Annotated in this window: 188 protein-coding genes, 1 pseudogene, 2 CRISPR repeat arrays and 1 riboswitch (2 of these 192 only partly in view); of the genes and pseudogenes, 79 read left to right on the forward strand and 110 right to left on the reverse strand. The window is 67.1% G+C overall.

Translation table 11 applies throughout. The features are described 5' to 3' along the window. The 4 genes in view from U6958_RS25080 to U6958_RS25095 are tightly spaced (at most 43 nt apart) and all read right to left on the reverse strand, a layout consistent with a single transcriptional unit that may run on beyond the window. Positions 1 to 773 carry the 5' portion of an alpha/beta hydrolase gene (locus U6958_RS25080; protein WP_143044620.1) on the reverse strand. The gene continues 235 nt to the left of window position 1, outside the view, so 773 of the gene's 1,008 nt are visible here — the first part of the coding sequence; its start codon is at positions 771 to 773; the stop codon falls past the left edge of the window. Between the two features lie 10 nt (positions 774 to 783). After that, complete coding sequence (locus tag U6958_RS25085) at positions 784 to 2,130, reverse strand: amidohydrolase family protein (protein ID WP_074923094.1); 1,347 nt, start codon at positions 2,128 to 2,130, stop codon at positions 784 to 786. Then, positions 2,127 to 3,641, reverse strand: coding sequence for an FAD-dependent monooxygenase (locus tag U6958_RS25090; RefSeq protein ID WP_074923093.1), 1,515 nt, complete (start codon positions 3,639 to 3,641; stop codon positions 2,127 to 2,129). The genes U6958_RS25085 and U6958_RS25090 overlap by 4 nt, the downstream gene beginning before the upstream one ends. 43 nt (positions 3,642 to 3,684) lie before the next feature. Then, complete coding sequence (locus tag U6958_RS25095; protein WP_244160515.1) at positions 3,685 to 4,875, reverse strand: porin; 1,191 nt, start codon at positions 4,873 to 4,875, stop codon at positions 3,685 to 3,687. A gap of 142 nt (positions 4,876 to 5,017) precedes the next feature. Here U6958_RS25095 and U6958_RS25100 point away from each other — a divergent pair, with 142 nt between their 5' ends. Continuing rightward, positions 5,018 to 5,950, forward strand: a complete 933-nt coding sequence (locus U6958_RS25100) for a LysR family transcriptional regulator (protein ID WP_074923092.1) — start codon at positions 5,018 to 5,020, stop codon at positions 5,948 to 5,950. A gap of 73 nt (positions 5,951 to 6,023) precedes the next feature. Here the strand turns inward: U6958_RS25100 and U6958_RS25105 are convergent, their stop codons facing one another. Further along, entirely contained in the window at positions 6,024 to 7,166 is a 1,143-nt protein-coding gene (locus U6958_RS25105) for a PA0069 family radical SAM protein (protein WP_074923091.1), read from the reverse strand. Positions 7,167 to 7,460: 294 nt separating this feature from the next. Between U6958_RS25105 and rnk the strand changes: the two genes are divergently transcribed. Then, complete coding sequence (gene rnk / locus U6958_RS25110; RefSeq protein WP_026062607.1) at positions 7,461 to 7,865, forward strand: nucleoside diphosphate kinase regulator; 405 nt, start codon at positions 7,461 to 7,463, stop codon at positions 7,863 to 7,865. Between the two features lie 73 nt (positions 7,866 to 7,938). Here rnk and U6958_RS25115 read toward each other — a convergent pair whose 3' ends face one another. Then, complete coding sequence (locus U6958_RS25115) at positions 7,939 to 9,096, reverse strand: acyltransferase (protein ID WP_047325757.1); 1,158 nt, start codon at positions 9,094 to 9,096, stop codon at positions 7,939 to 7,941. 175 nt (positions 9,097 to 9,271) lie between these two features. Here U6958_RS25115 and U6958_RS25120 point away from each other — a divergent pair, with 175 nt between their 5' ends. Beyond that, a complete protein-coding gene (locus U6958_RS25120; protein WP_026062606.1) occupies positions 9,272 to 9,868 on the forward strand; it encodes a GbsR/MarR family transcriptional regulator in 597 nt (198 codons plus the stop codon). A 199-nt stretch (positions 9,869 to 10,067) separates the two neighbouring features. Here the strand turns inward: U6958_RS25120 and cydX are convergent, their stop codons facing one another. From cydX to U6958_RS25185, 13 genes are all read right to left on the reverse strand, one after another. Next, a complete protein-coding gene (cydX, locus tag U6958_RS25125; protein WP_012204319.1) occupies positions 10,068 to 10,193 on the reverse strand; it encodes a cytochrome bd-I oxidase subunit CydX in 126 nt (41 codons plus the stop codon). Between the two features lie 49 nt (positions 10,194 to 10,242). After that, positions 10,243 to 11,394: a cytochrome d ubiquinol oxidase subunit II gene (gene cydB, locus U6958_RS25130; RefSeq protein WP_016450182.1), complete on the reverse strand. Its 1,152-nt coding sequence runs from the start codon at positions 11,392 to 11,394 to the stop codon at positions 10,243 to 10,245. A gap of 18 nt (positions 11,395 to 11,412) precedes the next feature. Next, positions 11,413 to 12,999 carry a cytochrome ubiquinol oxidase subunit I gene (locus U6958_RS25135; RefSeq protein WP_074923090.1) on the reverse strand — a complete coding sequence of 529 codons (1,587 nt, stop codon included), beginning with the start codon at positions 12,997 to 12,999 and terminating at the stop codon, positions 11,413 to 11,415. 41 nt (positions 13,000 to 13,040) lie between these two features. Continuing rightward, positions 13,041 to 14,726 carry an amino acid ABC transporter ATP-binding/permease protein gene (locus tag U6958_RS25140; RefSeq protein WP_074923089.1) on the reverse strand — a complete coding sequence of 562 codons (1,686 nt, stop codon included), beginning with the start codon at positions 14,724 to 14,726 and terminating at the stop codon, positions 13,041 to 13,043. Beyond that, a complete protein-coding gene (cydD, locus tag U6958_RS25145; RefSeq protein ID WP_074923088.1) occupies positions 14,723 to 16,363 on the reverse strand; it encodes a thiol reductant ABC exporter subunit CydD in 1,641 nt (546 codons plus the stop codon). Before cydD ends, U6958_RS25140 begins: the two co-directional genes overlap by 4 nt. Before the next feature lie 292 nt (positions 16,364 to 16,655). Further along, the gene (locus U6958_RS25150; RefSeq protein ID WP_012204314.1) at positions 16,656 to 17,615 is read right to left on the reverse strand and encodes a nitronate monooxygenase family protein; all 960 of its coding nucleotides are present in this window, start codon (positions 17,613 to 17,615) and stop codon (positions 16,656 to 16,658) included. Positions 17,616 to 17,682: 67 nt separating this feature from the next. Beyond that, entirely contained in the window at positions 17,683 to 19,473 is a 1,791-nt protein-coding gene (locus tag U6958_RS25155) for an acyl-CoA dehydrogenase (protein ID WP_074923087.1), read from the reverse strand. Positions 19,474 to 19,570: 97 nt separating this feature from the next. Next, entirely contained in the window at positions 19,571 to 20,713 is a 1,143-nt protein-coding gene (locus tag U6958_RS25160; RefSeq protein ID WP_016450177.1) for an ABC transporter substrate-binding protein, read from the reverse strand. 157 nt (positions 20,714 to 20,870) lie between these two features. After that, positions 20,871 to 21,803, reverse strand: a complete 933-nt coding sequence (locus U6958_RS25165) for an electron transfer flavoprotein subunit alpha/FixB family protein (RefSeq protein ID WP_198129397.1) — start codon at positions 21,801 to 21,803, stop codon at positions 20,871 to 20,873. A 14-nt stretch (positions 21,804 to 21,817) separates the two neighbouring features. Beyond that, a complete protein-coding gene (locus tag U6958_RS25170) occupies positions 21,818 to 22,567 on the reverse strand; it encodes an electron transfer flavoprotein subunit beta/FixA family protein (protein ID WP_012204310.1) in 750 nt (249 codons plus the stop codon). Positions 22,568 to 22,776: 209 nt separating this feature from the next. Beyond that, a complete protein-coding gene (locus U6958_RS25175; RefSeq protein ID WP_074923132.1) occupies positions 22,777 to 24,066 on the reverse strand; it encodes a mechanosensitive ion channel family protein in 1,290 nt (429 codons plus the stop codon). A 92-nt stretch (positions 24,067 to 24,158) separates the two neighbouring features. After that, positions 24,159 to 24,968, reverse strand: coding sequence for an enoyl-CoA hydratase (locus U6958_RS25180; RefSeq protein ID WP_016449704.1), 810 nt, complete (start codon positions 24,966 to 24,968; stop codon positions 24,159 to 24,161). Between the two features lie 17 nt (positions 24,969 to 24,985). Beyond that, the gene (locus U6958_RS25185; protein WP_017406772.1) at positions 24,986 to 25,891 is read right to left on the reverse strand and encodes a histone deacetylase family protein; all 906 of its coding nucleotides are present in this window, start codon (positions 25,889 to 25,891) and stop codon (positions 24,986 to 24,988) included. A 90-nt stretch (positions 25,892 to 25,981) separates the two neighbouring features. Here U6958_RS25185 and U6958_RS25190 point away from each other — a divergent pair, with 90 nt between their 5' ends. Genes U6958_RS25190 through mltB form a run of 4 tightly spaced genes read left to right on the forward strand, consistent with a single transcriptional unit; the run spans position 25,982 to position 31,282 of the window. Beyond that, positions 25,982 to 26,902: a MoxR family ATPase gene (locus U6958_RS25190; RefSeq protein WP_016449706.1), complete on the forward strand. Its 921-nt coding sequence runs from the start codon at positions 25,982 to 25,984 to the stop codon at positions 26,900 to 26,902. After that, positions 26,902 to 27,936 carry a DUF58 domain-containing protein gene (locus U6958_RS25195; protein WP_017406774.1) on the forward strand — a complete coding sequence of 345 codons (1,035 nt, stop codon included), beginning with the start codon at positions 26,902 to 26,904 and terminating at the stop codon, positions 27,934 to 27,936. The genes U6958_RS25190 and U6958_RS25195 overlap by 1 nt, the downstream gene beginning before the upstream one ends. Next, complete coding sequence (locus tag U6958_RS25200) at positions 27,933 to 30,089, forward strand: DUF3488 and transglutaminase-like domain-containing protein (RefSeq protein ID WP_074923133.1); 2,157 nt, start codon at positions 27,933 to 27,935, stop codon at positions 30,087 to 30,089. Before U6958_RS25195 ends, U6958_RS25200 begins: the two co-directional genes overlap by 4 nt. Next, positions 30,086 to 31,282, forward strand: a complete 1,197-nt coding sequence (gene mltB / locus U6958_RS25205; RefSeq protein WP_074923134.1) for a lytic murein transglycosylase B — start codon at positions 30,086 to 30,088, stop codon at positions 31,280 to 31,282. Before U6958_RS25200 ends, mltB begins: the two co-directional genes overlap by 4 nt. A gap of 27 nt (positions 31,283 to 31,309) precedes the next feature. Here mltB and U6958_RS25210 read toward each other — a convergent pair whose 3' ends face one another. Next, positions 31,310 to 32,620, reverse strand: a complete 1,311-nt coding sequence (locus tag U6958_RS25210; RefSeq protein ID WP_074923135.1) for a branched-chain amino acid ABC transporter substrate-binding protein — start codon at positions 32,618 to 32,620, stop codon at positions 31,310 to 31,312. A gap of 97 nt (positions 32,621 to 32,717) precedes the next feature. On the opposite strand from U6958_RS25210, the gene U6958_RS25215 reads away from it, so the two are divergent. Further along, a complete protein-coding gene (locus U6958_RS25215) occupies positions 32,718 to 33,098 on the forward strand; it encodes an Hsp20/alpha crystallin family protein (RefSeq protein ID WP_016449711.1) in 381 nt (126 codons plus the stop codon). A 151-nt stretch (positions 33,099 to 33,249) separates the two neighbouring features. Here U6958_RS25215 and tsaD read toward each other — a convergent pair whose 3' ends face one another. Continuing rightward, positions 33,250 to 34,290, reverse strand: a complete 1,041-nt coding sequence (tsaD, locus tag U6958_RS25220; RefSeq protein WP_074923136.1) for a tRNA (adenosine(37)-N6)-threonylcarbamoyltransferase complex transferase subunit TsaD — start codon at positions 34,288 to 34,290, stop codon at positions 33,250 to 33,252. A 90-nt stretch (positions 34,291 to 34,380) separates the two neighbouring features. Next, entirely contained in the window at positions 34,381 to 36,075 is a 1,695-nt protein-coding gene (locus U6958_RS25225; RefSeq protein ID WP_074923137.1) for a bifunctional diguanylate cyclase/phosphodiesterase, read from the reverse strand. A gap of 295 nt (positions 36,076 to 36,370) precedes the next feature. Here U6958_RS25225 and U6958_RS25230 point away from each other — a divergent pair, with 295 nt between their 5' ends. From U6958_RS25230 to U6958_RS25245, 4 genes are all read left to right on the forward strand, one after another. Continuing rightward, positions 36,371 to 37,636 carry a nitrate regulatory protein gene (locus U6958_RS25230; protein WP_016453793.1) on the forward strand — a complete coding sequence of 422 codons (1,266 nt, stop codon included), beginning with the start codon at positions 36,371 to 36,373 and terminating at the stop codon, positions 37,634 to 37,636. 317 nt (positions 37,637 to 37,953) lie between these two features. Beyond that, positions 37,954 to 39,234, forward strand: coding sequence for a CmpA/NrtA family ABC transporter substrate-binding protein (locus U6958_RS25235; protein ID WP_016449715.1), 1,281 nt, complete (start codon positions 37,954 to 37,956; stop codon positions 39,232 to 39,234). A gap of 40 nt (positions 39,235 to 39,274) precedes the next feature. Next, positions 39,275 to 40,210, forward strand: a complete 936-nt coding sequence (gene ntrB / locus U6958_RS25240) for a nitrate ABC transporter permease (RefSeq protein ID WP_034367678.1) — start codon at positions 39,275 to 39,277, stop codon at positions 40,208 to 40,210. Beyond that, positions 40,207 to 41,013, forward strand: a complete 807-nt coding sequence (locus U6958_RS25245; protein WP_016449717.1) for an ABC transporter ATP-binding protein — start codon at positions 40,207 to 40,209, stop codon at positions 41,011 to 41,013. Before ntrB ends, U6958_RS25245 begins: the two co-directional genes overlap by 4 nt. A gap of 60 nt (positions 41,014 to 41,073) precedes the next feature. On the opposite strand, the gene U6958_RS25250 is transcribed toward U6958_RS25245, so the two are convergent. From U6958_RS25250 to U6958_RS25260, 3 genes are all read right to left on the reverse strand, one after another. After that, entirely contained in the window at positions 41,074 to 41,514 is a 441-nt protein-coding gene (locus U6958_RS25250) for a CBS domain-containing protein (protein WP_016449718.1), read from the reverse strand. A gap of 122 nt (positions 41,515 to 41,636) precedes the next feature. After that, complete coding sequence (locus tag U6958_RS25255) at positions 41,637 to 42,287, reverse strand: DUF937 domain-containing protein (protein ID WP_016449719.1); 651 nt, start codon at positions 42,285 to 42,287, stop codon at positions 41,637 to 41,639. Positions 42,288 to 42,409: 122 nt separating this feature from the next. Then, positions 42,410 to 44,098, reverse strand: a complete 1,689-nt coding sequence (locus tag U6958_RS25260) for a PAS domain-containing methyl-accepting chemotaxis protein (protein WP_016449720.1) — start codon at positions 44,096 to 44,098, stop codon at positions 42,410 to 42,412. 414 nt (positions 44,099 to 44,512) lie between these two features. Between U6958_RS25260 and U6958_RS25265 the strand changes: the two genes are divergently transcribed. The 5 genes from U6958_RS25265 to U6958_RS25285 all read left to right on the forward strand — a co-directional run bounded on the left by U6958_RS25265 (position 44,513) and on the right by U6958_RS25285 (position 53,718). Next, the gene (locus U6958_RS25265) at positions 44,513 to 45,766 is read left to right on the forward strand and encodes an NAD(P)/FAD-dependent oxidoreductase (protein ID WP_074923138.1); all 1,254 of its coding nucleotides are present in this window, start codon (positions 44,513 to 44,515) and stop codon (positions 45,764 to 45,766) included. A 45-nt stretch (positions 45,767 to 45,811) separates the two neighbouring features. Next, positions 45,812 to 48,694 (forward strand): nitrate reductase, encoded by a 2,883-nt coding sequence (locus U6958_RS25270; RefSeq protein WP_244160519.1) that lies wholly within the window; start codon positions 45,812 to 45,814, stop codon positions 48,692 to 48,694. Positions 48,695 to 48,748: 54 nt separating this feature from the next. Beyond that, positions 48,749 to 49,663 carry a DNA-binding protein YbiB gene (ybiB, locus tag U6958_RS25275; protein WP_074923178.1) on the forward strand — a complete coding sequence of 305 codons (915 nt, stop codon included), beginning with the start codon at positions 48,749 to 48,751 and terminating at the stop codon, positions 49,661 to 49,663. Between the two features lie 26 nt (positions 49,664 to 49,689). After that, positions 49,690 to 50,502 carry a uroporphyrinogen-III C-methyltransferase gene (cobA, locus tag U6958_RS25280; RefSeq protein ID WP_017406257.1) on the forward strand — a complete coding sequence of 271 codons (813 nt, stop codon included), beginning with the start codon at positions 49,690 to 49,692 and terminating at the stop codon, positions 50,500 to 50,502. Positions 50,503 to 50,754: 252 nt separating this feature from the next. Next, on the forward strand, positions 50,755 to 53,718 hold the full coding sequence (locus U6958_RS25285; protein ID WP_074923139.1) for an ATP-binding protein: 2,964 nt from the start codon (positions 50,755 to 50,757) through the stop codon (positions 53,716 to 53,718). On the opposite strand, the gene U6958_RS25290 is transcribed toward U6958_RS25285, so the two are convergent. After that, a complete protein-coding gene (locus U6958_RS25290; protein ID WP_017406259.1) occupies positions 53,705 to 54,208 on the reverse strand; it encodes an acyl-CoA thioesterase in 504 nt (167 codons plus the stop codon). The two genes, U6958_RS25285 and U6958_RS25290, sit on opposite strands and share 14 nt — an antisense overlap. Positions 54,209 to 54,277: 69 nt before the next feature. On the opposite strand from U6958_RS25290, the gene U6958_RS25295 reads away from it, so the two are divergent. From U6958_RS25295 to U6958_RS25305, 3 genes are all read left to right on the forward strand, one after another. Beyond that, positions 54,278 to 55,579 carry an NAD(P)/FAD-dependent oxidoreductase gene (locus U6958_RS25295; RefSeq protein ID WP_074923140.1) on the forward strand — a complete coding sequence of 434 codons (1,302 nt, stop codon included), beginning with the start codon at positions 54,278 to 54,280 and terminating at the stop codon, positions 55,577 to 55,579. A 165-nt stretch (positions 55,580 to 55,744) separates the two neighbouring features. Continuing rightward, positions 55,745 to 55,957, forward strand: a complete 213-nt coding sequence (gene rpsU / locus U6958_RS25300) for a 30S ribosomal protein S21 (protein ID WP_003052999.1) — start codon at positions 55,745 to 55,747, stop codon at positions 55,955 to 55,957. Positions 55,958 to 56,074: 117 nt separating this feature from the next. Continuing rightward, positions 56,075 to 56,521 (forward strand): GatB/YqeY domain-containing protein, encoded by a 447-nt coding sequence (locus U6958_RS25305; protein ID WP_016449728.1) that lies wholly within the window; start codon positions 56,075 to 56,077, stop codon positions 56,519 to 56,521. Between the two features lie 33 nt (positions 56,522 to 56,554). On the opposite strand, the gene U6958_RS25310 is transcribed toward U6958_RS25305, so the two are convergent. Further along, the gene (locus tag U6958_RS25310) at positions 56,555 to 57,469 is read right to left on the reverse strand and encodes a LysR substrate-binding domain-containing protein (protein ID WP_017406911.1); all 915 of its coding nucleotides are present in this window, start codon (positions 57,467 to 57,469) and stop codon (positions 56,555 to 56,557) included. Between the two features lie 130 nt (positions 57,470 to 57,599). Here U6958_RS25310 and U6958_RS25315 point away from each other — a divergent pair, with 130 nt between their 5' ends. Further along, a complete protein-coding gene (locus U6958_RS25315; RefSeq protein ID WP_017406912.1) occupies positions 57,600 to 58,688 on the forward strand; it encodes a tartrate dehydrogenase in 1,089 nt (362 codons plus the stop codon). A gap of 30 nt (positions 58,689 to 58,718) precedes the next feature. Here U6958_RS25315 and U6958_RS25320 read toward each other — a convergent pair whose 3' ends face one another. Further along, a complete protein-coding gene (locus U6958_RS25320; RefSeq protein ID WP_244160520.1) occupies positions 58,719 to 60,755 on the reverse strand; it encodes an Ig-like domain-containing protein in 2,037 nt (678 codons plus the stop codon). 388 nt (positions 60,756 to 61,143) lie between these two features. Between U6958_RS25320 and gorA the strand changes: the two genes are divergently transcribed. The 4 genes from gorA to U6958_RS25340 all read left to right on the forward strand — a co-directional run bounded on the left by gorA (position 61,144) and on the right by U6958_RS25340 (position 65,800). Next, entirely contained in the window at positions 61,144 to 62,493 is a 1,350-nt protein-coding gene (gene gorA / locus U6958_RS25325; RefSeq protein WP_016449732.1) for a glutathione-disulfide reductase, read from the forward strand. 653 nt (positions 62,494 to 63,146) lie between these two features. Continuing rightward, positions 63,147 to 63,401: a hypothetical protein gene (locus U6958_RS25330; RefSeq protein ID WP_074923141.1), complete on the forward strand. Its 255-nt coding sequence runs from the start codon at positions 63,147 to 63,149 to the stop codon at positions 63,399 to 63,401. Between the two features lie 114 nt (positions 63,402 to 63,515). Beyond that, positions 63,516 to 64,568, forward strand: a complete 1,053-nt coding sequence (locus U6958_RS25335; RefSeq protein ID WP_016449735.1) for a hypothetical protein — start codon at positions 63,516 to 63,518, stop codon at positions 64,566 to 64,568. Then, complete coding sequence (locus tag U6958_RS25340; RefSeq protein ID WP_047218716.1) at positions 64,565 to 65,800, forward strand: NAD(P)/FAD-dependent oxidoreductase; 1,236 nt, start codon at positions 64,565 to 64,567, stop codon at positions 65,798 to 65,800. Before U6958_RS25335 ends, U6958_RS25340 begins: the two co-directional genes overlap by 4 nt. Positions 65,801 to 65,929: 129 nt before the next feature. Here U6958_RS25340 and U6958_RS25345 read toward each other — a convergent pair whose 3' ends face one another. After that, entirely contained in the window at positions 65,930 to 66,868 is a 939-nt protein-coding gene (locus U6958_RS25345) for a LysR substrate-binding domain-containing protein (RefSeq protein WP_074923142.1), read from the reverse strand. Between the two features lie 137 nt (positions 66,869 to 67,005). Between U6958_RS25345 and U6958_RS25350 the strand changes: the two genes are divergently transcribed. Genes U6958_RS25350 through hpaI form a run of 4 tightly spaced genes read left to right on the forward strand, consistent with a single transcriptional unit; the run spans position 67,006 to position 71,944 of the window. Further along, the gene (locus U6958_RS25350; RefSeq protein WP_017406918.1) at positions 67,006 to 68,001 is read left to right on the forward strand and encodes a tripartite tricarboxylate transporter substrate binding protein; all 996 of its coding nucleotides are present in this window, start codon (positions 67,006 to 67,008) and stop codon (positions 67,999 to 68,001) included. A 42-nt stretch (positions 68,002 to 68,043) separates the two neighbouring features. Next, on the forward strand, positions 68,044 to 69,573 hold the full coding sequence (locus U6958_RS25355) for a UxaA family hydrolase (RefSeq protein ID WP_016453813.1): 1,530 nt from the start codon (positions 68,044 to 68,046) through the stop codon (positions 69,571 to 69,573). Between the two features lie 34 nt (positions 69,574 to 69,607). Beyond that, on the forward strand, positions 69,608 to 71,107 hold the full coding sequence (locus tag U6958_RS25360; protein WP_043791047.1) for an NAD-dependent succinate-semialdehyde dehydrogenase: 1,500 nt from the start codon (positions 69,608 to 69,610) through the stop codon (positions 71,105 to 71,107). 30 nt (positions 71,108 to 71,137) lie between these two features. Then, a complete protein-coding gene (gene hpaI, locus U6958_RS25365; protein ID WP_074923143.1) occupies positions 71,138 to 71,944 on the forward strand; it encodes a 4-hydroxy-2-oxoheptanedioate aldolase in 807 nt (268 codons plus the stop codon). Positions 71,945 to 71,969: 25 nt separating this feature from the next. Here hpaI and U6958_RS25370 read toward each other — a convergent pair whose 3' ends face one another. The 10 genes from U6958_RS25370 to U6958_RS25415 all read right to left on the reverse strand — a co-directional run bounded on the left by U6958_RS25370 (position 71,970) and on the right by U6958_RS25415 (position 80,851). Next, positions 71,970 to 72,296 (reverse strand): EF-hand domain-containing protein, encoded by a 327-nt coding sequence (locus tag U6958_RS25370; RefSeq protein ID WP_143044623.1) that lies wholly within the window; start codon positions 72,294 to 72,296, stop codon positions 71,970 to 71,972. Between the two features lie 43 nt (positions 72,297 to 72,339). Then, positions 72,340 to 73,470: an HAF repeat-containing protein gene (locus tag U6958_RS25375; RefSeq protein WP_244160521.1), complete on the reverse strand. Its 1,131-nt coding sequence runs from the start codon at positions 73,468 to 73,470 to the stop codon at positions 72,340 to 72,342. 346 nt (positions 73,471 to 73,816) lie between these two features. Next, on the reverse strand, positions 73,817 to 74,149 hold the full coding sequence (locus U6958_RS25380) for a DUF3325 family protein (RefSeq protein WP_074923146.1): 333 nt from the start codon (positions 74,147 to 74,149) through the stop codon (positions 73,817 to 73,819). Next, positions 74,146 to 75,789: a PepSY domain-containing protein gene (locus tag U6958_RS25385; protein ID WP_074923147.1), complete on the reverse strand. Its 1,644-nt coding sequence runs from the start codon at positions 75,787 to 75,789 to the stop codon at positions 74,146 to 74,148. The genes U6958_RS25380 and U6958_RS25385 overlap by 4 nt, the downstream gene beginning before the upstream one ends. Then, complete coding sequence (locus U6958_RS25390; protein WP_074923148.1) at positions 75,786 to 76,112, reverse strand: DUF3649 domain-containing protein; 327 nt, start codon at positions 76,110 to 76,112, stop codon at positions 75,786 to 75,788. Before U6958_RS25390 ends, U6958_RS25385 begins: the two co-directional genes overlap by 4 nt. A gap of 244 nt (positions 76,113 to 76,356) precedes the next feature. Continuing rightward, a complete protein-coding gene (locus tag U6958_RS25395; protein WP_074923149.1) occupies positions 76,357 to 77,268 on the reverse strand; it encodes an EamA family transporter in 912 nt (303 codons plus the stop codon). Positions 77,269 to 77,451: 183 nt separating this feature from the next. Beyond that, positions 77,452 to 77,880, reverse strand: a complete 429-nt coding sequence (locus U6958_RS25400; RefSeq protein ID WP_012204259.1) for a DUF1641 domain-containing protein — start codon at positions 77,878 to 77,880, stop codon at positions 77,452 to 77,454. Between the two features lie 51 nt (positions 77,881 to 77,931). Continuing rightward, positions 77,932 to 79,122 (reverse strand): FAD/NAD(P)-binding oxidoreductase, encoded by a 1,191-nt coding sequence (locus tag U6958_RS25405; protein WP_043791050.1) that lies wholly within the window; start codon positions 79,120 to 79,122, stop codon positions 77,932 to 77,934. A 78-nt stretch (positions 79,123 to 79,200) separates the two neighbouring features. Further along, positions 79,201 to 79,800, reverse strand: a complete 600-nt coding sequence (locus U6958_RS25410; protein WP_012204257.1) for a TetR/AcrR family transcriptional regulator — start codon at positions 79,798 to 79,800, stop codon at positions 79,201 to 79,203. Positions 79,801 to 79,882: 82 nt separating this feature from the next. Further along, positions 79,883 to 80,851 (reverse strand): LuxR C-terminal-related transcriptional regulator, encoded by a 969-nt coding sequence (locus U6958_RS25415; protein WP_074923150.1) that lies wholly within the window; start codon positions 80,849 to 80,851, stop codon positions 79,883 to 79,885. A gap of 175 nt (positions 80,852 to 81,026) precedes the next feature. Between U6958_RS25415 and U6958_RS25420 the strand changes: the two genes are divergently transcribed. The 3 genes from U6958_RS25420 (at position 81,027) to U6958_RS25430 (ending at position 84,475) form a co-directional block, all read left to right on the forward strand. Continuing rightward, positions 81,027 to 82,691: a hypothetical protein gene (locus U6958_RS25420; protein ID WP_074923151.1), complete on the forward strand. Its 1,665-nt coding sequence runs from the start codon at positions 81,027 to 81,029 to the stop codon at positions 82,689 to 82,691. Between the two features lie 201 nt (positions 82,692 to 82,892). Then, positions 82,893 to 83,696, forward strand: coding sequence for a PhzF family phenazine biosynthesis protein (locus tag U6958_RS25425; RefSeq protein ID WP_074923152.1), 804 nt, complete (start codon positions 82,893 to 82,895; stop codon positions 83,694 to 83,696). Between the two features lie 38 nt (positions 83,697 to 83,734). Continuing rightward, positions 83,735 to 84,475: an SOS response-associated peptidase gene (locus U6958_RS25430; RefSeq protein WP_034348002.1), complete on the forward strand. Its 741-nt coding sequence runs from the start codon at positions 83,735 to 83,737 to the stop codon at positions 84,473 to 84,475. A gap of 126 nt (positions 84,476 to 84,601) precedes the next feature. On the opposite strand, the gene blaOXA is transcribed toward U6958_RS25430, so the two are convergent. Then, positions 84,602 to 85,402: a class D beta-lactamase gene (gene blaOXA, locus U6958_RS25435; RefSeq protein ID WP_074923153.1), complete on the reverse strand. Its 801-nt coding sequence runs from the start codon at positions 85,400 to 85,402 to the stop codon at positions 84,602 to 84,604. Between the two features lie 229 nt (positions 85,403 to 85,631). Between blaOXA and U6958_RS25440 the strand changes: the two genes are divergently transcribed. Beyond that, entirely contained in the window at positions 85,632 to 86,972 is a 1,341-nt protein-coding gene (locus U6958_RS25440; RefSeq protein ID WP_074923154.1) for an ammonium transporter, read from the forward strand. Positions 86,973 to 87,033: 61 nt separating this feature from the next. After that, positions 87,034 to 87,342 (forward strand): hypothetical protein, encoded by a 309-nt coding sequence (locus tag U6958_RS25445; RefSeq protein WP_016449753.1) that lies wholly within the window; start codon positions 87,034 to 87,036, stop codon positions 87,340 to 87,342. A 25-nt stretch (positions 87,343 to 87,367) separates the two neighbouring features. Here U6958_RS25445 and U6958_RS25450 read toward each other — a convergent pair whose 3' ends face one another. From U6958_RS25450 to U6958_RS25460, 3 genes are read right to left on the reverse strand one after another with little or no spacing between them, the layout of a single operon-like run. Next, positions 87,368 to 88,996, reverse strand: coding sequence for a SpoVR family protein (locus U6958_RS25450; protein ID WP_074923155.1), 1,629 nt, complete (start codon positions 88,994 to 88,996; stop codon positions 87,368 to 87,370). Then, a complete protein-coding gene (locus U6958_RS25455) occupies positions 88,993 to 90,261 on the reverse strand; it encodes a YeaH/YhbH family protein (RefSeq protein WP_016449755.1) in 1,269 nt (422 codons plus the stop codon). Before U6958_RS25455 ends, U6958_RS25450 begins: the two co-directional genes overlap by 4 nt. Positions 90,262 to 90,307: 46 nt before the next feature. Further along, positions 90,308 to 92,230, reverse strand: coding sequence for a PrkA family serine protein kinase (locus U6958_RS25460; protein WP_016449756.1), 1,923 nt, complete (start codon positions 92,228 to 92,230; stop codon positions 90,308 to 90,310). 372 nt (positions 92,231 to 92,602) lie between these two features. Between U6958_RS25460 and U6958_RS25465 the strand changes: the two genes are divergently transcribed. Then, positions 92,603 to 95,968 (forward strand): mechanosensitive ion channel domain-containing protein, encoded by a 3,366-nt coding sequence (locus tag U6958_RS25465; protein WP_074923156.1) that lies wholly within the window; start codon positions 92,603 to 92,605, stop codon positions 95,966 to 95,968. 55 nt (positions 95,969 to 96,023) lie between these two features. Here the strand turns inward: U6958_RS25465 and U6958_RS25470 are convergent, their stop codons facing one another. Together U6958_RS25470 and pmbA are read right to left on the reverse strand one after the other, a co-directional pair. Beyond that, on the reverse strand, positions 96,024 to 97,751 hold the full coding sequence (locus U6958_RS25470) for a methyl-accepting chemotaxis protein (RefSeq protein WP_074923157.1): 1,728 nt from the start codon (positions 97,749 to 97,751) through the stop codon (positions 96,024 to 96,026). Between the two features lie 219 nt (positions 97,752 to 97,970). Further along, positions 97,971 to 100,249: direct repeats of the CRISPR family, unit length 32 nt; unit sequence GTTTCAATCCACGCGCCCGCACGGGGCGCGAC. A 283-nt stretch (positions 100,250 to 100,532) separates the two neighbouring features. After that, positions 100,533 to 101,942 carry a metalloprotease PmbA gene (gene pmbA / locus U6958_RS25475; RefSeq protein ID WP_016453829.1) on the reverse strand — a complete coding sequence of 470 codons (1,410 nt, stop codon included), beginning with the start codon at positions 101,940 to 101,942 and terminating at the stop codon, positions 100,533 to 100,535. A 66-nt stretch (positions 101,943 to 102,008) separates the two neighbouring features. Between pmbA and yjgA the strand changes: the two genes are divergently transcribed. Then, entirely contained in the window at positions 102,009 to 102,686 is a 678-nt protein-coding gene (yjgA, locus tag U6958_RS25480) for a ribosome biogenesis factor YjgA (RefSeq protein WP_016449652.1), read from the forward strand. Continuing rightward, entirely contained in the window at positions 102,679 to 103,284 is a 606-nt protein-coding gene (mog, locus tag U6958_RS25485) for a molybdopterin adenylyltransferase (protein WP_074923158.1), read from the forward strand. The genes yjgA and mog overlap by 8 nt, the downstream gene beginning before the upstream one ends. A 43-nt stretch (positions 103,285 to 103,327) precedes the next feature. Here mog and U6958_RS25490 read toward each other — a convergent pair whose 3' ends face one another. Both U6958_RS25490 and U6958_RS25495 read right to left on the reverse strand, forming a co-directional pair. Continuing rightward, positions 103,328 to 103,864, reverse strand: coding sequence for a DUF6036 family nucleotidyltransferase (locus U6958_RS25490; RefSeq protein ID WP_012204240.1), 537 nt, complete (start codon positions 103,862 to 103,864; stop codon positions 103,328 to 103,330). Then, positions 103,845 to 104,531 carry a helix-turn-helix transcriptional regulator gene (locus U6958_RS25495; protein WP_047325806.1) on the reverse strand — a complete coding sequence of 229 codons (687 nt, stop codon included), beginning with the start codon at positions 104,529 to 104,531 and terminating at the stop codon, positions 103,845 to 103,847. The genes U6958_RS25490 and U6958_RS25495 overlap by 20 nt, the downstream gene beginning before the upstream one ends. Positions 104,532 to 104,852: 321 nt before the next feature. On the opposite strand from U6958_RS25495, the gene U6958_RS25500 reads away from it, so the two are divergent. From U6958_RS25500 to U6958_RS25515, 4 genes are all read left to right on the forward strand, one after another. Next, positions 104,853 to 106,064 carry an ABC transporter substrate-binding protein gene (locus U6958_RS25500; protein WP_016449656.1) on the forward strand — a complete coding sequence of 404 codons (1,212 nt, stop codon included), beginning with the start codon at positions 104,853 to 104,855 and terminating at the stop codon, positions 106,062 to 106,064. A gap of 190 nt (positions 106,065 to 106,254) precedes the next feature. Then, complete coding sequence (locus U6958_RS25505) at positions 106,255 to 107,433, forward strand: efflux RND transporter periplasmic adaptor subunit (protein ID WP_074923159.1); 1,179 nt, start codon at positions 106,255 to 106,257, stop codon at positions 107,431 to 107,433. Between the two features lie 2 nt (positions 107,434 to 107,435). Continuing rightward, complete coding sequence (locus U6958_RS25510) at positions 107,436 to 109,382, forward strand: MacB family efflux pump subunit (RefSeq protein WP_016453833.1); 1,947 nt, start codon at positions 107,436 to 107,438, stop codon at positions 109,380 to 109,382. Position 109,383: 1 nt separating this feature from the next. Further along, a complete protein-coding gene (locus tag U6958_RS25515) occupies positions 109,384 to 110,757 on the forward strand; it encodes an efflux transporter outer membrane subunit (protein ID WP_074923160.1) in 1,374 nt (457 codons plus the stop codon). A gap of 38 nt (positions 110,758 to 110,795) precedes the next feature. Here U6958_RS25515 and U6958_RS25520 read toward each other — a convergent pair whose 3' ends face one another. The 10 genes from U6958_RS25520 to U6958_RS25565 form a co-directional block, all read right to left on the reverse strand. Then, on the reverse strand, positions 110,796 to 111,851 hold the full coding sequence (locus tag U6958_RS25520) for a porin (protein ID WP_074923161.1): 1,056 nt from the start codon (positions 111,849 to 111,851) through the stop codon (positions 110,796 to 110,798). A gap of 329 nt (positions 111,852 to 112,180) precedes the next feature. Beyond that, positions 112,181 to 112,522, reverse strand: coding sequence for an L-rhamnose mutarotase (locus U6958_RS25525; RefSeq protein WP_074923162.1), 342 nt, complete (start codon positions 112,520 to 112,522; stop codon positions 112,181 to 112,183). 16 nt (positions 112,523 to 112,538) lie between these two features. Next, on the reverse strand, positions 112,539 to 113,315 hold the full coding sequence (locus U6958_RS25530) for an SDR family oxidoreductase (RefSeq protein WP_065347600.1): 777 nt from the start codon (positions 113,313 to 113,315) through the stop codon (positions 112,539 to 112,541). 16 nt (positions 113,316 to 113,331) lie between these two features. Beyond that, positions 113,332 to 114,243, reverse strand: coding sequence for an amidohydrolase (locus tag U6958_RS25535; RefSeq protein ID WP_046986692.1), 912 nt, complete (start codon positions 114,241 to 114,243; stop codon positions 113,332 to 113,334). A gap of 3 nt (positions 114,244 to 114,246) precedes the next feature. Beyond that, positions 114,247 to 115,524 carry an L-fuconate dehydratase gene (locus U6958_RS25540; protein ID WP_074923163.1) on the reverse strand — a complete coding sequence of 426 codons (1,278 nt, stop codon included), beginning with the start codon at positions 115,522 to 115,524 and terminating at the stop codon, positions 114,247 to 114,249. A 7-nt stretch (positions 115,525 to 115,531) separates the two neighbouring features. Then, positions 115,532 to 116,422 carry a fumarylacetoacetate hydrolase family protein gene (locus tag U6958_RS25545; RefSeq protein WP_074923164.1) on the reverse strand — a complete coding sequence of 297 codons (891 nt, stop codon included), beginning with the start codon at positions 116,420 to 116,422 and terminating at the stop codon, positions 115,532 to 115,534. A gap of 18 nt (positions 116,423 to 116,440) precedes the next feature. Continuing rightward, a complete protein-coding gene (locus tag U6958_RS25550; protein WP_074923165.1) occupies positions 116,441 to 117,190 on the reverse strand; it encodes an SDR family oxidoreductase in 750 nt (249 codons plus the stop codon). A 54-nt stretch (positions 117,191 to 117,244) separates the two neighbouring features. Then, positions 117,245 to 118,261 carry an ABC transporter permease gene (locus tag U6958_RS25555; protein WP_074923166.1) on the reverse strand — a complete coding sequence of 339 codons (1,017 nt, stop codon included), beginning with the start codon at positions 118,259 to 118,261 and terminating at the stop codon, positions 117,245 to 117,247. Then, complete coding sequence (locus U6958_RS25560; protein WP_074923167.1) at positions 118,251 to 119,780, reverse strand: sugar ABC transporter ATP-binding protein; 1,530 nt, start codon at positions 119,778 to 119,780, stop codon at positions 118,251 to 118,253. Before U6958_RS25560 ends, U6958_RS25555 begins: the two co-directional genes overlap by 11 nt. A gap of 17 nt (positions 119,781 to 119,797) precedes the next feature. Beyond that, positions 119,798 to 120,805 carry a sugar ABC transporter substrate-binding protein gene (locus U6958_RS25565; protein ID WP_208607077.1) on the reverse strand — a complete coding sequence of 336 codons (1,008 nt, stop codon included), beginning with the start codon at positions 120,803 to 120,805 and terminating at the stop codon, positions 119,798 to 119,800. 286 nt (positions 120,806 to 121,091) lie between these two features. Between U6958_RS25565 and U6958_RS25570 the strand changes: the two genes are divergently transcribed. Further along, positions 121,092 to 121,892 (forward strand): IclR family transcriptional regulator, encoded by an 801-nt coding sequence (locus U6958_RS25570; protein WP_074923169.1) that lies wholly within the window; start codon positions 121,092 to 121,094, stop codon positions 121,890 to 121,892. Between the two features lie 49 nt (positions 121,893 to 121,941). Further along, a CRISPR array of direct repeats spans positions 121,942 to 123,170; the repeat unit is 32 nt; unit sequence GTTTCAATCCACGCGCCCGCACGGGGCGCGAC. 183 nt (positions 123,171 to 123,353) lie between these two features. Here the strand turns inward: U6958_RS25570 and cas2 are convergent. The 11 genes from cas2 to U6958_RS25625 form a co-directional block, all read right to left on the reverse strand. Next, a complete protein-coding gene (gene cas2, locus U6958_RS25575; RefSeq protein ID WP_016453846.1) occupies positions 123,354 to 123,644 on the reverse strand; it encodes a CRISPR-associated endonuclease Cas2 in 291 nt (96 codons plus the stop codon). A 103-nt stretch (positions 123,645 to 123,747) separates the two neighbouring features. Continuing rightward, a complete protein-coding gene (gene cas1c, locus U6958_RS25580; RefSeq protein WP_034368861.1) occupies positions 123,748 to 124,788 on the reverse strand; it encodes a type I-C CRISPR-associated endonuclease Cas1c in 1,041 nt (346 codons plus the stop codon). Continuing rightward, positions 124,773 to 125,429: a CRISPR-associated protein Cas4 gene (cas4, locus tag U6958_RS25585; RefSeq protein ID WP_074923170.1), complete on the reverse strand. Its 657-nt coding sequence runs from the start codon at positions 125,427 to 125,429 to the stop codon at positions 124,773 to 124,775. The genes cas1c and cas4 overlap by 16 nt, the downstream gene beginning before the upstream one ends. A gap of 27 nt (positions 125,430 to 125,456) precedes the next feature. Next, positions 125,457 to 126,338, reverse strand: a complete 882-nt coding sequence (gene cas7c, locus U6958_RS25590; RefSeq protein ID WP_074923171.1) for a type I-C CRISPR-associated protein Cas7/Csd2 — start codon at positions 126,336 to 126,338, stop codon at positions 125,457 to 125,459. Further along, a complete protein-coding gene (gene cas8c / locus U6958_RS25595) occupies positions 126,335 to 128,167 on the reverse strand; it encodes a type I-C CRISPR-associated protein Cas8c/Csd1 (RefSeq protein WP_074923172.1) in 1,833 nt (610 codons plus the stop codon). Before cas8c ends, cas7c begins: the two co-directional genes overlap by 4 nt. After that, positions 128,164 to 128,838, reverse strand: coding sequence for a type I-C CRISPR-associated protein Cas5c (gene cas5c, locus U6958_RS25600; RefSeq protein WP_074923173.1), 675 nt, complete (start codon positions 128,836 to 128,838; stop codon positions 128,164 to 128,166). The genes cas8c and cas5c overlap by 4 nt, the downstream gene beginning before the upstream one ends. A gap of 41 nt (positions 128,839 to 128,879) precedes the next feature. Beyond that, entirely contained in the window at positions 128,880 to 131,123 is a 2,244-nt protein-coding gene (locus U6958_RS25605) for a CRISPR-associated helicase/endonuclease Cas3 (RefSeq protein ID WP_074923174.1), read from the reverse strand. A gap of 174 nt (positions 131,124 to 131,297) precedes the next feature. Then, positions 131,298 to 133,241, reverse strand: a complete 1,944-nt coding sequence (gene thiC / locus U6958_RS25610) for a phosphomethylpyrimidine synthase ThiC (RefSeq protein WP_017407427.1) — start codon at positions 133,239 to 133,241, stop codon at positions 131,298 to 131,300. A gap of 265 nt (positions 133,242 to 133,506) precedes the next feature. After that, positions 133,507 to 133,632: riboswitch (TPP riboswitch) on the reverse strand. A 62-nt stretch (positions 133,633 to 133,694) separates the two neighbouring features. After that, positions 133,695 to 134,357, reverse strand: a complete 663-nt coding sequence (locus U6958_RS25615; RefSeq protein ID WP_047473818.1) for a nitroreductase — start codon at positions 134,355 to 134,357, stop codon at positions 133,695 to 133,697. A gap of 62 nt (positions 134,358 to 134,419) precedes the next feature. Continuing rightward, the gene (gene cysE / locus U6958_RS25620) at positions 134,420 to 135,244 is read right to left on the reverse strand and encodes a serine O-acetyltransferase (RefSeq protein WP_016449662.1); all 825 of its coding nucleotides are present in this window, start codon (positions 135,242 to 135,244) and stop codon (positions 134,420 to 134,422) included. A gap of 35 nt (positions 135,245 to 135,279) precedes the next feature. Beyond that, entirely contained in the window at positions 135,280 to 136,107 is an 828-nt protein-coding gene (locus tag U6958_RS25625; protein ID WP_043792886.1) for an RNA methyltransferase, read from the reverse strand. A gap of 216 nt (positions 136,108 to 136,323) precedes the next feature. On the opposite strand from U6958_RS25625, the gene U6958_RS25630 reads away from it, so the two are divergent. Further along, positions 136,324 to 137,238 carry an inositol monophosphatase family protein gene (locus tag U6958_RS25630; protein ID WP_016449664.1) on the forward strand — a complete coding sequence of 305 codons (915 nt, stop codon included), beginning with the start codon at positions 136,324 to 136,326 and terminating at the stop codon, positions 137,236 to 137,238. A gap of 285 nt (positions 137,239 to 137,523) precedes the next feature. On the opposite strand, the gene fusA is transcribed toward U6958_RS25630, so the two are convergent. Continuing rightward, positions 137,524 to 139,626, reverse strand: a complete 2,103-nt coding sequence (gene fusA / locus U6958_RS25635) for an elongation factor G (RefSeq protein ID WP_074923175.1) — start codon at positions 139,624 to 139,626, stop codon at positions 137,524 to 137,526. 263 nt (positions 139,627 to 139,889) lie between these two features. On the opposite strand from fusA, the gene U6958_RS25640 reads away from it, so the two are divergent. Then, positions 139,890 to 140,240, forward strand: coding sequence for a helix-turn-helix transcriptional regulator (locus U6958_RS25640; RefSeq protein ID WP_074923176.1), 351 nt, complete (start codon positions 139,890 to 139,892; stop codon positions 140,238 to 140,240). Positions 140,241 to 140,277: 37 nt separating this feature from the next. Here the strand turns inward: U6958_RS25640 and U6958_RS25645 are convergent, their stop codons facing one another. Further along, a complete protein-coding gene (locus tag U6958_RS25645; protein ID WP_074923177.1) occupies positions 140,278 to 140,661 on the reverse strand; it encodes a hypothetical protein in 384 nt (127 codons plus the stop codon). Positions 140,662 to 140,802: 141 nt separating this feature from the next. Here U6958_RS25645 and U6958_RS25650 point away from each other — a divergent pair, with 141 nt between their 5' ends. After that, on the forward strand, positions 140,803 to 141,096 hold the full coding sequence (locus tag U6958_RS25650) for a helix-turn-helix domain-containing protein (RefSeq protein WP_016453859.1): 294 nt from the start codon (positions 140,803 to 140,805) through the stop codon (positions 141,094 to 141,096). Positions 141,097 to 141,156: 60 nt separating this feature from the next. Beyond that, positions 141,157 to 141,579, forward strand: a complete 423-nt coding sequence (locus tag U6958_RS25655) for an ankyrin repeat domain-containing protein (RefSeq protein WP_016453860.1) — start codon at positions 141,157 to 141,159, stop codon at positions 141,577 to 141,579. A gap of 138 nt (positions 141,580 to 141,717) precedes the next feature. Here the strand turns inward: U6958_RS25655 and U6958_RS25660 are convergent, their stop codons facing one another. From U6958_RS25660 to U6958_RS25670, 3 genes and pseudogenes are all read right to left on the reverse strand, one after another. Next, positions 141,718 to 142,392: an MAE_28990/MAE_18760 family HEPN-like nuclease gene (locus U6958_RS25660; protein ID WP_016453861.1), complete on the reverse strand. Its 675-nt coding sequence runs from the start codon at positions 142,390 to 142,392 to the stop codon at positions 141,718 to 141,720. Next, positions 142,389 to 143,504, reverse strand: a complete 1,116-nt coding sequence (locus tag U6958_RS25665; protein ID WP_016453862.1) for a DUF262 domain-containing protein — start codon at positions 143,502 to 143,504, stop codon at positions 142,389 to 142,391. The genes U6958_RS25660 and U6958_RS25665 overlap by 4 nt, the downstream gene beginning before the upstream one ends. A gap of 326 nt (positions 143,505 to 143,830) precedes the next feature. After that, positions 143,831 to 144,646 (reverse strand): annotated as a pseudogene (locus U6958_RS25670) (IS5 family transposase). A 125-nt stretch (positions 144,647 to 144,771) separates the two neighbouring features. On the opposite strand from U6958_RS25670, the gene U6958_RS25675 reads away from it, so the two are divergent. Continuing rightward, positions 144,772 to 145,955 (forward strand): IS3 family transposase gene (locus U6958_RS25675; protein ID WP_201266015.1). Its coding sequence is split into 2 segments (ribosomal slippage): positions 144,772 to 145,054 and positions 145,054 to 145,955, totalling 1,185 coding nucleotides; the frame shifts between segments, so codons are not numbered across the junction. Positions 145,956 to 146,194: 239 nt separating this feature from the next. Here U6958_RS25675 and U6958_RS25680 read toward each other — a convergent pair. Next, positions 146,195 to 146,497 carry a hypothetical protein gene (locus U6958_RS25680; protein ID WP_016453867.1) on the reverse strand — a complete coding sequence of 101 codons (303 nt, stop codon included), beginning with the start codon at positions 146,495 to 146,497 and terminating at the stop codon, positions 146,195 to 146,197. Between the two features lie 1,088 nt (positions 146,498 to 147,585). On the opposite strand from U6958_RS25680, the gene U6958_RS25685 reads away from it, so the two are divergent. The 3 genes from U6958_RS25685 to U6958_RS25695 all read left to right on the forward strand — a co-directional run bounded on the left by U6958_RS25685 (position 147,586) and on the right by U6958_RS25695 (position 150,953). Further along, positions 147,586 to 148,587 carry a hypothetical protein gene (locus U6958_RS25685; RefSeq protein ID WP_143044527.1) on the forward strand — a complete coding sequence of 334 codons (1,002 nt, stop codon included), beginning with the start codon at positions 147,586 to 147,588 and terminating at the stop codon, positions 148,585 to 148,587. Positions 148,588 to 148,636: 49 nt separating this feature from the next. After that, positions 148,637 to 149,140, forward strand: a complete 504-nt coding sequence (locus tag U6958_RS25690) for a hypothetical protein (RefSeq protein ID WP_143044528.1) — start codon at positions 148,637 to 148,639, stop codon at positions 149,138 to 149,140. A 688-nt stretch (positions 149,141 to 149,828) separates the two neighbouring features. Continuing rightward, entirely contained in the window at positions 149,829 to 150,953 is a 1,125-nt protein-coding gene (locus tag U6958_RS25695; RefSeq protein WP_074921560.1) for a sterol desaturase family protein, read from the forward strand. Here the strand turns inward: U6958_RS25695 and U6958_RS25700 are convergent. From U6958_RS25700 to U6958_RS25710, 3 genes are all read right to left on the reverse strand, one after another. Then, positions 150,907 to 151,839 carry a LysR family transcriptional regulator gene (locus U6958_RS25700; protein ID WP_074921561.1) on the reverse strand — a complete coding sequence of 311 codons (933 nt, stop codon included), beginning with the start codon at positions 151,837 to 151,839 and terminating at the stop codon, positions 150,907 to 150,909. The two genes, U6958_RS25695 and U6958_RS25700, sit on opposite strands and share 47 nt — an antisense overlap. A 57-nt stretch (positions 151,840 to 151,896) precedes the next feature. Further along, positions 151,897 to 152,670, reverse strand: coding sequence for an SDR family oxidoreductase (locus tag U6958_RS25705; protein ID WP_016453872.1), 774 nt, complete (start codon positions 152,668 to 152,670; stop codon positions 151,897 to 151,899). Between the two features lie 468 nt (positions 152,671 to 153,138). Further along, a complete protein-coding gene (locus tag U6958_RS25710) occupies positions 153,139 to 154,383 on the reverse strand; it encodes a cyclopropane-fatty-acyl-phospholipid synthase family protein (RefSeq protein ID WP_074921562.1) in 1,245 nt (414 codons plus the stop codon). Positions 154,384 to 154,619: 236 nt separating this feature from the next. On the opposite strand from U6958_RS25710, the gene U6958_RS25715 reads away from it, so the two are divergent. From U6958_RS25715 to U6958_RS25730, 4 genes are all read left to right on the forward strand, one after another. Beyond that, positions 154,620 to 154,754 (forward strand): hypothetical protein, encoded by a 135-nt coding sequence (locus U6958_RS25715; RefSeq protein WP_257762791.1) that lies wholly within the window; start codon positions 154,620 to 154,622, stop codon positions 154,752 to 154,754. Further along, positions 154,745 to 155,572, forward strand: a complete 828-nt coding sequence (locus tag U6958_RS25720; protein ID WP_074921563.1) for a hypothetical protein — start codon at positions 154,745 to 154,747, stop codon at positions 155,570 to 155,572. The genes U6958_RS25715 and U6958_RS25720 overlap by 10 nt, the downstream gene beginning before the upstream one ends. A gap of 65 nt (positions 155,573 to 155,637) precedes the next feature. Further along, positions 155,638 to 156,570 (forward strand): DUF4349 domain-containing protein, encoded by a 933-nt coding sequence (locus tag U6958_RS25725; protein ID WP_074921564.1) that lies wholly within the window; start codon positions 155,638 to 155,640, stop codon positions 156,568 to 156,570. 53 nt (positions 156,571 to 156,623) lie between these two features. Continuing rightward, positions 156,624 to 157,721 (forward strand): DNA glycosylase AlkZ-like family protein, encoded by a 1,098-nt coding sequence (locus tag U6958_RS25730; RefSeq protein WP_074921565.1) that lies wholly within the window; start codon positions 156,624 to 156,626, stop codon positions 157,719 to 157,721. Positions 157,722 to 157,796: 75 nt separating this feature from the next. Here the strand turns inward: U6958_RS25730 and U6958_RS25735 are convergent, their stop codons facing one another. The 7 genes from U6958_RS25735 to U6958_RS25765 all read right to left on the reverse strand — a co-directional run bounded on the left by U6958_RS25735 (position 157,797) and on the right by U6958_RS25765 (position 166,729). Then, positions 157,797 to 160,250: a TonB-dependent receptor gene (locus U6958_RS25735; protein ID WP_074921566.1), complete on the reverse strand. Its 2,454-nt coding sequence runs from the start codon at positions 160,248 to 160,250 to the stop codon at positions 157,797 to 157,799. A gap of 115 nt (positions 160,251 to 160,365) precedes the next feature. Beyond that, positions 160,366 to 161,373, reverse strand: coding sequence for a FecR domain-containing protein (locus tag U6958_RS25740; protein ID WP_074921567.1), 1,008 nt, complete (start codon positions 161,371 to 161,373; stop codon positions 160,366 to 160,368). 1 nt (position 161,374) lies between these two features. Then, positions 161,375 to 161,893 (reverse strand): sigma-70 family RNA polymerase sigma factor, encoded by a 519-nt coding sequence (locus tag U6958_RS25745; protein WP_013803538.1) that lies wholly within the window; start codon positions 161,891 to 161,893, stop codon positions 161,375 to 161,377. Between the two features lie 103 nt (positions 161,894 to 161,996). Next, positions 161,997 to 162,989, reverse strand: a complete 993-nt coding sequence (locus U6958_RS25750; protein ID WP_074921568.1) for a tripartite tricarboxylate transporter substrate binding protein — start codon at positions 162,987 to 162,989, stop codon at positions 161,997 to 161,999. Positions 162,990 to 163,188: 199 nt separating this feature from the next. Further along, entirely contained in the window at positions 163,189 to 163,956 is a 768-nt protein-coding gene (locus U6958_RS25755) for an SDR family oxidoreductase (RefSeq protein WP_074921569.1), read from the reverse strand. After that, positions 163,956 to 165,683, reverse strand: a complete 1,728-nt coding sequence (locus U6958_RS25760; protein WP_061289263.1) for an acetolactate synthase catalytic subunit — start codon at positions 165,681 to 165,683, stop codon at positions 163,956 to 163,958. The genes U6958_RS25755 and U6958_RS25760 overlap by 1 nt, the downstream gene beginning before the upstream one ends. Positions 165,684 to 165,772: 89 nt before the next feature. After that, the gene (locus U6958_RS25765; protein WP_074921570.1) at positions 165,773 to 166,729 is read right to left on the reverse strand and encodes an SMP-30/gluconolactonase/LRE family protein; all 957 of its coding nucleotides are present in this window, start codon (positions 166,727 to 166,729) and stop codon (positions 165,773 to 165,775) included. Between the two features lie 147 nt (positions 166,730 to 166,876). On the opposite strand from U6958_RS25765, the gene U6958_RS25770 reads away from it, so the two are divergent. The 6 genes from U6958_RS25770 (at position 166,877) to U6958_RS25795 (ending at position 174,832) form a co-directional block, all read left to right on the forward strand. Further along, positions 166,877 to 167,587, forward strand: coding sequence for a GntR family transcriptional regulator (locus tag U6958_RS25770; RefSeq protein ID WP_074921571.1), 711 nt, complete (start codon positions 166,877 to 166,879; stop codon positions 167,585 to 167,587). Positions 167,588 to 167,865: 278 nt separating this feature from the next. Beyond that, complete coding sequence (locus tag U6958_RS25775; RefSeq protein ID WP_074921572.1) at positions 167,866 to 169,296, forward strand: AAA family ATPase; 1,431 nt, start codon at positions 167,866 to 167,868, stop codon at positions 169,294 to 169,296. Between the two features lie 15 nt (positions 169,297 to 169,311). Then, positions 169,312 to 169,926, forward strand: a complete 615-nt coding sequence (locus tag U6958_RS25780; RefSeq protein ID WP_047468872.1) for a DUF4276 family protein — start codon at positions 169,312 to 169,314, stop codon at positions 169,924 to 169,926. A 301-nt stretch (positions 169,927 to 170,227) separates the two neighbouring features. Beyond that, on the forward strand, positions 170,228 to 172,816 hold the full coding sequence (gene mutS / locus U6958_RS25785; protein ID WP_074921688.1) for a DNA mismatch repair protein MutS: 2,589 nt from the start codon (positions 170,228 to 170,230) through the stop codon (positions 172,814 to 172,816). A gap of 55 nt (positions 172,817 to 172,871) precedes the next feature. Beyond that, the gene (locus U6958_RS25790; RefSeq protein WP_016449684.1) at positions 172,872 to 173,948 is read left to right on the forward strand and encodes a proteasome-type protease; all 1,077 of its coding nucleotides are present in this window, start codon (positions 172,872 to 172,874) and stop codon (positions 173,946 to 173,948) included. Beyond that, the gene (locus U6958_RS25795) at positions 173,945 to 174,832 is read left to right on the forward strand and encodes an alpha/beta fold hydrolase (protein WP_074921573.1); all 888 of its coding nucleotides are present in this window, start codon (positions 173,945 to 173,947) and stop codon (positions 174,830 to 174,832) included. The genes U6958_RS25790 and U6958_RS25795 overlap by 4 nt, the downstream gene beginning before the upstream one ends. A 140-nt stretch (positions 174,833 to 174,972) precedes the next feature. Here the strand turns inward: U6958_RS25795 and U6958_RS25800 are convergent, their stop codons facing one another. The 3 genes from U6958_RS25800 to U6958_RS25810 all read right to left on the reverse strand — a co-directional run bounded on the left by U6958_RS25800 (position 174,973) and on the right by U6958_RS25810 (position 178,541). Then, positions 174,973 to 175,413 carry a MarR family winged helix-turn-helix transcriptional regulator gene (locus U6958_RS25800; protein WP_016449686.1) on the reverse strand — a complete coding sequence of 147 codons (441 nt, stop codon included), beginning with the start codon at positions 175,411 to 175,413 and terminating at the stop codon, positions 174,973 to 174,975. Between the two features lie 128 nt (positions 175,414 to 175,541). Next, the gene (locus U6958_RS25805; RefSeq protein WP_074921574.1) at positions 175,542 to 177,530 is read right to left on the reverse strand and encodes an acetoacetate--CoA ligase; all 1,989 of its coding nucleotides are present in this window, start codon (positions 177,528 to 177,530) and stop codon (positions 175,542 to 175,544) included. A gap of 183 nt (positions 177,531 to 177,713) precedes the next feature. Then, positions 177,714 to 178,541: an undecaprenyl-diphosphate phosphatase gene (locus U6958_RS25810; protein ID WP_016449688.1), complete on the reverse strand. Its 828-nt coding sequence runs from the start codon at positions 178,539 to 178,541 to the stop codon at positions 177,714 to 177,716. Between the two features lie 193 nt (positions 178,542 to 178,734). Here U6958_RS25810 and U6958_RS25815 point away from each other — a divergent pair, with 193 nt between their 5' ends. Continuing rightward, positions 178,735 to 179,013 (forward strand): PsiF family protein, encoded by a 279-nt coding sequence (locus U6958_RS25815; protein WP_016454694.1) that lies wholly within the window; start codon positions 178,735 to 178,737, stop codon positions 179,011 to 179,013. A 335-nt stretch (positions 179,014 to 179,348) separates the two neighbouring features. Here U6958_RS25815 and U6958_RS25820 read toward each other — a convergent pair whose 3' ends face one another. Together U6958_RS25820 and U6958_RS25825 are read right to left on the reverse strand one after the other, a co-directional pair. After that, a complete protein-coding gene (locus tag U6958_RS25820) occupies positions 179,349 to 180,578 on the reverse strand; it encodes a PepSY domain-containing protein (protein ID WP_061288303.1) in 1,230 nt (409 codons plus the stop codon). 18 nt (positions 180,579 to 180,596) lie between these two features. After that, positions 180,597 to 182,762, reverse strand: a complete 2,166-nt coding sequence (locus U6958_RS25825; protein WP_074921575.1) for a TonB-dependent siderophore receptor — start codon at positions 182,760 to 182,762, stop codon at positions 180,597 to 180,599. A 336-nt stretch (positions 182,763 to 183,098) separates the two neighbouring features. On the opposite strand from U6958_RS25825, the gene U6958_RS25830 reads away from it, so the two are divergent. From U6958_RS25830 to U6958_RS25845, 4 genes are read left to right on the forward strand one after another with little or no spacing between them, the layout of a single operon-like run. Continuing rightward, complete coding sequence (locus U6958_RS25830; RefSeq protein ID WP_016454691.1) at positions 183,099 to 183,509, forward strand: DUF2306 domain-containing protein; 411 nt, start codon at positions 183,099 to 183,101, stop codon at positions 183,507 to 183,509. A 34-nt stretch (positions 183,510 to 183,543) separates the two neighbouring features. Then, a complete protein-coding gene (locus U6958_RS25835; RefSeq protein WP_074921576.1) occupies positions 183,544 to 183,861 on the forward strand; it encodes a 2TM domain-containing protein in 318 nt (105 codons plus the stop codon). A 29-nt stretch (positions 183,862 to 183,890) separates the two neighbouring features. After that, positions 183,891 to 184,979 (forward strand): sensor histidine kinase, encoded by a 1,089-nt coding sequence (locus U6958_RS25840; RefSeq protein ID WP_047219334.1) that lies wholly within the window; start codon positions 183,891 to 183,893, stop codon positions 184,977 to 184,979. 1 nt (position 184,980) lies between these two features. Next, complete coding sequence (locus U6958_RS25845; RefSeq protein ID WP_074921577.1) at positions 184,981 to 185,793, forward strand: LytTR family DNA-binding domain-containing protein; 813 nt, start codon at positions 184,981 to 184,983, stop codon at positions 185,791 to 185,793. A 25-nt stretch (positions 185,794 to 185,818) separates the two neighbouring features. Here the strand turns inward: U6958_RS25845 and U6958_RS25850 are convergent, their stop codons facing one another. Further along, the gene (locus U6958_RS25850) at positions 185,819 to 186,592 is read right to left on the reverse strand and encodes an ATP-binding cassette domain-containing protein (RefSeq protein WP_074921578.1); all 774 of its coding nucleotides are present in this window, start codon (positions 186,590 to 186,592) and stop codon (positions 185,819 to 185,821) included. Positions 186,593 to 186,604: 12 nt separating this feature from the next. On the opposite strand from U6958_RS25850, the gene U6958_RS25855 reads away from it, so the two are divergent. After that, the gene (locus U6958_RS25855) at positions 186,605 to 186,970 is read left to right on the forward strand and encodes a hypothetical protein (RefSeq protein WP_047219332.1); all 366 of its coding nucleotides are present in this window, start codon (positions 186,605 to 186,607) and stop codon (positions 186,968 to 186,970) included. A gap of 3 nt (positions 186,971 to 186,973) precedes the next feature. Here the strand turns inward: U6958_RS25855 and U6958_RS25860 are convergent, their stop codons facing one another. From U6958_RS25860 to U6958_RS25875, 4 genes are all read right to left on the reverse strand, one after another. Continuing rightward, positions 186,974 to 188,473, reverse strand: coding sequence for an efflux transporter outer membrane subunit (locus U6958_RS25860; RefSeq protein ID WP_074921579.1), 1,500 nt, complete (start codon positions 188,471 to 188,473; stop codon positions 186,974 to 186,976). A 23-nt stretch (positions 188,474 to 188,496) separates the two neighbouring features. Further along, complete coding sequence (locus U6958_RS25865; RefSeq protein WP_074921580.1) at positions 188,497 to 191,658, reverse strand: multidrug efflux RND transporter permease subunit; 3,162 nt, start codon at positions 191,656 to 191,658, stop codon at positions 188,497 to 188,499. A gap of 348 nt (positions 191,659 to 192,006) precedes the next feature. Beyond that, complete coding sequence (locus U6958_RS25870; RefSeq protein ID WP_047471886.1) at positions 192,007 to 195,138, reverse strand: MdtB/MuxB family multidrug efflux RND transporter permease subunit; 3,132 nt, start codon at positions 195,136 to 195,138, stop codon at positions 192,007 to 192,009. A 45-nt stretch (positions 195,139 to 195,183) separates the two neighbouring features. After that, a complete protein-coding gene (locus U6958_RS25875; protein WP_074921581.1) occupies positions 195,184 to 196,791 on the reverse strand; it encodes an efflux RND transporter periplasmic adaptor subunit in 1,608 nt (535 codons plus the stop codon). 422 nt (positions 196,792 to 197,213) lie between these two features. Here U6958_RS25875 and U6958_RS25880 point away from each other — a divergent pair, with 422 nt between their 5' ends. Then, on the forward strand, positions 197,214 to 197,603 hold the full coding sequence (locus tag U6958_RS25880; RefSeq protein WP_013803605.1) for a nuclear transport factor 2 family protein: 390 nt from the start codon (positions 197,214 to 197,216) through the stop codon (positions 197,601 to 197,603). 2 nt (positions 197,604 to 197,605) lie between these two features. Here the strand turns inward: U6958_RS25880 and U6958_RS25885 are convergent, their stop codons facing one another. From U6958_RS25885 to U6958_RS25925, 9 genes are all read right to left on the reverse strand, one after another. Next, positions 197,606 to 197,944 carry an AzlD domain-containing protein gene (locus U6958_RS25885; protein WP_016448917.1) on the reverse strand — a complete coding sequence of 113 codons (339 nt, stop codon included), beginning with the start codon at positions 197,942 to 197,944 and terminating at the stop codon, positions 197,606 to 197,608. A gap of 5 nt (positions 197,945 to 197,949) precedes the next feature. Further along, positions 197,950 to 198,642: an AzlC family ABC transporter permease gene (locus tag U6958_RS25890; protein ID WP_074921582.1), complete on the reverse strand. Its 693-nt coding sequence runs from the start codon at positions 198,640 to 198,642 to the stop codon at positions 197,950 to 197,952. Between the two features lie 170 nt (positions 198,643 to 198,812). Then, a complete protein-coding gene (locus U6958_RS25895) occupies positions 198,813 to 199,883 on the reverse strand; it encodes an XdhC family protein (RefSeq protein WP_017407859.1) in 1,071 nt (356 codons plus the stop codon). A gap of 268 nt (positions 199,884 to 200,151) precedes the next feature. Beyond that, positions 200,152 to 200,883: a CoxG family protein gene (locus U6958_RS25900; protein WP_016448920.1), complete on the reverse strand. Its 732-nt coding sequence runs from the start codon at positions 200,881 to 200,883 to the stop codon at positions 200,152 to 200,154. Positions 200,884 to 200,921: 38 nt separating this feature from the next. Beyond that, complete coding sequence (locus U6958_RS25905) at positions 200,922 to 202,187, reverse strand: VWA domain-containing protein (RefSeq protein WP_074921583.1); 1,266 nt, start codon at positions 202,185 to 202,187, stop codon at positions 200,922 to 200,924. Beyond that, a complete protein-coding gene (locus U6958_RS25910) occupies positions 202,184 to 203,125 on the reverse strand; it encodes a MoxR family ATPase (protein WP_046988110.1) in 942 nt (313 codons plus the stop codon). Before U6958_RS25910 ends, U6958_RS25905 begins: the two co-directional genes overlap by 4 nt. 157 nt (positions 203,126 to 203,282) lie before the next feature. Then, entirely contained in the window at positions 203,283 to 204,074 is a 792-nt protein-coding gene (locus U6958_RS25915) for a xanthine dehydrogenase family protein subunit M (protein WP_074921584.1), read from the reverse strand. Between the two features lie 10 nt (positions 204,075 to 204,084). After that, on the reverse strand, positions 204,085 to 206,475 hold the full coding sequence (locus U6958_RS25920; RefSeq protein WP_074921585.1) for a xanthine dehydrogenase family protein molybdopterin-binding subunit: 2,391 nt from the start codon (positions 206,473 to 206,475) through the stop codon (positions 204,085 to 204,087). Positions 206,476 to 206,504: 29 nt separating this feature from the next. Then, on the reverse strand, positions 206,505 to 206,981 hold the full coding sequence (locus U6958_RS25925; protein WP_013803615.1) for a (2Fe-2S)-binding protein: 477 nt from the start codon (positions 206,979 to 206,981) through the stop codon (positions 206,505 to 206,507). 267 nt (positions 206,982 to 207,248) lie between these two features. Between U6958_RS25925 and U6958_RS25930 the strand changes: the two genes are divergently transcribed. From U6958_RS25930 to U6958_RS25940, 3 genes are all read left to right on the forward strand, one after another. Next, a complete protein-coding gene (locus tag U6958_RS25930) occupies positions 207,249 to 208,439 on the forward strand; it encodes a helix-turn-helix domain-containing protein (protein WP_074921586.1) in 1,191 nt (396 codons plus the stop codon). 176 nt (positions 208,440 to 208,615) lie between these two features. Then, entirely contained in the window at positions 208,616 to 209,224 is a 609-nt protein-coding gene (locus U6958_RS25935; RefSeq protein WP_016448926.1) for a TRAP transporter small permease subunit, read from the forward strand. A 17-nt stretch (positions 209,225 to 209,241) separates the two neighbouring features. Then, positions 209,242 to 211,074, forward strand: coding sequence for a TRAP transporter large permease subunit (locus tag U6958_RS25940; protein ID WP_016448927.1), 1,833 nt, complete (start codon positions 209,242 to 209,244; stop codon positions 211,072 to 211,074). 146 nt (positions 211,075 to 211,220) lie between these two features. Here U6958_RS25940 and U6958_RS25945 read toward each other — a convergent pair whose 3' ends face one another. The 5 genes from U6958_RS25945 to xseB all read right to left on the reverse strand — a co-directional run bounded on the left by U6958_RS25945 (position 211,221) and on the right by xseB (position 217,123). Beyond that, entirely contained in the window at positions 211,221 to 212,300 is a 1,080-nt protein-coding gene (locus U6958_RS25945) for a TRAP transporter substrate-binding protein (RefSeq protein WP_016448928.1), read from the reverse strand. A 196-nt stretch (positions 212,301 to 212,496) separates the two neighbouring features. Next, positions 212,497 to 213,579, reverse strand: coding sequence for a TRAP transporter substrate-binding protein (locus U6958_RS25950; RefSeq protein ID WP_016452489.1), 1,083 nt, complete (start codon positions 213,577 to 213,579; stop codon positions 212,497 to 212,499). 264 nt (positions 213,580 to 213,843) lie between these two features. Continuing rightward, positions 213,844 to 215,724: a 1-deoxy-D-xylulose-5-phosphate synthase gene (dxs, locus tag U6958_RS25955; RefSeq protein ID WP_017405740.1), complete on the reverse strand. Its 1,881-nt coding sequence runs from the start codon at positions 215,722 to 215,724 to the stop codon at positions 213,844 to 213,846. A 203-nt stretch (positions 215,725 to 215,927) separates the two neighbouring features. After that, entirely contained in the window at positions 215,928 to 216,878 is a 951-nt protein-coding gene (locus U6958_RS25960; RefSeq protein WP_016448931.1) for a polyprenyl synthetase family protein, read from the reverse strand. Positions 216,879 to 216,886: 8 nt separating this feature from the next. Then, a complete protein-coding gene (gene xseB, locus U6958_RS25965; protein ID WP_016448932.1) occupies positions 216,887 to 217,123 on the reverse strand; it encodes an exodeoxyribonuclease VII small subunit in 237 nt (78 codons plus the stop codon). 340 nt (positions 217,124 to 217,463) lie between these two features. Here xseB and U6958_RS25970 point away from each other — a divergent pair, with 340 nt between their 5' ends. From U6958_RS25970 to flhC, 5 genes are all read left to right on the forward strand, one after another. After that, a complete protein-coding gene (locus U6958_RS25970; RefSeq protein ID WP_016448933.1) occupies positions 217,464 to 218,603 on the forward strand; it encodes an aromatic ring-hydroxylating dioxygenase subunit alpha in 1,140 nt (379 codons plus the stop codon). 309 nt (positions 218,604 to 218,912) lie between these two features. Next, the gene (locus tag U6958_RS25975; protein ID WP_016452492.1) at positions 218,913 to 219,818 is read left to right on the forward strand and encodes a DMT family transporter; all 906 of its coding nucleotides are present in this window, start codon (positions 218,913 to 218,915) and stop codon (positions 219,816 to 219,818) included. A gap of 93 nt (positions 219,819 to 219,911) precedes the next feature. Continuing rightward, on the forward strand, positions 219,912 to 220,820 hold the full coding sequence (locus U6958_RS25980; RefSeq protein WP_047325849.1) for a sulfurtransferase: 909 nt from the start codon (positions 219,912 to 219,914) through the stop codon (positions 220,818 to 220,820). A gap of 319 nt (positions 220,821 to 221,139) precedes the next feature. Next, positions 221,140 to 221,466, forward strand: coding sequence for a flagellar transcriptional regulator FlhD (gene flhD, locus U6958_RS25985; RefSeq protein ID WP_012204159.1), 327 nt, complete (start codon positions 221,140 to 221,142; stop codon positions 221,464 to 221,466). 27 nt (positions 221,467 to 221,493) lie between these two features. Next, complete coding sequence (gene flhC, locus U6958_RS25990; protein WP_016448936.1) at positions 221,494 to 222,036, forward strand: flagellar transcriptional regulator FlhC; 543 nt, start codon at positions 221,494 to 221,496, stop codon at positions 222,034 to 222,036. A 36-nt stretch (positions 222,037 to 222,072) separates the two neighbouring features. Here the strand turns inward: flhC and U6958_RS25995 are convergent, their stop codons facing one another. Both U6958_RS25995 and ppc read right to left on the reverse strand, forming a co-directional pair. Then, positions 222,073 to 224,181: an EAL domain-containing protein gene (locus U6958_RS25995; RefSeq protein ID WP_016448937.1), complete on the reverse strand. Its 2,109-nt coding sequence runs from the start codon at positions 224,179 to 224,181 to the stop codon at positions 222,073 to 222,075. 126 nt (positions 224,182 to 224,307) lie between these two features. Then, complete coding sequence (gene ppc / locus U6958_RS26000) at positions 224,308 to 227,157, reverse strand: phosphoenolpyruvate carboxylase (protein WP_074921587.1); 2,850 nt, start codon at positions 227,155 to 227,157, stop codon at positions 224,308 to 224,310. 112 nt (positions 227,158 to 227,269) lie between these two features. On the opposite strand from ppc, the gene hemC reads away from it, so the two are divergent. The 4 genes in view from hemC to U6958_RS26020 are tightly spaced (at most 19 nt apart) and all read left to right on the forward strand, a layout consistent with a single transcriptional unit that may run on beyond the window. Then, entirely contained in the window at positions 227,270 to 228,208 is a 939-nt protein-coding gene (hemC, locus tag U6958_RS26005; protein ID WP_074921588.1) for a hydroxymethylbilane synthase, read from the forward strand. 13 nt (positions 228,209 to 228,221) lie between these two features. Further along, positions 228,222 to 229,031, forward strand: coding sequence for a uroporphyrinogen-III synthase (locus tag U6958_RS26010; protein WP_034365390.1), 810 nt, complete (start codon positions 228,222 to 228,224; stop codon positions 229,029 to 229,031). Beyond that, a complete protein-coding gene (locus U6958_RS26015; RefSeq protein WP_034348890.1) occupies positions 229,028 to 230,170 on the forward strand; it encodes a uroporphyrinogen-III C-methyltransferase in 1,143 nt (380 codons plus the stop codon). The genes U6958_RS26010 and U6958_RS26015 overlap by 4 nt, the downstream gene beginning before the upstream one ends. Before the next feature lie 19 nt (positions 230,171 to 230,189). Next, positions 230,190 to 230,686, forward strand: the beginning of a protein-coding gene (locus U6958_RS26020; protein WP_074921589.1) for a heme biosynthesis HemY N-terminal domain-containing protein. It continues 811 nt past the right edge of the window; only the first 497 of its 1,308 coding nucleotides appear in the window; its start codon is at positions 230,190 to 230,192; its stop codon lies beyond the right edge, outside the window.

Raw genomic sequence — 230,686 nt, forward strand, 5'->3', positions numbered from 1 at the left:
TCATGCCCGGCCAGCGCGATGACGGCGGGCGGCAGCCCGGCCAGGCTGCCCGCCCGCAGCGGAGACGGCGGAAACGCACCGGCCTCGGCCATGCGCGCGCCCATGTACAGGCGGGTGATGTCGCGCAGGTCGGTCGGCGTCAGCATGGGGTGGTCGCTGCGGCGCGCCTGCAGTGCCTCGGTATCGCGGGCCATGTCCACACCGGGCACCACGAGCAGTTGCGCGGCCAGCGCCCGTCCACGGCGCTGCAGCACGATGGCCGTCGAGGCGGCCAGGTTGCCTCCGGCGCTTTCTCCGGCCACGGCCACGCGGGCCGGATCACCGCCTAGTTCCATGACCTGGTCCATGGCCCACAGCGTGGCGGCGATGGCATCGTCGTGCGCTGCGGGAAACGGATGCTCTGGCGCCAGCCGGTAGCCCACCGAGACGATGACTGCCCCCACGTCGCGGCACAGCTTGCGCGCGATGTCATCCATGCATTCGATGCCGCCCAGCACAAAGCCTCCGCCATGGAAGAACACCACGGTGGGCCGGGGCACCGCATCGGCCTCGGGGCGATAGATGCGCACGGGCACGGTGGTGACGCCATGCCGTGCCAGCCGGTCCTGCGTGCAGGCCACGGGCACGGGCGGCGCCGCTTGGCGCATCGCCATGACGGCCGCGCGCAGGCGTTCGCGCGCCTGCGCCGGCGTGCCCGAAAACGGTGGCACGGCGCCGCGCTGGCGCGACGCCTCGACGATGGCGGCCAGTGCGGGGTCCAGGGGCATGTCCATGCCGGCCTCCTTAGAGCGTGTTATGCAGTCCCAGCACATGGGCCTGCGACACGAACGCGCGCTGGCGCAGCGCATCCAGATCGACATGGAGCATGCGGCCATGGCGCTTGACCGCCCTGCCCGCGACGAAGACGCTGTCCACATTGCCCGGATGGGCAGCCAGCACCACCGCGCCCACGGCGTCGCAGACGGGCGCCAGGTTGATATCGTCGGTGCGGATCATGATGACATCGGCCTGCTTTCCAGGCGTCAGCGAGCCGATCTTGTGCGACAGGCCCGTGGCATGTGCACCGGCCACCGTGGCGAACTCCAGCACATCGCGCAGCGAAAGAGTAGGCGGCGCGTGCTCCACGCGGCAATGCCGACCACCCATCCAGGATCGGTAGTAGGCGAAGGCATGGCGCATCTGCGTGAACATGTCGCCCGAGCATTTGGTCTCGGTGTCGCCGCTGAGGCTGGGCCGGATGCCCACGGCCAGCATGCGGTCGAACGGTATGTCGCCTATGCCCTGGGCGTTCATCTCGCAGTGCACGCCCAGCGAGGCACTGACCCCGGCATCGGCCATCATCGCAATCTCGTCGGCGCCGCTGAAGCAGCAATGCACAAAGGTCAGGTCATCGCCCAGCGCCCCGGCCTCGTGCATCTGCGCGATCGCCCGCACCTGCGCATTGCGCGCATAGGCCCCCATGTGGATGGTCGAGCGCAGGCCCAGCTCGCGCGCCAGCCGCAGATCGTCCAGCCAGACCTCGCGCCGCGCCATCTCGGGGCCGCGCCCGGCCATGGCCAGCGTCAGCAACTGGTCGTCGCTGGAGAAATAGCGGGCGCGCAGCCGCCTGATGTCCTGCGGATGTCCGCGCTGGCTGTCAAACATCCACGACGCGCCATCCACCAGCGGCCAGCCATGGGCGAACACACCACGGATGCCCGCCTCGCGCAGACCCAGGATGGCGGCGTCGGCATGCTCGGGCGAGTTCTGCACATGCGACCAGTCGAGCATGGTCGTGATGCCGCCATCCAGAGCCGACACGGCGCCCAGCAGCGTGCCCACATGCACGTCCTCGGCGCGGTAGCCGGCCCCCCTGGCGCCCAGCATCTCGGCGAAATAAATCTGCGGATCGATGTCCGCGTAGCAGTGGCGCACGCAGCTTTGCCAGGTATGGCGGTGCGTGTCCACGAAGCCCGGCAGCACGATGGTGTTGCGCGCATCGATGCGCTGGGCATGCGGTGCATCGATGCGCGGGGCCACGGCCGCGATGCGCTCGCCCTCGATCAACACATCGCCGCTGCGCAGCTCACCAATGCCCGGTTCCATGCTGATGATCCAGCCGCCGCTCAGCAGCAAGCATTCCTCGCTCATGCCGCCACCTTCAGCCAGCGGGCCAGTTGCGCCTGCACTTCGCCGGGCCTGGCCAGGCCGTCACTGGCCCAGGCCACATAGGCGTCAGGCCGCACCAGCAGCGCCTTGACCTGGGCCATGGACGCCGGCGCATGGGCGGCGCGGGCCTGCAGCACCGTGACGGGCAGACCCTGCACATCGAGATCCGCGAACTGCCGGCCCGTGCCGTCCAGATCGAGCAACAAAAAGTGCCGCTCGCGCAGCAGTTGCGTGACGCTGGCCGAGCGCCCGTCCAGCAGCAGCAGATCGATATCGGGCATGCGGTGGCCGGCCAGCGCATGGCTGCCCGGCTCGCTGCGGTATGGCGCCTCCAGGCCGCACAACTCCAGCACCAGCTTGCGCTGTACATCGGGCAGGGGAACGATGTGCTGGGCCATGCGCCGTTTGAGCGCCACCGCCTCCGGCCCGAAGCTGAACTGCAGCGCGCACTGCGCCTTCACGCTCTCCAGCAGCGCGTGCATCACCGGCAGCCGCTCGCTCTCATAGGTGTCGAGAACGGCATCGCCGGCCAGACCCCTGACCACGAGAGCGAGCTTCCAGCCCAGGTTGAAGGCGTCCTGCAGGCAGAAATTCATGCCCACACCGCTGGATGGATAGTGGATACGCGCGGACTCGCCGACCAGCAGCACCCGCCCCTGCCGCAGTTGGGGCACGGCCCGCATCTGGTCGTCGAAGCGCGAAGCCCAGCGCAAGCCCTGGATGCCGTAGTCGGTGCCGTGCACGTCGCGTATGCACTGCAGCGCCTCCTGCAGCGTGACGGGCTCGTCCTTGGGCGCATGCATGCGCTCGCGGTGCACGATGTTGAACCGCGTGATGCCCTCGCCAAACGCATAGCCCCGTACCCAGCCCAGTTCGTTGTCCGCATTGAGCCGTCCGCCGGGCCAAGGCGCGGTCAGTTGCGCATCGATCACAATGCCCCGGAACGTGCCCGGCCGGCCCTCGAATGCAATCCCCGCCTGGGTACGCACCACGCTGCGTCCCCCATCGGCCCCGACCAGATACTTCGCCCTCAGCGTGGTGACGGCGCCCTGCGCTTGCCGCGTGTCTTGCACGTCCACCTCCACGCCCTCGGCATGCTGGCGCAGCGCCGTCACCTCCGCACCCCGGCGGATCTGCGCCCCGCACTCTTGCGCCCACGCCCAAAGAAGATCCTCGGTCATGTTCTGGGGCAGGCCCAGCGTAAAGCCGAAGCGCGTGTGCAGATGGCGCCATTCGATGGGATGAAAGCCCGCCCAAATGTGCGATGGCCGGAACGGATAGTCCACGATCTCACGGGTCTTGCGGATGAATCGGTCCGCAATCCCCCGCGCGTCGAACAACTCCAGCACCCGGGGCAACAGGGTGCCCGCACGCGACTGCACGCCCTGCGTGCGCCTTTCCAGCACCAGCGTGCGCGCGCCGGCCCCCGCCAGTTCGGCCGCCATGGTCAGCCCCGACGGGCCCGCTCCCACCACAATCACATCCCACTGCATCGCATCGCCCCCATTCACATCGAAAAACCTGTGACCCACCGGCCTAGAAGGCGTGCGTCACGCCCACTTCCAGCGCCAGTTGGCGCCGCCCCGAGGCCGGAGCCTGATTGCGCATCACGGCCTTTTGCCCCTCCCCGGCCTGCTGCACCACGCCCAGCACATACAGGCTGGTTCGCCGCGACAGCGCGTAGTCGGCATGGGCGTGCGCCTGGCTCCAGCGGTAGGAGGCCAGCCGCGTGAACGCATAGCCGCCGCCCACGCGCAGCGCCGGCGTCACATATTTGTAGAAGCCCAGATCCAGGGTCTGCGCCCGCTCACGCCGGCCCAGGGCCGACAGGCGCGTATGGCTGTAGTTGCCCATCCAGCGCCAGCCATCGCGGGTGTAGGCCAGGCCCGCCGTACCGGTCTCCTGGTCCTGGGAGATCGCCGTGGCCGGCGCCTGGCTGAAGTCCTGGCCGTACAGCCGCGGCACGCCCAGCCTCAGCCCGGGCGCGTAGGGAACGCCCTTGACCGATTCCCAGATGGCCACCGCCTGCAAGGGGCCATCGGTGTAGCCCAGTTGGGCGCCCACCACCCGCCCCGTGTGGGTGGCTGAATCCCGCTCCGCCGCGCCGTACATCGCGCCGAACTGCCAGCCGCCGCGCACGGGGGACTTGTACTTGAGCGTGTTGTTCAGTGCCGTGCCTACCGTGCGGTCCAGATTGCCTGGATGGGTGGCCAGCAGCGAGGTGAACCGCTCCGAGGTGAAGGGCACGGCGTCGGCCAGCAGGTCGTACATCGCCCCCATCGTGAAGCTTCCCCAGGTGGCCGAAGTCAGGCCCACATAGCTCTCCAGTGGCGCCATGGTCCCCGTATCGGTGAATACGTACTGGCTCCAGCGGAAGATGGCCGACAGACCGCCTCCCAACGACTCGCGCCCCGACAGCGCGATGGAGGGCGCCGCATGGGTGCCCGTCTGCTGCAACTTGCCGCCACCTTCCGAATCCCGGGTATAGAGCACGCCGGCGCCCAACAGGCCCGACAAGGTCAGGCTCGATGTCAATGGCTGCCCCTGGGTTTGGGCTTGGGTTTGGGTTTGGGCCTGCGTCACCGGCTGGGACTGGGCAGCTTCCGGCAGCCCCGTGCCGGCGCCGCACAGGCCCGCCATCAGGCACAGGCCGCTGCGCACGCGAGCGTCAGGGAAAAGAGGGCGTGGTCCATCGCCCGATTCGCGTCGTGTAGGCAATCCGAACATGTATGTCTCCGAAATGGATGCGCCCTGCATGGAAGCGCCTGTGGTTTTGCGGGTCCGGAGCGGATGATCGACCTCGGGAAGACATACGTAAAATTTATTGTTTAAATTCAATCCATTTGCACAGCAAATACGGAGACGCGCCATGCGCTTTCACAAGCTCGACCTGAACCTGCTGGTTGTCCTCGACGCCCTGTTGGCCACGCACAGCGTGAGCAAGTCCGCCGAGCGGCTTTTCCTGAGCCAGCCCGCGACCAGCCTTGCGCTGGGGCGGCTGCGCGACTACTTCAAGGACGAGCTGCTGGTTTCAGTGGGCAAGACCCTGGTGCCCACGCCGCTGGCCAACGAGCTGGCCAAGCCCGTGCGCGACGTGCTGCTGCAGATCCAGACCATCGCGCATGCCCGGCCCTCCTTCGATCCGGCCACCTCGCAGCGGCGCTTCACCATAGAGTCCTCCGACTACGTGATCAGCGTGCTGCTGACACAGGTGGTGCGACGGGCCGCCACCCTGGCGCCGCTGATGCAGTTCGACCTGCGCGCCATCAGCCCGCAGACGCCCGAACATCTGGACAGCGGAGAGGCCGAGCTGCTGATCGCCCCCGAATTCGCGAAAGTGGCAGGCCACCCCTTCGAGCCTTTGTTCGAAGATGGCTTCTCCTGCCTCGTCTGCGCGGACAGCCCGCTACTCGACGGCCCGCTGACGCCGGCACGGTATTTCGATGCGGCCCACATCGGCGTGGAATGGGGTGGCGGCAGGCGCACCACGTTCGACGCGCGGCTGATGTCCACCGGCAAGCGCAGCCGCCGCCAGGAAGTGATCGCCCCCAACTTCACCCTGCTGCCGGAGCTGCTCGTGGGCACGCAGCGCATTGCCACACTGCCCACTCGCCTGGCGCAGCACATGGCGCGGCGCTTTGCGCTGCAGGTGCTGCAGTGCCCGGTGGAGATTCCCCGGTTCACGGAATTGTTGCAATGGCACAAGCACCAGGAGCGAGATCCGGCCATCGCCTGGCTGCGCTCCCTGATCCGCGATGCCGGTGCCAGCCTGGACCGGCTCGCCCCGGGCGTGGGACATTGAGCTGGTGTGGGCTGTGGCATGGTGGGCTTGCGCTCGCCACTGGCAGCCGCCCTGCACGCTCAAAAGGGCCGTTTCAGAACAGACTGCGCTGCGGCAGCAAAAGCGACGGGTGGTAGAGACTGCAATCGAGCCGCAGTGGCTCGCGGTTGAGCCCGTGACGGCGGCAGGCCAGGGCGAAGCGCTGGCGCAGCAGCTCGGCCCAGTGGCCGATACCTTTCATGCGCTGGCCGAACTCGGCGTTGTAGACGCGGCCGGCCTCGCGCTGCTCGCCCTGGATGCCGTGCAGGTCGCGCACGCGCTCCATCACGCGGCGGGCGCGGTCGGGGTAGTGCACCTGCAGCCATTGCTCGAACAGCGGCGCCACTTCCCAGGGCAGGCGCAGCACGGCATAGAAGGCGTGGCGCGCGCCTGCGTCGGCGGCCGCCTCCAGCACCTTCTCCAGGTCTTCGTTGATGAAGGGAATCTGCGGTGCCAGGCTCACGCCCACGGGCACGCCCGCCTCGGTCAGCGCGCGGATGCTGCGCAGCCGGCGGTGCGGCGCGGCGGCGCGCGGCTCCAGGTGGCGGGCCAGGTCGGCATCCAGCGTGGTCAGCGTGATGTGCACCGAGGCCAGGCCCTGGCGCGCCAGCGGGGCCAGCAGGTCCAGGTCACGCTCCACCCCGCTGCCCTTGGTGACGATGGAAAACGGGTGGCGCGCCTCGGCCAGCACTTCGATCAGGCGGCGCGTCAGCCCCAGCTCGCGCTCTATGGGCTGGTAGCAGTCGGTGACCGAGCCCAGCATCACGGGCTCGGCCACATGGCTGGCGCGCGACAGCTCGGCGCGCAGCAGCTCGGGCAGGTTCTGCTTGGCGATGAGCCGGGTCTCGAAGTCCAGCCCCGGCGACCAGCCCAGGTAGCTGTGCGTGGGACGGGCATAGCAATAGATGCAGCCATGCTCGCAGCCCCGGTAGGGATTGAGCCCCATGTGAAACGGCAGGTCGGGCGACTGGTGGCGGCTCAGCGCCGAGCGGGCCTGCTCCCAGCGCAGTTCGGTGCGCAGGGGCGCGGCTTCCTCGCCTTCGGCCGGCGCCTCAAGACTGCCCCAGCCGTCGTCAAACGCCTCGCGCGGATCGGTGGTGAAGCGGTGTGCCAGTTGGCTGGCTGCGCCCCGGCCCTTGATGGCGTGCAGGGGCACCCGGGCCGTGTCGTGATGAGGCGTGGGAGGACTGGAAAGCATGAAGTAACTGTATAAAAATACAGTCATACCAACAAGCACTCCCCGCATGCCTGCGGTTGCGAAGTGGGTTTTGCCGGCTTGGCAAGTGCCCGCGCCAATCCGCACCGCACCGTGCGGGTTCGCTTGGCAGAACGCGCACGGGCCTGCACAATGGCCTTATCGCACCAACTTGGTGCTTTTCTCTTTTCTGAAGATGCCTTGGCCCGGACAACCGCGTTGCCCGGGCTTTTGTCCGTTTGGGCGCCGCTGCCCTTCACTGCAGCCACGGCGCAAGCACACAAGGGAGCCAACACCATGGAGCGCAAGCCCCACATCATTCTTTCGTCCCTGGACCTGGAACGCATCGAGGCCCTGCTGGACAAGCAGCCCGCCTTTCCCGGCCGCGAGGCGCTCGAGGCCGAGCTGGACCGTGCCGACGTGCTCGAGCCCAAGGAAATGCCGCCCAACGTGGTGACCATGAATTCCACGGTGCGCTTCACGCTGCTGGAGTCGGGCAAGACCAATACGCTGACGCTGGTCTATCCCAAGGAGATGGATGGCAGCGCCGACAAGGTGTCGGTGTTCGCGCCCGTGGGCATTGCCCTGCTGGGCCTGAGCGTGGGCGACCAGTCCCGCATGCCCGGCCCCTCGGGCCAGGTCACCGTGCGCGTGGATGCCATCGAGTTCCAGCCGGAAAGCGCAGGCGAGCTGCACCGTTGAACGCCGACCGGCGTGAAGCGAAAAAGGCAGCTCACCGGCTGCCTTTGTTGTTTGTGGACTGACGCACCGCACCTCAGCGCAGGCCCGCCACAAATGCCGCGATCAGGCCGGTGCCCACCAGGCCCGCCTGCCAGCGCAACGCCATGTGCCAGCTGGGAACGTGGCGCTCCACGCGCTCGTACAGCAGATGGCCGGCCGCAATCGACAGCACAAAGGCCGTGCACATGCCCAGCAGGGCGGCGGGAATGGACTGCGGCCAGAAATGGCTTTCCACGGCGTTGACCAGCAGGCAGACCGAGAAGTGCACGAGAAACACCGAGTACGAAATCTTGCCCAGCCGGCGCAGCGGCGCCCAGCCTTGTGCCTGGGCAAACGCGGGGCTGCGCATGGCCGCGACCAGGACCAGCGCCGTGGCACCGGCCAGTGCGATGCGGTCGCGCCACTCCAGTGCCAGCGCCGCCACGACCAGGGCCACGATCAGCAGGGACCAGCTCCAGGCCGTCGAGGACTTGTCCGCATGCGCGGCCCAGTAGGCCAGCATGCCCAGGCCGTAGGCGCCAAAGAAGTACGGCGCCCACACATCCCATTGCGCATCCAGATTGAAGCCCAGCAGCGAGGCCGCCACGCCGATCACCACCAGCGCCTGCGCCACGCTCAGCGTCCAGGGCCAGCAGCGCGACAGCGCCTGGCCACCGAAGCGGCGGCGCAGCAAGGCGCCGCCCCAGCGCGTGCCGGCCAGCAGCAGCGCCGTCAGCGCAAACAGCTGGAAGTCGATGGACACGTACCAGACGCCGGCGGACAGCGACTCCTCGCCCACGATGTTCTGCAGCAGCAGCGCATGCGCCACCAGCTGCCAGAGATCGGGCTCGCCGGAGACAGAGGCATGGTCGAACCAGGGCCGCACGGCCGCCGAGACGACGACGGCCACGACCAGGGCCACGGCGTAGGGCACGACCAGGCGCACGAAGCGGCGCCCGATGCGCGACCACGGATCGCTGTGCTGGCCGTGGCCTTGCGGCGCCATGCTGGCTGCCGCCAGGTAGCCGCCCAGCACCAGGAAGATCTGCACGGCCATGCGCGCATATTCATAGAGCCAGTCGATGAGGTCCGGCGCGGCCGGATGGGCGATATCGGACATGGGGCCGTAGAAGGCCAGGTGGTGCCAGACGATGGCGGCACAGGCCAAGCCCTTGGTGCAGTCGATCAGCGCACTGCGGCTAGCGTGGGACATGGGGCAATATGCAATCTGCGAACGGGTCGGGAAGCGGGAAGCGGGAGGCGCTGGGCCCGGGCCGCCTGGCCGCAAGCCCGCAAAGGCGCCATTGTGCGCCTTTTGACCGCGTCTTGCAGAAAGCTGACGCACCGCTTTCCAAGCCGCACAGGACATGCCGGCACGCGAGGGCACAATGCATGCCATGACGCAACCCAAACCTCTTCCGGCGTTGAACCGGCAGTTCGTCTCGCACTTCGGCGAGATGGGCAGCCGCTGGGGCATCAACCGCACGGTAGGCCAGATCTACGCTCTGCTGTTTCTTTCGCCCGAGCCGCTCAATGCCGACCAGATCGCCGAGACGCTGGAGTTCTCGCGCTCCAACGTGAGCATGGGGCTCAAGGAATTGCAGGCCTGGCGCCTGGTGCAATTGCGCCACCAGCCCGGCGACCGGCGCGAGTATTTCGAGGCGCCGCAGGATGTCTGGGAAATCTTCCGCCGCCTGGCCGAGGAACGCCGCCGCCGCGAGATCGAGCCCACCCAGTCCATGCTGCGCGCCGCCATGCTGGAGGAAGTCACCACCGAAGAGGAACGCTACGCCCAGCAGCGCATGCGCGACATGTACGAGCTGATCGACCGGCTCATGAACTGGTTCGACGACGTGCAGCGCCTGTCGCCCGAGACCGCCATGCAGCTCATGGGCATGGGCACGGCCGTGACGCGGCTGCTGGATCTGAAGGACCGCATCACGGGCGGCAAGGGCCGCGCCAAGGCGGATGACACCGACGATTGAACCTGGCAAGCCTGCGTACAAAAATGAGCTCCCGAGGGAGCTCATCGTATTTACAGCAATGCTTCATTGGCGGTAAGCGCGTGCAAAAACTGGCGTAGCCCAAAGCGAGGGACACCGAGCAAGGGCCGCCCCCGCAGCGAGGGTGTCGTCCCCCTCCCGAAGAGAGAGGGGGAAGGCGCGAAGCGCCTCAGGGGGAGCTTTATTTCTCCCGGGCCAGGAGTTCGCGGCGCGTGGCCTCGTCGTCCATCAGTTCGTACCACATCGCGTTGAGCACCGCGAAGGCGGCCGCCAGCGGCAGGCCGAGCAACCAGGCGAAGTACCACATGGTGTTGTGTCCTTTCTTGACGTTGAATGTCGTTGCTTGATTCGGTGGATCAGTACGAGTGGCCGCGGCCCTCGATGATGGCCATCGGGTCGACCTTGCCGCGCAGCACGCTGTAGACCCAGCTGGTGTAGGCCACGATGAGGGGCACGAAGATCAGCGCGCACACCAGCATGATGAACAGCGTCACATGGCTGGACGAAGAGTCCCAGACCGTGAGGCTGTGCTGCGGGTTCAGCGAAGAGGGCAGGATGAACGGGAACATGGACGCCCCCACGCTGGCGATGATGCCGGCAATGCCCAGGCCGCTGGACAGCAGGGCCAACCACTCGCGGCGCAGCCACAGGCCCAGCGCCGCCAGCAGCGGCATCAGCAGGCCGATGGCCGGCACGGCCCAGAGCACGGGCCGGGCCTGGTAGTTGGCAAACCAGGCGCCCGCCTGCAGCGCAGCCGTCTTGAACAGCGGGTTGGACGGTCCGGTGGTGTTGACCTCGCTGGTGATGCGGTAGCCGTTGAGCGCGGCCAGCCACACGCCGGCCGCCGCGAACAGCACCGTGGTGGCGACGGCCGCCACCATGCCGAGGCGGCGCGCGCGCGCGGCCACATCGCCCTCGGTCTTGAACACCAGCCAGGACGCACCATGCATGAGCAGCATGCACAGCGAGACCAGGCCGGCCAGCAGCGCAAACGGGTTGAGCAGGCCGAAGAACGTGCCCTCGTAGTAGATGCGCATGTCGGGCGCCAGGCGGAAGGGCACGCCCTGCAGCACATTGCCCAGGGCCACGCCGAAGATCAGCGCGGGCACCACGCCGGCCATGCACAGCACGGCATCCCAGCGCGCGCGCCAGGCCGGCTCCTCGCGCTTGCTGCGGAACTTGAAGGCCACGGGCCGCAGGATCAGCGCCACCAGGGCCGCGAACATGGCCAGGTAAAAGCCCGAGAACGAGACCGCGTACAGCTGCGGCCAGGCCGCAAAGATGGCGCCGCCGCCCAGGATGAGCCAGACCTGGTTGCCTTCCCAGACCGGGCCCAGAGAGTTGATGACGACGCGGCGCTCCACGTCGGTCCTGGCCGCCAGCGGCAGCAGCGCGGCAGCGCCCAGGTCAAAGCCATCGGTGACGGCAAAGGCGATGAGCAGCACGCCCAGCAGGCCCCACCACAGCAGGCGCAGGACGTCGTAGCTGATCAGTTCGTGAAGAATCATGGTGACAATCTCCCTTGGTCATTGCCCGCGGGCGAGTTTTTGCATCAGAGGGAAGTAGGTGGTCAGGTGCGGTGCGCTTTCCTCCTGCGGTCCCTTGCGGATGGCCTTCACCATGAGCTTCATCTCGATGACGAAGAGCACGGAGTAGATGGCGATGAAGCCTGCAATCGTCAGCAGCAGCGTGCCCGCGCCCAGGTTGGAGACGGCCAGCGCCGTGGGCAGCACGCCTTCGATGATCCAGGGCTGGCGGCCCACCTCGGCCACGATCCAGCCGCACTCGGCCGCAATCCAAGGCAGGGGAATGGCGATCACGGCCAGCTTGAGCATCCACGGATGGGCGTCCAGCCTGCGCCGCACCGACAGCCAGAAGAAGGCCGCCGTGAGCGCGATGAAGAACATGCCCAGGCCCACCATGATGCGGAAGGCCCAGAACAGCGGCCCCACGGCCGGCACGGTGTCCCAGGCGGCCTGGGCGATCTGCGCGTCCGTGGCCTGGCGCGGGTCGTCCACGTAGCGCTTGAGCAGCAGCGCGTAGCCCAGTTGCCCGCCCTTGTCCTCGAAGACGGCCTTGGCCTCGGCCGGCACCTGGCCCGTGGGGCCGGCGGCGCGGATGGCCTCCAGCGCGCCATAGGCCTCGATGCCGTTGCGGATGTACTGCTCGGTGCGCTGGACCAGGTCGTTGATGCCGGGGATCTCGGTGGTCAGCGAGCGCGTGCCGATCAGGCCCATGACCCAGGGAATGTGAACGGCGTAGTGCGTCTCCCGTGCGGCCTTGTTGGGAAAGCCGAAGGCCGTGAAGGCGGCCGGTGCGGGCTCGGTGTCCCACATGGCCTCGATGGCGGCCAGCTTCATCTTCTGGTGCTCCGACGACAGGTAGCCGCTTTCATCGCCCAGCACCACCACCGACAGCGCGGCGGCCAGGCCGAACGAGGTGGCCACCGTCATGGAGCGGCGCGCCAGCTGGACGTGCCGGCCCTTGAGCAGATACCAGGCCGAGACGCCCAGCACGAAGATGGCCGCCGTCACATAGCCTGCCGAGACCGTGTGCACGAACTTGGCCTGGGCCACGGGGTTGGTCAGCACCGCGAAGAAGTCGGTGACCTCCATGCGCATGGTCTGCGGGTTGAACGCCGCGCCCACGGGGTTTTGCATCCAGCCGTTGGCGATCAGGATCCACAGCGCCGAGAAGTTCGAGCCCAGGGCCACGCACCAGGTGGTCACCAGATGGCCGACCTTGCTCAGGCGGTCCCAGCCGAAGAAGAACAGCCCCACGAAGGTGGCTTCCAGGAAGAAGGCCATCAGCCCCTCGATGGCCAGCGGCGCGCCGAAGATGTCGCCCACGTAGTGGCTGTAGTAGCTCCAGTTCATGCCGAACTGGAACTCCATCACGATGCCCGTGGCCACGCCCATGGCGAAGTTGATGCCGAACAACGTGCCCCAGAACTTCGTCATGTCGCGCCAGATGGTGCGGCCCGTCATCACGAAGACGGTCTCCATGATGGCGATGATCACGGCCAGGCCGATGGTCAGCGGCACGAACAGGAAGTGGTAGAGCGCCGTTACCGCGAACTGCAGCCGCGATAGATCGACGATGTCGAGGTCCATGGTGAGATCCTTTCTCTCGGGGTACTTGGTGAAATCCTTGATCAGCCGTCCTGCCGCAGGCGCGCCAGGGCCGCCTCGAACGGCGGTGTGCCGCGCAGCGCCTCGGACACCACGCGGCCCTGCTCCACCCACAGCAGCCGGTCGGCCAGTTGCGCCTCCCGCAGCTTGTGGGTGGCCAGCACCAGGGTGCGGCCCCGGGCTGCACTGTCCAGCCGCACCAGCAGGTCGGCGGCCGTGCGTGCATCCAGGCCTTCGGTCACTTCGTCCAGCAGCCAGCAGCGCGCGGGGCTCAGCAGCAGCCGCGCCAGCGCCAGGCGCCGTGCCTGGCCGCCGGACAGGCCCAGCCCGCCCTCGCCCAGCCGCGTGTCCAGGCCCTGCGCCATGGCGCGCACATCGCCGGCCAGCCCGGCGACTTCCAGCGCCGCCCACAGCGTGTCCTCGGCGGCCTGGGGGCAGGCCAGCAAAAGGTTGTCGCGCAGGCTGTCCTCGAACAGTTCGGTGCGCTGCGTCATCCAGGTGCAGCGCCGGGCACGCACGGCGCCGGCCAGCGGCTGGAGCTCGCCGGCCATCAGGGACAGCAGCGTGGTCTTGCCCGCGCCGCTGGCGCCCAGCAGGGCGACACGCTCGCCTTCGGCGATACGGATGTCCTGGACCAGCACGGCGGCACGGGGTGCCACGACCTGCTCCAGCTCAACCGCCAAGCCCTGCCTGGGCACAGCCGGTTCGCAGGCGCCTTGCGCAGCGCCATCGCGCAGGGCGGGCGCCAGCCGGCGCGCGGCCAGCCAGCTGCGGCCGGCCTCCAGCGCGCCACGGCGCAATGCCGCAAAGGGCTCCATGGCCGTCAGCGCCAGCAACAGGGCCAGCGCAGCCACGGGGGCGCCCAGCAGGCCGGCCTCGGCCAGCCAGCCTACGCCCAGCAGCACACCGGCCAGGGCCAGGGCGCCGCACAGGCCTTGCACGAAGGAAGTTCGGGCCTCCAGGCCGTGGAGTGCGGCGTCGGCCTCGGCCACGCGGGCGTCCAGGGCGGCAATGCGTTCGCAATGCGCGGCCAGGGTGCCGGCCATGGCCAGCTCCGCCTGCCCGGCCACCAGGTCGGCCGTGCGGGCGCGCAGGGACTCCAGCGCCAGCGCGCGGCGCACGGCGGGCCGGCGCGCACTGCGGGCCAGCCACAGGGCGCTGCCCAGGCCCGTGGCCAGCAGCCACGCAGCCAAGGCCAGGCCCAGCCACCAGCGCATCAGTCCCAGCGCAAGGGCGGCCACCAGCGTGGCACCCGTGGCGGCCAGCAAGGGCACGAACAGGCGCAGGTACAGGCTGTCCAGCGCATCCACGTCGGCCGTCAGCCGCTGCAGCAGGCGTGCGGGCCGCAGGCGCAGGCTCAGGGCGGCGGCGGGAGTGGCCCAGCTGCGCAGCAGCCGCTCGCGCAGGGCGGCCAGCACGGCCAGGGTGGCGTCATGGGTGACCAGCCGTTCGGCATAGCGGGTGCCCGTGCGGCCCAGGGCCAGCAGGCGGATGCCGGCCGAGGGCATGAAGACGTCGAAGACGATGGCCGTGGCCGGCACCAGCCCGGCCAGCGCCGTGGCCGTGATGAACCAGCCCGACAGGCCCAGCAGCGCCATGCCCATGAGCACCGTGAGCAGGGCCAGCAGCGCGCCGCCCAGCCACAGGCGGCGGGGCGCCATGCGCGCCAGGGCGGCAAGCACGGGCCGGAGGGTGGAGCGGGGCTTCATGCGGCCAGCTCCTGCGGGGCGGCATGGCCCGCCAGCTCCACCACGCGGTGCATGGCGGCGGCCAGCTCGGCATCGTGGGTGGCGACGATCAGCGTGCGCCCGCGTGCCAGTTGCAGCAGGGCATCGGTGACCTGGGCGGCCGTGGCCGGGTCCAGGTGGGCCGTGGGTTCATCGACCAGCAGCAGGCCTGCATCGCGCGACAGGGCCAGGCGCGCCAGTGCCAGGCGCACGATCTCCCCGCCCGACAGGCCGGCTCCGCCCTCGCCCAGCGTAGCGCCGGGCCGGGTCTCGGCCAGCTTGCCCAGACCGGCCAGCCGCAGGGCCTGGCGCAGTTCGCCGAAGGTGAATCCCGCGCGGCCCAGCCGGAGGTTTTCGGCCACCGAGCCGGCGAACACATGCGGGCTCTGCCCCATCCAGGCCATGCGCGCGCGCAGCCGGCCGGCCGATTCGCCGTCGAGCAGCTGGCCGTCGATATGGATGCGCCCAGGCTCGGCCACCGGCAGCAGGCCAGCAATCTGCGCCAGCAACAGCGACTTGCCGCTGCCGCTGGGGCTCCACAGCGCCACATGCTCGCCAGGCCGCACGTCCAGCGTGAGCGCCGGCAGCGTGACCGCGCCGCCTGGCGCCTGGGGCCGCACCTGCTCCAGGTGCAGGGCGCAGGCCTGGCCGGCCGCCCTGCCGGGCGCACTCAGCGCGCCGGGCAGCGGCTGCGCATCGCGGCCCAGCTCGCCCAGGGCCTGCAGTGCGGCCTCGCCGCTGGCACGGTCGTGCCAGACGGCAGACAGCTCACGCAGGGGATCGAAGAAGCTGGGCGCCAGCAGCAGCACGAACAGCGCCTGGCCCAGGCTCAGTGTCTGGCCCCAGCTGCCAAAGGGCAGATGGCCCAGCAGGTGAAAGCCCACGTACACGGCCACCATGGCCACGCCCAGGGCCGAGAACAGCTCCAGCACCGCAGAGGACAGAAAGGCGATGCGCAGCACGCGCATGCTGCGTTCGCGCAGGGATTCGGCATTGGCGCGCAGCCGCTGCGCCGTGGCATCCACCGCGCCCAGGGAGCGCAGGGTGGACAGGCCGCGCAGGCGGTCGAGCAGGAAGGCGTTCATGCCGCCCAGCTCCACCATCTGCGCCTGGCTGGCCGCCTTGGCGCGCCAGCCGACGATGGCCATGAACAGCGGGATCAGCGGCGCGGCCACCACCAGGATCAGCGCCACCACCCAGCTCTGGCTGGCCACGGCCAGCGCAATCACCAGCGGCACGGTGCGCACGCGCCACATGGCGGTCTGGTAGCGCGACAGCCAGGGCACGATGGCCTCGGCCTGCTCGGCCATGGCGCTGGCCGCCTGGCCCGAGGCCGCGCGCTGGCGGTCCAGCGGCGAGGTGCCCGCCAGCGTGCGCAGCACCTGCGCGCGCAGCGCGCTCACCAGGCTGCGTGCCTGCAGATTGGCGCGGCGTGTGCCGCTGGCATCGCACCAGGCGCGCAACCCGCCCAGCAGTGCCACGCCGGCCGCGAGCTGCCACATTGGCCACAGCGGCTCTCTGCCCGCGCCATCGGCCATGGACTGCACGGCCAACGCCAGCAGCAGCGCCTGGGGCAGCCACAGCAGCGAGGCCAGCACCAGGCGCCCCGTACCCGCCATCGGACGACGCGCCAGCTGGTGGAACTCAGGCAATGACGGGGTACAAGGTTTGTTCATTTATTCTGTAATTTCAGTATTTACTGAAATTACGCAAAGAATTCTAAACAAACTTGCTCCAGGCAAGTCGCTCGTAGGGGGAAGCCGAGTGAAGCAGTCAAGCGTGCGCAAGGGGTTTTGCGCAAACAACTTCGAGGACCGGACCCGCACAGCGTGGGTAATACCCAAAGAAAACGGCGCCCGAAGGCGCCGTCTGGCAGAGTAGGAGAAGAGCCCGTCCTGGGCTCTGCCGACCTTACGGGGTGGACAGCAGGCGGTCGCGCGCCTGGTTGTATTCACGCTTGAGACGCTCCACCAGCTCGCCCGCACCCGTGACTTCGCGAATGGCGCCAATGCCCTGGCCGCAGCCCCAGATGTCCTTCCAGGCCTTCTTGGCGTCGCCGCCGAAGTTCATCTTGCTGGGGTCCGACTCGGGCAGGTTGTCGGGGTCCAGGCCAGCCGCGCGGATGGACGGCGCCAGGTAGTTGCCGTGCACGCCCGTGAACAGGTTGCTGTAGACGATGTCGTCGGACGTGCCGTCCACGATGGCCTGCTTGTAGGCGTCGTGCGCACGCGCCTCATGCGTGGCGATGAAGGCCGAGCCGATATAGGCGAAGTCCGCACCCATGGCCTGGGCCGCGAGGATGGCACCGCCCGAGGCGATGGAGCCCGACAGCGCCACGGGGCCGTCGAACCATTCGCGGATCTCCTGGATCAGCGCGAACGGGCTCTTGACACCCGCATGGCCTCCCGCGCCCGCCGCCACGGCAATCAGGCCGTCGGCCCCCTTTTCGATGGCCTTGTGCGCGAACTTGTTGTTGATGATGTCGTGCAGCACCACGCCGCCCCAGCTGTGCACGGCCTGGTTCACGTCCTCGCGCGCACCCAGGCTGGTGATGACGATGGGCACCTTGTACTTGGCGCACATCTGCATGTCGTGCTCGAGCCGGTCATTGCTCTTGTGCACGATCTGGTTGATGGCGAACGGCGCCGAGGGCCGGTCCGGATGGGCCTTGTCCCAGGCGGCCAGGGTCTCGGTGATCTCGGCCAGCCAGTCTTCGAGCTGCTCGGCCGGGCGCGCGTTGAGCGCGGGCATGGAACCCACGATGCCGGCCTGGCACTGGGCGATCACGAGCTTGGGGTTGCTGATGATGAACAGCGGCGAGCCGATCACTGGCAGGGCCAGTTTCTTCAGCGCCGGGGGAAGCTTGGACATGCGTTGTCTCCGTTGGTTCTCGGTATCTCTGTCTGCTGTCTGCGTTGTGCCTTGCGGGAGCGCCGGGTCAGAAGGCGTCCATGGGCAGTGCCATCACGCTGCCTGCGCCGTGCACGATGGCATCGCGCAGGCCCGCCGCCTTGACGAGGATGTGCTCGGCATAAAAGCGCGCCGTCGCAATCTTCGCGCGCATGAAGGCCTCGTCCTGTCCCTTGTGCAACAGCTGCTCGGCCGCCAGCAGGGCGCGGCCCATCTGCCAGCCTGCGACGAGGTTGCCCGCCAGCATCAGGTAGGGAACGCTGCCGGCGTACACGGCATTGGGCTCGGCCTTGGCCTGGCCCGAGACGAAGTGCACCGCCTCCACGAAGGCCTGGCGCGCGGCGGCCAGCTGGCGGGCCACGGCCAGTGCCTCGGGCGTGCCGCTGGCGGCCAGCTCGGCCTCGGTCTTCTCGATCTGGCCCGCAATGGCCAGCGCGGTCTGGCCGCCATCGCGCGCCGTCTTGCGGCCCACCAGGTCATTGGCCTGGATGGCGGTCGTGCCTTCGTAGATGGTCAGGATCTTGGCGTCGCGGTAGTACTGGGCGGCGCCCGTCTCCTCGATGAAGCCCATGCCGCCGTGCACCTGAACGCCCAGGCTGGTGACTTCCAGGCTCATCTCGGTGCTGTAGCCCTTGACCAGGGGAACCATGAATTCATAGAAGGCCGCATTGGCCTCGCGCACCTGGGCATCGGCATGGTGGTGGGCTGCGTCGTAGGCCGCGGCGGCCGTGGCCGCCATGGCGCGGCAGCCCTCGGTGTAGGCGCGCATGGTCATGAGCATGCGGCGCACATCGGGGTGGTGGATGATGGTGGCGCTGGCCTTGACGCTGCCGTCCACGGGGCGGCTTTGCACGCGCTCGCGGGCATAGGCCACGGCATGCTGGTAGGAGCGCTCGGCCACGGCAATGCCCTGCACGCCCACGGCGTAGCGGGCCGCGTTCATCATGATGAACATGTATTCGAGGCCACGGTTTTCCTCGCCCACCAGGTAACCGATGGAGCCCCCGTTGTCGCCGTACTGCAGCACGGCCGTGGGCGAGGCCTTGATGCCCATCTTGTGCTCGATGCTCACGCAGTGCACATCGTTGCGCGCGCCCAGCGAGCCATCCTTGTTGACCAGGAACTTGGGCACCACGAACAGGCTGATGCCCTTGACGCCCTCGGGCGCCCCGGCCACGCGGGCCAGCACCAGATGGACGATGTTCTCGGCCATGTCGTGCTCGCCATAGGTGATGAAGATCTTGGTGCCGAAGACCTTGTAGCTGCCATCGGGCTGCGGCTCGGCCTTGGTACGCACCAGGGCCAGGTCGGAGCCGGCCTGGGGCTCGGTCAGGTTCATGGTGCCGGTCCACTCGCCGGTCACCAGCTTCTCGAGATAGGTGGCCTTGAGCTCATCGCTGCCCGCCGTCAGCAGAGCCTCGATGGCGCCGTCGGTCAGCAACGGGCACAAAGCGAAGCTCAGGTTGGCGCTGTTGAGCATTTCCACGCAGGCCGCGCCAATCGTCTTGGGCAGGCCCTGGCCGCCAAAATCCTGCGGATGCTGCAGGCCCTGCCAGCCGCCTTCGGCGTACTGGCGAAAGGCTTGCTTGAAGCCCGCCGTGGTGGTGACCACGCCGTCCTTGAGGCTGGAAGGCGCCACGTCGCCCGGCAGGTTCAGCGGCGCCACCACGCCTTCGCACAGCTTGGCGCATTCCTCCAGCACGGCCTGGGCGGTCTCGAGGCCAGCCTCCTCGAAACCGGGCAACTGTGCCACCTGGTCGATCTGCGCCAGATGCTCCATGGCGAACAGCATGTCTTTGAGGGGAGCCGAGTAAGTCATTGTTGAACCTTCCTGAACAGAGCCTGGACCGCCGGCGCGCAGCGCGCGGCGACCTGGGACAGCGGGCGCGCCGCCACGGCACTACTGCATTGCTGCGTTATTGCGTGACGCGACCCGATGCGTTGACGATGGACAAATCCACGAATTTCGAGCCCGCCTGCGAGCCCGGACGATAGGTAACCCAGTAGCCGCCCAGATCGAAGGCGTCCAGGCCGCGCAGCGAAGCGGCCAGCTTCTCGCGCGTCAGCGGCTGGGTGCGGCGCATGGCCTCCACGATGACGCGGGCGTTCACATAGCCTTCCATCATGGCGTAGCTGACCGGCACGGTCAGCGACTTGCCGGCAGCGGTGGCCGCGTCCCTGAACTCCTTGTTCAGGCGCATGGTCACCTTGTAGGGACTGGGCACGACCTGGGCAATGGACAGGCCGCTCATGAACTCCACGGGCAGGCGCTTGGCCAGTTGCTCGATATCGGCTTCCGATGTCGCGTAGATCTGGGCCGTGCCGCCCGCCATGCGGTACGCCTCGACGAAGGCCGAGGTCACGGGGCTGGAGGCCACCACCATCACGGCCTGCGCCGAAGGCTGGGCCTTTTGCAACTGGGACACGGCCTTGTCCATGGCGCCCTTGCCCGTGCTCAGCGAGGCGCTGACCACCAGCTTGGCCTTGGAAGGCGCAATCGCCTTGTCCACAAGTTCAGCCACGGCCTTGGCATCCGGGCGCTCGTCATGCAGCAGGGCCAGGCGCGTGATGCCCACGGTGGCCAGGTGCGAGGCGATCTTGGCCATTTCCTCGGGCAGGTTGGCGCGCGTGCTGAAGATCTGGGGATGGCTCAGCACACGCGTGTCCGTGCTCTGGTAACCCACCAGGGAGATCTGGGACTGGTCGAGCAGCTTGCTGTCCAGCAGCGAAGCCATGTTGCGGTTGCCGAAGTAGCCGGCCAGCACCACGGGCTTGGACTCGTCCAGCAGCTTGCGGGTCTTGTCCACGGTTTCATCGGGGTGGCCCACATCGTCCACCGTGACCAGTTGCACGGGCTGGCCCTGCACGCCGCCGGCCTTGTTGATCTGGTCGAAGTACAGGCGCATGCCCTGGGCATAGGCCCGGCCCTGCGTCGCGCCGGCTCCCGACATGGGTGCCACCTGCCCCACCACCCAGGCATTGGCCTCGGCGGCCAGCGCCATGGCGCCACAGACAAAGGCCACGGCCGTGCGGGCCAGGCGCAAGCGCATCATCTTCATTTCAATCTCCCTCTCGGTTCATGCCATTGCCAGCACCCGCTGGCGCGGCCAAAGCCGTTGTTGTAGTCGTTGCCGCAAACCATGACCAGCGGGCCATCCCGGCATCCGTGACGGAAAAAGAGGGGCCTTGTGCCCCTCATTTTTCAGCTTTGGTCGCTTACAGCGCCTGCACCAGCTCGGGCACGGCCTGGAACAGGTCGGCCTCCAGGCCGTAGTCGGCCACCGAGAAGATCGGTGCCTCGGGATCCTTGTTGATCGCCACGATCACCTTGGAGTCCTTCATGCCGGCCAAGTGCTGGATGGCGCCCGAGATGCCCAGGGCAATGTACAGCTGCGGCGCGACGATCTTGCCGGTCTGGCCGACCTGCAGGTCGTTGGGCGCATAGCCCGCATCCACCGCAGCGCGCGAAGCGCCGATGGCCGCGCCCAGCTTGTCGGCCAGGGGCGTGATGACTTCCTGGAACTTCTCGCTGCTGCCCAGCGCGCGGCCGCCGGAGACGATGATCTTGGCGGCCGTCAGCTCGGGGCGGTCGCTCTTGGTCACTTCACGGCCCACGAAGCTGCTCTTGCCGCTGTCGCCAGCGGCGGCCAGCTGCTCCACCTGGGCGCTGCCGCCCGTGGTGGCCGCTGCGTCAAAGCCCGTGCCGCGCACGGTGATGACCTTGATCTTGTCGCTGCTTTGCACCGTGGCAATGGCGTTGCCTGCGTAGATGGGGCGCTCGAAGGTGTCGGCGCTGTCCACCTTGGTGATGTCGCTGATCTGGGCCACGTCCAGCTTGGCGGCCACGCGCGGCGCGGCGTTCTTGCCGCTGGCGGTGGCGGGGAACAGGATATGGCTGTAGTTCGAGGCAATCGCCAGCACTTGCGCTGCGATGTTCTCGGCGAGGCTGTCCTTCAGGCTGGCGCCGTCGGCGTGGATGACCTTGGCAACGCCAGCGATCTGGGCCGCAGCCTGCGCAGCGGCGCCGGCATTCTCGCCCGCCACCAGCACATGCACGTCGCCGCCGCAGGCCAGGGCCGCAGTGACGGTGTTGAGCGTGGCGCTCTTGATGGAAGCGTTGTCGTGTTCTGCAATAACGAGGGATGTCATGTCTGCGAATTCCTTTAGATGACCTTGGCTTCGTTCTTGAGCTTGCTGACCAGGGTCGCCACATCGGGCACCTTCACGCCAGCGCCGCGCTTGGCGGGCTCGGCCACCTTGAGCGTCTTCAGGCGCGGGGCGACATCGACGCCCAGCTCTTCAGGCTTGACGGTGTCCAGCTGCTTTTTCTTGGCCTTCATGATGTTGGGCAGCGTGACGTAGCGCGGCTCGTTCAGGCGCAAGTCGGTGGTGATGACGGCCGGCAGGCTCAGGGCCAGGGTTTCCAGGCCGCCGTCCACTTCACGGGTCACGTTGACCTTGTCGCCAGCGACTTCGACCTTGGAGGCGAAGGTGGCTTGCGGCAGGTCGGCCAGGGCCGCCAGCATCTGGCCGGTCTGGTTGGCGTCGTCGTCGATGGCCTGCTTGCCCAGGATGATCAGGCCGGGCTGCTCCTTGTCCACCAGGGCCTTGAGCAGCTTGGCGACGGCCAGGGGCTGCAGCTCCTCGGTGGTCTCCACCAGGATGCCGCGGTCGGCACCGATGGCCATGGCCGTGCGCAGGGTTTCCTGGCACTGGGCCACGCCGCAGGAGACGGCGATGACTTCGGTGGCCACGCCCTTTTCCTTGAGGCGAACGGCTTCTTCGACGGCGATTTCGTCAAAGGGGTTCATGCTCATCTTGACGTTGGCGATGTCCACGCCCGTGCCGTCCGACTTCACGCGGACCTTCACGTTGTAGTCCACCACGCGCTTGACCGGGACCAAAACCTTCATTGCAGCGGCTCCTGATTGATTGATAGATTGACGTTTACGTAAACCGAAATCATTGTATGCGGCGCTGCAGCAGCTGAGGCAGGTTTCCCTGACGGCCGAGGGCCGCATGCGCGCTCACAAAAAAGAACGATCGTGCCATTTTAAGCACGACCATTGAGATTTCCTGCAGGGGAACAGCCTGAACTCAGGGTATGCACCTAGGAATAATCCTAGCTGCTTTTCTCTGCTGCCTGGGCCGCCACGCCCCCGCGTTCGGTGATCTGCACCACCTGCCTGGGGACCGGCAGGCTCACGCCTGCGGCACGCAGGCCGCGCAGTACGGCGAGGTTGACCTCGGAGCGCACATTTCCCTGGCCATTTTGCGGGTCGTTGATGTAGTAGCTGAGACTGAACTGCAGGCCCTGCTCCACAAAGTCGACCAGAACCACCGAAGGCGCGGGCGTCTTGAGCACGCGCGGCTGCGCGGCTGCGGCTTCGAGCAGGATGCCGCGCACCTGCTCCACATCGCTGTCCATGCCCACGACGATGTTGGTGGACAGGCCGAACTTGACGTCGAATCCGGTGAGGTTCTCCACACGCTGGGTGATCAGCGTCTCGTTGGGCACGATGGATTCGCGGCCGTTGAGCGCGCGGATGATGGTGTAGCGCGTGCGGATGTCGGTGATGCGGCCCTCGAAGCCGTCCACGCGCACGTTGTCGCCGATGCGCAGCGCACGCTCGATCAGCACCAGAAAGCCGCTGACGTAGTTGGAGGCGATCTTCTGCATGCCGAAACCCAGGCCCACGCCGATGGCGCCGCCCATGACGGACAGCGCCGTCAGGTCCACGCCCACCATGGACAGCGACACCAGCAGGCCCACCAGGATCAGCACGCTGCGCGTGATGTTCATGGCCACCTTGCGCATGGACAGGTCGCTGACCCACTGGTTGATGACCTTCTGCTCGAACAGCGTGGACAGCCAGAGCACGGCCACCATCATCAGGCCCGCCGACAGCGTGCCCTCGATCAGGTTGAGCAGGCTGACCGGCGTCTTGCCGATGTTGAACTGCAGGGCCTCCAGCTCCTCCATGACCTGCGGCAGCAGGCCGATGCTGTGCAGCACGGCCGCGCCCCAGGCCAGCCAGGAGAAGATGCGCTCGATCAGGCGCACCACGGTGGAGTGGGGGAAGGTCCGGCTGAGCACCCGCGCCACGAAGCGGATCACCGACAGGGACACCAGCAGCGACACGGCCACGCGCAACCAGAACACCGTGGAAAACCGCGCCAGGATCTCCTGGCTGGTGAAGACCAGCACCAGCGCCAGCAGCGGGAACAGTGCGCCATCGAGCGCATGGCGGCCAATCCATACGGAGGGCTTGCCATCGTTCAGATGGCCGTAGCGCGCATGCAGGCCGCGCATGGCGCCGTAGGCCAGCAGCAGGCAGCCGATGAGAACGGAGAACTCCAGCCAGGCGCTGGAGCTTTGGAAGTCGTTGATGAGCTTGTCGAAGATGTCCATGGATCAGGGCCGTTCCGCCGCAAGGGCGCAGGCCGCCATCATCGCGCAGATCCAGGACAGGCCAACCGGACCGGGGCCTACATGCAGGTCGGTCAGCGGCCCGTCTTCCAGGCCGGTTCGCGCTTGGCGGCGAAGGCCTGGGCGCCCTCCTGGGCATCGGCATCCATCATGTTGGCGGCCATGGTCTGGCCGGCCAGCTGGTAGGCCGCCTCGATGCCCATCTCGCGCTGGCGGTAGACCAGGGCCTTGCCCATGGCCACGGCCGCGCGGGGCTTGCTGACGATGGACTGCACGAAGTGCTCCACCGCATCGTCCAGCGCCTCCTCGGCCACCACGCGGTTGACCAGGCCCTGGTCCAGCGCCTGCTGCGCGTCGATGAAGTCGCCCGTGAGCAGCATCTCCATGGCCTGCTTGGCCGGCACATTGCGCACCAAGGGCACGCTGGGCGTGGCACAGAACAGGCCATAGTGGATGCCACTGGTGGCAAAGCGCGCCGCCTGCGCAGCAACGGCCAGATCGCACTGGGCCACGAGCTGGCAGCCCGCCGCCGTGGCAATGCCGTGCACGCGCGCAATCACGGGCACGGGCAGCCGGTGGATGGACAGCATCATGCGGCTGCACTGGGCGAACAGCTTCTGGTAGTAGTCCAGCTGCGGATGGGCCGCCATGTCCTTGAGATTGTGTCCGGCGCAAAAGGCCTTGCCGGCTGCAGCCAGCACGACCACGCGCACCGACTCGTCACGCGCCACATCGTCCAGCGCCTGCTGCAGCTGCGTGAGCATCTGCTCGCCCAGGGCATTGAAGCGCTGCGGATCGTTGAGCGTGAGCCGCACGACGCCGCGCGCGTCGCGCTGCACGTCGAGCAGGGGGCTGGCTTCAGAAGGATGGGTGCTCGCGTTCATGGTGCTCCAGATCGGGTTCAGAGGTCGGCCAGCACGCGCACGTGCGCTTCCACGCTGCGCGCAAGCGGCCCCATCACGTAGCCGCCTTCCAGGCAGGAGACGATGCGCCCCTTGGAGAAGCGCCGCGCAATGTCCTTGATGCGCGAGGTGATCCAGGTGAAGTCCTGCTCGGTCATGCCCAGCTGGCCCATGTCGTCCTCGCGGTGGGCGTCGAAGCCGGCGCTGATGAAGATCAGCTCGGGCTTGAAGGCCTCCAGTCGCGGGATCCACATCATCTCGACGATCTCGCGGATGTCCATGCCCTTGGTATAGGCGGCCACCGGCACGTTGACCATGTTGGCGGCCGGGTGCTGGTCGCCGCTGAAGGGATAGAAGGGGTGCTGGAAGATGCCGCACATGAGCACACGGTCGTCGCCGGAGAGGATGTCCTCCGTGCCATTGCCGTGGTGCACGTCGAAATCGATCACGGCCACGCGCTTGAGGTGGTGGCGGCTGAGCGCGTACTTCACGCCCACGGCCACGTTGTTGAAGAAGCAAAAGCCCATGGCCTGGTGGCGGGTGGCATGGTGGCCGGGAGGGCGCACGGCGCAAAAGGCGTTCTCCAGCTCGCCGGCCATCACCGCATCGGTGGCCGCCAGCGCGGCACCGGCCGCATGCAGCGCGGCCGAGAAGGTGTGGCTGTTGATGGAGGTGTCGGTGTCGATCTGGGAGTACTCGGGGCCGCCGGCCTGCTGCTCCTCGATGAGGCGCTGGGTCAGGCCCTGCAGCGCGGCCACATGCATGCGGTCATGGGCCAGTTCGATGTCGGCCAGCGAGGCCTGGGGGGCCTCGTGCCGCTCCAGCGCATCGGCCACGCCGGTCACCAGCAGCCGGTCCTCGATGGCGTCCAGCCGGGCCGGGCACTCTGGGTGCCCCGGCCCCATCTCATGCCGCCAGCACTCCCTATGGGTGAAATAACCCGTCTTGCCCACAGTGATGTCTCCGCGATGTTTTTTTTAGGATAACGTCGCGCCATGCAAGCTACACACAAGATCAAGGCGCTTCTGGATCAGCTTAACACGGTGGTTGTAGGGAAGCCGGCTCAGGTCCGCGACAGCGTGGCCTGCCTGCTGGCCGGGGGACACCTGCTGCTGGAAGACGTTCCCGGCGTGGGCAAGACCACGCTGGCCCATGCGCTGGCGCACAGCTTCGGGCTGCAGTTCTCGCGCGTGCAGTTCACGGCCGACCTCATGCCCAGCGACCTCACCGGCGTGTCCATCTATGAGCGCAGCAGCGAGTCCTTCGTCTTCCATCCAGGTCCCGTTTTCGCCCAGGTACTGCTGGCCGACGAGATCAACCGCGCCAGCCCCAAGACACAGAGCGCCCTGCTCGAAGCCATGGAAGAGCGCCAAGTCTCGTCCGAAGGCCGCACGCACCGCCTGCCCGAGCCCTTCTTCGTGATCGCCACGCAGAACCCGCAGGAACAGCTGGGCACCTTCCCGCTGCCCGAAAGCCAGCTGGACCGCTTTCTGATGCGCATCAGCCTGGGCTATCCCGACCGCGCGGCCGAGCGCTCCCTGCTGTCCGGCAATGGCCGGCGCGCCCAGGCCGATGCACTGCTCCCGCTGCTGGCCACGGACGAGCTGCAGCAGTTGCAGGCCGCCGTGCTGCAGGTCCATGCCAGCGATGCCTTGCTCGACTATGTGCAGGACCTGCTGGAGGCGACGCGCTCGGGCCAGTGGTTCGTGCAGGGCCTGTCGCCTCGCGCGGGCATTGCGCTGCTGCGCGCGGCCAGGGCGGTGGCCCTGATGGAGGGGCGCGACTACGTGGCGCCCGACGATGTGCAGGCCATCCTGCCGCAGACGGCCGCCCACCGCCTGGTGCCCATAGGCTCCAGCGGCCGGGGTGCCGTGGAGCAGGTGCGCGCCATGCTGGACGCCGTGGCGCTGCGCTGATGCCGGCCGCTCCCGCGTCCTCGCCCGGCGCCGCCCAGCCGGGGGCATCGCTGCGCCAGCGCTGGTCTCCTGCGCGGCGCGTGCGCCAGTGGTGGCATGCCCGCCTGCCGCGCACCGACAGCCTCAGGCTGACCCAGCGCAATGTCTACATCATGCCCTCGCGCGCAGGCTGGGCCCTGGCGCTGACGCTGTGCGTGCTGCTGGTGGCGGCCATCAACTACCAGCTCAACCTGGGCTACCTGCTGACCTTTTTGCTGGCCGGAAGCGCGGCTGCGGGCATGGTGGTCGGCCACGGCAACCTGCGCGGCCTGGCAATGCACCTGCTGCCGCCGGCCGGCAGCTTTGCCGGCCAGCCCTGCCGCTTCGACGTGGTGCTGCACAACAGCCGCCGCAGCACGCGCTGGGGCATAGGCCTGGCCGTGCAGGGCGATGTCCCGGCCACCGACTGGACCTGGATCGATGTACCGGCACAGGGCAGCACCACGGCACAGTTGGCCTTCACGCCGCTGCGCCGGGGACGGCAGCCGCTGCCCACGATCACGGCGGCCACCCGCTATCCGCTGGGCACCTTCCGCGTCTGGGCGCTGTGGCGCGCACAGACGCAGGCCTGGATCTACCCGGCGCCCGAGCACAATCCGCCGCCCCTGCCACCGGCCAGCGCCGATGCCGGCGGCCGCAGCGCGGCTGCCACGCGGCACGGCGACGAGTTCGACGGTGTGCGGGCCTACCGTCGCGGCGATCCGCTCAAGCTGGTGGTCTGGAAAAAGGCTGCACAGGCCTTTGCCACGGGCAGCAACCAGCTGGTGAGCCGCGACCGCCCGCTGTCCCAGCAGCACCGCCTGTGGCTGGATGCCAAGGCCACCGGCCTGGCCGACCCCGAGGCCCGCCTCAGCCGCCTGACCGCCTGGGTGCTGGCCGCGCGCCAGCAGGACCTGACCTGGGGCCTGCGCCTGCCCGACGGCCGCGAGATCGCCCCCGACCAGGGCCCGGCCCATGCCACGCTCTGCCTGGAAGCCCTGGCGGCCTGCCCATGAATCGCACGTCCATGCCCTCCTCCTTCCAAGCCATTGCGCAGCCTGCGGCCACTTGGCGCCAGCGCCTGGCCGCCCTGCCCCGCGATGCGCGCGACACCCTGTTCCTGCTGGCCGTGGTGGCCTGGGTGCTTATGCCCCAGGCCGCCCACACGCCCTGGTGGACCATGGTCTTCGTGGCCGGCCTGCTGCTGTGGCGCGCCCTGCTGGCCTGGCGCGGCCAGCCCCTGCCCGGCCGCTGGCTGCTGGGCGGACTGCTGCTGCTGGCCCTGGGCGCCACCTGGGTCTCGCACGGCACCTTTGTCGGGCGCGATGCGGGCGTGACGCTGATCGTGCTGCTGCTGGCGCTCAAGACACTGGAGCTGCGCGCCCGGCGCGACGCCATGGTGGTGTTCTTCCTGGGCTTCTTCGCGCTGCTGGCCAACTTCTTCTACTCGCAGTCCCTGCTGCTGGCCCTGGCCATGGTGCTGGGCCTGCTGGGCCTGCTCACGGCCCTGGTCAATGCCCACATGACCGCCGGCCGGCCGCCGCTGACCCAGGCGCTGCGCACGGCGGCCCTGCTGGCGCTGTGGGGCACGCCGGTGATGGTGGCGCTGTTCCTGTTCTTTCCGCGCATGGCCCCGCTGTGGGGCGTGCCGGGCAACGACCTGGCCGGCCGCAGCGGCCTGTCGGAGAACATGCGCGTGGGCTCCATGGCCTCGCTGGTGCTGGACGAAAACGTGGCCCTGCGCCTGCGTTTCGATACGCCCGATGGTGCTCCTCCGCCTGCCAACACCCTGTATTTCCGGGGACCCGTTCTGTCTCGCTTTGACGGACAGGAATGGCAGATGGACACGGAGGCCGTTCTGGAGGACGCGCAGTTGCGCGTCTCCGGCGAGGGCGTGAGCTACCAGATGACCATAGAGCCCAGCCGCCGCCCCTGGCTACCCCTGCTGGACGCCGCGGCCAGGACTCCCGAGCTCCCCCCAGGCATGGGCACCGCCCGCATGACACCCCAACTGCAATGGCTGACCTGGCGCCCCATCACCGACGTGGTGCGCATCAGCGCCCAAAGCCATGTGCAGTTCAGCTACGGCCCGCTCAAACCCACGCGCGGCCTGCGCCGCTACACCCAGTTGCCCGAAGGCAGCAACCCGCGCACGCTGGAGCTGGCCCGGCAGATGCGTGCCGACCCGCAACTGGCCGATGCCACGCCCCGCGCCTGGGTGCAGGCCGCGCTGGCGCGCCTGCGCAAGGGCGGCTACACCTACACGCTGGCGCCCGGCGTGGTGGACAGCGTGCACACGGCCGATGACTTCTGGTTCGACAGCAAAGAGGGCTTTTGCGAGCACATCGCCTCCGCCTTCGCCGTGCTGATGCGCGGCATGGGCGTGCCTGCCCGCATCGTCACCGGCTACCAGGGTGGCGAGCGCAACCCGGTCGACGGCTACTGGACCGTGCGCAACGCCGACGCCCATGCCTGGACCGAGGTGTGGCTGGAGGATGAGGGCTGGGTGCGCATCGACCCCACCGGCGCCGTGGCCCCGTCGCGCGTGGGCGAGTTCCAGCGCCTGCGCGCACCGCAGGGCGCCATCGCCGGAGCCATGGGCAACTTCGTGGGCGTGGGCATGCTGCAGCAGATGCGCGCCGTGTGGGAGGCCGTCAACAACGGCTGGAACCAGTGGGTGCTCAACTACACGCAAAGCCGCCAGCTGGACCTGCTCAAGAACCTGGGTGTGCAATCGCCCTCGTGGGTGGACATGCTGCGCCTGCTGGGCGCGCTGGCCGGCGTGGCTGCGCTGGCGTGGCTGGCCTGGATGGCCCGCGCCCAGCGCACCAGCCGCGACGAATGGCTGCGCCTCATGGACAGGACCCGCGCCCGGCTGCGGCGCATCGGCCTGGACGCCGACGCCAGCCTGCCCCCACGTGCGCTGGCAGCCCAGGTCATGGACCGCTGGGGCCGGGACGACGCCAAGGCGGCCCAGGCCCTTCACGACTGGCTCCTGGGCATGGAGCGCCAGCGCTACGCACGGCCATCCCCACCCCCATCCTCATCCGCACCCGACACCCCCGGCCTGCCCGCCCTGCGACGCCAATGGCGGGCGCTGGACTGGCCACGCAATCCGCAGCCACGGCCACAAGCCGCCGCTGCCGGTCCCACGACAAGCACACCATGACCAAGCAACGACTGATCCCCTGCGCCCTGCTGCTGCTCGCGGCCGCGGCCGTGCCCTGCGGCGCGCTGGCCGGCAAGCCGGCAGCCAGCCCTGCCGCCCAAGCCACGGCCAAAACCTCGGCTAAAACCACGACCAAGTCCACGGCCAAACCTTCCACGAAAAAGCGCACGGCCGCTGCTGCCGCCGCTACGGCCGCTGGCGGCGCCGCCGTGGCCAGGACCGTGCAGGGCAGCACGCCCTACGGCGAACGGCCTGAAGCCATGCAGATGGCCGCCGACATTGCGATGCGCCACGACCTGCCGGTGGACTGGGTGCGCGAGACCATCGCCCAGGCCCGCTTTCTGCCCCAGGTGCCGCGCCTGATGACGCCGGCCGTCCAGGGCACGGCCAAGAACTGGGGCGTCTACCGCAGCCGCTTTGTCGAGCCCGTGCGCATACGTGCCGGGACACGCTTTTGGCAGGCCAATGCCGCTGCGCTGGCGCGTGCCGAAAAGCAGTACGGCGTGCCGGCCGAAATCATCGTCGGCATCATCGGCGTGGAGACCATCTACGGCCAGCAGATGGGCAACTTCCGCGTGATGGACGCCCTGGCCACGCTGAGCTTCGACTTCCCTGCCGCCCACCCGCGCGCTGCGGCGCGCACCGAGTACTTCCGTGGCGAGCTGGAGCAGTTCCTGCGCTTCACCCACCGTGCGGGCACGGACCCGTTCTCGCTGCGCGGCAGCTACGCAGGCGCCATGGGCATGGGCCAGTTCATGCCCAGCAGCTGGGTGAAGTGGGCCGTGGACTTTGACGGCGACGACCGCATCGACCTGTTCGGCAGCGCGGCCGATGCCATCGGCTCGGTGGCCAACTACTTTGTCGCGCATGGCTGGAAAAGCGGCATGCCCACCCACTACCCGGTGATCATGCAGGCCCAGGGCGCCGACCTGGCCGCCCTGCTGGCGCCCGACATCCTGCCCCAGTTCACGGCCGACGAGATGGCTGCGCGCGGCGTGCAACTGCCGGGCAGCGGCGCGGCGCATCAAGGGCCGCTGGCCCTGGTCAAGCTGGAAAACGGCGCGCAGGGCCAGCCGCTGTACATCGCGGGCACGGAGAACTTCTATGCCATCACGCGCTACAACTGGTCCAGCTACTACGCGCTGTCCGTGATCGAACTGGGCCAGGAAGTCGCTGCGGCCATGGGCCGCTGATCCGGACCATCCAAACCGTCCAGGCGGTCAGGGCCGGCGCATGCGGCACATCGCAGGCTGCTCGGCACGCGCCGCCTCGATCTCTCGCACCACGCGGAAGCCGTAGCCCGAGCCCTCCACATCGAAGGGCACGCCGGGCGAGCCCTGCCTGTCCATGACGCCGACCACCAGCGCCTGCTGGAACTGGTGGTCGGCCGCGCGCATGCGGCCCCTGCGCCCGGCCAGGGTCACGTCCGCGCTTTCCAGCGCCTGCGCCACGGCCACCGTGTCGGTGCTGCCCGCACGCGCCATGGACTGGGCCAGGGCCTCCATCATCAGCTGCATGCGCATGTGCACATAGTCATCGGCAGGCCTGGGAAAGCGCTCGCGGAATGACTTGTAGAAGGCCTGGCTGTCGGGGCCCGGCACGTTGGGCAGCCAGTCGGCCACGGCCAGCACCTTGCCCACGCCGGCCTCGCCCAGGGCAGCGGGCGCGCCCAGCGCATTGCCGTAGAAGGTGTAGAAGCGGCCGTCAAAACCCGCCTCCCGCGCGGCCTTGACCAGCAGCATCAGATCGTTGCCCCAGTTGCCCGTGACCACGGCCTGGGCGCCGCTGGCCTTGATCTTGGCCGCATAGGGCGCAAAGTCCTTGACGCGCCCCACGGGATGCAGCTCGTCGCCCACGATGGCCACATCGGGCCGCTGCGCGGCCAGCTGGCGCCTTGCCTCGCGCAGCACGGCCTGGCCAAAGCTGTAGTCCTGCCCGATCAGGTAGGCGCTGCGCACGGCCCCGTCCTCGCGCAGCACCTGCATCAGCGCGGCCATGCGCATGTCGGCATGGGCGTCGAAGCGAAAGTGCCAGAAGCTGCAGCGCTCGTTGGTGAGCGCGGGATCGACGGCCGAGTAGTTGAGGTACAGCACGCGCCGGGCCGGATCGCGCTCGTTGTGCTTGGCAATGGCGTCGACCAGCACGGCGGCCACGGCCGATGAATTGCCCTGCATGACCACGCGCGCGCCGCCGTCGATGGCTGCGCGCAGCGCAGACAGCGCCTCCTCGTTCTGGCCCTTGCTGTCATGGCGTTCGATGGCCAGGGGCCGGGCGCCGCCCTGCGCGGCCGGCAGCAGCACACCGCCGCGCGCGTTCACGCGCTCGGCGGCCCACAGCAGGTTGCGGAACACGGCCTCGCCCGTGTTGGCAAAGGGGCCGGACAGGCTTTCGATCAGCGCCAGCCGTATCGGCTCGCCGCGCGGCGGCGACACGGGCCGGTCGTGTCCGCTTGACGCCCGGGCCAGCAGCGCGGGCGCCGCAAATAGCGCCATGGCGCCGCTTTTCAAGACCTTGCGGCGCAATTTATTCATGGCTTTTTCCTCTTGAAATGCGTTCAACACCGCTTAACTAGGCTCCATGCGGCGACAACTTCGATGAAGCCGCGCAGTTTATAGGAGCCAACCCACCATGATCTTCACGCCTGTTCTCCGCCGCAACGCCTTCGCTCCCCAAGCCGCCGATCTGGCCCTGCAGCGCTTCTTGCAAGGCACCCTGGGCAACGCGGCCCCTTCGCTCTCGTCGGTGCAGGTTCAGCGCGATGAAAAGGCCACGACCTTGCAGCTGGATGTGCCCGGCCTGTCCCGCGAGCAGCTGCAGCTGAGCATCGAAGGCGCCGTGGTCCGTCTGTCCAGCGTCGAGGGCGCGCCCCGCCAGGTGCAGCGTGCCTGGGAGCTGGACCATGAAATCGACACGGCCGCCAGCAGCGCCAAGCTGGAAAACGGCGTGCTCACGCTGTCCCTGGCCCGCCTGGAACCCCAGAGCAAGGCCACCATGCTGAGCATCCAGTAAGTCCGGTCACGGTCAGCGCGTTTGTGCACCCGGGCTGTCAACCATCCTTTCTTCCATCCTCTTGGCAAGGTGACAGCCCGTTTCCAGAGCCCGGCCCGCGCCGGGCTTTTTTTGCGCCCGCCGTGCAGGCCGGGCACGCGGCCCCGGACCATCAGGCCAGCGAATCGAGCGGCCAGCGCGGCTTGACGTCGAACGCGTAGTGCCTGTTCGCCATTTCGCGGCCTGCCTGCAGGCGCATGGCGGCGGCCATGGCGATCATGGCGCCGTTGTCGGTGCACAGGTGCAGCTCGGGGTAGTGCACGCGCAGCTTGCGCTTGGCACAGGCCGCATCCAGCTGGGCGCGCAGCAGACGGTTGGCGCCCACGCCGCCGGCCACGACCACGCGCTTCATGCCGGTCTGCTGCAGCGCCGCCAGCGTCTTCTTGACCAGCACCTCGACGATGGCCGCCTGCGTGCTGGCGGCCAGGTCGGCCTTGCGCGCCTCAAGGTCATCGCCCAGCTTCTTCGCCTGGGTCAGCACGGCCGTCTTCAGGCCGGCGAACGAGAAGTCCAGGTCGCCCGAATGCAGCAGCGGCCGGGGCAGCTTGAAGGCCTGCGCGTCCCCGCCCTCGGCCAGGCGCGAGAGCACGGGGCCGCCCGGATAGGGCAGGCCCATGAGCTTGGCCGATTTGTCGAAGGCCTCGCCGGCCGCGTCGTCGATGGTCTCGCCCAGGATGGCGTAGCTGCCCACGCCGTCCACGCGCATCAGCTGCGTGTGGCCGCCCGAGACCAGCAGGGCCACGAAGGGGAATTCGGGGGGATCGGCGCTCAGGAAGGGCGACAGCAGATGGCCTTCCAGGTGGTGCACGCCCAGCACGGGCTTGTCCAGCGCCGCAGCCATGGCGCAGGCCACGCCCGCGCCCACCAGCAGCGCGCCGGCCAGGCCGGGGCCGCGCGTGAAGGCGATCACATCGACCTGGTCCAGCGCGCGGCCGGACTCGCCCAGCACGCTTTCGGTCAGCGGCAGCACGCGGCGGATGTGGTCGCGGCTGGCCAGCTCCGGCACCACGCCGCCATAGGCGCGGTGCATGTCGATCTGGCTGTGCAGCGCATGGGACAGCAGCCTGGGCACGCCCGTGCCATCGGGGGCCTCGACCAGGGCCACGCCGGTTTCATCGCAGGAGGATTCGATCCCCAGAATCAGCAAACTCATGGGACTGAAGTGTAGAACCTGCGGGCGCGGCGCACGGCCGCCCGCGTCAATGGCCCCTGGCCGGCGGGCAGTTGCGGGGCCGGCGGGCCGCTACAGGTTGTCCAGGTATGACGAGCGCGAGAACTGCACGGGCTCGATGCCGTCGGAGGTCCAGATTTCGCTGGCGATCAGCGCCTGGGCGTTCATGGGGCGAGCGAAGTAAAAGCCCTGCAGCTCGTCGCAGCCCAGCGTCTGAAGCACTTCGCGCTGCTGCTGGTCGGTCACGCCTTCGGCCACCACGCGCAGCTCCAGCGCATGGGCCAGGCGCACGATGGCATCGACCACGGCCCGCGCGTCGCTCTTGATGGCCACGTCCCGCACGAAGCTGCGGTCGATCTTGACCTCGTCGGCGCCCAGCTGGCGCAGCAGGGCCAGGCTGGAGTAGCCGGTGCCGAAGTCATCGATGGAAATCTGCACGCCCATGCCCGTCAACTCGGCAATCACGGCCATGGTGGTCTTGTCGTCCTCCATGGCCACGGACTCGGTGATCTCGAAGACCAGCTGCTCGGGCCGAATGCGGTGCCGCTCGATCGCTTCGCCGATGTACTGCGCCAGCCGCGTCTGAAAGAGCTGATAGCCCGAGATATTGATGGAGACGCGCATGAAGCGCCGCTGGCGCGTCCACTGGGCAGTCTGGCGGCAGGCCTCGTCGATGACCCAGTCGCCGATCTCGCTGATCAGGCCGAAGCGCTCGGCCAGCGGAATGAACACGCGGGGGCTGATGAGGCCGAATCGGGGATGGTTCCATCGAACCAGCGCCTCCACGCTGCGGATGCGGCCCGTGCGGGCATCGATCTTGGGCTGGTAGAACAGCACCAGCTGCTGGCTTGCGACGGCGCGGCGCAGGGCTTGCTGCAGGTCGAACTGCACGGCCACATCCTTGCGCATGCTTTCCTTGAAGATGGCGCAGGAATTCCCGCCGGCGCGCTTGGCCGTGTACATGGCGAGGTCGGCCGCCGCCATGAGCTTTTCCTTCTGGCCATGATCGGGATAGATGGCCACGCCGACGGAGCTGCCGATGGAGATGGACTTTCCCGGCAGATCGAAGGGCTGACCCAAAACCTTCTGCACCCGGCCGGCCATGGCCACGGCATCGTCCTCCGATGCCAGGCAGCCCAGCAGCAGCACGAACTCATCGCCCCCCACGCGCGCCAGCGTGTCCGACTTGCGCGTCATACGGTTCAGGCGCACGGCCACCTGGCACAGCAGCGCGTCACCTGCGGCATGGCCCTCCACGTCGTTGATGGGCTTGAATCCGTCCAGATCGATGTACAGCAGGCCCACGCGCACCGGCCCGCCGGGCCCTGGCTGCTCCACCGAGCTGTCGGCGCGCGCAATCGCCCGGCCAAGCCGGTACTCGAGCAGCGCCCGGTTGGCCGTGCCGGTCAGCGGGTCCCTGAAGGCGATGCGCTTGAGCTTCACATTGGCGCGCAGCAGCTTTTCATTGGTCTGCTGCAGCGATTGCGTCAGGCGCTGAGCCTTCTCGCGCAGGCGCACATGGACCACCAGCGAAACCAGCAGGAATATCAGAACGGGAATGGCGCCCCACAGGCCGAAAGCGCTCCACCCCGCGGCCCAGCTTCCCTGGCCATCGGATGGCGCCGATGCGGCCAGGAGCTCGCCCCCCGCCAGTGCCCGGCACTGCGCCAGGCCCAGCAGCAGCGCAGCCAGGGACGGGCCACGCCGGCGCACAGCAGTCCGCCCCAACACCGCCTGGGTCACGAACCGCCAGCGCACGGGGGACATCCGATCTTCTCGTGATATTGCAAGCTCATGCTGATTCAGCCTCGCTGCCGCATTGCGCAGCCCGATCTTGTGGATGGCTATGCCATGGGTGTCGTGTGTGCCGGAAAGCCGGGCTTTTTCCTGCAGGGCGCCCGGCAAATATTCGACACATTCACGCGTCCAAATTTGTATCGACGATTTCAAAACGTTAGAAAAATTCTATCAAACCCTGCGCCTTGCTTCTACTTCTCCTTTTGCGCCACGGCAGGCCCGGCATGGGAATTGCATCAATGCAGGCAGACAGGACCCGTCCCCCATGAAAACCGCTCTCAACTTTCTTGTGGCCGCGCGCCAGTGCGAAATCGGCGAGCTGGAGCAACTGCAGCGCACCAGCGCACTGGTGGATCTGCTCAGCCGCCTCATCCATGCGCTGCAAAAGGAGCGCGGCCTGTCCAACGTCTTTCTGGCCAGCGCGGGCGCGCATGGCGGCGAGGCACGGCTGGCGCAGATGGCCGAGTGCGACCGGATTGCCGCGGCGGCGCTTGACGGCTTCGACCGGCTGGACATGCAGCCCGGCCAAACAGACTCCACGGGACACCCCGGCCATGGCGCGCGGCTGTTCAGCCGCATCGCCCATGTGCTGCAGTGCCTGGACGCCCTGCCTGCGCTGCGCGAGCGCGTCGCCAGCCACGACCTGTCGCCGGAGGCGGCCACCGCCATCTACATCGAGCTGGTGGCAGGCCTGCTGGCCGTGGTGTTCGAGGCGGCCGACAGCGCGCCCGAGCCCGGTATCTCGCGCCTGCTGGTGGCCTTGTTCAACTTCATGCAGGGCAAGGAATTCGCGGGCCAGGAGCGTGCCACGGGCGTGGCCGCCTTTGGTGCGGGCGTCAGCGAAGCGCCGCGCCAGCAGCACTGGCTGCACCTGATCGCCTCGCAGGAGCGCTGCTTTCAGGTCTTTGCGGAGTTTGCGCCGCCCCATTCCCTGGCCCTGTGGCAAGAAAGCAGCGCGGCCGACGCCACGCTGGCCGTGATCGAACGCCTGCGCCGCGTGGGCTGCACGGCCGCGCCGGGCACTCCCCTGGCGCCAGAGATGGCCGAGCCCTGGTTCGACAGCTGCTCGCGGCGCATGGATGCGCTGCACACCGTCGAGGCCCGCCTGACGGCCGAGCTGCAGCAGCAGTGCCAGCGCTGCATTGTCGATGCGCGCGCCGCCCTGCAGACGCTGCTGCAGGCGCCGCAGGCAATGGAGATCACGCCCGTCTCCGCCACGCTGGCGCTGGGCGGGCTGCAGCCCCCGGCCGCGCGTCTGGGCCCGCAGCTGGACCGATCCGTGATGGACCTGGTGCAGGACCAGTCCCAGCGGCTGCAGGCCATGCAGGCCGAGCTGGAGACCGTGCGCGCCACGCTGACGGAACGCAAGCTGCTGGAGCGCGCCAAGGGCCTGTTGATGACACGGCGCCAGCTCAGCGAAGGCGAGGCCCACAAGCTACTGCGCCAGACCGCCATGAACCAGAACCGCCGCTTGGCCGAAGTGGCGCAGGCCGTGCTTTCCATGGCCGATCTGCTGCCGCCCGCCCCATGAACCCGGGCCGCTGCGCGCCATGTTGCAGCGCAGCACCGACTTGGTGCAGTGCTGCGGCAAGTCGCGCACCAGAAGGTGGCCCGGCGCGGACGGCAAGGCCGGTGGAGTGCATGGTCCCCCTTGAACGCCGCCTGGCACGGTTTCTGCATTGACTCTGGCAAATCCCGGCCAAAGGCGGCCGGGAACCCGGTCTTGATTCAGGGCCCCAGGACAACGGCGTCACTCTCCCCGCGCAGCGCGGCCGGAGAGGACGCCGTTTTGCTTGGGACATGCCGGTTTGCAAGTGTTCCATTCCCGACGATCGAAGGAGTTCCGCCATGGCGTCCACGCCCCAGCCCACCACAGGCCCTCTCACCTCCGGCCCGGCACTGCCCCGGCGCGATTTTCTGCGCCAGGCCGGCACGCTGGCAGGCGGCGCGGCGCTCTACACCCAGCTGGGCCACCACGGCGCCTGGGCGGCAGGCTCGGATGCGCCCGAGAAAAAGGAAGTGCGCATCGGCTTCATTCCGCTGACCGATTGCGCCAGCGTGGTCATGGCCTCGGTGCTGGGGATCGACCAGAAGTACGGCGTCAGGATCATTCCCTCCAAGGAAGCGAGCTGGGCCAGCGTGCGCGACAAGCTGGCCAATGGCGAACTGGACTTTGCCCATGTGCTGTACGGCCTGGTCTACGGCATGCACCTGGGCGTGGGCGGCGCCAGGAAGGACATGGCCGTGCTGATGACGCTCAACCACAACGGCCAGGCCATCACGCTGTCCAAGAAGCTGGCCGACAAGGGCGCCGTCAACGGCGCAGGCCTGGCCAAGCTGATGGCCAGCGAAAAGCGCGAATACACCTTTGCCCAGACCTTTCCCACGGGCACGCATGCCATGTGGCTGTACTACTGGCTGGCGGCCAACGGCATCCACCCGCTCAAGGATGCCAAGGTCATCACCGTGCCGCCGCCGCAGATGGTGGCCAACATGCGCGTGGGCAACATGGACGGCTTTTGCGTGGGCGAGCCCTGGAACCACCGCGCCATCATGGACGGCATCGGCGTCACGGCCACCACCTCCCAGGCCATCTGGCAGGACCATCCCGAGAAGGTGCTGGGCACCACGGCCGAATTTGCCCGCCAGAACCCCAATACGGCACGCGCCGTGACGGCCGCCATCATCGAGGCCGGCCGCTGGATCGACGAGAGCCTGGCCAACAAGACCCGCATGGCCGACACCATTGCCGGCAAGGCCTATGTGAACACCGGCGTGGACGCCATCAACCAGCGCATCCTGGGCCGCTACCAGGACGGCATGGGCAAGACCTGGGACGACCCCCACCACATGAAGTTCTATGGCGACGGCAGCGTGGGCTATCCCTATCTGTCCGACGGCATGTGGTTCCTCACCCAGCACAAGCGCTGGGGCCTGCTCAAGGACCACCCCGACTACCTGGGCGTGGCCCGCTCCATCAACCGCCTGGACATCTACCAGCAGGCCGCCACCGCCGCCAAGGCCCCGCTGCCCAAGGGCGAGATGCGCAGCAGCAAGCTGATGGACGGCACGGTCTGGGACGGCAAGGACCCGCGCAAGTACGCGGACAGCTTCGCCATCAAGGCCTGAGAGATCCCCTTTGAAGACCCATCCCACCGAGGAACACACCATGGTCAGCGCCGTCTTCCACTTCCCGGCAGAGTCCTCCACCGCCGCCGCCCCGCCTGCGCCGGTTTCCCCCACCGCTGCATCCCCGGTCCCGGCCATGCAGGCTGCACCGGCAACGCCCAGGACTCCCGCCCCTGCGCGCGACTGGGCGGCGCTGTCGCGCGCCTTCTGGCTGGCCGTGCTGCCGCCGCTGTGCGGCCTCGGCCTGCTCGTGGGCGTGTGGTCCCTGGTGGCCGCGGGCTCCGGCCAGAGCATTCCGGGCCCCCTGGCGACCTGGCAGCAGGCGGTGGAGATTTTCAGCGACCCGTTCTACCGCAACGGCCCCAATGACCAGGGCGTGGGCTGGAACGTGCTGGCCTCGCTGCAGCGCGTGGCCGTGGGCTTTGGCCTGGCGGCGCTGGTCGGCATTCCGGCCGGCTTCGTGATCGGGCGCTTCAACTTCCTGTCGCGCATGTTCAACCCGCTGATCAGCCTGCTGCGCCCGGTGTCGCCGCTGGCCTGGCTGCCCATAGGCCTGCTGGTCTTCAAGGGCGCCAACCCGGCGGCCATCTGGACCATCTTCATCTGCTCGATCTGGCCCATGCTCATCAACACCGCCGTGGGCGTGCAGCGCGTGCCCCAGGACTACATGAACGTGGCGCGCGTGCTCAACCTCAGCGAATGGAAGATCGCCACCACCATCCTGTTCCCCGCCGTGCTGCCCTACATGCTGACCGGCGTGCGCCTGGCCGTGGGCACGGCCTGGCTGGTCATCGTCGCGGCCGAGATGCTCACCGGCGGCGTGGGCATCGGCTTCTGGGTCTGGGACGAGTGGAACAACCTCAACGTCAAGAACATCATCATCGCGATCTTCGTGATCGGCATCGTGGGCCTGCTGCTGGAGATGGCCCTGGTCAAGCTGGCAACGGCATTTACGTTCGAAGAGGTGAAGGCATGAATGCATCGTCCAAGTTCATCGAGATCCAGGGCGTGGAGCAGAGCTTCAAGACCGCCAAGGGCCTGTTTCCCGCGCTGCGCGGCATTGACCTGACGATTGCCAGGGGCGAGTTCGTCTCGCTGATCGGCCACTCGGGCTGCGGCAAGTCCACCCTGCTGAACCTGATCGCGGGCCTGACCACGCCCACCACGGGCGTGCTGCTGTGCGCCAACAAGGAGATCAAGGGCCCCGGACCCGAGCGCGCCGTGGTCTTCCAGAACCACTCGCTGCTGCCCTGGCTGACCTGCGAGGGCAACATCCACCTGGCCGTGGAGCGCGTCTATGGCCGCACGGAAAGCCGCGCCCAGCTCAAGGCCCGCACCCTGGCCGCGCTGGAACTGGTGGGCCTGGCCCATGCCGCGCACAAGCGGCCCGGCGAGATATCGGGCGGCATGAAGCAGCGCGTGGGCATTGCGCGCGCGCTGTCGATGGAGCCGCAGGTGCTGCTGATGGACGAGCCCTTCGGCGCGCTCGATGCGCTCACGCGCGCCAAGCTGCAGGACGAGCTGCTGGAGATCGTGGCGCGCACGCAAAGCACCGTGGTCATGGTCACGCACGATGTGGACGAGGCCGTGCTGCTGTCCGACAAGATCGTGATGATGACCAACGGCCCGGCCGCCACCATCGGCGAGGTGCTGCAGGTCGGCCTGGCCCGCCCGCGCAACCGCGTGGCGCTGGCCGAGGACGACCTCTACCGCCAGTGCCGCAAGGCCGTGATCGATTTCCTCTACACCCGCCAGGGGCATGTGGAAAAGGCGGCCTGAACCTTCGCAGGTCCTGCCGCCTTCGAGACCCTGCCCATGGCGGGCAGGCCGAGCCCCGGCTCAGTGCCGGCCCGAGATGTAGTGCTCCAGCTGCTCGATGATGAACTTCTGCTCGGAGATGATGTCCTTGACCAGGTCTCCGATGGAGATCAGGCCCAGCAGCTTGCCGCCTTCGTCCACCACGGGCAGGTGGCGCAGCCGGTTCTCGGTCATCACCGCCATGCACTCCTGCGTGGTCTGGGTGGGGCCGACGAACAGCACGTCGCGCGTCATCACGTCGCGCACCAGGGTGGCGCCCGAGGTGCGCCCCAGCAGCGCGATCTTGCGTGCGTAGTCACGCTCGGTGACGATGCCGGCGATCTCGCTGCCCTCCATCACCAGCAGGGCGCCAATGCCCTTGTCGGCCATGAGCCGCAGCGCGTCGAGCACGGAATCGGTAGGCGCGATGCTGTACACCGCGCTGGTGGCCTTGGACTTGAGAATGTCTGCAACTGCTGTCATGGGTGCCTTTCAGTCGTTCGCCAATTCGGTTCTAGTGTCATCCGAACTGCGCCCAAAAAGCAACAGGGCCAGCGCGTGTATGCACACGCACCGGCCCTGCCCGATTCAGTGAATGCGGCCCTTCAGCGACGACCGCCCAACAGACTGCCACCAATCTTCATCAGATCGCTGAGACCTACCTGGCCGTCGCCATCCTGATCGAGCAGGCTGCCCAGCAAACCACCACCCAGACCGCCCTGCTGCTGCGCCTGCGCATGCTCGCGGCCCAGCACCTGGCCCAGGCCGCCGGCATCCATGCCGCCTGCGCTCACGCGCTGTGCAAGAAAGGACATGACGATGGGGGCCAGCAGCTGCAGCAGCTGGGCCGCGCCGCCGCTGCCCAGGCCCGTGGCCTGGCCCAGTCCGTCCTGTGCGCGCTGCTGGTTGCCGCCCAGGATATGGCCCAGGATGGCTGCGCCGTCGAGCCCGCCGCCCGCATTGCCGCCTGCGCCTGCGCCGCCGCCCAGCAGCGAGCCCAGCAGGCCTCCCAGATCCAGCCCGCCGGCGCCACCGCTGGCCGCGCCGTGGTCGCGCTGCAGCGCGCCGAAGAGATTGGCCGCGCCCTGCGGATCGGCCGCATTGCGGCCCAGCGAACCCAGCAGCACGGGAAGGGCCGCGCCCACGGCACTTTCGGTCTGAGCGGGGCTGGCGCCGATCTGGTCTGCCATCTGCTGCATGGGCGCGCCCTGCAGTTGGGCCATCAGTTCGGCGGCCAGGGAAGAGCTGGAGTTCATGGTCGTTCCTTCATCCGGTCGCCCGGTCAACACAAAGTCACATGGTAGCGCCGGCCGGTGCAGCGGGCATGGCGGCGCAGCGCCCCAAGTGTCAACGATGTTTTCCAGCGCCCGGATCGCGCTCAGCCCGTGGTCAGCGCCGGCTGCGGCTGGGTGCGCGGCGGCCGCAGCGGCGGCAGCGGCGCCTGCGCCTTCATGGACCGGCGCAGCGCCACTGCGTCGGCCACGGCCGCCGGTGCCCGGGCCGTGGCGTCCAGCCGGAAGACCTGCACGGTCTCCGACACGGTCTGCGCCTGGGCCTGCAAGGCCATGGCCGATGCCGCGTTCTGCTCCACCAGCGCCGCGTTCTGCTGCGTGATGTTGTCCAGATGCGCCACGGCCGCGTTGACCTGCGAGATGCCGCTGAGCTGCTCGTTGGAGGCGCTGTGGATTTCGCCGATCAGCAGGTTCACGCGCCGCACCAGGTCCAGCGATTCGGTCATGGTTTTCTGCGCGACCTCGGTGCGCTGATTGCCATCCAGCACCTTGGCGGCGGAGTCGTCTATGAGTTCGCGGATCTCCTTGGCCGCTGCCTGCGTGCGCTGCGAGAGGCTGCGCACTTCGGCCGCCACCACCGCAAAGCCCCGGCCCTGGTCGCCCGCGCGCGCGGCCTCCACGGCGGCGTTCAGCGCCAGGATGTTGGTCTGGAAGGCGATGGAGTCGATGAGCTGCGTGATCTCGCCGATACGCCCCGACGCGGCCTGGATCTGCTTCATGGTGGCCGCCACGCCGTCGACGGCGCCGCTGCTGCGCTCGGCCACCTCGCTGGCCTGGGTGGCCAGGTCCGTGGCCTGGCGCGCCGACTCGGCCGTGTGCTTGACCGTGCCCGTGATCTCCTCCATCGACGCCGCCGTCTGCTGCAGGTTGCCGGCCTGGGTTTCCGTGCGCGCGGACAGGTCCTGGTTGCCCTGCGCGATTTCCCGCGTGGAGATCTGCATCTTGTCGCTTTCCTCGCGCGCATCGCGCACGATGGACAGCAGGTTCACATTGAGCTGGCTCAGCGCCTTCTGCAGATCGCCCACCACGTCCTTGCGCGTGATGCGTATGGTCTGCGTCAGGTCGCCGGCCGCCAGGCGGTTGGCCTGCAGCACCATCTGCGCCAGCGGCGCCACGGTCAGCCGGTACGCCCAGGCCCCGGCCAGCCCCGTGAAGATGCAGACCGCCAGCCAGGCCAGCGCGGACCATGCATCCAGCGTGTGCCCTCCCGCCATCGCCGCGCCAAAGGCCGCCGCCACCACCAGGAAGAAGATCAGCACCAGCTTGCCTGCCAGGCCCAGGCTCAGCGCGCTGGCAAGGCGTCCGCGCAGGTTGTTGCGCACCAGATGGCCGGCGCGCAGCACGTGGACCTTGCGCCCTGCGTCCTTTTCGGCGCGCATGGTGGCGTAGAGGCGCTCGGCCGCATCCGTCTGCTCGCGCGTGGCCTCGGTGCGCACCGACATGTAGCCCGAGGGCCGGTCGCCTTCCATCAGCGGCGTGACATTGGCCATGACCCAGTAGAAGTCGCCGTTCTTGCGCCGGTTCTTCACGGGCGCCGACCAGGGCAGGCCGGCCGAGATGGTGGCCCACATGTCGCGGAAGGCTTCCTCGGGCATGTCGGGGTGGCGGATCATGTTGTGGGGCTGGCCCAGCAGTTCTTCGCGCTCGTAGCCGCTGACCTCGATGAACATCGGGTTGCAGTAGAGGATGCGCCCCTTCAGGTCCGTGGTGGACACCAGGGTCTGGCCCTTGGGAAATGCGTATTCACGCGTGCTGACTGGCAGATTCACTCTCATAGGCGTGGTCCCTTGAAGAAGAAAAATCCTTCACGTCATTGCGGCCCTGGCTTACTGCAGGACCCGGTGGCTTGTTGTACCCCGATTCGTCGCATTTGAAACAAATCGCCACAAAACCTCCATTCGATTCAGACATCTGATTGCGCGCTCTCGATAGCGGGCGCACCGCCTTGAGGCATGCGACGCACCACCATGGCTCGGCCGCCGGGCGGCAGCCCCGAGGACAGCGCCCGCGCAGGGCTGCGCGCCCTGGCATGCCGCTTGCTTCATCCCGTGCGTGGCCATTGCAGGCCATGGGGGCAAGGCGCAACGAGGTGCCGCTGCCCCAGGGACAAAGGCGTCAACCCGCGCGCAGGCAGCAGCCGCGCAGTGGGGATGACGCCTTTTTGCTTTTCGAACCGATGCGGGGGCGCAATGAAGAAATCCAGGCTGGTGATGGTGGGCAACGGCATGGCCGGCGTGCGCACGCTGGAAGAGCTGCTCAGGATCGCGCCCGACCTCTACGAGATCACCGTGTTCGGCGCCGAGCCGCACCCCAACTACAACCGCATCATGCTGTCGCCGGTGCTGGCGGGCGAGCAGCAGCTGGACGAAATCATCCTCAACGACTGGTCCTGGTATGCCCGGCACGGCATCACCTTGCATGCAGGCTGCCGCGTGCATGCGGTGGACCGGGCGCGCCGCGTGGTGCACGCCGTGGACGCCACCGGCCAGCCCGTGAGCGCCGGGTACGACCGCCTGATCCTGGCCACGGGATCGCGCCCCTTCATGCTGCCCGTGCCAGGGCGCGAACTGGACGGCGTGCTCGGCTACCGCGACATTGCCGACACCCAGGCCATGATCGCGGCGGCCGCCAGCCACCGCCAGGCGGTGGTCATCGGCGGCGGCCTGCTGGGCCTGGAGGCCGCCAACGGCCTCATGAAGCGCGGCATGGAGGTCACCGTGGTGCATGCGGGCGAGCGCCTGCTGGACCGCCAGCTGGACGAGACCGCCGCCGCCTTGCTGCAGGCCTCGCTGGCCGAGCGCGGCATGCGCTTTCTGATGCAGGCCCAGACCCGCGCGCTGACGGGCGACGGCCAGGGCCGCGTGGCCTGCGTGCACCTGCAGGACGGGCGCGATGCGCCGGCCTCGCTCGTGGTCATGGCCGTGGGCATCCGGCCCGAGACCGCGCTGGCCGAGCAGATGCACCTGCACGTGCAGCGCGGCATCGTGGTCAGCGACACGCTGCAGACCGTGACCGACCCGCGCATCTACGCCGTGGGCGAGTGCGCGGCGCACCGGGGCGTGGCCTACGGGCTGGTGGCGCCGCTGTTCGAGCAGGGCAAGGTGCTGGCCAACCACCTGGCCGAAATCGGCATCGGCCGCTACCCGGGCTCGCAGACCTCGGCCAAGCTCAAGGTCACGGGCATTCATCTGTTCAGCGCAGGCGACTTTCGCGGCGACGAGGGCACGGAGGAAATCGTGCTCAGCGACCCCGGCGCGGGCGTGTACCGCAAGCTGGTGCTGCGCGGCGACAGACTGGTCGGCGCCTGCCTGTATGGCGACACCGAGGACGGTGGCTGGTACTTCCGCCTGTTGCGCGATGGCGTGGCAGTGCAGGAACTGCGCGACCGCCTCATGTTCGGCGAAAGTCAAGCCAGCCAGGCCGACCCGGCCAGCGGCCCGTGACGGCGCCCGCCCCCGTGCCCTGCCCTCATCCACCCCAGGCCCACCATGCAAGAAACCCGATCCACCTGCCCCTACTGCGGCACAGGCTGCGGCGTCATCATCGAAAGCGATGGCGCCCGCATCACGGGCGTGCGCGGCGACCCGGCGCATCCGGCCAATCACGGGCGCCTGTGCACCAAGGGCAGCACGCTGCATCTGACGGCCTCGCCCGCCCTGGCGCGGCAGACCCGGCTGCTGCAGCCCGCCCTGCGCACCACGCGCGGGGCGGCGCCCCGGGACATCAGCTGGGATGCCGCGCTGGACCTGGCAGCCGGCAGGCTGGCCTCCATCGTGCAGGAGCACGGCCCCGACGCCGTGGGCCTGTATGTGAGCGGCCAGTTGCTGACCGAGGACTACTACGTCTTCAACAAGCTGGCCAAGGGCCTGATCGGCACCAACAACATCGACACCAATTCGCGCCTGTGCATGAGCAGCGCCGTGGCGGGCTACAAGGCCACGCTGGGCGCCGACGCGCCGCCGGCCTGCTACGAGGACGTGGACCATGCGGACTGCCTGTTCATCGTGGGCAGCAACGCGGCATGGGCCCATCCCGTGCTCACGCGGCGCATAGAGCAGGCGCGTGCTGCGCGGCCGCAGATGAAGATCATCGTGGCCGACCCACGCCGCACCGACACGGCCGGCATGGCCGACCTCTTCCTGCCGCTGCGCCCCGGCAGCGACACACTGCTGTTCCACGGCATGCTGCACATCATGGAGCTGGAAGGCTGGCTGGACCGGGCCTACATCGCGCGCCACACCAGCGGCTTTGCCGACCTGCAGGCCCTGGTGCGGGAGGCCACGCCCGAGCGCGTGAGCGAGGTCTGCGGCCTGCCCCGCCACGACCTTTTCCAGGCCGCGCAGTGGTTCGCGCTGGGAGGAGATGCGCGGGACGGCGCCGCCCGTGGCGCAACGCTCAGCCTGTACTGCCAGGGCCTGAACCAGAGCAGCAACGGCACGGCCAAGAACGCCGCGCTGATCGGCCTGCACCTGGCCACGGGCCAGATCGGGCGCGCAGGCGCAGGGCCGTTCTCGCTCACGGGCCAGCCCAATGCCATGGGCGGGCGCGAGGTGGGCGGGCTGGCCAATCTGCTGTCGGCCCACCGCGACCTGGCCAACCCCGCCCACCGCGCCGAAGTGGCCGCCCTGTGGGGCGTGGACGCCGTGCCGCCCCGCCCTGGCAAGACCGCCGTGGAGATGTTCGAGGCCGCCGCCGAGGGCGAGATCCGCGCGCTGTGGATAGCCTGCACCAACCCCGCGCAAAGCATGCCCGACCAGGCCCTGGTGCGGCGAGCGCTGCAGCGGGCCGAATTCGTCATCGTGCAGGAGGCCTTTGCCACCACCGCCACCTGCGCCTACGCCGACCTGCTGCTGCCCGCCACCACCTGGGGCGAGAAGATCGGCACGGTGACCAACAGCGAAAGGCGCATCTCGCGCGTGCGCCCCGCCGTGGCCGCGCCGGGCGCCGCGCGCCATGACTGGCACATCGCCGTGGACTGCGCGCGGCGCATGGAAACGCGGCTGCGCCCGGGCCGGCCCAGCCTCTTCCCCTACGACACCGAGGACGCCGCCGCAGGCGCCGAAGCCATCTGGAACGAGCACCGCGAAAGCACGCGCGGGCGTGACCTGGACATCACCGGCCTGTCCTGGGATCTGCTGGACGCGCAAGGCCCCCAGCAATGGCCGCTGCCCGAAGGCGCAGCCCTGGGCCGCGCACGGCTCTACGAAGACGGCCGCTTTCCCACGCCCGATGGACGCGCCCGCTTTGCCCTGCTGCCCTGGCAGCCGCTGGCCGAGTCGCCCGATGCGAGCTACCCCTTCAGCCTGACCACGGGCCGGCTGCGCGACCAGTGGCACGGCATGAGCCGCACGGGCCAGCTGGGACGACTGTTCGGCCAGGCTGCCGAGCCCAGTGTGCAGATGCATCCGCAGGACATGGCCGAGCGCGGCCTGCGCGCGGGCGACCTGGTGCAGGTGAGCAGCCGCCGCGGTGCCCTGCTGGTGCCGGTGCAGCCCGATGCCACGCTCGCGCCCTCCCAGCTCTTCATGGCCATGCACTGGGGCGGCGAGTACCTGGGCGGCACGGCCACGGGGGGCCTCAACGCACTGACCACGCCGGCCTTCTGCCCCGCATCCAAGCAGCCTGAACTCAAGCACACGGCCGTCAAGCTGCAAAAGGCCGCTCTGCCCTGGACCCTGCTGGCCATGGCCTGGCTGCCCGAGGACCGCGTGCTGGCCGTGCGCGAGCAGTTGTCCGCCCTCATGCCGCACTTCGGCTTTGCCAGCTGCGTGCCTTTCGGCAATGCCGTGCCGCTGCAGGACGCCGCCCGCGCCCGCCACGGCGTGCTGCTGCGCGCCGCCGCGCATGAGGCGCCCGACGACGCCCTCATCGCGCAGATCGAGTCCCTGCTGGGCCTGGATGCCGCCGACACCCTGCGCTACAGCGACCGCCGCCGCCAGCACAGCCGTGCGCTGCGGCTGGACCGCACCAGCCTGTCCACCACGGTCGAAGCCTTGCTGCTGGCCGGAGACACACGCGCCGGCAGCTGGCTGGGCACCCTGCTGAAGGACCAGTTGCCGGCCCAGGACTATGGGCGCCTGCTGCTCATGTCCTCGGCCTCGGCACCGCTGCCCCTGGCGCAGCGCACGCGCCAGGTCTGCGCGTGCTTCGACGTGGACGAGGCCGCCATCGAAGGCGTGCTTGCGCGCTGCGAGGGCAGCGACGATGCCCGCCTGGCCGCTTTGCAAGGCCAATTGCGCTGCGGCACCAACTGCGGCTCCTGCCTGCCTGAACTCAAGCGCTTGGTGCGCCACATCCCCCGTTGCGCCCAGCCCGCAGGCGGCATGAAAGAGGCCATGGAACGACAGGTTTGCATATATAGCGAAAAGTAATGAAACCTGCGGGAAAATATGCGCCCACAGGATTCCACCCACGATCACCACGCCATGGGCATCAGCCAATACATCAAGGAAATAGGCCGCGGCGCACGCGGAGCCAAGGCGCTGGAGCGCGCGCAGGCCGCCGACCTGTTCGGCCAGGTGCTGGACGGGGGCGTCACCGATCTGGAGATCGGCGCCTTCTGCATCGCCATGCGCATCAAGGGCGAGACGGTCGAGGAGATGAGCGGCTTCCTGGATGCCGTGCATGCGCGCGCCGCGCGCTTTCCCGCCTCGGCCCATGGCCGCCCCGTGATCGTGCTGCCCAGCTACAACGGCGCGCGCCGCCTGCCCGTGCTCACGCCCCTGCTGGCCCTGCTGCTGGCGCGCGAAGGCCTGCCCGTGCTGCTGCACGGCATGCGCACCGAGGCGCGGCGCATCCTGGCCAGCGATGTGCTGCAGGCGCTGGGCATTGCGCCGCTGCGGGCACCCCAGGCACTCGATGGCGGCCAGGTGGCCCATCTGCATACCGAACACCTGCATCCTGCGCTGGCCCGGCTGCTGTCCGTGCGCGAGGTCATCGGCCTGCGCAATCCGGGCCACAGCGTGGTCAAGCTGCTGGCGCCCTGCGACGGCCCGTCCTTGCTGGTGACGGCCTACACCCATCCCGAGTACCTGCCCATGCTGCACGGCACCTTCGGGACGCTGGGCATGAATGTGCTGCTCTCGCGCGGGCTGGAAGGCGAGGTCGCGGCCGACCCGCGCCGGCTGCCGCGCTACGACGGATTCGTCGCAGGCGCCCACCAGTTGCTGGCCGAGCAGCAAAGCGGCACGGCCTCCGAAATCCCGGGCCTGCCCGCCGAGATCGACGTGGACACCACGGCGCGCTACACCGAGGACGTGCTTGCGGGCCGCCTGCCCGTGCCGCCGGCGCTCACGCGCCAGGTGGAACACATCGTCCACCTTGCCGATCAGATTCGCTGAACACCCCAGAAAAACGGAGCCCCGCCATGACGACCCCGTCCCACACCCCCGCAAACACCGCCCGGCGCGGCAGCTGCACCCTGGTCGGCGCCGGCCCCGGCGACCCGGAGCTGCTGACCATCAAGGCCCTCAAGGCCATACAGACGGCCACCGTGCTGCTGGTCGATGACCTGGTCAGCGATGCCATCGTGGCCCATGCCTCGCCCACGGCGCGCATCGTCTACGTGGGCAAGCGCGGCGGCTGCAAGAGCACGCCCCAGGCCTTCATCGAAAAGCTCATGCTGTCCGCCGTGCAGGATGGCGAGACGGTGGTGCGCCTCAAGGGCGGCGACCCCTTCATCTTCGGGCGCGGCGGCGAAGAGGTGGAGCATCTGCGCGAGGCCGGCATCGAGGTCCAGGTCGTCAACGGCATCACGGCCGGCCTGGCCGGGCTCACCAGCCTGGGCGCGCCGCTCACGCACCGCGACCGGGCGCACGGCGTGGTCTTCATCACCGGCCACGCCAAGCCCGGCGACAGCGGCACGGACTGGCGCCAGCTGGCCGCCACCGCGCGCGATGCCCGGCTCACCCTGGTGATCTACATGGGCGTGAGCAGCGTGGAACACATCCGCGCCGAGCTGCTGCACGGCCTGCCCGCCGCCACGCCCGTGGCCGTGATCCAGCACGCCAGCCTGCCGCAGCAGCGCCATGCACTGGCCACGCTGGACACGCTTGTGCAATGCATTGCCGATACCGGCCTGGGCAGCCCCAGCGTCATCGTCGTTGGAGATGTGGTCCATGGCATTCGGGCAATGGCCGAACCCCAGGAGCAGCCCAACCCTGCGGTTGCTGCCGCCTGAGTGCCGAGCTGCAACAAAGAAAAAATCTATCGATAGATAAAATAATTAGTTTTCATTAAAAATCTCCTGTTGGTTGCCGAAAACAGCGTCTAGACCGTTTTCGCAGGCCGTCAGCTGCGCCGGACGGCGGCAGCGCCACCGGGGGATTCAATGAACACATCAAGCCGTACTCTCACTTCCACAGCGACGCAGGCATGGTGGCCGGCATGCCGACACCTGGCGGCCCAACTGCTGGCCGGCTGCGCACTTGGCATGGCCATGCCTATGCCCGGCCTGGCCAGCGGCGCCGACATGGTGCTGGCCACGCGCGTCACGGCAGGCGCCAAGCCCTGGCTCACGCCTGCGCACCACCAATGGCTGCAGGCGCGCGGGCCGCTGACGCTGGGCATTTCCACGCCGGACCATCCGCCGCTGGGCATGATCGATGGCGATCGCTTCCAGGGCATCACGGCCGACCACCTGGGCCTGCTTTTTCCCACGCCCGTGCGCTTCAAGTCCTATGGATCGCGTGCGGCCGTGCTCGATGCGCTGCGCCGCGGCGAGATCGACCTGGCCTGCGGCGGCACCGAGCTGGAAGCCGAGCGCGCCGACCTGGCCCTGAGCGTGCCCTACCTGCCCAGCCAGCCCGTGCTGGTCTCCCCGTCGAATGCTCCCTTCGACGCCCGGCGCCGGGGTGCGCGGCTGGCCATGACGCCCGACCAGCTGCTGCGCTCCCAGGTGGCTGCCGCCTACCCCCTCAGCGAGCTGCTGACCTATGAAACACCCCGCCGCGCGCTGGAGGCGCTGAGCCTGGGCGAGATCGACGGCTTCGTCGGTGACACGGTCACGGTGCACTACCTGATCCAGGCCAACTACCTGCTCAACCTGCGCGTGCAGGGCTTTGCGCCCATAGAAAGCCGTGGCTTCGGCATGCTGGTGAGGCATGGCGATGCACAGCTGAAGGCCTACCTGGACCAGGCCCTGCCCAGCATCACCGTGCAGCACGGCGACGACATCCTGCGCAGCTGGAGTGGAAGCCGCCGCCCGCTGCTGGGCGGCGACCGCGTGGCGCTGACGCCCTCGGAAAAGCAGTGGCTGGATGCCCATCCGCGCATTCCCGTGGTCCTCAACGGCTCGCTGGGTCCGCTGGGACAGCTCGATGCCGACCGCCAGGCCCAGGGCATCGGCCCCGACTACCTGGACCTGATCAGCCGCCGCGCCGGCCTGCAGTTCGAGTACATCGCCGCGCGCAACTATTCCGAACTCGAAACCATTCTGGGCTCCGGCAAGGCCCTGCTCACCCCGGCGTACACCTCGCCGCCCACGGCCTCGCCCGATATCAGGCTGCTGCCGCCCTATCTGCGCAGCACGGTCGTGGTGATGGCCCGGCCCGAGGCCAACGCAGGCACCCCGCGCGACAAGCCCATACACCACCTCCAGGGACTGGAGGGCAAGCGCGTGGCCATGGTGGCGGGCTTCTTTCTCGAAAGCACGGTGCGCAGGGAGCATCCGAGCATACGGCTGCAGCTGTATGCCGACCTGACCCAGGCCCTGGCCAGCGTGGCGGCCAATGACAGCGATGCCTTCGTGGGCAACGACTACGCGGCGCGCTATGCCAACGCCCAGCAATTGGGCAGCCGGCTGCAGCTCACCGGCATCCTGGACGACTACACCCGCCCCATCAGCCTGGCCGTGCACGCCGCCGAACCTGAACTGCTGGGCATCCTGGAAAAGGCCCAGCTGTCCATCGCACCCGAAGAGGTGGCCGAAATCGTCCACCACTGGGCGCCGCACCATAACGGCAACGGCGCGAGCTTCTGGCGCGAGCACCGCCAGCGCCTGCTGCTGCTGGACGGGGCGCTGGCCCTGGTCACGGTCATCTCCCTGGTCTGGGGCTTTTACCTGAGCCGCCAGATGCGCAGGACACGCCGGGCCGAGCGGCGCGCCGAGGCCGCCAACCAGGCCAAGAGCCTGTTTCTGTCCACCACCAGCCACGAGATACGCACGCCGCTGAGCGCCATCATCGGCTTGCTGGAACTGGCGCAGGACCGGGAAAAGCTCGGCCTGCCCCACCGCGATATGCTGGCCTCCGCCCACAAGGCCGCCCAGGGCATGCTGCTGTTGCTGGGCAATGTGCTGGATCTGCACCGCATCGAGTCGGGCCATATCGACTCCACGCTCCAGCCGGTGGCACTGCGCCCGCTGATCGAAGACATGGCCCCGCTGCTGCAAGGACTGGCCCACGGCAAGCGGCTGTCGCTGCGCACCGAAGTGGGCAGCGGCGTGGACCACAGCGTGACGGCCGACCCGCTTCACCTCAAGCAGGTGCTGTTCAACCTGCTCAGCAATGCCATCAAGTTCACCGAGCGCGGCAGCGTCACCCTGCGCGCGCATGGCGCCAGCCGGCATGACCGCCTGCTGCTGCAGATGGAGGTCGAGGACACGGGCATCGGCATTGCGCCGCAGGACCAGGCCCGGCTGTTCCAGCCTTTCTCGCAGGTGGAAGGCGCCCACCAGGACAGGGCCTTTGGCAGCGGCCTGGGCCTGAGCATCACGCGGCGCCTGCTGGAGCACATGGGGGGAACCATCACGGTGGACAGCGCACCGGGCCGAGGCTCGCGCTTCACGGTCAGGCTGAGCCTGCCACTGGTGGAGCCGGACCACCGCATGCAGGCCGACGTCACGCCCGCGTCAGAGGGAATATTGCCCCTGGTCCTGCCCGCCTCGGTGGCGCTGCAAGGAAAGCCTCAGGCCAGTGCCGAGCCCCTGCCCGCATCACAGCCCGGGTCCGGGTCCGACCTCAGAATCCTGGCCGTGGAAGACTATCTGTTCAACCGCGAGCTGCTCAAGAGCCAGCTGGCCGCGCTGGGCCACGGCATCTGCCTGGCCGGCGATGGACAGGAAGCCTGGGCACGCTGCCTGGTCGAGTCCTTCGATCTCATCATCACCGATGGACGCATGCCGCTCATGGACGGCTTCGAGTTCATCCGGCGCCTGCGCCAGCGCGAGGCCGAAAACCAGCTGCGCCGCTGCCGCGTGATCGCGCTGACCGCCAGCCCCGAAGCCTCCGAAGCGCTGCGCTACCTGCAGGCCGGCGCCGACGAGGTGCTGTCCAAGCCGGCTGCGATGGAAGACCTCAGGCGCGTCATCGAACAGGTGCGGAACGAGCTGCAGGGCGGCACGCCCGGCACCTGGCATCTGCCGCCCGCCGCGCCCTCCACGCTCAGCCCGGCCTGACCGTGCTGCTGGCCGTCACGCGGCTTTGCTCGAAGCGCTGGGCCAGCTCGCGGCGCAGGTCCTTGCGGATCAGCGCAGCCTGCCAGCGGCGCCTTTCCTCGTCGTTGGACGGCACCAGCGTCGGCACGGCGGCCGGCTGCTTGTTCTCGTCCACGGCCACCATGGTGAAAAAGCAGCTGTTCACATGGCGCACCACCTGGGTGCGGATGTCCTCGGCCACCACCTTGATGCCGATCTCCATCGACGACTTGCCCGTGTGGTTGACGCTGGCCAGGAACGTCACCAGCTCGCCCACGTGGATGGGCTGCAGGAACATCACCTGGTCCACGCTCAGCGTGACCACATAGCGGCCCGCGTAGCGGCTGGCGCAGGCATAGGCCACCTGGTCGAGCTGCTTGAGAACGGCGCCGCCATGGACGTTGCCCGAAAAGTTCGCCATGTCGGGCGACATGAGCACGGTCATGCTCAGCTGGTGCGATGGGAAATTCATCACGGGATTCTAGGAAAAAGCGCCATTGCGCGAGAATGGGCGCCCTTTTGCCCCCCGAGTGACGTTTTTGTGACCTCTTCCCTCTCTTTCGACGCCATCGTCATCGGCGCCGGCGCGGCCGGTCTGTTCTGCGCGGCCCAGGCCGGACAGCGTGGCCTGTCGGTGCTGCTCCTGGACCACGCGGAGAAGGTGGCAGAGAAGATCCGCATCTCGGGCGGTGGCCGCTGCAACTTCACCAACCGCGACCTGGACGTGCGCGCGCCCCACAAGCACTTCGTGGGCGGCAATCCGCAGTTCTGCCGCTCAGCCCTGTCGCGCTACACGCCGGCCGACTTCATTGCGCTCATGGACAGGCACGGCATCGCCCACCATGAAAAGCACAAGGGCCAGCTGTTTGCCGACCGCTCGGCCGAAGACATCATCGCCATGCTGCTGGCCGAATGCCAGGCCGGCGGCGTGCAGCACTGGCAGCCCTGCAAGGTCGATTCCGTGGCGCACTCGGACGGCCAATACCGCCTGCAGACCAGCCGGGGCGCCGTGCAGGCGCCCAGCCTGGTCATCGCCACGGGGGGCCTGTCCATCCCCAAGATCGGCGCCACCGACTTCGGCTACCGCCTGGCCCAGCAATTCGGCCTGCCCCTGGTCGAACGCACGCCGGGCCTGGTGCCGCTGACCTTCGATGGCGACGCCTGGGCCCCCTACGCCCAGCTCGCGGGCCTGGCCCTGCCCGTGGAGATCAGCACCAGGATCAGTGACCCCCACGCTCCGCCGCTCCGCGGGTCGCTGCCCCCCGAGGGGGCCGCTTCTGCCTTGGGGCGGCCCGGCGGCAAAAGGAAAGAACGCATGGCCTTCATGGAAGACCTGCTGTTCACGCACCGGGGCCTTTCGGGCCCGGCCGTGCTGCAGATATCGAGCTACTGGAAGCCCGGCACGCCCCTGAGCATCAACCTCGCGCCCGAGGTGGACCTGCAGGGCGAGCTGCTCAGGGCCAAGTCGCGCTCGCGCAAGCTCATCGCCAATGAACTGGCGCAGTGGCTGCCCTCGCGACTGGCCGATGCCTGGGTGCAGCAGGATGCTGCCTGGCAGCGCCCCATCGCCGAAGCCTCCGACAAGGCCCTGAACCAGCTGGCCGAGCGCCTGTCACGCTGGGAGATCGTGCCCACGGGCACGGAAGGCTACAAGAAGGCGGAAGTGACGCTGGGCGGCGTGGACACGCGGGCGCTCTCGCAGCAGACCATGGAATGCAAGACCCAGCCGGGCCTGTACTGCATTGGCGAAGTGGTGGATATCACCGGCTGGCTCGGCGGATACAACTTCCAATGGGCCTGGGCCAGTGGGTACGCCTGTGCGCAGGCCTTGCCTTCTGCCTGATTTGTCAGACCGCTTTCGTCTCGCGTATAATCGCCCGCTTTGCTGGCAATCGCCCCGTCGGCCAATACTAGTTAACTTTGGACGGGGACCAACCGCTGAACATGGCTCTCAGGCCCGATCTTCCCGGGAACCCGCTGTCAGCACAGATATCTGGAAATCTAGCTAATGACCACCATCCGCGTAAAAGAAAACGAGCCCTATGAAGTTGCCCTGCGCCGCTTCAAGCGCACCATCGAAAAGCTCGGCCTGCTGACCGACCTGCGCGCTCGCGAGTTCTACGAGAAGCCCACTGCCGAACGCAAGCGCAAGAAGGCTGCCGCCGTCAAGCGTCACTACAAGCGCGTTCGCAGCATGCAGCTGCCCAAGAAGCTGTACTGATCAGCCCTTGACCAGCCGGCTCTCGTCAGCCGCAAAACCCGCGCTCGGGACGCCAGGCGCGGGTTTTTTGTTTTTTTGTTCCGTGTTTTCCGACGCCATCACCTCAGGAGAAAAGCCATGAGCCTCAAGGCCCAGATCACCGAAGACATGAAGACCGCCATGCGCGCCAAGGACAGCGAGCGCCTGGGCACCATCCGCCTGCTGCAGGCAGCGATGAAGCAAAAGGAAGTCGATGAGCGCATCGAGCTGGACGACGCCGCCGTCATCGCCATCGTGGACAAGCTGATCAAGCAGCGCAAGGACAGCATCGCCGCCTTCGAGGGCGCGGGCCGCCAGGACCTGGCCGACAAGGAAAAGGCCGAGATGGCCGTGCTGACCGCCTACCTGCCCGAGCGCATGTCGGCCGAGGAAGTGGCCACCGCCGTCAAGGCCATCGTGGCCGAACTGGGCGCATCCGGCCCCGGCGACATGGGCAAGGTCATGGGCGCGGTCAAGGCGCAACTGGCAGGCAAGGCCGACATGGGCCAGGTCTCCGCCGCAGTGAAGGCCGCCCTGGCAGGCTGATCCCCGGCCAGTCCGCTGCAGCAGCCGCCCCGCTCAGGGAGCGGCTGCCATCCACTCCTTCTTGAAGTGTTCCTGCAGGAACTCCACGCACACCCGCACCTTGGCCGACAGCTGCAGCCGCGTCGGATACACAGCCCAGACATTGGCCTCCTGCCGCCATTCGGGCAACACCTGCACCAGGCGCCCGGCCTGCAGATGGGCGCCCACATCCCATAGCGAGCGCAGCGCAATGCCGCGACCGTCCACGGCCCACTGCACCACCATCTCGCCGTTGTTGGCCGACAGCGGCCCCGTGACCTTCACCGCCTGCTCGGCCGCGCCCGCGCGCAGCCGCCACACGCCAAAGGCCTGGTCGCGCTCCTTGATGGCCAGGCAGTCATGGGCCGACAGCTCGGCCGGCGTGCGCGGCGTGCCACGGCGCGCCAGGTAGGCAGGCGCGGCGCACAGCACGCGGTGGTTGTCGGCCAGGCGCCGCGCAATCAGGTGGGGCGCGATCTCGTCGCCCACGCGCACATCCAGATCGAAGCCCTCGCCCGCCACATCCACCAGCCGGTCGAACACGTCCAGCCGCACCTGCAGCCCCGGATGGCGCTCCACCAGCCTGGAAAGCGCGGGCGCGATCACATGCCGCCCGAAACCGAAGCTGCTGCTCACGCGCAGCAGGCCGCGCGGCTCGCTGCGCGTGATGGCCACCTCCTGCATCAGCTGGTCCATGTCGTCGAGGATGCGCTGCGCCCAGTGGAAGACGCGCTCGCCCTCCTCGGTCACGGCCACGCGGCGCGTGGTGCGGTGCAGCAGCTTCACGCCCAGTTCTTCTTCCAGCAGGCGGATGCGCTTGCTCACATAGGCGGGCGAGGCCCCCAATTCCTCGGCCGCAGCGGCAAAGCCGGATTTGCGGGCCACCACGGTGAAGACGCGCAGGTCTTCGGGAGACGGCTGTTTATTCACGATCTGTAAATAATGGAACCACAGTTGGCCGATTGTATTTAGCCCTGGCGCAGCCAACAATGCCATGCATGCGGCCTGGCTGTCAGCGGCGCCGCTTCATATCCATCCATTCGATCCAAGGACAGACACTATGCAAGACACATTCAAGATCGCCGTCATCGCCGGTGACGGCATTGGCAAGGAAGTCATGCCCGAAGGCCTGCGCGCCCTGGAAGCTGCCGCCAGCCGCTTTGCGATCAAGCTCGAATTCCACCATTTCGACTGGGCCCACTGCGACTACTACCTGGCCCACGGAAAAATGATGCCCGACGACTGGAAGGCGCAGCTGTCCGGCATGGATGCCATCTTCTTCGGCGCCGTGGGCTGGCCCGCCACCGTGCCCGACCATGTCTCGCTGTGGGGCTCGCTGCTCAAGTTCCGCCGCGAGTTCGACCAGTACATCAACCTGCGCCCCGTTCGCCTGTTCGAAGGCGTGCCCTGCCCGCTGGCCGGCCGCAAGCCCGGCGACATCGACTACTACGTGGTGCGCGAGAACACCGAGGGCGAGTACACCTCGCTGGGCGGCATCATGTACGAGGGCACGGACCGCGAGATCGTGATCCAGGAATCGGTCTACTCGCGCAAGGGCGCCGAGCGCCTGCTCAAGTACGCCTTCGACCTGGCCCAAAGCCGCGAGCGCAAGCACGTCACCCTGGCCACCAAGAGCAACGGCATCGCCATCAGCATGCCCTGGTGGGACCAGCGCGCCGAGGACGTGGCCAAGGCCTACCCGGAAGTCACGCTGGACAAGCAGCACATCGACATCCTGACCGCGCGCTTCGTGCTGCAGCCGGGCCGCTTCGACGTGGTCGCCGCCACCAACCTGTTCGGCGACATCCTCAGCGACCTGGGCCCGGCCACCACGGGCACCATCGGCCTGGCCCCCTCGGCCAACCTCAACCCCGACCGCAGCTTCCCCAGCCTGTTCGAGCCCGTGCACGGCTCGGCGCCCGACATCTACGGCAAGAACATCGCCAACCCCATCGCCATGGTCTGGTCGGCGGCGCTGATGCTGGACTTCCTGACCCACGGCCAGGGCGCAGGCCGCGCGGCGCACGACGCCATCGTCTCGGCCATCGAGGAAGTCATCAGGAGCGGCCCGCGCACGCCCGACCTGGGCGGCACGGCCAGCACCACCGAGGTGGGCCAGGCCATCGCCCGGCGCATCGCTGCCGCCTGAGGCGCCGCGCCGGGGTTCATGCCGCCCGGCCTACCGGCCCATGCGGCCCCTGGGCAGCCTGCCGGCCCCCATCCCGGCCGCCAGCAGGCTCAGCATGACCAGCGCCACGGTGTGCAGGGCCGGCACAGGCGTGGGCACCGACGCCGCCACCACGGCCTGTGTGAAGCCCTGGCTCATCGGGGCGTGGACTGCATCCCCGCTGTAGTCGACCACAAGGCCGTGGGATCCGGCCGCCACGGGCAGCCGGACCGTGATGCTGGCGGCGCCGCCAACCAGGGGCGCCGACCCCAGCTGCGCCCCGTTGTACGAGACCGTGATGCTGCCCGAGGGGAGCGCCGCCGCCATCGCCCGCAGCGCCCCCCGTCGGTCCTGCGCCCCGGTCACGGCCGACACGCTGATGGTCACATCGTCGCCGGGCCGGGAAGGGTTGGGGGTCGAGGTGATCGCCAGGGTGGTTGTGGCCTGGGCGATCTGCACGCTTTGCTGCTGCCTTGCCGCCGCCTCGTAGTTCGCATCGCCGGCCTGGTCTGCCAGGATGCGGCAGGGTCCCGGCGCAATGAAGGAGACAGAACCGCCCGCGATGGTGCAATGGGCAGCCGTCGCCGCATCCACGGAGAACACCACCGCCTTGCCGGAAGCCCCGCCCGTTGCTGCCACGGCATAGGTATCGCCCACCTTGGCGGCCGCTGGCGCCACGGAAGTGAAGGCAATGGCCTGCGGGCCCTTGCCGATGCTCAGGGACAGGACTTGCCGGGCCGCAGGCAGATGGTTGGCATCCCCCTGCTGATCGGCGGCCAGCAGGCAGTTGTCCGTACCCGCCAGCCTGCCGGACACCTCGGCACCGCTGACGGAGCACGCCGCCGTCGTCAGGGAGCTGAACTGCACGGCCTGGGACGAGCCACCGCCGGCGGCGCTCAGAGCCACCCGTGCATCCACGACCAGGGGCGCCGGCATGCTCCAGACGATGTTCTGCGCAGCAGGCTGCACCGTCACCGGGTAAGCCACCTCGGGGGCGGGAGCATAGGTCGCGTCGCCGCCCTGCCGGGCCGTCATCGTGCAAGTGCCTGCGGAATGGAAGCTGAACACCCCTGCGGCATCGACGGTGCAAACCTCTGGCGCAGATGCGGAAAACGTCACGGCCAGGCCGGAGGTAGCCGTTGCAACGGGCGTGAATGTCGTGCCGAAGGTTTGCGCCGACGGCTGCGCAAAGGCGATGCTCTGCTCCCGCCTGAGCGTGGTGAAGGGCACGCTGGCCACATCCGGCTGCACGCGGCCTGCGCCATCCCTGGCGATGAAGTGCAGCCTGTAGGCCGTATTCACCGCCAGCCCCCCGATATCGATATCGTGGACCACGCCTGCCGTCATGACGGCCGGGGAGCCGCCGGCCTGCAGCGCGGCGGCGTCCGGCGCCGCTGCGGCCGCAGCAAGCACCTGCCAATAGCCCGTGCCGTCCCGGTCCAGCGCCACGCGGGCCTTGGCCGTCACGCCGCCCGCCTGCGGGTCGACGACGGGAGCCAGACTGAAGACCGGGCGGCCCAGCACATAGCTGGCAAACCCATGGTTTTGTGTTGCATTCCACCCATCGGACATGGATGACAGACCCGCCCAGACCGCATTGGCGGGGATGGACGATGCGTCCATGGCAAGCAGGGTCTGGATGCCATCGAGCGAATAGTGAAAGATCGTGTTGCCGATGGGGCGGGTGTTGGAGGAGCTCTCCACCTGGAAGGAGCTGATCGTGGCCCAGGCTGCCGCCGCAGGAATGTCCAGGGGGTTGGTCGTCTGCAGGATCTGGCCCTGGTAGCTGTATGTGTAGCGCTCGTTCCAGCTGTTGCGAGCCCAGCCGCCATCCCAGTAGTTGGAAGGGGTGGCCCAGTCCGCTGTGGCCGGTGGCGTGCCGCCTTGCTGCACCACCCCACCCACGCTGAACGTGTATTCGGTCACCATGGTCGTATACAAAGCGTTGTACTGTGTCTGGTAGCCCGTCATGACCAGCCCCTGCGCCGGCGCGGCCACGGCCGCGACGCAATGCAGGCCGGCTCCGAATACCACCACCCACGGCATCATGGCCCTGGAAAATTCCGCCTGAAGGCGACTGCCTCGTTCTCTCACATGCACTCCCGTTTCAACTTGCTGTTCTTCTGGTCCGTGCCGGGGGTACCGGCAATGCAGGAGCCTAGCGGCCGCACCTGCCCGCGCCTTGACTGCGCGTTGCGCTTTTCTTGACAGTGCGTCCCGCCCCCTGCGCAACGCGGGCTGCCGCGCCGCCGTCCGGACATTCGCCACCACACTCCTGCTGCCCCCGGGCCTGCAAAGCGGCGACATGCCGGCCAACCGGGCCGTCGTCTGGGCGCGGAGATGGCGGCATTGCCCCCGCCGCAGGCCCCTGGCCGGCGAACAGGGCAAGATGACCGGCTGCGGCATTCGGGCCGCTCAGACACAGCACGGAATCTCCATGAAGCACTACGACTACATCGTCATCGGCGGCGGCAGCGGCGGCATTGCATCGGCCAACCGCGCCGCCATGCACGGGCGCCACTGCGCGCTGATCGAAGCCGGCGAGATCGGCGGCACCTGCGTCAACGTGGGCTGCGTGCCCAAGAAGGTCATGTGGCATGCGGCCCAGATCGGCGAGGCCATGCACCGCTACGGCCCCGACTACGGCTGGGATGCCACCGTCGAGGGCCTGGACTGGCAGCGCCTGCTGGACAGCCGCAGCGCCTACATCGACCGCATCCATGCCTCGTATGAAAGCGGCCTGGCGCGCAACAAGGTCGAGCTGATCCAGGGCTTTGGCCGCTTCGTGGATGCGCGCACCGTGGAGGTGGGCGGCCAGCGGCTCAGTGCCGACCACATCCTCATCGCCACGGGCACGCGCCCGGCACGGCCCGACATACCTGGCGCCGAGCTGGGCATCGACTCCGACGGCTTCTTCGCCCTCAAGGCCCTGCCTGCGCGCACGGCCGTGGTGGGCGCCGGCTATATCGCCGTGGAGATTGCCGGCGTGCTGCACGCGCTGGGCTCGCAGACCCATCTGTTCCTGCGCCAGAACTCGGCACTGCGCGGATTCGATCCGCTGCTGAGCCAGACCCTGATGGAGATCATGGAGGCCGAAGGCCCCGCCGTGCACCGCCAGGCCACCCCGAAGGCCGTGGTCCGCAATGCCGACGGCAGCCTGGATCTGCAACTGCAGGACGGCAGCAGCCACACCGTGGACTGCGTGGTCTGGGCCGTGGGCCGCAGGCCCGACACCTCGGGCCTGAACCTGGAGGCCGCAGGCGTGGCGCTGCAGGACAGCGGCCACATCGCGGTGGACAAGTTCCAGGACACCAATGTGCCCGGCATCCACGCCGTGGGCGACATCACGGGCCGCATCGAACTCACGCCCGTGGCCGTGGCCGCAGGCCGGCGCCTGTCCGAGCGCCTGTTCAACGGCAAGACCGGCGAGCACCTGGACTACGACAACGTACCCACCGTGGTCTTCAGCCACCCGCCCATCGGCACCGTGGGCCTGACCGAGCCGCAGGCGCGCGAGCGATTTGGCGACGATCAGGTCAAGATCTACCAATCGGCCTTCACCGCCATGTACACGGCGGTCACGCGCCACCGCCAGCCCGCGCGCATGAAGCTGGTCTGCGTGGGCCCAGAGGAACGCATCGTGGGCATACACGGCATCGGCCTGGGGATGGACGAGATGCTGCAGGGCTTTGCCGTGGCGCTCAAGATGGGCGCCACCAAGCGGGACTTCGACGACACCGTGGCCATCCACCCCACGGCGGCAGAAGAGTTCGTGACCATGCGCTGAACGGCGCGCACCACCTGCCTTCGGCGGTTGACCACCGCCCTGGGCAGGGCACGCGCCGGGCGAGCGCGTGAGCTCCTTGAGCCAGCCCGGCAAATAGGGGGGCCACCAGGCCGCCCAGGTGGGCGAAGGCATCGGGAATGGCCGTGAGCCGGCCGATCTGCGCCGTGCTCCTGACGCCAGCCTCGCGGACGCTGGTGGGCAGCCGCAAGCTGCGCGCGATCCGCAGCCGGCTCCGCTCCTCCTCCTTCTCCTTTTCCTTCCCCCGACATGGACCTCCTGCCCCTGCATGCCGCCGCTGCCTGCATGGCTATGGGCTGACATTTCAGCTGCTTGCGGTGCATTGCCACCGTCCAGGGTCCTGCGTCGCCACGCTGGCCCCGGTGGAAACATCCGTCCACCGTGGGAATTTCAAGCGCCTACGCTCAAACACCCTATTCAATAGTCAAAAACAAATAAAGTATTTTCCCGATAGTCAAGTCAAATCGAAAAATTCACAATCCTTGTACGCGGGGAAAAAGAGGCATTGCTCCATGGAAAGCCTTGGTGTTTCTTTGTAGGCAATCCGACTTAATTCGAGTGCATACACCTTGATTTTCCACATCAACCCAGCAGCCATGGGTCGAGAGCCGCGATCGGAGCCCAGGAGACATCCCATGCCCAGACTGCATTCGAAGACAGGGCATGGCGAGCCCGCGCCAGGCGGCATGCAGGCCAGCTTCTGGCCCCTGCGGCAAACGCACGCGCCGGGCAGCAGGCTGAAAGCAGTGTTCGCGCTGGAGGCCTTCCACCGTGCGGGCAGCGGCGCCGGGAGCCGCTTGGCCGATGACGCCTTCTTGGCCCGCAGCGCCTATGGGGCTGAGCAGCGGCCGGGGCGCAACACCAGACTCAACAAGGAGACAGATCCATGACAACCGATGTACTCGATGCCCGGTCCCCGTTGACCGGGTCGCGCAACGCGGGCCACCCTCTGCCGGCGGACCGCATGATCGTGGGCGCGCCCACGGGCGGCTGAGGAGCAGGTCATGCACGAAGCCCCCCGCCCCACCCTCCCGCCCATCGGCTGCAACGGCCGTGGCGTGCAGCGCTCCTCGCGCCACCAGCCCATCGGCCTGCAGGAGCTGCCCATACGCGAGCAGTTCCGCCTCGTCAGCGAGACCGGCGTGTTCGACTGCTTCGACCGCCTGCCGCTGCGCCACCAGCTGGCCGACTACGAGTCGGCCATCGCCGAATTCAAGCTGCCCGTGCACACCGCCAGCTGGTTCTACCGCCTGGGCGAGGACGAGGTCCTGCTGGCCGGCAACCTTCGCATCTGCCGCGAGATCGGCGTGCGCTGCCACAACATCATGACCTTCAAGCACCACCGCGACGGCCATGTGCTGTCCGATGTGGAAATCGCCGAACACTATCTGCGGGTCTATGACGACGCCATGGGCCTGGGCGTGGAGCCCAGCTTCGCGCTGCATGTGAACACGTGGACCGAAGACTTCCTGCGCGTGCGCAGCGTGGCCGGGCGCGTGCAGGCACGCGGCGTGCCCTTTCACTTCACGCTGGACTACAGCCATGTGAACTTCAAGATCGGCAACCCGGCCGAGCTGGACCGGTCGGGCGTGCGCGGGCTGCTCGAGCGCGGCGAACTGGTGCTGGACCCGTTCGAGCCCGGCTCGCTGTGCGAACAATGGCTGGACATGGGCATCGTGCGCTGGGCCCAGCTGCGCGCGGCCGGCCCCAACCAGCCCCTGAACCTGTGGCACCGCGACGAGGACGGCAGCCCGGGCCGGGGCATCCAGTACCCCATGCTGCGGCCCGGACCCGGCGAATGGCATTCGCCCTGGCATGCCTACCTGCTGGAGCCCTCCAAAGAGGCCATCCGCAAGGTGCTGGCCTGCCACCATGCGCAGCCGCACAGCCCGCTGCGCTACCTCACCACCGAATTCATCAATCTCCCCGACTACGGCCTGGGCGCAGGCTATGACCTGCTGGAGCAGAACGTGGCGGCCGCGCGCTTCATGCGGCAAGCCTGGGACGAGATCTGCGCCCGCCCCGTACTCCGGGCCTCCTGCGAAGGTGCAGCATGAACCCCGCACAACACCCCCAAGGCCATGCCGTCATCATCGGCGCCGGACACGCCGGTGGCACCCTGGCCGCCCTGCTGCGCCAGTACGGCCACCCGGGCCCGATCACTGTGGTCGGCGGCGAGGACCTGCCGCCCTACCTGCGCCCGCCGCTGTCCAGGGCCTGGCTGCAGCAGGCCATGGGCCCGGACGAGCTGTTGCCGCGGCCCGCCGGCGCCTCCGCGGACCAGGCCATCGCCCTGCGCCCGGGCATGCGCGCCATGGCCATAGAGCCGGGCTCGCGGCAGGTGGCGCTGAACGACGGATCGGTGCTGCACTACGAACACCTGGTCATTGCCACAGGCTCCGCGCCGCGCTGGCTGGTCCTGCCCGGGGATGAGCGGCCTGGCATCACCTACCTGCGCACCATGGAAGACGCGCAGGCGCTGCGGGGCCATCTGCAGACCGCACGCTGCCTGGCCATCATCGGCGGCGGCTATGCGGGCCTCGAAATCGCTTCCACGGCCCGCAAGCTGGGCGTGCAGGTCCGGATCATCGAGCGCGAAGGCAGGCTGCTGACGCGCAGCGCCTCGCCGCAGATGGCTGCGCATCTGCTGCAGCTGCATGCAGGCCAGGGCGTGGAGGTGCATTTCAATGCAGCGGTCGCCGCCATCCAGGGAGACAGCCCCACCCGCATCACGGCCCTGTGGATGGCCGATGGCTCCCGACTGGAGTGCGATGCCGTGCTCATCGGCGTGGGCGCGGCGCCCTGCATGGAACTGGCGCAATCCCTCGGCCTGGACTGCGCCGACGGCATTGCCGTGGATGGCGAAGGCCGCACCGCCATGAACGGCATCTACGCCATAGGCGATGCCACGCGCCGCCCGCTGGCTGGCTACCCCGGGCTGCACCGGCTCGAAAGCGTGCCCAGCGCGCTCGAACAGGCCCGGCGCGCAGCCTGCGCCATCACGGGCAGCGAACTGCCCGCCCATGAAACGCCCTGGTTCTGGTCCGATCAGTACGACACCAGGCTGCAGATCGCCGGCCTGCCCGGCCAGGGCGACCAGACCGTGCTGCGCGGCAACCCGGCCAGCGGCAGGTTCGCCGTCCTGCACCTGCGCGGTGGCCAGCTGTGCGCCGCCGAATGCGTGAATTCGCCGGGCGAATTCATGGCTGCGCGCAAGGCCATCGCCGCCACGCACTGCGCCGACCCCGGTTTCCCAACGCTCCCCTCCAAAGCCCCACTCACGTCATGATCTCCATTGCCTTCATGGAGCACGGCGGCAGCGAGCATGCGGTGCAGGCCACGGAGGGACAGAGCCTCATGCCGAATGCGGCGGCGCCGGTGGCGCAGCGACAATGCAGCCGCAGCCGCAGCCGCAGGATCAGCGCGTTGCCAGGCTGAGCCCCACCGCCCGCAAACACTCCACCAGCAACCGCGTCGTCGCCGTCATCGGCTGGCCGCGCAGGGTGATCAGGCCCACGGGGGGCAGGTCGATGGGCACGGGCAGGTCCAGCACGGCGACCAGCCCCTGCTGCGCGAAATGCTGCGCCACGCCGCGCGCCATGAAAGCCACGGCGCCGCGCTGGTGCAGGAAGCTGATCTGCGACAGGAATGAGGCGGACTCGACCAGATCAGCCGGCGGATGCAGGCCGTGGGCGAAGAACTGCTGCTCCAGCTTCACGCGCAGCGATGCCCAGGGCGGCGGCATGACGCAGGGCATGTCGGCCAGCGCCTGCCAGCTGGCAGGCTGCGCCAGCAGCGCATGGCCGGGGCGCACGACGGCGACCATGGGCTCGTCGTACAGGGCTTCGGTCTCCAGGTCGGGCGAGGCATAGCCGGGTTCGAGCCGGCCCACGAACAGGTCCAGCTCGCCCATGCGCAGCTTGGGCAGCAGCCGCGTGAGATCGCCCTCCTCGACCAGCACCGTGGTCTGGGCCGATCGCGCCTTCAACTGCTCGACGGCCCGGGCCAGCAGCACGGGCGTGGCCACGACCATGGCGCCCACGCTGGTGCGCCCGCGCGTGCCGCTGGCCTCGGCCGCCATTTCATCGCGCGTGCGTTCGAAGCCCGCCAGCACCGAGCGCGCAAAGCGCACCATGCTGACCCCGGCCGCCGTGGGCTCGGTGCCGCGCGTGGAGCGCTCGAACAGCGTCATGTCCAGCATGCGCTCTATCTCGGCCAGGGTCTTGGAGACGGCGGGCTGGGTGACGGCCAGGAACTCGGCGGCGCGGCCCAGGTGGCGGAACTGGTCCAGCGCCACCAGCAGCTGCAGATGGCGCAGCTTGAGGTTGGAGCGCAGCACGCGGTCTATCTTGCTCACGGGATCTTCATAGCTTTGAGGTTATGAAGCCAGTCTATCTTTTCATTGGATTGTCATGATCAGGCACTGAACAATCGCGCCAGTCAGCCCAAGGCCCGGATCACAGGGCTGCAAAAAGCCAATACAGGAGACAAGCGATGAACACCCCACGCACACGCCATGCAAGCCGGCGCGAATTCGTGCTCGCCACCCTCGGCGCCAGCGCACTGGCCGCCACCGGACCTCTTTTCGCCCAGAGCTGGCCCGAACGCCCCATCACCTTCATCTGCCCCTGGCCTGCGGGCGGCACGGCCGACCAGTCCATGCGCGCGCTGTGCACCGTGGCCGGCAAGCTGCTGGGCCAGCCGATCGCGGTGGAAAACCGCGCGGGCGCCTCGGGAATGATCGGCGCCAAGGCGCTGGCCTCGGCCAGGGCGGACGGCTACACCATCGGCCAGATTCCCATCTCGGTCACGCGCTTTTCGCAACTGGGCAGCCTGCAGGCCGATCCGCGCAAGGACTACACCTACATCGCGCGCACCTCGGGCCAGACCTTCGGCATTGCCGTGCCCGCCCATTCGCCGTTCAAGACACTCAAGGACTTCGTGGCCGCCGCCAAGGCGAGGCCCGGCCAGGTGACCTATGCCCATGCAGGCGTGGGCGGTGCCACGCATGTGGGCATGGAGGAGTTTGCGGGCGTGGCCGGCATACAGCTCAACCATGTGCCCTACAAGGGCGGCGCCGAGGCACTGCAGGGCGTGCTGGGCGGCCATGTGGATGCGCTGGCCGACTCCAGCTCCTGGGCTCCCCATGTGGAGGCCGGCAAGCTGCGCCTGCTGGCCACCTGGGGCGAGCAGCGCACGGCGCGCTTCAAGGACGTGCCCACGCTGCGCGAATGCGGCTACGACGTGGTGGTCGATGCGCCCAACGGCATCGGCGCGCCGCGTGGCCTGGACCCGGCCGTGGCGGCCAGGCTGCGCGAGGCCTTCCGCGCCGCCGTGGCCAGCCCCGAGTTCAAGTCCGTGGCCGAGAAGCTGGACGCGCCGCTGCTGTACCTGGATGGCCCGGACTACGAGAAATACGTCAACACGGTCTATCAAAAAGAGACCGTTTTGATCGACAAGCTCAAGCTGCGCGAATTGATGAAGGGCTGACCGCCCGCGAACCCACACCGATGAAAGCCACGCATGTCCCGCATGTCCCGCACCGATAGCCCCCTGCTGCACCTGCATCCCAACGACAACGTGCTGGTCGCCAGGACCGCTCTGTCGCTGGGCCAGGAGATTCCCGAACTGGGCGTGCGCGCCCGCGCCCAGGTGCCTGCGGGCCACAAGATCGCCGCGCGCCGCATCGCAGAGGGCGAGCAGGTGAAGAAGTACGACACCGTGATCGGCGTGGCCACGCGTGAGCTGGAGGCCGGCGACTATGTGCACAGCCACAACCTGCGCATCGTGGACTACTACCGCGACCCGGCCTTCGGCGCCGATGTGCGGCCCGTGGACTATGTGCCGGAGGCGCAGCGCGCCAGCTTCCAGGGCTTTGTGCGCGCCGGCGGCGGCGTGGGCACGCGCAACTTCATCGGCATCCTGTCGTCGGTGAACTGCTCGGCCACGGTGATCAAGCGCATTGCCGCGCACTTCACGGCCGAGCGCATGGCGGCATTTCCCAACGTGGACGGCGTGGTGGCCTTCGCCCAGACCAGCGGCTGCGGCATGTCCTCGCCCAGCGAGCATTTCGATGTGCTGCGCCGCACGCTGGCCGGCTATGCGCGCCACCCGAACCTGGCCGGCGTGCTCATCGTGGGCCTGGGCTGCGAGCGTAACCAGGTCGATGCCCTCGTGGAGTCGCAGGGCCTGTGCGAAGGCCGGCTCATGCGCACCCTGGTGATGCAGGAGGTCGGCGGCACGCGCGTGACCATAGAGGCAGGCATCCGCGCCATCGAAGAGATGCTGCCCGAAGCGGATGCCGCGCGGCGCAGCACGGTCAGCGCCAGCCACCTGAAGATCGGTCTGGAGTGCGGCGGCTCGGACGGGTTCTCGGGCATCACGGCCAACCCGGCCCTGGGCGCGGCCATGGACATCCTGGTGCGCCACGGCGGCACGGCCATCCTGTCGGAAACGCCCGAGATCCATGGCGTGGAATTCATGCTCACGCGCCGCGCCATCACGCCTGCCGTGGGGCAGAAGCTGCTGGACCGCCTGGCCTGGTGGGAGCGCTACGCGGCCGGCCAGAACGCGCAGTTCAACGGCGTGGTCGGCCACGGCAACCAGGCCGGCGGCCTGGCCAACATCTTCGAGAAATCGCTGGGCTCGGCCATGAAGGGCGGCACCACGCCGCTGCGCGCCGTCTACGAATATGCCGAGCCCATCACCGAGCCTGGCTTTGTGTTCATGGACTCGCCGGGCTACGACCCCGTGGCCTCCACGGGCCAGATTGCCAGCGGCGCGCACCTGATCTGCTTCACCACGGGGCGCGGCTCCATGTTCGGCAGCAAGCCCGCGCCCACCATCAAGCTGGCCAGCAACACGCCCATGTACCGCCGTCTGGAAGAGGACATGGACATCAACTGCGGCCTGATCGTGGACGGCGAATGCGGCGTGCCCGAGATGGGGCAGCGCATCTTCGCGCAGATCCTGCGCCACGCCAGCGGCGAGCCCACCAAAAGCGAGGCCCTGGGCCTAGGCGACCATGAGTTCGTGCCCTGGCACCTGGGCATCGTGAGCTGAGCCGCCCCTTACAACACCTGCATCCACCGATTCCATGCCACTGACCCTGACCCGCCCCGAGCTGCTGCGCAGCGCCAACTTCATCGCCGGCCAATGGACGACCGCGACTACCACTGCGACTGCCACGCCCGCCGCTCCCGCCCCGCGCCTGGCCGTGACCGACCCCGCCACGGGCGCACCGATCACCGAGGTGCCCGACTCCGGCGCTGCCGAGGCCCGCGCCGCGCTGGACGCCGCGCATGCCGCCTTCCCCGCCTGGCGCAAGACGCCCGCCAAACAGCGCGCCGCCATCATCAAGCGCTGGAACGACCTGGTGCTGGCCCACCAGGACGACCTGGGCCGCCTCATCAGCCGCGAGCAGGGCAAGCCCCTGGCCGAGGGCAAGGGCGAGGTCGCCTACGCGGCCAGCTACATCGAATGGTTTGCCGAAGAGGCCACGCGCATGAACGGCGAGATCATTCCCGCGCCCGTGCCGGGCCGGCGCATGTTTGCGCTGCGCGAGCCCGTGGGCGTAGTGGCCGCCATCACGCCCTGGAACTTTCCGGCCGCCATGATCGCCCGCAAGATCGCGCCCGCGCTGGCCGCCGGCTGCACCGTGGTCTGCAAGCCCGCGGAAGACACGCCGCTGACCTCGCTGGCCCTGGTGCTGCTGGCCCAGGAGGCGGGCGTGCCGGCCGGCGTGCTCAACATCGTCACGGCCTCGCGCGAGAAGACGCCCGAGGTGGTGGATGTCTGGCTGGACGACGCGCGCGTGCGCAAGATCACCTTCACGGGCTCCACGCCCGTGGGCAAGCATCTGGCGCGGCGCAGCGCCGACACGCTCAAGAAGCTCTCGCTGGAACTGGGCGGCAATGCGCCCTTCATCGTCTTCGAGGATGCCGACATCGATGCCGCCGTCGACGGCTTCATGGCCGCCAAGTTCCGCAATGGCGGCCAGACCTGCGTGTGCCCCAACCGCGTCTTCGTGCACCGCAGCGTGCACGACACGTTCGCACAGAAGCTGGCCGCGCGCGTGGCCGCGCTGCACGTGGGCCCGGCCAGCGACCCGGCCTCGCAGATCGGCCCCATGATCAACGCGCGCGCCGTGGAAAAGATCGAGCGCCATGTGCAGGACGCCGTGGCGCGCGGCGCCAGGGTGCTCACGGGCGGCAGGCGCCTGGATGCCCTGGGCGCCAACTACTACGCGCCCACCGTGCTCACGGGCGCCGATGCCTCCATGGCCTGCGCCTGCGAGGAAACCTTCGGCCCCGTGGCGCCGCTCACCGTCTTCGACAGCGAGGACGAGGTCATCGCCGCCGCCAACGACACGCCCTTCGGCCTGGCCGCCTACTTCTACAGCAACGACGCACGCCGCATCTGGCGCATGGCCGATGCGTTGGAGACCGGCATCGTCGGCATCAACGAAGGCGCGCTGGCCGCCGAGGCAGCGCCCTTCGGCGGCGTCAAGGAGTCGGGCTACGGCCGCGAGGGCTCCACCCACGGCCTGGACGACTACCTGCACACCAAGTACGTCTGCCAGGGCCTGCTGGACTGAATCTTTCCCTCAACGAAATCACCGGACACCATGCCAGCCCATAACCCCTTCAAGACCGCCCTGGCCGCAGGCCAGCCCCGCATCGGCCTATGGCTGTCCATGGCCGACCCCTACCTGGCCGAGGCCGCCGCCACCTGCGGCTACGACTGGCTGCTGATCGACGGCGAGCACGCGCCCAACGACGTGCGCAGCACCCTGGCCGCACTACAGGCCGTGGCCCCGCACCCGGCCCAGGCCGTGGTGCGCGTGGTCGAAGGCAGCACGGCCCTGATCAAGCAGATGCTGGACATAGGCGCCACCACCTTGCTCGTGCCCATGGTGGACACGGCCGAACAGGCGCGCGCCGTGGTGTCCGCCACGCGCTACCCGCCGCTGGGCGTGCGCGGCGTGGGCAGCGCCGTGGGCCGCGCATCGCAGTGGAGCGCACGCGCCGACTACCTGCAGGTGGCCGACGACGAGGTCTGCCTGCTGGTGCAGGCCGAGACCGTGGCCGCGCTGCACAACCTTGAAGCCATCTGCGCGGTGGACGGCGTGCACGGCATCTTCATCGGCCCCGCCGACCTGGCCGCCTCCATGGGCCACCGCGGCAACCCGGGCCACCCCGAAGTGCAGGCCGCCATCGAGGGCGCCATGAAGACCATCATCGCCAGCGGCAAGGCGGCCGGCACCCTGACCTCGGACCCCGCCCTGGCCCGCCGCTACCTGGACCTGGGCTGCAGCTTCGTGGCCGTGGGCGTGGATGTGCTGCTGTTTGCGAACGCGGCGCGCAGGCTGCGGGGGCAGTTCGGGGATTCGCTGGTGGCCGCGCCTGGGCAGCGCCTCGGGGCTGCGTATTGAGAACATGGGGCGGCACAGGCGCGGGTCACTCGCCTGTCATGATTTTCATGAATCCATCGTGATCCACGGGGCCTGAGCCATCCGAGTCAATCTCCGCAATCAGCTCGTCAAGCTCCTCCTCCGTGAGTTGGTCCCCTAAAACTTTCCTCAAGTCTGTAATAGGAGTGAAGGCAACGCCATTTTTGTCATAAAGACGGTACGCTTCCCGAAGATCTTTGGCGTCACCAGGAACGGGCAGCACCATCATTGCACAAGCAAAAGGCAGAAATACCGTATATCTGACCTGTGAAACAATGCTTATTTCCCGCATCAAGGCAGCCCAGCCACCCATTGCTTTATTAAATTGATTCATGAAACACTCCATTCATTGAAAATATGAAAAGAGGCATATTCATTCAAGGCGCACACAGGTTCTGCACAAACGCATGCGTATCCTGCCCCGAGCCCGTCTCGCTGCCGCCCGTCAGATAGCAGCCATCCTGGCTGAGCGCAATGGCGCCGCTGTTCTTGCCACCCGGCAGCGTACCCAGGTCCACCGATCCTCCGGCCAGGGTCCACTTGAACGCATGGCGCGTACCGTCGCTCATCTCGCTGCTGCCCACCACATTGCCGTTGTCGCCTATGTCAGACACCGAGGCATGCATGCCACCGGTTGGCGCGGGGATGTCGGTGCGCACATTGGTCGTGGTGTCCCAGTGGAAGGGAACGGGATCGCCGTTGGTGTTGCTGTACTTGCCGATGACCCGGCCATTGGCGTTCAGCGTCTTGGCACTGCTGCGCTGCGCGCCCGTGGACAACACCAGCGGCGCCGAAGCCGGATTGCTCCACAGCACGGCATGACCGCCCTGTGCACCAAAATCACAATGGCCCAGAATGCGCGAGTTCACCACCTGGGAAGCGCGGCAGTGCAGCGCATCGGCAGGCAGCGGCAGCGCGGCGGAGGCGTAGGTTCCCAGCAGCCCCGGGGACCACAGCACGGGCTGGGGCCGGCCGCTGGAGCCGGGACAGTTGCCGACGATATTGGGCATCGTCGGATTCACGGAATGGTCGTCCACATCGGCGGGCACGCAGTTCGTGGCAACCAGGCCCAGCAGGCCCGCCGGCAGCGTGCGTGCCGTGGTTTCGTTGTTGCGCCACATCACCGGCAAGGCCGTGTTGTCGGCATTGAGGCTGACACCCGCGACCGCGCCACTCTGGCTGAGCGCGGTCACCTTGGTGCGCACGCCGCCCACAAGGGCCTGCAGGGCCTGGACGGTGGTGGGCGCCGTGGCATTCCAGACCACGCCAGTGGGCAGCGAATTGCTGTTCATGCACCACCCGACCAGACGGCCCACGTTGGTGATGGCGCCTGCCACGCAATTGCGACCATCGACCAGATGTGCCAGATCCACCGCGCTGCCGGGCGCCAGGGCAACAAAGCCCGAGGCAGATCCATTGGCCTCTGCACAGGCGCCCACCACATATCCGGAATTATTGACATCCAGGCCTGCGCACTGCGGACCCGAGGCAGTCCCTATATCCTGCATGGGTCCTGCCTGAGCCATACTGGAGGCAAGCATCAAGCCGCCAGTCAAAACCAGAGGGAAATAAAATGCCGGAACAGTCATACGCATTCTCCTGCCAAAGAACCACAGTTTGACAACACGAATCGAACTTGTTTCTGACTGATGGATTGAAATCAGATGCTGAATATTGATATTCAATCACGCAGCGATCTTTGCGCACAAATATGTGATTGTTATTGATAAATCACAATTAATAGAAGGTCCGCACCATTTGCATGCTCAGCAATGGGGCGGGGCCCGCAAGGGGCCCCGCCGTGTGATTCACTCAAAGGAAAACAGGAAAAAGCGAAGCGAAAGACCTGCCCGCTCAGCCCAGCAGCAGCCAAGTCCCCAATCCTGCGGCAGCAGCCACAATCGCCACACGCCGCGCGAACTGCGGCGCATAGGTCAGCAGCAGGCCCAGGGCCAGGGCCGCAAAGGTCAGCAGGCCCAGCCAGGCGGCCACGGCCACCGAGGCATTCCAGCGCAGCAGGCAGGGCGCCAGCGATAGGGCCAGCAGCGCGTAGCCGGCCAGCCGCCAGGCCTTCAGGCGCGCGGGTGCCAGGCCTTCGGTGCCCAGCTGGTCCTGGTGCCGGCCCATGGAAGCGGCGATGACGGCAAAGCCTGCAAAGGCCAGAAAAAAGGCGGCAAGAATCATCATGACGCGCGCTCCAGCGTGGGGGCATGGCTGGCGGTGCGGGCTTGCGTGCGGGGGGCTGCAGCCGCTGCCGGCTTGCCGCGCAGCAGCCACCAAGCCACCACGCCGTGGATGGCGGCCAGGCCCAGCATCAGCAGCTCGAAGCTGGCGATGCTCCACTGCCCGTTGCCCAGGGTCTGCACCAGCGATGCGCCGCCCGTCAGCAGGTTGAGCAGGGGCAGCAGCGCGTACAGCACGGCGGCCAGCGCCATCTGCTGCAGCCAGGCATTGCGGTGCGAGACCCGCAGCGGATGCAGCAGGCACAGCAGCCAGATGATGAAGAAGCCGTTGATTTCCCAGTCGGCACGCCCCTGCATGGGCACGGGCAGCAGGCGGTTGAGCCAGAAGAAGCCGGCCACGGCCACCGACAGGCCCGCAATGGAGCCCACGTTGAGCACCTCCACCAGACGGTGGCCGAAGGGCGTGCGGCCCAGCTTGCGGCGCTCGGGCATGCGCTTGACCACCCACAGCACCATGCCCGACGCGGCCATGAAGGTGCCGACCACGCCGCTGAGCAGCAGCAGCCAGCGCGTGGCCGGCTCTGCAAAGCGGCCCAGGTGCACGCCGGTGATCACGTTGCTGGTGGCGCGCACCCATGAGATGGCGGGCGCCTCGGGGCTGGCCTGCAACTGGCCGGTCACGCCGTCGAAGCGCAGCGTCTCGGACTGGCCCCGGTTGATGAGGCTCATGCCGCCGCCTTCGCGCAACTCGACCACCGCGCGCGAGGTGCCGGGCGCGTTGACGGTGATGCTGCCCACGCCGTGCTCGGGCCAGCGGCGCGCGCCCTCGGCCAGCATGGGCGCGATGTCGGCCAGCGCGGCCACCTGGCGCTCCTGTTTGCCACCGCGCGCGCCCGGGCCCTGGTTGACCGCCTGCCCGCGCGCGCCCCGCACATCGGCGAAGTAGGCATTGGTGTCGCCGTTGTAGGCCGCCTGTATGCCCCAGGGCATGAGCATGAACATCAGCAGCACCAGGCCGCTGAAGGTGATGACGATGTGAAACGGCAATGCCAGCACGGCCGTGGCGTTGTGCGCGTCCAGCCAGGAGCGCTGGCCCTTGCGCGGGCGGAAGGTGAAGAAGTCCGTGAAGATCTTCTTGTGCGTGATCACGCCCGTGATGATGGCCACGAACATCAGCATGGTGGCGAAGCCCACGATCCAGCGGCCCCAGATGCGCGGCATGGCGTGCAGCTCGAAGTGGAAGCGGTAGAAGAAGTTGCCGGCGCGTGTCTCGCGCGGCTCCAGCTTCTCGCCCGTGGCGGCGTCGATCTCGGCGCGCTTGGTGCCTGCGCGGCCCGTGGCGGCGCCGGGCTCGCGCCAGGATGCGGCCACCGCCACCTGGCGCGGGCCGGGCAGGCCCAGCGTCCAGGTCGTGGCCTCCGGCGCGATGCGCTGCATGGCGTCCAGTGCGCGCTGCGCGGTGTCGGCGTCCTGCACCGAGCCGTGCAGCTCGGGCCGCATCCAGTCGTTGATCTCGTCGCGGAAGTAGCTCAGGGTGCCCGTGAAGAACACCGCGTAGAGCAGCCAGCCCAGCAGCAGGCCGCTCCAGGTGTGCAGCCAGGACATGGACTGGCGCAGTCCCTCGGGTTTGCCGTCTGCCCTCATGCGGCGGCTCCGTTCGACAGCATCCAGGCCAGAAGTCCCAGGCCCGCGCCCGGCAGGCCGATCACGGCCCAGGCGCGCCAGGCGCTGGCGCAGCCAAAGGCCCATATGGCCGCCACGGCGTAGATGATGAAGGCCAGCAGGGTCGAGCCCAGCGCCGCATCGGCCCGTTCCACGCCCAGCCAGACCATGGCGCGCGCGCCCGTGGCGGCGCAGGCGGCCGACAGCAGATAGCCGCCGCCGATCGCCGCCAAGGCGCGCGAGGCCACGGCCACGCGATAGCGCAGCAAGGATGGAGAGGACCCTCCCGGGGTCGAGGCTTGCATGGGGATGACCTTTCTTGCGGATCGTTGCCCGTCATGGACGCCGCGGCCGCAGCGCAGGCCCGGACGGACAAAGGCGCCACAACAGTTCAAGGTCTGTGCGGCGCCGGGCGTTGGCCGCGCGCCTGGAGCACGCCGCCCTTCAAAGAGCGGGAATGATAATGATTTTTATTACCCGAGTCATTCAAAGAAATGCAAAGCCGGCCTCCTGCCACCGGCCCCGACCATCTCCCTGGCGCCTTTTCCCCTATCGCGTCCGCCCCGCCAGCCAGCGCCCGCCGAACTGGTTGATCACCATGCCCGCCAGCACGGCCAGCGTGCCCATCCACTGCATGAAGGTGGGCCGCTCGCCCAGCAGCAGCATGGCCGAGACCAGGCCCACCACGGGCACCATCAGAGACAGCGGCGCCACCGTGCCGGCCGCATAGCGCTGCAGCAGGCGCGTCCACAGGCCGTAGCCCAGCAGCGTGGCCAGCAGCGCCAGGTACAGGATGGAGGCCACGGCGGTCAGGTCGATCCCCGCAAGTTGCTGCACGACCGTATCCGCGCCATCGGTCCAGACGGCCAGGGCCATCAGCGGCGCGATGGGAAAGATGCTGCTCCAGACGATGAAGGGGAAAGGCTCGTAGGGGCCGCTGCGCGCCGCATAGCGCGTGATCATGTTGGACACGGCCCACATGCAGGCTGCGCCCACGGTCAGCAAAAAGCCGGCCAGCGTCATGGCGTTGTCGCCTTCGCCATGGGCGCTGCCAATGGCAACCAGCCCGCCCAGCGACACCACCAGGCCCAGCCAATGCCACAGGCGCGCGGGCTCGCCCAGCAGGAAGGCGGCCAGCAGCAGCGTGACGAAGGCCTGCGTCTGCAGCACCACCGAGGCCATGCCGGCCGGCATGCCCAGCTTCAGGCCCAGGAACAGCATGCCGAACTGGCCCACGCCCTGCACCAGCCCATAGGCGGCCAGATAGCGCCAGCCCACCGACTTGGGCGGGCGCACGAACAGCAAAAAGGGCAGCGACGCCACCACGAAGCGCAGCGCGCTCAGCAGCATGGGCGACAGCGTCAGCAGACCGAACTTCATGGCCACGAAGTTGGTGCCCCAGATCAGGATGACCAGCAGCGCACGCGCCCAGTCGCCACGGCTCAGGTGCTGCGCGGTCATGCCCTGCCCTCGGTGCGGCGGGGCCTGCAATGGTCAGGGACAGCGGCCGGCAGCACCGGCAAGGAACAGGAGGAAGGCATGGCGGGCAATGGGCAAAAAGAAAGGGGCGGATCACATCCGCCCCCGGCGTTTGTACCACCGCAGCCCGTGCGCTGCCGGGCGGCCGTGGCTCGGCCCTGCGTTTCAGTCCGCCGCGTAGTCGATGGGATCGTGGGCATGCTGGCGCCCCAGCGCGCCGGCCATGGCCAGCATGAAGGCCAGGCCGCGCCGCACATCGGGCTCGCGTGCCATGCGCATCAGGCCGATCAGGGTGGGCGTTTCCTCCATGGCCTGCACCTGGGCCGCCGCCATGCGCGCGGCATTGCCCGCGGCCCAGGCCCCGCCCACACCATCCTCGAAGGCCTTGGCGACCTTCTCGACCATGTAGTCGTCTGCCATGTCCACCAGGTCCGCCGTGGCCGACAGCAGATCGACCACGCGGTTCAGGCGCCGGCCCGCCAGCAGCGGCTCCAGCTTGCCCATCAGTTCGGCCAGCCCCTGCAGCGCGGCGTCGTCCTGCAGCAGGCCGCCAGCGGCGGGCTGCGCCACGGGAATGTCGGAAGCGATGTTCATCTCGGTGCTCCTTGTCTTCGTGCTTGGAATGACAATGCAAAGGCCCTGGCCTCAGACCAGGGCGCGGGCCACGGCCCAGTACATGCCGCGGTTGAAGCCCTTGCGCATCATCGAGCCGACCTTGGTCGGCGGCGTGGGCTTGACGTCGACCTGGTAGTCGTACCAAAGCGGCATGCCGCCGTCCAGGCCCATCTGGGCGATGGCCACCACGCGCCCGTCGTAGGCATCGCTGGTGCGGCCGAAGCGGATCTGCGAGGCGATGTTGTTCACCACCACGGGCGACTGGTTGTGGCAGGCGCCGCCGGCCTTGCTCACCGGCAGGTCCACCGTATCGCCCAGCACATAGACATGGCTCTGGCCCAGCACCTGCATGGTCTCGTGGTCGGTGGGCAGCCAGCCCTCGCCGTCCTGCGCCTGCGACAGGCCGCAGTCGCGCACGGCCTGCACGGCGCGTATGGGCGGCGTGGCCATGAGGATGTCGAAGTCCTCGGCCTGGCCCTCTTCCGAGTGGGCCACCTTGGCCTCGGGGTCCACGCGCGCCAGCGTGAATCCGCGCTGGTGGCGAATGCCGCGCTGCTCGAACACCGTGGGCAGGATCTCGCAGGTGTCCTTCTGCAGGAACAGGCAGTTGCGCAGCAGCTGCGAGACCGTGGGATAGGTGTAGACGATTTCCACCTTGTCGCGCACGCCGCGCCGGCGCAGCAGGTCGTCCAGCATCAGCGTGGTCTCTATGGGCGCGATGCCGCACTGGTGCGGCACATTGGGCGTCTTGGGAAAGGTCACGGTGACGAAGATGCGGCCCTTTTCTATGCGCGACAGCTTGTCGGCCAGCTGCCGCGCGGGCGCGTGCTGGTAGAAGTGGTCGCCGGCCTCGGCCAGGCCTTCGATGCGCTCGGGCGAGGGCACGCAGCCCGTGGAGATCACCAGATGGTCGTAGCCGAAGCGCTTGCCGCTCCTGCAGTGCACGGCCTGCAGCGCAAAGTCGAAACGCTCCACCTCTTCCACCTGGAAGTCGATCTCGGGCCGCAGCAGGCCGCGCTGCCTGCGCCGCAACTCGTCGCGGAAGAAGGCATTGAAGGCCACGTACATGAAGGCAGGCTTGTAGTAGTGCCAGGGCGAGTTCGACAGCATGGTGATGCGCACCTTGCCCGTGACCACCTCCGGATACAGCTTGCTGACCAGGTGGTTGGCGGTCATGGTGCCGCCAATGCCCCCTCCGATGATCAAGATGTGATGCGCCATCCCTGCTACTCCTTGTGCTTTCGCCTCAGTGGAACAACCGCTGGCGCCGCACGGCGCCCGCGCCGGAAAATGCGCCGCTCAGTCAGGCTTGAGCGATCGCCACACCCCGTCCCAGAGCGCGTCGAACAGGGGCTCTATGGGCGTGTCGATGATGCCGTCCAGCCGCAGGCAGATCATGCGGATCGCGCTGCCGTACATCAGGCTGGCCGCCACCATGGGCTCCATCTGGCGGATCTCGCCATCGGTCATGCCGGCGAACACGAAGCCGCGCATGCGCACGAAGGCCGAGGCCGAGCAGATGGCCTGCTCGTCGGGCAGAAACTCGCGGTGGCGCGCATTGACCACGAAGCCCATGGCCTCGGGCTCGGCCTCGGCCAGCCCGAACAGCATGCGCAGCACCTCGCGGCAGCGCTGGGCGCTGCCCGCGTGCCGCTCCTCGATATCGTCGAGCAGCACATTCATGCGCGCCAGCAAATGCCGGTACAGCTCGCGCGCAATGCCTTCCTTGTCGGCAAAGTGGTTGTAGAAGAAACCGATGGACACGCCGGCCTCGGCGCACAGGTCCTGTATCGAGGTATTGAAGAAGCCCCGCTCCACGAACAGCCTGAGCGCCACGCGCAGCGTCTGCACATGGCGCGAACCCGCATGCGGAAAGAAGGTCCAGGCCTCGTCTTGCATGGGAAATGATCGTAGAACGAATCTTCATTCTATTTTTCACAAGCACGTGCAAACTACACCAGGGTTTTCCTGGACCTTGGCCTCAATCCATCAGCCGGAGTGCCTCGGCAAGCGATGCCACGTTGGCAATGCCCAGCTTTTCGTAGATGGAGCGGATCTGATTGCGCACCGTGGCAGGAGCACGCTGGAGTTGGACTGCAATCTGCTTGTGGGTCAGGCCCCGGACCACAAGCCGGGCAACCGTGGCTTCGCGGGGGGACAGCCCGTCGGCTGCGCACCGGGGGCGCGCTCGCAACCACAGCAGACCGTGCTGCGTGAACAGCGTGATGACCAGGGTGTGGGCCACCAGACGATGGGCGCCGCCCTGTGCCGCAGTCTGCACGGCCGCAGGCAGGCGAGGACCTTGCCAGCCCGGCCATTCGGCGCGCGAGGCGTGCTCGAAGACGACGTCCATGTGGTGGATGATGCCGCGCGGGTCTGCCAGTGCCGAGCCCAACCGATCACGGGCCAGGCCCTGCCGAAGCTGCCCCAGATGCGTGAGGCGGTTGAGTTCCAGCGCCTGCTGCACATGGGGCAGCAGCGCGGCCAGCAGTTGGCGCTCGCCCTCGGTGCAATGCGCATCCGTGCGGGCGCGAAACAGCGTGAGCCAGCGCGTGTAAAGAGTGCTCGGGTTCAGCATCCCGCCGATGAAGAAGTGCGACTGCTCGAAGCGCCTGCCGTAGTCGCGCAGCGCCCCCTGATGCCGGCCACTGAACCAGGTCCTCGCTTCGAAGGCCAGCGTCTCGCTGGGATGCATGGTGACGGCCTGCGCCGCCGTGTCCAGGTGCTTGACCTCTTCATAGGCCTGCAGCATTTCGGGTGGCTGCCGATGAAGGTGGATGGTGTGGATATCGATGCCGGCCGCCGTCATGGTGGCCGAGCCCCACATGGCCGAGTCGAAGGGCAGCACGGGTTTGAGCAGGTCCAGCGCCTGGTCCTGGAAATGTTCGACAGGCTGCTCGTGCGATAGCCGGTAGAGGTTCAGCAGCAGGTGGTTGTATGCAGCGTCCATGGCGGCTTGCCTGCCTCTCTTCGATACGTTGAGATCGACTGCACGGGCGGGTGTTGCGCGAGCGTGCCCTCTTGCCCCACCCCGGCAGCGCTTCAGGATAGTGCAATTGCATCATTTTGTTTGTTGCGTGTCACACATAGAGTTGGCTTGCCACCCACATTCCTGTACCGACACCATGCAAATCCACCCCAGTGCATCCACTTCCTTTCCCGCCGTGCGCCCTTTGCTGCTGTGCGGCCTTGTTGCAAGCCTCTATGCCTGTGGAGGAGGCAGCGGCGGCACCGACAGCGGCGGGGGCACCGGCGGCGGCACCGTGACACAGCCGGCCATCACGCTGTCAGGCACCGTCGCCATCGACCAGGCCGTGCGCAACGCTGCAGTCTGCGTGGATCTGAACGCCAATGCAGCCTGCGACACGGGCGAGCCCAGCGCAGCGGCCACCGGCAGCGACGGCACGTTCAGCCTGACCTATCAACCCGGCGATGCGGCAGCCACCGCTGCCTTCAACCAGGCTCCCGTGCTGGCTCGCATCACACCCGAATCCGTGGACGCTGCGGACCCCACCAGCACCGCCACAGCCAAGGCGTTCGTGCTGTCTGCACCGGCTGGCAAATCCGCGCAGATCAATCCACTGACCAGCCTGGTGCAAAAGGCCATCGCGGCCGGCACGGCCAGGGAAGTGGCCGAGGCTGCAGTGGCCCGCCAGCTCGGCATCGACGCCGCCAGGATCTACGACTACCAGAGCGACGCGGCCTCCAGTGCCGCCGTGCTTGCGGATACCGCGCGCACAGCCGCCAAGGTCACCGCCTACGCGCTTGAGATGGGCGTGCCTATTCAGGTGACGGCACCTGGCGCAGCGGCCGTGGCATCGAACCAACTGGCGTTCCTGAACTATGGCAACGCGCAGAACTACTCCGTGCGTGAACGCAGGTCCGACGGCGTCGTCCAGGCAGACGGCTTTGCCCACCAGTTCGAGACACGCAGCGGAAAAACCAACGGTGCACCCAGTACGCAGGAAGCGCTGTTCCCGTCCGTCACGCTCACCAGCACCGGATGGACGCGCTGCGACAGTTCCGTTGCGCGCCTGACGACACAGGGGGTTCCCTCGCGCACGCTGCTGTGCAACCAGTCCACCGCCTACCTGGGCTTTACCACCGCTTCGCAGGACGTCAGCGGCAAGCCCATGGCCGAAGTCATCACGCAATTGCGTGCCGGAGACACAACGCTGCAGGCCGAGGGCATCCGCCATGACCGCTCCATCGAAATGGACCCTGCCACGCTGGGCTCGGCCGTCTTCCCGCAGGGCGCACAGATGCGCACTGCACTGTCGGTGCAGTTGAACCGGTCGCCGGCCTTCATCAACAACACGGCCACGGACCGCTTCGGCTTCGCCACGCTGGAAGCCATGATTGCCGGCCGCCCGGCCAGCGCGGTGAACCTGTCGACTCCAGCCACCGTGCGCGCCTCGACAGTCGGGGCGGCGGGGCCGGTCGATGCCAACCATGTGTTGCGCGTGGCCTTCATCGATGCGGCCAACGCCCAGTTCTACAGCTGTGAGTCCACCCCTCCGGCCTACAGCGATCTGGGCGCCTGCACCGTGCATTCGCAAAGCGCGTACACCCTCTCCACCTCCCAGGGCGTGCGCCTGCTGAGCTTTGCCGACTTCCCTGGCAAGACCTTCATGCAAGGCGTGACGCGGGGCTATACGGAATTCGACGGCAGCGTATTCGGCTATCGCCTGCCTGCCGCCATTGCCAGCGAAGACCAGGCGCTCAGCTATTCCACCCGGCTGAACGGCGTGGCCTGGGCTGCCATGAAAACGGTTCTGGGCATTGAGTGAGCCTTGCAGCCGGGAGCGGGCATTTCAAGCAAGGGATGGGGCGAGGCATCCCACGCGGCGCCCCGCAGCCGCGTGGGCCGGCATGCCGGGCATGCATGCCTCAGCTCCATCCTGCCGGACCGTAGAATCCGCGCGCAGCCATTGGAGACAGAGACAACAATGACGGGCTGCACACGAATCCGACCCAAAGGCCTTTTGCAAATGCAACTCCCCATCCACGTCATCGACGCATTCACATCGGAACGATTCAAGGGCAATCAGGCCGCCGTCATTCCCCTGGATGCATGGCTTGCCGATTCCACGCTGCAGGCCATTGCCGCCGAGAACAATCTTTCGGAGACCTCTTTCCTGGTCTGGAGTGGCGAGCGCGCCGCCTTCGAGATCCGCTGGTTCTCCCCCCTGACCGAGATCGCGTTCTGCGGCCACGCCACGCTGGCGAGCGCCTTCGTGCTCTTCGAGGCCGACCCGGCGCTGAGCAGCATCACGTTCTGGGCCGCTGCCGTGGGCAAGGTCACCGCCACGCAGGAGGATGGCGGACGCATCGTCATGACCTTCCCGCGCCGCGATGCCAAGCCGCTGGATGAGGTGCCCGCCGCACTGCGCGAAGGCCTGACGCCCGCACCCACGGCCTATCTCGTGAACCAGCAGGCCTACGTGGCCGTCTACGCAACCGAAGACCAGGTGCGAGCCGTCAAGCCGGACCTGGAGCGCCTCAAATCGCTGGGCCCGCTGGACGTGGTGGTGACGGCGCCTGCGGATGCGGGCGCCTCCCATGACTTCGTCAGCCGCTACTTCTGGCCCGCCAATGGCGGCGAGGAAGATCCCGTCACGGGCTCCATCCATGCGGCGCTTGCGCCCTACTGGGCGGGCAGGCTGGGCAAGAACCGTCTGATCGGCCACCAGGCCTCTCGCCGCACGGGCACGCTGTTTTGCGAGGTGACCGATGCCAGCGTCGAGGTGGCCGGCCATTGCGCGCGTTATCTGACCGGGACCATTACCGTCTGACGCCCGACTTTGCGCTGGCACGCAGGTACCATCCGCGCATGAGTACCCACTACGAATCCCTGTCGCAAGCCGACGCCTACCGCGACGCCTTCGGCGTGGAGGCGCCTGCCGCCAGCGAGCGCAACATGACACCGCGCAAGTCCGGCTTTTTCATCCGCAGCGCCGCCGTGGCCGCGGATGCCGCCACCGAACAGCAAGAACCCTCCGCTTCCGACACACCGCCCGCGCCTGCGGCACCGCCCGCACGCGAGCTGGTTGCCGCCCAATGGGGCCTGGTGCCGCACTGGGTGAAGTCGGCCTCCGATGGACGGCTGCGCGCGCTCAAGCTGGTGAATGCGCGTTCGGAGACCGTCTCCACGGCCCAGGCCTTCCGCGATGCCTGGCTCAATGGCCAGCGCTGCATCGTGCCCATGGCCGCCTTTTTCGAGGATGACTACCGCAACGGCAAGGCCCTGCCCACGCGCATCTCGCGCATCGACGGCAAGCCCATGGGCGTGGCCGGCGTGTGGGCGCAGTGGACGGGCCCGGATGGCGAGGTGCTGCTGAGCTACGCCCTGCTCACGGTCAACGCCAACAGCCATGCGCTGCTGCACCGCTACCAGCAGCCCGGCGCGGAAAAGCGCATGCCGGCGATTCTCAACGAAGGCGCCTACGACGCCTGGCTCAACGCGCGCGTGGAAAAGGCCCGCGAGTTCATGCGCCAGTACCCCTCCAACTGGCTCACCGCCAACCCCGTGGAGCGCAAGGCCGACAAGCGGCCTCCAGGGCTGATGGGCTGATGGGCTGATGGGCTGATGGGCTGATGGGCTGATGGGCTGATGGGCTGATGGGCTGATGGGCTGATGGGCTGATGGGCTGATGGGCTGACGGGCTGATGGGCTGACGCATGGGCCTTGTCCCGCGCGCTACGGCGCCTTGGGCAACGCGTTGATGGAGCGCAGGATGTCGCGCGTGATGGCCTGGCGCTTGGGCAGGTCGGCCAGCCGGTGGGGCGTGTCCATGTTCATGGCGAAGAACACGGGGCCGGCAGGCCATTCCACCCAGCCCACCCACCAGCCGATACGGCCCGTCCAGCCGGTTTTGGCGCGCAGTATCCAGTCGGTGCCGGCCTCGTTGATCATCACGTCCTTCACCAGCCGCTGGTGTTCCACCGGCAATGGCAGCCGATTGCGGTACAGCTGCTGCAGGAAGGCCACCTGCTCCAGCGCCGAGATGGCCAGGTCGCCCTCCACCCAGAAAGGCGCCTCGCCCGTGGCCAGCGCATTGCCGTAGTCGATCTTGCGCATGTAGGCGGCCTCGCGCGCGCTGCCCAGTTCCCCGGCAAAGCGTTCGTACACCCAGACGGTGGAGTTGCGCATGGCCGAGCGCAGGTCCTGATCGGCATTCCAGGCCGGCAACTGGCGCTTCACGCCATCCCAGGCAATGCGCTGGAATTCATCCCGCACCAGCCCGGCGTCCAGCGCGAACAGGCTGTGCGGGATCTTGAAGGTGGAAGCGGGCGAGTAGCGCCGCGCCGCGCGTTCACGGTTGTGGACGTAGACGGCTTCGGCCGGGCCTCTGGCATCGACCACGACGATGCTGCCATCGACCTTGGCATCGGCAAAAAAGCGGGCCCATTCGGGCCTGTCCTGCAGTTCGGCAGCCGCCAGCGCCGCCTGTGACAGACAGGCGAGCAGCGCGGCGCACATCAGATTTCTTCGATTCATGCCGGCAGTTTAAGAGCTGCACCACCGCACGGCGATGGTGCACCGCCCGCCCGGCTGCCCTGTTTTGACTCGCGGTTTTCCCGTTTTGGTGTTCCGGCTGCATCGCACGGCCCCCAAGGGCCCCGTCTGCGCTGGCACGACTTGTGCAAGGCCGCTGCAGGCCGGCCAATGCAGCCATGGCGGCAACGGCAGACGGCCCCATGACCACAACAAACAAGGGAGTCATTGCATGCACAGGTGCGCACGGGCATTGAGAACATTGGTGGCGGGAGGATGGGTCGCGGTCCTTGGTGCGGTGCAGGCGGCGCAGGCGGCCGAGCAGGCGATCACGCGGCCTTCGCTGGTGGCGGTGGAATCCATCAGCGCCGTGGACACGGTCTGGCTGATGACGGCCACGGTGCTGGTGCTGCTGATGACGCTGCCCGGCATTGCGCTGTTCTATGCGGGCATGGTGCGCCGCAAGAACGTGCTCAACACCATGGCCAGCGTGGTGGCGATTGCCTGCCTGGTCAGCATTCTGTGGTTCGCACTGGGCTATTCGCTGGCCTTCACGCCCGGCAATGCGTGGATAGGCGGTGATTCGCGCGCCTGGTTCGCGGGGCTGGATTTCAACGCCGCCAAGGGCTTGGTGGCCGTGAGCCACCTGGCGCCGCATGTGCCCGAAGCAGCCTATGCCATGTTCCAGCTGGCCTTTGCCGTGATCACCGCCGCCTTGCTGGTGGGCGCCTGGGTGGAGCGCATGCGCTTCGGTGCCATGCTGATCTTCGTGGGCTTGTGGAGCCTGCTGGTCTATGCACCGGTGGCGCACTGGGTGTGGGAGCCGGGCGGCTGGCTGGCGCGCATGGGCGCGCTGGACTTTGCCGGGGGCACCGTGGTGCATGTGAACGCGGGCGTGGCCGGGCTGGTCTGCGCCTGGTTCCTGCGGCCGCGCCGCGGCTACGGGCACGAGCCCTTCGAGCCCTACAACCTGGCCCTGACCATGATGGGCGCGGCCCTGCTGTGGATGGGCTGGTTCGGCTTCAACGCCGGCTCATCGCTGGCCGGGGACAGCCGCGCGGCGCTGGCGCTGGCCGTCACCCACATTGCCGCGAGCGCGGGCGCCCTGGCCTGGTCGCTGGCCGAGTACGTGGTGCGCGGCAAGGCCACGCTGCTGGGGCTGTGCTCGGGGCTGGTCGGCGGCCTGGTGGCGATCACGCCGGCAGCCGGTTTCGTGACGCCGCTGTCGGCGCTGTGCATCGGCCTGATCGCCGGTGTCGCCTGCTACTGGGGCGCCACGGGCCTCAAGCGGCTGCTGGGCGCGGACGATTCGCTGGATGTGTTTGGCGTGCATGGCGTGGGCGGCATCGTGGGATCGCTGCTGACCGGCGTGTTTGCCAGTCCGCAGATCGGCGGCGTGCAGGCCAGCGTGCTCACCCAGGCCGTGAGCGTGCTGGCCGTGGCCTTGTTCACGCTGGTGGCCACGGCAGTGCTGCTGTGGTTGCTGGACATGCTGATCGGCCTGCGCGTGGATGAGGAAAGCGAACTGCAGGGCCTGGACCTGGCGCTGCACCGCGAACGCCTGAGTGGATGAACGGCCGAGCCGCAAAGCGGCCCGGCGCCCGATGATCGTCAAACCGAAGGAGTGCCACTACATGCCCGAAAGCGAACTCCTGGCCATCGCCGCGCACCTGCATGTGCTGCTGCGCAGAAGCTGCGGCCGCGTGACCGATACCGAATGGCTGGCGGCCAATGCCGAGTACGCCGCCGAAATCATCCGCTTCGCACGGGAGCAGGAAGGGGCGCGCAGCACGCCCGAACTGGTGGAATGGACCCATCGCTTCGAAGCGGCCTGGAATGCCGCGCTGGCCGGGCCCGCCGAGCGCTCGCCGCTCATGCAGCGCGCCGGCGAGCTGATGCGCCAGCGTGCGGAAAACCGCAAGTACGTGGGCACGCTGCGCTAGGGCCTGGCTGGCTCAGGCAGGAGGATCAGGCCGGTGGAGCGGGCACCGAGTGCAGCAGCACGGGCGCGTCGCCATCGCCGTTGACGCTTTCCAGCTGCACGCCAAAACCCCACAGGCGCGCTGCGTGCTTGAGCACTTCCAGCGCATCGTCGGACAGCGGCCGGCCCTGGTAGCGGGTGTGGCGCAGGGTGAGGCAGCGGTCGCCGCGCAGATTGACGTTCCAGACCTGGATATTGGGCTCGCGCGCGCCCAGGTCGTATTGCTGCGACAGCGTCTGGCGCAGGGTGCGGTAGCCGTCGTCGTCATGGATGGCGCTGACCAGCAGCTCGCGTTCGCTGGCGTCGTCATGGATGGCGAACAGGCGCATGTCGCGCATCAGCTGTGGGCTCAGGTACTGGCCGACAAAGCTCTCGTCCTTGAAGTTCTGCATGGCATGGTGCAGCGCCGGCAGCCAGGGCGTGCCGGCCAGGTCGGGGAACCAGCGGCGGTCTTCCTCGGTGGGGTCCTGGCAGATGCGGCGGATGTCGCGGTACATGGCAAAGCCCAGCGCATAGGGATTGATGCCGCTGTAGGCGCGGTGACCGGCCGGGGGCTGGTAGATGACATTGGTGTGGGAGGACAGCCATTCGATCATCACGCCGTCGGTCAGCCAGCCTTCGTCGTACAGGGTGTTGAGCAGGGTGTAGTGCCAGAACGTCGCCCAGCCCTCGTTCATCACCTGGGTCTGGCGCTGCGGGTAGAAGTACTGGGCGATCTTGCGCACGATGCGCACGATCTCGCGCTGCCAGGGCTCCAGCAGCGGGGCGTTCTTCTCGATGAAGTACAGCAGGTTTTCCTCGGGCTCCTTGGGAAAGCGCTCGCTGTGCTGGGCCGCGCTGTCCTTGCCCGGGCGGGCCGGCAGGGTGCGCCACAGCTCGTTGACCTGCTGCTGGGCATAGGCCTCGCGCTGCTCGCGCTCGGCCCGCTCGCGCGCCAGGCTTTTCTTGGAGGGGCGGCGGTAGCGGTCCACGCCCAGGTTGGACAGGGCACGGCAGGAGTCCAGCCATTGCTCCACCGTCGTCAGGCCGTGGCGCTCCTCGCACTGGGTGATGAAGTCGCGCGCATAGACCAGATAGTCGATGATGCTGCCGGCATCCGTCCACATGCCGAACAGGTAGTTGTTCTTGAAGAAGCTGTTGTGGCCGTACGCCGCATGGGCGATCACCAGGGCCTGCATGGCCGTGGTGTTCTCCTCCATCAGATAGCTGATGCAGGGATTGGAGTTGATGACGATCTCGTAGGCCAGGCCCATGTGGCCGCGCCGGTAGCGCCGCTCCGTCGCCATGTATTCCTTGCCATAGCTCCAGTGGCGGTAGCCCACGGGCATGCCCACGCTGGCGTAGGCGTCCATCATCTGCTCGGCCGAGATCACTTCCAGCTGGTTGGGATAGGTGTCCAGGCCGTAGCGTTCGGCGGCGGCCGCAATCGCTGCGTGATAGCGTTCGATCAGCTCGAAGGTCCAGTCGCTGGGATCGGGCAAAGGCTCGGCCGGCCGCTCCCCCGCCGGCAGCGGCGCGGAGGGCACGATGCGCTGGGCCCGTTCGCTGGCCAGATGGGATTTCCACTGCGGCGTGGCATGGCGGGGCGCCAGCACGGGATAGTGAGAGAGGTTCATACCGATACCCCCTCTTTCTTGAACAGGTCGCGGAACACGGGGTAGATCTCGCTGGCGTCCGACACCTTGCGCATGGCGAAATGCGAGAACAGCGGCAGCACCTGGCTGTACTCCTGCCACAGGCTCTGCTCTTCCTGCACCACCTGCACATAGGCGAAGTAGCGCACCAGCGGCAGGATCTTGTCGACCAGCAGGTTGCGGCAGTTGGAGCCGTCGTCGCCGAAGTTGTCGCCATCGCTGGCCTGGGCCACGTAGATGTTCCAGTCCCCGGACGGGTAGCGCGCGCGGATGATCTGGTCCAGCAGCACCAGCGCACTGCTGACCACCGTGCCGCCGCTTTCCTGGGAGTGGAAGAACTCGTCCTCGCTGACCTCGGCCGCCTGCGTGTGGTGGCGGATGAAGACGATGTCGATCTTCTCGTAGTGCCGCGTCAGGAACAGGTACAGCAGGATGAAGAAGCGCTTGGCCAGGTCCTTGCGGTCCTGGTCCATGGAGCCGGACACATCCATCACGCAGAACATCACGGCCTGGCTGATGGGCGCAGGCACGCGCGTGCGGTTGCGAAACCGCAGGTCGATGGGGTCGAGAAAGGCCACCGTGCCCATGCGCAGCTTCAGCGCATCGATGCGCTGCTGCAGCTCGGCCGCCGCCTCGCTGGTGCCATCGTCCTGCGCCAGCAGCGCTTGCAGCTGCTCCTCCAGTGCCTTGAGTTCGCGGTGCGGCGCCTTGGTCAGCGCAATGCGCCGGCCCAGGGCGCCGCGCATGGTGCGCAGCAGGGCCAGGTTGTGCGGCGTGCCGTCGTGGCTGTATCCGGCGCGGCGCGTCTTGTACTGCATGGTGTTGCCGATGTGGGTGCGCAGCAGGCGCGGCAGGGCCAGGTCTTCAAAGAACAGTTCCATGAACTCTTCCTTGGTCAGGGTGAAGGTGAAGTCGTCCTCGCCCTCGCCGCTGTCGCTGGCCTGGGAGCCGCCGCCGCCTGCGCCGCCCTGCGGCCGGGCAATGCGGTCGCCGCGCACATGCTCGGTGTTGCCCGGGTGCACCGTGTCATGGACGCCGCCCTGCCCATGGTGGAACACGGGCTCGCGGATGTCCTTGCGCGGGATGGAGACGCTCTCGGACTCCTCCATGTGGCGGATGCCGCGCTTGTCCACCGCGCGGCGCACCGCCTCGGCGATCTGCGCCTTGTAGCGGCGCACGAAGCGCTCGCGGTTGCCCACCGACTTGTTCTTGCCGGCCAGCCTGCGATCGATGATTTGCAATGCCATCTGTTCCCCCCAGCCCGGGCGCGCCGAAGGGCGGCGCACCCACCCGTCAGTTGCTCTTGCGAACGCGCAGATACCACTCGCACAGCAGGCGCACCTGCTTGGACGTATAGCCCTTGGCCTCCATGCGGGTGACAAAGTCCTCGTGCTTGCGGGCATCCTCGGCACTGGCCTTGGCGTTGAAGCTGATCACGGGCAGCAGTTCCTCGGTATTGGAGAACATCTTCTTCTCGATCACCACGCGCAGCTTCTCGTAGCTGGTCCAGCTGGGGTTCTTGCCCTGGTTGTTGGCCCGCGCGCGCAGCACGAAGTTGACGATCTCGTTGCGGAAGTCCTTGGCATTGGCGATGCCCGCGGGCTTCTCGACCTTCTCCATCTCGGCGTTGAGCGCGTTGCGGTCGAAGGCCTCGCCGGTATCGTTGTCGCGGTACTCGCTGTCCTGTATCCAGTAGTCGGCGTAGGTGACGTAGCGGTCGAAGATGTTCTGGCCGTACTCGCTGTAGCTCTCCAGATAGGCCGTCTGGATTTCCTTGCCGATGAACTCGGCATAGTGCGGCGACAGGTATTCCTTGATGTAGCTGGTGTACTTGGTCTCCAGCTCGGCCGGGAACTGCTCGCGCTCGATCTGCTGCTCCAGCACATACATCAGGTGCACCGGGTTGGCCGCCACCTCGGTACTGTCGTAGTTGAAGACCTTGGACAGGATCTTGAACGCGAAGCGCGTGGAGATGCCCGACATGCCCTCGTCCACGCCCGCATAGTCGCGGTACTCCTGGAAGCTCTTGGCGCGCGGGTCCGTGTCCTTGAGGCTCTCGCCGTCATAGACCTGCATCTTGCTGAAGATGCTGGAGTTCTCGGGCTCCTTCAGCCGCGTGAGCACGGCGAACTGGGCCATCATCTTGAGCGTGCCGGGCGCGCACACGGCGCTGGCCAGCGACGACTCGCGGATCAGCTTCTCGTAGATGCGCACCTCCTCGGAAACGCGCAGGCAGTACGGCACCTTGACGATGTAGACCCGGTCCAGGAAGGCCTCGTTGTTGCGGTTGTTGCGGAAGGCCTTCCACTCGCTCTCGTTGCTGTGGGCCAGCACCATGCCGTCGAAGGGAATGGCGCCAAAGCCTTCCGTGCCCTTGTAGTTGCTCTCCTGCGTGGCCGTCAGCAGCGGGTGCAGCACCTTGATGGGCGCCTTGAACATTTCCACGAACTCCAGCAGGCCCTGGTTGGCCAGGCACAGGCCGCCCGAGTAGCTGTAGGCATCGGTATCGTCCTGGGCAAAGTTTTCCAGCTTGCGGATGTCCACCTTGCCCACCAGGCTGGAGATGTCCTGGTTGTTCTCGTCGCCCGGCTCGGTCTTGGCAATGCCCACCTGCCTGGAGATGCTGGGATAGCGCTTGACCACGCGGAACTGGCGGATGTCGCCGCCCAACTCCTCCAGGCGCTTGACGGCCCAGGGCGACAGCACATGGTTGAGGCAGCGCCGGGGAATGCCGAACTGCTCCTCCAGCAGCGGCCCGTCCTCCACCGGATCGAACAGGCCCAGCGGCGACTCGTTCACGGGCGAGCCCTTGAGCGCGTAGAACGGCACCTTCTGCATCAGGTATTTGAGGCGCTCGGCGATGGAGCTCTTGCCACCGCCCACGGGGCCCAGCAGATAGAGGATCTGCTTGCGCTCTTCCAGGCCCTGGGCCGCATGGCGGAAGAAGCTCACCACCTGCTCGATGGAGTCTTCCATGCCGTAGAACTCGGCGAAGGCCGGATAGCGCCGGATGACCTTGTTGGCAAACAGCCGCGACAGGCGCGGATCATTGCGCGTGTCCACCATTTCGGGTTCGCCTATGGCCGCCAGCATGCGCTGGGCGGCGCCCTCGTAGGCCATGGGATCGCGCTGGCACAGGGCGAGAAATTCGTCCAGCGACATCTCTTCTTCGCGAAGGCGAACGTAACGTGCAGCCGAGTTGCTGATGACATCCATACGACCTCTCCCGGCGGCACCCGAGGGCGAACAGTGCCGCGAAGTTGCAAGGCATTCGCTACCGTGTGGAACTGTTGTAGCACCTTGCATCCGCTTTGAATAGCTCATACGTCCCACATGTCTGCATTGCGCGCGAGGTCACAATGTCAGGTTCCTGGACTACCCCGCTTTTTGCGGCGCCGGGACAGGGGCTTGAGCCAGCCGGGCCTGCAGCAAGGCCCGTGAATACAGCGCCTCACGCTCCCACTTTTGACAAATGATAGTCCGCACTCACACAGCGGCACAGGCCCGAATTCAGAACCGATGTCTCCTGCCGACAACCCCCTACTTGCCGCCGGTCGCCCATCGCGCAAACTGGCTGCCGTCACGCCGATGCACCTGCTGTGGGCCCTGTGCCTGCTGCTGTGCCTGCTGGCACCGGGCCTGGCCAAGGCCGCACCGGCAGCAGGCCCTTTGGGTGCCTTGCAGGGCACCCTGGGCGGCGGCTCCGCGTCCGACAAGGAACGAAGCAACGCCATTCAGACCCAGCTCGATGCCGCCGCCTCGGCCACAAAGGAAGCCGATGCGCTGGCCCAGGAACTGGACCGCATGCGCGCCAGGGCACGCACGCCCGTGCCGGCCCTGCCCGCGCCGCTGAGCGACGAGCAGCTGGGCAGCCTGTTCGATCGCTGGAAGGAACGCGTTCCCGCCAACGCCAGCCAGGAAGTGCTGGAACGCCTGCTGGCCGACGAGCGCGATGCCATTGCCGCCCTCAACGCCGGCATCGAGAAATCCGCGGCCGACCAGGCCAACCTGGTCTCGCAGCCCGGCCCGGGGCGCATCGATCTGTCCATACTGCAGCAGCGCGCCCAGGAAAACGCCGAGCCCGTGACCGCCGAGCCCGGCGAAGCCCCCGACCTCACCCAGGCCCGCCAGGCAAGGCGCAGCGCAGAGCACCGCCGCGCCCTGCTGGAGCTGGCGCTGCGCCAGGAAGAGCAGTCCACCATCGAAGCCCGCCAGCGCCTGCTGGCCGCCCAGCTGCAGGCCCAGCGCCGCGAGCTGCTCGAGCGCATGCCGCGCGCCGCCTGGCTGACCCAGCGCATTGCCGAGCGCAGCCGCCAGCAACTGGAGCAGCAGGTGCAGGAGATGGAGCTGGCCGCCCAGCACGCTTCCGCCGCCGATCCCGCCATACGCGACCTGGCCCAGCGCAATGCGGCGCTGGCCGCGCAGATCCTCAAGAACTCCAATGAACTGGCGCAGGAGCGCAAGACCCTGGCCAATGACGAATATGTGCGTGACCAGTTGAGCGCCACGCTGCGCGACACCCAGGCACGCCTGCGGCTGGGCGGTGGCAGCGCGGCCGTGGGCCAGTGGCTGTGGCAGCAGCGCGTGGAGCTGTCCTCCGGCAGCACCCTGCAGGCCAGGCACCGGGCCGTGCAGCGCCAGCTGGCCGAGCTGCGCCTGACACTGTTCAACTCCAGCAAATGGCGCCAGAACCCTGGCGCGGACACGGCGGCACAGGCCCCGGCCGACGCTGCGGATGCAGGCGGCGTGGCGGCACCGGAGCCGGCCGCCAACGCCACGGTATCGGCCCAGCAGACCGCTTTGCTGGCCCGGCAGGTGGCACTCACCGACCAACTGCAGCCGGTGTTGCTGCGCCGCATCGCCGTGCTGGAGCAGACTGACGACGCACTGCGCGCGGCCCTGCGCAGCGGCAATGAGTTGCGCCAGGTGCTGGACAAGGAGCTGCTGTGGTTCCCCAGCCACCGCCCCATGGACCGTACCTGGCTCAGCGAGTGGCAGGCGCTGGAGCAGGACATCGAAGGCAGCAGCTCGCCCTGGAAAACCGCGCGCGCCCTGGCCGCCAGCATCTGGAACGATCCCTGGGCCTTTGGCGCCGTCGGCCTGATCGTGGCCCTGCTGCTGGGCCTGCGCCGCTACGCGCTGCGCCAGCTGCAGTCCATCGCCGTGCGCGTGGGCGACTTCATGCGCGACCACTTCGGGCTGAGCCTGCTGGCGCTGGGCTGGAGCCTGCTCTACACCCTGCCCTGGAGCTTTGCGGCCGCGGCGCTGGGCAGCCTGCTGCAAGGCCCCGAAACCGTGGGCACGGCGTTGGAGCCGCTGGGCGCCACCCTGGTCCAGCTCAGCGATTTCATCTTCGTGGCCACCTTGCTCAACGCCCTGTTCTGCCCAGGCGGGCTGGCACTGGCCCACTTCGGCTGGCCGGCTGCTCGCGTGCAGATGCTGCGCCAGATGGTGCGCCGCGCCGCCTGGCTGATCGTGCCTGCCGAACTGCTGGGCGGCCTGGCCTTCTACAGCCATGACAACCACGCCATCAGCACCTGGGGGCGCATCTCCATCCTCATGCTGTCGCTGGGCCTGGCCTGGATGGCCTGGCTGTACTTTCGCCGTGTCATGCAGCAAAAGCGGCCCGGCATCCACTGGGGCCAGATCGTCAGCGTGGTGCTGATGCTCATGCTCAGCGCGCTGGCCGTGGGCATCGTGCTCGGCTATGTCTACACGGCCACCGAAGTCATCCAGGCCCTGATGGCCAGCTTCGTGTTCCTGGGCGCGGTCGAGGTCGTGGTCAACCTGCTGCGGCGCTGGCTGCTGCTGGGCGAGCGGCGCCTGGCGCTGAACCGGCTGCGCGAAGCCGCCAGGCTGGCCCAGAGCGGCTCGGGCGTGGACACCGGCAAGGCCCCCACCGACGAAGCCACCCAGATGGCCCTGGTCACCGTGGGCGCCCAGGCGCACCGGCTGCTGGGCCTGCTGCAGCAGGTGCTGGTCGTGCTGACCCTGGTCTACGCCTGGCTGCCCGTGCTGCCTGCGCTGCTGCGCTCCGAAGGCGTGGTGCTCTGGTACACCACCAACACCGGCGCCGACGGCATCGCGCATGCCGCCCCCGTGAGCCTGATGGATGCGCTGCTGGGCGTGATGATCCTGCTGCTGACCTTCAGCTTTGCACGCAACCTGCCGGGCCTGCTGGAAGTGACGTTGTCGGCCTCCAACCGCATCAGCAGCTCCGCGCGCTACACCCTGGCCACGCTGGCGCGCTACGCCATCACCATCGCGGGCACGGTCAGCGCCTTCACGCTGCTGGGCCTGCGCTGGGGCCAGCTGCAGTGGATGGTGGCGGCGCTCACCGTGGGCCTGGGCTTCGGCCTGCAGGAGATCTTCGCCAACTTCGTCTCGGGCCTGATCCTGCTGGTGGAGCGGCCCTTCCGCGTGGGCGATGTCATCACCATCGACACCCTCACCGGCACCGTCACGCGCATCCGCACGCGGGCCACCACGGTGCTGGACTTCGACAACAAGGAAATCGTCATCCCCAACAAGACCTTCATCACCGGCCAGGTGACGAACTGGACCTTGAGCGACGACGTGACCCGCCTGGTGATCGACGTGCCCGTGGCCCACGGCAACGACCCCGAGCAGGTGCGCAACATGCTGCTGGACATTGCCAGGGAGCACCCCCAGGTGCTGCGCGAGCCCGAGCCCAACTGCTGGTTCATGGCGCTGGAAGGCAACGGCCAGCGCTTCGAGCTGCGCGCCTACGTGGGCAAGGTCGAAGACCGCCTGCCCGTGCGCCACGACCTCAACCGCCGCGTCAACGACCGGCTCAAGGACGCTGGCATTGCCGTGGCCTTCCCGCAGCTGGACCTGCATGTGCGTAACATGCCGGCCCATGCACCGGCCCATGCACCGGCCCATGCACCGGGGCAGGCATCTGGGCAGACCCCACCCCATCCGACGGCATGAGGCCGACAAGCCCCCCCGGTTCTATGCGCAAAGCGCGGCATTGCCGCGCTCGCGGTCAGAACACTTCCCAGTTCTCGTCCACACGCTCGCCCGCATTGCGCAGCGGGGTGACCTTGGCAGGCGCTGCAGCAACCCTGGGTGCCGCTGGGGACGCCTTCGTCCGCTGGCCGCCCTTGCTGCCTGAGGCGGCTGGCGCTGGCGCCTGGGCCGGTGAGGACGCGGGCAGGGACACGGACGAGGACACCCCGTCCAGCTTGAACAGACTGACCAGATCGACCAGCTTGGCAGCCTGCGCGTTCAAGCTTGCGGCAGCCGCCGCCGATTCCTCGACCAGGGCCGCATTCTGCTGCGTGACCTGGTCCAGCTGTACGACGGCGTCGCCCACCTGCGCCACACCATCGGCCTGCTCGGCCGTGGCCGCGCCTATTTCGCCGATCAGGTCGGCAACGCGTTGCGCCTGCTGGACGATGTCCTTCATCGCGGAGCCCGTCTCGCTCACCAGGCCCGAGCCCTCGTCCACCTTGGACACGCTCTCACCTATCAGGGCCTTGATCTCCTTGGCTGCCCCCGCGCTGCGTTGGGCCAGACTGCGCACTTCGGAAGCCACCACGGCAAAGCCTCGCCCCTGCTCGCCCGCCCGTGCTGCCTCCACGGCGGCATTGAGCGCCAGGATGTTGGTCTGGAAGGCAATGGAGTCGATCACGCCGATGATGTCCTCGATCTTCCGGGAACTCGCGGTGATCTGCTCCATGGTGGCCACAACGCGGTCCACGATCTTGCCGCCGCCGGTGGCGGCCTGGCTCGACGATGCGGCCAGCTGGGTGGCGGTACGCACCGTATCGGCATTGAGCTTGACGGTGGCGTTCATCTCCTCCATGGAGGCGGCGGTCTGCTCCAGATTGCTGGCCTGCTCCTCCGTGCGCTGGCTCAGGTCGGCATTGCCCGATGCGATCTGGCTGGCGCCGGTCGCGATGGATTCGCTGCTTTGCCGCACATCGGCGACCACGCGCGCCAGGCCGGCACGCATGTCCTCCATGGCGTGCAGCAGGCTGGAGGTGTCTCCGGGCGCCAGTTGCACCCGCACGGACAAATCGCCCTGCGCGATCTGGCGCGCCACCCCGGCGGCATAGGAGGGCTCTCCGCCCAGCTGCTGCTTGACCGTCCTGGTGATCATCCAGGCCACCAGAGAGCCCAGCGCGGCGGCCAGCAGCGTCAGCACCAGCATGGCCACGCCGTCTTCGGCCACGCTGCGCAGGGAGCCGTCCACCGTGGCCTGTGTCTGGGACTTCTGGTAGGAGACCAGCGCCTCGACCGCATCGAAATAGGTCGTCTGCAAGGCGCGCAGGCGTCCCATGATCAGGTCCCTGGCCGCATCGCCCTGGTTGGCCAGGCCCAGGTCCCCGGCCTGGCGCATGGTCTCCACGAAAGGCTGGCGCGCCTGCCGTATGTCGGCAAAGAGCCGGCGCGCCTGCTCGGTCTGCAGGCGCTGGTCCAACTCCTTCATGACCAGGCCGTTCCTGGCAACCACCTCATCCAGCCGGCGGCTCTCCTCGGCCATCTGCGCCGGATCGGTGATCAGCGCCAGATTGCGCACCACCCGCGCCGACACATTGGCGTTGTCCTTGAGCGATTGCAGCCGGGCCAGATTGCCCATGCGGTCCTCGGCCAAAACACGCAACTGCTCCCCCTGATCGTGCAGCTTCATCCAGCCGAAGCCGGCCACGCACACGCAGACCACGATCACCGCAAGGAAACCCATGCCCAGCATGGTTCCCAACTTCATACGCCTCAGAAAACCCACGTCGCTCTCCCTCGAACCACCTACGCAAACCGGCCAGACTGCTGGCACGGAAGAAACACATCCGGGAACAAATTTGACAATTTGAATCAGTTGCGTCGCCTTCCCAAACCCTGCACATCCAGTAGGACAGCGCCTTGCCGACATGCAGGCATCGGGCTGCCAGCCATTGCCAGAACCCGTCATTTCGCGCTTGATGGCCATGCTTCAATCCACGCGCCCGCACGGGGCGCGACTTCGCCCTCCAGGACTTCGATCATCTGGCCCAGGTTTCAATCCACGCGCCCGCACGGGGCGCGACAAAGCGCCCTACTCCCTGGCGCGCACCATCGCTGTTTCAATCCACGCGCCCGCACGGGGCGCGACAGGAGGAATCGGAGGCAGCCGAAATGCCCGTGGTGGTTTCAATCCACGCGCCCGCACGGGGCGCGACCGCTTCGAGCTCGTCGTCTTGCTGGCGCAGATTGTTTCAATCCACGCGCCCGCACGGGGCGCGACGACAACCCGGAAGCAGACCGGGCCGAGAATCAAGAGGTTTCAATCCACGCGCCCGCACGGGGCGCGACTGGGCATACCCGAGACCCATATCAGCGGCTTCAAGTTTCAATCCACGCGCCCGCACGGGGCGCGACCCGTGACAGCCCTGCACGCTTCCTCGCGTGCGGGTTTCAATCCACGCGCCCGCACGGGGCGCGACGCGAGCTGCGCATGCGTGCGCGCTCACTCGCCCAGTTTCAATCCACGCGCCCGCACGGGGCGCGACCAGATCCAGACCGGCGGCCGTCCAGGCCTTGGCGTTTCAATCCACGCGCCCGCACGGGGCGCGACCCTCGCGGCTGGTCTCCATGTAGTGGTGCAGGTGGTTTCAATCCACGCGCCCGCACGGGGCGCGACGCCGTTTGCCTCTGCAGCTGTGAGCGATCAGACCTGTTTCAATCCACGCGCCCGCACGGGGCGCGACATGGGGTGCGCGCCATGGTCCCTGATCGCACCGAGTTTCAATCCACGCGCCCGCACGGGGCGCGACAGAGGCGCTGATCAGGCTCAAGCACGCGAGGATGTTTCAATCCACGCGCCCGCACGGGGCGCGACTACGACAGCAGAGGCCGCAGGCCCTTGTCTTTGGAGTTTCAATCCACGCGCCCGCACGGGGCGCGACCGTGGCCGTAGCCTCGGCGCCGGTGTAATGGACCGAGTTTCAATCCACGCGCCCGCACGGGGCGCGACGCAGGTCCAGCAGGGTGTTCTCGCCCGTGAGCGTGTTTCAATCCACGCGCCCGCACGGGGCGCGACCGGAGGCTGCTGCTGCCGCCGCAGTCTCCCCTCAAGTTTCAATCCACGCGCCCGCACGGGGCGCGACATTCGTTGATGGCCTCGCGCGCCTGCTTGGGCCGGTTTCAATCCACGCGCCCGCACGGGGCACGACTCCAGGCGGCAGCAGCGGTTTTCCGACCAGACGGAGTTTCAATCCACGCGCCCGCACGGGGCGCGACGGTAGTTGGGTTCCTGCCACCAGGCGTAGAAGTGGTTTCAATCCACGCGCCCGCACGGGGCGCGACGCGACAGTTCCGAATAGACAACGGCCTGACCTTGTTTCAATCCACGCGCCCGCACGGGGCGCGACGATCAGGCGGTGCCAGTCCGATGCATCTGCGAAGTTTCAATCCACGCGCCCGCACGGGGCGCGACGCCGTCACCTGCACCTGCGCCTGGTCCGTGTGGATGTTTCAATCCACGCGCCCGCACGGGGCGCGACGATCAGGCGGTGCCAGTCCGATGCATCTGCGAAGTTTCAATCCACGCGCCCGCACGGGGCGCGACGCCGTCACCTGCACCTGCGCCTGGTCCGTGTGGATGTTTCAATCCACGCGCCCGCACGGGGCGCGACCTGGCAGGTGGCCTACCTGGCCATGGCCGCCTCGTTTCAATCCACGCGCCCGCACGGGGCGCGACCAACGACACGGCAGCGACAAACCAGGCACATTGGGTTTCAATCCACGCGCCCGCACGGGGCGCGACCGCGTCGCGAACCTGCCCTTCGCCACGGTCTATGTTTCAATCCACGCGCCCGCACGGGGCGCGACCTCGAAGCGGCGGCCGAGGAAATCCCGACCGTGCGCGTTTCAATCCACGCGCCCGCACGGGGCGCGACCTGGCGCAGAGCCACTGACCGACGGGATCGGTCATGTTTCAATCCACGCGCCCGCACGGGGCGCGACAGGTGCAGCAGTTGGCCCAGCAGCAGCCCGAGCCTGTTTCAATCCACGCGCCCGCACGGGGCGCGACATCAAGAGGGGTGTTCGTGTCGGGAGCCGACCGAAGTTTCAATCCACGCGCCCGCACGGGGCGCGACTGTGCGGTACGAGCGCGACGATGCGCTGGAAAAGTTTCAATCCACGCGCCCGCACGGGGCGCGACGGTGATGAGCTCAAAGGCTCAATCATGGATGAGGTTTCAATCCACGCGCCCGCACGGGGCGCGACGGCATGCTTATAACCCAGCCGTACCACTGCAAAAAAAGCTTCGCCATCGCGAACCTGCGCGCTCTGTCACGGAAAAACGGCAAGGACCACGAAAGACGCAGTGATGCCTCAACAAAAACAACGGCTTGCAGAAATGCGAACCTCAGGGGAGGACAAAGGTCACTTGGGGTTCGCGGGACGCGAGCTGGTGCGGCCAACTGCAGCCGGGGCGCGCGGTGACTGGGTGCCCACAAAAAAGCGGCCTTTCAGCCGCTCTTCATCAGCATGCGCAGCCGCAAGCCGATCAGCTACCAGCCACCTTCATGCGGTTGATCAGGATAGAGCCCACGGTCTTGGCGCCGTAGTTGTAGGCATCCGCGCCCACGGCCTCGATGCCCTTGAGCATGTCCTTGAGGTTGCCTGCGATGGTGATCTCATGCACGGGGAAGGCGATTTCGCCGTTTTCCACCCAGAAGCCGCTGACGCCGCGCGAGTAGTCGCCGGTCACGTAGTTCACGCCCTGGCCCATGAGTTCGATCACGAACAGGCCCGTGCCCAGCTTCTTGAGCATGGCGGGCAGGTCGTCGCCGGCCTTGGTGCGGCGCGAGGTCATGACCAGGTTGTGCGATCCGCCGGCATTGCCGGTGGTCTTCATGCCCAGCTTGCGTGCCGAGTAGCTGGACAGGAAGTAGCCCTCGACGCGGCCGGCATCCACCACCTTGCGGGCCTGCACGCGCACGCCTTCCTCGTCGAAGGGCGAGCTGCCCTTGCCGCCGAGGATGAAGGGGTCTTCCGTGATGTCGATGTGCTTGGGGAAGACGGGCTTGCCCAGCGAGTCGAGCAGGAAGGTGCTGCGGCGGTACAGCGCGCCGCCGCTGACGGCCTGCACGAAGCTGCCCAGCAGGCCGGCGGCCAGCGTGGACTCGAACAGCACCGGGCATTCGGTGGTCGGGATCTTGCGGCTGCCCAGGCGGCTCAGGGCGCGCTGGGCGGCGTAGCGGCCCACGGCTTCGGGCGAGGCCAGGTCGGCCGCGTTGCGCATGGAGCTGTACCAGGCATCGCGCTGCATCTCGCCATTGCGGCCGGGCAGCGATGCGATGGGCGCCACCGACAGGCTGTGGCGCGAGCTGGCGTAGCCGCCACGGAAACCATTGGTATGGGCGCTGAAGAAATGGCTTTGCTGGGCCGAGACGCCAGCGCCTTCGCTGTTGGTGATGCGCTTGTGCGTGCCCAGGGCAGCTTCTTCGCACTGCAGCGCCAGCTGCGCCGCAGCCTCGCTGGTCAGCTCCCAGGGGTGGAACAGCTGCAGGTCGCGGTGGGTGCCGGGCGGGGCGATGTCGGCCGCATCGGGCAGGCCGGCCATGGGATCTTCGGCCGTGAAGCGCGCGATGTCGTAGGCGGCCTGCACGGTCTGCTGGATGGCGGCATCCGAGAAGTCGGAGGTGCTGGCGTTGCCACGGCGGTTGCCCAGGTAGACGGTCACGCCCAGCGACTTGTCGCGGTTGCGCTCCACGGTCTCCAGCGCCCCCTTGCGCACACTCACGCTCAGGCCGCAGCCCTCGGAAGCCTCGGCTCCGGCGTCGGTTGCGCCGAGCTTCTTGGCGTGGACCAGGGCACGGTCCACCAGATCTTCAAAAAACGGTTGGCTGTAGCTGAAGCCGGAATCAGCCTGCGGTTTGGCGGTGCTTGCCGCGCGGGGACGGGGTTTTTTCATAGCGGCGGCTATGATAGCCGCCACTGCAGCGCCCTCCGCGCCGCCACTGTATTTGTCCCCTACCCCATGTCACGCAAACCCAAAAAAGGCTACTACGTCAAAGGTCACTTCGTTGCCGAAGGCAGCGAACTCGACCTGCAGCTCAAGGCCGAACTCAAAGGCACCCCCGACTCCAGCAAGACGGATCTCAAGCGCGAGTCCGACGCCTTGCAGGACCTCGGCAAGGATTTGCTGACGCTGCGCTCCGACCTGTTCAAGCGCCTGCAATTGCCCGACCAGCTGGCCGATGCCCTGGCCGAGGCCAAGCGCATCACCAATTTCGAAGGCAAGCGCCGCCAGATGCAGTACGTCGGCAAGCTCATGCGCAAGCTGGACGAGACCGAGATCGCCGCCGTGCGCGCCGCGCTGGACGAGCAGCACAACGGCTCGGCCGCCGAGAAGATGGCCCTGCATGCGGCCGAGCAATGGCGCGACCGCCTGATTGCCGAGGAATCGGCCCTGTCCATCTGGCTGGACCATTTCCCCGACACCGACACCCAGCAGCTGCGCGCCCTGATCCGCCAGGCCCGCAAGGACATGCCGGGCGCCCATGAGGCCAATGTGCAGGAATCCACCGGCCTGGCCCAGCGCAAGGGCCGCGCCTACCGCGATCTGTTTCAGCTGGTGCGCCAGCAGTTGGGCGGCACGGGCCGCGAGACAGCCGAGGACGGTGACGGCGCTGGCGAGGAAGCTGACGATGAGTGAGCCCTTCCATGACGCCGTGCGCATCGGCATCGTTTCGATCAGCGACCGTGCCAGCAGCGGCGTCTATGAGGACAAGGGCCTGCCGGCCCTGCAGGACTGGCTCACCCGCGCGCTCAGGAACCCCATCACGTTCGAGCCGCGCCTGATCCCCGACGAGCAGGCCGGCATCAGCGCCACGCTGATCGAGCTGGTCGATGCAGGCTGCTGCCTGGTGCTGACCACGGGCGGCACCGGCCCCGCCCCGCGCGATGTCACGCCCGAAGCCACGCTGGCCGTGGCCGACAAGGAAATGCCGGGCTTTGGCGAGCAGATGCGCCAGATCAGCCTGGCCTTTGTGCCCACGGCGATCCTGTCGCGCCAGGTGGCGGTGATCCGTGGCAAGAGCCTGATCATCAACCTGCCGGGCCAGCCCAAGGCGATTGCCGAAACCCTGGAAGGTCTGAAGAACCCCGATGGCACGCAAAAGGTCAACGGCATCTTTGCGGCCGTGCCCTATTGCGTGGACCTGATCGGCGGGCCCTATCTGGAAACGGACGACAGCGTCTGCAAGGCGTTCCGCCCCAAGAGCGCAGTGCGCACCGCGCGACCTGCGGCCTGATCGCGCGGACACGGCAATCGACAAGCAGCCTGCGGGCTGCTTTTTATTTTTTCAGCCCCTTGAACCAGCGCTGAATCCGGGCCCGCAATTGCCGTTTGCCGTCATCACCCAACGGCATGCTGCTTGCCAGTTTCAGTGCCGCATCGACCTGTACATGGCCATGCTCCATCAGTGCCATGCAAAACACCCGGTCCTTGTCGCGCCCCGCCTGGGCCTTGGAGAGAAAGAGATCCAGCACATCAAGGCAATAGCCGACGCGATCGTTGGTATTGCCGTTCTGGATACGGTGCAGCCGGTTTTGCCAGCCTGAGGCAAGCACTGCCGTGTCCGGGCCCACGCCCTGCGCGTAGTAGCCATTGGACTCGTGGAAGCGAGAGCCTTCGCCAATGGATCCGTCGATCCGGTCCGCCAGATCCGGAGCGTTGAGCGGATAGATGTCCGCCTCTGCGGACATCTTGAAAACCGGCTCGGGATACGGGATGGAGCCCAGGATTGCCTGGCTTCCCACGATGACGAATTCATACTCATTCGTCACATCCCCGCTCGCACGAATGATGTGCTCAAGATCCTCTCGGTTCATAGGCCCGCCCTGTATCTCCCAATGCAACGCCCCGCTTGAGATCCCCCACCTGCGCCAGTACCTGCTGGCGCACCTGTTCGGGCAGCACCGATGTCAGGGGCGAGGCCTGGCGCAGTTCCTGGGCCCTTCGCGTGCGGGCCAGGATGGTGCGCCAGCGGCCATTTTGCAAGACATCCTGCCACTGCCTCCACAGGCTGGCGGAATGCGAATCCCCCTGGCTCAACCACCTCTCCAACGTGTCCTGTGCCTGCTGCAGCAATGCCGGGTCAGATCGCACAAGGCGCACGGCTTCTTCATGCAATGCGAGGCTTTGCAGATCCTGCACTTCATGGCGCGCATCCTGCGCACGCACCAGAACCTGTACGACGGGCCTGGCATGGCGCGAACGGGCTGCGGCAGTTCCTGCGGGCGCGGGCTGCAGGGCGTCGCCCGCCAGCAATGCCAATTCTCCCCCTATGCCCAGTTCCGACATGACTCGCAGGTACGTGCCCATGGATGGCCCGGGATCGCCGGACTCGACTGCAGCGAGCGTGCTGCGGGATATACCTACGCGCGAGGCCATCTCGACCGTGCCCAGCCCCTGCTCCTTGCGCAGACGCTTGAGCCGGTCACCGAACTGCAAAAGTAGTTGGCGCTGAAGAAGGGTGGACTTTTCTGGCGTTTTCATTTGTCCATTATTCTAAGCAAAACCTGAATTTTTGATTGTTTTTTTATACAAATTAATTCAAGTCCAGTGCTTTCGCATTCCCAGGTCAAGGAACGGAAAAGCAGGTCCTGACGCGCGCACAAGCCACGGCCGGGATGCGCAGCGCATGGCGATCAATCAACGGGCCGGCCACGTTGCAAGGATGAGCGGCTGTACTGTCGCACCGGGGCCACCAAGCCCGTGCTTGCCCCAATGCGGCAGACCCCTGTCCCTGCCAGCATGGAATCACCCGGCCCCTGCGCAACAGCAGCGGGCTTTTTCCATCCAAAGCAAGGAGACTTCATGCAGCAACGCCCCAAGACATCGCTGATGACACCGCTGGCCCTGGCACTGTGCGCCGCCGCACTGGCAACGCCGGCCCTGGCGCAGCAGGACAAGGTTCGGATCGGCTTCATCACCGACATGTCCAGTCTCTATGCCGATGTCGAGGGCAAGAACGGCGCCGTGGCGATACAGATGGCCATCGACGACTACGGCGGCAAGCTGCTGGGCAAACCCATCGAGCTGCTGACGGCCGACCACCAGAACAAGGCCGATATCGCCGCCAGCAAGGCGCGCGAGTGGATAGACACGCAGGGCATCAGCCTGGTGTTTGGCGGCACGAACTCGGCCACGGCCCTGTCCATGGCCAAGGTGGCGCAGGAGAAAAAGCGGGTCTTCATCGACAACGGCGCAGGCAGCTCGGCGCTGACCAACGAGCAGTGCAGTCCCTACACCGTGCACTACGCCTTCGACACCGTGGCCCTGGCCAAGGGCACGGGCGCGGCCGTGGTGGAGGCCGGCGGCAAGAGCTGGTACTTCGTGACCGCCGACTATGCCTTCGGCCATGCGCTGGAGGCCGATACCACCAAGATCATCGAGGCGCGCGGCGGCAAGGTGCTGGGCTCGGTCAAGACACCGCTGAACGCCAGCGATTTCTCCAGCTTCATGCTGCAGGCGCAGAACTCCAAGGCCCAGATCCTGGGCCTGGCCAATGCCGGTGGCGACACCATCAACTCCATCAAGGCCGCGCGCGAGTTCGGCGTGACCAAGGACATGAAGCTGGCCGGCCTGCTGGTGTTCTTCACCGACGTGCACAGCCTGGGCCTGAAGAACACGCAGGGCATGCAGTTCACCACCAGCTGGTACTGGGACATGAACGATGCCTCGCGCAAGTTCGCCGACGCCTTCATGGCCAAGACCCAGCGCCGCCCCAGCGAAATCCATGCGGCCGACTACTCGGCCACCATGAACTGGCTCAAGGCCGTGGAAAAGGCCGGCACGCTGGATGCCGACAAGGTCATGGCCACCTGGCGCGGCATGAAGATGGATGACTTCTTCGGCAGCGGCTACCTGCGCGAGGACGGCCGCTACGTGCACGACATGTACCTGATGGAAGTGAAATCCCCGGCCGAATCCAAGGGCACCTGGGACTACTACAAGCTGGTCAAGAAGCTGCCGGCCGAGCAGGTCTGGACCACCAAGGCCGAGAGCAAGTGCCAATATTGGCGCTGAACTTGCGCTGAACTTGCGGTGAGCCGAGGGGGCAGCCCGGCCGCTCCCTCTCCTCGCTTTTCTCCACTGAATCTCCATGCCTTGGTCAATGCCGGGACATCGAACCGCGCCAGACTGGTAAGTTCGAGCATCTGGCGCGGCGCCGGGCAGGGACTGTCTCCCCTGCGGCCGACCGCGCGGCAGGGGAAGAATGAAGTTCAATCGCAAATGGGCCATGGTCGCCGTCGCAGGCGCATGCATGGTCGCAGGCCTGGTGTGGTGGAAGGCCAGTGCCAAGCCCTCCACCCAATTCGCAACCGCACCCGTCACCGTCGGCGACCTGGAGCAGACCGTGCTCGCCGTGGGCCGGCTGCACCCCAAGGAACTGGTGGCCGTGGGCGCCCAGGTCTCGGGCCAGGTCCGGCGCCTGCACGTGGAGCTGGGCCAGAAGGTCAAGGCCGGCGACCTGATCGCCGAAGTCGATGCCCAGCCGCAGCGCATCAAGCTGCGCAATGCCGAGGCATCCGTCACCGCCTTGCAGGCCCAGCTGGCCGCGCGGCGCGCGGCGCTGGTGCAGGCCCGGCTGACCTTCCAGCGCCAGCAGGAGCTGCTGCAGGCCGACGCCACCTCGCGAGCCGACCATGAAGCCGCCAAGGCTGCGCTCGACACCGCGCTGGCCGATGTCGGCGCCCTTCAGGCACAGATCGAGCAGGCACGCACCCAGGTGGAGACCGAGCGCATCAACCTGGGCTACACCCGCATCGTCGCGCCCATGGACGGCGTGATCGTGGCCGTGGTCACCAAGCAGGGCCAGACCCTGAACTCCTTCCAGACCACGCCCACCATCGTCATGCTGGCCAAGCTCGACGTGATGACCGTGCGCGCCGAGATTGCCGAGGCCGACGTGGACAAGATCCAGCTGGGCCAGACGGTCTGGTTCACCACGCTGGGCAGCGGCCGCCAGCGCCACACCGCCACGATCGAGCGCATAGAGCCTGCGCCCGCCTCCATCGCCACGGACGCCACCGCTGGCGCAGCCACCGGCGCCCAGGCCGCCAAGGCCATCTACTACAACGCCCAGTTCGACGTGCCCAACCCGGAAGGCAAGCTGCGCCCCTCCATGACCGCCCAGGTCACCGTGCGCGTGGCCCAGGCCGACAAGGCCGTGCTCATGCCGGCCGCCGCGCTGGGCAGCCGCGATGCCGACGACAACTACAGCGTGCGCGTGCGCGATGCCCAGGGCCAGGTCACCGAGCGCAAGGTGCGCGTGGGCCTGCGCACCAACGCCCAGGCCCAGGTGCTGTCGGGGCTGGAGCCCGGCGAGCAGGTGGTGATCGGCGAGGCCAGCCCTGGCGGCAAGCCGGCCGGCAGCGACCCGATGGGAATGTAAGCATGGACCATGCATTGCTGCAGATGCAGGGCCTGCGCCGGGAGTTTCCTGCGGGCGACACCACGGTGGCGGTACTCAAGGACATAGACCTGACCATCGAGGCCGGCGAGATGGTGGCCATCGTCGGTGCCTCGGGCTCGGGCAAGTCCACGCTGATGAACATCCTCGGCTGCCTGGACCATCCGACCTCGGGCAGCTACCGCATCGCGGGCCGCGAGACCAGCGAGCTGGGGCCCGACGCGCTGGCCGCGCTGCGGCGCGAGCATTTCGGCTTCATCTTCCAGCGCTACCACCTGCTGCCCGACCTCACGGCCCAGGGCAATGTGGAGCTGCCATCGGTCTACGCCGGCACGGCGCCCACGGACCGCCATGCGCGCTCGGCCGCCCTGCTCGAACGCCTGGGCCTGGCCGACCGCATGCAGCACCGGCCGGGCCAGCTGTCGGGCGGGCAGCAGCAGCGCGTGTCCATTGCGCGTGCGCTGATGAACGGCGGCGCCGTCATCCTGGCCGACGAGCCCACGGGCGCGCTGGACAAGGCCAGCGGCGAGCAGGTCATGCGCATCCTGCAGGAGCTGCATGCCGACGGCCACACCATCATCCTGGTCACGCACGACATGGCCGTCGCCGCCCACGCCACGCGCGTGATCGAGATCAGCGACGGTGCCATCATTGCCGACCGGCGCAGCACCCCGCACGAAGCCAGGCCGCCCGTGGAGCCGGCATCCGGCGCGCGCCGGGCCTCCTGGCGCGGACTGTCGGACCGCTTTGGCGAGGCCCTGCGCATGGCCCTGCGCGCCATGAACGCCCACCGCCTGCGCACCTTCCTGACCATGCTGGGCATCATCATCGGCATCTCGGCCGTGGTCTCGGTGGTGGCGCTGGGGCGCGGTGCGCAGCAGCAGGTGATGAACCAGATCAGCGAGCTGGGCACGAACACGCTGGACATCTTCCCCGGCAAGGACTTCGGCGACACGCGCGCCGCCGCCATCGAGACCCTGGTCGCCGCCGACGCCCAGGCCCTGGCCGAGCAGCCCTACGTGGACAGCGCCACGCCCAATGTGTCGGTCGGCGTCACGGCGCTGTACCGCGAGAACGCGGCCACGGCCCAGGTGACGGGCGTGGGCTTCGAGCACTTTCGCGTGCGCGGCCTGCGCCTGGCATCGGGCCGCTTCTTCGACCAGCGCGACGTGGACCTGCACGCCCAGGTGGCGGTGATCGACCAGAAGACCGCCACCGCCCTGTTCCCCACCAACCCCAGCCCGCTGGGCGAGGTCGTGCTGCTGGGCCAGATGCCCGTGGAAATCGTCGGCGTGCTCCGGCCTGCGCAAAACAGCTTCGGCGGCTCCACGCCCACCTTCTTCGTGCCCTACACCGCAGCCGCCACGCGCCTGGTCGGCAAGTACCACCTGGACAGCATCACGCTGCGCATCAAGGACGCGGTGCCGGCCGAGATCGCGCAAAAGGCCGCCACCAGCCTGCTGACCGAGCGCCATGGCACCAAGGACTTCTTCATCTGGAACTCCGACCAGATCCGCCAGGCCATCACGCGCACCAGCACCACGCTGACGCTGCTGGTCTCGGCCATCGCCATGATTGCGCTGCTGGTGGGCGGCATCGGCGTGATGAACATCATGCTGGTGTCGGTGACCGAGCGCACGCGCGAGATCGGCGTGCGCATGGCCATCGGCGCGCGCCAGTCGGACATCCTTCAGCAGTTCCTGATCGAGGCCGTGCTGGTCTGCATCGTGGGCGGCATCCTGGGTGTCTCTCTGGCGCTGAGCCTGGGCCTGGCAGTGAGCCTGTCGGGCTCCAGCTTCCAGCTGTCGTTCTCGGCCGCCTCCATCGTGCTGGCCGTGGCCTGCTCCTCCCTCATCGGGATCGGCTTCGGCTTCCTGCCGGCGCGCAGTGCTGCGCGCCTCGACCCCGTACAGGCTCTATCGAGAGATTGACATGCATATGCTGAAGACCGGCGTGCTGGCATGCGCAGTGGCCCTGGCCGGCTGCGGCGCCATCACGCGCACAACCTACGAGGCGCCGCAGGTGGCGCTGCCCGCACAGTTCGAGCATGCGCAGCCCTCGGCGGCAGCGCCTGCGCCCGAGGCATGGTGGCGCGCCTTCGGCGATCCGCGCCTGGATGCATGGATCGACATGGCCCTTGCGCGCAACCCCGACCTGGCAACGGCAGGCATCCGTGTGCGCCGCGCCGCGCTGCAGGCGCAGCTGGCGGGCCGCGCCCTGCTGCCGCAACCCGGCGGCACGCTCAGCACCGGGGCCAGCCGGCCGCTGTCCGGCAGCCCGCGCAGCACGCTGGAGACGTCCAGCGCCACGCTGAGCGTGGGCTGGGAGCTGGACCTGTTCGACCGCCTGGGTGCCCAGCGCGATGCGGCCGTCTTCGAGGCCCAGGCCAGCGAGCAGGACAGGCAGGCCGTGGCCCTGTCCCTGGCGGCCACCACCGCCAGCCTGTACTGGCAACTGGCCCTGGCCAACGAGCGCCTGGAATTTGCGCGGCAAAGCCTGGAGTACACACGCCGCACCGGCGAGCTGGTGGAGGCGCTGTACCGCAGCGGCGCCGTATCCAGCCTGGAACGGCGCGAGGCCCGGCAGGCGCTGGCCGAGCAGCAGGCGCTGCTCAGCCAGTACACGCAGGCCCGCGCCGAACTGCGGCAGGCGCTCAACGAGCTGCTCCTGGGCGCCGAGGCACCCGGTGGCGAGCCGCAGGCCCTGCCCACGGGCGCGCTGCCTGCCATTGCCGCAGGACTGCCCGCCGAACTGCTGGGCCGCCGCCCCGACCTGCGCGCCGCCGAACTGCGGCTGCGCGCCTCCCTGGCCAGCAGCGATGCGGCCACCGCGCGCTACTACCCCACGCTGTCGCTGACCGGCAGCCTGGGGGGCTCCAGCAACTCGCTGCTCGACCTGCTGGCCAACCCCGTGGCGGCCCTGGGCGCCAGCATGACCCTGCCCTTTCTGAACGTGGGCGAGATGCGGCTGAACACCGCCATTGCGCGCAACCAGCATGAAGAGGCCGTGGTCAACTTCCGCAAGTCGCTGTACGCCGCGCTGGCGGAAACGGAAAAAGCCCTGTCCGCCCGCACCGAGCTGGCCAGCCAGGAGCAGGCACAGCAGCGCGTCATGCAGGAATCGGCAGAAATCACCCGCCTGTACGAGGCACGCTACCGCGCAGGCCAGGTACCCCTGCGCACCTGGCTGGATGCGCAGGAGCGCAGCCGCAACGCACAGCTGGCCCTGTCGGCCCTGCACCTGGCGCAACTGCAAAACCAGGTGACGATCAACAAGGTGCTGGGCGGCGGATGGCAAGCCCCTTGAGCAAGGGCCGGCAACCTCCGCCAAAGTGCCCGCCCCGGTCAGAACGAATGCGCCATGCCCAGGTACAGGCCGGTCTGGCTGCCGCCCGGCGCCGGGTTGTTGTTGGTGGTCTCCACCGAGAAGTTCGCATTGCCGCCATTGCGCACATTGCTCACGCTGGCGTACAGCAGCGTGCGCCTGGACAGCGCGTAGTCGGCGCCCGCCATGAACAGGTTGGCGCTGCCGCCGCCGTTGTTGACCGTGGTGCGGTAGCCCGCCCCGATCAGCGTCAGCGGGCCTGACACCTTGTAGCGCGCGCCCATCCAGTACTGCCGCGCCTTGTTGGGCACGCCAGCCGCGCTGTCGGGCGCGGACAGCTGCTCATAGCCCACGAACAGCTTGAGCGCGGACAGCGTCACCGTGCCGCCCAGCGTCAGGTTGCGGGAGGTGGTGTACAGATCGCTGAAGTGGCCATTGGCATCGCGGGCCACATCGTAGATGGCGCGCAACTCGAACGTGGGCGCGGTATAGGACACCGACAGCGCATCCTTGCGCAGCCGCGATGTGCCCTGCGGCTGCTCGCCCAGGCCGGTCAGCGCCAGCACGCGCAGGCCGCCCCAGCTGGGCGTTTCGTACGAGATCATGTTGTCATGCCCGCCCCAGTTGCGCCCCCGAACCAGCGTGGCCGAGCCGATGAACTGCTGGCCCGTGGGGTCCAGCGCCCAGTGCGCATCCGAGATCGACAGGTCCTTGCCCAGTTTCAGCGTGCCCCAGCCGCTGCGCAGGCCCACGAAGGTGCGGCGGTTGAAGAAACCTGCGCCGTTGAACCTGGCATCGTCGATGCTGAAGCCCGACTCCAGCGTGAACAGCACATGCAGCCCGCCGCCCAGGTCCTCCTCCCCCTTGAAACCCAGCATGCTCGTGCCCCACTGGTTGCCCACCGCCCGCCACAGATTGCCAGAGCCCCCCGTGGCCGGGTCGTACACATTGCTCTGGTAGTCCACCCCCGCGACCACACGCCCGTAGAGCGTGACGGAACCCTGGGCCTGGGCCGACAGGGCCGTGCCCAGCGCCAGCGCGGCCAGGCCAGCGCTGCGGATCATGCGTTTATTCATCTCCCTCTCCTCCTTGACATTGCCGATTGGCGAAAATCCCCATGGCCGCAGCACGGCTGCCATGGGGAGCAGCTTGAAACCAGTCGCCAGCCCCTTTTCTTGTGCTTCTTGTTCTTGTGCTTCTTGTTATTGCGGGTGCATGCAGCCCCGTGGTTGCGATGCCCTGCAGGCTGCTTTCATGAATTCTCCGCAGGGATGGCGCCAGGCCTGAGCGATTCATGCGCAGACCTATGCATTTGCGGCGCGGGCGCCCCGGTGTTTTCCCCTGGAAGGGGGTTGAGCGACGTTCGGGGATGGGGCATGGCCGACGGGTGCTCAGTCGCTCACGCCTACGCAGAATCCTCCAGCCGAAAAATGCAGGCCATGGGCGTCCACTTGTCTCCAGGTGGTGCCCACGGCGTGGGGGCCTGAAAGGCCCACATCAGGTCTTCCCATTCGCACAACTTCGGATCGGTGGCGGAGGCAAGGGCCATGGCCCGGGCGTCATGCACTGCGTCATCGGTGTCCATGACCATCACCATGCGCGTGCCAAGGCGGTGGATTTCCATGCCGGTGACGCCATGGCTGCGCAGATGCGCCGCCACCTCCGGCCAGATCCGGTGATGCAGGGCTTCGTACCGGGCGATCAGCGCCGGGTCATCCCTGAGGTCGAGTGCAAGGCATTGGCGCATGGCGTCTCCATGGTGGTCAGGTCAGCGCGCGGTCCAGGTGGGTGTAGCCGCCATCGACGAACAGCCATTGCCCCGTGGTGTGCGATGCCCGCTCGGACAGAAGAAAGACGACCGTGTCCGCAATCTCCTCGGCCGCCGTCATGCGCCGGCCCAGCGGAATCCGGGCGCTGATCTGTTCCAGCTGGCGCCCGGGGTCGTCGAAGCGGCCCAGCCAGTGCAGGTACATCGGCGTCATCACCTCGGCGGGCACCACGGCATTGACGCGCACGCCATCGGCTGCCAGCGCGGCAGCCCATTCGCGCGTCAGCGAGAGCTGGGCCCCCTTGGCCGCGCAGTAGCCGCTGGCCTGGCCCTGCCCGGTCAGCGCGGTCTTGGACGAGATGTTGACGATGGCGCCACGGCTGGCCTTGAGGTGCGGCAGGCAATGGTGGGCCATGACGTAGTAGTGCACCAGGTTGGCCTGCAGCGAGCGCACGAAGGCGTCGCGCCCTGCCTCCAGGCCCACGCCGTCATTGATGCCCGCGTTGTTCACCAGGCCGTCGATGTGGCCGCAGTCCGCCGCAGCGCGGGCCACCATCTCTCCGCATGCCTGTTCATCGACCAGGTCGAAGCGGAAGTGGCGGGCCCGGGGCTGCAGTTCCATGAGCTGCGCCTCGAACCGAGCGGACATGGTGTCCTTGCCGCAGATCAGCGGAACCGCACCTTCACCGGCCAGCCGCAGCGAGATGGCCGCCCCAATGCCGCTGGCACCGCCCGTGACGATGAAGGTCTTGTCTTTCAGGTTCAGGTCCATGCTGCCTCCCATGGGGTCAGGTCATGCCTTGCGGCTGCAGGCCGTAGCAGCGCGCGGCGGTGCCGCCCCACAGCGCCTCGCGCTCGGAGGCCGACAGCCGCGACGACGCCCAGCCATCCACCAGCTCAAAGACCGTGGCGTATGGCGCGGCCAGCAGGCAGACCGGCCAGTCGGAGCCAAACATCAGCCGCTGCGGACCGAACACCTGCAAGGCCATATCTAGACAGCGCAGCAGGCAAGCCCTGCCTGCCCCGTCCAGCCCGGCGCGCCAGTCGGCCTCGGTCACTAGGCCCGAGAGCTTGCAGGCCACATGCGGCAGCGCGGCAAAACGCCCCAGCCGCGCCTGCCAGTGGCCGAATGCGGCCTGTTCCCGGGCCAGCACGGCCAACGGGGGCTTGCCCAGATGGTCCAGCACCAGCCAGTGCGCGTCGTGCCGTGCGCAGAAGGCGGCAGCCGCCTCCATCTGGTGATGGAAGACGAGCAGGTCATACGCCCAGCCCTGACGCTGCAACAAGGCCATGCCGCGCCCGAATGCGGCGCAGCCCAGAAAGGCTGCGGCATCGGGCTCGTCCTGCACCTGATGGCGCCAGCCGCACAGCCTCGGCTCGGCACGCCAGTCCTGCAGGCGCTCGCCCAGGCCCTCGCAGGTCAGGTCTTCCCACCCCACCACGCCGCGTATCCAGTCATTGCGCCGCGCCAGCTCCAGCAGGAACCGCGTCTCATCGACCGTGGCGCGCGCCTGCACGGCGATGGCGCCCGTGAAGCCGCAGGCAGACAGCTGGGGCAGGAGATGGCCGGGTGTGCGGTCCACCGCCAGGGCCCGCATGTCCGCGCCTATCCATGGATAGTCCCCGGCGCTGTAGCGCCAGAAATGCAGGTGTGCATCGATGCGCGGATGCAAAAGTGAATGGGAATGGGACAGGGCCATGGCTCAGGCCTGGAAGCGATACCTGGCCAGAGATTCCGGCTTCATCGTGATGGAAAAGCCGGGCGCACCGGGAGGCATATAGGCCGCATTGCGTACCACGCAGGGATCCACGAAGTGCTCGTGCAGATGGTCCACGTACTCGATCACGCGCCCCTCACGCGTGCCGGACACGCAGACGAAATCGATCATGGACAGATGCTGCACATACTCGCAAAGGCCCACGCCCCCGGCATGCGGACACACGGGCAGACCGTACTTTGCGGCCAGCAGGAGTACCAGCAGCACCTCGTTGACCCCTCCCAGCCGGCAGGCGTCGATCTGCACCACGTCGATGGCGCCACGCAGGATGAACTGCTTGAAGAGAATGCGGTTCTGGCACATCTCTCCAGAGGCGACCTGGACCGGGGCAACGGCTTCGCGCACCGCGCGGTGGCCCTCCACATCGTCAGGGCTGGTCGGCTCCTCGATGAACCAGGGCCTGGCAAAGGCCAACTCCCGCACCCAGCCGATGGCCTGCCCCACCTCCCAGGCCTGGTTGGCGTCGATCATCAGCTGGCGATCCGGCCCCAGCACCTCGCGCGCAATGGACACGCGCCGGATGTCGTCCTGCAGGCTGCGCCCCACCTTGAGCTTGACGTGGTTGAAGCCGCCGGCCACCGCCTCGCGGCACAGGCGGCGCAGCTTGTCGTCGTCATAGCCCAGCCAGCCGGCCGAGGTCGTGTAGCAGGGATAGCCCTCGCGCTCCAGCACGCCGATGCACTCGGCCTTGCGCGGCGACTGGCGATGCAGCAGCTCTAGCGCCTGGGCTTCGGTCAGGGCATCCGTCATGTAGCGGAAGTCCAGCGCGCGGACGAACTCCTCGGGCGTGAAATCGGCCACAAGACGCCACAGCGGCTTGCCCTCGGCCTTGGCCCACAGGTCCCACACGGCATTGACCACGGCGCCGGTGGCCAGGTGCATCGCCCCCTTGTCCGGGCCGATCCAGCGCAACTGGCTGTCGGAGGTGATGTGGCGCCAAAAGCGCCCCATGTCCTCCCGGATCCAGTCGAGCTCCATGCCCTCCACCAGGTGGCGCATGGCCGCGATGGCAGCGCAGCAGACCTCGTTGCCGCGCCCGATGGTGAAGGTCAGCCCGTGCCCCTCAAGGCCGGGCGTATCCGTCTCCAGGATCACATAGGCGGCGGAGTAGTCCGGGTCCGGGTTCATGGCGTCAGACCCATCCAGGTGACTGGAGGTCGGAAAGCGCACATCGAGCACGCGCAGGGACAGGATTCGCGTCATGTTCTTCTCAGGCCTTGCCGGTTGTCGACGGATTCGGTTGCTCGCGGGCCGCCACCATGGTCTGGCGCTGCTCGCCCAGGCCGGCGATGCCCAGCCGCAGGGCCTGCCCGGCACGCAGGTACATGGGCGGCTTCTGGCCCATGCCCACGCCCGGCGGCGTGCCGGTGGAGATCACATCGCCCGGTTGCAGGCTCATGAAGCGGCTCAGATAGCTGACGAGAAAGGCCACGCCGAACACCATGGTGGCCGTGCTGCCGTCCTGCATGCGCCGGCCGTCCACATCCAGCCACATGCGCAGCGCCTGCGGATCGGGCACCTCGTCGGCCGTGACCAGCCAGGGCCCCAGCGGGCCGAAGCCGTCGCAACCCTTGCCCTTGTCCCAGGTGCCGCCACGCTCGAGCTGGTACTCGCGTTCGGAGATGTCGTTGACCACGCAATAGCCCGCCACGTGCTGCATGGCCCGGGCCTCGTCGATATGGCGCCCGCCCTGGCCTATGACCACGCCAAGCTCCACCTCCCAATCCGTCTTCACGGAGCCGGGCGGAATCTCGATGGCGTCGTCCGGGCCGCAGATGGCACTGGTCCACTTGCCAAACACCACGGGCTCGGGCGGCACCTGCATGCCGGCCTCGGCCGCATGGTCCGAGTAGTTGAGGCCTATGCACACGAACTTGCCCACCCGCCCCACGCAGGGGCCCAGACGCAGCGTGTGCTGCGGCACGCCTTCCACCAGGGGCAGCTGCAAGGGGTCCAGGGCGCCCAGTTGCGCCAGGCTGTCCGGCAGCAGCACGGGGCCGGCAATGTCGTCCACCACGCCCGAGAGGTCGCGCACACGCCCTTGCGCATCGAGCAGGCCCGGTCTTTCATGGCCCCTGGGGCCGTATCGCAGCAATTTCATGGAGCAGTCCTGTGCAGTTCAGTTGGACCAGCCACCGTCGATCACGCTCAGCGTGCCGGTGACGAAGCGGGATTCATCGCTGGCGAGATAGGTGGCCAGCGCGGCGATTTCCTCGGGCCGACCCACCCGCCCCATGGGCTGGCGCGCCACGAAGGCGGCGCGCACCTGCTGCAGCGGCACGCCCTGCTGCCGGGCCTGGCCGGCGATGCGCGCCTGCAGCGACGGGGACTCCACCGTGCCAGGGCAGATGGCGTTGCAGCGTATTCCCTGCGTGACGAAGTCGGCCGCCACGGCCTTGGTCAGCCCGACCACGGCAGCCTTGGTGGCGCCATAGGCATGGCGAAGGGGCACGCCCTTCACGCTGGAGGCCGCGGACGACATGTTGATGATCGACCCGCCGCCCTGGGCCAGCATGGCAGGCAGCAGGGCGCGGATGATGCGGTGCATGGAGGTGACGTTGAGCTGCCACGCAAAGGCCCAGTCCTCGTCACTGCAGTCCAGGATGCTGCCGTGGTGCACGAAGCCCGCGCAGTTGAGCACTGCATCGAAAGCCCTCTCCTGCCCGGCCAGTGCCAGGATGTCTTGCGCATCGGTCACATCCAGCCGCCGCGTACGCAGGCCGTCCCGTCCCTCCAGTTCTGCCAGCGCCTGCATGTCGATGTCGGTGGCCAGCACGCTGGCCCCCTCGCGGGCAAACATCAGCGCGCAGGCACGCCCTATGCCCTGCCCGGCTGCGGTGACGAGAATGTGTTTTCCGGCGAGTCTCATGGAGCCATTCCTTCCCTTGAAAAGGGTTCTGCACGGGCGATTCGCGGGCCGCGCCTATTGCTGCTGCTCACCTGCGAGCCGGGCCAGCATCAGGGCGCCGAGGATGATGGCGCCGTAGATGGCCTGTATCCAGAACGATGGCACCTGGGCCAGCGTCAGCAGGTTCTGCACCACGCCCAGCAGCAGCACGCCGCACAGCGCACCCGACATGGAGCCCTTGCCGCCATCGAGCGAAATCCCGCCGATGACGGCCGCCGCGAACACCGTGAAAATCATCGAGCTGCCCTGGTTGGCATTGATCGCGCCCACATAGCCCGTGACCACCAGCCCGCCCACTGCGGCCAGCACACCGGCCAGCACGAACACGCCCCAGGTAATACGGTCCACATTGATGCCCGCCGCGCGCGCCGCATGGGGGTTGCCGCCAATCGCATACAGCGCGCGGCCCAGCCGGTGGTGACGCAGCACCACGGCGGCCGTGCCAAACGCCAGCGCCGCCAGCCAGACCGACAGCGGCAGCCCCAGTAGCGTGGCCGTGGCCAGGGCGAAGAAAGGCTGCGGCATGTCGAACAGGGTGCCGCCCCTGGTCGCGCCCACGAGCAGGCCGCGCAGCACGATCAGCATCGCCAGCGTGACGATGAAGGCATTGAGCCGCAGCCTGACGACCAACAGGCCATTGATAAAACCCGTGCATGCGCCTACGGCCGCGATGGCCAGCAGCCCCGCCGCCACCGGCCATTCCGTGCCAAAGCCTCCCGAGGCTGCAGGAATCACCAGCATGGCGCCCACCGCCGGCGCAATGCCCACCGTGGACTCCACCGACAGATCGAACTTGCCCGTGATGATGATCAGCGACTCCGCCAACACCACCAGCGCCAGGGCTGCCGAGGCCCCCAGGATGCTGACCAGGTTGGCCGGTGTCAGAAAGCTGGGGCTGGTCAAGGCTCCCAGCACGAACAGCAGGGCCAGCGCAGGCACCAGTGCATAGTCGCGCAGCCGGTGCAGAGCGAGCCGCCCGGCGGCCGGCACGGGCACAGCCGTGTTCGGCGAGACAAAGGTTTCAGTGCGCATGCAGGCTCACTCCTTCCATGGAGGCAATCAGTTCACCGTCGTCCCAGCCTCTGGCGAGTTCGGCCACCACATGGCCATGCGACATCACCAGCACGCGGTCGCAGATGCGCAGGTCGTCCAGCTCGCTGCTCGCCAGCAGCACGGCCCGGCCCTGCAGTCGCTCACCATCCACCGCGGCCAGCAATGCCTGCCGGGACTTCACATCCACACCCGCAGTGGGATCGATGAGCACCAGCACATCGGGCTCGCTGGCCAGCGCGCGCGCCATCACCACCTTCTGCTGATTGCCGCCCGACAGGCCGGACACGGCCTGCTGCGGCCCGCTGGCCGCCACATCGAGTGCACGCATGGCCGACAACGCCGCCGCCTGCCGGCGCGCTGGCGCAACGAAGCCGAACCGGCCCAGCCTGTCCATGATGGTCATGGTGGCGTTCTCGGCAATGGACTGCCCCGGCACCAGGCCCTGGCGGTGCCTGTCCTGCGGCACGCAACCCACGCCGTGCGCCAGCGCGGCGCCCACATCGCCGGGCGGCAGCACGCGGCCTGACACCAGGATCCGGCCTGCCGTCGTGCGCCGCAGACCCGCTACCGCCTCACCCACGGCCGTGCGCCCGCTGCTGGTGGAGCCTGTCAGCCCCACGATCTCGCCACGCCGCACCTGCAGGCTGACAGCCCCGAAACCCTTGCCGCACACCTGCTGCAGCGCCAGCACCACGGGGGCAACGCCCGTGCCCCAGCCTGCCGGGGGTGCGTGGGCGGCGCAAGGCGAGCCAGCCAGGCTGTCCCGCTCGCCGGTCATGGCCTCGATCAGTGCCTGCCGGGGCAACTGCGCCACCGGCGCCGTCACCACATGGCGCGCATCGCGCAGCACGGTGACCGTCTGGCAAATCTCATAGATCTCCTGCAAGTGGTGCGAGATGAAGAGAAACGTGACGCCGCCTTGCTGCAGATCGTGCACGCGCCTGAGCAGCCGCCGCGTCTCGTCGTGGTCAAGCTGTGCCGTGGGTTCGTCCAGGATGATGAAGCGCGCGCCCAGCGACAGCGCACGCGCGATCTCCACCAGTTGGCGGGCTTCCACCGTCAGATCCCGGGCCAGCGCATCCTCGTGCACATCGATCTGCCAGGCATCCAGCAAGGCCCTTGCCTCGCGCCGCAGCACGCACCAGGAAATCCAGCCATGGCGCAGCGGCTGCCGGTTGATGAACAGGTTCTCGGCCACCGACAGCTCGCCGATGATGGTCGAATGCTGGTAGACACAGGCCACATGCTGGCGCCAGGCCATGCGGTCGGCCACCGCAGGCGCGGGCTGGCCGTTGAAGCGGATGCTTCCCGTGCCGGGCTGGTGCAGGCCGGTCAGCAAGGCGACCAAGGTGGACTTGCCTGCGCCGTTGCGGCCAGCCAGTGCATGCGACTCGCCCGGCATGACTGCCAGGCTCACATCGTGCAAGGCCGTCGTGGAGCCGAAACGCAAGCCGAGCCCACGCGCCTCCATCACCGGCGTGCCCGGTCTGTCAGCCATGAATCCGGGGAGTATCGTCATGGCTGGTTGGCCCACAGCGACTTGTCGTCCACGTTCTCGCGGGTCACCACGGGTGCGGGCAACTGGTCCTCCAGAATGCCGGGCGCCACCTCCACGATGCGGCTGCCATGCGGGGTGGGCCCGGGCTTGAACGACTGCCCTGCCAGCGCTGCCTTGATGTAGTACAGGCCGTACTTTGCGTAGAGATCGGCGGGCTGCGAGATGGTGGCGTCGATCTCGCCCCTGCGGATGGCATCCAGCTCCTGGGCGATGCCGTCGTTGCTGATCACCACGATGTGCCTCGGATCGCCGGCCGGACGCAGCAGCCCCCTGCGCCGCAGCGTCTGCAGCGTGGGCGCCAGATAGACACCGCCTGCGTGCATGTAGATGCCCTTCAGGTCCGGATGCGCGGACAGCAGGCCGTCGAGCGCGGCAGCGGCGGCATCGGACTTCCAGGCCGCGGGAATCTCCAGCACCTGCAGCGCCGGGAAATCCTTCATGCAACTGCGAAAAGCCTCAGCCCGATCACGGCCGTTGACCGATGCCAGGTCCCCCATGATCTGCACCACCTTGCCCGCCTTCACCTGCGCGCCCAGGTACTGGCAGGACCGCGTGCCATAGGCGCGGTTGTCGGCACGCACCACCATCGCCACCTTGCCCCGGGTAGGCGCCACGTCCACCGCCACCACAGGAATCTTCCCCTGCTCGGCCAAGGCGAGCGCGCGACCAATGGCCGCCGAATCCAATGGCGCCACCACCAACCCCTTGGCGCCGAGGTTGATCAGATTGGCCACGTCGGTGATCTGCTGGGCCGGGTCCTGGTTGGAGTTCACCGGCGCCAGGATGTCGACCCCAAGGGCCTTGGCCATTTGCGGGAGGTAGCCGTTGTAGGCCTGCCAGAACGGCGAGGTCAGCAGCGGCAGGTTGACCCCGATCCTGCCCTGCGCCGGGCCAGGTTCCGCCGCCAGCGCCGGCCCCGCGCCGGCCAGCGCCGCCACTGAAGCCAGCGCGGCTACAGCGGACATGAGCCGGCAAAGCATTGCGGAACATCCGGCCGGAACCTGGAAAACGCCGTGCAGTGCAGCCATGGAAAGTGCCTCCTCATGTGTGCCGGGACTCCGGCGGTGCCGCTGGATCGCCTTTTTGCCGATGGCGCGTGGCACATCGCTGGGGCAATTCATTCATCCATGAATTAATTATTTATAAATAAACCTCACTTCGGCAGCTATGGTTTACCCAGCCCACGCACCGCTTGCGCAGGTCGGCAGCAAAAACAGGACTTGTCCTATCCCGAACGTAAGATCTGCACGCATGAGCAAAGCACTGGACAACGCAGAAGACGGCGAGCGCTACCGCGCGCCGGCACTGGACAAGGGGCTGGACATCCTGGAGCTGCTGGCCGAGCACCCCGATGGCCTGACGCGGGCCGAGATCGTCAAGGAACTGGGCCGGGGCCCCAGTGAGATCTACCGCATGCTCGAGCGGCTGGTGGCCCGGCAATATGTGATGCGCTCGGCCGGCGGTGACCGCCATGCGCTCAGCCTCAAGATGTTCGCGCTGGCGCACCGCCACCCACCCGTCAACCGCCTCGTGACTCAGGCGCTGCCCGTCATGGATGCCTATGCGCGGCAGGCCGAGCAGTCCTGCCACCTGGGCCTCTACGACCGTGGCAATGTCCTGATCGTGGCCCAGGTCCCCGGCCCCGGGAACTGGGGCCTGTCAATCAGGCTGGGCGCACGCGTCGGGCTGCTGGACACCGGGTCAGGCCATGTGCTGCTGGCCTGCCAGACACGCGAACGCCGCGCGCAGATGCTGGCTGAGCACACGCCTTTGGAAGGCGAGGTGCCACTGCCCGAGGCACAACTGCACGACATGCTGGAACAGATACGCAGCACGGGCTACAGGCAGAGCGAAAGCCTGCAGTCCTATGGTGTGGTGGACATCTCCTGCCCCATCCTCGGGCCCGATGGCCATGCCATGGCTGTGCTCACATCTCCCTATATCCGGCGGATCGATGGGCATGCGGGTCCCTCGCTGGATGAGGCACGCGGGTACCTGCTGCAGGCAGTGGCTGGACTCTCTCTCAATGGCGGTCTGCGCGGCGAGGAGTGAGTCAGGCGATTCGTTTCAAATGCATGTGGCGCTTGCTGTGGTGGCAGGGGTTTCAATCCACGCGGTCGCAAGGGGCGCGACGAGCGTCAGGGCCTTGGTGATGCCCTGGCTGGCGCGGTTTCAATCCACGCGCCCGTACGGGGCGCGACCAGGCGCTCCAGCCCGAAGGCACAGGCCTCCTTATCGTTTCAATCCACGCGCCCGCACGGGGCGCGACCACTCGCCAGCGATCCACTGGACGCCCTTGGGCGTGTTTCAATCCACGCGCCCGCACGGGGCGCGACCACGGCAGCGACACCCATGAATTCATCGTCGTCTGTTTCAATCCACGCGCCCGCACGGGGCGCGACAGCCCTCTACCGCTTCATCGCTCGCTATCTGGCGTTTCAATCCACGCGCCCGCACGGGGCGCGACTCGAGGTAGATGCGACCGTCCTTGCCCTCGGCGGGGTTTCAATCCACGCGCCCGCACGGGGCGCGACGTGAGGCTGTCGTGTTCCGTTGCTATCAATTGGAGTTTCAATCCACGCGCCCGCACGGGGCGCGACATGACTGCAATCTGTAGTCAACAAGCCACAGGAGTTTCAATCCACGCGCCCGCACGGGGCGCGACCTTCGCGTGCAGCGTTATCCATGGTCAGACCCTCACGTTTCAATCCACGCGCCCGCACGGGGCGCGACCGTTCCGGTCAAACGTGTGCACGTAGACGGTCTGGTTTCAATCCACGCGCCCGCACGGGGCGCGACCATCTGAGCCCTGCGATAGCCGGAGCCCTTGCCGAAGTTTCAATCCACGCGCCCGCACGGGGCGCGACGGCAGCCGTTGTCCTGCGCCGCCTGGACGCAGAGTTTCAATCCACGCGCCCGCACGGGGCGCGACACATGGGCTGCCACTTCCTCGGGGGATTCGACATGTTTCAATCCACGCGCCCGCACGGGGCGCGACCGTGATTCGAGGGCGATCCTCGGTGCCGAGTTGGTTTCAATCCACGCGCCCGCACGGGGCGCGACGATTACTTGATGGATGGCACTCCTGATGGATACAAGTTTCAATCCACGCGCCCGCACGGGGCGCGACTAGACCCTGCAGATGACGTACAGGCCGATGCAGCGTTTCAATCCACGCGCCCGCACGGGGCGCGACCAAACCGTCGCATGCAGCCAAAAAATCTTGTCGTTGTTTCAATCCACGCGCCCGCACGGGGCGCGACCGGGGTGCCCTGCTGCTATGCCGATGGGCCGATTTGTTTCAATCCACGCGCCCGCACGGGGCGCGACGGGGTACTTATAGAGCAATTTCACCGCTATGAAAAAAGCCAGGCTTCCGCGAACCAAGCGGCACTGTCATGCTGCGGGATCGGCGTTCAGCCAATCCCTCGCACACCCCCTTTTGAAAACAACAGCTTGCGCGGCCGCGAACCTCAAGGGCAGGTGGCGGTCACTTGGGGTTCGCGCGGAGGTTCAGAAGACGAGGGGGGCGTCGAGGTCCAGCACGGGCTTTGCGCCGATGTGTTCGACCTTGCTGCGCCAGTGTTGGCCCAGGTAGTAGAACCTGAGACTGTCCTGGGCGGGGTCGATGATTTGCATCAGCCGCGCCTTGAGGGCGACCCATTGCGCGGCGTCCACTTCTATTTCGAAGACGGAGTATTGCGCGCGCTGGCCGAAGTCCCGGCAGGCCTTGGCGATGCGCCGCAGGCGGCGGGCACCATCCGGGTCCTGGGTACGGACGTCATAGCTCACCAGGACCATCATCGGCACACCTCATTTCTCATCGCCGGGCTGCCCCAAGATAAAAAAGCGGCTCCCTCGGGGGGCAGCGGACCTTGCGCAACAAAGGAAGCGTGGGGGCCATGTTTCATTTCCAAAGGAATGGCGGATAGGCATCGAGATCACCGCGCAGGTGGCGGGCCAGCAGTTGCGCCTGGATAAAGGGGAACAGTCCGATGGCGGCTTTTTCTTCGATGAAGGCGTGGCGCAGTTCTTCACGCTTGCGTTCCTGGTAGGCGGTCAGCACGGTCTTGCGTGATGCTTCGGTCAGCAGGACCGCTCCGTTGTCCATGGTCTGGAAGTCGCGCTCACCCAGTTGCTTGCGGTTGATCAGCGACAGCGCCAACCGGTCCGCCAGCAGGGGGCGGAATTCCTCCAGCAGGTCCAGCGCCAGGCTGGGGCGCCCAGGCCTGTCACGGTGCAAGAAGCCCACGGCGGGGTCCAGGCCCACGCTTTCGAGTGCTGAGCGGCAGTCGTGCGTGACGAGGGTGTAGAGAAAAGACAGCAAGGCATTGACCGCGTCGCGCGGTGGGCGCCGGCTGCGCCCCTGAAAGCGCATGGCGGGGCTGTCCACGCGAATGAGCATGTCGAACACGCCGAAATAGGCCTGCGCCGCCTCGCCCTCGTAGCCGCGCAGCATGTCCAGGCTGGTTTCTCCGGGCAGTTTGTCCGCAATGCGCCCCAGCCGCCTGTAGGCGTGCGTCAGTGCTGCCTCGGCTTCGGGCTCCAGCTTGTCGCCGTGGTCACGCAGTGCCCGGCCCAGGACCGCGCGCTGGTTGTGCAGCTTGCCCAGCAGGATGTTGTGGACGATGGCGGCGCAACGGCCCGGATCATCGCTGACCCGGTACTGCTGACGGCGCAGCAGCACGTTGCCGGAAACAGGCCCCTCCACCCGCGCAAGAAAGCGCCCGTTGGGCGTGAGAAAGCTGGTGCAGATGCCCTGCTCGGCGCAATAGCCCATCAGCGGTGGAGACACCAGCACGCGTCCGAAGCAGACCAGGCTCTCGAGCATGTGCACCGGCAGACGGGCACGCTCGCGCTGCTCGACCTCCATCACGATGTTGGCACCGTCCTTGCGCAGCCAGGCGCCTTCGGTGGTCACGTACAGGGTGTTCAGTTGCCGTCGCATGGACCTTCTTCCATCTGCTGGCCCCATTGCGCTGACAGCCAGGCATTGACACTCTGGGTGCGCCCCAACAGCCTGGGCTGGCACAGGTCCAGCAGCGAACAGGCATCGCACAGCCGGGGGCTGTAGCGCGCCGTTGGCGTGGTGCCCGAGTCCAGCATGGAGCGCACCGCGGCAATGGTGCCGCAGGTGAGCTGGCGCAGTTCGTTGTCGAAGCGCACATCGGTGCGCCTGCGGGTCTCGCCGTAGTAAAGGGCGCCCGCCTCTACCGGCTGGCCCAGCATGGACTCCAGGCACAGCGCCTGGGCGCAGAGTTGGACTTCATCGGCACGATGGGCCTTGGGCCGGCCGCGCTTGTACTCCACGGGAAACGCTCGCTCGCCCTGTGGGCCCTGGTGGAATTCCACTACGTCGGCAATGCCGGTGATGCCCAGGCGCGTCTCGGCCAGCGGCATGGCCGTAACAGTGCGCACACCCTTGCGCCGCTCGGCCTTGGGCTTGTCGGCCTTTTCATGCAGCAGCCGGCCTTCAGCCGTATGCCGGCTTTCGGCCCACAGTTGCTCGACATGGATGAGGGCGCATTGCCTTGGGCAGTACAGGTAGTGCTGCAATGCCGACAGGGCAATGGCGTCGTCTTCGCTCATGGTGCGTCGGCGGCTTTGCCACCCGTCTCAGATCAGTTCCCGCAGGGTCACGCCCGAAGGCACGGCCGCAGTGTCGATGTGCACACGGTAGTCAGCAAAGCGCCGGGGAGCGCCCGCATCGGCCGGCTGTGCGGACTCCACCTTGACGGCGTCAAACAGCACATGCGCAGGCGCGTTGCCCATGGCGCTTTCATGTTCGAAGACGATGAGTTTGCGCGCCGCCATCTCGCCGCGTGCGGCGGAGCGGTCATGCTCGAACATGTTGATCAGCGCGCGCCAGAACAGGTCCAGGTCCTCGTTGGAAAACCCGGTGCGCTCGGCCAGCTTGGCCGAGATGAAGCCATGGGCTCGGTACAGGCCGTAGGGAATGATGTGCTTGCGGCCCATGGTGCGGTTGTCACCGCTCTGGGCTTCGGCCTCTTTTTCCGTGGTGACAGCCATGCGCGTGATGGAGATTTCCAGCGGCACCACGGGGTCGATGGAGGTGGCGAAGGCCATCTGTATGGGTCCGCGCACCTGGCCCGCATTGACGCCCGTGGTCATGACAGCGCCGAAGGTGCGGATGTCGAAGAAGTTGGCGCACATCCAGGCCGTGATCTCGCGGGCCTTGGTTTCGTCCTTGGGCAGTTTCTTGTCTTCGGGCTTGATGCCGATGGCCTCGTAGGCCTTGCGATGCTGGTGGTTCAGGATGGCCTTTTCCTGCATGTAGATGGCATGGCCAGGCGCATCTTCCTTGTCCAGGCTCACGAAGTTGCGGATCTTGCGCTTGAGGCAGACATCGGTGACCAGGCCTCGATTGGTCTCGGGGTCCAGGCGCGGCAGGTTGCCGGCATCGGGATCGCCATTGGGATTGCCATTGGTGATGTCGAACAGGTAGACGAATTCGTAGCGGTGGGCGATGGCGGTCATGCGGAGGCTTCCTCGGAGGTGTCTTCTGTGGAATCGTTGCTGTCGTCGTTGGCAACCGATTTGCTGAAACGGCTTTGCGACTGGTGGTAGTAGCCGATGGCGAAACGACCCTGGTCTTCGATGCGCAGGCTGCGCGGGAAGCTGTCGGTGAGACCGCCGACAATCTCGCCAATGTCCTTTTCCAGCCCCACGGCAGCGCCCGGCCTGTCCTTGCGCAGGCGCCCCAGATGGTTTTGCGCATTGCGCAGCAGCATGGGAAATACCGATGCCGGCGTGGCCGAGGCAGCGCCGTAGTAGCGGTCGCGGATGGTCGCGTTGACCTGCCCGCCCAACGCCTGGCGCTGGGCACTTTCCAGCACGGCGAAAAGGCGGCCCAGCCGGTAGGCCGCGTTGGTGGATTCCTTGTCCAGACTCACGGGGATCTCCTCCTTGTCACTGTTGATTCCGAGGCGGCGCTCACGCGCCAGAATGCCTTTGCAGATACCCACGCGCAGCCCCGACAGATGGCCGTCGCTGCGCATGCGCATCAGCACGTTGGCCAGCAGGCTACGTGGATAGGGGCGGCCGGTGAGCACCGCGCGCATGAACTCGCCTACGAGATTGCTCATGGCGTCGTCCATCTTGGGCGCGCTGCCCTCACGGTGCGGTGCCGTGGCCAAGACCACGCGATAGGCCGACGGGGCCGTCTTCCAGGGCTGTGGCTCCAGCGCGAAGTCATGGGCATGCTCCGCCAGGCGGCGCGCAAACAGGCCCAGCGTGCCGACCTCCCAGAAACGGATGGAGATGCGCGAGGCATTGGGCGCCAGGCCCAGCACGTACATGCGCGTGTCTTCCTCGAGCCTGGGGTCGATGTCGCTGAGCGGCCGGCCTTTCTGCACCTTCTCCAGTTCGATGCGGATGCGCGCGGCCTCCTGGTCGTCCGAGGGACGGTCATCGAGCAGGTCGGCCAGCAGCGACTCGGCCCGCACGGCCTGTTCGGCCTCCTGGCCATCTGCGGCCTCGGCCCAGAAGACGATGCTGGTATCACCGATCTGCAGGCGCTGGCGGTTATGCTCGCCGCGCCGCAGCAGGTGGTTGAGCACGGTGGTGTAGGCAAAGGCGGCCTGCTCCGAGACAGGTGCGTTGTCGCCCTGGCTTTTGCCGTAGGAAGTGAATGACTCCTGGTTGAAGGAGACGATGGAGGCGCCAGAACTCTGCGCACCGCTGACGCCCTTGATGACCGGGTGCAGGCGCGCCACGGGCAGGCTTTCGCCGCTCACAAGACAGGTCGCCACCGACTCCTGACTGCTTTCTCCACCGTCGTCGCTGTCCAGAAGCCGGGCACGCAGGGCCTGAGCGGCCGGGCGTTCGTGCAGATAGGCCTTTTCGCCATCCATGCGGAACACCATGTTGGCATCGAGCATGTCCGGGGTGAAATGGGGCACTTCGAATTGCTGCGGCGTCCAGGCATCGAGAAAGCCCAGCAAGGCCTTCAGGCCCGCGTCCTGCGTGCCGGCCAGATGCTCGCGGTGCAAGGCCTTGAAGGCTTCATGCTCCTTGTCCGCGCGCTTGCTGGTGGCGCTCACGCCCAGCACATAGCTGGTCTTGTCCCAGAGGAAGTTGGACTTGATGCCCACCGTTCTTTTCTCCGGCTGGGGCACGTTCATCACGCACGGCAGCGGCTTCTTGCCCGTGGTGTCTCGGATGTCGTTGACCTGCACCACACGGCCATCGGTGGCCAGCAGGATCTCGTAGCTGATCTTCTCGGGGCTGTAGCCAAAGGGCGCCAGGCCCTCCTCGCGGCGTTCCAGCAGCCGTTGGTAGTAGGTGGCAAGCGCCTGCAGGATCATGACTTGAGCTCCTCGCTGTGCCAGGGCGGCACGGCGATCACGCCACCGGACATGCTGGCGCGGAAAAAGCGCGGGGCCATGCCGTTGGCAAAGTCGATGTCGTGCAGCATCCAGCCCAGGTCCCGCTCGGACAGCAGGCTTTCGTGCGGCGTGGGCAATGCCTCGCCGTCTTCGAGCAGGCCGAAGTCCGCCGGAAACTCGCGCACGCCCAGGCAGGGCATCTGAAAGCACTGGCCCTTGCGCGCTCGGCGGTTGAAGATGTCCAGGTGCTTGCCCACCGAGTCGTCGGCGCCTGCCTTGGGCGTGAGCTCGAAATGCGCTTCGATCACATAGGCCACGTCGCGCAGCACCGTGGCCGCACGCTGCTGGCGGTCCTGGTCCACATGCGTGACCAAGCCTTCCGTGGAGCCGGCCTTCATCGCCTTGGACACACTGGCCGGAGAGATCTTGCTGCCGACCTCGTTGCGCCGTATCGATTCAAAGCGGATCGGCTTCAGTACGTGGATGCGGTCTACGCTCCAACGTATGGCCGGCTTCCAGTGGATGGCCTCCAGAATGCCGCGCGCGGCCGAAGGCGTGATGACGTCGTAGCTGACACGCTCACCCTTCATCTCGGGTCTGGTGAAGCAGGCGCGCTCACCCCAGACCTTCAGTTTCACTCCAAATCCCATGCCCTCTCCTCTCCTTCAGCGGCAAGACACCGTTGCCTGCGCTACCAGCACAAATGCTCGGTCTGGATCAGCGCGGGCTCATCCCAATGGATGCCATGGCGCGGGTCGTACAAGCCCTCGTGCGCCAGCACCATGAATTGATCACCCCATTTGCTTTCGACCACCGGCACCACGGCCCCGGCCTTGCGCAGCGCATCAAAGCCTTGTCGCGGCAGTTGCACCAGGTAGGGCTGCAGGCTGCGCGCCAGGCCCACGCTGCCTTGCGCATGCTCCAGCGCCCGCAGCGCGTCCCTGGCCTTGTCGTCATACGGCACGATCACCGGTATCTGCACGCTGTCGATGAGCCGGAACTTCGCCGCCAGGGTTTCCATCGGCAGGCTGTCGAAGCGGCTTGCCGTCAGTTGCCTCAGCAGATCCGGCACATCCAGGGCCTGCGAGCCCTTTTGCCAGTACAGCAGCGAGAAGTAGCGCTGGATGGCCTCGGGGGCCAGAGGCTGCGCCTCGAACTGCCTGAGCACTTCTCGCGCCTTCTCCGCGTACTGCTTGAGTTCAGGTGGCGGTGCCCAATCCGGATTGCCCGGCAGAAACACAAGCAGCTCGCTGGCATCCCTGGCGCGCCGTCCCTCCCGGTTGCAGCGGCCAGCGGCCTGGGCGATGGAGTCCAGGCCCGCCTCGGCACGCAGCACGGTGGGAAAGTCCACATCGACGCCGGCCTCGATCAAGCTCGTCGATACCAGCCGGCAGGGTTTGCCTTCCTTGAGCATCTGCCGCACTTCGGCCAGCACCTCGCTGCGGTGCCGGGCACACATCAGCGTGGTCAGATGGCGTGCGCCGGGCAGATCGGCCATGGCCTGGTAGACGGCCCGCGCATGGCGGCGGTTGTTGACGATGCACAGCACCTGTTCGCGCGAGCGCATGTGCCCGGCCAGCGCCTCATCGTCCAGCACGCCCAGGTGCCGCACGCGCACGCGCTCCAGTTGCGTGAACAGCCGGTCCGGGTCGGGCGCCAGTTCCCGCACTTCGTTCAGGCCGCCCTCGAAATCGGGCGCCACCAGTGCAGGCTGGGTCGCGGTGCATAGCACCACGCTCGCGCGGTAGTTGCGCGCCAGTTCGTCGATGGCCGCCACGCAGGGCCGCAGCAGCTTGAGGGGCATGGTCTGGGCCTCGTCCAGCACGACCACGCTGCCCGCGATGCGGTGCAGCTTGCGGCATTGCGATGGCCGGGCGGCGAACAGGCTTTCGAAGAACTGCACGGCCGTGGTAACGATGATGGGCGCGTCCCAGTTCTCCATGGCCAGCTGCAGCTTCTTTTGCGCCTGGTATTTTTCAGGGTCGTCGCGCGGCGGCTCGGTCTGCACGAAAGCGCTGTGGTGCTCCAGCACGGCGGCATCGCCCAGCGGGCCCAGGGCCCTGCGAAATACGGCGGCGTTCTGCTCGACGATGCTGGTGAACGGAATCACGAAGATCACTCGGCTCAGGCCATGGCGTATGGCGTGGTCCAGCGCGAAGGCCAGCGACGCCAGCGTCTTGCCCCCACCCGTGGGCACCGTCAGGGAAAACAGCCCCGGCGCCAGTTCCGCCTGCGCACGCACATGCTGCAGGATGCCTGAGCGGATGGGGTTGACGTCGCCCCCCGTCGGCAGACCTGCCAGGAAGTGATCGAGCTGCTCGCGCAAGGCCTGCAGGCTGGGCACCGGCTTACCCGCGCTGCGATGATCGGGACGGCTTTCCGTCTTCAGATAAAAGCGCTCCGTATCGAGAAAATCGGCATCGACCAGGCATGAAAACATCATGCGTGTGAAAAATGCCAACTGGAAATTCTTGCGTTTGCCGTCACAGGGCTTGAGATCGACCATGGGCAGCTTGGCGGGCAATGCGATGTCGCGCTTCCAGGCGGAATCGAGCGCCGGCAATTCATACCCGTCATCGAGCCGCTGGCGCAATGCGGTTCTTTCCCCTTGCCCATCCCCATTGGCCAATCCCGCATGGTGCCCGGCAATGCCATAGGCCAGCAAATGGCCTATTCCGGGATAGTGTCTGGCCGCAATGCGCGCGCCCCAGGTGGAGTGGTCCACGCGCAGTGCGCCGCCTTGCAGCCGAAGTTGGTAGGGCTCGGTGTACTTGCCCAGGTCATGCAGCCAGCCCTGTATCTCAGCCAGCTCACCGGCACCGAAGGCCTGTGCGAACTGTCGAGCCAGTGTGCCCACACCCTTCAGGTGATCCGGCAGGGATTGCCAATCGGCCTTTGAAACATTGGCTGTGGAATGCGCAAAGAAGTCACCCATAAGACAATTCAGATTCTTCCGTCTATTTCTCGGCAAAAACAGGAATAGTCCTAAGAAAAAACACCGCAGGCACCAAAAGCGCCTGCGGTGTTTATTTGACCAGTCCAAGGCTGGATCGACTATAGGGGAAATATCAGCCTACATGGCGCATTCCCGATCAGGAGTCAGCAGATTTCAACGCGCCGTCGTATCGCTGCTGGCCGCCACGATGGGGATATAGAACTCCCCGCCCGCGCGGTTGAATTCCTCGGCCTTGGCCTGCATTCCGGCGGCAATGCCTTCCTGCTCGGCCACGCCCTTGGCAGCGGCGAATTCGCGCACTTCCTGGGTGATCTTCATGGAGCAGAACTTGGGGCCGCACATGGAGCAGAAGTGCGCCACCTTGGCGCTGTCCTTGGGCAGGGTTTCGTCGTGGTAGGCCTGGGCGGTGTCGGGGTCCAGGCCCAGGTTGAACTGGTCCTGCCAGCGGAAGTCGAAGCGGGCCTGGCTCAGCGCGTCGTCGCGGGCGCGGGCGCCGGGGTGGCCCTTGGCGACGTCGGCCGCGTGGGCTGCGATCTTGTACGCGATGATGCCCTGCTTGACGTCGTCGCGGTCGGGCAGGCCCAGGTGTTCCTTGGGCGTGACGTAGCACAGCATGGCGGTGCCGAACCAGCCGATCATGGCCGCGCCGATGGCGCTGGCGATGTGGTCGTAGCCGGGGGCGATGTCGATGGTCAGCGGGCCCAGGGTGTAGAACGGCGCCTCGTGGCAGTGCTTGAGCTGCTCGGTCATGTTGGCCTGGATCATGTGCATGGGCACGTGGCCGGGGCCTTCGATCATGGTCTGCACGTCGTGCTTCCAGGCCAGCTGGGTCAGCTCGCCCAGGGTCTGCAGTTCGGCGAACTGGGCCTCGTCATTGGCGTCCGAGGCGCTGCCGGGGCGCAGGCCGTCGCCCAGCGAGAAGCTGACGTCGTACTGCTTCATGATGTCGCAGATGTCCTCGAAGTGCTCGTACAGGAAGCTCTCGCGGTGGTGGGCCATGCACCACTTGGCCATGATGGATCCGCCGCGCGAGACGATGCCCGTGCGGCGCTGGGCCGTGAGGTGGATGTAGGCCAGGCGCACGCCGGCGTGGATGGTGAAGTAGTCCACGCCCTGCTCGGCCTGCTCGATCAGGGTGTCGCGGAAGATGGGCCAGGTCAGGTCCTCGGCAATGCCGCCCACTTTCTCCAGCGCCTGGTAGATGGGCACGGTACCGATGGGCACGGGCGAGTTGCGGATGATCCAGTCGCGCGTGGTGTGGATGTTCTTGCCGGTGGACAGGTCCATCACGTTGTCCGCGCCCCAGCGGATGGCCCAGACCAGCTTCTCGACCTCTTCCTCGATGCTGGAGGTGACGGCCGAGTTGCCGATGTTGGCGTTGATCTTGACCTTGAAGTTGCGCCCGATGGCCATGGGCTCGATCTCGGGGTGGTTGATGTTGGCCGGGATGATGGCGCGGCCGCGCGCCACTTCGTCGCGCACGAATTCGGGCGTGATGATCTTGGGGATGGCGGCGCCCAGGCCGTTGCCGGCCAGGCGCGCCTCGCGCGCGGCGTCCTGCTGGTACTCGGCCATCCATTCGCGGCGGCCGTTCTCGCGCAGGGCCACGTACTCCATCTCGGGCGTGATGATGCCCTTGCGCGCGTAGTGCATCTGGGTGACGTTGCCACCGCTCTTGGCGCGGCGCGGCTGGCGCTGCAGCGATGCGGCCTCGGCCCGCAGGCGGGCCACGCGCTCGTCTTCCTCGCCGCGCTTGCCGCCGTCGTCCAGGGCCTGGCGCAGGCGGCCGGCGTAGTACTCGCTGTCGCCGCGCGACTCGATCCAGGCATTGCGCACGCCGGGCAGGCCGCTGCGGACGTCGATGGCCACGGCCGGGTCGGTGTAGGGGCCCGAGGTGTCATAGACGCTGACCTGCTCGCCATTGGTCAGCTGGATATCGCGCACGGGCACGTTGAGGCCGCTGTGCAGGCTGCCTTGCAGATAGCTCTTGGTGGAGGCCGGGAACGGCTTGCGCGACTGCGCCAGCAGGTCGGAAAAACGCTGTGCGTCGGGAGCTTCGCCGGCTGCGGGGGTGAAGATGGAATCGGGAGCGTTCATGTCGGGTTCCTTGCGTTCAAAGCGTCGATCAACAACGCTCCGGGAACCGGACACTCCTTGGGCTGTGCCAAAGGCCGCGCACCGGGCTATGCCAGTGTGGGCCTGCCAGGGCCGTATGGCCTTGGCCCCTGGTTGCCACGCACGCCAAGGCGCACGAGCAGCCTTGGTTGGCAAGAGCCGATGTGCGTTGGATGGTGGCCTGCCTGGCCGTTGCGGCCCTGCGTGTATCCGCCGTGGCGGACTTCCATCCTCTGACTTCGGCCCCGCTTCAGGGTCCCGCTCTTCTTCCGCCGGTATCAACCGGATCAAGTTCGTCGGGTTCGCCGCCTGGCCCATGCAGCGCATGGACCGGTTGGCATCTCAGTGCATCAGCACACCCCGGAGCAGCGGCAAGTATAGGGGATGGTTGGCGGCCCATCGCCTGCGGGTTTGCCCAGGGGCCATGCGCCGCAGTCAGTCGAAGCCGCGCAGCGCACCCCATTCGGCCAGCGGAGCGCGCGTGGCGCGCCAGCCGTTGATGGGGGCGTTCTTGTCCTCGTAGCCCAGCGCAATGCCGAAGGCCACGTGGTAGCCCTCGGGCAGCGCCAGCGCCTGGGTCACGGCGTCGTTGTAGCGGCGCCAGAAGCCCTGGGCGCAGGTCGCCAGGCCATTGGCGCAGGCCAGCAGCATGAAGGACTGCAGGTAGATGCCCAGGTCCACCCATTGCGGCAGGCCCATGCGCTCGTCCACCGCCACGATCAGGCCCACGGGCGCGCCGAAGAACTGGCCGTTGCGCGCCAGCTGCTCCAGCCGCGCGGGCTTGTCGTCACGCGGAATACCCAGCGACTGGTACAGCTCTTCGCCATTGGCAAAGCGCCGGCTGCGGTAGGGCTCCCAGAGATTGGGCGGGTAGGACAGACCGGGCTGGGCGTCCTGGGGCTCGGCTTCGGCAACGGCGGTCAGCAGCTGCTGCAGCGGCTCTCCCGTCAGCGCCAGCACGCGCCAGGGCTGCAGGTTGCCGCCCGAGGCCGCATTGGCCGACTGTTCCATCAGGGTGCGCACCAGCGCCGCATCGGGCGACTGGGGCAGGAAGGCGCGCACGGAGCGGCGCGCATGCAAGGCCTGTTCAACGTTCATGCTGGTCGGAGTCTCCGGTCTTCTTGGGGGATCTTGGGGATCTTTGGTGATCTTGTGCAGGCCTACTTGCCCATGATCTGGTCGATCTTGTCCTTCTGGAAGGCCTGCGGGCGCTCGGACTCGCAGGGCACGCAGTCGCCCACCTTGCTGCCTGCCGAGAGCTTGGCAATGGCCTCCCACAGCAGCGCGATCTGCTGCTCATGCGCGGCCGCGCCATCGCTCAGGCCGCGCATGGCCTGGGCCACGGGGTCCATTTCCTGGGTGATGCCGTAGGCCGTGAACGGCTGGGGCGCGGCAGAGGCCGGGACCTTGATGGACTCGGCCTTGGCCGATGCCGGGTCGTGCTCGGTCACATCGGCGCTGTGGCCGTTCTTGCTGGCGATGATGCGCGCCGGAATGCCCACGGCCGTGGCGCCTGCGGGCACGGGCTTGATGACCACGGCATTGCTGCCGATCTTGGCGCCGTCGCCCACCTCGAAGCCGCCCAGCACCTTGGCGCCCGCGCTGACCACCACATCGCGGCCCAGCGTGGGATGACGCTTGGCGCCCTTGTACAGAGAGGTGCCGCCCAGGGTCACGCCGTGGTAGATGGTGCAGCCGTCGCCGACCACGGCCGTCTCGCCGATGACGACGCCCATGCCGTGGTCGATGAAGACGCGCTCGCCGATGACGGCGCCCGGATGGATCTCGATGCCGGTGAGCCAGCGGCCGATGTGCGAGATGAAGCGCCCCAGCCACTTGAGGCCATGGTTCCAGCACCAGTGCGCCGGGCGCTGCAGCCAGATCGCATGCAGACCCGGATAACAGGTGATGACCTCCCAGGTGCTGCGTGCCGCAGGGTCGCGGTCGAGGATGCACTGGATATCGGAGCGCAGGCGGTCAAGCATCTAGGGGCTGGTTATTGTTGACAAGACCGCTCAGTCTAGCGTTTCGCTGGAGTGCTCTGCAGCATGGCCTTCGCAACACCGCGCAGGATGTGGATTTCCTCGGCGGTCAGTTGCGAGCGGTTGAAAAGCTGGTTGAGGCGCGGCATCAGCTTCTTGGGCGCGGCCGGATCGAGAAAGCCGATATGCGCCAGCGCCTGCTCCCAGTGGCCCAGCATGCCGGCCACCTGGGCCGCGTCGGCGCGCTGCGGCGCAGGCGTGTGCTCCACCACGGGAAAGCCGCCCAGCGCCTGGCGCCACTCATAGGCCACCACCTGGATGGCTGCCCCCAGGTTCAGCGAGCCGAACTGCGGATTGGACGGAATCGACAGCGCCACATCGCTGCGGTAGACATCGTCGTTGCTCATGCCGAAGCGCTCGCAGCCGAACAGGAAGGCCACGCCGGACTGGTTGCAGCGCGGCGCGGGAGCCGGTGCGGACACGGATGCATCGGTGGGCGGTGCCGCTTCATCGGGCGCATCGGCCTCATCGGGCGCAGCCAGCACATCCAGCGCCCCGCTGAGCAGCAGCTCGAAATGCTGGCGCGGCGTGCGCGTGGGCGGGCCGAAGTCGCGCGGCGTCATGGCCGTGGCGCACAGGTGGCTGATGCCGTCCAGCGCCTCCTCCAGCGTCTCGACCACGCGCGCATTGCCCAGCACGTCCAGCGCGCCGCTGGCCCGCTGGATGGTCTCTTCCTTGCGCAGCACGTTGGGCCAGCGCGGGCGCACCAGCACCAGGTCGTCAAAGCCCATGGTCTTCAAGGCGCGGGCGGCGGCACCCACATTGCCGGCGTGGCTGGTTTCTATCAGTACGAATCGGGTTTTCATGGCGTCGCTGGCCTGCCGGCGCCGGCAGAGCCCCCAAGACGGGACAGGTTGCGCAGCACAAAACGGACAAGGCGGGTAAAATTGCGCGCTATTGTCGCCGCCCCGCATCGCCGGACGCGGCTTTTTCCGTTCTTACCCGCGTCAAACAGCCTGCTTTTGCCAGAGAGGACCGTCCTCTCCTTGCACAGCCGCTGCTCCGCCAACGCCTCACAATCTATGTCGACCAACCTGCATCCCATGCTCAACGTGGCTATCAAGGCCGCACGCGCCGCCGGCGCCATCATCAACCGCGCGGCTCTTGACGTGGAATCCGTGCGTGTCGCACAAAAGCAGGTCAACGACTTTGTGACCGAGGTGGACAAGGCGGCCGAGCAGGCCATCATCGAAACCTTGCTGGGCGCCTACCCGGGCCACGGCATCCTGGCCGAGGAATCGGGCAACGAGTTCGGCGCCAAGAACTCCGACTACGTCTGGATCATCGATCCGCTGGACGGCACCACCAACTTCATCCACGGCTTCCCCGTGTACTGCGTGAGCATTGCCCTGTCCTTCAAGGGCAAGGTGGAGCATGCCGTGGTGTACGACCCCTCGCGCAACGACCTGTTCACCGCCACGCGCGGCCGCGGTGCCTACCTGAATGACCGCCGCATCCGCGTGTCCAAGCGCATCCAGCTCAAGGACAGCCTGATCTCCACCGGCTTCCCCTTCCGCCGTGGCGACAACTTCAAGCAGTACATGAACATGCTGGGCGACGTGATGCAGGAAACCGCAGGCGTGCGCCGCCCCGGCGCCGCCGCGCTGGACCTGGCCTACGTGGCAGCCGGCTTTGCCGACGGCTTCTTTGAAAGCGGCCTGCAGATCTGGGACGTGGCCGCCGGCAGCCTGCTGGTGACCGAGGCCGGTGGCCTGGTCGGCAACTTCACGGGTGAGGCGGATTTCCTGGAGCAGAAGGAATGCCTGGCGGGCAATCCGCGCATCTATGGTGCGCTGGTCGGCATCGTTGGCAAGTACAGCAAGTTTGCTTCTGCTGGTGAGAAGGCGGGTGTGCGGCAGGCGCTGTCTGATTCTGGAGAGGCGGCTCCCGTCGCTGATGCTGAAACTGCTGAGTCTGAGCAGCAGCCTGAGGCTTGATTCCGGCTTCTCCTCTCTTATGAAAAACAGCTCCTTCAAGGAGCTGTTTTTCGTTGGGCGTGGGTTCGGTGCGCTTTTTGCCCCTGCCGGGGGGGTGTTTTTCGAGGCCGGGTCTCGGCCCGGCGGCCGACTGCCCTTTCTTGATTCGCCAAGAAAGGTCAGATCAAAGAAGGCGACCCGAATGTCCACGTCCCTTCGCTTCGCTGCGGGCAACCTGCGTCGGCATACGGGAGGGGTGAGGGCCACGGCCATGGCCTCACGGCCTGGCCTGTGGCGCAGACTCTTTTACTTGACCCGTGCGTTGATCACCGCCTCGGCCACGTTGCGCGGTGCTTCGGCGTAGTGCTTGAACTCCATGGAGTAGGTGGCACGGCCTTGCGTTTGCGAGCGCAGGGAGGTGGCGTAGCCGAACATTTCGGACAGGGGTACTTCGGCCTTGATGGACTTGCCGCCGCCGGCCATGTCGTCCATGCCCTGCACCATGCCGCGCCGCGAGGACAGGTCGCCCATGACGGTGCCGGCGTAGTCTTCGGGCGTCTCGACTTCCACGGCCATCATGGGCTCGAGGATGACGGGGCTGGCCTTTCTCGCCGCTTCCTTGAAGCCGAAGATGGCCGCCATCTTGAACGCCATTTCGTTGGAGTCCACGTCGTGGTAAGAGCCGAAGGTCAGCGTGACCTTGACGTCCACCACGGGGTAGCCGGCCAGCACGCCGCTGGTCAGGGCCTCGACCACGCCCTTTTCCACCGCAGGGATGTACTCGCGCGGCACCACGCCGCCCTTGATGGCGTCTACGAACTCGAAGCCCTTGCCGGGTTCCTGCGGCTCCACCGTGAAGACCACGTGGCCGTACTGGCCCTTGCCGCCGGACTGGCGCACGAACTTGCCGTCCACATCGGTGACCTTCTGGCGAATGGTTTCGCGGTAGGCAACCTGGGGCTTGCCCACGTTGGCTTCCACGTTGAATTCGCGCTTCATGCGGTCAACGATGATTTCCAGGTGCAGCTCGCCCATGCCGGCAATGATGGTCTGGCCCGATTCCTCATCGGTGCGCACGCGGAACGACGGATCTTCGGCCGCCAGGCGCGACAGGGCGATGCCCATCTTTTCCTGGTCGGCCTTGGACTTGGGCTCCACGGCCTGGGCGATGACGGGCTCGGGGAAGACCATCTTCTCCAGCACGATGGGCGCGGACGGGTCGCACAGGGTCTCGCCCGTGGTCACGTCCTTCAGGCCCACGCAGGCGGCAATGTCGCCTGCGTGGATTTCATCGACCTCCAGGCGTTCATTGGCATGCATCTGCACGATGCGGCCGATGCGCTCCTTCTTGTCCTTGACGGAGTTGAGCACGCTGTCGCCCTTGTTCAGCACGCCCGAGTAGACGCGCACAAAGGTGAGCTGGCCCACGAAGGGGTCGGTCATCAGCTTGAAGGCCAGGGCAGAGAACTTCTCGCTGTCATCGGCATGGCGCACGATGATGGAGCCGTCTTCCGCATGGCCCTCCACGGGCGGCACTTCCAGCGGGGAAGGCATGAGTTCGACCACAGCGTCCAGCAGGCGCTGCACACCCTTGTTCTTGAAGGCCGAGCCGCACAGCATGGGCTGGATCTCGCCCGCAATGGTGCGCAGGCGCAGGCCGCGCAGGATGTCGGCCTCGGGCAGGTCGCCCTCTTCCAGGTAGCGGTTCATCAGGTCTTCGCTGGCCTCGGCAGCCGCCTCCACCATGGACTCGCGCCACTTTTTGGCGTCTGCCACCATGGCGGCGGGAATCTCCTGGTACTCGAACTTCATGCCCTGCGTGGCCTCGTCCCAGATGATGGCCTTCATCTTGAGCAGGTCCACCACGCCGGTGAACTGCTGCTCCGCGCCAATGGGCAGCACGATGGGCACGGGGTTGGCCTTGAGGCGGTCGATCATCATCTGCCGCACGCGCAGAAAATCCGCGCCCGTGCGGTCCATCTTGTTGACGAAGGCCAGGCGCGGCACCTTGTACTTGTTGGCTTGGCGCCAGACCGTCTCGGACTGCGGCTGCACGCCGCCCACGGCGTCATAGACCATCACGGCACCGTCGAGCACGCGCATGGAGCGCTCCACCTCGATGGTGAAGTCCACGTGGCCCGGGGTGTCGATGATGTTGATGCGGTGCTGGTCAAAGCGGCCGTCCATGCCCTTCCAGAAGCAGGTCGTGGCCGCCGAGGTGATGGTGATGCCGCGCTCCTGCTCCTGCTCCATCCAGTCCATGATGGCGGCGCCCTCGTGCACCTCGCCCAGCTTGTGGCTCACCCCGGTGTAGAACAGGATGCGCTCGGTCGTGGTGGTCTTGCCGGCATCGATGTGCGCGGAGATACCAATGTTGCGATAGCGTTCTATGGGGGTATGGCGGGCCATGAAAGGACTCCTGGGTGCTACGAAAGCGTAAGTGCGTGATCTGCCGGTTCGAAGGGTCGGATTCTCGCGGGGGTTGAATGAGGGTTGATGACAATTGGAATGTACGAAGACAATCGTACTATCTTCCGCAACTTCTTGCAGAACGATTCATGTTTTCACCACGCCATGCCCCTGTCTGCCAGATAACTGCCCGCGCCACGCCGCATCAGCGACGTGCGGCATTGCTTCCATGGCACAGTGGCGCCCCATCGACTGGACGATTCATGCTTGCCAACCACCCCGACCGCGAACAGATACGCCTGGAAAACCTGCTCAACGCCCTGGGCAACCCCCTGCGCTTGGCCGTGGTGCGCGCGCTGGCCGCAGGCCATGAGCGCGCCTGCGGCTCGCTCTTGCAGGGCCAGTCCAAATCCACCATGACCCACCACTGGCGCGTGCTACGCGACAGCGGCGTGATCTGGCAGCGCCCCGACGGCCGGGAAAACCTGCTCTCCCTGCGCCGCCAAGACCTGGATGCGCGCTTTCCCGGCCTGCTGGACGCGCTGCTGCAGGCCCTGGCCGAAGACCCGCTGACCGAACAGGCCACGGCGGCCCACCTCAAACCCTGCCCCTGAAGCCCGGCCCCCGCAACGCAGGCGGCAGCCCTGCGCCCTACCCGTTCCCGGCAAGCGCCGCAGCAACGCCCTCATCCGCAAACCGCTTGGCCGCCTTGAGCAGATAGCTCACGGCATAGAGGATGGGGTCATCGGCCTCGTCGCCGTTCAGATGGTCCACCACCTCGACGGCATAGCCCAGGTCCACCGCCGTGTCGTGCAGCAGGCCCAGCAGCTCCTTGTCCTGCGGCTCCAGCGACTGCGCCTGATCGGCCTTGGCGTAGTAGATGCGCAGCAGGTCGCGGCAGACGCAGTTGATGGCCGTGACCTTGTGGCGAGCGTGCAGCTCCAGCACTTCGAGGGCAGCGCCCAGGTGCAGGACGGCGTCGATGGCCAGGTCGTCGAGTTTGGGTTCGGAAATGGTGCAGATGTCTTGATCCATCGAAGCCTCCTCTGATGATTGAAGCCTGCGTCTCGGCCTCGTACCGAGCTGTGCCGGATGCAAGGCAGCAGCAGCCCAAAATCAACAAAAGAGTTAAATATAACGTGGTTTAAATTGCATCAAAAACTGACGCTCTTGCCCATGCAAAAGCGTCCTGTCAAACGCGGCCGTCCAGTCGGCGCCACTTCATTTGATGCAGACATTGCCCGGGCTTTCGGCGCGGCGGTGCGCTCCCTTCGCAACGAGCGCGGCATCTCCCAGGAGTCATTGGCCAACCTCGCCGATATCGAGCGTTCTCACATGGGCAAGGTGGAGCGCGGGGAGCACATGCCCACGCTGGTCATCGTGTTCAAGATTGCGCGGGGGTTGGGGTGTGGCGCGGCGGAGGTGATGGGAAGGGCTGAGGAGGAACTGCGGGGCGGGACTGCGGACTAGCAGCCGAGATTCGCTGAGCTTCGAGACCTCCAAAAGAACGGCCGAAACCGGAGGTTGGGCATGGATGACATCAGTGCGCTCATGAAAGCCATTGACGATGGGCAAATCACCGAAGTGAGACGTCTGCTTGAGGCTGGCGTCGATGCCAACGCAATGGATGAGGAAGGCCAGTCGCCTCTGATGGCAGCGGCTTGTGCAAACGACTTGAAGGCCCTGGACTTGCTGCTGCAGTACGGCGCCGATGTGAGGCGGGCCTATGCGGACGGGTGGACTGCGCTTCACATGGCCGTTGATTTTTCAATCGACTCGACTATTCAACGCGGAGGGGATCTTGGGGATGAACCGCTTGATGCCATCCTCTGGCTGCTCGCGCACGGGGCTGACGTGTACGCAAAGACTGAGAGGGGTGAAACGGCGGTTGACTTTGCTCGGGCGTATTGTTCGGGGCGCGTTGAACGGGTGCTCTTGGTAAGCCAGTCTTGAAAGTGTCGAACGTTCGCGAGCGCCCAGGCATACCTTCAAAGTCGGCAGCCAGTCGGGAACAGCCAGCCAAACGGCCCGCTTGGCCGGCGGCGTCAGACTGAGCAACGTCAGTTGCAGCTACCATCCAAGCCTGAGTCCTTATGTCACGCTAGTTGCCAAGGCGGGTAGTGTGCTGTCTATGCGCTGGAAGGACTTGAGCGCCGCGGCGTTTTCCAAATCAGTCTTGAACCACATCATCAGCTCTAGTATCTCTTCGGCAAGAGTTTCGAAACGTTGCGTTGAGATACTGAGATACTCCCCATGCGCAATCCTATTTCTTGAGGCCAACAGGGTCTCATCAATCAGATTGAAGCGAGACGAGTATCGGGCAACATCGATACCCAGCCAGCCCGCAATATTGACAAACACATCCGACTTCAGGTTCCCCTCTGCGGTAATCCCTGTGACTGGTAGCAAAGCTGGCTTATCAAGCAACGACATAAGGTGCGTAATTGCTGGAACGGCTACTGAAGATTTCCCACTATCACCCATCAGACTGAGCTTGGTTTTGATACTCAGCGCAATAAATGAGTCCTGCAAATCGCGCGTCTTCATTCCACGTGCTGACACAAAGACGACGTAGGCATTAGAGGCATTTTTTATAAAACCCTCCCAGTGTGCGTATAACATGGCAACACCTGCCCGAACATGAACATCCGCCTTCTTCGCCTTGGCTGATTTCGCCATTACGCGCAATTCAATAATCTCTTTGCGTCGCCACGCCAAATCATCATCTAAGTAGTTTGTCAGATCCTCTGTTGACCTGATCTTCATGGCTTAAAATACTCTACAGCAAAGGGAAGCAGATTGGCCATCCGCGTTGTTCCGCGAACACCCTGACCAGAATAATTTGAATAAATTTCGTTTGTCCACAAAGAACGAACCTTGTCGACTAGCCAACTCTGACGCTGGGCATCATTTAGCATAGCCATAATATTCTGTCGATTTTCCGCTACACCGTAAGCGATAACATCAAAGGCGGCAAGCATAGATCGGCCTGTATGTCGATTGCCGTCCCAGCGCTTGAATGCTTCGCCATTAAACGTCTTCCACAATAGCTCAAAAGTCCAATCAAAGGTTATTGATTCATCGGCCAGTTCGTTTGCAGTCAGCGCGCTCAATTTACGTGCTGCGTGGTCTAGATACTCATTAACATCCAACCCTTTAGTATACGCCTCACGTCGGTAGGCCACAAAGCGCAATACCATTTCATTATCTTGTGCCAACTCCTGTTGCGTGGGAGTGAGCTGAATTGTGTCTTTGAATTCCTGCTTGGCAGAATGATCGCGAATCCAATTGAAAAAATTCTCATTGAGCATCACCAGAACGCTGTTGCGAACCTCCTGGTCGCTGAGTTTCGATCCTCCTGTATTGAGACGCTGAAACAACTCGTACTTGGCATCTTGATCGCTTTCCTTGCGCAAAATCTCCACTCGAATTCTAGCCCGCTTTATTTCGAGCTGAAGCGGAGTATTGAAAACATTCGCATCACCGACTTGGCCACTTGTCCATTTCATACCATCCAACGATGGCAGAAAATTAGTCCCTGATAAAACCAGTGGATCCATAAGTTTTCCATTAACCTGCAACACCCCCATCAAATGCAGAGCAGTCGAGATACGCTGGAGACCATCAATCAGCTCCCAGACACCGTCTTCACGCTGAAAAACAAATACCGGAGGGACCGGAAGCCCCAATAGAATCGATTCAACAAAGCGGGTCTTCTGAGAATCTTCCCAACGAATTAGGCGTTGATAAGCGGGGGCAATTATTAGTTCATCATTCTTGTAGAGGCTTGCGATTTCGCCCAGCGACATCTCATAGCCATCGGTAACGACTTGTCGTTTTGCCTTTTCCAATTCAGCCTGCAGATTTTGAACGCTCATTTAATATACCTTGGTAACTCCGCATGTAGCATGCCATTTTTCAGAAATGAAACGGCCTTGGTAAACGCTTATTAAAAAAAACACCAGTGGAGCCTCACCAGCTGGCCGTATCATGCAGAGGGTGGTGAACAAATGCAATGCCTTCTACGCAACCGCTTTATTGTAGCCAACAACAGGAGCGCAAGCCACACGCTAAACCCAAGGTGCATACAGGGTATGCAGCAACACAACGATCACAATGTGCAGGAACCACGCTACGGTTACCTTCGCGCAACGCCCATTCGACACACAATGACTTAATTTCGTCAATGGCTGCTTAGGGTGTGTTATGAACTACTGGCACAAGCTAGCAGTCGTGCGGCATTGGGCAGCATGAGCACGGCAAAGAAGAGGGAGTGCAGTCCGCTGAGCACCTCGGGCAGCCGTCCATAGTCCAGAGACAGTCGTCGAAAGCGCGCCAGCCAACCAAAGCTACGCTCAACCTCCCAGCGCCTGGGCAGCAGCACGAAGCCTTTCTTCGCTTCAGGTAGCTTCACGATCTGCAGTGTGATGTCATTTTCCTGTGCGACCTCTCGCGCCTTCTCTCCGGTGCCGCCCTGGTCTACCTACGCCAGCTCGACCGTGTGGCCCGTGGCCTGCTGCACTGCGGCGCAGAGGTGGTCGACTTGGGCACGCTCCTGTTCGTCGGGCGGCGTGACGTTCACCGCCAGCAGGTGGCCGAGCGTATCGACTGCCACCATATGCACCTTGCTGCTTCGCCTGCGCTTGTAGCCGGCGTAGCCTGCGCGCGGTCCGCTCTCGCTGCTCGACTGCAGCGTGCGACCATCGAGCGCGATCGCGCTCGGCTGACCCTGCCGGCCCTGGGCCACGCGAATGATCGAGCGCAGATCCGAGACCATCGCTTCGAAGCAGTCCGCCTCCACTCAGCGGCGGCTCTGCTGGTAGACCGCCTCCCACGGTGGGAAGTCGTTGGGCAACAGACGCAAAGGTGCGCCTCCACGAACCAGCTAGCACAGGGCGTTAAAGACTTCGCGCAAGTTATGGCGGCGCTGCGGCGCCGCCTCTTCCATCAGCGTCAGATAAGGGCCAGCGAAGCTCAATTCTTCGTTGCTGACGTCCGTCGGGTGGGGCTTGCGGGGCATAGCCGCGCTCTAACCTCACTGCTATTGCGGCGCTCAAAGTTAAGAAAACGCTCTAAGCGGCTGATTTTGTGTCATGGTCCAATGAAATAGGACACCTCGATAGGGGCCCATAGACCCCAGAGGAAATGACGAACATGAAAGACAAAAGAGCGCGCAGGGCGTTTGACGCAGCCTTCAAGCTACAAGTGGTCAAGATGGTCCGAGAACAGAATCTGAGCGTGGCTCAGGTCAGCAAGGATCTGGATCTGGTTGACAGCGCGGTGCGCCGCTGGCTGGCGCAGTACGACGAAGAGGCGGCCGGACGTCCGGGTATTGGCAAGCCGTTGACGGCCGAGCAGCAACGCATTCGGCAATTGGAGTCGCAGGTCAGGCAACTGCAATCGGACAATGAACTCCTAAAAAAAGCGTCGGCCTTCTTCGCCCGGGAAATGAAATGATTCAGGACCTGATGAGTGCGCAAGCACAGGCGCAGAAGGCCCCAGTAAGCCAGTGGTGCAGGGTGTTGGGCATGAGCCGCTCGGGCTGGTACGCGGCGCGCAAGCGCGCCACCACAAAGGCTGCAGTGAGCCCACTGAGCCTTCAGGCCAAAGCAGTCTTCCATGCCAGTGGGAGCAGCTACGGCAGTCGCCGCCTGAGTGCACAGCTGAAATTGCAAGGCTGGGCTGTTGGGCGCTACAAAGCACGCACTTTGATGGCCGCGCACGGACTGCGAGCACGCTGGCGGCGCAAGTTCACGCACACCACCGACAGCCGCCATGGCTTGCCTGTTGCAGACAATGTGCTGCAGCGCCAGTTCAAACCTGAAAAGCCCAACCAGACATGGGCCAGCGACATCACCTACGTTCGCACACGCAGTGGCTGGCTCTATCTGGCGGTGGTGCTGGACCTGTTCTCCAGAAAAGTAGTGGGCTGGGCCATGGCCCCGAGCATGCCAGCACAGCTGGTGTGCGAGGCGCTGCGCATGGCCATCACAAGCCGCCGCCCCAAGCCAGGATTGCTGGTTCATTCGGACCGAGGCAGTCAGTACGCCAGCGAACTGCACATGGGGTTGCTGGAGAGCCATGGCCTGGTGTGCAGCATGAGTCGCAAGGGCAACTGCTGGGACAACGCAGTGATGGAGAGATTCTTCCTGAACTTGAAGATGGAGCGTGTCTGGCAGCGCGACTATGCAAACCATGCTGAGGCCCAGGCGGACATCGCGGACTACATCGTGGGCTTCTACAACCCTATCAGGTTGCACTCCACGCTGGGATACCAGTCACCCAATGACTACGAGATGCAGCAGGCGTTGGCAGCTCACTCAGCTTGAACGAACATCCCCTATCGGAATGTCCGAAAAGACTTGACCACGACATTGTTCAATTTCAAGCATAGAGAAAGCCACCAGCGCGAGCAGTGGTGGCTTGGTACAGCGCGTGGGAGAACAGGTTATTCGTGCGTAGGTTTTTCCATCCAGGACTCGTTTCACTTGGCCACGTCTTTCGCCCCGATGCGCACGTAAATTTCCTCGGGCGTGTGGGTTTTAGCGAGCTCGCGTATTGCCTTGACCTATACCACGGACAAGCGCCCATCCCGCCCGCAAATCTGCGCCATCGCCCAGTCGTTGTCCTTCCACTTTTCGGCGACCCATGGCGCTAGCAATCCCAAGCGGGCATGGTCATTCAGCCACTTGTGCAGTATCTTGTCGCGGTCATCGGGCAGAGGAACGACGCCTTTCGAAAGCAATCCGTTTTCGCGCAGGCCGCTCTTTCCGCCCGGCACCATGTTGAGCCGGCGCTCGTCATCCCAATGCCCTTCCACTAGGAACTCTTCCGCCTCGTAGAGCTGCTTCAGATCGTCGGTGATAGCCATCACCTTGTGGTGCACGTACGTGAGACGCTCGCCCTCTAGCTCTTCTAGAAATCGGCGATGGAAAAGCAATGAACTGCCAGTCTCAATCGCGCGATGGTACTCAGATCAGCGCTTTTGCCAGCTGCGGGTGGACACACCCACATAAAAGGACCCGTCGTCAGGGTACGACGCACCAGCGCCGAAGATGTGCTGGTAGAAGACGTATGCGCGCTCGGAGGTAGTGCTTGGACGATAGCAGGAAGTGCGCGGGCACCGAAAATACAAGGCTAGGGCTCCTGATGGTGCTTTCTTCAATCTGCGTAGTTCCGTGCATGGCCGCAGCCTAGTACAGGGGATCAGTAACGACTTCCACCGAAATCGTAGGCTGGATAGCTAACTCGCCTTCGCCCAGGGCGCCGAGACCTTACTCTGACTTGCGGTCCACCGTTCTGTGCCCATCCATGAGCTTCCGCAACGGAGAGATGCCCCCCGGACGGTCGCCCATGAAAATCATGCGCAGCACGGGTATCACTTGGCCTGGCTTGAGCCTAAACACAGTGGGGATAGCCACCCGCGCCCATCCCCGCGCGTAGTCGGAGGACCGCACGAAGTCTTCAAGCAGCTGCTCAACCTCGCGCCGCCGTCCAATCACAGACTTCGGCGCCAGATGCTCCCACCAAGCCTTGTTTAGCTTCATCGCGTCATCGCCTATCCTTCAAAATCCGGCAGCCAAGGCTATCGTTGACGTGCCATTTGAGAGCCAAGCTTGCACGTCTGTGGCTCCTACTTCTAAACCAGTGCCGAACGCGGCATCGCCTTGCGGGGCATCACCGGCCTCTAGCCTCATTACTATTGCAGCGCCTAAAGTTCAGAAAACGCTCTAGAAATTTCCTCAACTGCTACCCGGGTTTTCCCGAAATTAAGATTGTGGCCCACTTGTAGAGGCTGTGCCAAAACACTCAAACAGGCTGACACGTCAGACATGGAGTCGCTTCGATCAACGACTTTTTGACTGCATCTTCCTTCAACTCCGGCGTATAGCTGCAGGCGCTCATGACCGGCCTTTATGCTTGAAGAATAGGCCTATTCCCACCATAGGCCGCAGGTCAATGGACGACTCAAACGGGATTAGCAGCTCAAAAGTCGCGCATTCTACACCACCTACACTGCCCTTGATGAAATCACCATCTCATCACTCAAGAAAAAAAAAACTGAGCAATGTTCTGAGCAATAATTTATTGAAATATTTAGATACACGAAAAATGGAAACCACAATACAAATTCAATTCGAAGGCAATCAAGCTGACGACGGAAGAATCAACCTTTATGATGCAGCAGAAGCACTAAAAGGTTTAGCAACCTCCATAAATATAATCACACAAGCCTTTTCTAATGACGATCATATTCAAACAAAAGTCCCCATACAAAAAGAGTTCAAAACATTCTTCAGCGCGGCAAAAAAAGGCTGCTTTGACATATTTATAGACGTCAAATTTGAACAAAAAACAATCCAAAAACACGGCGCCAGTGTGGTCAAAGATAAATATTGGGACTATTTAACAGAAGCATTTGCAGCCAGCACAGGAAATTCCGAAAATAATACATCCCATTATTTAAGAAAATTTCTGGATGAAAATCCAGGTCTATTTGATGAAATGGCCATTGCAATTGACTCCCATGTTTTAAATATACACAGACCAATTTGCAATGGAAGTGCAAAATCCGCAAAATTAATAAGACCTTACTCAGGAGAAAAGCTCGAGTTAAATAAGAAAACTCACATTTACTTGAGCACTCTAACAAAAGAAAGAAAAATAACTCACCTAACCGGCAACGTCACAAGGCACAGCAATATTAGTGGCTTTGGAAGAGCCTATATAAAAGAATACAACAGGATCATTCCTTATTATATTGTTGATCACAAGAAAAAGGGGAAAGCAGTCGATACCTTAGCAGCAGAGTCATTACGTGACGGCTCAGCGCTTGGAATAGGGAAAGGCGGATTATGCAGTTTTGAAGTAAACCTAGTACGCGACAATAAAGAATACATAAAAAAATTTGAGCTAATCAACATCACACCAATTCTTCCCGACACTAATAATAATGAGTAGAGAAGAAATTTTTTGCAGCGCTTTCAAAATACCATTTTTTGAAAAGTGCATGACCATGTCGGAATGGTCAGCCACATGGCAGGCTGTTGGAATTATTGTCACTCTAATAGTTGGCATTGCCACCGTAATAAAAGTATGGAAAGACTTAAACAGCACTAGAGAGCAAAAAAAAGCAGCTGACAAGTTAGAAAAAACAAAATTTCTTCTCGAACAACATCGTAGATTATTTGACAGTCAAGATCTAAAAGATGTTCTACAACATATCGACGGAGACGATATTGAATTATCACAATTTTACTTCTGGGAAAAAAATAGAAAATTTATTGTTTTTATCGAAGAAATACAAATATTAATAAATTCAGGATATTTAGACGAAACATCTTGCCAGTACATGTTTGGCTACTATGCTCATTGCGCATATACCGGAGAAAATTTTAAAAAGGGAATAAATTTTGAAGATAAATATTGGGGATTATTCACAAAGTTCGCAAAAAACTACGAATTATATGAACCACAATTCACTCAAGATTTTGTTTCGAAAATATCAATTTAAATCTCAAATTCGCTGAACAAGCGACTCTGCACATCGAGCTCAAAAATATTGCATTTTGAATCCAATAAGCACGCTCATCTAAAGCATTAAACTCCAAAGTTTTGCCAAAACCCGTAGGACAATATGTCAAAAAATATCGCCCACATGAGTTGCAATCACATTACAAGCATCAAAGTTTTTCCAAAATAATTCATCACTTATCGAAGCCAATAAACTATAGAACTTTTCATTAACAGCAAGCAATTTCCACCAAAATTCGATGCTCTGCGTGGCAATTCCGTTTAGTTACACCATTGCCGCAAGCGAGTATTGCGAGGCCCGTAGTCGCAAACCTTACCGGCGTGCAGCTTCATAGGACAATTTGGTGCTTTCTTTTTCCCCCAATGATGGTATGTACCGCGTCTAAACGCTTTTCGAATTTCCTAAACTATTCGCTGCGCGCGCCGCTAATCGTAGTCATCAACAGAATGCCTTAAGCCTTTTGAACAATTTCGTACGCTGGACGAGGCCTATATCTGAGATTCAGGCTAAGGGTGCTTCCGGTCACGTTCGAACGGCAGGGACAAGAAGGCGATGCTTACAACTGAGCACCTTTGCCCCATACCCCACACACTCCCTCCACACCCCCGCCCCATAATCCCGCCCGCAACCCCCAGCCCTCCCCCGGCCCTTCTTGCAGGCACAAGACATGACTTCACTGACCGAGCTGTGGCAGGCAGCCATCACCTGGCTCGCCACCCACGCCGTAACCCCCACCGTCCACTGGCTGGACATCGCCCAGGCGGCCGGTGATCCGCGTGAGATTGCCGAGGCGGTGCTGATTGCGGCGCTGCAGTTGTTCCTGATTGCGGGCGTGATGCGGCCGCTGGAGAGCCTGTTTCCGGCCGAGCGCTGGAGCGATCGGCGGCTGACCACGGTGGACCGCAACTACACGCTGCTGATGCTGCTGGGGCTGTTTCCGCTGTTCAGTTTTCTGGTGCTGATGCCGTTTGCCAGCATGCTGGGCGGCGGGCCGGCGGCCGAGGAGGCGACGGGGCTCAAGCACTGGGTGCCGTGGTTTGCGGACCATCCGGTGGCGCTGTTCCTGGTGTACTACGTGGTCTACGACCTGGTGTATTACTGGATGCACCGCGCCCAGCATGTGATTCCCTGGTGGTGGGCCATGCACAGCATGCACCACAGCCAGCGCCAGATGAGCTGCTGGAGCAATGACCGCAGCCACTACCTGGACGGCATGCTGCAGTCCTTCATCCTGGCCACGGTGGGGCTGGCGATGGGGGTGGAGCCTTCCGAATTTGCGCTGCTGGGGCTGCTCAGCGAGCTGGTGCAGAACTTCTCGCACGCCAATGTGCGGCTGCGCCTGGGCTGGCTGGGCCGCGTGGGTGAGCGGGTGCTGGTGGGCCCGCTGTTCCACCGCCACCACCACATGCTGCGCGACCCGGATCGGCCCACGCGCCACAACTGCAATTTTGGGCAGGTGCTGCCCTGGTGGGACATGCTGTTTGGCACGGCGCTGTACACCGACGAGCCCGTGCGCCCCACGGGCGTGAGCGACCCCGAGGTGGATGCCGACAACGAGCGCGGCCTGGTGGCCATGCAGTGGCATACGCTCAAGCGGTTCTGGGGGGCGTTTCGCCGGCGCGAGGGCTGGCGGCTGGGCGATGTGTCGTTCGGGCCCGGTTACCGGCCCATTCATGACGACGACGGAGCCCAGCCCCACCCTGCGGCCGGGGCGGCTGCGGTGACTGGGGCGGCCGGGGGTGCGCCTACGGCTCCAGGTTCGGCCGCATCAGCGCCTCGAACCAGTCGATGAAAACCGCCAGCCGGCGCGAGCGCTGGCGGCGGTGCGGATACAGCAGGGCCACGGGCATGGGCGCTGCGCGGTGGGCGGGCAGCACTTCCACGAGTTCGCCCGTGTCCAGCAGGTGCTGCACGTCATAGCGCGGGATCTGGATCAGCCCCAGGCCGGCGCGGCAGCAGGCGATGTAGCTTTCTGCATTGTTGGTCACCACGCGGCTGGGCACGGCCAGGGTCTGCGGCCCGTCCTCCCCATCTACCCCATCCACATCGCTCGCCCCACTCCATTCCCACGGCAGTTCCCGCCCCGTGCGCGGCGAGGCATAGCCCACGCTCCAGTGGCCGTGCAGCAGGTCCTGCGGCTGCTCGGGCAGGCCGTGCTCGCGCAGGTAGGCGGGGCTGGCGCAGTTGATGAGGGCAATGCAGCCCAGCGGGCGCACGACCAGGCTGCTGTCATGCAGCGTGCCCACGCGCACGGCGCAGTCCACGCCTTCCTGCACCAGGTCAATGGCGCGGTCTGACGAACCCAGCACCAGCTGCAGCCCCGGGTGGCGGCGCAGGAGCCCCGGCAGCGCAGGCGCCAGCAGGCGGCGCGCGATGCGGCTGGGCACGTCCACATGCAGCCGGCCCGTGGCCTGGCGCGTGCGGGCCTGGAACATCTGCTCCACGTCCTCGGCCTCTGACAGCAGCGGGCGCACACGCTCCAGTAACTGGGCACCATCGGCCGTCAGGCTGACCTGGCGCGTGGTGCGGTGCAGGAGTCTTGCGCCCACCTGCTCCTCCAGCTGCTGCACGGCGGCAGATACCGTGGCGCGCGGCAGGTCCAGGGCATGGGCGGCCTTGATGAAGCTGCCCATCTCGGCCACCTGCATGAAGATCCGGTATCGGTCGAGTCGGTCCATAGCGTGCAGCATAGTCCCGGCCGGGACCGGCCTACTGGGTGCTCCTACCTGGTGCTCCTACTTGGTGGTGTAGCCGCCGTTGATCAGGATGGTCTGCCCGGTGATCCACCAGCCGTCGCTGACCAGGTGGCGGATGAAGGGCACCACGTCTTCGATATGCGTCAGCCCCGAAGGCGAGAACGGCGACAGCGCCGCCGCGCTCTTGTGATAGGCCACGGCGTCCGCGCCTTCCTGGCCGTAGAAGAACGGCGTGTCCATGGGCCCCGGCCCCACGGCCGTGACCGAAATGCCCCGCGCCCCGAACTCCTTGGCCGCCGCCCGCGTGAAATGCTCCACCGGCGCCTTGGTGCCCGCGTAGGAGGAATAGAACGGCGTGAACGCGCCCAGCAGCGAGGTCACCAGGGTCACGATCTTGCCGTGGTCGTTGACATGGCGCCCCGCCTCCTTGAGGAAGAAAAACGCCGACTTGCCGTTGACGGCAGCCATCTCGTCGTACTCCGCCTCGCTGATCTCCATCAGCGGCTTCTTGAGCACCTTGCCCACGGTGTTGATGGCAATGTCCGGCCGGCCCACGGCGTCCACAGCCTCTGCAAAAAGCCGCTCCACAGCGCCAGCGCGCGTCAGATCGCCCTGCAGCGCCACGGCCTCTGCGCCCAGCGCACGCACTGCGGCCACCGTGGTCTCCGCCTCGGCCCGGGAAGACTCGCTGTTGTAGTGCACCACCACGGCCCGCGCGCCGTGCCCCGCCAGATCACGGGCAATCAGCCCGCCCAGATTCTTGCCGCCGCCTGCAATCAGCGCCACCTTGCCGCGAATGGAATGGTCTGCCATGGAAACGCTCCTTGTGCTTGGATGAAGCACCCAGCTTAGGCAGCCAGCCCCCCGCGATAAACCGGCGCAGCCGGGATGGATCATCCAGAAAACCAGAACAATCGCGCCGATAGTTCTCTCCCCGCCCCCGCTCCCTCGCCCCCTTCCCGTATGCCCGCGCCTGCGTCGTGGCGCTTGCGGGGTTGCAAGCCTGCCGAAGGACAGGCTTGCTTCGTGATCTGACTTGCCGCAGTTGTCTGAGCGGAGCGCGAAGCGCGCAGAGAGTTCTGCGGCAAACCCCGCAAGCGCCACGACGCAGGTTGCCCGCAGCGCAGCGGAGGGTCGCGGGCATTCGGGTCGCCTTCTTTGGCCTGACCTTTCTTGGCGAATCAAGAAAGGGCAGTCGGCCGCCGGGCCGAGACCCGGCCTCGAAAAAACACCCCCCGGCAGGGTCAAGAACAAGCTACACACCGCCCGTGTCCCAAGACATCAGGACAGCTCGCGCTCGTACATATACCTCCGCGACCAAGCCAACGAAGCAGCCCCCTGCCCCGCCCTCCGACAAACAACCTGAAAGATAGACACATCGTCATGCTCAAACGCATAAGCACACCCCGCCAAATACACCCTCCAGATCCGAAACCTCTCCTCCTCCACCAACGCCCGAATCTCCGGCACACAAGCCTCAAACCGCTCCAGCCACAACTGCAACGTGCGCACGTAATGACGCCGCAACCCCTCCACATCCAGCACCTCCAGCCCCCCACGCTGCATGGCCTCCAGCGCCAGGCTCAGGTGCGGCAGTTCGCCATCAGGAAACACGTATCGGTCAATGAACGCACCGCCGCCCAGGGCCGTGGCGCCCACGTCCGCATCGGTGGAGGTGATGCCGTGGTTCAGCGCCAGGCCGTCGTCGGCCAGCAGCTCGCGCATGTGCGCGAAGTACATGGGCAGGTTGCGGCGGCCCACATGCTCGAACATGCCGACGCTGGTGATGCGGTCGAAGCGCCCCTGCACGTCGCGGTAGTCCTGCAGGCGGATCTCGATGCGGTCGGCCAGGCCTGCGGCGCGCACGCGCTCGGTGGCCGCTTCGAACTGGTTGCGCGACAGCGTCACGCCCACGCAGTGCGCGCCAAAGTGCTGGGCCGCGCGCAGCACCAGGGCACCCCAGCCGCAGCCGATGTCCAGCAGGCGCTGGCCGGGCTGCAGGCGGATCTTGGTGAGGATGTGGTCCAGCTTCTTGCGCTGGGCGGTGGTCAGGTCCTCGTCGCCGTTCTCGAAGTAGGCGCAGGAATAGACCATGCCCTCGTCCAGCCAGAGCCGGTAAAAGTCGTCGGACACGTCGTAGTGGTACTGGATGGATTCGCGGTCCGTGCTGCGGCTGTGCCTGAAGCGCCTGGCCGCGCGCGCCGCAAGCGCCAGCCGCCCCGGCCCCTTGCCCGCGCCCTGAGTCTTGGACATGCGGCGCGCCAGCGCATAGCCGAAGTCGATGATGTCGGGCAAGCGGCCGTCGATGTCGATCTGGCCCTTCACATAGGCCTGGCCCAGGTGGTCCAGGCTGGGGTCCAGCAGCAGCGGCAGGGCCGAGGCGCTGCGCACCGTCAGCGTGACGCGCGGCTGCTCGAAGTGGCCGAAGTCGAACTGCTCGCCATTCCACAGCACCAGCCGCGCCGGCAGATCGGCCCGCGCACGCACGGCCTCGGCCCAGCGCCTGAGCTTCTTGTCCCAGAACATCGTGCATCTCCCCGGGGCTGGCGGCGCCCCCCTTTTGACATGAACCGCATGAACCGCATGAAAAGCAAATGACGAGTCTTGCCGCTTCATGTGACGGCAAGACGTCAGCACGGCAACCCGCGCCGGTAGCGGATCGATACAGACCCGATGGCGCCCACACCCCGCCAGCGGTCCGGCTTGGGGCACACTGGCCGGCGTTCCAACTGCCCCGGCGCGAAGGCGCCTGCGACAGACCCATGCAAGCCCATGACCTGAGCATCGAACACTGCATCGAGCACCGCAACGAACAACGCAGCACCGGCGGCTATGGCCTGCCGGCCGGATTTCAGGAACCTGCCATCGAACTGGAGCCAGTGACGCCATGGCCATGACCCATACCCAGGCGCTGTCCAAGCTGGCCGCCGACACCCTTGTGCAGACCCTGGAGGAAGACGTGGCGCGCGTGATGGCGCGCACGTTTGCGCTGGGCCGGCACGATGCCGCTATCGCGGCCAACTACGGCGGCCAAGCCCTGCCGCCCCTGCTGCGGCGCTGGAGCTGCGTGCTGCAGGCCGGTGACGCCAAGGCAACGGCGCTGTACCGGCACAAGACGGCGCTGGCCCTGGCCATCGTGCTGCACAGGAACGGCCTGGCCGACGCGGGCCTGAACACGGCCGCGCGCACGGCCATCGATGTGCTCAATGCCGAGGTGGCGCTCAGCGATGATTTTTTTCGCAAGTCGGCGCAGATCCGCCAGGACTTCCTGGACACGCCGCCCGCGCCGCCCAAACGCTCGCCGGGCCTGCCCGACAGCCTGACCTTCTACCGCGCGGCCGACGTGGTGGCCATGGAGCTGGACGGGCGCTTTTACGCCCTGTACGTGCACGGCTGCGCCCGGACCAACCAGAGCCCCATCGTCGAGTTCTACGACGCGGTGTTCGACCATGTGCCGCAGATGGTGGAACTGGCCGACGTGCGCGCCCGGGGCCGGCGATACAACGATGGCGTGGGGCGGGTGGCGCGGTTTTCCATATCGGGCCTGAAGTTCCTGCCCGACCCGGCAGGCCAGTTCACCCTGGTCAAGGCCTGCGTGGAGACGCCGCCGGACCCCGGCCATCTGCAAAAGGGCGACTGGCTCTACACCGTGTCCGACATCTTCGAGCTGCAGTCCGAGGTGGACTCCATGTTCGGCCCCGGCGGCAGGCCCTGAGCCTTGAGCCCTGAGCTTTGAGTCCTGACAGCGGCCTGTTCTTGCCTGTTTTCAAGAGGAAATTCATGACGCATCCCCGGCCTTCCACTCTGCCCTCCCGCATGGCCTTGCCGGCCGTGCTGGCACTGGCTGCCACGCTGGCCCTTGCGGGCTGCAACCAGCGGCACGACACAGCAGACATGGAATCTGCGCCCGCCCCCGCGCCCATGGCGGGCGGCGTCGGCATGAAGCAAGGCCGCGCCGCCACCGTGCAGGCCGAGGATGCGGCAGCAGCCGCACCAGAGACATCGGCGCAGGACGAGATGGCCCAGCGCTTCCTGGCCGTGCGCCAGGAGCTGAACGTGGAAGTGCCGCAGGCGCAGCTGGCCGATGCCTGGGGCCAGGTGCGCGACCTGTGCGCCACGCTGCGCTGCGAGCTGTTGTCGGCATCGCTGCTGCGCGAGACGCCCCAGCAGCCCGGCAACGCCATGCTGGAGATGCGCGTGGCGCCGGCCGATGTGCAGCGGCTGCTGGGCACGCTGGCCGGCGTGGCCACCATCGTGTCGCAGAACACCATCAGCGAGGACAAGACGGCCGAGGTGATCGACGTGGAGGCGCGCATCAGGAACCGTACCGAGTTCCGCGACAGCCTGCGCCTGATGCTGCGCGACACCACGACCAAGCGCACCATGTCCGACCTGCTGGAGATACAGCGCACGCTGTCGGACACGCAGGCCGAGCTGGACGCCATGGCCGCCCAGCGCAAGGTGCTGGAGCAGCAGACCAGCAAGCAGCACATACAGATCCAGTTCACGCCCACCCGCGCCCTGGTGCAGGGCGGCACCAGCTACAGCCCCATAGGCCGCGCGCTGCGCGATGCCGGCCACGTTCTGGGCGAGAGCATGGCCGCGCTGATCACCTTTGTGGCAGCCGTGCTGCCCTGGCTGGTGCTGGTGGTGCTGCCGCTGGGCTGGGTGCTGCGCGCGCTGTGGCGGCGCAGGCGCGCCAGGAAGGCCTGAGCGGCACGGCAGGATCAGGAAATACGGCGGCCATGCCGTGCTCCAATCAAGCCATGCCCACCGAACCGAGCCTTGACGACCTGCGCCGCCATGCCGTGGCGCGCACCCTGTTCACACCGACCACCCTGCCTGCGGCCATACAGCGCCTGGGTTTTGTGCAGGCAGACCCGATCCGCGCCCCGGCCCGGGCGCAGGACCTGACGCTGCGCCACCGCGTCAAGGACTACCGCGCCGGCGACCTGGAGCGCCGCTATGCGCGCCTGGCGATCGACGAGGACTGCCTGGTCAACTACGGCTTTCTGCCCAGTGAGCACCTGGCGCTGATGCACCCGCGCCAGGCCCGCAAGGCCTGGGATGCCGAGACACAGCGCAAGGCCGCCGAGGTGCTGGCGTTTGTGCGCGAACGCGGCGCCGTGCATCCGCGCGAGGTGGAGCAGCATTTCTCGCACGGAAGCGTGAAGAACTACTGGGGCGGCTCGAGCAGCGCCAGCACGCAGTTGCTCGACGGCATGCACTACCGCGGCCTGCTGCGCGTCAAGCGCCGCGACAGTGGCACGCGCGTCTACGAGGCAGTCGCCCATCCGCCGGCCGACGACAGCCCCGACGCCAGCGCCCGGCGCGCCGCCGCGCTGATCGACCTGGTGGTGCGCAAGTACGCACCGCTGCCGGCCCCCAGCCTGACCTACCTGGTGCGCCTGCTGGGCTATGGCGCACCCCATCTGGCGCAGCAGACCCAGGCGGCGCTGCGGCTGGCGCGCGAGCAGCTGGCAAGCTGCCGCATCGACGGAACCACCTGGTACTGGCCCGCCGACGAGAACCCACGCTCGCGCCGCCATGCCTTCGACGAGCGGCTGCGCCTGCTCGCGCCCTTCGACCCCGTGGTCTGGGACCGGCGCCGCTTCAAGCTGCTCTGGGGCTGGACCTACAAGTTCGAGGCCTACACGCCACCGGCCCGGCGCCAGCTGGGCTACTACGCCCTGCCCATGCTCTGGCAGGGCCAGGTGATCGGCTGGGCCAACCTCCAGGCGCGCGACGGCCGGCTGGAGCCGTCATTCGGCTATGTGGCCGGCGCGGCGCCCGGCGATGCCGCCTTTCGCAGCGCGCTGGATGAGGAACTGCAGCGCATGGAGGAGTTTCTGGCGCCGCGCTGAGGCTCAGGCAATCGCCCCCTGCGCGCGTTTGCCGCCACACAGGATCAGCGGCAAGACTGCACAGGCGCAGTCCACTCAGAAGGTTCCGCGCAGCGTGAGCGTGGCATTGCGCGGCATGCCGTAGTAGTTGCCGTTGCGCGCGCCGCCCACGGCGGCCCAGTAGACCTTGTCGGTCACATTGCCGATGTTGAGCGCCGCCGTCCAGTTGCGGTTGATGCGGTAGGAGGCGCGCAGGTCCAGCACGGCATGGCCGGGGTTCTGCACGGTGTCCACGCGGGCATGGCTTTGCGCGCTGAGGTTGGCGCCCACCTTCCAGGCCGACCATTCGCCGGGCAGCGCGTAGCTGGTGGACACGCGCAGCAGGCTGCGGGGTGTGTCGGTGCTCAGCGAGCTGCCTTCGTCGTCGCGCGTGTTCAGCCAGGTGTAGCCGCCAGAGACCTGCCAGCCGCGTGCAAGCTCGCCGCCGATCTCGGCGTCAAAGCCCTTGCTGCGCAGCACGCTGGAGTTGCGGTAGCAGTCATTGGTGGTCACGCCGGGGCACAGGCCTTCGTTGCCAGTGTCGAACACGGCCACGTCGCGCTTCTTGATGTTGAACACCGAGAAGGCCACGTTGAGCTTGCGCTCGAACAGTTCGCCCTTGATGCCGGCCTCGTAGTTGGCGCCCACGGCGGGCTTGAGGCGGTTGCCCTGCACGGTGGCGTACTGCGACTGGGGCTGGAAGGTGCTGGTGTAGCTGGCATAGACGGACCAGAGCGGATCGATGTCGTAGACCAGGCCCGCATAGGGCGTGAAGCGGCCGTTTTCGCGGTAGTCGTTGGTCAGGGCGCCGGTGAAGGTGTCGTTGGAGCGGAACTTGAACCAGTTCAGGCGCCCGCCCAGGTGCAGGTGCAGGCGTTCGGCCAGCTGAAAGCGCCCGCTGCCGTAGATGCCCAGCAGTTGCTTGCGCTCCCTGAGACCGAAGTCATAAGGGGGAGCCACGGGGTCAGGGATGCGCGAATGGTCGAAACGGAAGACGTCCAGGGGCATGGCCTCGCCAGAGGAGGCCGACTGGGTCAGCACCTTCTGCTGGGTCCAGCTGGTGCCGAACATGACCTTGTGCGTGCCGCCCAGCGCCTGAAAGCTGCCGGTGACGTTGGCATCCAGCCCCGTGGCATCGATGTCGCGCGCAATGAAATCGTTGCCTACATAGCGCAGGCCCTGCAGGGTAACGGGATCGATGGCGCCGCGCGCCGATCCCAGCTTCTGGTCGATGGTGGTCTTGCCGTGGTTGAGCGTGAGCTTGGCCACCCAGTCGCCTCCCATGCGGTGCTCGACCTCGCCGAACACGTCATCGACCTGGGCCTCGTGGCGGTTCCATCGCTGGCCCAGCGAAGTGGAGCGCGGCAGGCCCAGCGAGGCGCCGTTGGAGTAGCTGGGCAGGCCGAAGATGCTGTAGCCGTCGATGTCGGTCTGCTCATGGCGGTAGCCCGCCGTGACCTTGGTGCCGGCGCCCAGGTCGGCGTCGATCACGCCGTAGAGCATGGGCGAGCGCGAATGCACCAGGTCGATGAAGCTGTGGCGGTCGGTATAGGCGGCCACCACGCGGCCGCGCACCGTGCCGGCCTCGTTGAGCGCGCCGCCTCCATCGATCTCGGTGCGGAAGTTGCTCCATGAGCCGATGCTCTGGGCGAACTCGAAGTGCTTTTCCGCACGCGGGCGCTTGCGCACCATGTTGACCACGCCGCTGGGGTCGCCCGCGCCCACCACCAGGGCGCCTGCGCCGCGCAGCACCTCCACGCGGTCGAGGATGGCCGTGTCCATGGGCACCCAGCCCGTGGGGCTGTAGGTGCCGCCGGCCACGCCGTCGAGCAGGTAGTTGGAGTCCGGGATCTCGTAGCCGCGCATCATGTAGACGTGGGCCCCGAAGTTGCGCTGCGACTTGGTGGCGCCCGTGGTCTGCAGGATCACGTCCTCGACGGAAGACAGGTTCTGGTCATCCATCTGCTGGCGCGTGACCACGGTCACGGACTGCGGTGTCTCGCGAATGGACTGCTCCATCTTGCCGATGCTCAGAGCGCGCGTGGTGTAGGAGCCGGTCTGCTCGGTGGTGGGGCTGGTGATGGCCTGGGCCGTGACGCGCACCTCGGCCATGGCCTGGGCCGTGCCTGCGGTGCGTGCAGCGGCAGCTGCGGAGGCTGGAGCAGGCGCTGCGGTGCGCAGGCCCCAGTTGCCCGAGCCCGTGCGCACCAGCTCCAGCCCGCTGCCCTGCAGCGCCGCGCGCGCGGCCTGCTCGGGCGTGTAGCTGCCGCGCACGGCGGGCGCGGTCAGGCCGCGCACCAGCTCGGCGTCAATGCCGATCTGCTGGCCGCTTTCGGCGCCTATGCGCGCCAGCGCGCTGCCCAGCGGCTGGGACGGCAGGTCGTAGCTGCGCACGGACGAGGCGGCTGTCGCAGCGGGCGCGGAAGGGGAAGTCTGGGCGTGGGCGCTCAGCGCGCAGGCCAGGGCGGCAGCGGCCAAGGTGCGCAAGGGCAAGGGGCAGGAGAGCAGCATGCGGGTTCTCGACAAGGAGGTTGGAAGGGCCTGAAAAGCAGGTTTCCAAGGCTTGTCGAGCGCGCCGCAAAAAGTGTTCATTTTTTTGCGCGCAGGCACCGACCTCACCCGATAGTCACTCGATGGTCACCAGCCAGCCACGCTGGTAGACGTTCACGGCAATGGGCAGGGTCTCGGCCAGCGCCGCCAGGGCGCGGTCGGTGTCGTCCAGCGAGAACGTGCCGTAGACATGCAGGGCCGCCGCACGCGGCGCCACGCGGATGAAGCCCGCGCGGTAGGCGCGCAGGGCCTGCACCACCTCGCCCAGCGGCTGGTCATGCGCCTCCAGCATGCCGCGCTGCCAGGCCGACGCGGTGCCGGGCTCGGTCGCATCCTCGGTAATGCCTGCCGGACCGAAGCGTGCACTGCGGCCTTGGGCCAGCACCTGGCTTGCACCCTGTGGCGTGGTGATCTCCACGCTGTGCTCAAGCATGCTCACCAGGCTGCTGCCGGCCTCTTGGCGCACCACGAAGCGCGTGCCCAGCGCGCGCACCTGGCCGTGGGCCGTGCGCACGGTGAAGGCAGCGGCGCCTTGCCCTGCCTTCCAGGCCTGTGGCGCTGCATGCGCCAGCAGCGTGCCCTGGCGCAGGATGACGGTGCGGCGGCCACCACTGAAGTCCAGGTCAGCCGCCGAACGCGCATCCAGCGTGATGGTGCTGCCATCGGGCAACGCAAAATCACGCCGCTCGCCCGTGCCGGTGCGCAGGTCGGCAGCCCATTGGCTGATGGGTGCGTGGCGGTGGGCCACGAAGGCGGTGCCCACGGCCATGCCGCCCAATCCCAGCGCGCCGCGCAGCAGGCTGCGGCGACGGCGGATGCGCGATTCGGCACGCTGCAGCGCCTGGCCCATCAGGCTGCCCGAGGCCGCAGGCGCGCCGGTGCGCAGCGGCGACAGCATCTGCTGCAGCGGTGCCTGCAGCCGCTCCCAGGCCAGGCGGTGACCGGCATCGGCCCGCAGCCATTGCTCGAAACCCTGGCGCTCGCCATCGCTGACGGAGCCCGAGTTCAGCGTGACCAGCCAGCCCACGGCCGCCTCGGTGGCGGCATCCAGACTGCTGCCGTCCTGCGAAAGAGAGGCCGCCATGTCAGCCGCCGCGCGCTACGGCAATGCCGGCCTGCTGGCGGGCCAGCGCGATGGCGATGCGCCGGAAGGCCTCGGCCATGTGGCGGCGCACCGTGCTCAGGGAAATGTCCAGCTGGTCGGCAATGGCCTGGTAGGTCAGGCCGTCGATCTGGCTCAGCAAAAAGGCCTGGCGCGCCTTGAGCGGCAGGCCGTCCAGCGCCTGGGCGATGTGCTCCAGCGTCTCCAGCAGCACGGCGCGCTCTTCGGGAGAAGGCGCCAGCTCCTCGGGCTGCAGGGCCAGGGTCTCCAGATAGGCCCGCTCCAGCTCGCGCCGGCGCCACAGCGTGAACAGCAGGCGCTTGGCAATGGTGGTCAGAAACGCGCGCGGCTCCTGCACCACGGCAGCGGGGCGCGCGGCCACCACGCGCACAAAGGTCTCGGACGCCACATCCTGCGCCTCGGCCGTGTCGCGCAGCCTGGCCTTCAGACGCGACAGCAGCCAGGCATGGTGGCCCACATACAGCTGCTGGACCTGGAGCATGGATTCTGGAGGCGTGTGCGGCACGGACATGGGGCGGTATTTTAGCCGTCCGCAATAAGAATGGTTTGCATTCCACCATTCCCCCAGGGCAGCCGGACCGCCCTCAGTTCATGCGCGGCAGATTCGCTGCCTTGATGGCCGCGCCCATGGACTCATGGCCCTGGACCAGCTTCCTGCGGTATTCGGCGCCGGTGAGCGGCGCCGGGTCCACGCCGGCTGACTCGAAGATGCGCGCCACCTGGGGCCCCTCGGCGGCTGCCATGGCAACGCGCTCCAGCCTGTCGCGCAGGGCCGGGGGCACGCCCTTGGGGTAGGCCAGGCCGATCCAGGAGTCGATCTCCACGTCGTAGCCCTGCTCCCTGAGCGTGGGCACCTCGGGCAACTCCTTCCAGCGCATGGGGCTGGCGCTGGCCAGCAGGCGCATTTTTCCGGCCTTGACGTGCTGGACGATGTCCGAGGGGTTCTGCACGATGACATCGACCTGCCCGCCGATCAGGCCGGCCACGGTCTCCGCGCCGGACTTGTAGTTGATCTCCTCGAACTTGCCGCCGGTCTTGCGCCCCAGCTCGTACATGGCCAGGTTGTTGGGCGCGGACGGCGCGCCAAAGAAGATGCCCTTGCCCTGGCGGGACGCGGCCACCAGGTCGGCCATGGTCTTGTAGGGCGAGTCCGCGCGCACGGCCACGCCATAGCGGTAGCGGGCCACGCCTGCGATGAAGTCGAAGTCATCGACCTTGTAGTCCACCTTCATGAGGTGGGGCGTGATGGCGATGGTCGAAAACGTCACCACGCCCAGCGTATAGCCGTCAGGCTTTTGCCGGGCCAGCGACGAGACGCCCAGCGTGCCCTGCGCTCCCGCGCGGTTGTTGGGCACCACGGGCTTTTTGAGCAGGACCTCCATGGCATTGCCGATGGCGCGCGAGGCCACGTCGGTATTGCCGCCTGCGCCGTAGTTGATGATCAGGGTCAGTTCCCGCTCGGGAAACGCGTCCGTGCCCTGGGCCAGCGCCGGGGCGCCGGCTGCGGCCGCCAGCGCTGCCGCGCAGAAGGCCGAAAGCAGGCATCTGCGAGATGCGGGTGATGGATATGCATGCATGGTTGTCTCTCGTTGCGATCTTGGGTTCTGTCGTCTTTGGAAGTCGTGCTTTCACGGTGCCGCGCACTACCCACTGGCCGGGAAGCAGGCACGCCCTGGAAGTGGGGGCACCGAGGAAGGGCAGCCCCGCACCGAGGGTGCCACCCCCCCGCCAAGCGAGAGGGGGAAGCGGCGCAGCCGCTCAGGGGGTCGTCCTTCCTCAATTCATGAAGAAGCCGCCGTTGACGTCGATCACCGCGCCATTGGTGAAGCCTGCGGACTCGCTGCACAGGTAGCGGATGGCGGCGCCGACCTCGGCAGCCTCGCCCAGACGCCGCACGGGGATCTGCTCGGCATAGCGGCGATTGACCTCGTCGCCGGCCTGCTGCGCCATCGGCGTCAGGATGCGGCCCGGCGCCACGCAGTTGGTGGTGATGCCGTACTGGCCCATCTCCGAGGCGATGGAGCGGCTCAGGCCCAGCACGGCGGACTTGCTCAGCATGTAGGCAGGGCCGGCCACGATGGACTTGCCGCGCCCGGCCAGCGAGGACACGTTGACGATGCGCCCCCAGCCCCGCTGCTTCATGCCCGGCAGCGCCAGCTGGCATAGGCGCAGCATGGACAGCAGGTTGACGTCCAGGATCTGCTGCACCTCGCCCAGCCCCACTTCGAGGATGCCGTTGGACTGTCCGCTGGCGTTCTTGAGGCTGATGCCGGCGTTGTTGACCAGGATGTCCACGCCGCCATGGCGCTGCACGATGTCGCCGACTACGCGCTGGCGGGCAGCCTCGTCGCAGACATCAAGCACCACGGCGCTGGCCCTGGCGCGCAGTTCCTGCGGGACCCGATCCAGGTCAGGCGCGGCCAGGTCGGCCAGCACCACCTGGCGGCCGTCGCGCAGCAGTTCGATGGCGGTGGCCAGGCCGATGCCGCGTGCGGCGCCGGTCACCAGGGCCGTGCGGATGGGGAAGTTCTCAGGCGCGCTCATCAGTGGCTCTCCGGCGTGTAGAAGGTGATGGGGGGAAAGGCGTCTTCGGTGCACATGACCTCGATCAGCGTGGCCTCTTCGGCAGCCATGGCGGCGCGCAGCGCGGGGGCGATGGCATCGGCCGATTCCACGCGCACGCCGTGGATGCCGCAGGCCCGTGCGATGGCCGCATGGTCCACGCCGCTGAAGTTCACGGCCGAGGTGTGCTCGCCGAACTTCACGTGCTCGGCATGCTTCTGGTAGCCCAGGATGCCGTTGTTGATGAGGACGGTGATGACCTTGATGCCCATGCGCCTGCAGGTCTCCATCTCCGACCACACATGGCCGAAGCCGCCGTCGCCCACCAGGCAGAACACCTGGCCGCCGTCCTGCGCCAGGCGCGCACCCATGGCCATGGGCATGCCCCAGCCCAGGCCCGCCAGGCCGCGCGGCGTGATGAAGCGCTGGCCGGCCCGGCGCGCGGTCAGGTAGTTGGTGACCCACAGCGTGGAGTAGCTGGCATCGGCCACCACGGTGTCCTCGGCGGTCAGCAGGGCGTCGAGCTCATGCATGATGCGTTCGGGCCGGATGGGTGCGGCGCTGGACAGGCGCACTTCGGCTGATTCCTGTCGGTGCCTTTCCCTGCCCTTGGCAATGCGTGCGGCCAGTGCAGCGCGCTGGCCGGTACGGGCCGACAGATCCAGCGGCCCGGCGATGTCCAGCATGGCCTGCAGCGCCAGCCGCGCATCGCCCACCAGGCGCATGGCGTCGTAGTTGCGCCCTATCTCCTGGCCGTCAATATCGAGATGGATGAATTGCGCATCGCGCGGGTACAGCGTCCAGCTGTCCGTGCCGTTCTGGTTGGTGCGGTTGCCGATCAGGAACACCACGTCGGCCCCGGACACGAAATCCTTCAGGTAGCGGCCCGAGCCATTGGGCCCCAGGCAGTTGGCGACCACGCCCAGCGACAGCTCATGCGTCTCGGCCACGGCGCCCTTGCCCATGTTGGTGGTGGCCACGGGCAGGCTCAGCGCATCGGCAAACGCGCTCAGTGCCTCGCTGGCGCCCGAGATGTGCACGCCGCCACCGGCAACGATGACCGGCGCGCGGGCCTGGAGCAGCGCGCCCATGGCCCGTTCCAGCAATTGCCGTTCGGGCACGGCGCGGTCCAGCGGAAAGCGGGCCAGTGCAGCGGGCCGGGGCACGCCGGACGGCTGGGCAGGCTCGGTGAGCAGGTCGGCCGGCAGCATCAGCGCCACGGGGCCGGGCCGGCCGCTGCAGGCCGCGATGATGGCCTGCTCCACATAGTCTTCCACGCGCGATGCCTGGTCCACGCGCCGCACCCACTTGGTCACGGGCTTGAACAGGCCCATGTGGTCCAGGTCCTGGAAGGCGTTCCTGTCGGTCTGGTCGCGCGCCACGTCCTGCACCAGCGCGATGATGGGGATGGAGACCTTCAGCGCCTCGGCCAGCGGAGCCACCAGCAGCGCGGCGGCCGGCCCGTTCTGCGCGGTGATCACGGCCGGCCTGCCGCTCATGCGGGCATGGGCATCGGCCATGTAGCCGCCCGCGTTCTCGGTGCGGTAGGCGATCTGGCGCAGGCCCAGTTCCTCGGCGGCCAGCACGAACATGCTGGGCAGGCTCTGCCCGAAGAACTGCGTGATGCCGTGCCGCTTCAGGACCCGGGCCACCAGGTGGCCTACGGTGTCCTGCTTGTTCAATCCAGGGTTGCTCAGGGGTTTCGACATGGGTTGCGGTTTCCGTTCAACAAAAAAGGCGTAGCGGCTCCCTCGCCATGGCAATCGCCAGCGATACGGAAAGGGAAGCCAGGGGGAACTTATCTATTCAGGAAATTCAAAGGCAATCCAGGACACGGCCAGTCCAGCGCCACCAGCCGCCCCGTGGAAGACAGGGTGACAAAAGCCGTCTTCAGGTCCTTGCCGCCAAAGCAGATGTTGGTCGTCATGGGGTCGGGCAGCTCGACCCGGTGCAGCACCTGCCCGGCCGGCGAGACCACGGTGATGCCGCCCTCGCCCAGCGTGGCAAGGCAGATGTTCCCTTCGGCATCCACGGCCAGGGAGTCGATGTTCTGCATGCCTGGCAGGCGGCAGACCAGCCGTCCGCCATTGGGCGAATCGGGCCAGGGCCGGGCCAGGAGGTGCCCGGGCTCGCCGATATCGAAGGCCCACAGCCGCCCCGTGAAGGTCTCCGCCACATAGAGCGTCTTCTCATCGGGAGAAAGACCGATTCCGTTGGGCGACCACAGCGGGAAGACGGCCTCGCGGATGGCGCTGCCATCGGCCAGCGCGTAGCAGACGCCGCCCCGGTCCACCTCGCGCGGGCGCACCTTGCCGTGGTCGGTGAACCAGAAGCCGCCATGCCGGTCGAAGACCAGGTCGTTGGGCCCCTTCAAGGGTCCGCTGCCGCTTTGCGTGTACAGGCATTCGACCTGGCCCGAGGCCAGGTCCACGGCCTCTATGCGCCCGCCCGAATAGTCGTTGGCCTGGCCTATGGGCCGCAGCCCATGCTCCGCACTGCGGTGCCACTGGAAGCCACCGTTGTTGCAGATGAACAGCTTGCCGCCGGGGCCTATGGCGGCACCGTTCGGGCCTGCGCCCAGGTGGACGAGCTGCCGCTTTGTGCCATCGGCCGTCACCCGGGTCAGCCAGCCATTGGCGATCTCCACCAGCACGACCGATCCATCGGGCAGGGCCACCGGGCCTTCGGGAAACTCCAGGCCGTCGGCCAGCTCACGAATCCTTGGTTCTGCTTTTTCCAACGTGTATGTCCGCATGCACCCTCCCTTAGATATGATGCATGGTACTTGATGCATCAAACACCAATTACAGGGTTAGCCCTTGGCACAGCCACACACCGTGGCCATGAACAAACCGTCCTTCCCCGGGAGGTACCATTGCGCCCAAGCAGTTGCGGAGGCCCGATGTCCAGCGTTTTTTCACAGATCCGAACCAATCAGACCCTTGCCGAAAAAACCTATCTGCAGATCCGTGACGCCATCGTGAGAGGCCAGCTGCAACCCGCGCAGCGCCTCGTCTATCGCAGCCTGGCCGAAGAGTTCGGCATCAGCCCCACGCCCGTGCGCGATGCCATACAGCGCCTGGCCTCCGAAGGCGCCCTGGACCTGGACGACCGCGGCGTGGCCACCGTGCCCGTGCTCAGCGTGGAGCAGTACGTGGAAATCATCGCCCTGCGCATCGAACTGGAAGGCCGCGCCGCCGCAGCCGCCGCCAGCCGCCATCCGGGCCTGGGCTTCATCGACACCCTCACCCGGCTGCACCAGGACCTGGAAAAATCCATCGCCGTGGACGACGACGCCACGCTGATCGCCAACGAGCGCTTCCACTTCTCCATCATCGAAGCCGCGCAGCAGCCCGTGCTGGCCAGCCTCATCGGCCTGCTATGGCTCAAGTGCGGCCCGTCCGTGCGCTACCTGTACCGGGGCACCTACGCCCGCGCGGCCGAACATCCGCACATCCGGCTGATCCATGCGCTGGAGCAAAGGGACGGCCCCGCCGCCCGACAGGCCGTGGTGCAGGACCTGCAAAGCGCCTGCCTGCATATCCTCAGGAAGATTGCCAAGGATGATGGGATGGAGTTTCCGCAGGAGTGGGTGGTGGCGGGCATGGGGTAGAAGCACTGTAGGTACGCCTCGCTGCAGTTGGCGCAGTAAGGATATAAGTGCCTGACTCCAAGCCTCCGTACCAGAATGTGCCTTCTCCTCCGCTGCATCCGACTCTCTTCGGACATATTTGAGGGTGGCGACCTCAAATTTCCCAAAGTTGCAAGACCATCGCCCAGCGCATGGCGTCATACTTTGACGGTGCTCGGCTAGGCCCTCACGATTACGTTCTGTAACGACCCCACACCGCCTAAGCCAAAGCATCGCCTGCAAATCGTCCAAGGAACATCATGTTGACTCGCTTGAAAGTCTCTGGGTTCAAGAATCTCCGAAAGATCGATGTCCAGTTCGGTCTGTTCACATGTATTGCTGGCGCCAACGGTGTCGGGAAATCGAACCTGTTCGATGCGATAACTTTTTTGTGCGATTTAGCGTCTATGCCCATTCTCAAGGCATGCAGCAACGTGCGTGGCACACATGGTCGAGCATCTGAGTTTGCATCTCTTTTTTTCCATGAAAAAGGTGAGAAAGAACTTCGAATGGAGTTTCTCGCAGAAATGATCGTTCGCAATGAGGTCGTTGATGACTTTGACCGCAGTGTCAAGCCAACAGCAACATTGCTTGAATACTCCTTGGTGCTTCGACTTAATACAGAAGCAGCACCGGGCTCTTCAAAGGATCCGATCTACATCGAGCACGAAGAATTGCGTGCCAAGCCATCCAGTGAAGCGCAAAAATTCCTTGCATTCAACGGTGGCTCAGATCTGGCAAAGAATAAGAAACTCATCTTCGGACCCGGTGCACGTACGTCGCCTTTCATCCAAACCGATAACAAAGACTCGGACGTCACGATCCTGCTGCGCAGTGATCGAGGCGGCGGTCAGCCTCAGAAAATCTCGGCCCGCAAGAGTCCTCAAACCATTCTTTCTGGCGTTAATCTTTCATCGCACCCAACGGCATTGGCAGCCCGCCGAGAAATGCAGTCCTGGCGCATGTTGCAATTGGAGCCTTCGGCATTGCGCGCGCCGGATGATGTTTTTGGCGATGCGTCGCTTTCCTCAACTGGCGCGCATATGCCTAATACGTTGTTTCGCTTAGGGAGATACGGAGACATCGCAAACAGACTGGCCGACCTGATTCCCGGCGTGACGGCCTTGGATGTAGATACCGACGAGGCGAGGCAGCAACGCACATTGTCAGTAAAAATGAGCGATGGACGTCCGTACTCTGCAAGCTCTTTATCCGACGGAACGCTTCGTTTTCTTGCCCTTGCCGTACTTGCCAGTGATCCAGATGCCGAAGGACTGGTGTGCTTGGAAGAACCTGAGAACGGCATCCACCCTTTGCGCATTCCAGAAATGCTTCGCTTGGTGAAAGAGCTTTCCGATGCTGACCTATCGGGAGAAGAACTGGCCGTTCAGCATTCACTGCGTCAGGTCATTATCAACACACACTCTCCACTGGTCGTCGCTGAGCTTTTGGACGACGAGCTACTGTTTGCGGAGTCTTTGCGTCTGCGGGGAGCCTCGTTCGCAAATTTCAAACCGATTAAAGGGACTTGGCGAGAGCGTGTGTTGGCAACTTCCGAGACAGGCTTTATCACAAGGGGTGAGTTGCACGCCTACCTATCTGGCATGAGGATGAAATCGAAGAGCAATGGCATAAAACATGTTGTAGACCATTTACCCAGTGAGACACTGGATCTTTTTCATAGTGCTTGATGGGATGGTCAGTGCATGAAAACCCTCACAGCAACCTTGATCACCGACGGAACCTCCGACCGTACTTTGCTACCCATCGTCCAGTATCTTCTGGATGAATGGAGCCCACTTCCTCATCGCACGCTTTTTGCTGAAGGCCTTCATTCAGGATCACTCAAATCCAGAATACCGCGGGTAATAGAGCTTTTCCCCTGCGATCTGCTATTTATTCACAGAGATGCAGAGCGCGAACCTCTTGCGAACCGCGTTCAGGAAATTCGGACTGCACTGGCGGAATCTGTAACCCAGCATCGGCCGCATATCTGCCTTGTGCCTGTACGAATGACCGAAAGTTGGCTGTTGTTGGACGAGAGGGCAATCCGCTCAGCAGCAGGCAACCCCGAGGGGCGCATTCCGCTAAAACTTCCCAAGGCAAATGCCATAGAAGAGCTGGCAGACCCCAAGAGCAAACTGTTCGAGTCGCTGACCGCCGCCGCCGAGGTGACTGGAAGGCACAGACGAAGATTCCATCCGGAAGCGGCCCGGCATCGCGTAGCCGAAATCCTGGATCCCAGTTTGCTGCGTCAACTTGAGTCTTTCAAATTTGCCGAAAAACAGGTGATCGATTTTTTCCGTGCCAATTTCACCTGATTGACTTCAAGCGTGAAGCCACCGCGGCCTCCCAACCACTACGAACCACATCAGGCCGACCGTCTATCCCACGTAGTCAATAATGTGGTCTTTGCCTGTCACCTTGCAGCCCTCAAGGAAACGGTTTGAGGAGGGCAGCACGACAAACGTACACCTGCGCCTTCCTGCGGCCCCGCGCCATCCAGGCAGGCCTTGCCCGGCGCCTTCGCGCCGCCGCAACCTGTTGATTCCCAAGCCAATGAGCGACCTCTCGCAAAGCACACAGCCCTCTCCGGCCCCTGATCTGTCGGCGCACACGCCCATGATGCAGCAGTACCTGGGCATCAAGATCAACTACCCCGACACGCTGGTTTTCTACCGCATGGGGGATTTCTACGAGCTGTTCTTCGGGGATGCGGAGAAGGTGGCGCGGCTGCTGGATATCACGCTGACCACGCGCGGGCAGACGGCGGGGCAGCCGATTCCGATGGCGGGCGTGCCCTTCCATGCGCTGGAGAACTACCTGGGCCGGCTGATCAAGCTGGGCGAGTCGGTGGCGATCTGCGAGCAGGTGGGCGAGGTGGGCGCCGCCAAGGGCCCGGTGGAGCGCAAGGTGGTGCGCGTGGTGACGCCGGGCACGCTGACCGACAGTGAGCTGCTGTCGGACAAGAGCGAAGCGATCTTGCTGTCCCTGCACACGGCCGGGCGCCAGCGCTGCGGCCTGGCCTGGATGGCGGTGACGCAGGGGCGCATCCACCTGGCCGAGTGCTCCCACGACGAGCTGGGCGCCTGGATTTCTCGCATTGCGCCCAGCGAGCTGATCTACAGCGCGGGCGTGACCGAGCGTTTCGAGCAAAGCCTGTTCGCGCTGCGCCATGGCGGCTCCATTGCCTGCCCGCTGTCGCCGCGCCCCGACTGGCAGTTCGACGGCGGCCTGGGCGAGCGCAAGCTGCTGGAGCTGCTGGGCGCCGCCAGCCTCAAGGCCTGGGAGGCCGAGGACCTGCCGCTGGCCCATGGCGCCAGCGCCGCGCTGCTGTCGTATGCCGAGCACACGCAGGGCCGCAGCCTGTCGCACATCCACGCTCTGCAGGTGCAGCGCGACGATGAGCTGATTGCGCTGCCGCTGGCCACGCGCCGCAACCTGGAGCTGGTCAAGACGCTGCGCGGCGAGGATTCGCCCACATTGTTCTCCCTGCTGGACACCTGCATGACGGGCATGGGCAGCCGCCTGCTCAAGGCCTGGCTGCTGGAGCCGCGCCGCGACCGCACGCAGGCCATGGCGCGGCTGGAGGCCACGCGGGCGCTGCAGGGCGCCAGCGCAGGCGGCATGGCCGCGCCCTGGCAGCAGTTGCGCGAGCAGCTCAAGGGCGTGAGCGATGTGGAGCGCATCACCGCGCGCACCGCGCTGCGCCAGGTGCGCCCGCGCGAGCTGGTGGGACTGGGCCGCACGCTGCACAAGGCGGCCGTGCTGGCCCAGGCCGGGCAGACACCCTCGGCCCACCTGACCCAGCTGTTTGCCGACTTGCAGCCGCCCGAGGGCTGCGCCGAGCTGCTGGTGCGCGCCATCATGGAAGAGCCGGCCGCCCTGGTGCGCGACGGCGGCGTGTTTGCCACGGGCTACGACGCCGAGCTGGACGAGCTGCGCGCCATCCAGAACAACTGCGATGACTTCCTGCTGGAGCTGGAGGCCAAGGAAAAGCTGCTGACCGGCATTCCCAACCTGCGCGTGCAGTTCAACAAGGTGCACGGCTTCTATATAGAGATCACCAACAGCTACAAGGACGCGGTGCCCGAGCGCTACCGCCGCCGCCAGACGCTGAAGAACGCCGAGCGCTACATCACGCCCGAGCTCAAGGCCTTCGAGGACAAGGCCCTGTCCGCGCAGGAGCGTGCGCTGCAGCGCGAAAAGTTCCTCTACGAGCAGTTGCTGGACCAACTGCAGCCCCATGTGCCGGCGCTCACGCGCGTGGCCGGTGCCATTGCCGCCATCGACGTGCTGTGCACGCTGGCCGAGCGCTCGCTGACGCTGAACTGGTGCGCGCCCGAGTTCGTGAACCATCCCTGCATCGAGATCGAGGCCGGCCGCCACCCGGTGGTGGAAGCCCGCATGGCCGAGACCTCCAGCGGCAGCTTCATCGCCAACCACACGCGCATGAACGCCAACACGCGCATGCAGATCATCACCGGCCCCAACATGGGCGGCAAATCGACCTATATGCGCCAGGTGGCGCTGATCGTGCTGCTGGCCAGCATGGGCTCGCATGTGCCGGCGTCCAGCTGCCGGCTGGGGCCCATCGACGCCATCCACACGCGCATCGGCGCGGCCGACGACCTGGCCAATGCCCAGTCCACCTTCATGATGGAGATGACCGAGGCCGCGCAGATCCTGCATTCGGCCACGCCGCACAGCCTGGTGCTGATGGACGAGATCGGCCGGGGCACCAGCACCTTCGACGGCCTGGCGCTGGCCAGCGGCATCGCCACCCAGCTGCACGACAGGACGCGCGCCTTCACGCTGTTTGCCACGCACTACTTCGAGCTGACCGAGCTGCCGGCCAAGGCACGCGCGGCCGTGAACATGCATGTGAGTGCGGCGGAGTCAGGCCAGGACATCGTCTTCCTGCATGAGATCCAGCCCGGCCCGGCCAGCCGCAGCTACGGTATCCAGGTGGCCAAGCTGGCGGGCATGCCGGCCGGCGTGCTGCACCACGCGCGCCATGCGCTGGAGGCACTGGAGGCCCATGCCGACGATGGCCGCCTGCAGGTGGACCTGTTCGATGCGCCCGACATGCCCGAGCCCGAAAGCCGCCACGACCCGCTGGCCCAGGCGCTGGCCGCCATCAATCCCGACGCGCTGAGCCCGCGCGAGGCGCTGGAGGCCCTCTACCAGCTCAAGAAGATCGCTGCCTGAACGCGGTCACTCTCCGCGCACTAAACTTGCCATTTCCGCAGATTCGGACGCTTCCATGACTTATTGCGTTGCCATCAAGCTCAACGCCGGCCTGGTTTTCCTGGCCGACTCGCGCACCAATGCCGGCCTGGACCAGATCAGCTCTTTCCGCAAGCTCATGGTCTACGAGAACCCCGGCGACCGCTTCATGGTGCTGCTGTCGGCCGGCAACCTGTCCATCACCCAGTCCGTTCGCGAGCTGCTGGAGAGCCAGCAGCTGCGCGACGAGGCCACGGGCGACATGCTGACCATCTGGAACGTGCGCAGCATGTTCGATGCGGCCCGCGTGCTGGGCGCGGCCGTGCGCCATGTGTACGAGCGCGACGGCGTGGCGCTGTCCCGGTCGGGCGTGGACTTCAATATCTCGCTGGTGCTGGGCGGCCAGATCCAGGGCGAGACCATGCGGCTGTTCCAGGTGTATTCGGCCGGCAACTTCATCGAGGCCACGAGCGAGACGCCCTACTTCCAGATCGGCGAGTCCAAGTACGGCAAGCCCGTGCTGGACCGCGTGATCACGCCGCGCACGCCGCTGGACGAGGCCGCCAAGTGCGCCCTGGTGTCCATGGACAGCACGCTCAAGTCCAACCTGTCGGTGGGCCTGCCGCTGGACCTGATCGTGTACGAGAAGGACCGCTTCGCCTCCGACAAGATCGTCAGCATCGACGAGAGCAATCCGTATTTCCGCATGCTGCACGACAGCTGGGGCGAGCGCCTGCGCCATGTCTTCGACAGCATCGAGGACCCGGCCTGGGATGGCGGCGCCTCCGAGGTGCCCATCCGCGTGCACAGCCGCCAGGCCCAGCCGCTGACCAAGGTCAACGCGCCGGCAGGCGCCCTGCGCTCGTCGGCGCGCAGCATGGGCCGGCTGCCGCCTGCGGCGCTGCGCCAGCCCTATCACAGCGGCACGGGCGCGGGCCTGGGCACCTCCACGGCAGACGGTCTTGCGACCTCCCCCATGACGCCCATGACACCCATGACGCCCCAGCAGCCGGGCCCGGCATCGCCCGTGCGGCCCGATGCAGGCCAGCCCTCGGGCCACCAGCAAGGCGTGCCCGATGGCGCCGCACAGGCCGGCCAGGAGCCTCGGCCGTGAACGCGGCCCGGTCCGCACAGCGGGCCGAGAGCGATGCGGCGGTTGCCGGCACGGGTACGGGCGCGGGCACTGCATCGGCGCCGCTGCCCGTGGTGTTCTCGCATGCCAACAGTTTTCCGCTGCCCACCTACCGGCTGCTGCTCTCGCTGCTGGCCGAGCGCGGCATCGCGGCGCAGGGCGTGGAGCGCTTCGGCCATGACCCGCGCTTTCCCGTCACCAACAACTGGCCGCACCTGGTCGAGCAACTGGCCGATTTCACGCGCGCCGAGGTCGAGCGCGTGGGCGGTCCGGTCTTCCTGGTCGGGCATTCGCTGGGCGGTTTCCTGAGCGTGATGACGGCCGCGCGCCATCCCGAGCTGGCGCGCGGCGTGCTGCTGATCGACTCGCCATTGCTCAGCGGCTGGCGTGCCAATGCGGTGGGGGTGGCCAAGCGCACGCAGCTGGTGGGCTCGGTCTCGCCAGGCAAGATCAGCGCGCGCCGCCGCAATGCCTGGGACAGCGATGACGAGGCGCTGGCCTATTTCCGCGCCAAGAAGGTGTTTGCGCAATGGCATCCGCAGGTGCTCCAGGACTATGTGCAGGGCGGCCTGGCCGACCTGGACGGCCGGCGCACGCTGCACTTCACGCGCGAGGTGGAGACCGCCATCTACAACACCTTGCCGCACAACCTGGCCTCGCTGCTGCACCACCATCCGCTGCGCTGCCCGGCGGCCTTCATCGGCGGGCGCGCCTCGGTGGAGATGCGCCAGGTGGGCATGGACCTGACGCGCCGCATCACGCGCGGGCGCGTGATGATGCTGGACGGCAGCCACCTGTTCCCCATGGAGCGGCCCCACGCCACGGCCGCCGCCATCGAGGCCGCGCTGCTGAACATGCAAACCTGAGCGGCGTCCGGCTCAAGCCGAGATCCGGATGGCAACCCTGGACCATGCGGTGGTGCTTGAACCCCTTGGCGCCTTCCTCAAGGATCGGGCCCCATCGGCGTTCACGGCAGCGGGCGAGGGTCTTGGCGATGGTGGGCCGGCTACCCGGCGCAATCGATCATCTTGTGAAGCAGGCGCAGCAGCTGCTGCTTGTCCTCAGCGCTCAGCATGCGGCTGGCCTCTTGCTCCAGAATTTCCACCTGCGCCGCCGCCTTTTCGTGCAGGCGCTCGCCCTCGGCCGTCAGATACAGCAGCGACAGGCGCCTGTCCGCAGGATCGGCCTCGCGCCTGAGCAGGCCGCGCACCTGCAGTCTTTCCATCAGCGCCGCCATGTTGGGCTGGGAAATCATCACGGTCTCGGCGATCTGGCGCTGGGACGCGCCGGGATTGGCCGAGATCAGCGACAGCACGGCAAACTCCGACGGCTTGAGATCCAGCGCCAGCATGTGCTTCGCATAGTGAGGCCTTACGGTGGCATGGGCCAGGCGCGTGCAGTGGCCCAACTGCTGCATCAGAAAATTCTGCTGGAGTGCTGACTTCATGGGCGATGGGGTGGCTCGGTCCAAGGGGGGGCCAGGCGCATCGAATGGGGCCTGGCGGACCTTTCGATAGAGACGGTCATGGGTTTGTCTCCTGCGTCATGGATGAAATCGGCCAGGGTCGCCGCACCTCAGGCCAGCGGGACCCGAGCCCGGTATTGCACGAAGAAATCGATGCTGCGCGGATTGGCCATGGCGTCGGGGCTGGCCACCTTGGCGGGCTCTGCACCCAGCAGCAGCTTGCGCACGGGCAGTTCCATCTTCTTGCCCGTGAGGGTGCGCGGAATCTCGGCGACCTGGATGACCGCATCGGGCACGTGGCGCGCAGAGGCCTGGGCCCTGATGGCATCCTTGATCCGGGCCACCAGCGCATCCGTCAGCACCAGGCCCGGAGCCAGCACCACGAACAAGGGCATGAAAGAGGGGCGCCCCAGGAACTCCAGGTCCACGACGAGGCTGTCCAAGACCTCGTCAACTTCCTCGACGACACGGTAGATCTCGGCCGTTCCCATGCGGATGCCGAAACGGTTGATCGTGGTGTCCGAGCGGCCGTAGATCACGGCCGACCCATGCTCGCTGAACGAGATCCAGTCGCCATGGCGCCAGTAGCCGGGAAAGACGTCGAAGTAGCTTTCACGGTAGCGCAGGCCATCGGCGTCGTTCCAGAAATACAAGGGCATGGAAGGCATGGGTTCGGTGATCACCAGTTCGCCCACCTCGCCGGTCACGCTGCGCCCTTGCTCGTCAAAGGCGTGCGCGGCGACGCCCAGTTCACGGCACTGGATCTCGCCCGCACGCACGGGCAGCAGGGGCGCGCAGGCCACGAAGCCCGAGGCGATATCCGTTCCACCGCTGACCGAGGCCAGCCACAGATCGCGCTTGATGTTCTCGTAGACCCAGCCGTAGGCCTCCAGCGGCAGCGCCGACCCCGTGGAATTGATGGCGCGCAGTTTCTCGAAGCGGCGGCCCCGGGCGGGCACCACGCCATCCTTCATGGTCTTGGCCAGAAAGGCCGCGCCGCAACCGAACAGCGTGACCTGCTGGCGATCGATGAAGTCCCACAATGCGCCATCGTCGGGCGAGGTCGGGTTGCCATCGGACAGCACCACGGTGGCGCCAGCCAGCAGGCTGCCCACCATGAGATTCCAGACGATCCAGCCCGTGCTGCCCAGAAACATGAAGCGGTCGCCGGGCCGCACGTCGTGCTGCAGCCCATGGGTCTTGAGGTGGGTGAGCACGATGCCGCCATGGCTGTGCACCATGGCCTTGGGCAGTCCCGTAGTGCCCGAGGAATAGACCACCCACAGCGGGTGCGAGAACGGCAAGCGCTCGAAGACCGGCTCTGCGGGCCTGGCCAGAGCGTCGGCCCAGGCCATGACATCGCGCCAGGGCAGCTCGCATGCGGGGTCCCCGGGCCTGAACAGGGGGCCGGGCACATGGATCACATGGCCTATCTCGGGCAATCCCCGCAGCACCTCGCCGAGTACGGCGCGGCGATCGAAACACCGTCCCCCGTAGACATAGCTATCGGTGGCGAAAATCAGCTTGGGGCCGATCTGCTGGAAGCGGTCCAGCACCACGGAAACACCCATCTCGGGCGCGCAGCTGGACCAGATGGCGCCTATGCTGGCGCAGGCCAGGAAGGCCACGACCGCCTGGGGCACATTGGGCAGGTAGGCCACGACGCGATCGCCGCGGCCCAGGCCGAGTTCGCGCATCCGGGCCGCGAGCGCCGCCACGTCACGCTCCAGCTGCCGCCATGACAGCTCCACCGGCTCGGCGCCTTCGCAGCGCGCGATGATGGCCGGGTGCTCGGCGCTGGCGCTGCGGAACACATGCTCGGCATAGTTCAGGTGCGTGTCGGGAAACCACTGCGCGCCCGGCATGCCGCGCTCACCGAGCACGCGCGTCGGGTCACCGTCGGCCATGACCTGGAAGTAGTCCCAGATCGAGCGCCAGAAGCCATCGAGATCCGTGACCGACCACTGCCACAGCGCCTGGTAGCCATCGAAGCGCCTATCCCTTGCCGCAGCCAGCCAATCCATGTAGCGCGCCAGGCCGCTTTGCGCGACCTGCTGCGGGCTGGGACGCCACATCAACTGCCCTTGTTCGATGGCCATGGCAACCCTCGGAAAAAGTTATAAAAAAAACATATTTTTTATAACCATAGAACATCATCATTCTCAGAAGTACAGGGGTTTTCATGGGGCAACCACGCGCTCGTCATGCGGTTGCTCCCCCGGGTACATGACGCAAAAAAGCCACCCGAAGGTGGCTTGTCCCCATCGATGGCCCGGCCCTGGTCAGCCGCCGCTCCAGTTGACCAGGCCCGTGAAGGCCGTGACCAGCACGATGATGCCGAAGGCGATGCGGTACCAGGCAAACGGCACGAAGCTGTTGGTGGAGATGTAGCGCAGCAGCCAGCGCACGCACAGCCAGGCGCTGATGAAGGAGAACACCAGGCCCACGGCGAACATGGGGATGTCGTCCACCGACAGCAGGGCGCGCTCCTTGTAGAGGCTGTAGACGCCGGCGCCGATCAGCGTGGGAATGGCCAGGAAGAACGAAAAGTCGGTCGCCGCCTTGCGCGACAGGCCCATGAGCATGCCGCCGATGATGGTGGCGCCGCTGCGGCTGGTGCCGGGGATCATGGCCAGGCACTGCACCAGGCCGACCTTGAGGGCATCGAGCGGCGTCATCTCGTCCACGGTCTGCACGCGCATGGCCGAGGCGGGCCGGCGCTCGGCCCACAGGATGACGAAGCCGCCCAGGATGAAGGTGGTGGCCACCACGGTGGGCGTGAACAGGTGCGCCTTGATGAACTTGCCGAAGATCAGCGCCAGCACCACGGCCGGCAGGAAGCCGATGATGACGTTCAGCGTGAGCCGCTGCGCCTGGCCGCTGGTGGGCAGGTCGACCACGGTGGAGCGGATCTTCTGCCAGTACACCAGCACCACGGCGAAGATGGCACCGGTCTGGATGGCGATGTCGAAGACCTTGGCCTTGGCATCGTCGAAGCCCAGCAGCGAACCGGCCAGGATGAGGTGGCCGGTGGAGGAGATGGGAAGGAACTCCGTCAGCCCTTCCACGATGCCCATGATGGCGGCCTTGACCAGCAAAAGAATGTCCACGGCAAGCGTCCTGTCGCAATGCAAAAGTGCGCCATTATCTGCGCTGGCCATGGCCTGACGATGGACGCCTGCCGGCCCGCCGGCGGCAATCGCAAACTTTTACAACGGCCGGCGCGCAACGTTGCTGTGCGCCCGGCGCTGTGCTGCAATGTGGGGGCGCTGGATTTCGGCGCGCCTTCAAAACCATTCCATCATGAAAAAAATCGTTGTTCTGGCAGTTGTCTCCCTGGCCTGCAGCATCGGCATGGCCGCCGGAGACAAGGCCCCCACGGCCCAGCAAAAGCTGATGGGCACCTGCAACACCGAAGCCGCCGGCAAGAAGGGCGACGAGCGCAAGGAGTTCATGAAGTCCTGCCTGTCCGACGGCAAGAAGCGCCAGCAGGAACGCATGAAGACCTGCAATGCCGACGCCACCGGCAAGAAGGGCGACGAGCGCAAGGCGTTCATGAGTGAATGCTTGAAGAAGGACTGACCCCCTGAGGCGCTGCGCGCCTTCCCCCTCTCGCTGCGCGGGGGGGACGACACCCTCGCTGCGGGGCGGCCCTTGCTCGGTGTCCCTCGCTTTGGGCCGCGCCAGATTTGGAGGCTGCGCCCTATTTCTGCAGCAAGCCTTCATTGAAGCCACCGTTTTCGGTGGCTTTGCTGTTTAGGCGGATAGTTTTCTGATTTGGCTATCAATGGGGCCGTGCACTACCGACAGCCGTTCAAACTCGCAGGGCTCAAGCGCGGGCAGCCGAGCAAGGGCTGCCCCGCAGTGAGGGCTGCGTCCCCCTCCGCGAAGCGGGAAGGGGGAAGCGGCGCAGCCGCTCAGGGGGTCATCTTCCTGGCTCTGCGTTTGCGCCACCAGATGATGACGCCGGTGATCGACAGGACGGCGACGAGCACGCCGACGAAGGACATGAGCACGCGGCCGGGGGTGCCGAGGATGCGGCCGCTGTGCAGGGGCAGCTGCAGCTGGACGAAGACGTCGGCGGCCGTGCCGTGCCAGGGGCGGTAGGTGCCCAGGACTTCGCCGTTGTCCGAGCTGACGTAGATGTTGGACAGGCCCATGCCCATGGCGCCGGTTTCGTCGTGCGGGTCGAAGAAGGAGATGTTGTAGAACGGGAAGTCCCCGCCCCACCAGATGCCGCCGGCGGGCTGGGCGAAGCCCAGGCGCTTGGCCTCGCTCTGGGCGATGGCGATGGCCTGGGCGAACGAGACCTTGGGCACGAGGAGCGTGCCCTGGGGCGCAGGCTTGAGGGTTTCGTAGGGGCCGGGCGTGGTGGTGGAGACGGTGCTCATCACCGGGTAGAAGACTTCGCGGTACAGGTTCAGCGAGAACGAGGTGAAGGCCACGATGACGATGACGGCCCAGACCCACAGGCCGCCCGCGCGGTGCAGGTCGAAATTGAGCTTGTAGGCGCCGCCGCCCCAGCGCACGCGCCATGAGGGCAGCCAGCGCCGCCACCACGATCCCATGGCCGCCGTCAGGCGCGGGGCGCTTTTCCTGAGCTTGACGGGAAAGGTCAGCAGCAGCGCGACAAAGCTGTCGGCCACCCACAGCAGGGCCAGGCTGCCCATGAACCAGTAGCCCCAGCGGTCCGTGCCCCAAAAGCGCGGGGCCAGCAGGCTTTCGTGCAGGTGGCGCAGCCAGGGCATGAGGTTGCGCTGGCTGAGCGCGAAGCTGCGCCCGTTGCGCTGGCCCGTGATGTGGCCGCTGACCGGATCGACGAAGACCGTGTCATAGCCCAGCGCAGGCGCCTGGCCCGTGGCCGGGTCGGGCCGGGGGCGCACCATGAACATGGCGGCTTCGCCCTCGACCAGGCCCAGGGTCATGTAGCTGATCTCGGCGCGCGGCTCGCTGGCCTGCACGGCGGCGGCCAGCTCCAGCGGGGTCTTCAGCGGGCCGCGTGCCGGGGTCTCCAGCATGTCGGCGTTGAGCCATTCGTCGATTTCATGGTCCCAGGACAGCACGGCCCCCGTGAGGCCGGCCATGGTGAGGAAACCGGCCAGCACCAGGCCGATCCAGCGGTGCACCACCGTCCACAACGCGCGCATGCTTCAGATCGCTCCGGCTCAGAAGTCCACCGATGCGCTCAGCGAGAAGGTGCGCGGCATGGACTGCACCAGGTAGTTGGCGCCCGGGTAGCCGCCCACGGACGACCAGTAGCCCTTGTCGAACAGGTTGTCGATGCGCGCGCGCAGGGTCAGCAGGCGGTTGTTGCCGATGTCCATGAGATAACGCGCGCCGATGTCGGTGCGCGTCCACGAGGCAACCTTCAGCGTGTTGGCGCCGTTGGCGTACTGGCTGGAGGTGTGCATCACGCGCGCATTGAGGGCCAGGCCCGAGACGCCGGGCACATCCCAGTCCACGCCCAGGTTGAGCAGGCGCTTGGGCACGCCGATGGCGTAGTTGCCGATGGTGGTGGCATCGGCGGCCTCGCGGATCTTGGCCTCGCTGAAGGTCACGCCGCCCAGCACGCGCAGGCCCTTGACGGGTTCGCCGAAGACCGTGGCCTCCAGGCCGCTGTTGCGCTGCTTGCCGTACTGGCCGAAGACCTGGTTGGCCACATAGGCCGAAGGCATGTCCGTGGTGTACAGCGCCACCGTGGCGCCCAGCTGCTGGCCCTGCCACTTGAAGCCGATTTCCTTCTGGCGCGACTTGTAGGGCGCGAACACCTGGCCGCCATTGGACACGGGCAGGTCGTTGGCCGTCTGCGGCGCCACGGCGCCCTTGGTCAGGCCTTCGATGTAGTTGGCGTAGACCGAGGTGTTCTCGCTGGTCTTGAACACCAGGCCCAGCATGGGCGTGGTGGCGGACTTCTTGTAGTGGTCGGTCTGCGCGCCCGTGTTGTAGTCGTAGCTGCTTTGCTCGATGCTCTGGCGGCGCACGCCCACGGTCAGGCGCAGGCGCTCGTCCAGCATCGTCAGCGTGTCGCCGATGGCAAAGCTGTTGAGCCGGGTTTCACCCACGCGCGTGGGATCGGCCAGGTTGCCGCCGAACAGCGTCATCGCCGGGCGCGCGCTGCTCCAGGGGTTGTAGATGTTGTTGACCACGCCAAAGCCCATGCCCCAGGCATTGCGCTCGGTGGCCGAGTAGGTGCTGGCCGTGGCCACCAGCTCATGGCCCACGCTGCCCATGGCCAGGCGCGTGCGGATGCCGACCTCGCCCGTGCCCACGCTGTCCTTGCGCTTGTTGTCGAAGCGCGTGCCCGTGGTGTCGCCGGCCGCATTGCTCACGGTCACGCCGCTCAGGGAGTTGTCTTCCTTGCCGCGGCGCAGGCCGCCGGCGGCCCAGGCCGTGGTGGTGTCGTTGATGTCCCATTCGGCGCGCAGCGTGGCGAACAGGTCGCGCTCGGTGGAGTACGACCAGTTCTGGCCGTAGTTGGTCTTGTTGTCGGGCACGGCCGGGATGAAGCTGCCCGGCGTCACGCTGGGGCGGCCGCCGTTGTAGCTGTTGCGCTGGTAGCCCACGTCGCCCGACAGGCGCACGTTGCGGCTGCGCCAGTCCAGGCCCAGGCCCAGGGCGGTGAGCGAGCGGTCTTCGCCATCCACGCCCGTGCCGCCGTCGCGGCGCACGGCGTTCAGGCGGATGCCGGTGCTCCGGTCAGGGCCGAAGCGGCGCGAGATGTCGGTGGAGACAAAGGCCTGGCCGCCCGTCTGTATGCCGGCGCCCACGCGCGTCAGCGCATCGTTGCCGGCGCGCTTGGGCAGCAGGCTGATGGTGCCGCCAATGCCACTGCCGCCCGGTGCTGCGCCATTGAGGAAGGCATTGGCGCCGCGCAGCACCTCCACACGCTCGAAGAATTCCGAGGCGATGTACTGGCGCGGCAGCAGGCCGTACAGGCCGTTGTAGGCGATGTCGTCCGAGTACACCGGGAAGCCGCGCAGCACATACAGCTCCTGGAAGTTGCCGAAGCCGCGCGCCTGGCGCACGCCCGGGTCGTTGAGCAGCACATCGCCCACGCTCTTGGACTGGGTGTCCTCGATGAGTTGCTGGGTGTAGCTGGTGGTGGAGAACGAGGAGTTCTTCCAGTCCAGCGTGCCCAGCACGCCGTTGCGCGCCCCCGTGGCCACCTGGCCGCCTGCGAAGGGCTTGGACAGGCCCTGGGCCGATGCGTCGGCGCTGGCCTCCACCGTCACGGCCTCCAGCACGGTATCACCGCCCCGGGTCTGGGCAATCAGCGCCTGATGGCTGCACAGGCAAAGAACGGCCAGGGATATGGGGCGAATGGAAGGCATGGGGATGGGATTGAGAATGATTTGCAGAACCCGTTAGCTTACCAACCACCTGGGCACGCAACTATGAGTTTTCTCAATCTGTTGCATCGAAGCAATCCTTGGGGTGATTGGTTTCAAAGGCCCTGATCGATAGTCCGTGCGCACTCACCCTGGCCTCCACCCTGCGGACTGCATCCTCCAGATGCCGTGGACGTGCCTGCCGTTCGCGGCGCCAGGATGCAGCTGGCACCCTGCCCTCGTCCGTCCGTCGCATGGCGCTGGCCCCGGCGGCGCCCGGCAGCGACAGTCCTGTCCCATACAGGCCCGCCAACCCGGGCCGCACGCCAGGACACCGCCATGCAAATGACACCGCTGATCGCCATCCACATGAGTGCCGCCCTCGGGGCCACGGCCACGGGCGCCATCGCCCTGCTGGCACGCCGCCAGGCCGCCGCCCATCCCCGCCTGCACCGCGCGGCCGGCCATGCCTTTGTCACGCTCATGGTCTGCGCGGCGGTGTCCGCCTGCTTCATCCGCGACTACCGCCTGCCCAACTGGGGCGGCTACACGCCCGTCCACCTGCTGGTGCCGCTGACCTTTGCCGGCCTGGGCCGGTCGTTCTGGCACCTGTACCACGGCAACATCGCCGGCCACCGCAAGATCATGCGCAGCGTCTACATCGGCGCCTGCGTCGTGGCGGGCCTGTTCACCCTGCTGCCCGGCCGCTACCTGGGCGACCTGCTGTGGCAGCAGCTGGGCCTGGCCTGAAGCCGCTTTCTTTCCCCCTGACGGAGAACTCCCCATGCGCACCCTTGATCCCCTCGATCCCTCTGCCCGCCACGACGACGATGCCCTGGAGCGCATGGCGCGCCGCCGCGCAGGCGCCAAGCTGGGCTGGATGATCCACGCCAGCGTCTATGTGCTGGTCAACCTCGGGCTGGCGGCGCTGTCGCTGTCCCAGGGCAGGCACTGGGCCATCTTCCCGGCCCTGGGCTGGGGCCTGGGGCTGGCCATCCACGGCGCCGTGGTCTGGCTGGCCCTGCCGGGCAACGGCTGGCACGGGCGCATGGTGGAGCGCGAGCGGCAGGCGCTGCAGTCACGCCAGGGCCGCGCCCGCTGAAACACGCCATGGGACTACCATTGCCCTCCATGCCCGACCTCGCATCCAACGCCACACGCCAGCCGGCCGCCCCTGGCCACATCGTGGAACGGACCACGCTGCTGCGCCACGGCATCGCGACGACCTCGGCCTGCGCCCTGATTGCCGCCGCATTCAGCCTGAGCAACCATGGCCGCTGGGACGTGAACCTCATCTACTCGCTGTCGATCGGCCTGACCAGCTGGCTCACCATCGAACTGGGCCGCTGGCGCCTGACGCGGGGCCAGGACATTCCCTGGCCCGGCGGCTGGCGGGGCGCCGCGCTGGTGGTGGCTGGCATCGTGACGGGGTTCGTGATCGGGTCGCTGATCGGCACGGCCTACAGGCAGTGGGCCGATCCCGACGCCAGCACGGCCCTGATGCACCGGCTGTGGATACCGCTGGCCGTCACCATCGTCGCCAGCACGGTGATGTCGCTGGCCTTCTTCCTGCTGGGCTACTCGCGCCACCTGCAGATGCAGGCCGAGCAAGCCCGCCGCCAGGCGGCCGAGGCGCGACTGACCCTGCTGCAGGCACAGCTGGAGCCGCACATGCTGTTCAACACCCTGGCCAACCTGCGCGTGCTGGTGGCCAGCGACCCGCAGCGCGCCCAGGCCATGCTGGACCATCTGATCGCCTACCTGCGCGCCACGCTGGGCGGCTCGCGCAGCACCGAGCATGCGCTGGCCGAGGAATTCGCGCGCCTGCGCGACTACCTGGCGCTGATGTCCATCCGCATGGGCCCGCGCCTGCAATACACGCTGGACCTGCCCGAGGACCTGGGCCAGGTGCCCGTGCCGCCGCTGCTGCTGCAGCCCCTGGTGGAAAACTGCATACGCCACGGACTGGAGCCCAAGCTGGAAGGCGGGCATATCGCCGTGCGCGCGCGCCGCATGGACGGCGGCCCGTTGGAGCTGACCGTGGCCGACAACGGCATGGGCCTGGACACAGGTGCGCCCGCCCTGCCCGGCAGCCGCTTCGGCACGGCCCAGCTGCGCGAGCGCCTGGCCAGCCGCTATGGCGACGCCGCGCACTTCGAACTGGCCGCCCTGCCCGAAGGCGGCACGCTCGCCAAAATAACCATTGCCAACGCCGGTTGAAATGACCCACTCCCCCCGCGCCCTGATCGCCGAAGACGAACCCCTGCTGGCCGAGGACCTGCGCCAGGCCCTGGCCCGCGCCTGGCCCGAGCTGCAGATTGCCGCCATAGTGGGCGACGGCCTGAGTGCCGCCCGGCAGGCGCTGGCGCTGCAGCCGGACGTACTGTTCTTCGACATCCGCATGCCGGGCCAGAGCGGCCTGGAGGCCGCCGCCGAACTGGCCGACGCCTGGCCCGAGGCGCAGCCGTTTCCCATCCTGGTCTTCGTGACCGCCTATGACCAGTACGCCATGGACGCCTTCGAGGCCCAGGCCGTGGACTACCTGCTCAAGCCCGTGCAGCCCGAGCGGCTGGCGCGCAGCGTGCAGCGCCTGCGCGAGCTGCTGGCCCAGCGCACGGTGGCCCCGGCTGGCGCTGCGCTGGCGCAGGCGCTGGAGCAATTGCGGCATCTGGCCGGTGCCACGGCCCCCGCCGCCACCGCTACCGAGCCTCCGCTGCAGATGATCCAGGCCGGCGTGGGCACGCAGATCCAGATGGTGCCCGTGCACGACGTCGTCTACTTCGAGGCCGCCGACAAGTACGTGCGTGTGCTCACGGCCTCGCATGAGTACCTGGTGCGCACGCCGCTCAAGGAGCTGCTGCCCCGGCTGGACGCCGAGGAATTCTGGCAGGTGCACCGTGGCACCGTGGTGCGCGCAGCCGCCATTGCCAGCGCCCAGCGCGACGAGGCCGGCCGGCTGTGGCTGCAGCTGCGCGAGCGAGCGGAAAAACTGGCCGTGAGCCGCCTCTACGCGCAGCGGTTCAAGGCGATGTAGGTGGCGATGTAGACGCCGGCTCCGGTCAGCGCAGCGGCGGCTGATCGGGCAGGTCCAGCACGTCGTCCCAGGCCACGCCCTGCATCTCGTCCCAGTGCGCGACGATCACGCAGCGCAGCCCGTGCCCGGCCACGGGCGCAGATTGCTGGCCGGCCCGGTTCAGCCCCGCCAGCGTGCGCTGCACATGGTCCATCGATCCCCGGTCCAGCGCGGCCAGCGGCTCGTCGATCAGCAGCAGCGGCACGCCGCTGGACCAGCCCGCCGCCATCCACAGCTTGCGCAGGCTGCCCGTGGACAGGGCCAGCAGGGGCTTGTGCAGATGGGGCTCCAGGCCCAGGCCGTCGGCATGGGCCTGCCATGCCGCCTCGCTCCAGGCCGGGTGCAACTGCCGCTGGTCTTGCACCCATTCCTGCGCGGGCCGGGCGCGCTCGGCATTGGACAGTTCGGCGCGCGGGTCGCGCCAGAACAATGCAGGGCGCTGCGACGGGTCCGGCTGCTGCGGATATACCAGGCGCCCGGCCTGCAAAGGCAGCTGGCCGGCCAGCATTTGCAGCAGGCTGGTCTTGCCGCAGCCCTCGCCGCCGCGCACCAGGCACAGGCCCACGGGCCAGTCGTGCGAGGCACCATCCCACAGCAGAAGACCCGGCTGCCCGAAGCGCAGGGCCTGCGCGCTCACCATCGGCGGCGCCATCGATTGCTGTGCGGTGTCCATCTGAATGTCTTTCCGGTTCTGCGATGCGGGCGATTGTGCACGCGGCACAATGCCGGGCTTTCCCTTTTCCAACCACGCACTACGCATGCGGACCCCACCATGACCCTCGACTACCTGGATTTCGACTACAGCGAAGACGACGAAGGCACGGGCTGCTGGGACGCCATGGCCAGCGTGCCCGCCGCGCGCGTGCCGGCCCTGGCGGCCGAGGTGGAGCAATTGCTGGCCTGGGCGCACCGCCGCTTCAAGGGCCGGCGCGGCCCCATCGAGGAAGGCGGCGACTGGGACTACGAGCTGCAGGCCCAGGACGACGGCGGCCAGCCGTTGGCCTGGCGCTTTGACGCAGCCACGGCGCGCCTGCAATCCGTGGCGGCCGGGGATGGCCGCACCACGGTGAACCTGTCGATCAGCGGCAGCGCGGCCTTCGGCGAAGCATTGCGCCAGGCCTTCGAGCTGCAGGACTGAACATCAGCGCGCGACAGCCTGCGGCCCCTGCGCGGACACCGGCCCCAGCGGCTCCCAGCGCCCGGCCACGTTCTTGAGCAAGGTGTTGACGGCGGCCAGCCGCCGGTTGCGCACATCGATCAGGCTGCGCCGCGCCGACAGCACCGTGGTCTGAGCGCTGAGCACATTCAGATAGGCCACCGTACCCGCGCGGTACTGGTTGTTGACGACATCCAGCGCCTTCTGCGCGGCGGCCACGGCCTCGATCTGCACCTGCTGCTCGCGCGCCAGGGCGGATGCGGTGACCAGGTTGTCCTCCACCTCCTGCAACGCCGTCAGCACGGTCTGGCGGTAGGTGGCGGCGGCCAGGTCCAGCGAGGCACGCGCCGACTCCACGGCCGCCGTGCGCGCGCCGCCGTCGAACAGCGCCAGCGCCAGCGACGGGCCCAGCGACCAAAACAGGTTGGGCGCACTCACCAGGTTGGACAGCGATGCACCCCGGTAGCCGGCCGTGGCCGACAGCGTGAGCGCCGGGAAGAAGGCCGCGCGCGCCACGCCCACCTGGGCGTTGGCGGCGGCCACGCGGCGCTCGGCCGCAGCAATGTCGGGGCGCTGCTCCAGCAGTTGGGACGAGAGCATGGCCGGCACCTCGGGCGGCAGCGGCAGCTCGGCGCCGGCCTCCAGGCTGAAGGCGGCCGGAGGCAGGCCCAGCAGCGCGGCCAGGGCGTGCTCCAGCTGGGCGCGGCTGGTCTGCGCCTCGATGAGCTGGGCCTGGGTGCTTTTGTACTGCGCCTCGGCCTGGGCCACGTCGGCCGACGAGGCCACGCCCGCGCGGTAGCGGTTGTTGGTGAGCTTCAGGCTCTGCTCGTAGCTCTGCAGTGTTTCCTGCAGCAGCCGCACGCTGGCATCGGCCGCGCGCAGCGAGAAATAGGTCTGCGTGATCGATGCCTGGGCCGACAGGCGCGCGGCGGCCAGGTCGTCGCTGCTGGCCTGGGCGCTGGCCTGGCTGGCGCTGACCGTGCCCGACACGCGGCCCCACAGGTCCAGTTCCCAGCTGGCGTTCAGGCCCAGCGAGTAGTTGGTCGAGATGTTGCCGCTACTGCCGGTGTTGCCGCCCGTGCCTGATGCACCCGATGCACCGGAGGCCCCGCCGCTGCGCGAGCGCGTGGCGCCGGCCGTGCTGCCCAGCGTGGGGAACAGCCCGGCCTGGCTGCTGGCCACGGCCGCCTGCGCGGCACGCAGGCGCGCGGCGGCCTGGGCAATGCTCTGGTTGCCGGTGGCGGCCTGCTGCTGCAGGCGGTTGAGCTGCTCGTCGCCGAACAGCTCCCACCAGTTGTCGGGCACTTGCGCGCGCGACGGGTCCGCGGGCCGCCAGATGCCGGCCTCGGCCGCCTCGGGCGTGGCTTCCTTGAACTGGGCCGGCACCTCGAGTGCGGGGCGCTGGTAGGCGCTCTGCGTGGAGCAGCCGGCCAGCAGCGCGGCGGCCAGCCAGATCGCCGGGGTTTGGAGTGTCTTCAGCTGCATGGCCTTGGGCTTTCGGATTCGGTTCACTGGGGTGATGCGGCGGGCACAGGGGTGCCGCGGTCCTTGCCCTGCACGCGGCCACGCAGGCCCATGACACGCTGGCGCAGCCTGTCCAGCAGCACATAGACCACGGGCGTGGTGTAGAGCGTGAGCAGCTGGCTCAGCATCAGGCCGCCCACGATGGCAATGCCCAGCGGCTGGCGCAGCTCGGCGCCGTCGCCCCGGCCCAGGGCCAGCGGCAGTGCGCCGCAGATGGCCACCAGGCTGGTCATGAGGATGGGGCGCAGCCGCAGCTCGCAGGCGCGGTAGATGGCCTGGGCGGCCGTCGCATGGCCGCCGCGCTGCCGCTCCAGCGCGAAGTCGATCATCATGATCGCGTTCTTCTTGACGATGCCGATCAGCAAAATCACCCCGATCAGCGCGATCAGCGAGAACTCCGTCTTGAACAGCATCAGCGCCATCAGCGCACCCACGCCGGCCGAAGGCAGCGTGGACAGGATGGTCAGCGGGTGCACCAGGCTCTCATAGAGCACGCCCAGCACCAGGTAGATGGTGATGATGGCCGCCAGGATCAGCAGCGGCTGCCCCGACAGCGCCTGCTGGAAGGCCCCTGCCGTGCCGCTGAAGCTGCCGCGCACCGACACGGGCACACCCAGCTCGGCCACGGCCGCGCGGATGGCGTCGCTGGCATCCGACAGCGCCACGCCTTCGGCCAGGCTGAAGCTGATGGTGCTGGCCGGCGTGCCCCGGTCGTGGTTCACGGACAGCGGCGTGTTGGTGGTGGTGATGCGCGCAAACGAGGTCAGCGGCACCTGCTCGCCCTGGTTGTTCACGAAGAAGAAGCCGCGCAGCGTCTCGGGGCTTTGCAGGTAGCGCGGCGCGGCCTCCATCACCACGCGGTACTGGTTGAGCGGGTTGTAGATCACGCCCACCTGGCGCTGGCCAAAGGCGTTGTTGAGCGTGCCGTCGATCTGCGCCACCGTCAGCCCCAGGCGCGTGGCCGCGTCGCGGTCGATCACCAGCGAGGTCTGCAGGCCGAAGTCGGAGACATCGCTGTTGACGTCCGTGAGCTGGGGCAGCTGCGACAGCACCTGGCGGATGCGCGGCTCCCAGGTGCGCAGGTCCTGGATGTCGTCGGCCTGCAGCGTGTAGTCGTACGAGCCCGAGCTTTGCCGCCCGCCGATGCGGATATCGCTTTGCGTGACCATGAACAGCCTCGCGCCGGGCTCGTTCTTGAGCTTGTCGCGCAGGCGGTTGATCACCTCGTCGGACGATACCTTGCGCTCGGCCAGCGGCTTGAGCGACATGAACATGTTGGCCGCATTGCGCTGGCCCCCGCCCGTGAAGCCCGTCACGTACTCCACGGCCGGGTCTTCCTGCACGATGGACAGGAAGCGCTTGAGCCGCTGCTCCATGGCCTGGTAGGAGGTGGACTGGTCGGCCCGGATGAAGCCCATCACGCGGCCCGTGTCCTGGCTGGGCATGAAGCCCTTGTCGATGGCCATGTACAGGTGCACGTTCAGCGCCACCACGCCGGCCAGCACCAGCAGCACCAGCGGCTGGTGGCGCAGGCACCAGGCCAGGCTTGCGCGGTAGCCGGACATGGCACGCCGCTCGGCACGGCCCACCCAGGCGCCGAAACGGTCCCAGGCGCGGCCCATTGGCCCGCGCGGACGCGCCTGTGCAGCAGGCCGCTGCGGCCGCAGCAGCGCCGCGCACATCATGGGCGTGGTGGTCAGCGACACCACCATCGAGATCAGAATCGCCGCCGACATCACCACCGCGAACTCGCGGAAGAACCGCCCCACGATGCCGCCCATGAACAGGATGGGCACGAACACCGCGATCAGCGACAGGCTCATGGACACCACGGTGAACCCGATCTCGCGCGCCCCGTCCAGCGCCGCGCGCAGCGCGGTCTTGCCGCGCTCCATGTGGCGCATCACGTTCTCCAGCACCACGATGGCATCGTCCACCACAAAGCCCGTGGCCACGGTCAGCGCCATCAGCGACAGGTTGTCCAGCGTATAGCCAGCCAGGTACATCACGCCGAACGTGCCCGCCAGCGACACCGGCACGGCCACGGCCGGAATCAGCGTGGCCCGGCCATTGCGCAGGAACAGGAACACCACCAGGATCACCAGCGCCACCGCGATCAACAGCGCCCGTTCCACCTCCACCACCGAGGCGCGCAGCGTGGGCGTGCGGTCGGACACGATGGTCAGATCGATCGCCTCGGGGATGGACGCCTTGAGCTGCGGCAGCAAAGAGCGCACGCGCGCCACGGCCTCCAGAATGTTGGCGTCCGGCTGCTTGAAAATCTGCAGCAGGATGGCGGGCTTGCCATTGGCCACGCCGTAGTTGCGCACGTCCTGCACCGAATCCGTGACATCGGCCACGTCCTGCAGCCGGATCGCATTGCCATTGCTCCAGCGCAGCACCAGCGGCGCATAGTCGGCCGCCACGCGCGCCTGGTCATTGGCGGTCACCTGCCAGTAGTGGTCCTCGCGCTCCACCGCGCCCAGCGGGCGGTTGGCATTCGTGGCCGAAATGGCGGTACGCACCTGGTCCAGCGACACGCCATTGGCCGCCAGCTTCACCGGGTCCAGCTCCACGCGCACGGCCGGCAGCGCCCCGCCGCTGATGGACGCCTGGCCCACGCCCTCCACCTGCGAGAGCTTCTGCGCCAGCACGGTGGACGCCGCGTCATACATCTGCCCGCGCGTCAGCGCGCTGGACGTCAGCGCCAGGATCATGATCGGCGCATCAGCCGGATTCACCTTGCGATACGTAGGATTGCCCGGCATGCCCGAAGGCAGCAGCGTGCGCGCCGCATTGATGGCAGCCTGCACATCGCGCGCCGCGCTGTCCACCGTGCGCGACAGATCGAACTGCAGCGTGATGCGCGTACTGCCCAGGCTGGAGCTGGACGTGATCTCATTGACCCCCGCAATCGCCCCCAGCGCCCGCTCCAGCGGCGTCGCCACCGTCGCCGCCATCGTGTCGGGGCTTGCACCGGGCAGGCTGGCCGACACCGAAATCGTCGGATAGTCCACCTGCGGCAGCGGCGCCACCGGCAGCAGGAAATACGACACTGCCCCCGCCAGCGCCAGGCCGATGGTCATCAGCATGGTGGCAATGGGCCGGAAGATGAACGGCGCCGAGAGATTGGAAAGCTGGCTCATGACCCAGCCCCAAAAACCCCAGGCCGAGCGAAGCGATGGCCCGTCCCCCGGCCTTCCCCCCTCTGCCCACGCCTGCGTTGGGGGCGATGCGGGGTGGCAAGCCTGCCGAAGGACAGGCTTGCTTCGTCATCTGACTTGCCGCAGTTGTCTGAGCGGCGCGCGAAGCGCAAAGCGAGTTCTGCGGCACACCCCGCATCGTGCCCAACGCAGGTTGCCCGCAGCGAAGCGAAGGGTCGTGGGCAGTGGGGGCGCATTTCTTTGCCTACTTTCTTGCTGCGAGGCAAGAAAGTAGGTCGGCCGCCGGGCCGAACCCCGGCCAGCGGCGCCAGCCAAGACAAGAGCGCAAGCTCAGGCATGAACGCTCTCCCGAGAAGAACGATCCCGCCACCTCTGCGCCCACCCCTCAAACGTCAAATAAATCACAGGCGTAGTGAACAGAGTCAACAACTGACTCACCAGCAAGCCCCCCACCAACGTCACCCCCAACGGATGCCGCAACTCACTGCCCACCCCCGTCCCCAGCATCAACGGCAAGGCCCCCAGCAAAGCCGCCAAGGTCGTCATCAGGATAGGCCGGAACCGCAGCAGGCAGGCCTGGTAGATGGCCTCGCGCGGCGTGTGCCCCTCCTCGCGCTGCGCCTCCAGCGCGAAGTCGATCATCATGATCGCGTTCTTCTTGACGATGCCGATCAGCAGCACGATGCCGATGATGGCGATGATGTCCAGGTCCAGCCCCGCCAGCAGCAGGGCCAGCAGCGCGCCCACGCCGGCCGAGGGCAGCGTGGACAGGATGGTCACCGGGTGGATGGTGCTCTCATAGAGCACGCCCAGCACGATGTACATGGTGATCACCGCCGCCAGCACCAGCAGCAGCGTGTTGGACAGCGAAGCCTGGAAGGCCAGGGCCGCGCCCTGGAAGGCAGCGTCCACCGACAGCGGCATATGGCCCTCGGTGCGCAGCTGGGCCATCAGGTCCTGCACGGCCTTGACGGCATGGCCCAGCGACACGCCGGGCGCGGTGTTGAACGAGATGGTGGCGGCGGGCAGCTGGCCCACATGGTTCACGGCCAGGGCCATGGGCCGCTCGCTGACCGTGGCCACCGAGGACAGCGGCACGGGCGCGCCCGCGCTGGAGGCCACGTAGATGGACTGCAGCGCCTCGGGCCCGACCTTGAACTGCGGCGCCACCTCCAGCACCACGCGGTACTGGTTGGACTGCGTGAAGATGGTGGAGATCAGCCGCTGGCCGAAGGCGTTGTACAGCGCCGTGTCGATGGCCGAGACCGTCACGCCCAGCCGGCTGGCCTGGGCCCGGTCGATCTGCACGAAGGCCTGCAGGCCCTGGTCCTGCAGGTCGCTGCCCACGTCCACCAGCTCGGGCAGGTCGTGCATGCGCTCGACCAGGGCCTGGGTGCTCTTGGCCAGCTGCGCCATGTCGGGCGAGGACATCAGCAGCTGGTACTGGGTGCGCGCCACGCGGTCCTCGATGGTCAGGTCCTGCACGGGCTGGGCGTACAGGCGTATGCCCGGGATCTGCAGCGCATCGTCGGACAGGCGGCGCAGCACGGCGGGCACGCCATCGCGCTGGCCATGGGGCTTGAGGTCGATCAGCAGCCGGCCCGTGTTCAGCGTGGTGTTGCTGCCATCGACGCCGATGAAGGACGAGATGCTCTGCACGGCCGGGTCCTTGAGCAGCAGCTCGGCCAGGGCCTGCTGGCGCTCGGCCATGGCGGCAAACGAGATGGACTGGTCGGCCTCGGTCGTGGCCTGGATGGTGCCCGTGTCCTGGTCCGGGAAGAAGCCCTTGGGCACGGCAAAGTACAGCAGCACGGTCACGGCCAGCGTGGCCAGGAAGACGATCCATGTCAGGCCCCGGCGGTCCAGCACCCAGGTGAGGATGCGGCCGTAGCCGGCGATGGTGCGGTCGAAGAAGCGGCCCGTGGCGTGGTACAGGCGGCCATGCTTTTCCTCCTCGGCCCCTTCGGGCTGGTGGCGCAGCAGCCGCGCGCACAGCATGGGCGTGAGCGTCAGCGAGACCACGGCCGAGATCAGGATGGCCACCGCCATGGTGATGGCGAACTCGTGGAACAGCCGCCCCACCACGTCGCCCATGAACAGCAGCGGGATCAGCACGGCGATCAGCGAAATCGTCAGCGAGATGATGGTGAAGCCGATCTGCCTGGCGCCCTTGAGCGCGGCCTGCATGGGCGGCTCGCCCTTTTCCACGAAGCGCGCGATGTTCTCGATCATCACGATGGCATCGTCCACCACGAAGCCGGTGGAGATCGTCAGCGCCATCAGCGTGAGGTTGTTGATGGAAAAACCGGCCAGGTACATCACGCCGAAGGTGCCGATCAGCGACAGCGGCACGGCAAAGCTCGGTATCAGCGTGGCCGAGGCGCTGCGCAGGAAGACGAAGATCACCGCCACCACCAGGGCGATGGCCAGCATCAGCTCCAGCTGCATGTCGTTGACCGAGGCGCGGATGGTCACCGTGCGGTCGGTCAGCACCTGCACGTCCAGCGAGGCCGGCAGTGTCTCCTTGAGCTGGGGCAGCAGCGCCTTGATGCGATCCACCGTCTCGATCACGTTGGCGCCGGGCTGGCGCCGGATGTTGAGGATCACGCCCGCGCGCGAGCCACCCTCGGGCGTGCCGGCCCAGGCGGCCAGGCGCGTGTTCTCGGCATCGTCCACGGTCTGGGCGATGTCGGACAGGCGCACGGGCAGGCCGTTCTTGAAGGCGATGATGAGGTTGCGGTACTCGGCCGCCGACTGCAGCTGGTCGTTGGCATCGATGGTGGAGGCGCGCGCCGGGCCGTCGAAGCCGCCCTTGGCCTGCTTGACGTTGGCGGCGGCGATGGCGGTGCGCACATCGTCCAGCGTCATGCCCAGGCCGGCCAGCGCCGTCGGGTTGGCCTGGATGCGCACGGCGGGCCGGCGCCCGCCGGCAATCGCCACCAGGCCCACGCCGTTGACCTGCGAGAGCTTGGGCGCCAGGCGGTTTTCCACCAGGTCGTTGACGCGGATCACCGGCAGCGAGGGCGAGGTGATGGCCAGCGTGAGGATGGGCGCATCCGCCGGATTGACCTTGCTGTACAGCGGGGGCATGGGCAGGTCGCTGGGCAGCAGGTTGGCACCCGCGTTGATGGCGGCCTGCACCTGCTGCTCGGCCACGTCCATGGCCATGTCCAGCGCAAAGCGCAGCGTGATCACCGAGGCGCCGCCCGAACTGGTGGACGACATCTGCGACAACCCCGGCATCTGGCCGAGCTGGCGCTCCAGCGGCGCGGTGACGTTGGAGGTCATCACGTCGGGGCTGGCACCGGGGTACAGCGTGGTGACCTGGATGGTGGGGTAGTCCACCTCGGGCAGGGCCGAGATCGGCAGCAGCCGGTAGGCCAGCAGGCCGGCGATCAGCACCGCCACCATCAGCAGCGAGGTGGCGACGGGTCGCAGGATGAAGATGCGGGAAAGATTCATGGGGCCGCCTGGAAGGGCTTGCGGTCTTCAGGTGCCGGGCGCTGCTCAGCGCCCGGCAGGAGCGGGAGCCGCTGGAGCCGCCGGAGCGGCAGACGCCGGGCCGGGCGATGGCTGGGGCGAGCCCGGTGACGGCGCAGGTGCCTGGGATGCCGGCGCGGAACCTTCGGCGGCCGGTGCGCCGCTGCCGGCGCCATTGCTGCCGCCACTGTTGCCACCGCCATTGCCGCCATTGCGCTGCCCACCGCGCTCGGCGCGCAGCTTCTGCAGGTAGGCCTTGCGCTCGTCGGGGTTCATGGTCGCCAGCTTGGCGCGCACATCGGGCGGCAGATTGCGCATGCCGCGCGGCTGGCTGGAGGCGTCCTGCACGGCCTGGTCCACCTTCTGCACCTTGTCGGGCTCGATCACCGTGACCTTGGCGCCTTCGCGCAGGCGGTCAATGCCATCGACCACCACCTGCTCGCCAGGCTTGAGTTCGCCCTTCACGCTCACCCGGTCGCCATCGGTCACGCCCACGGTGATGCGCCGCTGCGTCACCGTGCCATCCTCCTGGACCAGATAGACGTAGTTGTTCTGCACGGCCGTGGTCGGCACGGTCAGCGCCTGCTCCAGCCGGTCCACTTCCAGCCTGACGTTGACGAACTGGTTGGCGAACAGCCGGCCCTCGGCATTGTCGAAGGCGGCCTTGGCCTTGATGGTGCCGGTGGCGATGTCGATGCTGTTGTCCACCGCATTCAGCCGGCCGCGCCCCAGCTGCTGCTTGAGGTCCCGGTCCCACAGCTCCACGGGCAGCTCGCGCCCCTCGGCCAGGCGCCGCGCCAGCGTGCCCACATGCGCCTCGGGCACGGAGAACACCGCATCGATGGGCTTGACCTGCGTGATGGTGACGATGCCGTTGGCATCCGAAGGGTTGACCACATTGCCCCGGTCGGCCTGGCGCAGGCCCAGCCGGCCCGCAATGGGCGCCGTGATGCGCGTGTAGCTCAGTTGCAGCCTGGCCGCATCGGCCTGGGCCTGGTCGGCGGCCACCGTGCCCTGGTACTGGCGCACCAGCGCAGCCTGGGTATCGACCTGCTGGCCGGCAATGGAATCCTGGGCCTGCAGCTCCTTGTAGCGCTGCAGGTCCAGCTGGGCGTTCTTGAGCAGCGCCTGGTCGCGCTGCAGCGTGCCCTGGATCTGGTTGAAGCTGGCCTGGAAGCTGCGCGGATCAATCTCGGCCAGCAACTGGCCGGCCTTGACCTCGTCGCCTTCCTTGAAATGCAGGCGCAGCAACTCGCCCGACACCTTGGCGCGCACCACGGCCGTGGCGCGAGGGTTCATGGTGCCGATGGCGCTGATCAGCACGCGCATGTCGCGCCGCTCCACCACGCCCACGGACACCGGCTGCGCCTGGGCACCCATGGCGCCGGGGCCGCCAGGTCCACCCGGGCCGCCGGGGCCGCGCCGGCCGCCTCCCGCACGCCCGCCCCCCGGGCCGGGCGCACCGGCCGAGGCCTGCTCGCCCTGGGCCGGCGTCCGCTTGCTCCACCACCACAGCCCGCCCCCCGCCACCAGGGCCAATGCCACCACGCCCCACATCAGGGCAGGCCGTACCCGGCCACGCTGGCGTGCGCCGTGGGCATCTGCAACAAGGGGGCTGCTGGACAGGCGTTTCATGGTCACTGCGGGAAATCGTGGGAGGAAGCCGTGGGCCCGGCCCCGGAACGGGGCACGGCGGCGGATGCGGCTATGGTAGCCAGTCCCATGCTCTCCAAAACGAGGCAGATCGCCGTTTTACGCAGGCATTACCCCCGCTTTACCCCGGCTTTACCCGCCCTGGCCAGAGCGTTTTCGGAAACAGGTCGGCCACCCGTCGGCAGGGCCTCAGACAGGGCACGGCGCTCACAACACTGTTGACCCAGGCACGGCCAATGCAGAGCGCATCAGCCCGAAAGCCCATTGAAAACAAGGCATTGCACCCCAGCCCGGCGCAGGTCGCGCCTGTCACCCCGTTGGACTGCACCCCGCGCTTGTGGCTACCATGCGCGGCCGCCGGCCTGCAGGCGCAGGCCGCCATCCATCCGTCCCAGGAGAACACCATGACGACTGCCAACCCACGCCTGACCGACCACCCCGAAGAAGCCGCCGTGCGCGTGCCGCTGGAGCTGTACATGCGCGGCCATGCCGAGGACAACAGCGCCCACATGCGCGCCGCCTTCATGCCCACCGCCCGCATCGAAAGCGTGCGCGAAGGCCCGCTGACCTCCTGGGACATCGACACCTACTGCGCCCGCTTCAAGGGCCAGCCCGCCGCCGACGAGGCCACGCGCCGCCGCAGCATCGACGCCATCGACATCGGCGGCACGGCGGCCAGCGCCAAGATCACCCTGGTGCACGGCGCCATCACCTTCATCGACTACTTCGTGCTGCTCAAGACCGAGGCCGGCTGGAAGATTGCCAACAAGGCCTTCCATGCCCAGCCGCACTGACATCACCAGGGCTTGACATGAGCCAGCAGGCCGTAGGTCAGCGCACCAGCCAAGGTCGGCATGGCAATGCCTCCACGCACCAGGCGTGCGAGGCAGATGGCCAGCAAAGCCACGGAGATCACGGCCACCCGCCCCCAGCGGACATCGCTGACCACCAGCCCCCAGGTTGACACCACGAACAGGGCAGCGATGGCGGCGGGCCCGACACCCGCCAGCCACCTCTGCACCTGCGGGGACGCCCGTGCAGAGTGCCCTCTGCGGCGTGCCTGCCACAACGGCAACCAGCGCAGGCCAAAGGTGCCGGCACCGCACAACAGCAAGATCCAGAATGTGTACGACATGGTGATCAGCCCCTATCGGCCGTGGCCGCATGCGCCAGCGCACCGCACAGGATCGCCAGCGCCAGTGCGTGGTAGCCCGGAATGAAGCAAACCAGCACCGCAGCGACCACGGCGGCCGTGAGCACCGCACGCCACCAGCGCAGCACCCCCGCCTCCAGCAGCAGCGCAAAGAACAATGCCGGCAGAACAAAGGCCAGCGCCTCGCGGACGGCTGCCGGCCACCGATCCACCTCGCCCACCAGCGTCACCCCCATCACCGTGCCGCCCACCCAGGCCGCGTAGGCGCCAAGTTGCAGGCCCAGAAGCCAGTGCTCGCGCTCGGCCTCTGGCACGCCCTGCATCTTGCTCATGGCGGTGGCAAGCACCTCGTCGGTCAGGCCAAAGGCCAACCAGGGCGTGGCCAGGCGCTGCCGCGGCCCCAGCACCACCTGCAGGGCCGGGCCATACAGCACATGCCGCGCATTCATCAACAGCACCGTGGGCAAAGCGGTCCACAGCCCGGCTCCCGAAGCCAGCAACGAAATCAGCAGGAACTGGCTGGCTCCGGCATAGACCAGCACGGAAGCCAGCACCGCAATGGATGGAGCAAGACCCGCCTGAACGGCCGCCACGCCAAAGGAAAAAGCAATCGGCAGATAGCCTGTTGCCACGGAGAGGCTGGCGGTCAGGCCGGCAGCCAGCGGACGAGCGCCGCTCACGCCGCGCCTCCGAACCCTTTCGCCACAGGATTGCCGACAATCGTGCCGGGCAAGCCGGCCTCATTCCCAGCCAAACACATGATCGCCTCCCTCTATGAAAGAAGATCGATCAATATAGCGCCTCAACTCCCGTCACTGCAGCCCCATGCCACCCGCCTGCGGCGCCCCGTCTAACCCACCCCGCACACCAGGGGCGTGATGCCCTCGGGCCCGTCATCCTCCAGCGGCTGCGGGGGCTGGGCGGCGGCGAGCTTGCCTTCTTCCACGGTCATGCCGCGCGGCAGGGCCACGCCGTTCTTGGCGGCCAGGACCTCGGCCATGATGCTGACGGCGATTTCGGGGGGCGTCTTGCTGCCTATGTACAGGCCGATGGGGCCGCGCAGGCGCACCAGTTGCGCGTCGCCCAGGCCGAAGTGCTCGCTCAGGCGCTGCAGGCGCAGCGCGGTGTTGCGGCGCGAGCCGATGGCGCCGACGTAGAAGGCCGGGGATTCCAGGGCTTCCATGAGGGCCAGGTCGTCGAGCTTGGGGTCGTGCGTGAGGCCGATGATGCAGGTGCGCGCATCGGCGCGCATGGTGCGCACAAGGTCGTCGGGCATCTCGCGCGACAGCTGCACGCCGGCCACGCTCCAGTGGCGGCTGTATTCCTCGCGCGGGTCGCAGACGGTGACCGCAAAGCCGTTGAACAGCGCCATGGTGGCCAGGTATTCGGACAGCTGGCCTGCGCCGATGAGCAGCATGCGGTACTCGGGGCCGAAGCTGTTGGCGACCTGCTGCCCGTCATGCACCAGCGGCTCGGGCGCGTCGCTGACCTGCTGGGCGACCTGGCCCGTGGCCTTGTCCACGGTGCGCCGCACCATGCGGCCTTCGTCCAGCCATTGCACGAGTTGCTGCAGCGCAGCAGCGTCGGGATTGAATTCGAGCAGCAGCTCCAGCGTGCCGCCGCAGGGCAGGCCGAAGCGGTGGGCCTCGTCGGCGCTGACGCCGTAGCGCAGCAGCCGGGGCGCGCCGTCGCTCAGGGCGTCGGCGTCCGAGGCGTGGCTGTAGCGGGCGATCAGGTCGTCCTCGATGCAGCCGCCGGACACGGAGCCGACCACGGCGCCCGAGGCCCCCAGCGCCATGATGGAGCCGATGGGCCGGGGCGACGAGCCCCAGGTACGCACCACCGTGGCCAGCAGTGCGCGCTCGCCCTGAGCGCGCCATTGCGCGAGGTGGCGCAGAACATGAACATCCAGGTTTTCCATTGCAAATCTCCACGCCGGCACCTGGCTTGCCTGTGCAGCTGGGCGCCTGGCGTTTTTCGGCGGCTATTGTCTCTCTGCATCAAGAAGGGTGCTGCAGCATGTAAAAAGGGCTTGGTAGCGCAGGGCGAAGCATAGAAGCCACAACAAATCTGAGGCCAGAGACGCCGAGCAAGAGCCGCCTCGCGGCGGGGGCGCCCAGCCGAGGGCGTCGTCCCCCTCCCGCGAAGCGAGAGAGGGGGAAGCGGCGCAGCCGCTCAGGGGGAGCGCCCTAGTACCGCGAAAGCAGCCAGCCGGCGCCCAGGACGACGACGATGGCCAGCCCCCAGCACCACAGCGGGATGGCGCGGCGCGAGCGTTCCTCGGCCTCGGTGGCCGGTGCGGCATCCAGCGGCGTGGCCACGCCGGCTGCGGCGTCGTGCTCCCAGGCCTGGGCGTCCACGGTGGGCTCGATGTGGCCGGTTTCATCGGCCAGGCCGGCAGGCAGGTGGGACAGGTCGGCGGTGTCGCCTGCATCGGCAGGCGCTGCCGGCGCGCGCGGGTGGCGCTGCTGCATCAGCGTATCGAATCGTGCGAAGAAGTCGTCGGCCATGTTGCGCGCGGCGCCGTCGATCAGCCGCTGGCCCAGCTGGGCGATCTTGCCGCCGACCTGGGCCTGCACGCTGTAGCTGAGCAGGCAGCGCGGCTGGCCTGCGGCGTCAGCGGGCTCGGGAGTGAGGGTGACGTCGGCCTCGCCCTTGCCGAAGCCGGCCACGCCGCCCTGGCCTTCAAAGGCGATGCGGTAGCGCTCGGGCGGCGTGATGTCGGACAGCGTGACCTTGCCGCTGAACTTGGCCGATACCGGCCCCACCTTGACCGCCATGCCCACGGCGTACTGGTCATCGCCCTGGGGTTCGAAGCGGTCGCAGCCGGCCAGGCAGGCCTTGAGCGTTTCGGGATCGTTGAGCGCCTCCCAGGCCTGCTGCTGGCTGACGGCGAGGGAACGGCTGGCTTGCATTTCCATGGCAATTCCTTTCTGCGATGGGGGTGGCCGCAAGCGGCTCAGCGGCCTGGCGCCGCCAGCAGCCGCGCCAGGTGACCGGCCAGTTGCTGCAGCGATTCCAGGTTGTGTACCGCAAGCATGGCATGGGCATGACGATGCAGCACGGCCGCCCCCTGGGCCAGTGGGGCATACCCGTCAAAGCGCAGCAGCGGGTTGAGCCACAGCAGCCGCGCGCTGTGGCGGCGCAGCCAGGCCAGTTCGCGGTCCAGCTCGGCGGCATCGCCGGTGTCCAGGCCGTCGCTGATGATGAGCACCAGGGTGCGCCGGCCCACCAGGCCTGAAACCTGGTGGCGCGCATGCAGGCGGCGCAGTTCGCCCAGGCTGCTGCCCAGGCGGGTGCCGCCGCCAAAGTCGGCAATGGCGGCGTTGGCGCGCTCGAGCATGGCGTCGGTGTCGGCCTGGGCAAAGGCCGGGCCCAGGTCGCGCAGCTCGGTGCCGAAGCTGTAGACCTGGCGGCGCAGGCCCGCATGGCGCTGCGTGCTGGTGGCCGCGTGCAGGAAGGCCAGCAGCAGCCGCGCATAGCGCTCCATGGAGCCCGAGACATCGACCAGGGCCAGCCAGGGCAGCGGCAGGCGCCGCCGTTCGCGCCGCAGCAGCTGCAGCATTTCGCCGCCGTGGTGCGATGCCGCGCGCAGGCTGGCAGCCCAGTCGGGCACCGCGCCGCGCTGGCCGGTGCGCGTGCGGCGGCTGCTGTAGCGGGGCAAGGGAAGGGCAATGTCCCTGGCCAGGCGCTGCACCAGCAGGTATTCGCTGGCGCTGAGCTGGTTGAAGTCGGCATGGCGCAGGCGGTGGCGCTCGCTGGCCGTCATGGCGGCGTCCAGCTTCAGTTCTTCATCGACGGCGGCCCAGCCCTCGCCTGCCTGGCGGGGCGACAGCGCTTCCTGCACGCGCGGGCGGTGGCGCGGCGCGGACGGCCGGGGCGCCTGCGGCAGCAACTGGGCCAGCAGTTGCCGGGCCACGTCGGGATTGCGGAAGTAGGCGTCGAACAGTTCGCGGAACACGGCGCGGTCCTGGGCGTTGCTCACAAATACGGCCTCCAGCGCGGCGGCCATGTCCTCGCGCGCCAGGCCGACCAGGGACAGGGCCTGCTGGGCCAGCGCCATGCGCCCGCCATCCACGGGCACGCCCGCACGGCGCAGCGCACGCGCAAAGCCGACCAGGTTGCCTGCCAGCTTGCCGCTGCGCGCATCGCCCAGCCAGCTGGTGCGCTCGCCCCTATCGGCGGCACCGGCGGCACCGGCGGCACCGGCTGCACCAGCCGTCACGGCGCGGGCTCCGGCGCCAGCAGTTGCTGCAGCCGCTCGGGCGTGAGCGCGGCCACGTCCTCGCGCTGCTTGAAGAGGATGCCGGCCGTGTCGTGCACGACTTCGGGATCGACCACCAGGGTGTCCAGCGCCACCAGGGCCTTGGCCCATTCCACGCTTTCGGCAATGCCGGGCACCCGCTGGAAGGCGTCGGCAAAGGGCTGGCTGCGCAGCCGCCCCACGAAGCTCGCCACCTGGGCCGTCAGGGCCTGCCCGGCCCCAGGCACCAGGGCGCGCACGATGGCCAGCTCGCGCTCGCGCCCGGGATAGTCCAGCCAGTGGTAGAGGCAGCGGCGCTTGACGGCGTCGTGCAGGTCGCGCGTGCGGTTGCTGGTGAGCACGGTCACGGGCGGCACGCGTGCCGCCACCGTGCCCAGCTCGGGAATGCTGACCTGGTACTCGCCCAGGTATTCGAGCAGGAAGGCCTCGAAGGGCTCGTCGGCACGATCGATCTCGTCGATCAGCAGCACGGCGCCGGGCTCGGGCTGCTGCAGGGCCTGCAGCAGCGGGCGGCTTACCAGGTAGCGCTCCTGGTAGACCTCCTGCTCGGCGCGCTGCAGTCGGTCCTGCTGCGGTGCGGCCGCGGGCTGCGCCGAGGCCAGCTCGGCCGCGCGCAGGTGCAGCAGCTGGGCCGCGTAGTTCCATTCATACAGCGCCTCGCGCTGCTCCATGCCGTCATAGCACTGCAGCCGGATCAGGCGGCGCTCCAGCACGCGCGCCAGCGCCTGGGCCAGCGCGGTCTTGCCCACGCCAGGCTCGCCCTCCAGCAGCAGCGGCCGCTGCAGCCGCAGGGCCAGGAAGACGGCCGTGGCCAGGCGCCGGTCGGCGAAATAGCCTTCGGCCTGCAGCGCGGCGACCAGGGCGTCTATGGAGGCAATGGCTTGCTCGGGAACCTTCATTCAGTCCTTATCCAATCGTCATGGAACTGCGCTTCGTCTGCGCTGCGCAAAACTGGCGCAATCCAACTCAGGGACACCGAGGAAGGGCCGCCCCGCACCGAGGGTGTCGTCCCCCTTCAAGGGGGAAGGCGCGAAGCGACTCAGGGGGTCACCATAGTCACCCCAGCATCTGCGATACCGCACGCTGCGTCTGCACGCTGATCAACTGCGCCCGGTAGCGCGCGCTGGCATGCAGGTCGCTGTTGAGGTCGGCATGGTCGATCAGCACCTGGGCGGCCGCGTCGGGCGTGAAGCTCTGGTTGAGCGCGGCCTCCAGCCCCGTATGGCGGAACACGCTGAGCCCGGCGCCCGTGATGGCCACGCGCACGCCGCTGTCGGTCTGGGCGACGAAGACGCCCACCAGGGCGAAGCGCGAGGCGGGCTGCTTGAACTTGAGGTAGGCGGCCTTCTTCGGCACGGGAAAGCGCACGGCCGTGATCAGCTCGCCGCTGCCCAGCGCCGTGGTGTACATGCCCTGGAAGAAGTCGTCGGCCGCGATCTCGCGCCGGTCGGTGACGACAGTGGCGCCCAGGCCCAGCACGGCGCTGGGGTAGCAGGCAGCGGGGTCGTTGTTGGCCAGCGAGCCGCCGATGGTGCCGCGCGCACGCACCTGGCGGTCGCCGATGCCGCCGGCCAGCTCGGCCAGGGCCGGGATGGCGGCCTGGACCTGCGGGTTGGCGGCCACGTCGGCATGGCGCGTCATGGCGCGGATTTCCACGGTCTGGCCGTTGACGGCGATGCCGGCCAGGCCCTGGACGCGGTTCAGGTCCACGATCTGTTCGGGCCGCGCCAGGCGCAGGCGCATCGATGGCAGCAGGCTTTGCCCGCCGGCCAGGTACTGGCCGCCCTGGGCGGCCAGGGCAGCGGCGTCGGCTGTGGTGCCAGGGGCTTCATAGGTGAATGCGTACATGGCGCTCTCCTCAGGAGGTGGCTGCGGCGTCGATGGCCGACCAGACACGGTGCGGGCTGGCCGGCATGTCCAGGTCCCTGACACCCAGGGGATGCAGTGCGTCAAGCACGGCATTGATGACGGCGGGCGGCGAGCCTATGGCCCCCGCCTCGCCGCAGCCCTTGGTGCCCAGCGGGTTGTGCGTGCAGGGCGTGCAGACGGTGCCGAGCTTGAATTCGGGGAAATCGTCGGCGCGCGGCATGGCGTAGTCCATGAAGCTGCCGGTGAGCAGCTGGCCGGTCTCGCGGTCGTAGACGCAGTTTTCCAGCAGCGCCTGGCCTATGCCCTGGGCCACGCCGCCGTGCACCTGGCCTTCGACGATCATGGGATTGATGATGGTGCCGAAGTCGTCCACGGCGCTGAAGCGGTCCACGCGCACCACGCCCGTGGCCGGGTCCACCTCGACCTCGCAGATGTACGTGCCTGCGGGGAAGGTGAAGTTGGTGGGGTCGTAGAAGGCGGTTTCGTTGAGGCCGGGCTCCAGCTTGTCCAGCGGGTAGTTGTGCGGCACATAGGCGGTGAGCGCGATCTGGGCGAAGGGGACTTTCTTGTCGGTGCCACGCACCGTGAACTCGCCGCCTGCGAAGTCGATGTCGGCGTCGCTGGCCTCCATCAGGTGGGCCGCGATCTTCTTGGCCTTGGCCTCGATCTTGTCCAGCGCCTTCATGATGGCCGCGCCGCCCACGCTGATGGAGCGTGATCCGTAAGTGCCCATGCCGAACGGCACACGGCCCGTGTCGCCGTGGACGATGTCCACGTTCTCCACGGGTATCCCCAGGCGCGCGGCCACCACCTGGGCAAAGGTGGTCTCGTGCCCCTGGCCGTGGCTGTGCGAGCCCGTGAACACGGTGACGCTGCCCGTGGGGTGCACGCGCACCTCGCCGCATTCGAAGAGGCCGGCCCGCGCGCCCAGGGCGCCCGCGATGTTGCTGGGCGCCAGGCCACAGGCCTCGATGTAGCTGCTGTAGCCCAGGCCGCGCCTGAGGCCCCGCGCCTCGCTGTCGGCACGGCGCGCGGCAAAGCCGGCCACGTCGGCCAGGGCCTCGGCCTTGTCCATGCAGGCGCCGTAGTCGCCCACGTCGTACTGCAGGGCCACGGGCGTCTGGTAGGGGAAGCTGGTGACGAAGTTGCGCCGCCGTATCTCGGCCTGGGACAGGTTCAGCTGCCAGGCGCAGCGGCTGACCAGGCGCTCCAGCAGGTAGGTGGCCTCGGGCCTGCCCGCGCCCCGGTAGGCATCGACGGGCGCGGTGTGGGTGAACCAGGCATCGACTTCCACATAGACCTGGGGCGTGGCGTACTGGCCGGCCAGCAGGGTGGCATAGAGGATGGTGGGCACGGCGCTGGCGAAGGTGCTCAGGTAGGCGCCCAGGTTGGCATCCGTGTGCACGCGCATGGCCAGGAACTTGCCGCTGGCGTCCATGGCCATCTCGGCATGGCTGACGTGGTCGCGGCCATGGGCGTCGGTGAGGAAGGACTCGCTGCGGTCGGCCGTCCACTTGATGGAACGATTGAGCTTGCGCGCGCCCCAGGTCAGGCAGACATCCTCTGCATACAGGAAGATCTTGGAGCCGAAGCCGCCGCCCACGTCGGGCGCGATCACGCGCACCTTGTGCTCGGGAAGGCCCATGACGAAGGCCGTCATCAGCAGCCGCTCGACGTGCGGGTTCTGGTTGGCCACGTACAGCGTGTACTCGTCATTGGCGCGGCTGTAGCTGCCGATGGCCGCGCGCGGCTCCATGGCGTTGGGAACCAGGCGGTTGTTGACCAGGTCCAGCTGGGCGATGTGGGCGGCACCGGCGAACACGGCATCCACGGCGGCCTTGTCGCCGATGGCCCATTTGTAGCAGTGGTTGTCGGGGGCGATATCGTGCACCACCGCGCCGGGCACGCTGCCGGCCGCCGCGTCGGCCACCAGTACCACGGCGGGCAGCGGGTCGTAGTCCACCTCCACCAGCTCGGCCGCGTCGCGCGCCTGCTCCAGCGTCTCGGCCACGACCATGGCGACCTGGTCGCCCACGTAGCGCACGGTGTCCAGCGCCAGGATGGGATGCGGCGGCTCCTTCATGGGCTCGCCGTTGGTGCTGGTGATCAGCCAGCCGCAGGGCAGGCCGTTGATCTTGTCGGCCGCCACGTCGGCGCCCGTGAGCACGCCGATGACGCCGGGCGCGGCCCTGGCCGCGTCGGTGGAAACGGAGCGCACGCGCGCATGCGCGTGCGGCGAGCGCACGAACACCGCATGGGCCTGGGCGGCCAGCGCGATGTCGTCGGTGTACTGGCCCGCGCCCGTGAGGAAGCGGTAGTCCTCCTTGCGCTTGACGGGCTCGCCGATGTGGGGGAGCTTGGAAAAGTCGGATGCACCCATGGCTGTCTCCTTGTGGTGACCTGCGGCGCTCAGGCCGCAGGCCCTGCCATGGCCTGGCTGCCCTTTTTCACGGCGGCCACGATGTTCTGGTAGCCCGTGCAGCGGCACAGGTTGCCCTCCAGCGCCTCGCGGATCTCGCGATCGCCCGCGCACGGCTGGCGCTGGCACAGGTCCACGGCGCTCATGACCATGCCCGGCGTGCAAAAGCCGCATTGCAGGCCGTGGCACTCCTTGAAGGCCGCCTGCATGGGATGCAGGCCGCCGTCGATATCCGCCAGCCCTTCGATGGTGCGCACCTCGCAGCCCTCGGCCTGCACGGCCAGCATGGCGCAGGACTTGACGGCGTGGCCGTCGACGATGACGGTGCAGGCCCCGCACTGGCTGGTGTCGCAGCCCACATGCGTGCCGGTCAGGCGCAGGTGCTCGCGCAGCGCATGCACGAGCAAGGTGTTGGGTGGAACGTCGATGCGCTGCGCGCGCCCGTTGACGGTGAGCTGGACATTCATCGTGCTGTCTCCTGCCTGTGTTCGGCGGTGATCTGGAACGTGGGGGAACGCCGGAAACCTCGCCTGCCATGGTCGCCCTGCCCGCAGGCACCCGTTCTAGGGTTGACCCGCAAGCCCGGGCCGGGCGGCGCGGATATTCTCAAAATGACACAGTCGTCACCGCAGCCGCAGCCCGCACCGCTTGCGCCTGCGCCCCCGGCTTCGACCGTGCCCGCCTGCCAGCCCGTTCGCAATCCCTTGCCAGCCAGCCACAGGAGTCCCCGCCCCATGTTCGCCCTGAGCCCCGACGCCGCGCAGCCCTGCCCCGCCGATCCGCGCCACGCGCAGATCGCCCGGGCCCGCAGCCTGGCCTTCGGCGAGCAGGCGCTGGCCGGCATGCCGCCTGCCACTCTGCCCGCCCCCCCTGCCGGCATCGCGCCCTGGCTGTGGCGCTCCTGGCAGCGCTGCCTGGCGGCAGGCCGCCGCCCGGGCGAGCGCGTGGTCTACGAAGCACTGGGGCCGCATGCGCTGCGCCAGGCACGTGACGGCCACGAGGCGCTGCTGCAGGCGGCGCACCCCGTGATGACCCAGCTGGTGGGCGCCGTGGGCACCATGCGCTACTTCAGCCTGCTGACCGATGCGCACGGCACCGTGCTGGACGTGCAGGGGCCGCTGGACCGCAGCGACATCCGCGTGCAGGCCATCGCCCGTGTGGGCGTGGACCTGTCCGAGCAGGGCGTGGGCACCACCGCCATCGGTGCGGCCCTGGCCGAGCACGGCCCCGTCTGGCTGCACCGGGCCGAGCATTTCTTCGAGGCCAACCGCCACTACAGCTGCGCGGGCGCACCGCTGTACGCCCCGGACGGCCGCTGCCTGGGCATGCTGGACATCACGGGCGTGGACGTGCCCGAGCGGCCCGAGCTGATGCACCTGGCGCTGCGCTGCGCCCGCGCCATCGAGGACCGGCTGCTGCGCGCCCTGCCCCACGCGCTGCTGCTGCACCTGAACTGGCCCGGCGGGCCTCTGGGTCAGGAGGGCGAAGGCCTGCTGGCCGTGGACGCCGAAGGGCATGTGGCGGGCAGCAATACCCTGGCGCGCCAGCTGGTGCCCCAGCCGCTGGCGCATCCGGGCCAGCCGCTGCACTGCAGCGAACTGCTGGCCATGCCCTGGACGGCGCTGGTGGAGCATGCGCGCCAGCGCCCCAACGAACCGCTGCGCCTGCCGCTGTGGTCGGGCCTGCGGCTGCAGGCCCTGGTGCAGCCCGGCCCGCAGCTGCGCCAGCTGCTGCCTGCGCTGGGCATGGCAGCGTTGGCCACAGCCGCCCAGCCCAGCCCGCTGCGCGCCAGCGAGGGCGTGCTGATCGAGCAGGCCCTGCAGGATGCCCAGGGCAATGTGACCCGGGCCGCCCGCGCGCTGGGCATCAGCCGGGCCACGATGTACCGAAAACTGGGAGCCCGCAGGCCCCGCGCGACAACCTGAACGGGACGTTTCCTCGGGTTCACACGGATTTCTTTTAGGGGGAGCAGGCCGCCTGCGGCGTTCGGGTCTCCGTAGAATCGACGGCTTTGGTCCATGCGCCGACAAGAGCGCTGCGCGCCGGCCTACAGGCCGGCGTACGGCGACGGACCCAATACAGCCTACTTTTTGGAGACACCATGCAGGCTTTGCTCAAATTCTCAAGAGGGGTCGACTGGCTCAACAGCCTGGTCGGGCGATGCCTTATCTGGCTGATCCTGGCCTCGACGGTCATCAGCGGCATCAATGCCATCGTGCGCAAGGTGTTGCACACCAGCTCGAACGCCTACCTCGAAGTGCAGTGGTACCTGTTCGCCGCCTCCTTCCTGCTGGCCGCCGGATATACGCTGCTGCAGGGCGAGCACGTGAAGGTGGATGTGATCGCCAGCCGTCTGTCCAAGCGCACGCAGATCTGGATCGACATCTTCGGCTTCGTCTTTTTCCTGACCCCCATGGCGCTGGCCATCCTGTGGTTCGGCACGCCGTTCGTGATCCAGGCCATCCAGACCGGCGAGATGTCGGGCAATGCAGGCGGCCTGGTGCGCTGGCCCGTCTACCTGATGATTCCCCTGGGCTTCGGGCTGCTGCTGCTGCAGGGCATGTCGGAGCTGATCAAGCGCATCGCCTTCCTGAAGGGCCTGATCGACGATCCCACGGCCAAGAAGGGCGAGAAGACCGCAGAGCAAGACCTGGCCGAAGCCCTGCGCGGGCTGGCAGGAGCCAAGGACAAAAGCGGGCAAGGCGCCTGATCGGGGAAACAGACATCATGGAATTCGTGATCCACAACCTGGCCCCGATCATGTTCGCGGGGCTGATACTTTTCCTGCTCGTGGGATTTCCCGTGGCATTCAGCCTGGGCGCCTGCGGACTGTTCTTCGCCTTTGTCGGCATCGAACTGGGCGTGCTGCCCGAAGCCCTGCTGCAGGCCCTTCCGCTGCGCATCTTCGGCATCATGCAAAACGAGACGATGCTGGCCATACCGTTCTTCACCCTCATGGGGCTGATACTGGAGCGAAGCGGCATGGCCGAGGACCTGCTGGAGACCGTGGGCCAGCTCTTCGGCCCCGTGCGCGGCGGCGTGGCCTTTGCGGTGATCTTCGTGGGCGCGCTGCTGGCGGCGACCACGGGCGTGGTCGCGGCATCGGTGATCTCCATGGGCCTGATCTCCCTGCCCATCATGATGCGCTACGGCTATGACCGCCGGGTGGCCTCGGGCGTGATCGCGGCCTCGGGCACGCTGGCGCAGATCATTCCGCCGTCCCTGGTGCTGATCGTGCTGGCCGACCAGCTGGGCCGCAGCGTGGGAGACATGTACAAGGGCGCCTTCCTGCCGGGCCTGATGCTGACGGGCTTCTATGCGCTGTTCATCGTCGTGCTGGCCATCTTCAAGCCCGCCATGGTGCCCGCCCTGCCGCCCGAGGCGCGCACGCTGCGCGAGCCCAATGGCAACTCCGGCCTGCCCTCCACCCTGGTGCTGACCGTGCTGTGCGTGGCGGCCTCGATGGTGGTCGCCCAGTACATGCCCCAGCTGCACACCTGGTGGTCCGGCGATGTGGTGGAGAAGGTCGCTCTGGACGAGACCATCGTGGTGTCCATGTGCTTCGGCGTGGCGCTGGCCTTCATCGCCGCCATGTTCAACAAGCTCACGGGCCTGCACCTGCTCAGCCGCATGGCCGAGCGCGTGACCTTCGTGCTGATCCCGCCGCTGCTGCTGATCTTCCTGGTGCTGGGCACCATCTTCCTGGGCGTGGCAACCCCCACCGAAGGCGGCGCCATGGGCGCACTGGGCGCGGCCGTCATGGCCTTCGTGCGCGGCCGCCTGAGCATGGACCTGCTCAAGCAGGCGCTGATGTCCACCACCAAGCTGTCGTGCTTCGTGATGTTCATCCTGATCGGCGCGACCATGTTCGGCCTGACCTTCCAGGGCGTGGACGGCCCCAAGTGGGTGGAGGAGCTGCTGGTGTCCCTGCCCGGCGGCGAGATCGGCTTCCTGATCGTGGTCAACATCATGATCTTCGTGCTGGCCTTCTTCCTGGACTTCTTCGAGCTGTCCTTCATCGTCGTGCCGCTGCTGGCCCCCGTGGCCGACAAGCTGGGCATCGACCTGGTCTGGTTCGGCGTGCTGCTGGCCGTGAACATGCAGACCTCGTTCATGCACCCGCCCTTCGGCTTCGCGCTGTTCTTCCTGCGCAGCGTGGCCCCGGCCAAGGCCTACGTGGACAAGGTCACCAAGAAGATGACCGAGCCCGTGACCACCATGCAGATCTATGCGGGCGCCATCCCCTTCCTGCTGATCCAGCTGGTCATGGTGGCCCTGATCATCATCTTCCCCGGCATCGTCTCCAGCGGGCTGGACAAGAAGGTGGAGTACGACCTGGACAAGGTGCGCCAGGAGATGGAGGCATCCATGCCCGAGGCCATCGACTTCAACGACCCCATGTTCAACGGCGACGGCGCGAACCAGCCCCCCGCACCCGAGGGCACCCCTGGCGAGCCCTCGGCCCCGGCGGGCGGTGAGGACGATGCGCTCAAGGCGCTGCAGGACCAGCTGCAGCGCGAGCAGCCGGCCACGCCGGGCGAGAGCAAGTCCGGCAGCTGATCGCAGGCTCCCTCAAGGACAGCAAAGGCCCCGCAACCGCGGGGCCTTTTTTCGTTCGGACCCCGGCGTGCGCCGGTCCCCTGCGCGCATGAAAAAAGCCGGGCAGTGCCCGGCTTTCGCGCATGACGCCCGAGGGCGCCGCGACTTCACAGCTTCTGCGCCGACATGAAGGCGTCGTAGCGCGCCTCGGCGAAGCGGAACCACAGCACCTCGTCGCGCTGGAAGTTGCGGTAGTCGCTGTAGATCTTCTTCCATGCAGGGTTTTTCTCGGCCAGCTCCGCATAGACCGCCATGGTGGTCTTGTAGGAGGCATCGAGCACGGTCTGCGGGAAGGCCAGCACCTTGGCCTTGCTGGCCACCAGTTGCTTGAGCGCGCCGGGATTGCGCGCGTCGTAGCGGGCCTGGGTGACCACATGGGCCTCGTGCGAGGCGGCCTGCACCATGGCGCGCTGCTCGGGCGTCAGCGCGGCCAGCGCCTTCTGGTTCACGTAGAACTCGAGGTTCAGGCTGCCTTCCCACCAGCCGGGGTAGTAGTAGAACGGCGCGACCTTGTTGAAGCCCAGCTTGAGGTCGTCATAGGGGCCGATCCATTCGGCCGCATCGATGGTGCCCTTTTCCAGCGCCTGGTAGATTTCGCCACCCGGGATGTTCTGGGGCACGCCGCCCATGCGCTCGATGATCCGGCCCGCGAAGCCGCCGATGCGGAACTTCAGGCCCTTGATGTCCTCGGTCGTCTTGACCTCCTTGCGGAACCAGCCTCCCATCTGGGCGCCGGTGTTGCCGCCCAGGAAGTTGACGATGCCGTATTCGGCATAGAACTCGCGCATCAGCTTGCCGCCGTTGCCGTCCACGTTCCAGGCCGTGAGCTGGCGCGAGTTCATGCCGAACGGAATGGCGCCGCCGATGGCAAAGGCCTCGTTCTTGCCGAAGAAGTAGTAGGGCGCCGTGTGCGCGATCTCCACCGTGCCGTTTTGCACGCCATCGACCACGCCGAAGGCGGGCATCAGCTCGCCGGCCGCATGCACCGACACCTCGAACTTGCCGCCCGACATTTCCTTGATCGCCTTGGAAAACACCTCGGCAGAGCCGTAGATGGTGTCCAGCGAACGCGGAAAGCTGGACGCCAGGCGCCAGCGCACCGCCGCCTGCGCATGAACGGCTGGCGCCGCTGCGGCAGTCAATACGCCGGCCAGACCGGCGTGCTTGAGTGCTTTTCTTCTGTCCATCTCTGTCTCCTCCTGATTCGCTCTGCTTGAGAGCATTCAAAAAAGGCCGGACTGCTCTTGGCAGCTCGGCCCACATACATCATCGGAACAAAAAAGCCCGCCGTCCCCGCTGCATTTCGCAGAGGGGACGCGGGCTTGGCCTGCAGGCGTGGAAGGCATGGACCGTCCTTGTGCGTGCTGCTGGCTGCAGACCTGCTTACAGCTTGGCCGTGGTCATGTAGCTGTTGTAGCGGAACTCCGAGAAGCGCTCCCACAGCAGCTGGTCGCGCTGGAAGGTGCGCAGGCTCTGGTTGATCTTCTTGAACATGGGCGACTTGGCGTCATGCTCGGCCATGATCTCCATGACGGCCTTGTAGCCGGCATCCATGAAGTCCTTGGGGAAGGCCTTGAGCTGGGTCTTGTCGGCCACCAGCTTCTTGAGCGCCACGGGGTTGTTGGCGTCGTACTTGGCCGTCATGTCGCGCGCTGCCACGTTGCAGGCCGCATCGACCATGGCCTTGTACTCGGGCGACAGGGCCGCATACGCCTTGGTGTTGATGAAGAACTCCAGCTCGGCGCCGCCTTCCCACCAGCCGGGGTAGTAGTAGTAGGGAGCGACCTTGTTGAAGCCCAGCTTCTGGTCGTCGTACGGACCCACGAATTCCACGGCATCCAGCGTGCCCTTTTCAAGCGCCTGGTAGACCTCGCCCACGGGCATGTTCTGCGCGACCACGCCGAGCTTGAGCATGGCGTCGCCGAACAGGCCGCCGCCCAGGCGCATCTTCAGGCCCTTGAGATCGGCCACCGACTTGATCTCCTTGCGGAACCAGCCGCCCATCTGGGTGCCCGTGTTGCCTGCGCTCTGGCTCTTGATGTTGTACTGGGCATAGAACTCGTCCATGAGCTTGCGGCCGCCGCCGTGCTCCATCCATGCATCCATCTGGCGCGCCGTCAGGCCGAAGGGCACGGCGCAGCCGAAGGCGAAGATGTAGTCCTTGCCGGTGAAGTAGTAGGGCGCCGTCAGCGCCATCTCGATGGTGCCGTTCTGGATGCCGTCGACCACGCCGAAGGCGGGCATCAGCTCACCGGCCGCATGCACCGAGACTTCGAACTTGCCGCCCGACATCGCCTTGAGCGTCTTGGAGAACATTTCGGCCGAGCCGAAGATGGTGTCCAGCGACTTGGGAAAGCTCGCGGCCAGACGCCAGCGGACCGCCTCCTGGGCGTGGACTGCGGGTGCGGCTCCCACAGCCAGCACGCCGGCGATTCCCGCATGTTTGATGATCGAACGACGGTCCATGAATGTCTCTCCGCGATGTGTTGTCAGTCAGAAAAAGCCACCACCACCCCTTGCTGCGCAAGGTCCGCTGCCCCTCCGAGGGGCCGCTTCTGCCTTGGGGGCCCGGCGGCAAAAAAAACGCACGTTCGCACGTGCATTCACACTGTATCAGGTGGTATCGATTCTAAAAACGCCGCAAAGCAAGCGCGGACGGGGTTTTCCCCCGCGTAGTCCTGCTCGGCATGCGCGATGCGCCCCATCGCGGGGCACAGGCCCGTCCCATCTTCAGGCCACGGCGCGCTCGGGCGCCAGGTGGGCGCGCACCGACGCCTCGATGCCGGCCGCGTCCAGCCCCTGCAGGGCCAGCAGCCTGGCGGGATCGCCGTGCTCGATGAACTCGTCGGGCAGGCCCAGCTGCAGCAGCTGTCGCGTGATGCCGGCAGCCTGCAGCGACTCGGCCACGGCGCTGCCTGCGCCACCCATGATGCAGCCCTCTTCCACGGTGACGATGAGCTCGTGCGTGGAGGCCACCTGGCGCAGCAGTTCCTCGTCCAGCGGCTTGGCCCAGCGCATGTTGACCACGGTGGCGTCCAGCGCCTCGGCTGCGGTCAGCGCGGGATACAGCAAGGTGCCGAAGGCCAGGATGGCGACCTTCTTCGCCGCCGATTCGCGGCGCACCTCGCCCTTGCCGAAGGGCAGGCCCTGCAGGCTCTCCAGCGGGGCCACGCCCACGCCCGCCCCACGCGGGTAGCGCACGGCCACCGGATGGTCCTGCTCGTAGGCCGTGGTGAGCAGTTGGCGGCATTCGCGCTCGTCGGCCGGGCAGGCCATGCTCATGTGGGGAACGCAGCGCACGAAGGCGATGTCGTAGGCACCGGCATGCGTGGCGCCGTCGGCGCCGACCAGGCCCGCACGGTCCAGCGCAAAGACCACGGGCAGCTTTTGCAGCGCCACGTCATGGATCAGCTGGTCGTAGGCGCGCTGCAGGAAGGTCGAGTAGATGGCGACCACGGGCTTGAGCCCCTCGCAGGCCATGCCGGCCGCGAAGGTGACGGCATGCTGCTCGGCAATGCCCACGTCGTAGTAGCGGCCCGGAAAGCGCTTGTGGAATTCCACCATGCCCGAGCCCTCGCGCATGGCCGGCGTGATGCCGACCAGGCGCTGGTCCTTGTCCGCCATGTCGCACAGCCACTGGCCGAAGACCTGGGTGAAGGTCTGCTTCGGGGGCGTGGCCGGCTTGACCAGGCCCACGCTGGGGTCGAACTTGCCGGGGCCGTGGTAGGCCACGGGGTCGGCCTCGGCCAGCTTGTAGCCCTGGCCCTTCTTCGTGACCACGTGCAGGAACTGCGGGCCCTTGAGGCTCTTGATGTTCTCCAGCGTGGGGATCAGCGAGTCCAGGTCATGCCCGTCGATGGGGCCGATGTAGTTGAAGCCGAAGTTCTCGAACAGCGTGGCCGGCACGACCATGCCCTTGGCCTGCTGCTCCAGCCGCTTGGCCAGCTCCAGAAGCGGCGGCACCTGCTTGAGCACGCTCTTGCCCATGTCGCGCGCCTTGGCGTAGAACTGCCCGCTCATGAGCTGGGCCAGGTAGCGGTTGAGCGCGCCCACGGGCGGGCTGATGCTCATGTCGTTGTCGTTGAGGATGACCAGCAGGTTGGCATCGGTCACGCCGGCGTTGTTCAGCGCCTCGAAGGCCATGCCGGCCGTCATGGCGCCGTCGCCGATGACGGCGATGGCGCGGCGGTCCTCGCCCTTTTGCTTGGCGGCCAGGGCCATGCCCAGGGCGGCCGAGATGCTGGTGGAGGAGTGGGCCGTGCCGAAGGTGTCGTACTCGCTCTCGGCGCGCTGCGGAAAGCCCGACAGGCCGCCGAACTGGCGCAGCGACGCCATGCGCTCGCGCCGGCCCGTGAGGATCTTGTGCGGATAGGTCTGGTGGCCCACGTCCCAGACCACGCGGTCGTAGGGCGTGTCGAACACCGCATGCAGCGCCACCGTCAGCTCCACCGTGCCCAGGTTGGAACTCAGATGCCCGCCGGTCTTGGAGACGCTGTCGAGCACATAGGCACGCAGCTGCTGGGCCAGGGTCTTGAGTTCGGCACGCGACAGACGCCTCAGATCCGCGGGATCGTCGATGGTCTGCAGCAGGGAGTAGGTGTTCGTGGTCATGCTAGATATCTTGATGGCCGCAAGACCATCGCCCATATTTTCGTATCAGTTGCCTGTGGCATCGAACGCCACCCTTGCAAGTAGCGCGCCCCCACCAAGGGACACCGAGCAAGGGCCGCCCCGCAGCGAGGGTGTCGTCCCCCTCCCCCGCGAAGCGGGTAGAGAGGGGGAAGGCGCGAAGCGACTCAGGGGGTGCTTCATTGTCAGTGAGTGCGGCTCACGACCATGTCGGCCAGTGCCGCCAGGGCCCGCGTGTCCGGCAGGCCGCTGCGCGCCAGCGCCGCGTGCGCCAGGGCGCACAGCTCGTCGGCATGGGCGCGGGCCTGGTCCAGGCCCAGCAGCGAGACGTAGGTCGGCTTGTCGTTGGCCGCGTCCTTGCCGGCCGTCTTGCCCAGGGTGGCCGAGTCGGCCACCACGTCGAGGATGTCATCCACCACCTGGAAGGCCACGCCCAGCGCCTGCCCGTAGTCGGACAGCGCCTGCCAGGCCTGGGCATCCACGCCCTCCTTGCAGGCTGCGCCCATGAGCACGCTGGCATGCAGCAGGGCGCCGGTCTTGAGGCGGTGCATCTCGCGCAGTTGGGCCTCGCTCAGTTGCAGGCCCACGCTGGCCAGGTCAATGGCCTGGCCACCGGCCATGCCCTGCGCGCCTGCGGCACGGCCCAGCAGCCGGCACAGCCGTGCCTGCAGCGTATCGGGCATGCCGTCAGCCTCGTCGGGCGCGGGCACGAGCAGCTCGAAGGCCAGTGCCTGCAGCGCGTCGCCGGCCAGCAGGGCCGAGGCCTCGCCGAACTGCACATGGACCGTGGGCTTGCCACGGCGCAGCACGTCGTTGTCCATGCAGGGCATGTCGTCGTGCACCAGCGAATAGGCATGGATCAGTTCCACGGCGCAGCCGGCACGCACGGCGGCCGACGGCAGGCCGGCCACGGCCTCGGCCGCAGCCCAGACCAGCAGCGGGCGCAGGCGCTTGCCGCCATCGAGCACGGCGTATCGCATGGCTTCGCCCAGGCCGGCCGGCGCATCCACGCCCACCCATTGGGACAGCGCGCTTTCGGTGCGCGCCAGGCGGTCGTTCATCCAGCAGGGAAAATCCAGCGCGCCAAGGCCCGGCGCCTGGGAAACATCGGAAGCGGAAGTCATCAGGGCACTCATGGCAATCTTCAATCCTGGCTCCAAGGGGCCAGGGTCCCCTCGTCAAGCACCTTGACCTGCTCCTGCACCGCGTCGAGCTGGCCACGGCAGTAGCCGAGCAGCTGCGCCGCGCGCTGGTAGCCGGCCAGCATCTGCTCCAGAGGCAGCTGGCCCGACTCGATCTGCGCGATGAGCTGCTCCAGCTCCTGCAGCGCGGATTCGTAACTGGTGGGCTCGGCGGGAGCCTTGGGGGCAGCCTTGGGCATGTGGCGTTGGCAGTGCGTTGTGGGGAACCGACGATTCTAGGCGTCCCTCCGCGACCGCGCCGCCAATAACCGGACAGCCCTTGACAGGCGCCATCGGCCGCTTGCAATACACGTACCGGGCATCCGGAAATAACCCCACGGGCTATAATCCCATTCCCCGCCAAACCGGCCCCTTGCCTAGGCATGCGGTCGGGCTCACCGACAAGACAGGACGCCTCGGGCGCCGCTTGTTTTCAAGTCGTGAAGCCTGTCTCCATGTCCAGGAACGGCCGGTTTTGCTTTTTCCAATCCCGTGCGCACGCGCACCCTCCCTGTGGGGAGTCTTTAGGTCAGGTCACCCATGTCTGATTTAAGTCTTCAACTGCAGCAGGCCGCAAGCCAACTACCAGTTTCCAGCTACTTCGACCCTGCGCTGTTCCAGCGTGAGTTGGAGACCATCTTTCAACGCGGCCCGCGCTACGTGGGCCATCAACTGGCCGTTCCCGAGATAGGCGACTACTACGCCCTGCCCCAGGAAAAAGAAGGCCGTGCGCTGGTGCGCAACGCCAGGGGGCAGGTGGAGCTGATCTCCAACGTCTGCCGCCACCGCCAGGCCGTGATGCTCAAGGGCAGGGGCAACCTGATGACCGAAGGCAAGGGCCATGCGGGGGGCAACATCGTCTGCCCGCTGCACCGCTGGACCTACAGCACCAGCGGCGAGCTGCTGGGCGCACCGCACTTCAGCCACGATCCCTGCCTGAACCTGAACAACTACCGTCTGCGCGAGTGGAACGGCCTGCTGTTCGAGGACAACGGCCGCGACATCGAGGCCGACCTCGCCGGCATGAAGCTGCGCGAGCAGCTGAGCTTCGAGGGCTTCGTGCTCGACCATGTCGAGATGCACGAGTGCAACTACAACTGGAAGACCTTCATCGAGGTCTACCTCGAGGACTACCACGTGGGCCCGTTCCATCCGGGCCTGGGCAACTTCGTGACCTGCGATGACCTGCAGTGGGAGTTTTCCAGGGAGTACTCGGTGCAGACCGTGGGCGTGGCGCCCGGCTTTGCCCGGCCCGGCTCGGACACCTACAGGAAGTGGCACGACGTGCTGCTGGCCTACCGCAACGGCGAGCTGCCCGAACGCGGAGCGATCTGGCTGACCTACTACCCGCACATCATGGTGGAGTGGTATCCGCACGTGCTCACGGTCTCGACCCTGCACCCGCTGGCCGTGGACCGGACACTGAACGTGGTCGAGTTCTACTACCCCGAAGAGATCGCCGCCTTCGAGCCCGAATTCGTGCAGGCGCAAAAGGCCGCCTACATGGAGACCTGCATCGAGGACGACGAGATCGGCGAGCGCATGGACGCCGGCCGCAGGGCGCTGTACGAGCGCGGCGACAACGAGGTCGGCCCCTACCAGAGCCCCATGGAAGACGGCATGCAGCACTTCCATGAGTGGTATCGCGGCGTGATGGGCGACGCAGTCCCCGCACGCTGATCGGCTCCGGCTCTTCCGACGGCCCGCATTCGTGCGGGCCGTCTGCATTGGGCCTCCTGCATCGAGCGGCAGGCCCGCCGCACAGCTCTTCTGAATGCAAGCGCCCTGGTGTGCCCAATGGGCAGGGCTGGCGACTGCAATGCATCCCGAGGCAGACCCAATGTCTTGGCTTATGCAATACAGTGCCTTGCGCGTGCCCCTGCCGCGGCCCCGGGCCGTAGACAGCCAGGCGGCATGCGCCAAAAACAAAACCCAACCCTTTTCTCGTCCAGCGCCGCGGTCCTTGTGCGGCTCTATCCGGTCATTAATATGCAAGCCCTGTGGATGGTGGCGGCCGCATTCGTCTTTGCGGTCATGAGTGTGTGTGTGAAGTTCGCCTCCCAGGATTTCAACGCGGCGGAGATCGTCTTCTACCGCGGGCTGGTCAGCATGGTGGCGCTGTGGTGGCTGGCGCGCCACCAGGGCATTTCGCTGGCCACGCGCTACCCGCGCGAGCATGCCTGGCGCAGCTTCGTGGGCGTGACTTCCATGGGCGCCTGGTTCTACTCCATCGGCCACCTGCCGCTGGCCACGGCCGCCACCTTCAACTCCATGAGCAGCATCTGGATGGCGGTGTTTCTGATCGGCCAGGGCCTGCTGCTGCGCCACCAACTGCGCCGCCAGCCCGAATCGCATGCGCTGCGCGCACTGCCGCCGTTTCCCTGGAGCCTGGTCGCCACCGTGGCCCTGGGCTTCGTGGGCGTGATCCTGGTGCTGCGCCCCAGCGCGGCGCCGCAGGAATTCGTGGCCAGCGCGGGCGGCCTGATCGGCGGGGTGTTCGCTGCCATGGCCTATATGCAGGTGGCCACGCTGTCGCGCATGGGCGAGCCCGAGGCGCGCGTGGTCTTCTACTTCGCACTGGGCTCGGCCGTGGCCGGCGCCCTGGCCATGTGCTTCACGGGCGTGTCCGCCTGGCCGGGCTGGCGCGCGCTGTGGCTGCTGCCCGTGGGCGTGCTGGCTGCCGTGGCCCAGGTCTGCATGACGGCGGCCTACGCTTCGGCCGGCAACAGCCGCAATACCCTGGTGGTGGCCAATCTGCAGTACTCGGGCATCGTCTTTGCCGCCCTGCTGAGCCTGGCGCTGTTCGGCGAAAGCGTGCCGCTGATCGGCTGGGCCGGCATCGTGCTGATCGTGGCCAGCGGCGCACTGGCCACAGCCCTGCGTTCACGCGGCTGACGGCGACGGCCCACCTGGGGCCGTCGCATAATGGATCGGACCTTTTGCCGCAGGCGCACCGCCGCCTGCGCTGGCTTTCGGAGTTCCGCATCCATGACATCCAACACCTCCTCCTACCAGACCCTGATCTCCGTCCAGGAACTGGCCGCGCTGCAGTCCGGCGGCCGTCCGCTGATGGTCTTTGACTGCAGCTTCGACCTGGCCCAACCCGCAGCCGGCAAGGCGCAGTACCTGCAGGCGCATATTCCCGGCGCCGTCTTCGCCGACCTGGACCATGACCTCAGCGCAAAACACGGCGTGCCCGGCGCACATGGCAGCGTGGCGGCCAGCGAGCAGGCAGCCTCGGGCGGCCGCCACCCGCTGCCCAGCCGCGAGCTGTTTGCCATGTGGCTGTCGGAGATCGGTTTTTCCAACGACATGCAGGCCGTGGTCTATGACCGCAACGGCGCCAACTACTGCGGGCGCCTGTGGTGGATGCTGCAGTGGGCCGGACATGGCGATGTGGCCGTGCTCGACGGAGGTCTCCAGGCCTGGCAGGCCGCAGGCCAGCCTGTGGCATCGGGCGAGGAAAGCGCGCGCTTTCAGTCCAACTTCGAGCTGCACGAGCCGCTGCAGCAGCTGGTGACGGCACAGCAGGTGCTCGATGCACTGGGCAGCGCAGGCCAGACCGTGGTCGATGCACGCGCCCCGGCCCGCTACCGCGGGGAGGTCGAGCCGCTGGACCCTGTGGCCGGCCACATCCCGGGCGCGCTCAACCGGCCCTTCACCGAGAACATTGCGGCCGACGGCCGCTTCAAGCCCGCCGCCCTGCTGCGCGCCGAGTTCGACCGGCTGCTGGCCGGCCGCGATCCGGCCAGCGTGGTCCACCAGTGCGGCAGCGGCGTGAGCGCCCTGCCCAACCTGCTGGCCATGCGCATTGCAGGACTGCCGCCGGCACGGCTTTTCGCGGGCAGCTGGAGCGAGTGGTGCAGTGACCCGAAGAGGCCGGTGGAGCGCGGCTAATTCGGCTTATGCCCGCCCCTGGGAGGCTGCACAATGACAGCACTGTGTCAAAAGGCCGACATGCAACAACACCACTGCAGCGGCCTGCTCCCAGGCCCCCGGACGGCAGAGGCCGGGCGAAATCGAGTCATCCAAACCTTGCTACAGGTGTAAGGTAAATCTTACAAACGCCGTCTCACAACCAGACATCCGGCGCAGACCTGCCCCGACTTCAACGGCCAGGGCCCCTCCTCCACAATCCATCCCAACAGATCGCAACAGGTTGAACATCTTGTTTCTACCCCGGTGTTGCGGCTGCCGAGATGCAAAGGATGGTCCTATGAACAATGAACAGCTGCTTGCCGAAATCCGCGAAGCCAACCTCACTTACCTGATGCTGGCCCAGACCCTGATCCGCCAGGACAAGGCGGAAGCGGTGTTCCGCCTGGGACTGAACGAAGAATCCTGCGACCTGCTGGCCGCGCTGTCGGCAGCCCAGGTGCTGAAGCTGGCCTCGCGCAATACCCTGCTCGCCAGCTTCCGCGTGGACGACGAAATGGTCTGGAGCTTGCTGACCAACCACAGCAGCAACAAGATCGGCAACGGTGCGACCAATACGCTGCACGCCAACATCCTGATGGCCAGCCGCGTTTCCGAAGTCCTCTGATCCGCCCGAAGAACTCTGGAGCCCGCCATGTCCACCGCCGTCAAAAGTGTCCTGAACGAGTCCAAGCAGATCGAGCGTGCCGCCATGCTCATCGAGATGGGTGCACGCATGCAGGTGCTCGAATCCGAGACCACGCTGTCCTACGAGCGCCTGATCCGCCTGTACAAGGAGATCGCCGGCAAGTCGCCATCCAAGGGCCAGCTGCCGTTCTCGACCGACTGGTTCCTGACCTGGCAGGAGAACATCCACAGTTCGCTGTTCCTGAATATCTACGAATACCTGTCCAAGGGCGCCGAGCTGGATGCCGTTGAACAACTGACCAAGGCCTACCGTCTCTATACCGAGCAGATCCAGGCCGCCGAGCTGGAGGCGCTGCTGTCCTTCACACGCGCATGGCGCCTGGTGAAGTTTGTCGATGCGCAGATGCTGACCCGCACCCAGTGCTCCGTGTGCAAGGGCCAGTTCGTGACCGAGCCCTACGAGAACGAGCGCCACTACCAGTGCGGCCTGTGCAATCCGCCCGCACGCGCCGGCAAGAGCAAGAGCGCCGGCTCCCTGATGCTGCATTGAGCCCCTGCATCGCCGCAGCGATGCACCAGCACGGATTCAGACCGTCTCGCCGCCTGCCCTGGCGGCGCAGTCGCTGGCGAACTGCGGCAACTGCTCTCCCGGCAGGGCCCGGCTGAAGTACCAGCCCTGCACCAGCAGCTCGCCCTCGAAGCCCAGGGCCTGCAGCTGCGCCTGGGTCTCCACGCCTTCGGCCACCACGTTCAACTGCAGCGCCTCGCAAAAGCGCAGCAGGCCGTCCAGCACCAGCGCGCCCTTGGCATGACCGCTGGCCACGACGAAGCTGCGGTCGATCTTGATGGCATCCACGTCGAACTGGTGCAGGTAGCTCATGGACGAGAAGCCGGTGCCGAAGTCGTCTATGGCCACCTTGGCGCCCAGCGCGTGGATCTGGCCTATGGCCTTGCGGATCGCCTCCACATCGCCCACCAGCGCTTCCTCCGTGATCTCCACGCCCACCTGGCCCCTGGCCTGCGCCAGCAGCATCAGCAGGCGCGAGCAGTACTCGGGCGATGTCAGCGTGGCGCCCGTGACATTGATGCTGATCGGCAGGGAAAAACCGTGCTGGCGCCACAGCCGGCATTGGCGCACGGCAGCGCCCGCCACCCACAGATCGACCTCGCGCATCAGGCCGGCATCACCCAGCCAGCGCAGAAAGCCGCCGGGCTGCTGCAGCCTGCCCTGCGAATCGTGGGCGCGCAACAGGGCCTCGCAGCCCAGGCACAAGCCGCTGCGGTGCGAGACCTGGGGCTGGAATTCCAGGTGGAATTCGTACTCGCTGATGCGGCGGATATGGGACAGCATGGTCTCGCGCCGGGCCTGGGTCTCGTGCGCCAGCACCAGCGGATCGCGCGTGACCAGGCCCGCCTCCTCGGGCAGCCGGGAGAACGTGGTGTCCAGCGCGCGCAGCACGATGGCGCCATCGTCCTGGCCCAGCCGGTCGATGGAGCGCACATAAGGCGCATAGACCAGCGCCCCCAACACCGTCAGCGCCAGTTGCAGCACCACGGCGCCCATGTCGCCGCCCGTGCTCACGTAGGCATTGAAGACCACGGGCGCGGTCAGGGGCAGCACCATCGAGGCCGGAGCCACCCAGCCGGCCTGCACCACCGTGACGGCCACGACCAGATTGATGGCGGGCACCGCCAGAAAAGGCACGAGCAGGCGCAGGTTCAGGATGACCGGCAGGCCGAACAGCAGGATCTCGTTGACGTTGAGCAGGGAGATGGGCAGCGCGGCCAGCGCCAGCATGCGCAGGCCGCGCCCCTTGCAAAACAGCAGCACGGCCAGCGCCAGTGACAGCGTGGCCCCCGAGCCGCCGATGAAGACGAAGGACCCCATCAGGCCGCCGTTGAGCGCCCAGGGCGCCACCAGCCCCTTGGCCACGGCGGCGGCGTTGGCCAGCACGGCCTGGTCCAGCACCTGGAAGAAGGGTTGCATGGCGTAGTAGCCCTGCACGCCAAAGAACCAGAGCACGGAATTGAGCAGCGTCAGCGTCAGCCCGCTGCGATAGGGGCTCTCGGGGGTGGCGATGGCCAGCGGCAGTTCGGCCTGGGTGATATCGGGCAGCACCTGCTGCAGGCCCAGCAGCAGCACGACCAGCAGCAGCGCGACGATGGAGCCGGGCACGACCAGGTTCATCACCTCGCGTACGTTCTCGCCCACAAAGCCCGTGCGCGCAATGCGCGTCCAGCGCATGGCGCTGAGCCTGGCCATCAGCGGCACGGTGATCAGGGGCGAGGCTATGGCGATGAACAGCACCAGCGTGGCGGCCGCGCGCGGATGCTCGCGCAGCAGGAAGATGGCCATCTGCACATGGGCAAAGCACAGAAAGGTCACCGGCAGGCGCGGCAGCCTGTGGCGTATGGAGAGCATGTAGCCGATGGAGGCGGCCACCAGCAGCGGCAGGATGCTGCCGATCTGCGCATGCAGGCCCGCAAGAAGCTGCACCACGGGCTCGGGCTGGCCGGACATCTGCGCCAGCGCCGACAGTATGAGAAACAGGGCCGAGACCAGCAGGCATGGGACCAGCCAGAGCAGGCCTTCGCGTATGGCCCGCATGGAGTTGGCACCGGCCAGCCTGGCCAGGCGCTGCGTCAGGAACAGTTGCATGTCCGGGAACCCCGGCCATGGCGTCTTGTTGCCCATAAGCTCCCACCCTTCACTTCCCGGCAGGAGTCATGCGCCCCTGTCCGAAGCACATCCTACACGGCGGCCGGCCGGCGCCCTGCGCATGGCGGCGCGAGGGGCCTCCCGGCCCGCTCGCGCCCTCGATCAGCCGGTATTGCGCACGCCGGCCGCAATGCCATTGATCGACAGGTGGATGCCGGTCTTGATGCGCTCATCGGTCTGGCCGCCGCGCCAGCGGCGCACCAGTTCCACCTGCAGATGGTGCAGCGGATCGATGTAGGGAAAGCGGTGGCGGATGGAGCGCGCCAGCGCCTCGTTGTGGGCCAAGCGCTGCTTGTCGCCCGTGATGCGCGCCAGCGCATCGACGGTGCCGTGCCACTCGGCCTCGATGGCGCTGAAGATGCGGCGGCGCAGGCGTGCGTCCGGCACCAGGTCGGCATAGCGCGAGGCCAGGTTCAGGTCGCTCTTGGCCAGCACCATGTCCATGTTGGACAGCAGGGTGCGGAAGAACGGCCACTGGCGGTACATCTTCTGCAGCAGGGCCAGCTGGGCCTTGCCATCCTTGCCCGGCTGCCCGATGAAGGCCTGCACCGCCGCGCCGAAGCCGTACCAGCCCGGCAGCGTGAGCCGGCACTGGCCCCAGCTGAAGCCCCAGGGAATCGCGCGCAGGTCCTCGATCTTCTGCGAGGGCTTGCGCGAAGCCGGGCGCGATCCGATGTTCAGCTCGGCAATCTCGCGGATGGGCGTGCTGCTGAAGAAGTAGCTGGTGAAGCCGGGAGTCTCGTACACCAGGGCGCGGTAGGCACCCATGCTGGCCTCGGACAGAAACGCCGCCGCGTCCAGGAAGGCGCGCGTGGCCGGCTTGGTCGGCTGCAGCAGCGTGGCCTCCAGCGTGGCGGCCACCAGGGTCTCCAGGTTGCGCCGGCCGATCTCGGGGTTGGCGTACTTGGAGGCGATGACCTCGCCCTGCTCGGTCAGCCGGATCTGGCCGCGCACGGTGCCCGGGGGCTGCGCCAGGATGGCCTGGTAGCTGGGGCCGCCGCCACGGCCCACCGTGCCGCCGCGGCCATGGAACATGCGCAGGCTGATGCCATGGCTGTCGGCAAGATCATCGAACAGCTCGACCAGCGAGATCTCGGCGCGGTACAGCTCCCAGTTGCTGGTGAAGATGCCGCCATCCTTGTTGCTGTCGCTGTAGCCCAGCATGATGTCCTGCTCGCCGCCGCTGCGCTGCACCATGGCCGCCACGCCGGGCAGCTGGAAGTAGCGCCGCATGATGGGCGCGGCGCTGCGCAGGTCGCCGATGGTCTCGAACAGCGGCACGACGATCACGTCGCAGACGGCGCCGTCGTCCAGCGTGCCGCGCAGCAGCCCCGCCTCCTTTTGCAGCAGCAGCACTTCCAGCAGGTCGCTGACCGACTCGGTGTGGCTGATGATGCAGTGGCGTATCGCCTCGGCGCCCAGGGTCGCGCGCAGGCGGCGCGCGGCCTCGAAGATGGCCAGTTCACCGCGCGCATGCTCGGAATAGTCGGCGCCCACCACGCGCAGCGGCCGCGCCTCTTCCAGCAGGCGCACCAGCAGGGCGCACTTGGCGTCTTCCTGCAGGCCCGAATAGTCGGGCTCCAGGCGCGCGGTGGCCAGCAGCTCGGCCACCACCTCCTCATGCTTGTCCGAACTTTGGCGCAGATCCACGGTGGCCAGGTGGAAGCCGAAAACCTGCACGGCGCGCATCAGCGGACGCAGGCGCTGGGGCGCCAGCACCTCGCCATGGTTGCGGCTGAGCGAGTCGTCGATGACGCACAGGTCGGCCAGGAACTCCTCGGGCGAGGCATAGGCGTTCTGCGGCGCCACGGCATGGCGCGCGGCCTCGCCGCCGGTCAGCACCTTGAGCGTGGCGGCCAGGCGCGCGTAGATGCCGGTGAGCGCGCGGCGGTAGGGTTCGTCGGAGCGGTGCTCGTTGGTGTCGGGCGAGCGCTCTGCCAGCGCCTGCATCTCGGGCGTGACATCGGCCAGGCGCTGGGACAGCGACAGCTCGCCGCCCAGGTAGTGCACCTCGCGCAGATAGTGGCGCAGCGCCACGTCGGCCTGGCGCGACAGCGCCAGCTCCAGGCTCTGGGCCGTGACATTGGGGTTGCCGTCGCGGTCGCCGCCGATCCAGTGGCCCATGCGCAGGAAGCTGTGCACGGGCAGGGTGTTGCCCAGCTCCTGCTCCAGTTGCGCATACAGCTTGGGAATCTCGCGCAAGAAGGTGGCTTCGTAGTAGGACAGCGCGTTTTCGATCTCGTCGGCCACGGTGAGCTTGGAGTAGCGCAGCAGGCGTGTCTGCCACAGCTGGCTGACGCGGGCGCGCAGCTGGGCCTCGTTGCGTTCGAGTTCGCGCGGGGTGAGCGCGTCCTTGGCGCTGTTGTACAGCTGGGCGCGGGCCACGATGTCCTCGCGCGCGGCCAGCAGTTGGGAGATGTCGCGCTCGGCCACCAGGATGCTCTGGCGCTGCACTTCCGTGGGGTGGGCCGTGAGCACGGGCGCCACATAGCTCCTGGCCAGCGTCTGCGCCACGGTACCGGCCGAGATGCCGGCCCAGCGCAGCCGCGCCAGCGCCACTTCGATGCTGCCTTCCTGCGTGTTGCCCGCGCGCTCGTGCACGGCGCGGCGGCGGATGTGGTGGCGGTCCTCGGCCAGGTTGGCCAGATGGCTGAAATAGGTGAAGGCGCGGATCACGCTCACCGTCTGGTCCGTGGTCAGGCCCTTGAGCAGGCGCTTGAGCGCGCGGTCGGCGGTCTCGTCGGCATCGCGACGGAAGGTCACCGACAGCTGGCGCACCTGCTCGATCAGCTCGAAGGCCGCCACGCCTTCCTGCTCGCGGATCACATCGCCCAGAATGCGCCCCAGCAGGCGTATGTCCTCGATCAGCGGCAGGTCCTTGTCCGTCTTGCGGACAGGCTTGTCATCACGCCTGTCATCTCGCGCATTGCTCTTGCGGGGGGCGGTGGCCATCAACGAATCTCCTGGAATCGGTCAGCGTATCGGTTTGCTTGGGCTTCGGTCCTGGTGCCGGGTTTACTGCGGCGCAGCATGCTAGCATCCCGCGCTCCCCTCGAGGCTCCTGATGAATACCAAACCACTGATCCCCCACTCCATCGTGATCGCCACGCGCGAGAGCCAGCTGGCACTGTGGCAGGCCGAGCATGTCCAGGCACTGCTGCGCGCCCGGGGGCATGAAGTGGAATTGCTGGGCATGACCACCAAGGGCGACCAGATCCTGGACCGCACGCTGTCCAAGGTGGGCGGCAAGGGCCTGTTCGTCAAGGAGCTGGAAGTGGCGCTGGAAGAAGGACGCGCCCACATCGCCGTGCACTCGCTCAAGGACGTGCCCATGGAGCTGCCCGAAGGCTTTGTGCTGGCCTGCGTGATGGAACGCGAAGACCCGCGCGACGCTTTTGTCTCCAATCGCTACGCCGCGCTGGCCGAGCTGCCGCAGGGCGCCGTCGTCGGCACATCGAGCCTGCGCCGCCAGGCACTGCTGCAGGCCCTGCGCCCCGACCTGAGGATAGAGCCGCTGCGCGGCAACGTGAACACCCGCCTGCGCAAGCTGGACGAAGGCCACTACGACGCCATCGTGCTGGCCGCCGCAGGCCTGATGCGCCTGGGCCTGGCCGACCGCATCCGCGCCAGGTTCGAGCCCGCCGGCATGCTGCCTGCCGCAGGCCAGGGCGCGCTGGGCATCGAGGTGCGCGCCGACCGCCAGGACCTGATCGACGCCCTGGCCCCGCTGGCCCACCAGACCACCTGGCTGACCGTGACCGCCGAGCGCGCCGTCAGCCGCTGCATGGGCGGCAGCTGCTCCATGCCGCTGGCGGCGCACGGCACCTTCGACGGCCAGCAACTGCGCCTGGACGCAGCCTGGGGAGACCCGGAAGGCCGGCTGCCGCTGGTGCAGGTGCACGCCGATGCCACCGTCACCGACTTCGCCAGTGCCGACGCACTGGGCCAGCACGTGGCTGCGCTGCTGCAGGCGGCGGGCGCCCAGCCGGTCCCCAAGCTCTAGACGGCACGCCCACATGCCACCGCGCATACTCGTCACCCGCCCGGCCCATGACGCGGCCGCGTGGGTGGATGCGCTGCAGGCCCGGGGCCTTCCGGCCCAGCCGCTGGCGCTGATGGCCATAGGCCCCTGCCGCGATGCGGCCACGCAACAGGCCTTGCAGGCCGCCCGCAACGCGCTGCGCGAAGGCCCGGGCTACCGCGCCGTGATGTTCGTCAGCGGCAACGCCGTCCAGCATTTCTTCGGCACCGACCCCGCACGGCTTCCGGCCTCCACCCGCGCCTGGACGCCCGGCCCCGGCACCGCCCAGGCGCTGCTGGCCCTGGGCATTGCGCCAGCACAGATCGACGGCCCGCCACCGGACGCCGCCCAGTTCGAATCCGAAACGCTATGGCAGCGCGTGCATGACCAGATCCATGCGGGCGACCGCGTGCTCATCGTGCGTGGCGACAGCCAGGCAGGAGCGCCCAGGACCGTGCCGGCCACGGCAGGCGCCGGCCGCGATTGGCTGGCCGCCCGACTGCGCGAGGCAGGTGCCCAGGTCGAAATGCTGGCCGTCTACCAGCGCGAACTGCCTGCCTGGGATGCAGCCCAGACGGCACTGGCACGCCTGGCGGCCGAAGATGGCACGCTGTGGCTGCTCAGCAGCGCCGAATCCGTTGCCAACCTGCAACAGCTCCTGCCGGGCCAATCGTGGCAAAAAGCGCGAGCGCTCGCTACGCACGAGCGAATCGCTGCCCAGGCAAGACACATGGGATTCGGAGATGTCAAGCAATGCCGGCCCGCTCTGGAGGACGTGGTTGCGTCGATAGAATCGTCGCCATGAGTTCCGACGCAGCGCAAGACCGCCCCACCCCGCAGGACCTAACGCCCGCATCCTCCGCAGCAGCCTTCGCAGCCGGCTCCGCCCAAAGCAGCCCCGCTGCAGAACTGCGCGGCGGCTCCTCGGCCCTGGTCTACGGCGTGGGCGCCGTGGCCGTCGCGGCGCTCATTGCCTGCGGCATGCTGTGGCAGCGCCTGGGCAATATCCAGGAACAGCTGGCGCGCCAGTCCGCGCAGTCCGGCTCCCAGTCGGTCGAGGCCCGCACCCTGGCGCGCGATGCCCAGGACCTGGCCCGCGATAGCGCGGCGCGCACCTCGGTCATGGAGGCGCGCATTGCCGAGCTGTCTCTGCAGCGCACGCAGCTCGACGAACTCCTGCAAAGCATGTCGCGCTCGCGCGACGAAAACCTGGTGGTGGACATCGAATCCTCCATCCGCCTGGCACAGCAGCAGGCCGAGCTGTCCGGCAGCCTGCAGCCGCTGGTGGCCACGCTCAAGAACGCCCGCCAGCGCATTGAACGCGCCGCCCAGCCCCGGCTGGCCCCGGTCATGCGCGCGCTGGACCGCGACCTGGAACGGCTGGCCCGCATGAGCGTGACCGACACCGCCGGCCTGCTCACGCGCATCGAGGACCTGGTGCGCCTGGTCGACGAGATGCCCCTGCTCAACGCCGTGGCTCAGCCACGCGCCAGCCGCCATCGCGGCGTGGCCGGCCAGGCGGCCCGCCAGCCCGAGCCCGCCCCCATCGAGGGCAGCCCCACCGAATGGCGCTGGTGGCAATCCTGGGGCGAGCGCGGCTGGACGGCCGTGCGCGAAGAAGCCCAGGACCTGCTGCGCGTCAGCCGCATAGACCACCCGGACGCCATCCTGCTGGCGCCGGAACAGGCCTATTTCCTGCGCGAGAACCTCAAGCTCAAGCTGCTGAACTCGCGCCTGGCCCTGCTGTCGCGCCAGTGGGATGCGGCGCGGGCCGACCTGGCAGCTTCCGGGATGGCCGTGAACAAGTACTTTGATCCTGCCGCGCGGCGCACCCAGATCGTGCAGGCCCAGCTGCAGCAGATCCAGGCCAATCTGCGCACCACCGAACAGCCTGCGCTGCAGGAAACCCTGGCGGCGCTGGCAACAGCGGCCGCAGGCCGCTGAGCAGCCGGGAGACAGACGAATGCGCGCTGCACTGTGGTTGATCGGTTTGTTCGGCATGGCCGTTGCGGCCGCCTTGTTCGCGGGCTCCAACCAGGGCACGGTGACCCTGTTCTGGGCGCCCTACCGCCTGGACCTGTCACTGAACCTGGCCATTGCCATCATCGTGCTGGCCTTCGTGCTGCTGTATGCCGCGCTGCGCGCGCTGGCCGCGCTGCTGCAGATGCCGCACCAGGCGCGGCGCTGGCGCAGCCAGCAGAAAGAGCGCGCCATGCACCACAGCCTGCTGGAAGCCCTGTCGCACCAGCAGGCCGGCCGCTTCCTGCGCGCACGCAAGTCCGCGCTGGCGGCCCTGGCCATGGAAGAGTCCCTGGCCGAGACCCATGCCGCCGTGCCGCACGGCATGCGGCTGCGCGCCGCCGCCCACATGGTGGCCGCCGATGCCTCCCATGCACTGCAGGACCGCCAGCAGCGCGACCACCATTGGCGTGAGGTTCTGGCCAACGCACCGGCCCAGGG

The sequence above is a fragment of the Delftia lacustris genome (assembly GCF_040267515.1).
GTDB lineage: Bacteria > Pseudomonadota > Gammaproteobacteria > Burkholderiales > Burkholderiaceae_C > Comamonas > Comamonas tsuruhatensis.

Coding starts and splice junctions, on each gene's coding strand:
- U6958_RS25085 (WP_074923094.1), bottom strand. CDS start 2,130: ATGAGCGAGGAATGCTTGCTGCTGAGCGGCGGCTGGATCATCAGCATG.
- U6958_RS25090 (WP_074923093.1), bottom strand. CDS start 3,641: ATGCAGTGGGATGTGATTGTGGTGGGAGCGGGCCCGTCGGGGCTGACC.
- U6958_RS25095 (WP_244160515.1), bottom strand. CDS start 4,875: ATGTTCGGATTGCCTACACGACGCGAATCGGGCGATGGACCACGCCCT.
- U6958_RS25100 (WP_074923092.1), top strand. CDS start 5,018: ATGCGCTTTCACAAGCTCGACCTGAACCTGCTGGTTGTCCTCGACGCC.
- U6958_RS25105 (WP_074923091.1), bottom strand. CDS start 7,166: ATGCTTTCCAGTCCTCCCACGCCTCATCACGACACGGCCCGGGTGCCC.
- rnk (WP_026062607.1), top strand. CDS start 7,461: ATGGAGCGCAAGCCCCACATCATTCTTTCGTCCCTGGACCTGGAACGC.
- U6958_RS25115 (WP_047325757.1), bottom strand. CDS start 9,096: ATGTCCCACGCTAGCCGCAGTGCGCTGATCGACTGCACCAAGGGCTTG.
- U6958_RS25120 (WP_026062606.1), top strand. CDS start 9,272: ATGCATGCCATGACGCAACCCAAACCTCTTCCGGCGTTGAACCGGCAG.
- cydX (WP_012204319.1), bottom strand. CDS start 10,193: ATGTGGTACTTCGCCTGGTTGCTCGGCCTGCCGCTGGCGGCCGCCTTC.
- cydB (WP_016450182.1), bottom strand. CDS start 11,394: ATGATTCTTCACGAACTGATCAGCTACGACGTCCTGCGCCTGCTGTGG.
- U6958_RS25135 (WP_074923090.1), bottom strand. CDS start 12,999: ATGGACCTCGACATCGTCGATCTATCGCGGCTGCAGTTCGCGGTAACG.
- U6958_RS25140 (WP_074923089.1), bottom strand. CDS start 14,726: ATGAAGCCCCGCTCCACCCTCCGGCCCGTGCTTGCCGCCCTGGCGCGC.
- cydD (WP_074923088.1), bottom strand. CDS start 16,363: ATGGCGGGTACGGGGCGCCTGGTGCTGGCCTCGCTGCTGTGGCTGCCC.
- U6958_RS25150 (WP_012204314.1), bottom strand. CDS start 17,615: ATGTCCAAGCTTCCCCCGGCGCTGAAGAAACTGGCCCTGCCAGTGATC.
- U6958_RS25155 (WP_074923087.1), bottom strand. CDS start 19,473: ATGACTTACTCGGCTCCCCTCAAAGACATGCTGTTCGCCATGGAGCAT.
- U6958_RS25160 (WP_016450177.1), bottom strand. CDS start 20,713: ATGAAGATGATGCGCTTGCGCCTGGCCCGCACGGCCGTGGCCTTTGTC.
- U6958_RS25165 (WP_198129397.1), bottom strand. CDS start 21,803: ATGACATCCCTCGTTATTGCAGAACACGACAACGCTTCCATCAAGAGC.
- U6958_RS25170 (WP_012204310.1), bottom strand. CDS start 22,567: ATGAAGGTTTTGGTCCCGGTCAAGCGCGTGGTGGACTACAACGTGAAG.
- U6958_RS25175 (WP_074923132.1), bottom strand. CDS start 24,066: ATGGACATCTTCGACAAGCTCATCAACGACTTCCAAAGCTCCAGCGCC.
- U6958_RS25180 (WP_016449704.1), bottom strand. CDS start 24,968: ATGAACGCGAGCACCCATCCTTCTGAAGCCAGCCCCCTGCTCGACGTG.
- U6958_RS25185 (WP_017406772.1), bottom strand. CDS start 25,891: ATGGGGCCGGGGCACCCAGAGTGCCCGGCCCGGCTGGACGCCATCGAG.
- U6958_RS25190 (WP_016449706.1), top strand. CDS start 25,982: ATGCAAGCTACACACAAGATCAAGGCGCTTCTGGATCAGCTTAACACG.
- U6958_RS25195 (WP_017406774.1), top strand. CDS start 26,902: ATGCCGGCCGCTCCCGCGTCCTCGCCCGGCGCCGCCCAGCCGGGGGCA.
- U6958_RS25200 (WP_074923133.1), top strand. CDS start 27,933: ATGAATCGCACGTCCATGCCCTCCTCCTTCCAAGCCATTGCGCAGCCT.
- mltB (WP_074923134.1), top strand. CDS start 30,086: ATGACCAAGCAACGACTGATCCCCTGCGCCCTGCTGCTGCTCGCGGCC.
- U6958_RS25210 (WP_074923135.1), bottom strand. CDS start 32,620: ATGAATAAATTGCGCCGCAAGGTCTTGAAAAGCGGCGCCATGGCGCTA.
- U6958_RS25215 (WP_016449711.1), top strand. CDS start 32,718: ATGATCTTCACGCCTGTTCTCCGCCGCAACGCCTTCGCTCCCCAAGCC.
- tsaD (WP_074923136.1), bottom strand. CDS start 34,290: ATGAGTTTGCTGATTCTGGGGATCGAATCCTCCTGCGATGAAACCGGC.
- U6958_RS25225 (WP_074923137.1), bottom strand. CDS start 36,075: ATGTCCCCCGTGCGCTGGCGGTTCGTGACCCAGGCGGTGTTGGGGCGG.
- U6958_RS25230 (WP_016453793.1), top strand. CDS start 36,371: ATGAAAACCGCTCTCAACTTTCTTGTGGCCGCGCGCCAGTGCGAAATC.
- U6958_RS25235 (WP_016449715.1), top strand. CDS start 37,954: ATGGCGTCCACGCCCCAGCCCACCACAGGCCCTCTCACCTCCGGCCCG.
- ntrB (WP_034367678.1), top strand. CDS start 39,275: ATGGTCAGCGCCGTCTTCCACTTCCCGGCAGAGTCCTCCACCGCCGCC.
- U6958_RS25245 (WP_016449717.1), top strand. CDS start 40,207: ATGAATGCATCGTCCAAGTTCATCGAGATCCAGGGCGTGGAGCAGAGC.
- U6958_RS25250 (WP_016449718.1), bottom strand. CDS start 41,514: ATGACAGCAGTTGCAGACATTCTCAAGTCCAAGGCCACCAGCGCGGTG.
- U6958_RS25255 (WP_016449719.1), bottom strand. CDS start 42,287: ATGAACTCCAGCTCTTCCCTGGCCGCCGAACTGATGGCCCAACTGCAG.
- U6958_RS25260 (WP_016449720.1), bottom strand. CDS start 44,098: ATGAGAGTGAATCTGCCAGTCAGCACGCGTGAATACGCATTTCCCAAG.
- U6958_RS25265 (WP_074923138.1), top strand. CDS start 44,513: ATGAAGAAATCCAGGCTGGTGATGGTGGGCAACGGCATGGCCGGCGTG.
- U6958_RS25270 (WP_244160519.1), top strand. CDS start 45,812: ATGCAAGAAACCCGATCCACCTGCCCCTACTGCGGCACAGGCTGCGGC.
- ybiB (WP_074923178.1), top strand. CDS start 48,749: ATGGGCATCAGCCAATACATCAAGGAAATAGGCCGCGGCGCACGCGGA.
- cobA (WP_017406257.1), top strand. CDS start 49,690: ATGACGACCCCGTCCCACACCCCCGCAAACACCGCCCGGCGCGGCAGC.
- U6958_RS25285 (WP_074923139.1), top strand. CDS start 50,755: ATGGCCATGCCTATGCCCGGCCTGGCCAGCGGCGCCGACATGGTGCTG.
- U6958_RS25290 (WP_017406259.1), bottom strand. CDS start 54,208: ATGAATTTCCCATCGCACCAGCTGAGCATGACCGTGCTCATGTCGCCC.
- rpsU (WP_003052999.1), top strand. CDS start 55,745: ATGACCACCATCCGCGTAAAAGAAAACGAGCCCTATGAAGTTGCCCTG.
- U6958_RS25305 (WP_016449728.1), top strand. CDS start 56,075: ATGAGCCTCAAGGCCCAGATCACCGAAGACATGAAGACCGCCATGCGC.
- U6958_RS25315 (WP_017406912.1), top strand. CDS start 57,600: ATGCAAGACACATTCAAGATCGCCGTCATCGCCGGTGACGGCATTGGC.
- U6958_RS25320 (WP_244160520.1), bottom strand. CDS start 60,755: ATGATGCCGTGGGTGGTGGTATTCGGAGCCGGCCTGCATTGCGTCGCG.
- gorA (WP_016449732.1), top strand. CDS start 61,144: ATGAAGCACTACGACTACATCGTCATCGGCGGCGGCAGCGGCGGCATT.
- U6958_RS25330 (WP_074923141.1), top strand. CDS start 63,147: ATGCCCAGACTGCATTCGAAGACAGGGCATGGCGAGCCCGCGCCAGGC.
- U6958_RS25335 (WP_016449735.1), top strand. CDS start 63,516: ATGCACGAAGCCCCCCGCCCCACCCTCCCGCCCATCGGCTGCAACGGC.
- U6958_RS25340 (WP_047218716.1), top strand. CDS start 64,565: ATGAACCCCGCACAACACCCCCAAGGCCATGCCGTCATCATCGGCGCC.
- U6958_RS25350 (WP_017406918.1), top strand. CDS start 67,006: ATGAACACCCCACGCACACGCCATGCAAGCCGGCGCGAATTCGTGCTC.
- U6958_RS25355 (WP_016453813.1), top strand. CDS start 68,044: ATGTCCCGCACCGATAGCCCCCTGCTGCACCTGCATCCCAACGACAAC.
- U6958_RS25360 (WP_043791047.1), top strand. CDS start 69,608: ATGCCACTGACCCTGACCCGCCCCGAGCTGCTGCGCAGCGCCAACTTC.
- hpaI (WP_074923143.1), top strand. CDS start 71,138: ATGCCAGCCCATAACCCCTTCAAGACCGCCCTGGCCGCAGGCCAGCCC.
- U6958_RS25370 (WP_143044623.1), bottom strand. CDS start 72,296: ATGAATCAATTTAATAAAGCAATGGGTGGCTGGGCTGCCTTGATGCGG.
- U6958_RS25375 (WP_244160521.1), bottom strand. CDS start 73,470: ATGCAGGATATAGGGACTGCCTCGGGTCCGCAGTGCGCAGGCCTGGAT.
- U6958_RS25380 (WP_074923146.1), bottom strand. CDS start 74,149: ATGATGATTCTTGCCGCCTTTTTTCTGGCCTTTGCAGGCTTTGCCGTC.
- U6958_RS25385 (WP_074923147.1), bottom strand. CDS start 75,789: ATGAGGGCAGACGGCAAACCCGAGGGACTGCGCCAGTCCATGTCCTGG.
- U6958_RS25390 (WP_074923148.1), bottom strand. CDS start 76,112: ATGCAAGCCTCGACCCCGGGAGGGTCCTCTCCATCCTTGCTGCGCTAT.
- U6958_RS25395 (WP_074923149.1), bottom strand. CDS start 77,268: ATGACCGCGCAGCACCTGAGCCGTGGCGACTGGGCGCGTGCGCTGCTG.
- U6958_RS25400 (WP_012204259.1), bottom strand. CDS start 77,880: ATGAACATCGCTTCCGACATTCCCGTGGCGCAGCCCGCCGCTGGCGGC.
- U6958_RS25405 (WP_043791050.1), bottom strand. CDS start 79,122: ATGGCGCATCACATCTTGATCATCGGAGGGGGCATTGGCGGCACCATG.
- U6958_RS25410 (WP_012204257.1), bottom strand. CDS start 79,800: ATGCAAGACGAGGCCTGGACCTTCTTTCCGCATGCGGGTTCGCGCCAT.
- U6958_RS25415 (WP_074923150.1), bottom strand. CDS start 80,851: ATGGACGCTGCATACAACCACCTGCTGCTGAACCTCTACCGGCTATCG.
- U6958_RS25420 (WP_074923151.1), top strand. CDS start 81,027: ATGCAAATCCACCCCAGTGCATCCACTTCCTTTCCCGCCGTGCGCCCT.
- U6958_RS25425 (WP_074923152.1), top strand. CDS start 82,893: ATGCAACTCCCCATCCACGTCATCGACGCATTCACATCGGAACGATTC.
- U6958_RS25430 (WP_034348002.1), top strand. CDS start 83,735: ATGAGTACCCACTACGAATCCCTGTCGCAAGCCGACGCCTACCGCGAC.
- blaOXA (WP_074923153.1), bottom strand. CDS start 85,402: ATGAATCGAAGAAATCTGATGTGCGCCGCGCTGCTCGCCTGTCTGTCA.
- U6958_RS25440 (WP_074923154.1), top strand. CDS start 85,632: ATGCACAGGTGCGCACGGGCATTGAGAACATTGGTGGCGGGAGGATGG.
- U6958_RS25445 (WP_016449753.1), top strand. CDS start 87,034: ATGCCCGAAAGCGAACTCCTGGCCATCGCCGCGCACCTGCATGTGCTG.
- U6958_RS25450 (WP_074923155.1), bottom strand. CDS start 88,996: ATGAACCTCTCTCACTATCCCGTGCTGGCGCCCCGCCATGCCACGCCG.
- U6958_RS25455 (WP_016449755.1), bottom strand. CDS start 90,261: ATGGCATTGCAAATCATCGATCGCAGGCTGGCCGGCAAGAACAAGTCG.
- U6958_RS25460 (WP_016449756.1), bottom strand. CDS start 92,230: ATGGATGTCATCAGCAACTCGGCTGCACGTTACGTTCGCCTTCGCGAA.
- U6958_RS25465 (WP_074923156.1), top strand. CDS start 92,603: ATGCACCTGCTGTGGGCCCTGTGCCTGCTGCTGTGCCTGCTGGCACCG.
- U6958_RS25470 (WP_074923157.1), bottom strand. CDS start 97,751: ATGAAGTTGGGAACCATGCTGGGCATGGGTTTCCTTGCGGTGATCGTG.
- pmbA (WP_016453829.1), bottom strand. CDS start 101,942: ATGAAAAAACCCCGTCCCCGCGCGGCAAGCACCGCCAAACCGCAGGCT.
- yjgA (WP_016449652.1), top strand. CDS start 102,009: ATGTCACGCAAACCCAAAAAAGGCTACTACGTCAAAGGTCACTTCGTT.
- mog (WP_074923158.1), top strand. CDS start 102,679: ATGAGTGAGCCCTTCCATGACGCCGTGCGCATCGGCATCGTTTCGATC.
- U6958_RS25490 (WP_012204240.1), bottom strand. CDS start 103,864: ATGAACCGAGAGGATCTTGAGCACATCATTCGTGCGAGCGGGGATGTG.
- U6958_RS25495 (WP_047325806.1), bottom strand. CDS start 104,531: ATGAAAACGCCAGAAAAGTCCACCCTTCTTCAGCGCCAACTACTTTTG.
- U6958_RS25500 (WP_016449656.1), top strand. CDS start 104,853: ATGCAGCAACGCCCCAAGACATCGCTGATGACACCGCTGGCCCTGGCA.
- U6958_RS25505 (WP_074923159.1), top strand. CDS start 106,255: ATGAAGTTCAATCGCAAATGGGCCATGGTCGCCGTCGCAGGCGCATGC.
- U6958_RS25510 (WP_016453833.1), top strand. CDS start 107,436: ATGGACCATGCATTGCTGCAGATGCAGGGCCTGCGCCGGGAGTTTCCT.
- U6958_RS25515 (WP_074923160.1), top strand. CDS start 109,384: ATGCATATGCTGAAGACCGGCGTGCTGGCATGCGCAGTGGCCCTGGCC.
- U6958_RS25520 (WP_074923161.1), bottom strand. CDS start 111,851: ATGAATAAACGCATGATCCGCAGCGCTGGCCTGGCCGCGCTGGCGCTG.
- U6958_RS25525 (WP_074923162.1), bottom strand. CDS start 112,522: ATGCGCCAATGCCTTGCACTCGACCTCAGGGATGACCCGGCGCTGATC.
- U6958_RS25530 (WP_065347600.1), bottom strand. CDS start 113,315: ATGGACCTGAACCTGAAAGACAAGACCTTCATCGTCACGGGCGGTGCC.
- U6958_RS25535 (WP_046986692.1), bottom strand. CDS start 114,243: ATGGCCCTGTCCCATTCCCATTCACTTTTGCATCCGCGCATCGATGCA.
- U6958_RS25540 (WP_074923163.1), bottom strand. CDS start 115,524: ATGACGCGAATCCTGTCCCTGCGCGTGCTCGATGTGCGCTTTCCGACC.
- U6958_RS25545 (WP_074923164.1), bottom strand. CDS start 116,422: ATGAAATTGCTGCGATACGGCCCCAGGGGCCATGAAAGACCGGGCCTG.
- U6958_RS25550 (WP_074923165.1), bottom strand. CDS start 117,190: ATGAGACTCGCCGGAAAACACATTCTCGTCACCGCAGCCGGGCAGGGC.
- U6958_RS25555 (WP_074923166.1), bottom strand. CDS start 118,261: ATGCGCACTGAAACCTTTGTCTCGCCGAACACGGCTGTGCCCGTGCCG.
- U6958_RS25560 (WP_074923167.1), bottom strand. CDS start 119,780: ATGGCTGACAGACCGGGCACGCCGGTGATGGAGGCGCGTGGGCTCGGC.
- U6958_RS25565 (WP_208607077.1), bottom strand. CDS start 120,805: ATGTCCGCTGTAGCCGCGCTGGCTTCAGTGGCGGCGCTGGCCGGCGCG.
- U6958_RS25570 (WP_074923169.1), top strand. CDS start 121,092: ATGAGCAAAGCACTGGACAACGCAGAAGACGGCGAGCGCTACCGCGCG.
- cas2 (WP_016453846.1), bottom strand. CDS start 123,644: ATGATGGTCCTGGTGAGCTATGACGTCCGTACCCAGGACCCGGATGGT.
- cas1c (WP_034368861.1), bottom strand. CDS start 124,788: ATGCGACGGCAACTGAACACCCTGTACGTGACCACCGAAGGCGCCTGG.
- cas4 (WP_074923170.1), bottom strand. CDS start 125,429: ATGAGCGAAGACGACGCCATTGCCCTGTCGGCATTGCAGCACTACCTG.
- cas7c (WP_074923171.1), bottom strand. CDS start 126,338: ATGACCGCCATCGCCCACCGCTACGAATTCGTCTACCTGTTCGACATC.
- cas8c (WP_074923172.1), bottom strand. CDS start 128,167: ATGATCCTGCAGGCGCTTGCCACCTACTACCAACGGCTGCTGGAACGC.
- cas5c (WP_074923173.1), bottom strand. CDS start 128,838: ATGGGATTTGGAGTGAAACTGAAGGTCTGGGGTGAGCGCGCCTGCTTC.
- U6958_RS25605 (WP_074923174.1), bottom strand. CDS start 131,123: ATGGGTGACTTCTTTGCGCATTCCACAGCCAATGTTTCAAAGGCCGAT.
- thiC (WP_017407427.1), bottom strand. CDS start 133,241: ATGAACGCTCCCGATTCCATCTTCACCCCCGCAGCCGGCGAAGCTCCC.
- U6958_RS25615 (WP_047473818.1), bottom strand. CDS start 134,357: ATGAACGTTGAACAGGCCTTGCATGCGCGCCGCTCCGTGCGCGCCTTC.
- cysE (WP_016449662.1), bottom strand. CDS start 135,244: ATGCTTGACCGCCTGCGCTCCGATATCCAGTGCATCCTCGACCGCGAC.
- U6958_RS25625 (WP_043792886.1), bottom strand. CDS start 136,107: ATGAAAACCCGATTCGTACTGATAGAAACCAGCCACGCCGGCAATGTG.
- U6958_RS25630 (WP_016449664.1), top strand. CDS start 136,324: ATGTCGACCAACCTGCATCCCATGCTCAACGTGGCTATCAAGGCCGCA.
- fusA (WP_074923175.1), bottom strand. CDS start 139,626: ATGGCCCGCCATACCCCCATAGAACGCTATCGCAACATTGGTATCTCC.
- U6958_RS25640 (WP_074923176.1), top strand. CDS start 139,890: ATGCTTGCCAACCACCCCGACCGCGAACAGATACGCCTGGAAAACCTG.
- U6958_RS25645 (WP_074923177.1), bottom strand. CDS start 140,661: ATGGATCAAGACATCTGCACCATTTCCGAACCCAAACTCGACGACCTG.
- U6958_RS25650 (WP_016453859.1), top strand. CDS start 140,803: ATGCAAAAGCGTCCTGTCAAACGCGGCCGTCCAGTCGGCGCCACTTCA.
- U6958_RS25655 (WP_016453860.1), top strand. CDS start 141,157: ATGGATGACATCAGTGCGCTCATGAAAGCCATTGACGATGGGCAAATC.
- U6958_RS25660 (WP_016453861.1), bottom strand. CDS start 142,392: ATGAAGATCAGGTCAACAGAGGATCTGACAAACTACTTAGATGATGAT.
- U6958_RS25665 (WP_016453862.1), bottom strand. CDS start 143,504: ATGAGCGTTCAAAATCTGCAGGCTGAATTGGAAAAGGCAAAACGACAA.
- U6958_RS25680 (WP_016453867.1), bottom strand. CDS start 146,497: ATGGCTATCACCGACGATCTGAAGCAGCTCTACGAGGCGGAAGAGTTC.
- U6958_RS25685 (WP_143044527.1), top strand. CDS start 147,586: ATGGACGACTCAAACGGGATTAGCAGCTCAAAAGTCGCGCATTCTACA.
- U6958_RS25690 (WP_143044528.1), top strand. CDS start 148,637: ATGACCATGTCGGAATGGTCAGCCACATGGCAGGCTGTTGGAATTATT.
- U6958_RS25695 (WP_074921560.1), top strand. CDS start 149,829: ATGACTTCACTGACCGAGCTGTGGCAGGCAGCCATCACCTGGCTCGCC.
- U6958_RS25700 (WP_074921561.1), bottom strand. CDS start 151,839: ATGGACCGACTCGACCGATACCGGATCTTCATGCAGGTGGCCGAGATG.
- U6958_RS25705 (WP_016453872.1), bottom strand. CDS start 152,670: ATGGCAGACCATTCCATTCGCGGCAAGGTGGCGCTGATTGCAGGCGGC.
- U6958_RS25710 (WP_074921562.1), bottom strand. CDS start 154,383: ATGTTCTGGGACAAGAAGCTCAGGCGCTGGGCCGAGGCCGTGCGTGCG.
- U6958_RS25715 (WP_257762791.1), top strand. CDS start 154,620: ATGCAAGCCCATGACCTGAGCATCGAACACTGCATCGAGCACCGCAAC.
- U6958_RS25720 (WP_074921563.1), top strand. CDS start 154,745: ATGGCCATGACCCATACCCAGGCGCTGTCCAAGCTGGCCGCCGACACC.
- U6958_RS25725 (WP_074921564.1), top strand. CDS start 155,638: ATGACGCATCCCCGGCCTTCCACTCTGCCCTCCCGCATGGCCTTGCCG.
- U6958_RS25730 (WP_074921565.1), top strand. CDS start 156,624: ATGCCCACCGAACCGAGCCTTGACGACCTGCGCCGCCATGCCGTGGCG.
- U6958_RS25735 (WP_074921566.1), bottom strand. CDS start 160,250: ATGCTGCTCTCCTGCCCCTTGCCCTTGCGCACCTTGGCCGCTGCCGCC.
- U6958_RS25740 (WP_074921567.1), bottom strand. CDS start 161,373: ATGGCGGCCTCTCTTTCGCAGGACGGCAGCAGTCTGGATGCCGCCACC.
- U6958_RS25745 (WP_013803538.1), bottom strand. CDS start 161,893: ATGCTCCAGGTCCAGCAGCTGTATGTGGGCCACCATGCCTGGCTGCTG.
- U6958_RS25750 (WP_074921568.1), bottom strand. CDS start 162,989: ATGCATGCATATCCATCACCCGCATCTCGCAGATGCCTGCTTTCGGCC.
- U6958_RS25755 (WP_074921569.1), bottom strand. CDS start 163,956: ATGAGCGCGCCTGAGAACTTCCCCATCCGCACGGCCCTGGTGACCGGC.
- U6958_RS25760 (WP_061289263.1), bottom strand. CDS start 165,683: ATGTCGAAACCCCTGAGCAACCCTGGATTGAACAAGCAGGACACCGTA.
- U6958_RS25765 (WP_074921570.1), bottom strand. CDS start 166,729: ATGCGGACATACACGTTGGAAAAAGCAGAACCAAGGATTCGTGAGCTG.
- U6958_RS25770 (WP_074921571.1), top strand. CDS start 166,877: ATGTCCAGCGTTTTTTCACAGATCCGAACCAATCAGACCCTTGCCGAA.
- U6958_RS25775 (WP_074921572.1), top strand. CDS start 167,866: ATGTTGACTCGCTTGAAAGTCTCTGGGTTCAAGAATCTCCGAAAGATC.
- U6958_RS25780 (WP_047468872.1), top strand. CDS start 169,312: ATGAAAACCCTCACAGCAACCTTGATCACCGACGGAACCTCCGACCGT.
- mutS (WP_074921688.1), top strand. CDS start 170,228: ATGATGCAGCAGTACCTGGGCATCAAGATCAACTACCCCGACACGCTG.
- U6958_RS25790 (WP_016449684.1), top strand. CDS start 172,872: ATGACTTATTGCGTTGCCATCAAGCTCAACGCCGGCCTGGTTTTCCTG.
- U6958_RS25800 (WP_016449686.1), bottom strand. CDS start 175,413: ATGAAGTCAGCACTCCAGCAGAATTTTCTGATGCAGCAGTTGGGCCAC.
- U6958_RS25805 (WP_074921574.1), bottom strand. CDS start 177,530: ATGGCCATCGAACAAGGGCAGTTGATGTGGCGTCCCAGCCCGCAGCAG.
- U6958_RS25815 (WP_016454694.1), top strand. CDS start 178,735: ATGAAAAAAATCGTTGTTCTGGCAGTTGTCTCCCTGGCCTGCAGCATC.
- U6958_RS25820 (WP_061288303.1), bottom strand. CDS start 180,578: ATGCGCGCGTTGTGGACGGTGGTGCACCGCTGGATCGGCCTGGTGCTG.
- U6958_RS25825 (WP_074921575.1), bottom strand. CDS start 182,762: ATGCCTTCCATTCGCCCCATATCCCTGGCCGTTCTTTGCCTGTGCAGC.
- U6958_RS25830 (WP_016454691.1), top strand. CDS start 183,099: ATGCAAATGACACCGCTGATCGCCATCCACATGAGTGCCGCCCTCGGG.
- U6958_RS25835 (WP_074921576.1), top strand. CDS start 183,544: ATGCGCACCCTTGATCCCCTCGATCCCTCTGCCCGCCACGACGACGAT.
- U6958_RS25840 (WP_047219334.1), top strand. CDS start 183,891: ATGCCCGACCTCGCATCCAACGCCACACGCCAGCCGGCCGCCCCTGGC.
- U6958_RS25845 (WP_074921577.1), top strand. CDS start 184,981: ATGACCCACTCCCCCCGCGCCCTGATCGCCGAAGACGAACCCCTGCTG.
- U6958_RS25850 (WP_074921578.1), bottom strand. CDS start 186,592: ATGCGTAGTGCGTGGTTGGAAAAGGGAAAGCCCGGCATTGTGCCGCGT.
- U6958_RS25855 (WP_047219332.1), top strand. CDS start 186,605: ATGACCCTCGACTACCTGGATTTCGACTACAGCGAAGACGACGAAGGC.
- U6958_RS25860 (WP_074921579.1), bottom strand. CDS start 188,473: ATGCAGCTGAAGACACTCCAAACCCCGGCGATCTGGCTGGCCGCCGCG.
- U6958_RS25865 (WP_074921580.1), bottom strand. CDS start 191,658: ATGAGCCAGCTTTCCAATCTCTCGGCGCCGTTCATCTTCCGGCCCATT.
- U6958_RS25870 (WP_047471886.1), bottom strand. CDS start 195,138: ATGAATCTTTCCCGCATCTTCATCCTGCGACCCGTCGCCACCTCGCTG.
- U6958_RS25875 (WP_074921581.1), bottom strand. CDS start 196,791: ATGAAACGCCTGTCCAGCAGCCCCCTTGTTGCAGATGCCCACGGCGCA.
- U6958_RS25880 (WP_013803605.1), top strand. CDS start 197,214: ATGACGACTGCCAACCCACGCCTGACCGACCACCCCGAAGAAGCCGCC.
- U6958_RS25885 (WP_016448917.1), bottom strand. CDS start 197,944: ATGTCGTACACATTCTGGATCTTGCTGTTGTGCGGTGCCGGCACCTTT.
- U6958_RS25895 (WP_017407859.1), bottom strand. CDS start 199,883: ATGGAAAACCTGGATGTTCATGTTCTGCGCCACCTCGCGCAATGGCGC.
- U6958_RS25900 (WP_016448920.1), bottom strand. CDS start 200,883: ATGGAAATGCAAGCCAGCCGTTCCCTCGCCGTCAGCCAGCAGCAGGCC.
- U6958_RS25910 (WP_046988110.1), bottom strand. CDS start 203,125: ATGAAGGTTCCCGAGCAAGCCATTGCCTCCATAGACGCCCTGGTCGCC.
- U6958_RS25915 (WP_074921584.1), bottom strand. CDS start 204,074: ATGTACGCATTCACCTATGAAGCCCCTGGCACCACAGCCGACGCCGCT.
- U6958_RS25920 (WP_074921585.1), bottom strand. CDS start 206,475: ATGGGTGCATCCGACTTTTCCAAGCTCCCCCACATCGGCGAGCCCGTC.
- U6958_RS25925 (WP_013803615.1), bottom strand. CDS start 206,981: ATGAATGTCCAGCTCACCGTCAACGGGCGCGCGCAGCGCATCGACGTT.
- U6958_RS25930 (WP_074921586.1), top strand. CDS start 207,249: ATGTTCGCCCTGAGCCCCGACGCCGCGCAGCCCTGCCCCGCCGATCCG.
- U6958_RS25935 (WP_016448926.1), top strand. CDS start 208,616: ATGCAGGCTTTGCTCAAATTCTCAAGAGGGGTCGACTGGCTCAACAGC.
- U6958_RS25940 (WP_016448927.1), top strand. CDS start 209,242: ATGGAATTCGTGATCCACAACCTGGCCCCGATCATGTTCGCGGGGCTG.
- U6958_RS25945 (WP_016448928.1), bottom strand. CDS start 212,300: ATGGACAGAAGAAAAGCACTCAAGCACGCCGGTCTGGCCGGCGTATTG.
- U6958_RS25950 (WP_016452489.1), bottom strand. CDS start 213,579: ATGGACCGTCGTTCGATCATCAAACATGCGGGAATCGCCGGCGTGCTG.
- dxs (WP_017405740.1), bottom strand. CDS start 215,724: ATGACCACGAACACCTACTCCCTGCTGCAGACCATCGACGATCCCGCG.
- U6958_RS25960 (WP_016448931.1), bottom strand. CDS start 216,878: ATGAGTGCCCTGATGACTTCCGCTTCCGATGTTTCCCAGGCGCCGGGC.
- xseB (WP_016448932.1), bottom strand. CDS start 217,123: ATGCCCAAGGCTGCCCCCAAGGCTCCCGCCGAGCCCACCAGTTACGAA.
- U6958_RS25970 (WP_016448933.1), top strand. CDS start 217,464: ATGTCTGATTTAAGTCTTCAACTGCAGCAGGCCGCAAGCCAACTACCA.
- U6958_RS25975 (WP_016452492.1), top strand. CDS start 218,913: ATGCAAGCCCTGTGGATGGTGGCGGCCGCATTCGTCTTTGCGGTCATG.
- U6958_RS25980 (WP_047325849.1), top strand. CDS start 219,912: ATGACATCCAACACCTCCTCCTACCAGACCCTGATCTCCGTCCAGGAA.
- flhD (WP_012204159.1), top strand. CDS start 221,140: ATGAACAATGAACAGCTGCTTGCCGAAATCCGCGAAGCCAACCTCACT.
- flhC (WP_016448936.1), top strand. CDS start 221,494: ATGTCCACCGCCGTCAAAAGTGTCCTGAACGAGTCCAAGCAGATCGAG.
- U6958_RS25995 (WP_016448937.1), bottom strand. CDS start 224,181: ATGGGCAACAAGACGCCATGGCCGGGGTTCCCGGACATGCAACTGTTC.
- ppc (WP_074921587.1), bottom strand. CDS start 227,157: ATGGCCACCGCCCCCCGCAAGAGCAATGCGCGAGATGACAGGCGTGAT.
- hemC (WP_074921588.1), top strand. CDS start 227,270: ATGAATACCAAACCACTGATCCCCCACTCCATCGTGATCGCCACGCGC.
- U6958_RS26010 (WP_034365390.1), top strand. CDS start 228,222: ATGCCACCGCGCATACTCGTCACCCGCCCGGCCCATGACGCGGCCGCG.
- U6958_RS26015 (WP_034348890.1), top strand. CDS start 229,028: ATGAGTTCCGACGCAGCGCAAGACCGCCCCACCCCGCAGGACCTAACG.